This window comes from Mesorhizobium waimense (genome assembly GCF_003601975.1).
GTDB classification, from domain to species: Bacteria; Pseudomonadota; Alphaproteobacteria; order Rhizobiales; family Rhizobiaceae; genus Mesorhizobium; species Mesorhizobium waimense.
Genome location: NZ_QZWZ01000013.1, coordinates 1 through 190198, shown reverse-complemented (window position 1 = coordinate 190198; position 190198 = coordinate 1). Strand labels below are relative to the sequence as shown.

The following is a 190198-nucleotide window of genomic DNA, read 5'->3' as shown; positions in this document are numbered from 1 at the left end:
CCCCCAGGCAGCGGGCTTTTTCCCTTCGCATTTTCAAGCGGCTTATGTTTTCGGGGTTTGCAACTAGCGAACACGCGACCAGCAGAAAACAGGGCAAGGCTCTCCGCGAAGAGCCGCCAAATGGCTTGTGCGCCAGGCCGCGCGAGACGCGGGCTTCCTAATTCTCCGCGTGGCTGAAGACGACAGCGCCGTCGTCCTTGCGAACTTCAACGGACACAATCCCATCGTCGCCCTTTCGAGTCTGGAACATGGAGATTGCATAGTCTTTCGCGACCTTCTCGGCGTCGAAAGTCACCTTGTCGACGATGCCCTGTCTTCCATACCAGATGACAGTGTAGGCCATTGTGGCTCCCTACATTCCGCCGAAGCATATAGGCGTCCGGCTTGTCACGCCACTTTGGCACCAGCCGCCGCCAGGCGGGCAGCTTGCGCCCACAGGAACGCGCCAGCAGGCGCAAGGCGCATCTCAAGCAGAACGCGCGCTGGCGGGCTTCCTTGTGACGGTTGCATCAAAGTCTAACGATCGACACAGCGCACTAGAAAGCACGTGTGGTAACCGTTGATTCAACCATTGCAAGTATTTTAGAGGAGTGTGGTAGCGGCTCCGACAGTGCGGCGGGGGCTGGGTTGCCGGAGCCGCCAGCGCAGCCAGGGGTAGTAGTTGACCGCGCTGTCTCAGAATAGGACAGCGCGGTCTACGATTGGTTAATTCAGCAAAAGCTAACGGAACGGAAACAGCTCTGCGAGATTGAATCAAATTCAATCTTGTGGGGCGTTCCATGCGTAAGCGTACCGGTGGGGTCCGGCTATCGGTTCATTCCTCCGTTGATGCCGACCCTGGTGGAGAAGCCACCGGAAGGGGACGACTGGATTCATGAGGTCAAATTCGACGGCTACCGGTCGCAGATCATCATCGATGACGCGGACGTTCGCATCTTCACCCGCCGTGGTCTGGATTGGTCGGCAAAATATCGAGACTTGGTTGACGCAGCTAAAGAATTGAACGTCCAAAACGCCATCGTCGATGGCGAGATCATCGTCACCAATGAGGCGGGGCTGTCCGATTTCGCAGCCCTGCGGAAAGCCATCACGCGGCGCCAGCACGATCTCTATTTCGTCGCCTTCGATCTCCTGCATCTCAACGGCCACGACCTGCGTGACATGGCGCTGGAGGATCGCCGCGACATTCTTGTCAGCATGATCTCGACCGGCGGTCGCATTCAGTTCAGCCAGGCTTTGCAGGGCGAGGCCAAGGCAATCTTCCACCTTGTCGATGAGGCCGGTCTGGAGGGCATGGTTTCAAAGCGCAAGGACAGCAAATATCGAAGCGGCCCCTCGACGAACTGGCTGAAGGCGAAATGCTACAGCATCGACGAATACGAGTTGCTCGGCGTCGAGCGCGAGGCCGGCAAGCCCGCCTTCGCCCTGATGGCCGAGCGCGGCACCGGCCGCTATGTCGGCTCCGCCTTCATCACCTTAAACCGGGAGATGCGCGAACGCCTCTTGGAGCGCGTGCAGGAGCATGCGGGCGCCGCGCCCAAGGGCATGAAGCGGCCGGCGACGCAATGGGTCAAACCGGGGCTGATCGGCCGCGTGAAGCCCCTTCGCGGGGAGGAAGATTTGCGCCACGCCTCGCTGCAGGATTTCCGGGATGAGGATTGAATAGCCCAGCGGCCCGGCGGCCGGGGGCTGGGGTGGCTTGGGCTTTGACCGCCGGGCCTAGCCGGAAAACGGGGTAGGTTCGCCGGCCGGCGAAGTTATAGGCCGGCTTGCGTCGATGCCAATTTGGCAAAACGGCGGTGGTTGGTTCCCCTCTCCTCAAATTGGATGAGACCAGACTCGCAACCGTGAGTATGCCTGAACGTGGGCAACGTCATGTCACAATAGACGCCGGCTGCCGATCAGAACAGCTAACAGAGATCGACATGCCGGCGCTCTACTTCCCCAGCCTTGTTTCATTTATCGGTGCGTTATAGCGAGCACACAAACCCCACCGGGCGGATGAAATCTGCACCTTTGCCGGGGTGTCCTTCCGTAGGCCCTTGCCAGCACCATCGAGATCAGGAATAGAATCCTCCGTTGCGGCGACCCCTTTAACGGAGATCGCCATGCCCCACAAAACTCTCACCGAAACCCTGGCCGCCCGCGAAAGCCTCTATGTCAATTGCGGGCATCCAATGTGCTGCAAATCGACAAAGCTCGGCATCGCAGCGCTGATCGACCGTCTCCGGCCTGATCACGGCTCAACGCATGACGATCTGGTCAGGGTCTTTGGCTGCTCGAATTGCAAGACCGCCGGCCGCGACCGCCGGCCTGTGTCCTTCACCTGCATTCCCGATTACGAAGGCCAGCAGCGGCAGCGGAACCGCGACTGGAAACCGACTTTCGGTAAGGCCGAGCGAGATCGCTAAGAACCGGGGCGAAGCCGAGGAAGCGCTAGCGCGCTATCCCAGCTAGGCGAACGCCGAGCGTCGCTTCCAATCCGTTGTCATAGATCCGCGTCAGAACGCCTTCGGCAGCCTCAGCTCGCTGGGGTTTGCAACCGAGGAGATCGCGTCCTCCCAAACTGGCCGGCCTGTTCGCGATGCGGTCCCATACGCCCCACGTTCCACCGGCTTCAATGTGGCAGTAGAATCTGTGTTGGTAATGTTCCATGCAGGTAAACCCCGCAGATTGGGTTTTGGCTCCGCCTTGTCGACGCGAGTGGTTAACGCCGCAGGCCTGCAATGACCGATAGTGACGATCACGACGAAGCCCAAGAGGCGCCAGGCTTGCCCGCTACGGCGGAACGATAGCGGCGTCCAAAGGGTTCATCTTGATGGACCCGGCAAATGAGAAACATCTGCTTAGTCAAGCTCTCGGCTTCCTGACACAATATCGGGACGCACTGGTCGCCAGCTATTCATCCATAGGCAAGGATGGGAAACTCCGTTTGATGACAATGGAAGAATGCCATGACGACTTGGACGTCGTAGCGATAAAAGACATCGCCGCGCTAAATGGCTTCATTGCCAAGCTGACAAACCTCTAGAACCGTGCCGCAAAGCTTCGCACTCGCAAGGGCGCGGCTGACGATTTCAGTCGGAAGAAATTGGCCGGCGCCAAAGGGGAGGTTGCCTGAAAGGCGCCGGCCAAGCGGAAATCAGGTCCGCCGCGGCTTCAGGGTAGCTGAGTCTTGACGTTGCGTCATGGTCCGCGCAGTTGCGTGAACGCCATAAACCAAACAGTGGCGATGTGTTTGTCACTGAAAAAATGTGTAGACGCCTATTTTACTTTTATATCATATACTTAGAGCAAAATCTTTTTGACTTCATCTGAGTGGTGGCGCATCGTTTCCAAGCGGCCGAATGGCGGCTCGCTTGGGGTAAAAGGGTGAATTTAATGGACGTGCAGGTCGCTGATCATGGGTGCTGGAATACAAGATGCACCACACTTAATGAGGTGGCATCGAACTTGCATTATGCGCTAGGCATGGCCGAGGACGAAGCGCGGTGCTTTATCAACGGGCCGGATATGCTCGCAAAGCTGGCGGGTGACTGGCAGCTGGTAGTCAGCGCAGAAATCCAGCGACGCGCCTGACCGGCCATTCAAGGAACCCCGCTTCGGCGGGGTCTCTTTACACAACAAAAAAGCGGGCTCTCGCCCGCTTCCCTTCGTTACCGAGACTTATGCGTGGTGCCGGTACATTCATGGCCACCGCGCCGTCAATCGGCTCAAATGCTGCCTGGATCTCTGGGGAACCTCTCCAACTATCTGAAGGGACGTTCCGACCGTCACTGGCTGCTAGCGGGTATATGGCTGTGAAAGGTGTTAGAAACAAGGCTCTGCTTCCTACTTACTGAAATTCCGTTGCCCTACGGCCAAACTCCGCGCGGCGTCTTCGATCGCGGCGCGGTCGTTACCCAGCCGGTCTATAAGGTCTTGGGCCTGTTCGGCGGTTATGCCGGTGCGCATCGCCAGCGCTTCGACCGTCAAGACGTCGGTGCTGGATATCTCGCGGGGTTTGGGCAGACCTTCCTCTCGATCGACTTCGGCTTCTGCTTGCAGCCATTGCCGCTGGTCGACGCCATGCACGCCGCCTTCGCGCTCCCAGATTTCGTAAGCTCGTTGCTGAATTTTTTCGTGCCGTGTGTCGCCCATGGCGTTTCTCCTTGTTGGGATGTCAACCAACGCCGAGAAAGCGGGAACGATCCAGCTCGAAACGGAGATTTTGGATAGGTAGAACTTGCGCGACGAATGCCCGAAGTCTGGAACGGACAAGCGCCTGAGTCCGTTACTCCGGCGATGATCGGGAGATTCCGAAATGGCCACCAAGCAAGGCAAGAAGGACAATCGCATCTCAGACAAGGAAGCAATGCAGATCGCGGAGACAACCGACGTTTCACCAAAGCAGGCCAAGGATCTTGTTGCGGAGCACGGCAATGTTAAGGGCAAGGAGGAGGCCAAGAACTTCAAGGCCGAGGGGTGATCCCGTCAGGCTACAGTGTGGCTAAAAACGTTATAGCCACCTCTGGGGGAAATGACTAAGCCTTTGATTTGAATGGTCGGAGTGGCCGGATTCGAACCGACGACCCCTTGACCCCCAGTCAAGTGCGCTACCGGGCTGCGCTACACTCCGGACCGCGCAAAGCCCTATATTCTCAAGGGGTGTAGCGCAAGAGCCTTGTCGGAACAAATTCGAGGGAATTAGAACAAATGGTGTCCTGGTGTGCCTTTCGTGACCAAAAAGCACACCGAAAAGCACACCGGATGTTCGCGATATGTTCCATGCGTCTGCAACTGGGGCATGGAACTCATCGTTCCCCCTTAGCGATCGCTAAGCAGCGTCTAGACTCTGACTACTTTTCCCGGTCGCGTAAGCCAATGGCTCCAATCCCTCAAGGTGATCCCGGAGGGCGTTCAGCCGAACCACGGATGGCGGCATCGGTTTAAGACGGTCGGGCAAGAGCAGGGGGTTTCAGATCGCATCCTTGATGCGATTCAAGGCATGCAGGCAAGACCGCTGGCGACAACTATGGCGACGTAACAACTGCCGCAAAGAAGGCGGCATTGGACAAGTTTCCTCACTACGATCTGTCCTCATAACCGGGGCGCCGCCCTACTTTCTGCCCTCAGCATGAACGACGTTTGCGTGCTAGGAGGCCACAAGCCTTACCTTTGGCACTGGCTTGGCAATCGGCGAAGATGCGCCATGAGGAGTCATTCACGACTAATGGATGGTCGGACGAATTCGCAGCGGGCAACTGCCGTGATGATTCTTCACGAGCCCATGGCTTTCCAATTTCAATAGAGAAGACCTTTATGGAAGAAACCTACGACATTGCCTTGGCGACTGAGCATGACCTTGACGCCGTTCTCGATCTTCAGGAACGCAATCTGCCGAAGAACGGTGGCACACTGTCGGCGCGCCTCTCTCGCGGGTGGTTCGAGACGGCCATGGCGGCAATGCCTGTCGTCGTGGCTAGGCGCGCTGGCCGGCTGGTGGGATATTTGGTATCGGCGCCGGTCGCTGCATTCACGGAGGTCTCTGTCGTGCAAGCGATGCTCGAAGCTTATCGCGGCGCATCCGACGCCTATATCTATGGCCCGATATGCGTAGACGAGATTGAGCGCGGCCAAGGTGTGGCAAACGCCATGTTTGCTTCACTCCGGGCGCAGCTACCCGGGCGCGAAGGCATTCTGTTTATCCGGTGCGACAATGCGGCCTCACTGCGGGCGCACGGCAGGATGGGTATGTGTGAGGTCGCCAAGTTTTACCACAACGGCACACAGTTCGTGGTCCTCTCCTATGTTGGTTGAAGCCTGCTTCTGCCAGAAGGCGGCAACTCGCCAAATGTGGAAGTTGGCCCGCCATCTGTTAATCGAGCGTTCTGCTCGCCCAGGGCCGGAGCGTCCGATCGGCGATACGCTCTACCAATCGGTCGTCATGCGTGCAGTCGAAGACGGGCGACGAGCGTGGCGAGTTCGGCCTGGCGGTGTGTGTTGGTCTTGGCGAATACCGCTCTGAGCTGGGTGCGCGCGGTTTCGCGGCTGATGCCGAGGGCAATTGCCGCCGCATTGATGCCATCGCCCGACGCGAGGCGAGCGGCCAGCCGGGCCTCGGCTGCCGTCAAGCCAAATGCAGCGCGCAGGCGCAGTTCATCCGGGCGCGCGAGAGACCTCAGGTCGGTCAACAGGAGGACGGCACGGCCGGCCGTGAACAGATCACTGCCGAATGCACTCAGCGGCATCACCTCCGCCAGAAGCCAGGGCCTTTCGCCGCGGTTGATGACCACAGGTGCGGCCGGAGGCGCTCCGTCCCGCCGGCGGCGCGGAGCGCGGGAGAGCAGGCGCCGCAACCGGTCGTTGCTGCAGGGGTTATCGGTCGCCGGGCGACCTCTCACAAGGTAGAACTCCTCGCCAATCAGCTTCTGTGCAGAAAGGTTCAGGTGCTTTGCACGGCCCTCTTCGTCGAGCAGAATGGCCGCGCAGCTTGCTCGTTCAAGAGAGGACAGTTCCGAGGCCTGCTGGAACCATGCGAACCGTTTGGCGAGCCTTACGATCCTGCCAAGGTGCGGGCCAACTGCCGCGAAACAGCGGGTCTCCTCGGGAAAGAACCTGCCTCGACGCGCGCTACGATAAAGCGGCAGGCTCCAGCGATGTTCATCCACCATGAAAGGCGTTGACGCATACCAATCCCGTGCCCCGGGACGAGCAATCTCTTGGTAATATGGCAGCGTCCTGCGCTCATCTTCCGTGGAGATCTGATCTTCGATGAGCGTCGTATGGCCTGCCCGGCGCAATGCGGGCGCTCTTCTGACGTGCGGGTCCGGAGCATCGGCTTCATTGCGCAGCCACAATTCGTGGAATTCGGCGTGTTCGGTAGAGATGGGCATCTTCGGCGGCACCTCTTCATCGTCTGAGAAGAAGGTGCAGCTTTCGGCGCCCAGCGACTCTGCAAGTAATTGTAAGGCGCGAGGCCACTCGGCTGGCGCCAGGATCGCATCGTAACAGGCCTCGATGGCCCGCTCAGTTCGTTCCACACGCATCGACCAACTCCGTGGTCGGGAAGGTAAGATTCAGTAGCACGTTGTGCCTCGGAGAGACAGCGCGCTATGGCGCACACTATCAGCAAAAGCGCAGCCCGGTTCACCCATACGGGTGATGTGAGACAAAGTCCCTGGCAGCATCCTCCCGTTTGACCAACCGGATGGACGCGCCGAGATGATGTCCTTCATTCCACGCTTCGCTGGGCGGGAAAAACCCGGACGGGCACGAGGCGTGCTATTAGCTCTGGCGGTGAGCCTGACAGCGTCGCTGTCGGCCACAGCGGAGCAGGTTTCCTCGGTGGATCTCGAACTGGTTCTTTGCGTCGATGTATCGTCTTCAATGAGCGAGCCGGAACAACGGCTGCAGCGGGAGGGATATGTCAACGCACTGCTCGATGCCGCAGTGTTGCAGTCCATTGAATCCGGCCGGCGTGGTAGAATTGCCATAGCCTATGTCGAGTGGGCAGGCCCGAATCACCAGAGCGTGCTGATACCATGGACCGTTCTCGATGGGCCCGAAGATGCGGCCGCCTTCGGCGAGGTGCTGAGGGCTCAGCCGATCGTCAGAGGACGCGGCACCTCAATCTCAGGGGCGCTCCTGGCGGCGGGCAAACTACTGGCCGAAGGGCCGGCAAGCGACCGCCGGGTAATCGATGTTTCTGGCGACGGACCCAACAATGCCGGTCTGCCGCTTCAACCCGTGCGCGACGCACTCATTGCCGCCGGCGTGACGATCAACGGACTGGCGATCTCGTTGCACGCAGCCGACACGCTCGACAGCTTTGGTCCGCGCTATGTCGAGCTATATTATGAGAGCTGCGTCATCGGCGGTTCCGACGCTTTCATCGTCAGGGTCGACAGCACAGCCGAGTTTGCAAAGGCTATTCGGAAGAAGCTCGTGAACGAAATAGCCGGTCTGTCCGCCAGCGTGCAGCCTGCGGCCTATCGGATCCGCTCACGAGCTGTCATCGATTGCGTCACGATCGGATCAGCCCCTGGCCGATAGGGCTGCGTCGGGCGGACCTCGCATAGTCCGATAGCGGAAGGTCCGCGTTCAGTAGCGGTCTTGACACCTCTAGATCAGTGAGGTCCTGGCCTCTAACTCTAAGGCTGAGATCTCAAGCTCGGCTTGCGCGTGACATCGTCGAGTCACGCAGAAAAAACGCCACCACCGCTTTTCTGAGGTGGGGTGGCATAGGCGGGCACCGGCGGCGGATCATCGTCGTCATCTCTTCGGCGGCGCGGCAACCAGGAAGTCCATCTGGTCTTCCGCCGCCGATCAAAATGAGGGCGCCTAACAAGTTGGTCCTGCCGGGCCCCGTCGAGAGCCTTCAAAGCCATCATGATTTCATCCAACGAGACGATAGATCGGTCATCCAGTTGGCGGAGTATCGGCACTCCCGGGACGGCACGCGCATCCGACGCCCAAGAGGCGAGCAGTGCGCGCTTCTCGGCAGGGCTTATGCTTTGGTCATGTAGAACATCTTCAGGATGCCCATATGTTTGCGACAAGCTACCCGAACCTGGGTTTCCGGCTTGTAAAGTATGTATCAGATCTCCGGTTGTCATCTCCGTTCTCCACAATCAGATGCCTCCCGGCTGTGCCGGGAGGCGAGACCGCAGACTGGTTCTTCTATCAGGCCGCTTTCAGCTTCTTATCGGTGTCCTGGCTAATTTCCTTGGTCGGAGCGGTGTGTTTCACAATCGACGTGCCGATTCCGATGCGGCGAGGTTTCAATTCTTCCGGGATGTCGCGGACCAGATCCACCGAGAGCAGGCCGTGCTCCAAGTTGGCGCTAGCTACCTTCACGTAGTCTGCCAGCCTGAAGACGTGTTTGAAATTACGTGTCGCCATTCCGCGATGGAGAACCTGCCGGTCGTTCTCGGTAGGCTGTTTGTTGCCAACCACCATCAACTCCGGACCGTGCTGGGTCAGCTCAATCTCCTCGGGGCTGAAGCCAGCGATTGCCATCGTAATGCGATAGTCGTTTTCGCCGGTCTTCTCGATGTTGTAAGGCGGCCAATCCGATCGCACGCCGTTTTCAAGCATATCGAAGAGACGATCGAAGCCGACCGTCGTGCGATAAAGGGGGGTATAATCAAAGCTTCTCATAGCCATATCCTCCGTGAAGCAACATGGGTTACAAGCAGCATCGCGGCGCCCCGCGACGCCTGTTGCGTCGAGCCTTAGGCCTCGACGGCAAACGATCTGGGAACGACAAAAAGCCAGTTCAAGAGTGCTACGATAATTTTTTTCCAGCTGCCTAAGGACGGCTCCACGCCCGGAATTTTTTGTTGGGTCGCCGCGAAAATTCAAGGAGCAAAAATTTTGCTGTCGAATGAAATAGCCCCATGATAACAGCCTCTTGGCACTCTGGCACAGTGAGTGCCAAAATTTTTGCTTGGACCTCTTGAACCCGAAAAATCCAAAACTAGCTCCATAGACGCGCGCGACGCCTGACCGGGGGTCGCGGCGCCCCACACCGGTGCGCTATTGGCACTCCGGTGCGGAGGAACCTCAAAATTTGTTTGTCCTGAAGGAGAACGACATGAAGTTCCGTCCATTGCACGACCGTATCCTGGTTCGCCGCATCGAAGCCGAGGAAAAGACCGCGGGCGGCATCATCATTCCCGACACCGCCAAGGAAAAGCCGCAGGAGGGCGAGGTCATCGCCGGCGGTCCCGGCGCGCGCAACGAGGCCGGCCAGCTTCAGCCGCTCGACGTCCAGGTCGGCGACCGCATCCTGTTCGGCAAATGGTCCGGCACCGAGATCAAGCTCGACGGCGAAGACCTCATCATCATGAAGGAAAGCGACGTGATGGGCGTGATCGACCAGACCACGCTGAAGAAGGCCGCCTGACAGCTTCTTCGAGAATTCAACCAGTCGACGAAAGCTGCCTAGATTTGAATTTGAAGGAGTGATCCAATGGCTGCCAAGGAAGTGAAATTCCACACCGAAGCCCGCGAGAAGATGCTGCGCGGCGTCAACATCCTCGCCGACGCGGTGAAGGTCACGCTCGGGCCCAAGGGCCGCAACGTCGTCATCGACAAGTCGTTCGGCGCCCCGCGCATCACCAAGGACGGCGTCACCGTCGCCAAGGAAATCGAGCTTGAGGACAAGTTCGAGAACATGGGCGCTCAGATGGTGCGCGAGGTTGCCTCGAAGACCAGCGATATCGCCGGTGACGGGACGACGACCGCAACGGTGCTCGCTCAGGCGATCGTCAAGGAAGGTGCGAAGGCCGTTGCCTCGGGGATGAACCCGATGGACCTGAAGCGCGGCATCGACAAGGCCGTCGAGGCGATTGTCCAGGAGTTGAAGACCAACGCCCGTAAGGTGACCAAAAATGACGAGATCGCCCAGGTCGGCACCATCTCGGCCAATGGCGATGTCGAAATCGGCCGCTTCCTCGCCGAGGCGATGCAGAAAGTCGGCAATGAGGGCGTGATTACGGTCGAGGAAGCCAAGACCGCAGAGACTGAACTGGAAGTCGTGGAGGGCATGCAGTTCGACCGTGGCTATCTCAGCCCCTACTTCATCACCAACCAGGACAAGATGCGCGTCGAGCTCGAGGAGCCTTACGTACTGATCCACGAAAAGAAGCTCTCCAATCTGCAGACGCTGCTTCCGGTTCTGGAGGCCGTGGTGCAGTCGTCGAAGCCGCTGCTGATCATCGCCGAGGACGTCGAGGGCGAGGCGCTGGCGACGCTGGTTGTCAACAGGCTGCGCGGCGGGCTGAAGGTTGCCGCGGTCAAGGCGCCGGGTTTTGGCGACCGCCGCAAGGCAATGCTGGAAGACATCGCCATCCTCACCGGCGGCACAGCGATCTCGGAGGATCTCGGCATCAAGCTGGAGAACGTCACGCTGGCGATGCTCGGCCGCGCCAGGAAGGTGGAGGTTGAAAAGGAGAACACCACGATCGTCGACGGCGCCGGTCGCAAGGACGAGATCCAGGGACGCATCAGCCAGATCAAGGCGCAGATCGAGGAAACCACCTCCGACTACGACCGCGAGAAGCTGCAGGAGCGGCTGGCCAAGCTCGCCGGCGGCGTTGCCGTCATCCGCGTCGGCGGCTCCACCGAGGTCGAGGTCAGGGAGCGCAAGGACCGCGTCGACGATGCCATGCATGCCACCCGTGCGGCGGTGGAGGAGGGCATCCTGCCCGGCGGCGGCGTGGCGCTGCTAAGGGCGACAAAGGCGCTCGACGGCGTCAGCGCCGACAATCCCGACCAGAAGACCGGCATCGAGATCGTGCGCCGCGCGCTGGAGACGCCTGTGCGCCAGATCGCCGAGAATGCGGGCGCCGAGGGCTCGATTATCGTCGGCAAGCTGCGCGAGACGTCGGAATTCTCTTTCGGCTGGAACGCGCAGACCGGCGACTATGGCGACCTCTACAAGCAGGGCGTGATCGACCCGGCCAAGGTCGTTCGCACCGCCCTGCAGGACGCGGCCTCCATTGCCGGCCTGCTGGTCACCACCGAGGCGATGGTGGCCGAGAAACCAAAGAAGGAAGCTGCCCCGGCCATGCCTGCCGGCGCCGGCATGGACTTCTGACGTCTCGACCGGTCCCCTCGATGAGAGCGGGCGTCAGTTAGAAGAAATGGAGGCAAACATGGATGCAAAGGCTGGCTTCCGGCCCTTGCCAGCGCCGACACACGAGGCAAAGGAGTTCATGGCATACGAAAGCGAATGCCGGAGTGTTCTGATGCCGCTCCTGACAGAGCTGCTCGAGAGGGCAGTAGCCGCTGGCTGGAACCGGCGCACGGCGGCGTCAACACTGATGTTCCTCTCCGCGCAGCAGGTGTCGGCGGCCTCCCAGGCATCCGCCGCCACCGCTCAAGACGGTCCTTGGGCCAACACTTGATGAGCGGGATTTTAGAGCGCTCATAGACGTGACCGTGAAATGTCCCCTGCGTTGTAATAGCGCATACTCTAAACCGCATGCTCTAAACTATTTTTTTGCGATCTCCACTTGGCGAAATCGCACCTACAGCGTTTCGCCTTGCTCCCCTCCGAATTCACCATCTGCTGATCGCTATAACGACACAAGAAAGATCATCGAAGATCTGAGGGATGCAAGGAAGGTGGAACATGACGCACTCTGAGACAAAGCCCTATGCCAGCACGCGGCTTGCGAAATTTGTTGAAAGGCGAATTCTTGAATTGAAAGCAAAAAAGACGCAGTCGACTATCGCCAGCGAGGCCGGTTTCTCGCAACACAACATGCTCACGAGCATCAAGCTCGGCAATAGCAAGCTGCCGCTTGACCGTGTTCCGGCTTTGGCTAAGGCGCTCGAGGTCGATTCGGCCTTCCTTTTTATGATGGCTGTCGAGCAGCTCGGCGGAGACACGACAGAGTTGGCCATCCGTAAGATCTTCGGCACCCTCGTTACCGAAAACGAGACGGCCTGGCTCGAAGAAATCCGCAAAGCGTCCGACTATTCGGATCCGAGCCTCACATCCAGGTCGAGGGCTGCTCTTCGCGGGATTTTCGGCAAATGACCCGGCCTGAGGACGAAGTCTCCCTGATTGTTCGTCAGAAGCGTGCCTCGGAACTAACGATCACGTCAAACGAACGCAGCTGGATCGAATTCATCCGGCTCGCGAGCGGGGATACCGACCCGCCTCCGACGCTCGACCAGGTGCAAAGGCTGAGGCAGATTTTTCAACCCTGATTGAGGTTTTCCCAGCACACGAAGTCACTCGGGCGTGGCGCCTTCGTGTGCCCGGGCTTCCGCTCCGGCTAAACAAATTTGTGATTGATTGACGATGTCAGATAGCGACCAGCCGAAACCGAATTCACCGGGCACCTTTTCCTTCGAGGCCGTGGTGCGACACATGCGTGTCCATCATCCCGGTTGCCCGAAGAAGACGCGCCTCACGATAGCGGCGCGGGTCAGCGCCAGAGAGTGGAAAGATATAAAACTGGGCGCAGCTGTCGGCATCGAGCTGCAGAAATACGTCCGGCATTCCCTTACTGACTACGACGAACTGCTTCGATCCAAGATGATGACGCGCGAGGAGGCGCGGACCTTCATTGCGCCGCAGGTCCAGGAAATTCTTCACGTGTGGCGCAAGCCCGGACTGAAACTTCGCGTGGCGCGAACGGAGCGGGAAGCCTGAATGCGGAAAGAAGCATGTTGAAAGCTATTTTTCGTAGTGACCGCTCAGCAGGCGGCGGTCATATCAGTTCACTGCACCTCTTACGGTAACATCGCGGACTTGGAGCCGATCGTGCGTGGATATCAGAAGTCCTCGATCTAGCCTGGTAGTTCGAGCCTCACACAGGCACGAGGACGCAAGCATGGCGAGCGGCGCTGTGGAGCGGGAGTTCGTCGAGGTCTGTTCCGGCATGGTGATGTAGCGGGCGGTTAAGGTGCGCGCACACGATCCGATGCCGTCGATCGGACGACGCCGTTGCTCGCAGCCTACGCCTTTGCCTCCTTCATCGCGTCGTCGTGCTCCTGCTGCTCCCGCTCCCATCTTTCGTTCTCGTGGGCTTCCTCTTTGTCCAGCTCCACTCGTCGCTGCCTGATGGAGTCCGCGGTGTCTTCATGGCGGCTATGCGGAAACGGCCAAGTCGATTGGGGTCGCGCTGCCTATTCCGATGATCATCGCGTAGTGCTCTACACGGAAGACACCTTGGCGATAAATCATTTCGCCGTTTACCGGGTGCCGATACCGCGAGAGTTTCAGAGCAAAGGCAGGCGCACAATCCGAGTATCTCTTGCCTTCGATCCGCCGGTCCGTCGCACACGAGCTGAATACATTGGGACAAAGATGAACTTCCGGCTCTTGCGCGGCTGCCCCTCTCAAGAAGTGTTTGCTCATTTCCGCGCGCGGGCGGCGAACGAAGGAGACCCGCCGGGCATTGCTTCGAAATTTCAATGCGACATGAAACCTGGGCCGAAGAGCCGCGACGGTCTTACGCTTCAAACTGCAGTTAAGAACTTCGTGCAGGACACCGCAGCTTATGGTGACGAGTATTATCTGGTGGTGCGTTGCGCGGGAGGCTGGGCGGAGGAGCAGGAAGTCAGCCAGCGCTTCGCTGTGGTAGTCGAACTTGAGCATGAGCCAGCCGTGCAGCTTCATGCGAGATTAAGGCAGCGCATCCGCGTCTAGGTCGTCCGCAATTCGGGCCCTTCCTTCATTGCGATAGGCCCAGCTGGTGCGTGCCTCTTCGCTTCTGTTAAGCACGGCGCCCGCCAATCTCATGTGAGCTTCTTGGCGGCCTGTTCGTCTAGCGCCTAGCCGAAGTCTTCCGGTGTCAGGCCGGCGTCGATAGCACGATGGAACAGTGCCTAGATGGCGGTTTCCCGGCGCCAACCCGCCGAAACGCGATCGCGATCGAGATTTGTCGGGAAGGAGTAGCCTTCGGCTGTTGAGGCGATTGCGCTGGCGGCTGCTCCCTTCGAGATGGCGCCGGCAGCCAGCATCCTCTGGACAGACAGGTAGAGCGCGCGGCTCATCCTGGTGCGGTCCACGCTCTCCATGGCGCTGCCGTAGCCCCAAGACCTGCAGCAGGTTGGCCATGCGGCGGATATTGCTAGCGGCTGTGGCTGAGCACGGCCACTATGGGCGGCGCATTCATCACGCTCAATGCCGCCTGGCCGACGTGGGATCGGTCTTGAAGGCCAGAAAGCCGCGATAGAATCTCTACAGGCAGCGGCACCGTATGAGCAAAATCCGCTGTTTGGGACATTCTGAGCGGCGCCTAATAGAACCGCGGCTTCAGGCAGGCTCACTAGCGTGCGAGACTGGCGGCAAGGCGATGGACGGCCGGGAGTATATCTACGACCTCTACGCCTGGGACACATTCTGGGCATAAGCCTCAGGGCGACCCAAAGCGCCGCAGCAAGGCGGCTTCGATTGATCCGGCAAGTGCTGTTGCCCTGTTGGGTTTTACTGGCTGGCATGAAGACATCAACGCAAGCGGGCAGGCCCGTTTGGCGACGCTACATCGCGCGAACGGACTCATGGGAGTCCCGTCCGATGACACCCGAAGAGGAAGCCAAAGCTCTCGAGTGGTATTATCCACCGTATATGATGTAGTGCCACATCAAAAAATACGACGCCTCGCCAATTGCGGTGCCACACGCATTGACCCAATAAGGGGCACCTTTGGCCCTGTGCGATGCTCGATCACCCCCGCAGTCCCAATCGATCGTGCGACCGAAGTCCAATCGGCATGCCCAAGTGGCCACGTCGCCGGGGGGCCTTGGGTCCAGCTTGCGGGACCATCTGGCCGGAGAGCATCTTTCATCGACTGAGATCCAGCGCCGGGGGGCGCGCATGATCGCTATTTGGACGCATGAAGGAACAATCATCGTGTTCGATCCCGAGATTGGCACCGTCGCCGCTCGTTCCGAGCATGAAGCGTGGCGCGAGGTCGAACGTCGCAAGGCGAAAAGCAGGAACGGCGAGCAGTTCCGCTGCTGTGAGTTGGCGCCACGGTCCGGCTAGGCTTCTGGACTCTTCCGCGAGTTGGAAGCATTCTCCCTTCGGGGAGAAGGGGCGTGGGCAAAGTCCAGCGTCATCAAGGTGCCAATCAGGCTGACCGTTGGCGGAAGCATCTCGGGAAGCGACGGCGGAGTTCGTGGCGCCTGCGATATATATTCCCGTTGGTGATGGTTCCCCTCGCTGCCTTTTTCACTGTCAGCCCAAGCAGCCTCGAAAGCGTCGCCAGCGTGCCCAAGGCATGGCTCGGCAGCGCGGGCGGTTGCGAGATCAAGGGCAATATCAGCATCAACACCGGGGAGCGGATCTACCATGTCCCCGGCCAGGAACATTATTGGGAGACCAAGATCAGCCCTCAGTATGGCGAACGCTGGTTCTGCAGCGAAGCCGAGGCGCGCGCTGCTGGCTGGCGGAGAGCAAAGCGTTGAAAGTTGTGGCAATGCCGGTCTACACGCCAAAGGACTATCCCATCATCCGGCAACTTCCCGGCGCCGATGACATGCCCCTGACTTGGGAAGCGTGGGCCAAGCTTTTTGAGGCATCGATGAAAGAGCGCAAGTGGGGTGGGGGGTATGGATGCCAACGGGTGCGCATTCGACCTGACTTACTCAAGGTATGGCTGGATGCCAATTCACAGGTGGCCACTGCGCATTCCAGGCAGCGTTATGCTCAGGAGTTGAGGGACGCGCGCGAAGCCCGAATTGCTGCTCACGCAGAGGAACAGCGAGCCCGAGAAATGGCTGCCAGGATCGCCGCAAACGCACCGCCGCCGCCTGCGCCTTGGTCGCATAGAGCGATCGAGGCGTGCGCGCTGATCCTGTTGGCGACGGCGGTCTCATCCGACGTGGTCGTTGGCGCGATGCTCGCCACGTCGACAGGGGTTCTCTATCACCAAGAGAAAGCGACTGACGGGGTCGTGTGTCACTATTTCACTGCAACAGTGACGTTCGCGAGGCCAAGTTATGCAGTGACCGGCTGCCCGCGGTTTATCAGTGTGGATCGGTAGAGGTGGTTGGCCGCAGGTCGTCCCCGGGCTCGCCGGAGATCGGCGGGAAGTCCCTCAATCGATCAGCTCGATCTCAAATTCTGGTAACCGCTGCCACTCCCGCAACGGTGTTTCGCGCCGCCAATATTCTAGCACAATAATTGCCTCGGCGCTCACATCGCCGTTCTCGGCGTGCAGACCTGCTGGTGGATCTCCCACCGGAAGCTATCGGCGCCGGCTCAAAGTTCGGCTCTTTCGAATTGCTCGGTGTAGCCACATTATCAATTGTTGGTATTCGGGACCACCGCAAGCCCAAGCTAATACGAGGACGCTTTCTCTGCCGGACCCACCTGGACGGAAAGGGGCATAGCGCGTATCTATCCCACCAAATCGGTTCTCTGTTGATCAATGCTTGCCTCCTTTGGGCCGACCCGCGTTGCCTGTGAATCTCCCTGTTACGAACCTATTAAAGTCGTTAGGCTGCCTCCTAAGCACACGATGTTCGTGGTGGTTAGGTCAGAGCTCGAAGTGTCAGCCGTGGATGGCGCGCCTTTAGTTTCATCAAAGACTCCTCAATATGGAGGAGATGCAGGCAAAGCTATTGCGCGGGTAAAACCGCATTGGGCCCGTATGGGGATTACTCGGGTCGCCAACCTGACCGGGCTCGATCGTATTGGCATACCTGTGGTGATGGTGTGCCGGCCGAATGCCCGGTCGCTTGCGGTATCGCAAGGCAAGGGCACCGACATGGATGCCGCGATCGCGTCCGGGTTGATGGAAAGTGTGGAACTTTACCACGCCGAACACATAGAGCTTCCACTAAAGCTCGGCAGCATGGCGGAACTCTCGCATTCACACAGCTTTGCTGAAATTGATCGTCTGCCGCGAGTTGCCGGCGAACAGTTTACCCGCGATCTCGTGACGCTTTGGATAGAGGGCACGGATTTGATTTCGCACGAAGGCAGGTGGCTGCCGTTCGAGTGCGTCCGTGCAAACTTCACGGTGCCTGCGCCGCCGGGAAGCGGCTATTTTGATTGCAGCAGCAATGGGCTAGCCTCGGGCGGCAGCTACGACGAGGCGATCCATCACGCAATTTGCGAGGTTGTCGAACGCGATGCGACCGCCCTTTGGAACCGCCTGCCGTCTGCCCAACGAAGGAGCACCGGGGTCGATCTTGGCAGCGCGCCGGACGGTCCTTGCCGAGACGTGCTTGAAAAACTGAAACGCGCCGACTTCCGCGTAGCGGGGTGGGAAACGACTTCGGACATCGGTGTGCCAGCGTTCTTTTGCCTGATCGCCGATCAACGCGATCGAAAGAGCCATCACGGCATCGGCGCTGCAGCGCATCCGGTGCCGGAAATCGCATTGCTCAAGGCGCTAATCGAGGCCGCGCAGGTTCGAACGACCTACGTTTCCGGGGCGCGCGACGATCTGCAGCCCGAGGAATATCGCGAAGCGTATCGGGAGAACCGCCACCGGCTCGCTGAAAGACTTTTATCCGAGCATTCTCCTGACAGGCGGATTGCCGCCGCTGAAAATGTCGGGATAGTGTCGAATTTGGGTTGGTTGATCAATAGGTTGCAAGCGGCGAGAGTCACGGAGGTTGTCGCCGTCGACCTCAGTAAGGAGGACATCGGCTTGCCGGTTGTCAAAGTGGTGATACCCGGCCTCGAAGGACCGGACGATCACGGCGGCTACGTGCCGGGCGAACGGGCCCGCCGCACCCTGGGAGCCGCTCTGTGAACGCGGTCGTCTTCTGCGGCCCCAGTGTGAGAACAGAAGATGTAGCAGGTTATGACGGCTTCGAGTTCAGGCCGCCGGTGCGTCAGGGCGAGTTCTATGCAGCAGCCTGCCGGAGTCCCAGAGCCATTGGCATCATCGACGGCTATTTCGACGGACAGGCGGCGGTGCTGCATAAGGAAATACTATGGGCGCTTGCACACAGGATCGCCGTGTTCGGCGCATCCAGCATGGGGGCGCTGCGGGCCGCGGAGCTCCATTCTTTCGGCATGCGCGGGGTCGGCCGCATCTTCGAAGCGTATCGGGACGGCGAGCTCACCGATGACGATGAGGTGGCGCTCATCCATGGCCCCCCAGAAACCGGTTACATCCGCCTCAGCGAACCGATGGTCAACATTCGCGCGACGCTCGAAAAGGCGGTCGAAGGACGAATCATCGACCAAGCCACCGGAATACGTCTCGCCGCCGGTGCGAAAGCGCGCTTTTATCAATTGAGAACCTGGCGCGGTCTGCTGGAGGATATTGGCGATCCAGAGCAGATGCAGGCGCTTTCCGAGTGGTTGCGAACGGGAAAGGTTGATCGTAAGCGCGACGACGCGCTCGAACTGTTGAGCCAGATGGACGCGTTCATCCGTAGCGGCGCGAAACCCGAGCCACCGACATTCCATTTCGAGTGGACCGAGAACTGGCACAACGCACACTGGCGCAGCGAAACGCTGAGGAACGACGAAGCGACCACGGTCGAAGCGGAAGCCATCCTGGACGAACTTCGGTTGCGGGGCGACTACGCGCAAGTGCGTCGCGATGCCCTGCTTCGACTGCTGGCACGGAGTGACGGCGATGCAGCGCCCGATCGCCAAGCCGTAAAGCGCGCGACCCGTGAGTTCCGCTCGCGGCGCGGGTTCATGCGGCAAACTGACGTAATCCGCTGGGCAGGAGAGAACGGCACGGACCTCGCGGGAGTGGAGCTTATTCTGGAGGACAACGCCCGTATCGAGGCGCTGGCACGAGATCGCGATGTCGCCCTTCATCAGGGTATGCTGGACCGGCTGCGCGAACTCGATCTCTACAGCGGCTACCGTGAGCAGGCTCTGGCCAGGCGGCGATCGGCGTCGACATCTGCGCCGGTGCCGCGTGCCCTGTTGGCAGTTTGGTATTTCGAGAAATGCCTCGGCCAGGCCGTTCCTGAAGACCTTGCCGACCATGCCGCCTCTATCGGGCTTGTCGGCGTGGACAAGTTCTACGAGCTTTTGGCCCGTGACTATACTTTCACAACCCAACGCGCGTTAGGGAATGACTCTGGCGCCGCGGGCGAAAGTTCGTTAGCATGACTTTGCCGCGGCCGGTGATGCTGCGGCCAATAAAATGTGGATGCCTCTGTCCGTAGGTGGGACGAGCATGGCATTTAGAGGGGAAGGCTGCGTAGTCAAAAACGGAACGCGCTTCAGGCTGTTTGCCCAGGCGCCGTTTCTTACGCCTTTCCGCGAACCTGAAACTGTTATCGTATCGTCGCCTGCCGGGACTATAGGCCCAGGGCCTGGTAATGATCGCATGTATGTCGTCGATCCCATCGGCAAGCCGCTTGCTTACGGACTAGTGGAAAATCTGCGCGGCGACCCGCTCTATCTGCTGCCGCCGTGGCGGGGCGATATCTTTCCGCCTGCGCTTCCCAATCGCGAGGGACATTTCGACCACATCGCGCCGGAAGATCCTGAGTTCGAGGCTGCTCATCTGTTCGGCTCGGTGCGCTGCACGCTCGACGTATGGGAGAAATATTTCGGCCATCCGATCGCCTGGCATTTCCGGCGCGACTTCGACCGGCTGGAGCTGGTCATCCAGCGCAATCTTCTGGAAAACGCCTTCATGGGCTACGGCTTCCTGGAGGTCGGCATCCATGAGAGCGAGGACGGCGGCATCGAGCCCTTCAGCCTGAACTTCGACGTCATCGCGCACGAGGTCGGGCACTGCATCATCTATTCGGTCATCGGCGTGCCCGATCCGGGAACGGCGTCCGCCGAATATTACGGCTTCCATGAATCCGCCGCCGACCTGACCGCGCTGATCGCCGCCCTGCATTTCGATTCTGTCATCGACGAGCTGCTGGAGACCAGCCACGGAAATCTCTACACCCGCAATCTCGTCAACCGCATCGCCGAATTGTCCAGCAACGACCAGATTAGGCTCGCCGCCAACCCCCTGTCCATGCTCGATTTTGTGCGCGGCTGGCACGACGAGCACGCGCTCGCCCAGCCGCTCACCGGCGCGATGTTCGACGTCTTCGTCGACCTGTTCCACGAGGAGCTCGTCGCGCGCGGGCTGATCAGCCAAGGACAGGAAGACCTTTCCGACAGGCTCGAGGACAGCCCAGACTATTTCCGCATCATTCAGCCGATCTTCGACGAGGCCTATGCCGCAGCGCCGGCAGATTTTCGCGAGGCGCTGGTCGCCTCGCGCGACGAACTCGGCATGCTGCTCGCCGAAACTTGGCGCCGGCTCGAACCTGACGATCTGAGCTATGCGGCCGTCGGCAACACGCTGCGCGCCGTCGACCGCATAGTGACCGGCGGACGCTGGCGCAGGATTCTCGATGTAAATCTCGGACGCCGAGCCATCGGTTTTGCAAGCGCGGGGCCGAGACTCAAGCCGCCCGGGCCGAAGAGCCACTTCGATCTGCCGAGGGTGTTTGTGCCGGCACGTCAGGACGCTTGTTGTGCAAGGCGGCTATCGTATTGCGAGACATACGAGGGCGCGAAACAACCTGGCTAGAAACAGGATCTGCGTTCTTTGAGTCGAACAAAGGAGGAATATCTTATGCAATACGTCGTGACAGAAATTATGGATAGCATAGAATTATTGCAAACGCACGTTAACAGCATACCGGCAGATGTTGGCAAGTTAATAAGCGTAATATGGCGTGAAAACGATCGAAAATATGTTGTGATCCATGGAATAGAAGTTGCACGTCGATCCAAAAGTTCAAAGGGTAGTTCGTGATACGTTGTGCATTTTATAGCGTATTCTTTGAGGACTTCTTTAATAATGGAGGAGAATGTCGATGGTAGAAAGTCTTCTTAGCGTCTCAGGTATAAACTTATTTGGGCATACTGTAATCGACCTACAATTGGTAAATCCACTTCTGGCTCCTATTGTAGCTCAAGTAGCGTCGGCGAGAAATATACCGACATTGTCCGACAATAAGAATGTGAATGGCGTAAACGTAGTCAATGCGAACCTAGTTGTTGTCTGGAAGCAAAAAATTTCAGACCAGAATGAGATTTATACCGTAAACGGCGCAGGCCCGGCTGTGGCGTGGACCAAGGGTGACACTGCTACCGGTGCGATAATACGAGTGGCCGGCGGGAATAGATATGTCGGATATTTTATGAAACTCGAGGAGGGATTCGAATTCCTCGGGCGTCGTCCAGGCGCTGGAAACCGAGCCGGACCGAATCGCTTCCTTGAGGATCAGTTGCTGGGTGGCAGGTTCGCAAGAATATATGGTTTTAGTTTTGAGGGAAATTACTACGATCTTGGGAGACCTATTCTGTTCCTTGTGCACGGAGATGGGGAGCTTGTCGCTGAGGAACTTGGTAAGTTCAGCCCTGCCCGTTCGCCTAGTCCGACTGGACTTACAGGCTTCGCCGCAGCCGACTTCGAATTCTCCGATGGGCTGCGCGTCTGGTCCTACGACAAGGCCGACTACACGATCCGCATGGATGTCGAGACAGGCATGTTCGAGGATGTGCTGCTTGCGGCGATGTTCGGCGGGGGGCCCGGCGGCGGGCCCGGCGGCATGGATGCGGCCGGCATGAGCGCGCGCGGGATGAGTGCGCGGGGGATGAGCGCGCGCGGCATGAGTGCAAGGGGAATGAGCGCGCGCGGCATGAGCGCCCGCGGCGGCAACGGCGACTGACCGGAAAGGAATGCGTCCCTGACGCGGGCTTGCGCTCGCCCCACCATGCTGAGGATTGGCGACGCTTGGGATCGATGATGCGGAAGCCGAACCGCTCCTAGAGACTGATCGCACGGAAGCGAGTAACCGACAGCGAGACCGTCTTCTCCTCGCGCCGCCGTGTCGAGCAGGCCCCTGATCAGCCGCGTGCCGATGCCGAGCCCGCAATAATCGTCCAGCAACGGCACCTGCGCGCGATTGTAGGCGGTGTCGCGCCCCGGGTGACCTCGATCCAGCCTATGTCGCGCCCGTCGAGAATGATGATGCTAGAGTTTCAGCCTCGAAGGAACGGCGCACCGCCGCCCGGCATTCCGCCTCATTCCAACTCGCCGGCTTCTGCATGAGCGGCCATTTGTGTGCTATGCTGGATCGCACGGCGGGTTGTATTGCGGCTGCGAACAATGGGGTGAAAGGGGGCCATGGTCCTCGCGCGAACCGAGAAACTCAATCGCAAGCTGTCAGCGATCCTCTACGCAGACGTCCACGGCTACAGCCGGCTGGTGGATAATGACGAAGAGGGGACGGTCGTCCGTTTGATACGCTCTCAGAGTCTCATCAGCAGCCTCGTCGGCGACTATGGCGGGTCGGTTGTCGATACCGCGGGCGACGGACTGGTCGCCCTGTTTCCAAGCGCGACCGTAGCCCTGGATTTTGCCGTCGAAATGCAGAGGGAGATGTCGAACGCCGCAGTGTGGTCGGGTGGCCAGGAGCCTATCGCCTACCGGATCGGCATCACCATAGGCGACGCGATCGTCGGCGACAGTGGCGTCTACGGTCATGGCATCAACATGGCCGCACGCATTCAGGCGCTGGCGTCGCCTGGCGGCATATGTATTACCGAATCGGTTCACCAGTTCGTGCGCAATGAGCCGGAATGCTCGTTCCGGTCGCTCGGAAAGCAGAAGCTGAAGAACATAGCTGACGAGGTCGAAGTCCTAGCCGTAGACTTCGGTCGGACTCATGCCGAGCCCAAAGTGTCGGCGCTGCCGTTTGCCCCGGCACCCCAGCGTTCCGTCCCGGACAGTTCGCTCGCCGTCCTGCCGTTCGAGAACGTCTCGGGCGATCCTGCAGACCTCCATCTGTGCCAGGGCGTTGTTGCTGACTTGATTTCCGATCTGTGCCGCTTCCGCAACCTGATGGTGATTGCTCGTCATTCGACCTTTGCAGCGACCGCCCAGACGCGGTCGCTGCGCGAGATCGCCAATAAACTCGGCGTTCGATACGTTCTGTCTGGATGCTTTAGGCGCGTTGGAAACAAGCTGCGGATCGCCGTCGACCTGATCGAGGCGCGGACCGAGAATACGATGTGGTCCGAACGCTACGATGGCGGGATCGAGGACATATTTGCCTTCCAGGACGACGTGACTGCTACCACAGCCTCGCGCCTGGCCGTCCAGATAGACATGGCGGAAAAGCGCCGCCTTTCGGCTCAGAACCACCCCAACGTCGATGCCTATGGACTGATCTTGCGAGGACAGGATCTTAGTTTCCGCTTCCGCCCGGAGAGCAACTGGCATGCCAGGCGACTTTATAGACAGGCGCGGGATCTCGATCCGCACTATGCGCGCAGCTATGCGGCCATGTCGCGGACGTTCAATGTTGAATGGCGTTATGCGTGGACCAACGATCCGGAAGGCGCGTTGAACGAGGCGTTAAACCTGGCGAATCTGGCCGTCCAGCATGACGACCTCGACGCACGCGGTTATTCCGAAATGGGCCTGGCCCGCCTCTACAAGAAGGAGCACGATCCAGCCATCGCCGCCTACGAACGTGCTCTGCAGCTCAATCCCAATGACGCCGACTTGCTAGCCGAGATGGGCGACTGCCTGGTCTACGTTCGTCAAGCGGAGCGGTCTGTGGGGCTGCTAGAGAAGGCGATGCGGCTCAACCCTTATTATCCGGATTCCTATCTCTGGTATCTCGGCGATGCCTATTTTCAGCTCGGCGAATATGAAAAAACGATCGAGACGTTGCAAAAGATGCGGGACGACTCCGAGGGCCATCGGCTTATGGCAGCGAGCTATGCCTATCTCGGGAACGCACGGGAAGCGGACAAGCATGCCCAAGCGCTATTGGAGGTGCACCCAAACTTCACAACCGCGCAGTGGCGCAAGGTTCCTCCGCACAAGTATCCGGAGGACACTGAACTACTTATCGAAGGCCTGCGCAAAGCCGGGTTAAGGTAGCACCGTCACAGGGAGCCTGGAGAAGGTCACGGTTTCAGCGAATGCGTGCGATACGCGGTTGTGGCACCAATGCACTAAGCTGCCCGCGGCCCAGTAGCCCATTTGCTGCTCATTCTGTGGTCCGTCACACGGTTACAAAATGATCAGTAAGTCATTGAAATAATTGGACTGATCGAGAGTTCAATCCTCGCGCACCAGCCTATCCGTTGAATTGCTCAAGACCTTGGCGGACGCACTAAGTTCCGGTTCTAGGCGGTGCGAAATGGCGTTGGCGCGCAATCGTGCCTATCCCCGCATAATGCGATAGACAGTTGCATCACCTTCTACACCTCGAAGAGGCACGTCAAAAGCCACGACACGATGGCCAGCAAGCATTTCGCTAACCCCGGGTGCGGAATGGAGCGCCTCGGAAATGCAGACCTGTCCGGCTTCTGCCAAGGATTGCACGCGCGCGGCGACATTCACGGTCTGGCCGAAATAGTCGAGGTTGTCGTTGAGCGTCACGGCGATCGACGGTCCACAGTGGGCACCGATCTTGAGGATGATCCCCGGGCCGTCATGGTCGCCGTTGAAGCGATCGATTTCTTCAAAGATGTGGAGTGCAGCCGAAACCGCATCCGACGGCTGCGAGAATACAGCCATCACCGCATCCCCAATCGTCTTGACCACCGCTCCGGAATGTTGCCGAACCGCCGCGTTGACCAGAGCGAAATGCTCGCGGACCAAAGCATAGGCGTTGAGGTCGCCCAGGCGCTCATACATGGCGGTCGAACCTTTGAGGTCCGTGAACAGGAAGGTGATCTGCCGGATGCCGAGCCCCTCCTTCTCGTCGACACGTTCGGACCGGAAGAGCTGGCGGAAGGTTTGCCGCGCAAGCAGCGCTCCACCGGAAACATAAGGGTCGAAATCGAGCGCCGGCTTGGTAGTCAGCGCGACAAGCTCGGGCGGCCAGTTGATGACAAGCAACGAACCTCGCACTGGCCCCCTATTCGCTACCTCGATGACGATCGGACCAGGTGGCACAGCGGGCAACGTCGGCAAGAAGCGTTTGCCGTCAAAATCGACCTTTAGAACTGTCGGTGCCAACACCGGATCGCCTGATATTGGCACGGCGAATGCGGCCTGCGTCTGGACGTTGACGCCCGAAAGGGCCCCCGGTCCCAGGTCGGCGCGGAGCACTGCGGTGGTGCCGGGTGGCAGAAACGTCATGCCCCGAACGAAGCCGCGCAGAACGTCAAGAAAGCGAACGTCTTGCCCCGGTAACCGCCCGTCATGTCCGAAGTGGAGCTTCCAGTGAAAATCCTCAACAGGGAGTGTCTCGGGATCGTGGTAAGGCAGGCGCCGTAATTTCGGCGATACCGAGAAGGTGACCTCGATGAAGTCGTCGAGGTCGGTGTCGCCCGATACGTCGCACAGGCCACAGACGTAGTGGGTCTTCAGCGTGCGCAGGGCGCCGAAACTATCGAGCACCATCCCGGACTGGGGACAAAGCACATCCCAGCTCATGTCGAACAAGCCACAGCGGGCGGCATGAAGGAAGAGGTCGATTGCTTCAGGCTCGGCGATTGCGCGGTCGCGAGCAAACGTCAGCGGATTGACGCGATAGAGTGAGTGGTCGTCGGCGCTCCTGATCAGCGTCTCGAATTTCGAGATGACGCGTGGGCTCCAGGCTCGCGCCTGCTCCACCTTGGTCATCTTGCTTTCGAGAAGACGATCGTCGACTACCGTCACGCCGGATCCTAAACCTTGCCGCCTTGCCTCGTGACAGCCTACTAAAAAACCAGCGCCATGCGAATGGATTGAATTTCCTTTGTCGGCACGCGGCGCACTGGAGCAGACGCGCCGAAACGCTGGGCGCGGTTTGGCAGGAATGGAAGCGAATGCCGCTAGCCGCCCATCCAAGGCATATCGATCGCCCCGAGCGATACAACGATCCCGAGGGCCACTAGTGCAAGGCCAAAACTACCTTCGAAGCGGCGGCCACGGGGCAGCAGCTTCTCGACGAAGACGACCAGCGTCAAAAGCAGCATCCAGGCGACGCTCATGACGCCGGTCGCGACCAGCACAGCAAAAAGCGCCCAGCAGCAGCCAAAGCAATAGAGGCCGTGGCGCAGCCCCATCTTGAGCGCGCCAACACGCCCGTCGCGCCAGTGCTGCGCAACGAAAGCAAGCGGCGAACGGCAATGGCTGAGGCAAATGTGCTTGAAGGTCGTGAATTGGTAGAGCCCGGCGACGCCAAGCGTGGCACCGAGCGCGAGCGGTGCCCATTTCGAACGCTGGGATGGCCACGTGTTGTTCGCGCCTCGCCTGCGCCGCCGCGAACATAAAGATCATGGGCGCCGCAGCTGGCAGCATCATGGCCGCCATCATCACGGTCCACACAGCGAGAAAGGCGGCCGCGCCGGCAACTGACCAGCCGTCGGCGGCAATTCCGGCCATCGCCATGCCGGCCATGCCTTCCATACCCTCCATACCGCCGCGCACGGCAATGCCCATGGGCATATCCATGCTGAAGGTCTGATAGAGGGTGAGCGCCCACGCCGCTGCTGTCAGCCCGACGAGCGATGCGAGTAGACCGAGCGGGATGCCGCGCAGATTCCGGGTGAACCGCCGCGATTTCCTGAGGAACGCGTCAGCCCTTGTCATGCCCTAGTTCGGGCCGGTCCAGTCGAACGGAATGTGCTTGCTCGAGCGGGCCGTGCCAGTCCAGTCGAGCCCGAAGCCTTTGGTGCTCACCTCGACAGAACGCCCCCAGGTGGCAACCTGGCCCGGGCCGACCTCCGAGCCCGGTGGGTTGATCGTCTGCACCCGCTTGCCGGGTGGTGTGGTGGGACCGGAAAGCGCTTCCGCGCGCCCAACGACGAGGCCAGGAATATCGACCCGCCAAGTGGCCAGGTCGCCCGCCACCTCGAAAGAGATCGGAACGAACTCCATGCCACGCATCTCGCCGATATTAGCGGCAAAGCCCGCCGGCCAGCCGCCGGCGTGGCCGCCGAAGATCAACTGCAGGGCTTCGCGCTGCGGCTCATTCGCCTTCTCGTCGAGATACATGCCCATCACGGCCTTTGCCTCGCCGGCCCATAGATTGCCTTCGAACTCGCCGAGCGCCACCAGCGTCAGGCCGTCGAGCTTCACGTCGCCATACTGACCCTCGCGCACATGCCAGGCGAGCACGCCCTGGCAGTGATTGCCAGTTGGCCGCTGGGCGAACTCGCAAGGGCAAGGGATGTCGCAGCTGCAGATGTCGAACCAGTCGCCTGCGAGCCGCCATTGAGGCACTGCATTCATGGCCTTCCTCCCCGAAATTTAGGGCCATTTATACGTCGAAGGCTGAGCGCACTCCAGTAGTTCGTGCGTCGCTCGCTGATTTTGATGGACGGGGCCCCCACACTAGTGGTCGAGCGGTGCACACCAAGCCCGCAGCTGGGCCACTTCAGGTCCCGATGTCGGCGACGACCGTTCCGGAGACAGGATCGGTGACGCCGAGGTCGCCGCCGAGATCCTCAAGCATGTCGCGCATCGTATCCACAAGGCCAATCATCTGCGGCCGCGCCGCTGCGAGGCTGTCCATGTCGTTCCATTCACCGACGACACAGAAGGTCCGGTCGCCGGTCTTGATCAGCGCGGCTTTTCGGAAGCCCTCGACGTCGAGGCTTGCCCACGACGTCGTTTAGCCAGGCCCTGGCTTGCGCGCCGAAGTCAGTCATAGGGGCACTTTGCTCCGCCTTCTCATTGCGGGGATGCTCCTCCTGCTGACGGCGAGCTTCCTTTCCGCGCTCAAGTGCTTCCTTGAATTTGGCCATTTGGTTGCCTCCCAAAGGTTAGGCCGCCCTTAAAGGACTGCCACCGACAACAGCAGGATGAGGCCGATCCCCATCATCAGCAGGCCTGGCCAGTTCTGCGACAGGCCGAGGAAACCGAGGCCGCGTCGACGCGGCTCGAGTGTCGGACCTGGGGTTGCGAGATAGATCCGGCGTTATGGGAAAAGGCGCGGGACGGTCATTTCGAGAGAACGGTGAAGATACCCAGCGGTTCCATCATCCTGCTACACCATCGAAAACAACGAGACGTGGGGCGCGACCGATGACTGTGTCTTATCCACCAGGGTTGGCATCAACGGCTCAATGAACTCCAGCCGACCCCACCGGCACGATTACGCATTTGAACCCCCCGCCAAAAAACTCGAATCTGATTCAATAGCGGAGGAGCCGTTTCCGTTCCGTTAGCCATTGCTAAAGGCAAGCCGGAACATTCGCGCGTGTTCTCGGTTCTGTTCGCCGTCGGGGGATGAGGAATACGAGGTAGAGTAGACAGCCATGGCGCGCTATCATGTTGAGGAAATGTATGGTGAAGAGGTTGTCACGTCGCGGGATGCGGACGCCAGTGATGCTCTCGCAGCGGTCGAATCGATTACCGGTAAGGCTATCTCTCCGAGGACGTTGCAGCAGCACTGGTTCCGGGTGATCGATGAAGGTGGGAGCGCCCACGAATTCAGCGTCGACGAAGACCCGCAGACCGTCGACTTTGCAAAATGACTAAGCTGTCCGAACTCGGCCCGCCGAATCTCGGCAGGCGTGGCAGGGAGCCGGCCGCCGAGCTCGATCATTTCTATGTGTGCCGGAACTGCGGGCAGCTTGTCGACCGACGCGACCTACGGCAGGTGATCTGGCATCAAAATCCCGAGCATGAGCGGTTGGAGTTCGATTCATAGCCACAGCCTGCACCTTCCTTGAAGGGAAGCGCTTGGCTGAATTGAATGCGTCACCCTCTGGAATCTTCGCGGCAAGGATATCGCGCCGGTCCTGCAAACCATTCGGCGCCATCGGAGGCCAAGTGCATAGGTGGCCACGGCTCTCCCCGATGGAGAGCCGTGACAACCCCGCCTGGCTTTCTACCCGCCCCCAAGAATAAGCTAGGCGACCTTGATTTCCTTCATCGCCTTCTCGAAGGCGGACTTGATCGGCTTTGAAACATCCTCGAAAGCCTTGGTCGTGGCGGCCTGGAAGTCCTTGGCTTGCTCGACGGCACTTTCGACCTGCTTGCGGACGAAGGCGGTCTGCAGTTCGGCAAATTCGGAGGGCGACTTAACGGCAATCAGGGCTTCAAAGTGCGAGAAGCTAGCGTCGACATTAGCGCGCATAGCGGCAATTGTTTTCAGCGACAAATCGCTGGAAACGGCTTTGGCGGTCTGGAAGCTCGACTCGAGCGCCTTCTGGGTCGTCTCGGATCCCGCCTGGAATTTGGCGAGGACTTCTTTCGACTGCTCGACGCCCTTTTCGGCAAATGCACTAGCCTGCTCAATAGCCTTGGATGCATCAAAAGCGGCGTTGTCGATAAATTCGGCGGTCTTTTCAGTGGTCTTGGACATCGTTTCCATCCTTCGTTTGGGGGGCAGCTTTTTAGAAGCCTTCGCATTTGTATTAGCATTACCTAACGGAAGTTTGTGTGCAATGCAACATATTTGTTGCGCTGCACCATGAACTTTTTCCCGCCCATTGCGAAAACGTTCGCAGGCCTAGCTCGCCAAAGCCGCATTGCATGGCATTGACGAGCGTAACAATTCGTGAAGTCGAGCGGCCGGCCGACCGCTATAACGCCGAAAATGTCGAGCCTGCTCACTCCCGTCCAAGCTGCTGAACTTCTCGCCGTCACTCCCAAGCACTTGCTTGAACTGACGAATGAAGGTGCGTTGCGCTGGGTGAACATAGGCCTTGAGGGCAAGAGGCCGATCCGTCGCTACAAACAAGAAGATCTCGCAGAGTTCATTGAAAAACGGAGCCAAAAGGCATGCCGGTATACCGAAAACACGGCAAACCAGAATACACCTATGACTTCAAGCTTCGCGGTGGTCGATTTTCCGGCCCCACGGGCACGAGCAACAAGCGCCAGGCAGAGCGCATCCTAGAGCAGAAGCGACAGGAAGCTCTGGACAAGCTCAAGACGGCTGCCAGCTTCACTGCCGAAGGACCCATGACGCTCGAGATAGCCGCCTCCCGCTATTGGCTGGAAGTGGGCCAGCACCTGGCAAACTCGGTCAACTATTATCGCTTTATTGGCTGGATTCTCGACCATTTTGGAAAGCACATCACGCTCGACCAAATCACGGATTCAATGATCGCTGCGATGGTGTCACGGCGCCGTGGCGATGGCGTCAGCAATGCCACCGTCAACCGCACGGCGGCGGTGCCTCTCCGCGGGATCATGACGCGTGCAAAGAAGACCTGGAAAGTTCCCGTCGGTGATATCGACTGGAGTAGGCATCTACTCAAAGAACCAAAAGAACGCGTGCGCGAAGCCAGCCAGGACGAAGAGAGGCGTCTGCTCAATGCGATGCGAGATGACTACGCGCCGGCCGTTAGCTTCGCTCTGTTGACCGGATGCCGTCGCATGGAAATCGTCGATTTGACTTGGTCCCGCGTCGACTTTTTCGGCAGGACAATCACGGTCACCGGTAAAGGCGACAAGACGAGGATCCTCCCAATGACAGAGGCTGTGCACGCGCTCCTGTGGGTCCTGAAGGGCCATCATCCGACTTCCGTGTTCACCTACGTTGCTCGGAGGACGAACAAGCGCCGTAAGCTCGTGCGGGGGGCGCGATACCCGATCACGATGGAAGGCTTCAAGACGGCCTGGCGACGCTACCGCGACAAATCAGGCGTGGAGAACTTCCGCTTCCACGACACACGGCACACCGCGGCAACGCGGACATTGCGCACCGGTAACATGAAGATCGTGCAGAGGATGCTGGGCCACGAAGACATCGCCACCACGGCGAAATACGCTCATGCGATGATCGAAGACATGCGCGTTGCCATGGAAGCAGCAAATCACACCGGAAGTCACACCGGGGCCGGAGAAGACGCTTCTACAGACTTGAAAGATAAGAAGAAATCGGCCTGAGCAACCTTGACCCCAGTCAAGTGCGCTACCGGGCTGCGCTACACTCCGGACCGGGTCGCGATGTATCGTGATAACCCGGTGCGGGTCAACCGAATTCGGCGGCTATCTTATCGATGAAATCGGCACTGCCGCGGCAGGCGCCGGCGCCAGCCGCAACTCCTTCTGGTGCCGGTATTCCAGTGCAATCGCACCCCAGATCATGCCGAGCAGCAGATAGACGTGGCGCCAGTGGTCGATGTCGATGAAGGTGCCCAAACCGATGTTGCCGATGAAGGCGACATAGGCGCAAAGCAGATAAGGCTGCCAAGGGCGGTCGCGCAGTAGGATGCGGAAGCCGGCAGCGATGGTCCACAAGGTCAGCGCCAGGAACGACACGAAGCCCAGCCAGCCATAGTCCATCAGCATCTTCAGCCAGATATCGTGCGTGTCCTCGCCGAAGATCGTGCCGAAGACCAGCGGGCCGATGCCGAACGGATGCTCCAGCGCCATCTGGAAGCCGATCGCATAACGCGCGAATCGGCCGAGGCGGGCTGTATCGTAGCTCTGTTCCAGCTGAGCGCGGCTGGAAAACATCTCCGCCACGCCCGGCAGTTGCAGGATGATGATCATCGCGATCACCAGCAGCGCGACTGCCGCAATGGTCATGACCACGACCCGCAGCCGGAACCTGCCGCTGGCGCTTTGCAGGAACAGGGAGCCGGTGAGCAGCACTGCCGAAACGGCGAACATGCCCCAGGCGCCGCGCGAGAAGGAGAAGAAGATGCCGGCGGTGATGATCAGCAGCGGCACCGCCAGCAGCGGCATGCGCGCGATCGATCCCGTCAGCAGGAGATAGAACAGGTAGATGCCGGGCAGCACAAGGAACGGTCCGAACACGTTCGGATCCTGGAAGGCGCCGGCGGCGCGATCGTATTTTGTGAAGATCTCCGCGCCGGGGAAGGCGTGGAAATAGCCGGCGATGCCGAGCAGCGAGGTCAGCACCGCCGACACGACATAGGCGATGAAGATCAGCCGGTAGAGACTGGGCTGGACTGCGGTCACCGAGGCGAAGAACACCGCGGTGAAGGCGAGGAACATCGAGACGGCAAGATAGAGCGGCGTGTTGGCCAGGTCCGACATCTGCGTCATCGCAATCATGCCGCCGATGTTCATCGTCACCAGCAGCACCAGCAGCGGCGTTGCCGCGCGCGAAATGCGCAGGCCGAACAGCGCCCACACCGCGATCAGCCCGACCATGAATAGATCGTAGGGCGCCGGCTCGTCGATGACGAAACCGGATAGAAAAATGCCGAAGAAGACCGCGCTGGACGCAATCAGCGCGATCAGCTTGGCGTTTACCGCGCCCGGCGGAAGCTCATGGGAAACGGCGCTCAATAGGCGTTTTCCGTGTTGAGCAGTCGCGCCGGCGTCAGGAACAGGATCCGCAAGTCGAACAGCAGCGACCAGTTCTCGATGTAATAGAGGTCGTATTCGGTCCGCATGCGAATCTTCTCGTTGGTGTCCATCTCGCCGCGCCAACCGTTGATCTGCGCCCAGCCGGTTACGCCGGGCTTGACCTTGTGGCGGGCGAAATAGCCGTCGACCACCTCATTGTAGAGGAGGTTGTGCGACTGGGCGGCGATGGCGTGCGGACGCGGGCCGATCAGCGACAGCGAGCCGAACAGCGAGTTGAAGAACTGCGGCAGTTCGTCGATCGAGGTCTTGCGGATGAAGCGGCCGACACGGGTGACGCGCGGATCGTTCTTCGTCACCGTCTGCTTGGCCGTCGGGTCCGACCGGTCGGTGTACATCGATCGGAACTTGTAGACCTCGATGGTCTCGTTATTGAAGCCATGCCGTTTCTGCTTGAACAGCACCGGCCCCTTGCTGTCGAGCTTGATGGCGATCGCCGTCACCAGCATGACCGGCGAGAAGACGATGATGCCGATGATCGAGAAGATGATGTCGAAGGCGCGCTTGGCAACCGAATCCCAGTCGTTGATCGGCTTGTCGAAGATGTCGAGCATCGGCACCGAGCCGATGTAGGAATAGGCGCGCGGGCGAAACTGCAGTGCGTTCGAATGCGCTGATAGCCGGATGTCCACCGGCAGCACCCACAGCTTCTTCAACAGCTGCAGCACCCGCGATTCGGCGGTCAGCGGCAGCGACACGATCAGCATGTCGATGCGGGCGATGCGGGCGAACTCGATCAGCTCGGAAATCGTGCCGAGCTTGGGGTAGCCGGCAACGATGGGCGGCGAACGCTTGTCGCTGCGATCGTCGAAGATGCCGCAGATGCGGATGTCGTTGTAGGGCTGCTTCTCGACCGAGCGGATCAGCACCTCGGCTGCCTTGCCGCCGCCGACGATGACGGCGCGGCGTTCCATACGCCCGTCGCGTGCCCAGCGCCGGATCAGCTTCGACATCACCAGCCTCAGGCCGAACAGCAGCAGGAAGCCGACGACGAACCAGGTGCCGAACAGCAGGCGCGAATAATCTTCCGACATCTTCATGGCGAAGGCGGTCAGCGCCATCAGCGCGAAGGCGCCGGCCCAGACCAGCAGCATGCGGCCGAAATTGGCGATCGGCCGCATCAGCGCCGATATCTGGTAGCAGTCGGAGACGTCGAGCAGCACCACCGCGAGGAACGAGGCCGAGGCGATCGCCAGCGGGTACTGCCAGGGGAGATAGTTGAAGAAGCCGACATAATGGAAATAGAGGCAGAGGCCCGACAAGAACAGCAGCGCGAATTCGACCATGCGCAGCACGCCGCTGACCATGATCGGCGACATCGTATCGCGCCGGTATTGCGAGGCGACTTGGCGCGCGACCTCATTCATGCCGCCAGCTGCCTCGCTCGCGGCCGGACCGTCGAAATTGCGCACCGCATCCAGGGAAAAGCGGCGCGCGGGATCAATTTCGTTCATGGGATTGTCCGCAGCTTCCCTCAGGTGAATAGCAAAAGAGAGCTAAGAAACCCTTGAAACAACGGGTGGCTTTGAAGCGGTCTGCGGTTGACCGGCGCAAGAATCGACAAGGAGCATGTTCCCGAAAAGTGGAATCCGGTTTTCGGAAAAGATCATGCTCAAACAAAAGATAGAGCCCCATCCCGATTCATCGGGATGGAACAGGCTCTACCGCCGCAGCGCGGCGAAATAGGCCTTCTCGATCTCGGCGGCCATGACGTCGGCGCCGAATCGCGCCTTCAGATCGGTGGTCGACGGCATCAGGCTTCTGTAGGCGCCGGGGTCGGCCAGCGCCTCGCTCACCTTATCGCCGAGCTGTTTCGGGTCGGGGCGGATCAGGGCAGGGGAGGTTTCGCCGAAGATTTCGGGTATGCCGCCGACGGCGGTGGCGATCATCGGCTTGCCGGCGGCCAGTGTCTCCAGCACGATGTAGGGCATCGCCTCGGCACGCGAGGGCACGACGATCAAATCCGCCAGCGCAAAGGCATTCCTGGCCGGCATGGGCGGCAGGAAGCGGACATGGCCGTCGAGCCCAAGCCGCTTCACCTGCGCATGGTAGCGCGGCAGGTCGTCGCCGTCGCCGACCATCACGGCGCTCAAGCGACGGCCAAGTCTGGCGCCGGCCAGCGCCAGCGCATCGATGAAGATGTCGGGACCTTTGAGGTCGCGCATCATGCCGATATAGAGCAGATCGGCCGCGCCCGGCGCAGTCGGCACCATTTCGAACTCGGCAGCGCGCAGGCCGTTATAGACCAGTGTGTTCGGGATCGGCGGTTCGCCGACCTTCCTGCGGTAGGTCCGCCTCTCATAGTCCGAGACGAACAGCAGGCAGTCGGTGAAGCAGCCCATGAAACGCTCGAGGACGAAGAACAGCTTCCCGGTGGCCGTCGTTTCGTCATAGTGGAGGGAGCCGCCATGCGGCGAATAAAGGCGGGCTACGCGAGACCTTGAAACCCGCAACAATGAGCCGAACAGACGGGCATAGGTGCCTCCCTTGGCGCCGTGCCCGTGCAGCACGTCCGGCCGCAATTCCTTGATGATCCTGTAGGTGCGCCAGGCCGAGGCGAGATCGCCCGGTCCGACATGGCGCTGCATCGGCGTGCGATGGATGCCGAGCGCCAGGCTGTCCTTCATCTGTGCGAACAGGCGCTCCTCGAACTCGCCGCCGGTGGTCGAATCGCAGACAATGCCGACGGAGTGACCGGCGGTGAGCTGTGCCTCGGTCAGGTCGCGCACATGCCGGAATATCCCTCCGACGGGTGAGCGAAAGCAGTGGACGATCCTGAGTCGGTCCGCCACGTTGATTGTCAGAACAGGCGTTCGCGGACGTAGACGGTGTCGCCGGGCAGCAACGGGTCCGAGGTGACCACCCGACCGGTCATCACCTTGCCGTTGATGTCGCGGGTGATGTCGACACTCTCCTGGTTGGCGCGCGGCGTGAAGCCGCCGGCAATGGCGATGGCCTTCTGCACGGTAAGGCCCGGCACATAGGAGTATTGGCCGGCGGCGCCCACTTCGCCCATCACGAAGATCGGCCGGTAGCGGTCGATCTCTACCGATACGTCGGGGTCGCGCAGGTAACCTTGCCGCAGTTTGTCGGCGATTTCCTTCTCCAACTGCTGGGCCGTGTGGCCGCGCGCCGGCACCGAGCCGACCAGCGGGAAGGAGAGGTAGCCGGACTGGTCGACGCTGTAGGTGTTGGTCAATCCTTCCTGCTCGAACACGGTGACGCGGACACGGTCGCCGGCGCCGAGTCGGTAAGGCTGGTCGAGCACTTCATGGAAAGCCGCCGGCGTCGGCCGGTAGCTGGAGCAGCCGGCAAGCATCGATACGGCAAGCAGAGCACGAAAGAGGGAAGCAGTGCTTTTCATGACCCGATACGAACCTTCATCGCTCTGGCCGCCAAGTGCTGCGGCAAACCCCAGGGAACGGACCCGTTATCATCCTGTTAGGGTTAATGGCCGGTAAAGGGCTGCAACCCAAAGCGGCGGCAAATGACAAAGGTCATACCCTTTTATATGCTTCTACAGCCTCTGTTTGTGGCAGGGCAGTAAACCCTAACGGTTGCTTACCGCGATCTTAACGGCTGAGTTACCATAGTTGTTTACGGTGCGGCGGACTCAAGTACCGGAGCAGAAATGCATGTCCGTCCAGTCCGCGGCCGCAGATGTCGATGTCGATCTCAGGCAGCTCTTCGCCAGTCTGGCGAGGCATTGGGTGCGCATTCTTGTCGTAGCCCTTGCCGTCACCGGCCTGGCGTTCGCCTTCGCCTCGCTCGCCACGCCGCATTATAAGGCGCAGACCAAGCTGCTGATCGAAACCCGCGAATCGGTCTTCACCCGGCCTGACGGCACCGCCGACAACGACAAGCCGATTCTGGACGAGGAGGGCGTCGCCAGCCAGGTCGAGGTCATTTCCTCGACGGACATCCTCAAGCAGGTGGCCTCCAAGCTGAGCCTGTCGCGGCTACCCGAGTTCGACGAAGCGGCCAACATGTCGGCACTTGGCCGGCTGCTCGTCATCGTAGGCCTGAAAAGCGATCCCAACGAGATTCCGCCGGAAGAGCGCGTTCTGAAGAAGATGCGCGAGAAGCTCAACGTCTACAGCGTTGAAAAATCACGCGTTATCGTCATCGAGTTCTCGTCGGAAGATCCCAAGCTCGCCGCCGACATCCCGGACGCCATCGCCGACACCTACATATCCGTCCAGGGCAATGCCAAGCAGGAATCAAACGCAGCCGCGACCGACTGGCTGGCGCCCGAGATCGCCGACCTATCGAAGCGCGTCAAGGACGCCGAGGCCAAGGTCGCCGACTTCCGCGCCCAGTCCGACCTGCTGATGGGCGGCAACAATTCGGTCCTGCCCACCCAGCAGCTTTCCGAACTGTCGAGTGAACTGTCGAAAGTGCGCGCCAACCGCGCTGCCGCGGAAGCGACCGCCGACGGCGTGCGCAAGGCGCTGCAGAATGGCGGCTCGCTCGATGCCGTGCCGGAAGTGCTGTCGTCGGATCTGATCCAGCGCCTGCGCGAGCGGCAGGTCGAGCTCAGGACCAACATCGCCGACCTCTCCACCACGCTGCTCGGCAACCATCCGCGCATCCGGGCGCTGAAGTCGCAGCTTGCGGATATGGACGGGCAGATCCGCAACGAAGCGGAAAAGATCATGAAGGGGCTGATGACGCAGGCGCAGACGGCACAGGCGCGCGAAAACCAGCTCGTCGCCGACGTCAACACGATGAAGGCCGCATCGGCCCGCGCCGGCGAGCAGCAGGTCGAACTGGATGCGCTGCAGCGCGACGCGAACGCCCAGCGCCAACTGCTTGAATCCTATATGACGCGCTACCGCGAGGCCTCCTCGCGCAACGATCGCAACTACCTGCCCGTCGACGCCCGTGTCTTTTCCCGCGCCGTCGTGCCGTCGGAACCGTATTTCCCGAAGGTCGTGCCTATCGTCAGCGCTGCCTTCGCCGGCTCGCTGCTGCTGATGGCGATCGCCACGCTGTTGGGCGAACTGTTTTCGGGCCGCGCCATGCGCCCGGCCACCGGCGCCCAATTCGGGCGAATCGAACAGGTCGCGATGCCGATTGCCCGGCAGGAGCCTTTGGTTGCCGAGACGAGGGCTGTGGTGTCCGCGGCTGAACAAACGCAAGCCGAACCGGACGCCGCGACAGAAGCGGATGCGCCGGCGCAAGAGGCCGAACCGGCCCGCTCGACGCTTGGCGAGGTCGACGTCGACAAGGCTGCGGAAAAACTGATCGCATCGGGTGTCGCGCGCGCCATCTTCGTGTCGCCGGAAGGTGACGAGGCCGCCGCCTCGGCGGTGATGGTGGCACGCGAGGTTTCCGACGCCGGCCTGCGCGTGCTGCTCCTCGATCTCACCGCTTCGGGTGCTGCCTCGCGGCCGATGCTGGACAGCGGGCTTTTCCCCGGGATCACCGACCTGCTTGCCTCGGAAGCGCAGTTCAGCGACGTCATCCACGCCGACCTCTACTCCGACTGCCACGTCATTCCTGTCGGAACCGCCGATCCGGCCCGCGCCATGCGGGCAGCCGACCGGCTGCCGATCATCATGCAGTCGCTGACCACCGCCTACGACCTCGTCGTGGTCGAATGCGGACCGGCCGACGCGCAAGGCATCGGCAGGCTGGTTGGTGAGGCCACGGAGGTCTTCCTCTCTATGCTGGAGGCGGACGACGAGGTGACGCAGGCGGCGGTCAAGCTGATCGAGAACGGTTATCCTGAACTGACGCTGGTGACGCCGATCGGCCACGAGACGCCGCGCACACCGCTGCCGGGACGGCGTTCGGCGGCTTGAGTGGTGGAATCAGTCCGCGTAACGGTGCAGGATCTTCGCCGCTACAGAACCTGCCAAGCAGAGATTGGGTGAGGGCAGTCCGTCAGCTGTCGTCGTCGCCGGTGGCGGCAGGCGCCGCCTGGCCCGCCGCCTTGCGGCGGAGCTTCTTGGTCAGCTTCCAGATGAGTGGGCCGTTCTTGATGAAGGCTTTCGCCCGCGCGCCCTGCCGCATCACGACCGCCAGTGCGCGGCCCTTCAGCGTCAGCGGCAACAGGACCTCGAAATGCTGGGTTTCCAGATCGCACCAGAGCCGCTTGTAGGGCTCGTCGCCGACCGAGAAGTCATAGGCGCCGAAGCCCGCCTCGCAGGCTTCCTGGATGTTGTCGAAGAACAGGAAGTCGCCGGGGCTGGTGTGGGCGAGGTCGTCCTCAGCGATCGCCCCGAACTCGCAGATCAGCCGCTTGCCCGAGCGGCTCGACCCGGTGACCGCTCGCAGCTTGCCGGCGACCTCGAGCCCATGCAACACGAAGGAGGGTTTTTCTTCCGCCAGTGCTTCGCTGAACAATGCGCGAAAGAAAGCGCGAACCTGCGGCTCGCCGAAGACATTGGCGATGCCCATCTTGCGGAAGCGGAACTCCTTCATCTCGAAGAAGGCATCGAGCAGGCGGTTCACCTCTTGCGCCGTCTTCGCCTCGATGCGGCGGTGGCTGCCGACGGCCTCGAACTTGCGCATCTGCGAGCGGTGCTTCTTGCGCTTGCGCTTGCCGCTCGCGCGCGACAGCAGCGCATCGAAGCCACCGTCGAGATCGACGGCGAGCGACAGGTTCGGGCTCGGAAAACCAGGCAGCGCCGCGAATGGGTTGGCAACGCCGTCAAGGTCGGGCAGCAGCCGTTCGAGCGCAATGAGGTCGATGTCGGGCCGTGCTTTGGCGATTGTCCTCACCATCGTGCGAATGGCTGAAGCGTCGGCCCTTGGCAGCCAGCCTGGCGCGGCGGCGGCGAAATTGCCGTTGGCATGGCGGTCGCCGGTGAAACGGGCAACGCGAAATGGTCCACGGCGGGCGATTTCGAGGGCCAGCGAAAGCACCGGCTCGCCTTCGGACCTCAGCGTCGCTACGACAATGTCGGCGTGAACCTCATTGGCCCAGTTGCGGATCCAGGTGGCGCTTTGCGCTGGCGCAAACAGCGCCGAACCGCAGAATTCCGCGTAGGTGGCAAGTGCCGTACCGTCGGCCACGGCGACCGACAGGCTGGCCTGGTTGTCCGGCAACGCGCGCGGCGATGCCTTGCTCGCGGCGAGCCGATTGCCGTCAAATGACGCGGTGGCGTCAACCATACCTCAATCCTTAAGGCGTATTCATCCCGATTGGGGGTACGCGTGGGCGCATTCCGTGCTTGGATGAGCCTAGGCGCAAAAGGTGAAGGAATGATCGACGGGGGCGAGGCAATCAGGAAACTGGCGCTCAACGTCGCCCGCTATACCGGCCTTGCTCCGCTGGCAAAGCCGTTTGTCGGCGGCATCGGCGCCATCCTGATGCTACACCGGGTCACCGCGACGCCGGAGAAGCCCGATGGCGTCAACCGGCATCTCAACATCGCCCCCGGCTTCCTCGATGCCCTCATCGCCGACATGAAGGCAGACGGTTACGCCTTCGTCTCGCTCGACGAGGCGATCGAGCGCATCAAGGCTGGCGGCAAGGGCGGCCAGTTCGCCACCATCACCGCCGACGATGCCTATCGCGACAACATGACCGAGGCACTGCCGGTGCTGGAAAAACACGGCGCGCCGATCACCATCTATGTCGCGCCGGGGCTGATCGACGGCGCCGCCGATCTGTGGTGGGACGTGGTCGAGGATATCGTCAATGCGCGCGATCGGCTGACGCTGGCGACGCCGGATGGCCCGGTGACGATCGACTGTTCAACGCGAGGCAAGAAGCTGCAGGCCAACAACCGCCTGCATACCTGGCTGACGCTGGAGGTCCGCGAGGAGGACCTGCGCGCGGCGCTGCACGAATTCGCGCGCATGAACGGCATCAAGCTGGACGGCCAGCAACCGAGCACGCTCATGAATTGGGACGAGATCCGCACCATGGCCACTCATCCGCTGGTGACCATCGGCGCCCATACCATCAACCACGTCAATCTGAAGCGACTTTCGGAGGCCGATGCGCGCCGCGAGATCGGCGACGTCAGGCGGATCCTGCAGACGCGACTGGGCGAGGAGCCGCGCCATCTCGCTTATCCCTATGGCTATGCCAGCGCCGTCGGCTGCCGCGAGGTCGGCTTTGCCCGCGATGCCGGCTATGCCTCGGCGGTGACGACGCGCCATGGCGTGCTGCGTGCTGAGCATTCCGGCTTCCTGCTCGCGCTGCCGCGCATTTCGGTCAACGGCCGCTACCAGAGCCTCGCCCATATCCGCACCATGCTGTCGGGCGTGACGACGCCGCTGGCCAATGCGGGAAAGATGGTCGTCACCATCTGAGGCGACAGCGTGACCGGACGGTCCCGAACATCAGCACTTGTGGAAGTAGCGGTCAGCCCTTCGGCCGGGGCTCCAGGATCAGCCATTTGATGATGCCCATTGCCGGCAGCACCCAGAGCAGACCGCTGAACAGGAAGAACAGGAAATGCACGAGAGGGCCCGACTCCGACAGCTGGGCGACCGCCACGATCGACGCCACCATCGCATAGATGATGACCAGCGCCACCAGCAGGAAGGTTCCGATCAGCTTTTTCAGGCGAATGGGCATTTCGCGCTCTCTTTGACCGGTATCGATTAGGCCGAATGGGGGATGCGCGCAACCTTGCAGACGTGGCGCGACGGCGTGCCGCGCCGCCCTGTCTTGCCAGCAAGCATGCTATGGTTCACCAATCCGCGACTTCAACCGGGATGAGCCCATGGCTGCCATAACCGCCGCGGCACCTTACGCTGGCCGCGATCGCGACCTGCACAACCGGGCGCTTGTGCGCGGCTGGCTCTATGTCGTGCTTCTGGTGCTGGTCGCGCTGGTGCTGGTCGGCGGCGCCACCAGGCTTACCGAGTCCGGCCTGTCGATCACCGAATGGCAGCCGATCCACGGCGTCATCCCGCCGCTCAACGACGCCGAGTGGCAGGAAGAGTTCCTGCGCTACCAGCAGATCCCGCAGTACACCGAGCTCAACAAGGGCATGAGCATCGAGGCGTTCAAGTCGATCTTCTGGTGGGAATGGGTGCATCGCATCCTGGCGCGCAGTGTCGGTGTGGTCTTTGCCCTGCCGCTGCTGTTCTTCTGGGCGACGCGCCGCATCGAGAGCCGCCTGGGGCCAAAGCTGGTCGGCATTCTGCTGCTTGGCGGCCTGCAGGGTGCGATCGGCTGGTGGATGGTGGCGTCCGGTCTGGTCGACCGCGTCTCCGTCAGCCAGTACCGGCTGGCGACGCATCTAACGCTGGCAGCATTGATCTTCACGGCAACTATGGTGGTCGCGCGTGGGCTTGCTCCGCATTCCGAGCCGGCTGCCGACCGCTCGACACAGCGGCTGGCCGGTTTCATCGTGCTTCTGGCGCTGGTCCAGATCTATCTCGGCGGGCTGGTCGCCGGGCTTGACGCCGGGCTGAGCTACAACACATGGCCGCTGATGGATGGCAAGGTGATCCCCGGCGATCTCTTGCTGCTCGAGCCAGCCTGGCGCAATTTCTTCGAGAACCCGAAGACGGTGCAGTTCGTCCATCGGCTCGGCGCCTATACGGTCTTCGTGGTCGCGCTCTGGCACATGATCGCCACGCGCATCCGCCTGCGAGGTACGACGCATGCCCGCCGTGCGACGTTGCTGTTCCTGATTGTCCTGGTGCAGGCCTCGATCGGCATCGGTACGCTGCTGATGCAGGTGCCGCTGCACATGGCACTGACCCATCAGGGTTTTGCGCTTGTCCTGCTGGGTTTTGCCGCCGCGCATTGGCGCGGCACCAAGGGCGCGTATCCGCTACCCCACGAGGTAGCCGTCAGGACCTGACGCCAGTTATCCGGGCTCGAAGGTCACATCCAGAATTCGTTCGATGTGGTCTTCGTGTCGCCATCGAACTCAGCCTGCCGGGCGGCAGCGGTGGACGGGTGCGACTGCTCCTGCTGGGCGGCCTTGTCGGCGGCCTTGAGTGCGGCGAGCTTGGCCTTCAGCGCGGCGATCTCCTGCTGCAGCTTGGTGGCCTGAATCTGGTCCTCGACCGTCTTAGCCTCTTCTTCCTTGGCCTGGATCTGCTTTTCCAGCGCGGCCTCCTGCGAGGCATTGTTCGAGGAACTGGACGAAGAAATCTGCGTCGCCTGAGATGAGCCTGAAACCGCGCTGACCATGCCCCGAATCCCTTTGTGATTGCCGGATTCGTTTGTAGGCCACCATGGTGAACAGGCGGTTAGCGTGTTGTGGGACAGCCGCTCAGAAATTGCGCCGCACCGTCCGGATCGTCCTGGCGATCAACAGCTCTCGGTTCTCGTCGACCGCGTTGCCGTCCTCGTGGTGCCACGCCGCCGACAGGCAGCCATAGGCGATGGCGTGGTCGAGGATGGCGGGCGGGGTCTGGCCAAGCGTCCTTGCAAAGATTTCGGCCATATGCGCGATACGGTGCGGATCGAGGCAGAGATCGTCGCGCTCTAGTGGGTTGTAGAACATGTTCGCCGCATCGAAGCCGGGGTCGCCGAGCGCGCCCTTCGGGTCGAAGGCGAGCCAGCCGCGTGGCCCGAACATGATGTTGTCGTGGTGCAGGTCGCCATGCAGCGGCCTGATGTCATGCGGGTCGGCAAGCAGCCGCTCGGCGATGGCGGCCGCCTCGACATAGAGGCTCACGTCTCCCGCATCGCGATCGTGCCTGGCTTTTTTGAACAGACTGACGAACCGTTCCCTGAGCGGCTGAAGGTCCGGCGGGGCAGGGTGCTTTGACGGCGAGAACAGCCTTGCCATCACCTCGGCCGCGATCGCGGTGGCGGCGTTGTCGCCCTGCTTGTTCAGCACCTGCGACAGCAGGGTGTCGCCGGCATATTCGAGCAGCATGCGGTGACCGTCGCGGCCGAGCAGCCGGACTGCGCCTTCGCCGCGCCGCCAGGCCAGGAAATGCTCGCCGCGCAACTCGTCCTGGACATCGTCGAAGGGTTTCAGGTCCTTGACGATCGCAGGCTGGCCGTCCTCGCGCCAAACCTTCCAGATGCGGCTGGAAAAGGTTTCGGCAATGAGTTCAGGCGCGCTGACCTTCCAGCGCTGCGGGAACTCCGGCATCTACACTCAACGCGTGATGCCGAGCATCAGGTCCATGTTCTGCACGGCGGCACCCGAGGCGCCCTTGCCGAGATTGTCATAGACGGCGATGAGCAGCGCCTGGGCCCGGTTGTCATTGGCGAAGACATAGACCTTCATCCGGTTGGTGCCGTTGTAGACTTCCGGATCGATCTCCGGCAGGCGCTCCAGATGCGCGTAGGGCGCCACCTCGACCACGCCGCCCTCTATCGCCGCGTAATGGTCGGCGATCGCGGCGTGAAGTTCGGCACCGGTCGGCACGCGGTCGAGGCCGCCGAGTTGCAGCGGCACCACCGTGATCATGCCTTGCGCGAAATTGCCGACTGCCGGCTGCATGATCGGGTCATGCGACAGCTTCGCATAGGTCCTGAGCTCAGGCACGTGCTTATGCTGCAGGGTCAACCCATAGGGCAGGAATTCCGAGGCATCCTCGCCCTTGGCGACATAGTCCTCGATCATCGGCCGGCCGCCACCCGAATAGCCCGAAATGCCATTGACGGTGACCGGGAAATCCGGCGGCACCAGGCCAGCCGACACCAGTGGGCGCAGCGTCGCGATCGGCCCTTGCGGCCAGCAGCCGGGATTGGCGACGCGCTTCGCCGAAGCGATCTTCTTCGCCTGATCCTTGTCCATCTCGGCAAAGCCGTATTGCCAGCCCTCGGCGACGCGAAACGCGGTCGAGGCGTCGATCACCCTGGTGGTGTCGTTCTCGATCAGCGAAACGCTTTCCTTGGCGGCTGCGTCCGGCAGGCACAGGATCGCGACATCGGCGGCGTTGAGGAATTCGGCCCTGGCCGCCGTTTCCTTGCGGCGCTCGGTGGGGATCGAAATGATCTCGAGGTCGCCGCGCTCGGCAAGCAGCGCCCTGATCTGCAGACCAGTCGTGCCGTGCTCACCATCGATGAAGATTTTCGGTTTCATTGCCTGATCAAATTCCCTGATATTTCAAATGCCGTGACCGTGATTCGTTGCGCCATGATTGCCGTTGCTCAGCTCTTCCTGACGCGCCTTTCGTTCCGCCACCAGGCCGAGATAGTGCATGGCGACCATCGAACCGGCGATTGCCGTTATATCGGCGTGATCGTAGGCCGGCGCAACCTCGACGACGTCGGCGCCGACTATATCGATCTGGCCGAGCTGGCGCAGCGTCGACAGTATCTTCGCCGAGGAGGGACCGCCGGCGACCGGCGTGCCGGTACCGGGCGCGAAGGCCGGGTCGAGGCAGTCGATGTCGAAGGTGAGGTAGGTTTTCCTGCCGCCGGTGCGGTCGACGATGGCATAGGCGATGTCGGACGCCCGCATTTCCTCGATCTCGTGGCCGTACAGGATCTTGATGCCGAATGTATCCGGCGCATGCGTGCGGATGCCGATCTGGATCGAGCGGTCGGGGTCGATGATGCCTTCCTTCACTGCGCGGCCGACGAACGAACCGTGGTCGATGCGCTTGCCGTCATCAGGCCAGGTGTCCTGATGGGCGTCGAACTGCACCAGCGCCAGCGGTCCATGGATGGCGGCATGCGCCTTGAGCAATGGCCAGGTGACGAAATGGTCGCCGCCGAGCGACAACAGGAAGGCGCCTGATTTCAGGATCTTCGCCGCCTCGCGCTCGATCGTGCCGGGCGTCTTCTGGTGGTTGCCGCTGTCGAGCAGGCAATCGCCATAGTCGACGACCGCCAGATGCTCGAACAGGTCGCGCGAGAACGGATATTGCGGGTCGTTGTCGAGGATGGTCGATGCGCGGCGGATCGCCTGCGATCCGAATCGCGCACCGGGCCGGTTGGTGACGGCGGCGTCGAAGGGAATGCCCCACACCACAGCGTCCGCGCCCTTCACGTCCTTCGTGTATTTGCGTCGCATGAACGACAGCGCGCCGGCATAGGTCGGCTCGAAGGATGCGCCCGTCTTGGAGCGGGCGGTGAAGGCGTGGTCGATGTTCTGGTTCGCCATTACGGATCCTCGGTTTGTCGGGCTGCCACAACTACAGAACCGGCACGCAACATGCCAGTCACAGCTTGGGGAGACGGAATGGCGCTCGGTGAGTGCCATGGCAGCACAGGATTTGTATCATCATGACGCAGACCGCCTTTCTCAATCCAGTCCATGTTCCCGCGGCGACCCGGACCGGCACGAAAGCGGGCGAGCGCTTCCTGGTGCTCGATTCCTGGCGCGGCATCTGCGCGCTGCTGGTGGCGCTGTTCCACTTCCCGACCAGCTCGATGATTTCGCAAAGCGCCTTCGTCGGCGCTTCCTATCTGTTCGTCGATTTCTTCTTCGTGCTGTCGGGCTTCGTCATCGCCAGCTCCTACGCCGGCCGGCTGAACGAGCCGGACGAAGTCGCGCACTTTGCGCTGGTGCGTTTCGGCCGCATCTATCCGCTGCATCTTGTGATGCTCGCGGCCTTTGCCGCTTTCGAGATACTGCGGCTGCTGCTGCCGCAATTGCACGGCACGGGCGCCGCACCCTTCACCGGCGGCTTCGACGTCAAAAGCCTCGTGACGAATCTCTTTCTGCTGCAAGGCATGGGTCTCGATGATCATCTCAGTTGGAACGCGCCGAGCTGGAGCATCTCGGCCGAGTTCTTCGCCTATCTCATGTTTGCCGGCGTCGTCTTCGTCGCCGGGCAGCGGGCCTGGATCTGGTTCGTGGCCGCCGCGCTCACCGCACCTTTGTTCCTGCTTGCCTTCTCCAACAGGCATATGGACGTATCCTTCGACTTCGGCTTCATCCGCTGCCTTTACGGCTTTTCGCTTGGCGCGCTTCTGGCATGGTTTCAGCACGATTCCATTGCGGAGGCGCGACAGTCGCTGGCCGGCAGCCGTGCCCGGCTGGCGTGGACACTGGCCGAGATCATGATGATTGCGGCGATCGGCCTCTTCGTCTCGCTGGCGGGGACCAATGACGCCGGCATCGCGGCGCCCTTCGTCTTCGCGCTGGCGCTCTATCTCTTTGCCCATGAAGGTGGGCTGGTCAGCGCCTTGCTGCGCAGCCGGCCGATGCTGACGCTGGGTGCGCTCTCCTATTCCATCTACATGGTCCACATCTTCGTGCAGGCGCGCATGATCAATGTCGCCGCGCTGATCGAGCGCAAGCTCGGTCTTGGGCTGGTCGGTGATATCGCCGTACGCGGCGAGGCCGCGACCGGCTTCGGCGCCGCCTCGCCATGGCTCGGCTTTGCCGCGATCGTTGCCATGCTCATCGCCACAATCGTCGCCTCTTGGTTCACATGGCGTTTCGTCGAGATGCCGGCTTTGGCCTGGTTCCGTCGGCTCGCAAAGCGCATCTGACGCCCTGCCGCCACCGATCTGCTAGCCGGCTTCGTTCACCGGCCTGTCACGCGCATCGCCTATCCGGGGTCCGATCCGGAACGGAGCGATTCTCGATGCAGGCTATTTGCCGAAGCCTTCTTCTGCTTAGCGCGGCGCTTGCGGTCTCGATCGGCCACGCCTCGGCCGGCGAAACCCGCGCCAGGCAGATCCTTGACCGCTTCGAGCACGCCAACCAGTGGCGCGACCATGTGATGGTGGCCGCGCACCGCGCCGGCAGCATGCAGGCCGGCAAGACGCTTTACGCGGAAAATTCGATCGCCGCCGTGGAAGGCTCGATCGCCATGGGCGCCGAAATCGTCGAGGTCGACATCAGGCGTTCGAAGGACGGCGAATTCGTCGTCATGCATGACAGCTGGCTCGACCGCACGACGAATTGCAAGGGTGAGGTGGTCAAGAACACGCTGGCGGAACTCAGGAAATGCCGGCTGGTCGTTGAAGGCACCGGCGCCGTATCCGGCGAAACGGTCTCGACGCTGCGCGAAACGCTGATGACGACCAAGGACCGGATCCTGATCAACCTCGACAACAAGCTCGATGTCCAGGCTCTGCCGGGCATGATCGCGGTCGCGCGCGATCTCGGCATGGCCGATCAGGTGATCGTCAAGGAGAACCTTTGGAACCAGCAACGGATAGACAGCGTCAAGGCGGCCCTGGCTCAGACCGGCGGCGGCTTCCAGTTCATGCCGATCATCGCCGACGACGCCGTGCATGACGCAGCCTTCGCCGAACAGGTCGGCAAGGCCTTTTCGCCTGGTGCGATCGAGCTGATCAACTGGCGGGCAGGGGCCGAGACGCTGACCAAGACCGGCGGTCCGTTGTTCAGCACCCGCATGCGCGCCGTGTCGGTGCGGGGTGGCTGGCACATCTGGGCCAACACCTACGCCATCGTCAACAAGCCTGGCGGTTTTCTCTCCGGCGGCCGTGGCGACGAGTTGGCGGTGCAGGCCAGCCTGCCAGCTGAGACCTATGGCTTCTGGGCCGAGCGCGGCGCCACTATCATCCAGACCGACGAGCCCAAGGCGGCGATCGGCTGGCTGGCGGCCAATGGTTTTCGTGTGCCATATGCCGATGACGCGAAGCCGGCTGAGCCCGCCAACACGGCGAGCATCAACTAGATCTGACGCCGATGCCATCATCCCACCGGGAGGTCGCACCGCAGGCGCGGGTGGGGTGACAGCCCAGCCCGCAAAGATTGCTTTCAGGCGGCCATCGCCACGCCGTCCAATTCTCTCAGCGCATCCTCCGGCAGTGCGAGTTCGGCTGCTGCGAGGTTCTCATGCAGGTGCGCGACGGACGACGTGCCGGGGATCAGCAGGATGTTGGGTGCTCGACGCAGCAGCCAGGCGAGCGCGACCTGCATCGGCGTGACACCGAGGCGCGCCGCGACGCCCGACAAGGTCGACGACTGCAGTGGACTGAAGCCACCGAGCGGGAAGAACGGCACATAGGCGATGCCCTCGCGGGCGAGGTCGTCGATCAGGGCGTCGTCACCTCGATGCGCCAGATTGTACTGGTTCTGCACGCAGACGATCTCGGCGATCCGGCGTCCTTCCGCGATCTGCGCCGACGTCACGTTGCTCAGTCCAATGTGCCTCACTAGGCCTTGCCGCTGAAGCTCGGCCAAGACCGTAAGCGGCGCCTCGATCGGGCCTTCGGCGGGACCATGCGTATCGAACATGACCCTGAGGTTGACCACGTCGAGCTTGTCGAGCCCGAGATTGCGCAGATTGTCGTGCACCGCCTGGGTCAGCGCCTCCGGCGAGAACGCCGGCAGCCATGAGCCGTCCGTGCCGCGGCGGGCGCCGATCTTGGTGACGATGACGAGATCGTCGGAGTAGGGTGACAGCGCTTCGTGGATCAGCTGGTTGGTCACATGCGGGCCGTAAAAGTCGCTGGTGTCGATGTGGTTGACGCCGGATGCGACGGCCTCGCGTAGCACGGCCAGCGCCCCGTCGCGATCCATGGGCGGGCCGAAGACGCCGGGGCCGGCGAGTTGCATGGCGCCATACCCAAGCCGTTTTACGGAGTGGTCGCCGAGAGCAAATCTATCGGATTGGTCAATGCGGGACATGATCTATCTCCTTTCAAGCAAAGCAGAGATAGGCGTTGGTCCGTGCCACGATAATCCGGTACGATCCGCACGACTTGTGCGGGAATACGAACAATGAATGTCGAACTGGGTGATCTCAATGCCTTCCTGGCAGTGGCGCGTGCCGGTGGTTTTCGCGAAGGTGCGCGTGCCAGCGGCGGCAGCGCATCGGGCCTGAGCGAGGCGGTCCGCCGCCTGGAGGCGCAACTCGGCGTCAGATTGTTCAATCGCACGACGCGCAGCGTCGCCTTGACCGACGCCGGTGCCGGCTTGCTGGCGCGGCTCGGCCCAGCCCTGAACGAGGTCGAGGCGGCACTCGATGTGGTGAACGGATTTCGCGACCAGCCGGCCGGCACGTTGCGCCTCAACGTACCGGTCAGCGCTGCGCGCCTGGTGCTGCCCGCAATCGTCCCGCAATTTCTCGCCGCCTATCCCGGCATCCGGCTGGAGGTGATCGCCGAAGAGGGCTTTGTCGACGTACTGGCCGCTGGCTGCGACGCCGGCATCCGCTATGACGAGCGGCTGGAGCAGGACATGATCGCGGTGGCGATCGGACCGCGCGTGCAGCGCTTCGCTGCAGCCGCCAGCCCTGCCTATCTCGACCGCCATGGGAGACCGGAACATCCAGGCGACCTGCTCGGTCATGCCTGCCTGCGCGGTCGTTTCGCCAGCGGCGCGATGCCGCCGTGGGAGTTCGAGCGCGACGGCGAGGTGGTGCGGGTCGATCCAACCGGGCCGCTTCTCGTGACCCTGGGCGGGGCGGCCGATCTCGCCGTCGATGCCGCCATCGCCGGCACCGGCATTGTCTGCCTCTTCGAGGACTGGCTTCGCCCTTACTTCGAGAGCGGCGCGCTCGAACCTGTGCTCGAGCCATGGTGGCAGAGCTTCTCGGGACCGTTCCTCTACTATCCCGGCCGGCGCCTTGTGCCGGCGCCGCTGCGGGCGTTCATAGACTTCGTCAAGGATGGCGGGGCCTGAGATCTGCCGTTACACCAAAAGAAAAGGCCGCCCGCAGGCGGCCTTTGGATCGTCCAAACTTCGTAGCGCTTAGCGCTTCGAGAACTGGAAGGAGCGGCGGGCCTTCGCCTTGCCGTACTTCTTGCGCTCGACGACGCGGCTGTCGCGGGTCAGGAAGCCGCCCTTCTTGAGCACGGAGCGAAGCGTCGGCTCGTAGTAGGTCAGCGCCTTGGAGATGCCGTGGCGCACGGCGCCCGCCTGGCCGGACAGGCCGCCGCCGACAACGGTGGCGACGATGTCGTACTGGCCGGCGCGGTTGGCCGCGATGATCGGCTGGTTGAGGATCATCTGCAAGACGGGACGCGCGAAATAGGTCGCGAATTCCTTGTCGTTGACGACGATCTTGCCGGAACCCGGCTTCACCCAGACACGCGCAATGGCGTTCTTGCGCTTGCCGGTGGCATAGGCGCGGCCCGACTTGTCGAGCTTCTGGACATGGACGGGTGCGGCCGGCTGCGTATTCGTGTTGCCGGTAGCAGTTCCGAGTTCTGCGAGCGAGGAAAGCTCAGCCATCTTACGAAGCCTTCTTGTTCTTGGCGTTCAGCGCGCCGACGTCGAGTGTGACGGGCTGCTGGGCGACATGCGGATGTTCCGTGCCTGCATAGACGCGGAGATTCTTCATCTGGCGACGGCCGAGCGGACCACGCGGGATCATGCGTTCGACGGCCTTTTCGACGACACGCTCGGGGAAACGGCCCTCGAGCAACTGGCGCGCGGTGCGCTCCTTGATGCCGCCGGGGTGACCGGTGTGCCAGTAATAGACCTTGTCGGTGAACTTCTTGCCGGTGAACACCACCTTGTCGGCGTTGATGACAATGACGTTGTCGCCGTCGTCGACATGCGGGGTGAAGGTGGGCTTGTGCTTGCCGCGCAGATGGTTGGCGATGACAGTGGCGAGGCGGCCGACGACGAGACCTTCGGCGTCGATCAGCACCCACTTCTTCACCACATCCGCAGGTTTCTGCGAAAAGGTTGGCATGGATTTATCGCTTTCGGTTTGACCTTCCCCATTCACGAACGACGAGGAAAGGCGTTTCTTGTTGCTTGGATTGGTGACAGGCACTTGCCCGCCGCCAATAACAAAACGGCGGCCTTTGCGGGCCGCTGCTTCGTGTGGGCTTATAGGGGAGGGCGTTGTACGCGTCAAGGCGCAGGAAAAGCATATCGACGCGTAAAATGTAGCAAAAACAATAGCTTGGTAAAAAGGTATTATTTTACCACATCAAAAATAGTCGCGCGACTGCGCAAGTCCTGGAAGGTCAATGCTTGGCCTCGATTTCCTTGCGGGCTGCGCTGGAGAGGAATGCTGATCGCGTTATGCCGCGTTCGCGCGCTGCTGCGTCGATCGCCCGCAGCACACCGCGCTCGAAGGTCACGTTGGCCCTGACGACGGCACTGTCATTGTCGATGAGCGGTACCGAGACCAGATAGCCGCCTTCTGCGAGAGCACTGCGGGTGTCTGGAAGCGCAAGGATTGCTTCGTGGCTCGACGGTTCGGGAACGGGCATATCTTCCGCCCACAATTGCAGGGCTTCAACCGCATTCGGCACGATATCCTCTGCCTCGTCCGCAGCAGAAAAGCAGCCGGGAATGTCAGGAAAGCGGATGCCGAAGGCGCTGCCGGGGTCTTTATCGACCAATGCGAAGTAGTTTTTCATAAAGGGGGTCTCCCAAGCGCTTCAGATCGTTCTTATCCAGCCTGCCTGCCTGGCAATTGCGCGAGCGGTGCCGGTTGGCAGATCCTTTTCCGGATGAGGGACAATCAGCACGATCGCGCCCTTGCGAAATTTGAGGTGCGAGCCGCGCACCGAAATCAGCTCGAAACCTTCATCCTTGAGGCGCTTCACGATTTTGCGGCTGTCACGTTCCAGTGCAAAGGTCACTTATGCGCATATATATACACATCAAATGAAAAAATTCAATTGTCAGGAGGATATTCGCTTCGGCGGGATCGAATAGGTACCCGTGGCGTGCGCGACCGTGTGCCCGTCCGGTCCCGCGACGATATCGATGTCGAACACCATCAGGCTCTTGCCAAGCTTGAGGATGCGGCAGTGGCCGTCGATCGGCCCGGCTTCGGCCTTGCGGACAAAATTGATGTTGAGGTTGGTGGTCACCGACAGCGCGTCCGGCCCGGCATGCGAGAGCACGCAGACATAGCCGCCAATGTCGGCCAGCGTGAACAGCGACGGGCCAGACACGGTGCCGCCGGGGCGCAGATGCCGCGCGTCCGCATTGAGCCGCACGGTGCAGCCGCCGGGAAACACCTCGAGCGCCTGATAGAAACTGAACTCTTCGTTGAGTTGCGGGTAGACGGTTCCCATCAGCGCATTGACTTCCGCCGCCGTCAGCACCGGTTTGAGATTGTCTTGGGCGGGCATCGGCGGTTTCCTATATGGAGCCGGTATGGGCTCAAGGCGTGCGGCTGGGCCAATTGTCGGGTTCGAGAAAACACGTCTCGTGGCTTTTCTTCAATCGGCAGCATGCTAGTTCTTTTGTTCCATGGCTCGCGCATCCACCGAGCGGGCAGACAGAGAGGTTGGACCCATGGCCGAAATCGTTGCCATCAAGCCGGTCGTCGCCGAAGGTCCGGTCGTCTCACACCTGGACAAGGGCGTGTTGCGGCTGACGCTCGTCAACCCACCGGCCAATGCCTTGTCGCTTGCTGTGATGGCGGCTTTGACGGCGGAGTTCGACCGCGCGAAAGCGGACAAATCCGTCCGAGTCATTGTCCTCGCGGCCGCCGGAAAAGTGTTTTGCGCCGGACACGACCTCAAGGAACTGTCCTTGCATCGCGCCGACGCCGACAAGGGCAAGGCGTTCTTCGCGCAGACTTTCGCCGCCTGCGCGGCGTTGATGCAGACGATCGTGCGTCACCCCAGGCCTGTCATCGCCGAGGTCGACGGCCTGGCCACGGCGGCCGGGCTGCAACTCGTGGCAAGCTGCGACCTCGCCATCGCCTCGCATGATGCGACCTTCTGCACCCCAGGCGTCAATATCGGCCTGTTCTGCTCGACGCCGATGGTGGCGCTGTCGCGCAACGTCTCGCGCAAGCACGCCATGGAGATGCTTCTGACCGGCGAAACCATCGACGCGGCGACGGCCAAGCATTTCGGCCTCGTCAACCGCATCGTGCCGCGCCAATACCTGAATCAGATTGTCACCAAATACGCGCAAACCATTGCTTCCAAATCATCTTTGGTGATCAAGACCGGCAAGGAAGCCTTTTACGCACAGGCCGAGATGGGCCTCTCCGACGCCTATGCCTATACCGGCCGCGTCATGGTGGAAAACATGCTGGCGCGCGACGCCGAGGAAGGCATCGGCGCCTTCATCGGCAAGCGCAAGCCGGAATGGACGGAGGAATGACACCGAAGTGGCGCGAGGTTGGCGTGAGCGATTTTCTCGACATCCTTCTCACGAAGTTGCTTGCATGGGCAGAAAAGCGGAAATATCAGAACTTTTTGGTTTCCATACGGATGGTTCTATGGGCGTTAAGTACTGCTTTCGTATCTTACTTGGTGTATAAACGTATTTATATGTAAATATTGAAGACAACAAGTGGCGTGTATACAGAAATGGAACCTCGCATATCGATCATCACCATCGCGACAGACGATCTCGAGCGCGCCGCGCGCTTTTACGAGGCGATGGGGCTGAAACGCCATGCCGGGATCACCGAGGGCGTCGCCTTCTTCCAGATGGGTGGCGCCATTCTCGGCCTGTTCCCGCGCGCCAGCGCCGAGGAAGATTCGGGCGTCAGCTTCTCGAAGGCGCCGTCGGCGGTCTACCTCGCCTACAACACCCGCTCCGACGCTGAGGTCGACGAGGTGCTTGCCTTGGCCGAGAAGGCCGGCGGCCGTATCGTCAAACCAGCTAGCCGCGCCTTCTGGGGCGGCTGGTACGGCTATTTCGCTGATGCCGACGGGCATGTCTGGGAAGTGGCGCACAATCCGGCCTTTCCGATCGCGGAAGACGGGTCGATCTCCCTGCCGGCCTGACCGCTTCCGCATGGCGCCTCGCAAACAACTGACGCGGCTGAAGGCGCCCTACCTCAAGCGCATCCTGCTCGAGCCGGCGCGGGTCGCGGACTGGGAAAAATACCCCTGGAATCTGCCGATCTTCCGCGGCCAGGAATTCCAACTCGAATTCACCACGCCGATCACCATCATCGTCGGCGAGAACGGTACCGGCAAATCGACGCTGCTCGAGGCGATCGGTGCGCTCGCCGGTTACGACGAGGCCGGCGGCGGCAAGGGCTATAGGCCGGTCGATCATACCGCCGCCATCGACAAGAGCGGCGCAGCCTTGGCCGATACGCTGCGTGGCCACTGGCTGCCCAAGGTCACCGCCGGCTGGTTTTTTCGCGCCGAATCCTTCTACTCGGTGGCCCGCTATCTCGATCAGGCGGCGCTGGATTCTGGTGGGGCGCCACCGGATTTCCTGTCGTGGTCGCATGGCGAGGGTTTTATCCGCTTCTTCGAGGAGCGCTGCCGCAGGCAAGGCATCTACATCCTCGACGAGCCCGAAAGCGCCTTGTCGCCGACGCGCCAGATCGAACTGCTCAGGCTGCTCAGGCGGATGGACCAGTCGAGCACGGCACAGGTGATCATGGCGACGCATTCGCCGCTGCTGATGGCCTGCCCCGGCGCGCGTCTCTTCCGCATAAGCCGCTTTGGGCTCGATCCGGTCGATTTTCAGGATACCGACCATTTCCGCATGATGCGCGACTTCTGTATCGACCCGAAGGCGTTTATGGACGAAGCGCTCAGAGAGGATGACGAGTGACCTTCGGCGATGATGATCTCAACTGGCGGGTTGAGCAGGCTTGCCGCGAAGGCTGGCCGGCTGCCGTTGAGGTGGTCACCGACGGCTGGCTTCTCAGGCGGTCGGGCGGCAGGATCCGGCGCACCAATTCGGCCAATCCCTTGCGTGGCAGGCGCGGCGCGCCTGACGCCGTGATTGATGCCGCCGAGGCCCTTTACGCCGGCCACGGCCAGACACCTATGTTCCGAGTGCCGGACATCGCTGCCGAACTGGAGGCTGCGCTCGACGGTCGCGGATACCAGTCGGAAGGTGGGACGATCCATCTCTATGCGGGGATCGACGATTTGGCCGAGGTGCGCGACGAAGCGGTCACGATTTCAACGCTGCCGGGCGAAGACTGGCTCGCGGCACGGTTCCGCCTAGGCGCCTATGACGGGGCCGAGCGCCGCATCTTTCGCCACATGACCGGGCTGATTGCCGGCGATAAAGCGTTCGTGTCGTGCGCGCGCGACAATGAAATTGCCGCCCTGGCCTATGGCGTCATCCGCGACAGCCTGCTTGTCGTCGAAGCGGTCGAGACCGACGGCAGGTTCAGACAGCAAGGATTGGGGCGCAAGACGGTGGGCAGCCTAATCTGTTGGGCGCGACGCTCGGGCGCCGCGGCCGGCTGCCTGCAGGTGGTTGCCGACAACACGCCGGCTCGCGCGCTCTATGCCTCGCTTGGATTCAGCCGCGAACTCTATCGATATCACTACCGCAGGAAGGCGATTGCCGCATGAACCACGACAGCTACGACAATGCCTATATCGGCGGCATCCTCAATTCGGTGAAGACCATCGCCATGGTCGGCGCGTCCGCCAACGACGTGCGACCAAGCTTTTTCGTGCTGAAATATTTGCTGGCCAAGGGGTTCTCGGTGTTCCCGATCAATCCGGGACATGCCGGCAAGGAGATCCTCGGCCGGGCCGTCTATGCCAGGCTCGCCGATCTCCCTGAACCCATCGACATGGTCGACATCTTTCGCGGCTCGGCGGCCGTGCCTGGCGTCATCGAGGAGATTTTGCGGCTCGACCCCTTACCGAAAGTCGTCTGGATGCAGCTTGGCGTGCGCAATGACGAGGCCGGCGCGCGCGCCGAGGCCGCCGGCATGAAAGTGGTGATGAACCGTTGCCCCAAGATCGAATATGGCAAGCTGTCCGGCGAGATCGGCTGGACCGGCGTCAACTCGGGCGTGCTGTCGTCGAAGAAACCGATCATGCGCCAGGGATTCCAGAGTTTCGGCGTGCGCCAGAAGTAGGCGCAAAATTATTCCGCAGTCTGGTGCATTTTCTCGCTCACCGGCCGCGGATCGTTCGCCGAAAGGCATTTTCTTCTTTGCATTCGCACGCGCGCTTCGCCAAGAATGCCCGGCGATTTTGAGAGATTTTAAAGGGAGGTTTTCGATGACCCGTGCGCCCGGTTTCAACACGCTCGCCGTCCATGCAGGCGCCAAGCCCGATCCGGCGACGGGGGCACGGGCGACCCCGATCTACCAGACCACCTCCTATGTCTTCGACGATGCCGATCATGCCGCCTCGCTTTTCGGGCTGAAGGCGTTCGGCAACATCTACACCCGCATCATGAACCCGACGCAGGCGGTGCTCGAGGAACGTGTCGCCGCGCTCGAGGGCGGCACCGCGGCACTTGCGGTCGCATCGGGTCATGCCGCGCAGATCCTGGTGTTCCACAATCTTATGCAGCCCGGCGACAATTTCGTCGCTGCGACAAGGCTTTACGGTGGCTCGATCAACCAGTTCGGTCACGCTTTCAAGAATTACGGCTGGCAGGTGCGCTGGGCCGATACCGACGACGTCTCGACCTTCGAGAGCCAGATCGACGACAGAACCAAGGCGATCTTCATCGAGAGCCTGGCCAATCCGGGCGGCGTCTTCGTCGACATCGAGAAGATCGGCGACATCGCCCGCAAGCACGGCCTGCCGCTGATCGTCGACAACACTTTAGCCTCGCCCTATCTGGTGCGGCCGATCGAACATGGCGCCGACATCGTCGTGCATTCGCTGACCAAGTTCATTGGCGGCCACGGCAATTCGATCGGCGGCGCCATTGTCGACGGCGGCACCTTCGACTGGTCGAAGTCGGGAAAGTATCCGATGCTGTCGGAGCCGCGCCCCGAATATGGCGGCATCGTCCTGCACGAGACTTTCGGCAATTTCGCCTTCGCCATCGCCGCGCGCGTGCTCGGCCTGCGCGATATCGGCCCGGCGATCTCGCCCTTCAACGCCTTCCTGATCCTGACCGGACTGGAAACCTTGCCGTTGCGCATGCAGCGCCACTGCGACAACGCGGTGACCGTCGCCGGCTGGCTGTCCAACCACCCCAAGGTCGCCTGGGTGAACTATCCCGGCCTGCCCAGCGACAAGAACAACGCGCTGCAGAAGAAGTACTCGCCGCTCGGCGCCGGCGCGGTGTTCACCTTCGGCCTCAAGGGCGGCTATGCGGCGGGTGTCAAGTTCGTCGAGGCGCTCGAACTGTTCTCGCACCTTGCCAATGTCGGTGACACCAAGTCGCTGGTCATTCATCCGGCCTCGACCACGCATCGCCAGCTTTCCGACGAGCAGAAGGTCAAGGCTGGCGCAGGGCCCGACACGGTCAGGCTTTCCATCGGCATCGAGGATGTCAACGACATCGTCGCCGACCTGGAACAGGCGCTGGAGAAGGTCTGATTGTCATGACAGCGCCCAACTTCTTGTCCGTCGGTAGCGACGGCGTCGAGCCGGAAGCCGGCGCGCCGGCGCCGGATCGCCTGATCTCGGGCGATCCAAAATTCCGCACCTGGAATGTCGAGGAACGGGATAGCGGCCTCTATGCCGGCATCTGGGAATCGACCCCGGGCAAATGGCGCATCGTCTATGACGAGTGGGAGTTCTGCCACGTCCTGTCGGGCGTCTCGGTTATCTCCGAGGATGGTGGCGAGGCGCGTACCGTCAGGGCCGGCGACAGTTTCGTGCTCAGGCCCGGCTTCAAGGGCAGCTGGGAAGTGCTCGAAACCACCCGCAAGGAGTATGTGATCAAGCTCTGACGGTCGGCCGGATCACAACAGGCGATCGATGTCGGCGTCGGAAAATCCGTACTCGCGCATCATCTCGCGGTGCCATGAATTGCCCAGCAGATCGCCCAGGCATGAATCGATGCGCTGGCGCAGCGCCGCATTGCCCTTAGCCAGCGCGAAAGCGCCAGCGGCCGGCTGTTTTTCCGCTGCCGGAACGTCGATGACCGCGAGAGGTGCGTCGGGGTGCCTGCCCAGATAGCCGCGATGCGCCATGGCGACGCTGGCATAGGCATGCACCACACCGGCCGCAACGGCATCGGCCGCTTCGGACTGCGTGGCGAAGATACTGATACGCTCGGGCGGAACACCGTTTTGCAGGGCCGTTTGATGCTGGACCTGGCCTGAGATGACGCCGATCAGGGCCGAATGGTCCTTGGCGACGGCCCGATAACCGTCGAATGCGCGCGGATTGCCCTTCGCGACGAGCAATCCGTCCTGCAAGACCCAGATCGGCCGGGTGAAGTCGACGAGCGTCTGGCGCTCGTCCGAAATGAACAGACCCGTGGTCATTTCCCACCGGCCTGAGGCAAGTCCCGGAAGCAATTCGGCGAATTCGGTCTCGACGGGCGAAAAGGTCTCCAACTCCAACAGCTGGCAAACCCTCTCGGCCAGCATGGCGTCGCAGCCGCGCAAAACCCCGGACGCGTCCGTGAAGCAGAAGGGCGGTTCCTGCAGGAACGCGAATCTCATTGTCTCAATCATTGGTCCAGTCGCTGGTTAGAAAGCCACTGCGAGCCTTTCCAGCCCATGGAAATGAAAGGTGTCGCGGAAGCGCGGCTCTTCCGCAAGGTGGAGTTGCGGCTGTCGCTCGAACAAGGTCTTCAGCGACACCTGCAATTCCAGCCTCGCCAGCGGCGCACCGATGCAGAAATGAATGCCGGCGCCGAACGACACGTTCTTCTGGTCCCCGCGTTCGGGCCGGAAAGCAGCAGGTTCGGTAAAGGCCAGGGGATCGCGATTGGCCATGCCGAGCAGCAGCGCGATCTTGTCGCCTGGCTTGAATACGATCCCGGGCCCTGCCTCGATCTCCTCATAGGCATAGCGCAGGAACATATGCAGCGGCGCGTCGAAGCGCAGGCATTCCTCGACCGCCGCGGCAGTTGCTTCCGGCGAGGTGAAGAAGCGGCTGGGGTCGCCGCCCTGCGCCAGGATCGAACGCACGGCATTGCCGGTCTGGTGCACGGTCGCCTCGTGGCCGGCATTGAGCAGCAGGATGGCCGAGGACACCAGTTCGTCCTCCGAAAGTGTCTGGCCGTCCTCCTGCGCCGCGATCAGCAGCGACAGTAGGTCATCGCCCGGCTGCTTGCGCCGCTCGGCGACATAGCCGCGCAGGAAGTCGGAAAAGTCGCGGGCGGCGCGATTGGCAGTGTCCTCGGTCTGGCGCGTGCGGCCATGCATGTACATGGCAACCATCTGGTGCGACCAATCGAGCAACTGCGGCCCCATCGCGACCGGCACCCCGAGCATTTCGGCAATGATGGTGATCGGCAAGGGCGAGGCGAAGGACGGCAGCAGGTCGACCCCATCAGGCTCGAACCGGTTGATCAGCTCGTTGGCTAAAGCCTCGACACGCGGCCTGAGCCGCTCGACCTGGCGCGAGACGAAGGCGCGGTTGACCAGCGTCCGCAGCCTGGTGTGGACCGGCGGCTCAAGCTCCAGCATCGAATTGGCCTCGATGCCGTCGAAGGCGCTGAGATGCGAGCGGTCCTGGCCGACACCGCGGCTGTCGGGAATGCCGGCCGGGTTCTGGCGGCCGAAGCGGCGGTCACGCAGCAGCCGGTTGACGTCGTCGAAGCCGCCAAAGCACCAGAAGCCGTAATCCTCCCAGAAGAAGGCACTCGATGCGCCATGCAGGAAGGCATAGGCCTCGTAAGGGTTCTGGAAGAAAGCCGCCTCATGCGGATCGAGCCGCAGGCGGCGGCTGGCTGGATCAAACACGAGATAGGAAGGCATCAATTCGGTCATGCCAGATGATTAGCGCGCTTTGCCTGCCCGCTGCCAGACCGTATGTTGGCGCCCGGCAATCCAATGTATTGAGCCAGAAGAAGCGGCTGCGGAAGGATGGTTTCGATGAACGTGATTGTGGTTGGCGCGGGCATTGCCGGGCTTTCGACGGCATGGTCGCTGGTCAAGGCCGGCCACAGCGTCTCGATCGTCGAGCAGGGGCCGATTCCCAATCCGCTCGCTGCATCCGGCGATCATCACCGCGTCATCCGTCGCGCCTACCGTGCCGGAACCGGCTATGGCCAATTGATCACCGAAGCCTATGAAGCCTGGGACGAGATGTGGGCCGATCTCGGCGAGAACCATCTCGATCCCAGAGGCTTCCTTTGCATTTCGCGCGAGCCGGGCGACGAGGCCGAGGAATATCGCGAGGGTCTCGAGGAGGGGAACTATCCGTTCGACCTGCTGGAGCCTGCCGCTGCCGTCGAGCGCTGGCCGTTCCTCGAGCCCAATTCGTTCCGCTACGCCTATTTTTCGACGGAGGGCGGCGCCCTGCATTGCCGCAAGATTGCCTCGGGCCTCGCCGCATGGCTGCGCGAGAACGGCACCAATGTCTATGAACACAGCAAGGTAACGGAACTCGACGCCGAGGCCGGCCGCATCGTGCTGGCCTCAGGCGAGACCATGCAGGCCGACCGCATCGTCGTCACGGCCGGTGCCTGGGTGCTGAAACTGTTTCCGGAACTCGGCGGCGACTTGAAGACCTATCGCACCGCGCTCGCCTATGTCGAACCGCCGGCGGATCTGAAGGCTGCCTGGGAGGCTGCTCCAGTCGTCCTCGACGTCGGCGGCACCACCGACGGCTACGTGATCCCGCCCTCCGGCGGCGCCGGCATGAAATTCGGCTCGGGGCTGCACCGAGTGCCGAGCAGCGACGCCGACTGGAACCGCCAGCCTGTGCCGGGCGAGGGGGAGGTGATCCGCAACCTGTTCTCGCCGCCCATCGCCCGGATCGAGGAGTACCGCGTGACCGAGGTCGTCACATGCGCCTACACCTTCACCGCCGACGAGAAGTTCTTGGCGCATGAGAAAGGCAAGTGTCTGATTGTCTCGGCCTGCTCCGGGCATGGCTACAAATTCGGCGCCGCGGTCGGTCGGCGCGTGGCGGCGGCAGTCGGCGACGGCGATGTCGCCGGCCTGAAGAAATGGCTGCGGGCAGAGGTGGCCTAATCCTGGCAGTGCCGCGCAATATGCACGCGCCGCCATTTGGTGGAGCCTTCTTGCACCAGCACTCGGCGCGCTACCCTCTGGTATGCAGGCGCAATCTCGGTGATGCGGCGTCGTTCCGGCCGAACCAGTACTTCTCTGGCGACGCTTTCATACTCGGCCGGAAGGACCACGCGCCGCGTGCGCTCGGGCTCGACGACCACCGTTTCGGCAACGCGCGCATATCGCGCCTTGCGCCAGACCTTGCACAGCACCTTGCGGCCGTGGATGACGCGCCACTCCCAGGCATAGCCGCCATCGTTGACCTTGACTGTGTGGTAGATGGTGCGCGTGATGGCCGGCACGACCTCATAGGTGACGCGGGGCGGCGCGATCTGCTCCACGCTCTCGCGCGTGCCGTAGATCGGCGGATCGTAGTCGACCAACTGCCCTCCAGGGCTAACCATCACGTCCTCATAGACGGTGTCGTAGAGGGCCGGCCTGTGCTCTGGTTCGTAACATTCAAGTGCGCGGCCGCCGGCGGCGGTTTCGGACGCAGTGGCAAGCATTGCGAGGCCGGCAACGGCGAGCGATGCAGGACTTTTCTGGATCATGACACTCCCCCTTCGCGAACTCGTGGTACAGTTCAACGCAGAAGTGTAGCGGAAGGCGCATCGCGGGAAAGTGATTTTGCCGCGTTTCCTTAAGCGACGCGGTTAAGGAATTGCTACCGGGCGCCGGCCTCAATTCCTTGCGCTCAACGCTTGATTCGACTTAACCAGATGGCTAGGAGGGGCGGCCTTGCGCTAGGGTGAGCCGGCATCCTATTTACAACGTAACTGTCAAGAACCGATTCTGCCCGACTTGCTCATCTCCCGGCGCCGGAATCCCATCTCCAAAAAGGGATAGTCATGAAGAACCCCGTCGAAACCTACATGAACCTCGTTCCGATGGTGGTCGAACAGACCAACCGCGGCGAGCGGGCCTACGACATTTTCTCGCGCCTGCTGAAAGAGCGCATCATCTTCATCACCGGTCCGGTCGAGGACGGCATGGCGACGCTGGTTTGTGCACAGCTTTTGTTCCTAGAGGCCGAGAACCCGAAGAAGGAAATCAACCTCTACATTAATTCGCCTGGCGGCGTCGTCACCTCGGGTATGGCGATCTACGACACCATGCAGTTCATCAAGCCGGCGGTGTCGACGCTGTGCATCGGCCAGGCCGCCTCGATGGGCTCGCTGCTGCTCTGTGCCGGCCAAAAGGACATGCGCTTTGCCACGCCGAACGCCCGCATCATGGTTCACCAGCCTTCCGGCGGCTTCCAGGGCCAGGCGTCCGACATCGAGCGCCACGCCCAGGACATCATCAAGTTGAAGCGCCGTCTCAACGAGGTCTATGTCAAGCACACCGGCAAGAGCTACGACGAGATCGAAAAGACGCTCGACCGCGACCATTTCATGACCGCCGACGAGGCCAAGGATTTCGGTCTCATCGACAAGGTCATTTCGTCGCGCGAACCGGTCGAAGGCGTTGCCGCATAAGCCGCAATGGCAGCTGGATGGCGGGGATAACGCGCTTTTGGCGCGGTTTGCGGCATTTCGGCCACAATTGGCTGTTCCCTCGACGGATTGCCTACGTTAAGGCTATGTTGATTTTCGACGGCTTAGCTTTGCGTGGGGTTTGTGCGAATCATTGCGACGTTTTCTGATTTGTGTTTCGTTCGGAAAACGTTGTGCGAGCTAGGACACTGGCGGCGGCGAATTCCCGCGATAGATTGAATATGCGCCCTTTCAGCCAGACCATCGGCGGGCGGCCATGAAAGGACTGGAAAATGAGCAAGGTCGGCAGCAACGGCGGCGATTCCAAGAACACGCTCTATTGCTCGTTTTGCGGCAAAAGCCAGCACGAAGTGCGCAAGCTGATCGCCGGTCCGACGGTCTTCATCTGCGACGAGTGCGTCGAGCTCTGCATGGACATCATCCGCGAGGAGAACAAGACCTCGATGGTGAAGTCGCGCGAAGGCGTGCCGACACCGCAGGAGATCCTCAAGGTCCTCGACGACTATGTCATCGGCCAGCCCTACGCCAAGCGCGTGCTGTCGGTGGCCGTCCACAACCACTACAAGCGCCTCGCGCATGCCGGCAAGAACAACGATGTCGAGCTGGCCAAGTCCAACATCCTGCTGATCGGCCCGACCGGTTGCGGCAAGACGCTGCTGGCGCAGACGCTGGCCCGCATCATCGACGTTCCCTTCACCATGGCCGACGCCACGACGCTGACCGAGGCCGGCTATGTCGGTGAGGACGTCGAAAACATCATCCTGAAGCTGCTGCAGTCGGCCGACTACAATGTCGAGCGCGCCCAGCGCGGCATCGTCTACATCGACGAGATCGACAAGATTTCGCGCAAGTCCGACAACCCCTCGATCACCCGCGACGTGTCGGGCGAGGGCGTGCAGCAGGCGCTGCTGAAGATTATGGAAGGCACCGTCGCCTCCGTGCCGCCGCAGGGCGGCAGGAAGCATCCGCAGCAGGAGTTCTTGCAGGTCGACACCGCCAACATCCTGTTCATCTGCGGCGGCGCCTTCGCCGGCCTGGACAAGATCATCTCGGATCGCGGCAGAAAAACCTCGATCGGCTTCGGCGCCATCGTCGCGTCGCCCGAGGATCGCCGCACCGGCGACGTTTTCCGCCTGGTCGAACCCGAGGATCTGCTGAAGTTCGGCCTCATTCCCGAGTTTGTCGGCCGTCTGCCAGTCCTGGCGACGCTGGAAGACCTCGACGAGCCGGCGCTGATCCAGATCCTGACCGAGCCGAAGAACGCGCTGGTCAAGCAGTATCAGCGCCTGTTCGAGATGGAGAATGTCGACCTGACCTTCCACGAGAACGCGCTGTCGGCGATCGCCAAGCGCGCCATCGAGCGCAAGACCGGCGCGCGTGGCCTGCGCTCGATCATGGAAGCGATCCTGCTCGACACCATGTTCGAACTGCCGGCGCTGGAAGGCGTGCGCGAAGTGGTTATTTCGGAAGAGGTGGTGTCCGGCAACGCCCGGCCGCTCTACATCTATTCCGAGCAGAAGGAAAAGAAGGGCAACGTCAGCGCCTGACGTGAGCCTTGGGCAGGATTTTGAAACGGCGCCCGCGAGGCGCCGTTTTGCTGTGGCGGCCGTTTCATGCTGCGCAACGACGGATCGGATGGACCAGCCGGTGTTAACCCTTGATCTTTGTCCTTCGGGCATCCAACTAACAGCAGAAGGCCGCGGTGCCGAATTCTGTGCTGTAAAACTCCCGTCACAAACGGTGGTAGGCGGAACGACCGCCGGTCGCTAATATGAGATTCGCGGTTGGCCGTTTGGTGGCCGCGACATGAAAGGTTGGACAATGGCCAAATTATCAAAGGCTCCCAGCGACGGCGTCTTCGCAGTCCTCCCACTGCGCGACATCGTGGTGTTCCCGCACATGATCGTTCCGCTCTTCGTCGGGCGCGAAAAGTCGATCAAGGCGCTGGAAGAGGTGATGGGTCAGGAAAAACAGATCCTGCTCGCGACCCAGATGAATGCCGCAGACGACGACCCCGAACCCGATGCCATCTTCGACATCGGCACGCTCGCCAACGTGCTGCAATTGCTGAAGCTTCCCGACGGCACCGTCAAGGTGCTGGTCGAGGGCGCCTCGCGCGCGAAAATCGTGTCGTTCACCGACCGTCCCGACTTCCATGAGGCCCGCGCTTCGGCGCTGGTCGAGCCGGAAGAAGAAGAGGTCGAGATCGAGGCGCTGGCCCGCTCGGTCGTCACCGACTTCGAGAATTACGTCAAGCTGAACAAGAAGATCTCGCCCGAAGTGGTTGGTGCCGCGAGCCAGATCGACGATTATTCCAAGCTCGCCGACACCGTCGCCTCGCATCTCGCCATCAAGATCCCCGAGAAGCAGGAGATGCTGGCCACGCTTTCCATCAAGGAGCGGCTGGAAAAGGCGATGGGCTTCATGGAAGCCGAGATCTCCGTCCTGCAGGTGGAGAAGCGCATCCGCTCGCGCGTCAAGCGCCAGATGGAGAAGACACAGCGCGAGTACTACCTCAACGAGCAGATGAAGGCGATCCAGAAGGAGCTCGGCGAGGGCGAGGACGGCCGCGACGAGGCCGCCGAGATCGAGGCGCGCATCAAGAAGACCAAGCTCTCCAAGGAGGCCCGCGAGAAGGCGGAAGCCGAGTTGAAGAAGCTGAGGACGATGTCGCCGATGTCGGCTGAATCGACCGTCGTGCGCAACTATCTCGATTGGATCCTGTCGATCCCGTGGGGCAAGAACTCCAAGGTCAGGCATGACCTGGCTTTCGCGCAGAACGTGCTCGACACCGACCATTTCGGCCTCGACAAGGTCAAGGACCGCATCGTCGAATACCTCGCCGTGCAGAGCCGCCAGAAGAAACTGAAGGGACCGATCCTGTGCCTCGTTGGTCCTCCCGGCGTCGGCAAGACCTCGCTCGGCAAGTCGATCGCCAAGGCGACCGGCCGCGAGTTCATCCGCATGGCGCTGGGTGGCGTGCGCGACGAGGCCGAGATCCGTGGCCACCGGCGCACCTATATCGGCTCGATGCCCGGCAAGGTCATCCAGTCGATGAAGAAGGCGAAGAAGTCCAATCCGCTCTTCCTGCTCGATGAAATCGACAAGATGGGCCAGGATTTCCGTGGCGATCCGTCGTCGGCCTTGCTCGAAGTGCTCGATCCCGAGCAGAACTCGACGTTCATGGACCATTACCTCGAGGTCGAGTACGACCTGTCGAGCGTGATGTTCGTGACGACGGCGAACACGCTGAACATCCCTGCGCCCCTGATGGACCGCATGGAGATCATCCGTATCGCCGGCTACACCGAGGACGAGAAGATCGAGATCGCCAAGCGGCACCTGATGCCGAAGGTGATCCGCGATCACGCGCTGCAGCCGAAGGAGTTCTCCGTCAGCGAGGACGCGATCCGCGGCATCATCCAGACCTACACCCGCGAAGCGGGCGTCAGGAGCCTGGAGCGCGAGCTGATGAAGCTCGGGCGCAAGGCGGTGACCGAGATCCTGAAGACGAAGAAGAAGACGGTGAAGATCACGGCGGATAATCTCGCCGACTATCTCGGTGTTCCGCGCTTCCGCTTCGGCCAGGTCGAGGCCGACGATCAGGTCGGTGTCGTCACCGGGCTTGCCTGGACGGAAGTCGGCGGCGAACTGCTGACGGTCGAAGGCGTGATGATGCCCGGCAAGGGCCGCATGACGGTGACCGGCAACTTGCGCGACGTGATGAAGGAATCGATCTCGGCGGCGGCCTCCTATGTCCGCTCGCGGGCCATCGATTTCGGCATCGAGCCGCCGCTGTTCGACAAGCGCGACATCCACGTCCACGTGCCGGAGGGGGCAACCCCGAAGGACGGGCCGTCGGCCGGCGTAGCGATGGCGACCGCGATCATCTCCGTCCTGACCGGCATTCCGATCAAGGCCGATGTCGCGATGACCGGCGAGATCACGCTGCGCGGCAGAGTACTGCCGATCGGTGGTCTGAAGGAGAAGCTGCTGGCCGCTCTTCGCGGCGGCATCAAGAAGGTGCTGATCCCGGAAGACAACGCCAAGGACCTGGCAGAGATCCCCGACAATGTGAAGAACGGCATGGAAATCATTCCGGTCGCACGCGTCGGCGAGGTGCTACGTCATGCGCTGGTGCGCATGCCGGAGCCGATCGAGTGGGTCGAACCGGTCAACCCGCCGGCCGCAGCCGACCCGACGGACGACGCCGGAAAGTCGCTTGCACATTAGTTTTAGCTAAAGTTGCAACGCACAAAACGAAAGCCGGGCCTTGCGCCCGGCTTTTTCATGTGAAAAACCGCGGAATTCCGGGCTTTTTTCGACCTCTTGCTGCTTTTTCGACTTGGTTGCAGGAACGCTTCTTTCTAAAGTCCCTTTCCTGCCGGATGAGTCGAGTGTTCTTCCGGTTTTCTCATGGAAGGAAATTTTGATGAACAAGAACGAACTGGTGTCCGCTGTCGCCGACGCTGCGAGCATTTCGAAGGGTGACGCACAGTCTGCCGTCGATGCGGTGTTTTCCGTGATCACTGGCGAACTGAAGAAGGGCGGCGATGTCCGGCTTGTCGGCTTCGGAAATTTCACCGTGTCAAAGCGCGCTGCATCGACCGGCCGCAACCCGCAGACCGGCGCGGAAGTGAAGATTCCGGCACGCACCGTGCCGAAGTTTTCGGCCGGCAAGGGCCTCAAGGACGCGGTCAACTAAGACCTTTTTCTTTTAAGATCAGAAAAGCCGGGCTTGCCCGGCTTTTCTTTTGCCTTCTGATAGAGGCCGCCTCTGCCGAGAAGGAAAGCCGCCCTATACCGTCGGCGCATCCGCGCGCATCAGCCCTTCCTGCTTGAGGTCGTCCCACAGCGCTGCCGGCAGCCTGGCGTCGAACAGCGAGCGGTTGCTTTCGACCTCGCTCGGCCGCTGGCCGCCGGGGATCACGGACACCACCGAGGGATGCAGCAGCGGAAACTGCAGCGCCGCCTCGATCAGGCGCACGCCGTGGCGTGTGCAAACGGCTTCGATGCGGGCGACGCGGTCCAGGATGTCCTGCGGCGCCTCGGAGTAGTTGTAATAGGCGCCGGGCGTCGGTCCCGTCGCCAAGATGCCGGAATTGTAGGGGCCGCCGAGAACGATGCCGATCCCGCGTTCCTGGCAGAGCGGCAGGAAGGAGGCCAGCGCCTCCTGTTCCAGCAGCGTATAGCGCCCGGCCAGGAGGAAGAGGTCGAAGTCGCCGCGCTCGGCCAGCGTCTGGCAGACCTGCCATTCGTTGATGCCGCCGCCGAACGCCTTGATCACGCCCTGGTCGCGCAGGGAAAGAAGTCCGTAATAGCCGGAGCGCATGAACTCCTCGATGCGCTGGTCCGCGGCTGCTTTGCTGCCATGGGTGAAGATGTCGACATCGTGCACGAAGAGGATGTCGATGCGGTCGACGCCGAGGCGCTCCAGCGAGGCCTCGAAGGAGCGCATGACTCCGTCATAGCTGTAGTCGTAGACTTCTCGGCGCGAAGGCGTGTCGAAGAACTTGCCGATGCCGGTGCGCTGGTCGGGCGGACAGGCGCGCATGATGCGCCCGACCTTGCTCGACAGCACGTAGTCGTCGCGCTTCTTGCCGCGCAGGAACGGATTGAGCCGCGTTTCCGATAGGCCGAGCCCGTAGAGCGGGGCGGTGTCGAAGTAGCGGCAGCCGGTCCGCCATGCCGCTTCCAGCGTGGCGTTGGCATCCTCGTCGGAGACGGCGCGGTAGAGGTTGCCGAGCGGCGCCGTGCCGAAGCCGAGCTCGGTGAAGTCTATGCCGCCATTACCGATGCGGTCGAAATGCCGTGTCTTCATGTCCTGCCATTTTCCCGGGATTGATTTGTCTGACATGACACTATCATGCTGGTGGCACAGCAAAAGCACAGAGCGCCGTTGGACACGAATTTTCGCGGTGATAGCATGAACAAAAACAAGCTGTTCGGGAGAAACGTGAAGAACGGATCGCGATCGTTTTTCTGGTCCCGCAAGCGGGTGTAACGCGTATGACCGGCATCGGAACGACCCTGTTCGACACCGCACTGGGTGAACTCAGCAAGGTGCTTGCGCGGGTCGACGAGAGCCAGATCGATGCCGCTTGCGCCATGCTGGCCGGCGCCGGAAAAATCGCTGTCTATGGCTGTGGCCGCGAAGCGCTGGAGGTCAAGGGTTTCGCCATGCGGCTCCACCATCTCGGCTTGCCGGTGTCGGTGGTCGGCGACATGACCACGCCGCCGCTGGGTGAGGGCGATGTCTTCCTGGTCAGTTCCGGTCCGGGCGAGACGACGACCGTGCTGACCCTGATGCAGGTTGCCCGTGATGCGGGCTCGAAGGTGTTGCTGCTCACCGCTGAGGCAGCAAGCAGCGCCGCCAGGCGCGCGGACTTCACCTTGCTCATTCCGGCGCAGACCATGGCCAGTGACCAGGGCACGGCAAAGACCTCGGTGCTTCCTATGGGCTCGCTGTTCGAAGGTGCGCTGTTCCTGCTCTTCGAGGTGATGGTGCTGAAGCTCAAGGACCTCACCGGCGCGACGCCAGAGGCGATGCGCGCTCGCCACACCAATTTGGAGTAGGGGCATGCGCTATGAGTTGATGCTGCCGCACCAGATCCGCAGTGCGATTGCGGGGAACTGGCCGGTCGTGCTGCCGCTCGGCGTGCTCGAATACCACGGCGAGCACATGGCCGTCGGCATGGACACGCTGGCCGTCGTCAAGACGCTGGAGCTGTTCGAGAAGGAAGCCGACCTCGTCATCCTGCCGCCTTTCTATTATGGCGCGGCGAGTTATGCCGTGGCGCCGCCGGAAGGCAGCGGCTCGGTGCAGGTCGGCGGCAACGCGCTGGCGCCGTTCGCTGAGGAATTGTTCTACAGCCTGCTGCGCATCGGCTTTCGCAACGTCCACGCCATCATCCATCACCAGACCGAGAATTTCGCCGCCGGCATGCCGACCGATCTCGCCTTCAAGACCGCCGGCAGGCAGGCAATCTTCCGCTTCCTCGAAAAGCAGCGCGGTGAGGGCTGGTGGGGGTCCGAGGCGATGGCTGACTACTATGCCGGGCAAGGCGCCAATTTCTTCAACTGGGTGCAGGTGCATCCGCTGATGCCGGCGACCATGAATGGCAAATACCCGTTCGACCATGCCGGCATCGGTGAGACCTCGCTGATGTTGGCGCTCTGCCCCGAAGCGGTCGACGCCGCCCGTTTCGCCGACAACACGGGCTGGTACACGGCGAGCGCCCCAGACGCCTCGGCGGAGATGGGGCAGGAGGGCGTCGCCATGATCCTCCATCATTTGCGGGCCATCTTGTCGACCTGACGTCAGTTGAGGCGTCCATGAACCGGCGGCACATTTGACAAGGCCATTGCTACGTCTTTTTCACCTTCGGCCGCCATGGTTAGGTGGGAGGCCTCGAATGGACGAGATAGGCAGCGATGGCCGGTTGCGGCACGACATCCCGATGCACGTCGCCAAGCGCCTGCTTCTCGGTCTTGCCGGTCTCTTCTGTATCGCCGTTCCGACATGGGAACTCTACCGCGGCGTCTGGCCGCCGAACGTCGTCAGCCCGTTCTTCCTGCTCATCATTCTTGGCGCCTATGCCGTCGGCATCCCAATTGCACTCGCGGCAGTTTTCAGCCCGGCAGTGCGCTGGATCGTCAGGCGCAGTCGCATCGACATAGTGACGCGCAACCCGATCTTTCTGCGCCGGTATCATTTCAGTCCGGATGACGTTGCCGATTTCAGCCTGCGAATGATCGAGTGGGACAGCGGAGATCCTACCTTCAGGGTTGTCCTGACGACGGTGAAAGGGGAGCGATTTGAGACCCGCGACTTCGGCACCGCAGCAACTGCCGAGATCTTTCGCGACCGGATAAGATCCGTATTCCTCGGGTGACCAGGCAATCAGCCAGTCGCCTACTTCACCGCCCCGGCCGTCATACCCATGATCAGGTAGCGTTCCAGCGCGATGCCGATGACGGCAAGCGGTGCTATGGCCGCGGTGGCGAGTGCCGCCATCGACCACCAGTTGATGCCTTGCGATCCGGTCTGGCTGGCCACCATCACGGGAATGGTCTTGGCGTCGGTCGAGGTCAGGAGGGCGGCGAAGAAATACTCGTTCCAGCACAGCACCATAGCCAGGATGAAGGCGGCGACCATACCAGGCAGCGCGATCGGCATAACGATGCGGAAGAAGGCGCCCCAGATCGTCAGGCCGTCGACGAGTGCGGCTTCCTCCAGCTCGACCGGGATCGAGTTGAACTGGTCGCGCATGATCCAGATGACGATCGGCAGCACCATCAGCGTGTAGAGCAGGATAAGACCGATGCGCGTGTCGAGCAGGCCGACTTCCCGGTAGAGCACGAGGAAGGGCAGGGCTAGAACGACCGGCGGCAGGATCAACTGCGACAGGAAGAAGAAGGAGATGTCCTCGTTCTTGAACCAGGCGAAGTGATAGCGGTAGCGGGTGAGCCCATAGGCAGCGAGGCTGCCGATGACGATGGCAAGGCTCGACGCGCCGACCGAGGTGATGACCGAATTCATGAAGCGCTTGAGGAACTCGTCGCGCACCGTCGAGGTCCGGAAGATCGAGTCCGGCGACAGGCCGAGCGAGCGCCAGCCCTTCCAGTCCGGCTGGAAGTCGACGAACGGGATGAGATGGCCCTGGGTGACGTCGACTGCGGTCTTGAACGAGGTGGTTATCGTCCAATAGATCGGGAACAGGCAGATGAAGGCCCAGAAGGCCAGCGCGCCATAGATGAAGACGCGGTTGGCGACAAAGCTCGCCGGCGAGCGGATTTCGGAAGCGGTATAGTCGGTTGTCTGTACGCTCATGTTTCCCGCCGACCCTAATTGACGTTGCGTACAAAGCGGTTGGCGAATTTCAACAGCCACGTCACGAACACGACGATGATGACGAGGTAGGCCATCGCCAGCATGGTGCCGTAACCGACATTCGAACGGTCGCGGTACTCGCGATAGATGAAGCTCGACACTGAATCGGTGGCCCCGCCTGGACCGCCCGAGGTCACGGTGATGATGATGTCGGCCAGTTTCAGCTTGAAGATGATGCGCAGGATCACCGCCGTTACCGACACCGGCAGCATCAGTGGGAAGGTGACCTGCCAGAAAGTCTGCCAGGGCGTGGCGCCGTCGACGCGCGCCGCCTCCAGCACCTCGCGCGACATCGCCTGGAGGCCGGCGAGCAGCATGATCATCATGAACGGGATGAAGGTCCAAGCATCCAGTACCATGATCGAGATGCGGGCGGTGATCGGATCCGAGAAGAAGGCAGGGTTTTCCCAGCCGAGATAGCGTGCCAGCGTCGCGGCTGGCCCGAACCTGTATTCCATTATCGATTTGCCCACCATCCACGACACCGCGACCGGCGACAGCATCAAGGGCATCAGGAAGACGACGCGGAAGAATTTGCGTGCCCGGATCTGCGCGTTTAGGAGCAGGGCGAGGCCGAAGGCGATGGCATATTCGACCAGCACGGCGAGCACATAGAGCACCATATTGAACAGCGCGTTGCGGTAGTACGGGTCGGCCAGCATCTGCCAGAAATTGTCGAGCCCATTGAATTTCCGGCCGGTGATGGAACTGAGGTTCCAGTCGGTCAGCGCGATGTAGAAGCCGAACAGCGTTGGAAAGATCACCATGGCGATGGTGAACAAGAGCGCCGGCAGCAGAAACAGCGCGCGCTGGCCGTCTTCGCCGCGCGTCAGCACCTGGCCGATGCCGATTGCCACGCCCCAAAGCATGTAGGCATAGACGACCGGCCGCCAGGTCTCGAAGCCAATGGTGTCGACTTCCGTCTTGTACAGGATCTGGACTGCGATGATTGCCAAGAGACCGAGCGTCGCAACGGCCATTAATGCCCGGCCGAGCCGCTTGCGGCCCGGTGCTATCAGATCAGATGGAACGGCGTTTGCCGGCCATGCATTGGTGGGCAAGGTCTGGTCAGCCACGCGTCTCGTCCATTGATAGGCCCTACGACCGACCTAGCCGGTCAGGTCCGGTGGCTTTGCACCGCCGGACCTTTGTTCACAATCCAATCAACCTACACGCCAAGCGAGGCCTTGTAGAGCTTGATCTGGTTCTCGCGGCCGAGTTGATCGGTAAGCTTCTCCCAGGCGGCGGCGATGGCGTCGGCGCCTTCCTGCGCCTTCATCTTGCCGGCAAAGGTGTTGGCCAAAATGTCCTCGGCAGCGCTGTAGTACTGGAAGATGCCGGGGATGCGCGGCTCGATCGCCGCATTTGGATGGTTGTAGCTGTCGGCCTCCGACTTGAGATACGAGGTGATGAACGCCTCGTCGTAGCCGGCCGCCACCCATTCCGGAATGTTGAAATGGCTGTTGCGGTAGGGCTGGAAGCCCGACGGATACGCCGCGCACCAGAGCGACAGGTCCTTGCCGCCGAGATGGGCTGCCGCCGACCAGGCGGCCTTCTTCTTCTTTTCGTCGCTGTCGACGCGGGCCATGACATAGACGCCCCAGCCGAGATAGGCGCAGTTCGGCGAAAAGTTCGGACCGCTCGCAAGCGTGTCCCATTTGCCGGTCTTGGAATTGTAGACATCGTCCGAGCCGGGCAGGATCGAGAAGCCGACCGTATCGCCGATGACCGAGGAATCGTTGGTCTTGGCGTTGGAGCCGATGTCGCCCCACCACGGGATCATCGAGCCGGTACCGGCGAGGAACTGGCTGAAGCCAGTGGTGTTGGGATCGGCATTGATCTGGTCGGCCGGTTCGAAAGGCAGCGCGTCGATCACATCCTGGATGGCGCGCACCCAGGCCGGATTGTTGATGCGCGGCTTCATCGTGTCGGCGTCGAACAGCCAGGCCTTGTCATCCGGATGCTTGGCATAGGCGGTGGCCCGGCTGCCAAGGAAGTAGAAGCCGAAACCGCCCCAGGCCTTGGGCGCGTCGAGATAACCGTAGACGTCCTGGCCGTTGAACTTCTGGCCCTTGAGGAATTTGGTCACGGCCTGCACCTGCTGCCAGGTGGTCGGCACGCCCCACGGCGTTGCATTGCCGGCGGCTTTCCAGGCGTCGGCGAGACCCTTGTCGGAGAAGACATCGGTGCGATAGTTGAAGTTGTGCGCGTCGCCGTCCACGGTCACGCGATACTGCTTGCCGTCCCATGTGCCGACAGGCGGCTTCAGATAGTTGACCAGGTCGTCCATTTCGATCTGCTTCTTGACCCAGTCCGGCATCTCGGAGGCCAGGCCCTTGCCGCAAACGTCGCCTTCGAAGGGCGCACCCATTTCGATGACGTCGAAGTCGACGGTGCCTGTGGCGATCGACTGTTGCAGACGGGCGCCGTAGTCAGCCTGTGCCAGGTCGATCCAGGTGAACTTGGCCCCGGTATAGTCTTCCCACGCCTTCAGGAAGCCGCGGTACAGCACATTGTGCAGGTTCTGGTTATTGAGGCCCATGAAGGTGAGTTCGACACCGGCGAACTCTCCTTGCTTGACACTGGCCTTGGTGGCGCCAAGGCACATCTCGCCGACCTTCTGGAAGTCGGCGTCCGTCGGTTGACCCTTGCCGACGCCGGGAACCTGCAGGATCTGCGCGCGCAGATCATCGGCCGCGAAGGCCGGACGCGTCAATGCGCCGAGACCCACGCCCGATGCCGCTGACAGCGCAGCCATGCCGGCCGCTCCCTTCAGCACATCGCGGCGACTGGCGCCCGCACGCATAAGTTGGTTGAAAAGGCTGACTCTCATCTCGTTCCTCCCAGAAGATCAATGGTGACAGTTTCGGATAGTGGAGCGCTAACGGTGTTCCCCAACGACGCGACTCCCGGAAAATTATGGCCCCAGCTTCCTCCCGTGACGCGTCAACTTCCGGTGTCCGGACAAGCGTGCCGACGCGCGCAGAAGAGGACCAAGAACCCTGACATCTTCACTATTCGCACAACCGAATGCCGTGTCAACGACAATAGGTTTTTTATCTATAAGAGACCGACTTGCCCTTGCCGGCAGCGTTGGTTAGCTTCACGGCAAACGAAGGACCCGCAGGTCCAAAACCCTAGGGGAAATGATGGCTCAAGTCGCGATCAGCAATGTGGCCAAGGCGTTTGGAACCGTCAAGGTCCTGCACGACGTCAGCGTCGATATCGCCGACGGCCAGTTCGTTGTGCTGGTCGGTCCGTCGGGTTGCGGCAAGTCCACCCTGCTCAGGATGGTGGCAGGATTGGAGACCGTTTCCGGCGGCACGATCGCCATCGGCGAGCGTGTCGTCAACAATCTGCCGCCGGCCAAGCGCGACATCGCCATGGTGTTCCAGAACTACGCGCTCTATCCGCACAAGACGGTCGAGCAGAACATGGCGTTCGCGCTGAAGCTGCGCAAGACCGACCCGGCCGTGGTCGCCGAGCGGGTCAAGCGAGCGGCCGACATCCTCGACCTCGCGCCCTATCTCAAGCGCTACCCGCGCCAGCTTTCGGGCGGCCAGCGCCAGCGCGTCGCCATGGGCCGGGCCATCGTGCGCAACCCACAGGTGTTCCTGTTCGACGAGCCGCTCAGCAACCTCGACGCCAAGCTGCGCGTCCAGATGCGCACCGAGATCAAGGAACTGCACCAGCGGCTGAAGACCACCACCATCTACGTCACGCACGACCAGATCGAAGCCATGACCATGGCCGACAAGATTGTGGTGATGCGCGACGGCCGCATCGAGCAGATCGGCGCGCCGCTGGAGCTGTTTGACCGGCCGGCCAACCTCTTCGTCGCCGGCTTCATCGGCTCGCCCTCGATGAACCTTCTCAAGGGCATAGTGAAGAAGGGCGACAAGCTGGTCGTCGACATTTCGGGCACGCCGTTCCCGATCGCCGCGAACAGCGCAGCGCAGGACGGCCAGGCCGTCGTCTACGGCGTGCGGCCCGAACATCTGGAAATCCATCCTGACGGCGTCGCCGCGAAGATTTCCGTGGTCGAGCCGACCGGTTCCGAAACGCTGGTGTTCCTGCGCTTCGGCGAGGGCGAGATGGTGGCGCTGTTTCGCGAGCGCCATGACTTCAAGCCGGGCGACACGCTGCACCTCAAGCCGCGGCTCGACCAGGTCCACCTCTTCGACGCAGAGACCGGCAAGCGGCTCTGATTTCCAACCAAATTTTCCACGAGGAATACAATGCTCAAAGGGATCAATCCGCTGCTCAATGCCGATGTGCTCCAGGCGCTGCGGGCGATGGGTCACGGCGACGACCTGATCGTCTGCGACACCAATTTTCCGGCCGATTCCGTGGCCCGCCAGACAGCACTGGGCCATCTGCTGCGCATCGATGCTTCGGCCGCCGACGTGGCCAAAGCGGTGCTGTCGGTCTATCCGTTGGACACCTTCGTCGATGACGCGGCCGCCCGCATGGAGATCGTCGGCAAGCCCGACGAAATCCCGCTTGTGCAAAAGGAAGTCCAGAAAGAAATCGACGCTGCCGAGGGCAAGGCATGGCCGATGATCTCGGTCGAGCGCTACGCCTTCTACGAACGCGCCAAGAAAGCCTATTGCGTCATCCAGACCGGCGAGCGCCGCTTCTATGGCTGCTTTGCCTTCCGCAAGGGCGTCGTGCCGCCGGATGCGGAGTAGCATCATGGCGGCCGGCAAGCCTGTCGTCATCCTCGGCGTCTTCGTCGCCGACACCGCCTATCGCGCCGATCGCCAGCCGCGCATGGGCGAGACGATCCTCGGCAACTCGTTCAAGCTCGGCCCCGGCGGCAAGGGGTCGAACCAGGCGGTCGCGGCCGGCAAGCTGGGCGCCGACATCACCTTCCTGACGCGCCTCGGCGTCGATGCCTTCGCCGACATGGCAAAGCACACCTGGCAAGAGGCCGGTGTGAAGGCTGCAGTGATCGACACGCCAGACAGCTACACCGGTGCGGCCTATATCTTCGTCGAGGAAACGACCGGCAACAACGCCATCATCGTCAGCCCAGGTGCTGCGATGTTGATCTCGCCTGCCGATATCGAGGCCAATGCCGGCCTGATCCGTTCGGCCGGTGTCTTCGTCACCCAACTTGAGCAGCCGATCGAGGCGGCGCTGAGCGCACTCGAGATCGCGCGCGGGGCAGGGGTGACGACGATCCTCAACCCGGCGCCGGCGGCAAGCCTGCCTGATCGCATCTACACGCTCTGCGACTATTTCACGCCCAACGAGACCGAAGCCGAGGAACTGACCGGCATCAAGGTCGCGTCGGTCGACGATGCCCGCCGCGCCGCCGAAAGCCTGCTGAAAAAGGGCGTCGGCTCGGTGATCATCACGCTTGGCGAAAAGGGTGCACTGCTGCACACGGCAAGCGGCTCCGACCATGTTGGCGCGATCAATGCCGGCCCGGTGGTTGAAACCACAGGTGCCGGCGATGCCTTCAATGGCGGCCTCGCCGCCGCACTGGCGAGGGGCGTCGAGCCGCTGCAGGCGGTGCGCTTCGCCTGCGCCGTCGCCGGCATCTCCGTCACCAGGCCAGGCACTGCGCCGTCGATGCCCACGGCGCAGGAGGTCGAGGCGCTGCTGGCGAGGGGTTGAGCTCGACAGCGTCCTTCAGCCTTACCACTCCGGATTGTCGTCGAGCCAATATGCATCGCGGCAGCCGAGTTGGCGTGGCATGCCAAGCCGCCGTTTGGCATCAAATGCCATCTCCGAAAGAGAGAACCGTGCGTTGTTGTCTGTCACATCGGGCACGATGGTGTACCCGTCCGCGACCAACTGTAGCCGCATCTCCTCTAAGTGCCTTTTGAAACCATTCTCGATCCGGCTTTGCTTGTAGCGTCGTCCATGCACGCATTCCTGGCTCAGAATGCCGGAATACATCTCTGCGCTGATCATTCTAAGTGCGTCTTCGGAGATCTGCTTGCTGGTGTCCTTGGACCAGCATCGGCCTGCCGACGCTACCAGCATCGCGGCCAACAAGCTTGCCAGAAACCTTGCCACCTCGGTCCCTTCCGACCAGGGTGGCATATTAGCCACAGGTAATGTTAATCGGCAATCCGGTCTTGCGCCATTGCCATAGGTGTCCCGTAATGGGCCACTGGGTTTGGCGCCGTAATTGCATTGTCAGCAATGCCGGGGTCATTCATCAGCCCGGCAATCGGGGGGCAATTTGGGGGCCCCGCCGCTCCGCTGGCGGAGCGGCGGGTCTTTAGTGGCTGAAAAGCGCTGAACCGCCAAAAAATGGGTGCTGGGCAATATGTATTTTCCGCAGTTTCTGGTGGGAATGTTCGCGACGTCGTTCATAGTGGCGATCTGGGCAGAGATGGAAACTGGCTCCGTCTGGAAAGCGCTCGGTTGGGCTGTTCTTGCTCTGATCATCCTTCAGGTCGGATATATCGGTCTGGTCCTGGGGCTGATCTATAGTCGGGGGTCGAAGGCCGCCGAGGCAGACCTGGCATCGGCAAATTCCATGCCCGCGCTCCGTGGGGAGTTGGGAAAATTTCTGCAGCGATGGAATCGAGCGCGTCCGCGGTAATTGGTTCGAAAAGCGCGCCTAGCAGCGACCCGATGCCGAGGCAGGCCGCCATCAGGACACGTGACAGTGCCCAGAGCAGTTTTCCTTCTTCCTCGGAGGACCCGAACCGCTCGAATGGGCTATGGCCTTCGAGTTCAGGCTTGTGCCGAGCAGGAGGGTTATGGCCGGCGGCGTCACGGCAGCGAAACGCAAGGGCCCCGTTATGCGCCAGCTGCTGGATTGGTGCAGGGCGGCGATTTCCGCCTCGCAGGCATGCAGCCTTTGCTCGATCTCGTCCTTCGCTCTTCTCGCGTCGGAAACGGCCCCCTGCAGGTCGGCATTGCTTTGGCGGGCCAGATCGAGTTCTGACGTGGCTCGTGCAAGCGCGGGCCGCGTCGCCTGGACGTCCTCCCAGGCAAGCCGCGCGAACGGCAAGGCGCGCCGCTCGCTCCAGGCGGCAAGGTCGGCGCACTGCGGCACAGAATGCCGTGCCTGCGAACGAGTAGTGGCTCGGATGGTTGAGTGAGTAGTGGCTCGGATGGTTGAGTTCACGCTTCGGATGCCGCTGCTTGGCTTAGGACCAGTGAACCGCCTATGTCGGCATCCCGTACATCAAGGCAATGTAGGCCACTGGTGCAAGGATCAGGCAGATCGCCATTCCGATAAGCACGGCAATGGCCAGGCGCTCTGTTCGCCTGACAATCTCAGCGACATCGTCGTCGTCACTCGACGGGATGAGATCGAGGACCGAAAAATCTTCTGGCGAACGAGTATGGTTGTCGTTTGCGGGTCGGCTTGCGGCGTCATGCACGTTCTGTCTGCTCTGGATAAGGGTCACGGTTCGCTCGCTATCGAAAACACCACGCGACTTGTCGCCGTCGGGGTCGCAAGATTGGGTGCACGCACATGTCGGGCGAAATGGCGGGCACCGGTTGACCGCCGACTAAATGGAAGGACTAGGCTCGGCGGTCGCGCACCTAACAGCCCGGCGAGGCTAAGGTTTCCGCGGTCGGACCACTGCGCGTCAGGATCAGACCTCAGTCCCATTCATGCCTGCAGCGCCCAACGGGGAATGGCCGACGCAACTGCCGGAGAGACAGCCTAAGCCACGTCGGCCAATGCGGCGGATTTTGGGTTTACCGCCCCGCCAAACGTAGTGCGCCCTAAAAGGTTGGTAACGCAGCGCTCGCCGATTGGTAAAAAGCGTACAGTTGAATCCAATTGAAGCGACACATGATCCTAAAATGCCTTGGAGGTTCAACATGCGCGACCACGAACGATCGAGCGCGCCCTGGCCGCGGCTGGTTCTATGCCCGCGGGATTACCAGGCGGCCGCAGGCCTTCAGCGCGCTCTCACGCGGCGCGCGCAGGCCGGCCCAGGGCCGCGCATATAGTGGAGCTCTGGCCGGTAGCGCGGTGCAACGAATTCGCGAAAGGCTGATGCCAACTGAGTGATCAAAGCCAACCACTCTGTGACACAATCTCTGCAAGACGCCGTTGCAGGAGGCTGTTCATTTCCGATTTTTGTCTGGGCTATCCACAGTCTCGCGGTCATCGAGGCGCTCCCCATGACTTTGTGACGGCCGTCGGACATGATGGCAAAATGCGCGACGTCGACGCCGATGCGGTCTCTGCTGATAGACCGCTTGAACAAAAGACCGAATCGGATTGCGTCGCAGTCAGAAATCCCGATGAGGTCTCGGACGACCAGAGGGCTACTCCCAGGGCCGCGGCCAAGAACGCAGCGGGAAGGCCGAACAGAAGCTTACACGACATCATTTGTCCCAACCTCATTGGCCGATACCGATATGGAACAGCGTCCTTTTTTGCGCCCGGCATGTCTGAAGCTGTGGAAGCAAGAACCGTGCCATGCTTGCCTCCGGCGCGATTTAACCCGTCGCTATGTCGGCGGCGCCTTCGCGAGATGCGATTGTGGAAGCGCGTTCAGGAGGCCCCAGGGCAGCCGCCAAAGGGAATGAAGCGGCTGGCGACGAATGGGGTCAAGCCGGGGCTGATCGGGCGTGTGAAGCGCTTGCGCGGCGAGAAGGATTTGCGTCACGCCTCGCTGCAGGGTTTCCGGGACGAAAGAACTTAACCGACGGGGCTTTTATATCACACGGGACGATCGATCCCTGCGCGCGCGATATGGATACGATCTATGCCTTGCTCCTCTTCGGCGCGATCATTGCAATCATCTATCTGGCCGGCAGATGGAACACGTCGGATGCCGACCACTATATGGGCTTCGACCATCTACGTCGCCCCGTAAGCCGAAACTCCCGCACGGCGACAAGGATGCGAACAAGGGATGAGGCGGCGCGGCGACGAGCTGGCTATTCCTCTGGAGCCATGCGTCGGTCGGCAGAGTCAACGGCACGAGTTTAGCCGGCAGGCATGCGCGCCAGGTTCATCGCTTTGCGGCGTTCGATTTTTTGCCAGACTTCATGCTCGGAGCAGGCAGAGACTGTGCCGACATCGGGATCGAATACGATAATTGTTCCTTCGTGCGTCCAGATGGCGATCACGCATTTGCGTAGAGCACGAAACATCACAGCGCCCCCCGGCGCAAGGCTCTCAGTCGCATCCGATAGAAAGATGCGCCCATGCCAGATGGTCCCGCAAGGCGGACCCATGGCCCCCATTGCCGCGGCCGCTTGCACATGCCGATTCGCACGAAACAGTTGGTCGATTGACCGCTCCCATCGCAACCTTGCCTTAAACCAGCCATCCGAGACGCCAGACCGCAATGGCGCAGAACGGAGCGGCCCGGCACTCGCGAGCGGGGTAGGCCAGCAAATACCGGGCCTAGCCGGCGGGGCTCTGTTGGGGGGCGGCGCCGGCTGCCCCAATATATGCGAAAATGCTAATGCACGTGAGACGTGCAAAAGAGGTAGGCGGACCAACTAAAATTCGGGAGCTGGCCGATGGGAGATGGCCGGCGCCGATTGGGCGGGGGCGTTGGGGTAAAGGCGCCGGCCAGGCGGGCAATCAAGTCAGCCGCCTGAGCAAGCTAAACAGATGGATCGCCGGAGCGTATAGCGTGATCGCGGGAGCTAGTGCATAGGCGGCAGCGCCAGCCCGCTATCGCGGCAATGGCGATCAGCAAACACGCGCACCTTTCGGCGACGAGGTAGAGCGCGACGTGGTGCACCAAGCGTTCGTCTCTTCGGCGGCTCGGCCAGGAACGCAACGAATACAGAAAGTTGAAACTCTTAGGGAAAAAGAGTTGAACCTTTTCAAGGGACGTTGGCTAAGCCCTTGAAAGAAATGGCGCGAGTGACGGGGCTCGAACCCGCGACCTCCGGCGTGACAGGCCGGCACTCTAACCGACTGAGCTACACCCGCGCACAAGACGAGCACGTGTCAGCCGTGTTCGTCGTTGGGGCGCTGGATAAGGGGTTCGCCAGCGGGTGTCAAGCGGAGTGGGACAGCATAACAGCAAACAGGAGAAGGTTTTTTGACAAGCCTCGGTTTGTTGGCGAACCCGGCATCCGAACAGGACGTTGCCCGTTCATTTTGCCTTGCGAAGCCGGTCCTGACCGCTTAAAGGTCCGCGCCGGAGCGGGCGATTAGCTCAGTTGGTAGAGCGCTTCGTTTACACCGAAGATGTCGGCGGTTCGAGCCCGTCATCGCCCACCATTTTACAGTTCGATCTTATCCCTTCACTTGACCCCGATGCCGGCGGTCAGGCCGCCGTCGATCTTGTAGTCGGCGCCTGTGCAGAACCCCGCCTTGGATGAGCACAGAAACGCGATCAGCTCCGCCACTTCTTCCGGTTCGCCGATGCGGCCAAGCGGGTGCGCTTCGCCGAAGCGCTTGTAGGCGGCTTCGACATCGGCGTCGGTGCCGTTGTCGCCGCGCGCCGCTTTTTCCAGGATCGGCGTGCGGATCGATCCAGGGCTCACCGAATTCACCCGGATCCCCTGGCGGGCGTAGTCGAGCGCCAGCGAGCGCGTCAGCGTATGGATCGCTCCCTTCGTCGTCGCATAGGCGGCGACGTTCTGCTGGCAGGCGTGGCCCTGCACCGAAGCGACGTTGACGATGGCGCCGCCACCCCGCTTGATCATTTCGGGAATGCCGAAATGCGCGGTCAAATAGATCGAGCCGACATTGACGGTCATCGCCCGATTCCAGGTTTCGAAATCCGTGCTCGTTGCCGTGCCATAAGGGTGCACGGCGGCCGAATTGACGATGACGTCCAGCCCGCCGAACCGCGCGACGCCGGCGGCGACCGCCCGGGCAACCTGATCCGGCACGGAAACGTCCGTCGTCACCACCAGCGCCTTGGCGCCCGAGTGGTCGAGTTCGGCCTGCATCGCCGCGTTCGCGTTGGTTTCGATACCGCAGGCGATGATCGCGGCACCACCAGCCGCCAGGCGTCTGGCGCTCGCCAGGCCGATCCCGGTCGTTCCCGTCACCAGGGCAACCTTGCCGCCAAAATCGTTCATGGCTCAAACTCCGTCATGCGTCGATGGGATTGCCGAAGTCTCGACTCCGACTATGGTCCAACAATACGGTTTTGGCTTCGCTTCGGAAGGGACCTTTATGGAACAATGTTGGCGCTGGTACGGACCGGACGATCCGGTCACGCTCGATCATGTCAGGCAGGCAGCTGCGACGGGCATCGTCACGGCCCTGCACAACATCTATGACGGCCGTGCCTGGCCTCTGGCCGTCATCCTTGAACGCAAGCGCATCATCGAGGCCGCGGGGCTGACCTGGTCGGTGGTCGAGAGCATCCCGGTCCACAACTCGATCAAGATCGGTTCGGCGGAGAGGCAGCGCAACGCCGGCTTCTACAAGGACACCATTCGCGCCCTGGCCGAGGCCGGCATTTCGACCATCTGCTACAATTTCATGCCCGTGGTCGACTGGACCCGCACCGATCTCATGTATCGGTTGCCGACCACCGGCTACGCCTTGCGCTTCGACGCGATCGACTTTGCCGCCTATGACCTGTTCGTGCTGAAGCGCCGCAATGCCGAGGCCAGCTACAGCCCGGCGCGCATCGCTGAGGCGGAAGCGCGGCTGAAGGCGTTGAGCGACGAGCAGATCGACACGATCGAGCGCAACCTCATTGCCGGACTGCCGGCCACCGAACGCAAGTACAACCGCGACACGATGCGCGAGGCGCTCGCCGACTACGATGCAATCGGCCCGGCGGAGTTGCGCGCCAACCTTGCCTGGTTCCTGAAGGAGATCATCCCTGTCGCCGAGGAAGTGGGCGCGCGCATGTGCATCCACCCCGATGATCCGCCTTTCTCGCTGTTCGGACTGCCGCGGGTCGTCTCCACCGCCGACGACGCACGCTTTATCCTGGAGACGGTCGACAGCCCGGCGAACGGCCTGACATTCTGCACCGGCTCCTACGGTGTTCGCGCCGACAACGACCTTGTCGCGATGATCGAGGAGTTCGCGCCGCGGATCCATTTCGCGCATCTGCGCAACGTGACGCGCGAAGATGATGGCTCGTTCTTCGAGGCCGAACATCTGGAAGGCTCCACCGACATGGCTGCGGTGATCTTGGCGCTGATGAAGGAAGAGGTGCGCCGGCGCAAGGAAGGCAGGAGCGACTGGCGCATCCCCATGCGCCCGGACCATGGCCATCTGCTTGCCGATGACATCGGCAAGACCAGGATCAACCCCGGCTATTCCCTGATCGGCCGCCTCAAGGGCCTGGCCGAACTGCGCGGCATCATGCGGGCCGTGGACCGCTTCGGACTGGCTTGAAGCAACAAAGCGTTTGCTGGCTACAGTTTGGCACGCGTATCCTGCGAAGGATCGCTTTCGCGATCCTTCGCTTTTGTTCGTCCTATGCTCGCACCGCTGTTCGTGCCGGGGCGACGGCATTGACCGCGACTGCCACGGCGATGTTTGCGGCAAGTGCGAGCAGCCCCGTATAGACCGTGAAGGGTTCTCCTCCGAGACTGATCAGGTGCAGCGGTTTCCAGCCGGCATCCCAAACGAGCATGGTGCCGCCGAAGAACCCGACGAACCAGCCTGCAAGCAGGGCCGGAGCCCGGAACCAGTTGGTGTAGAGCCCGAAGACCAGGGCCGGCAGCGTCTGCAGGATCCAGACGCCGCCGAGCAATTGCAGATCGAGCGCGAACTGCGTCGGCAGGAAAATGATCACGAGCAGGGCGCCTACCTTCACCACCAGCGAGGTCATCTTCGCGACCTTGGCCTCACCGGCGTCGCTCACTTGAGGATTGACATAGGCTTTCCAGAAATTGCGGGTGAACAGATTGGCGGCGCCAATGCTCATCACCGCAGCCGGTACAAGGGCGCCGATCGCGATCGCAGCGAAAGCGAAGCCCGAGAACCAGCCCGAAAACAGCGTCTTGAACAGGGTTGGAACGACATCGGTCGCATTGTCGAGCTGGAGGTTGGCGGCGTGTCCCATGTAGCCGAGCAGCGCCAGCAGACCGAGCAGCAGCGTATAGGCCGGCAGCAAGATCGCATTCTTGCGGATCGTCCTGCCGCTGTTCGAGGCAAAAATCCCGGTCAGCGTATGCGGATACATGAAGGCTGCGAGCGCCGACCCGAAGGCGAGTGTCGCATAGGCGACATACTGGTTGCCGACGAGAAGCAGGTTGCCGGAGCCCTTGGCCTGAAAGGCCGCATCGGCCGAGGCGAAGACATTGGCATAGCCACCGAGCTTCGAGGGGATAAGCGCGACGGCAGCGATCACCACGATATAGATCATGATGTCCTTGACGAAGGCGATCAGGGCCGGGGCACGCAATCCCGCCGAATAGGTATAAAGCGCCAGCACGATGAAGGCGATGGCAAGAGGCAGTTCGCCATGCAAGCCGAGCGCCTTTAGCACCGCGGTCATGCCGACGAGTTGAAGGGCGATGTAAGGCATCGTTGCGATGACGCCGGTTGCCGCCACGGCGAGTTCGAGACCGCGCGATCCGTATTGGCCATGGACGACGTCGCCGGCCGTGACATAGCCGAAATCCCTGGCGCGTTTCCAAAGAACCGGCATGACCATGAAGACGAAGGGATAGACGACGATGGTGTAGGGCAGTGCGAAGAAGCCGTAGGCCCCGACAGTATAGACCAGCGCCGGGACGGCGATGACGGTATAGGCGGTGTAGAAGTCACCGCCGACCAGGAACCAGGTGATCCAGGTGCCGAAGCTGCGCCCGCCTAGACCCCATTCATCGATATGGGCAAGCGTCTCCGGCTTGCGCCAGCGGGCGGCGACAAACCCCAGGATCGTAACGAGGACGAAGAAGAAAATGAAGACGGCGAGCGCCGCGGGGTTGATGTCAGTCGTCATGGCGCGTGCTCCGATAGGCGATCCAGGTCAGCGTCGCGGTGATCGGCACCCAGCCAAGCTGGTACCAGTAGAAGAAGGGGAAGCCGAACATGGCCGGCTCACGGGAATTGTAGAAGGGCGGCCAGAGCAGGCCCAAATAGGGAATGACGAGCAGCCAGAGGGCCGCCTTGCTGCGAAGTTTTTCCATGTCGAGATACCTTCCAGGCGCCATGATATGGGCCGCCATGTTCCAGTTGCCGGCGCGGAAAGGAGAGCACACTGTAACCGGCCATGAGGACAGCCGCGCACGGCTCTCCTTGCGCCACGGCGACAGGTTCGCGACCCATCGGCGGCTGTTGCGGCATGGCATGGACACAGTGAGTTCCTCCCGACGGCTAGCCCTTTCGTGGCCAGTCGTGATGAACCCGTATGGCAGTGGTTTTGCCCTCACAAGATGGTGGTGGCGTGGAAATCCAAGGGTCTACCCAGAAGTGGGTAGACCGGGAATCAGCCGGTTTTTGCCACGATCCCGTGGCCGAGGGCGTAGTGGATAAGTCCCGCGGTCGTGGCGATGCCGAGCTTCTTCTTGAGGTTCTTGCGATGCGTCTCGGCCGTGGCGGACGTTATCCCGAGCGCTTCGGCGATCTCCCTGTTGCTTTGGCCGGCAACGATGAGGCCGAGAATGTCGCGCTCACGCGGCGTGAGCGGATCCGCCTGGTCCTGCGCCCCGCGCTCCATCAGCACGTCGGAGACGCCGGACGAGAAATATGTCCCGCCGCCTGCCACTGCCTCGATGGCGGCGACGATCTCGTCCGTCGACACATCCTTGAGGATGTAGCCGGATGCGCCATGCATGACGGACGAAGAGATATATTCACGGCTCTCATGCATCGAGAGCATCACGATGCGGGTGTCGGCAAGTTCCCTTCTGAAGAGTTCGATCGCGTCTATGCCGCTGAGTTTCGGCATGTTGATATCCATCAGCACGACCTGCGGCCGGGTCTGCCGGCCTATTTCCAGGCCGGCATGCGCAAGGCCTGCCGTGCCGACGACCTCGATATGGTCGAACGTATCGAGCACGGCTTTCAGGCCATCCAGGACCAGCGGGTGGTTGTCGATCAGCAGCACCTTGATCACACGGCGGTCGCTCATGCAGCAACGGCCCGTTCGCTGGTCGGCATATTGGCCGATTTCGGCAGCATCGCCGTCAGGGTCGTGCCGGTCGGCAGGCTGTCGAGCAGCAGCAGGCCGCGGAAATGCGCCATGCGCTCTTGCATATTGCGCAGCCCGAGGCCCGTCTTGCTTGAGGCGCTACCGTCAAAGCCGGTGCCGTTGTCGGAGATCGTCATACGTGCACGGCCGCCCTCGCTCCAGAGCTTGACCGAAAGGCGGGTGGCGCCGGAATGCCGCTCGACATTGGTGAAAGCTTCCTGCGCGACACGGTAGAGAGCCGTGCTGGCTGCCGGCTGCAAGCTGTCCGTAAAGCCTGATGCCTCGATTTTGGTCTCTATGCCCGTCCGCTCCGCGAAATTGTAACAGAGCGCTTCGAGAGCGGCGGTCAAGCCGAGATCGTCGAGGACACGGGGGCGAAGATCGTGGGACAGCCGCCTGATTTCCTTGATCGCGCCGTTGAGTGCCTCCACGCCGCGCTCGATGGTGAGGGCCGCGTCATCGACATGGTTCCTGACCTGTCTCCCGGCGAGATCCATGGCGTAGCGCACGCCGACGAGATTCTGCGAAATGCCGTCATGCAGTTCGCGAGCCAGGCGCGAGCGTTCCTCTTCCTGGGTGTCGATCACCCGCTGGGTCAACTGCTTGAGCCTGCCATCGGCAATGCGGCGTTCATGGAATGTCAGAAGCATGCATGTCGAGAAGACCACGAGCACTGCCGGAACAGCGATCAGCGCCACGATCACGAAGGTCTTCTTTATGTTCGCGCGCATGCTGGCGTTCGCCGCGGCGGTTTGGGCAAAGACATCGTCGAGATAGACGCCGGTTCCCACCACCCACTTCCACTTGTCGAGGCCAACGACGAACGACAATTTATCCGCAATCAGGCCCGTCGACGGCTTCTGCCACTTATAGTGATGCAGGCCGCCGCCGGATTTCGCCGTCGCGATCAGTTCGGCGATGACCTTGTCGCCGTCCGGATCGGTCAGGCCAAGCCAATTGCGCCCGTGCCGGAAGCTTTGGCGCGGGTGAACGATGTTGTTGCCGTCATAGTCGTAGACGAAGAAATAGCCGTCCTTGCCATAGTCGAGCGAGGTCAGGATTGCAGCCACCTTCTCCTTCGCGGCCGTATCGCCAGGGCCGGCATCGCGATAGGTCGTCTCGATGGCCGATAGAGCGAGATTGGTCAGATTGAGGATTTCCGCTTCCTTGGCTTTCAGCATGTTCTGCTCGAACGTGTCGATATTGTTCTTGGCAAGATTTGCCGACTGCCAGGTTATGAACGTCGTGATCGCCAGGATCGCGATCATCAGTGGGACGATCGCAAGCGCGATGATCTGGTTGCGTAGCGTCAATGGAGATCCCTCCCACGTGCCGCGTCGTCGCTTGGGGGTGAACAACGATCCCTGACAAGGCCCCGCAATAAGGCGGCAACGCCGGCATGGGTCAAGTCTGGACGAACATTTGTCGGCTGCAAAGACAGAGGATCCAGCTGAGAGGGGTTGTCTGGCCTGCTGACAGTTTCAGCGGGTGGGGCCGACACCCCGATTTCTCGAACTCGGCAGGTCCAGGATAACCCGCGCCGCCCGTTCAGTATTTTATGACCCGGCGCTCAACTAGCACGACGATTGCGAACAGCGCGATCGACAGCGACGACGACAACACGATCGCCGCGTAGAGCCGGTCCGACTGGTAGTTGAAGCTCGCCTGGATGATGAGCGCGCCGAGCCCCTTGTCCGAGCCGATCCATTCGCCAACGATGGCGCCGATGACGGCGGTGGCCGACGCGATCCGCAGCGAGGAGAACAGCATCGGCAGCGCTCGCGGCAGGCGCAGGCTCCAGAAGACCTCTCGGCGCGTCGCCGACAGCACCCGGAACAGTTCGTGCTCGTTGTCGCTGGCCGAATCCAGCCCTCGGATCATGTTGACCAGCGTCGGGAAGAAGCAGATCACGGCGGCAATCACGATCTTTGGCGTCATGCCAAGCCCGAAGATCAGGATGATGATCGGCGACAGCGCCAGGATCGGGATGGTGTTGAAGAACAGCACGATCGGGAAATAGGCGGCCTGCAGCACGCGGCTGTGCACGAAGACCACGGCCAGCAGCACGCCGGCGAGATTGCCGATGACGAAGCCGGCCAGCGCCTCGATCAGCGTCGGCCAGAGATTGCCGAGAAACAGCGCAAGGCTCTTCCGAAAAACCCCGAATATCGCCGTCGGTGTCGGCACGATATAGGCTGGTACGCCGAGCCAGGGCAGCAGGAACTGCCAGGTGAGCAGGATCGAGGCCGCGCCCAGGACGGGCAGGGCGATCCCCAGCGCGGGCGGCAAGGGGGCCTGTCTCATGAGGCCTGCTCCAGCGCGCCGCGCAGTCCGGCCATGGCGGCGATAACAGCGGGATCCTCACGTGAGCAGCGATTGCCGTCCTGCTTGAACGGCCGCATGTCCTGGTCCTTGATCAGGCGCCCGGGATTGGCGGCAAGCACGATGACGCGCTCGCCGAGATAGGTGGCTTCGGCGATCGAATGGGTGACGAAGAGGATCGTCGTACCGGTGCGCCGCCACAGCGCCAGCAACTCGTCGTTGAGGCGGTCGCGGGTGATCTCGTCCAGCGCGCCGAACGGCTCGTCCATCAAAAGCAACTTCGGCTGCCCGAGCAGCGCGCGGGCGATCGCCACGCGCTGCCGCTGGCCGCCCGACAATTGGTGCGGCAGGCGCTCACCGAAGCCGGCAAGCCCCATCAGCTCGAGCAATTCGTCGCTGCGGTCCTCGATCTTGCGGGTCAGGCTGCCTTGCCCGACGCCCAGCGGCAGCCGCACATTGTCGCGCACAGTGCGCCAGGGCAGCAGGGTCGAATCCTGGAAGACGAAGCCGACATCCCTGCGCGAGCGCACTGCGTGCGGCGTGTCGCCAAGCACGCTGATCGTGCCGCCGAGCGGATCGAGCAGGTCGGCGACCACCCGGAGCAAGGTCGACTTTCCGCAGCCCGACGGCCCGAGGATCGACAGGAAGGAGCCGGCCGCGACCGTGAGGTCGAGGCCGGCGAGCACCTTTACCGCCGTCTGCCGGCCGCCATAGCCGACATCCAGTCTGCTTGCCTCGATCGCGTTCGCCATCAGGCGGCGGGCGCGTCGAGCTTGGGCCGGTCGGCGGCCGAGAGTTCGAGGATCTTCGTGGTGTAGACATCCGCCGCAGCCGGCCGGCCGTTCGGGTATTGGCCGACCTTGTCCAGCAGCGCCAGTTGCTCCTCGATCGAGGCCGGGTCGAAGGTTCCCCAGCCATCCTTGGCGGTCTGCCCATCGAAGGAGAGTTTCAGCACCAGATTGACGGTCTTTTCTTCCCAGCCGAGATCCATTTCCGGATAGGCGGCGACCATCTTCTTCACCGCTTCCTGCGGATTGGCATGCACCCAGCCCCAGCCCTTGGCGACCGCGCCGATGAATTTGGCCAGCGTGTCCGGATCCTTTTCGATCGCTGCATCGGTGGCGAAATAGACATCGGCGTAGGAGTTCAGGCCGAGATCGCGCACCAGGAGGTCGATGCGGTCGTCGCCGACGACGCTCAGCGCCTGGGTGTTAGTGATCCAGCCGCCAATGGCGTCGACGTCGCCGCGCACCAGCGGCGCCTTGTCGAAGCCAACATTGACGATGGTGACCTCCGACGGGTCGATGCCGTTCTTGGCCAGGATCTCGTCGATGACGAAGCGCGCCGTCGGCTGGATGCCGATCTTCTTGCCCTTGAGGTCGGCGACACCGCGGATCGGCTTGGCCGGCTTCGAGGTGAAGGCATAGGGGCCAGTGCGGAAGCCGCAGGCGATGATCTTGACCGGCACGCCGCTGGCGCGTGCCGCATAGAGCTGCGGCGTCTCGGAGAACTGGCCGACCTGGGCAGCACCCGAGATGACCGGCGGCACGGTGGCGGCATTCGGTCCGCCGGGGCTGAATTCCACTTCTAGCCCGGCGTCCTTGAAATAGCCGTTGGCGACGGCGGCGATGTCGCCGATCTGTCCGTTCGACATCAGCCAGTCATACTGGATGACGACCTTGCCGGCCGCCCTGGCGCCCGGCGTCAGCACCAGTTGCATGCCGGCCGAGGCGGCGGCAAGGCCGGCGAAACCGGCTTTCACGAAGCTGCGGCGGTTCATGTCGTATTGTCCGTTCCCACTCATTTGTCGCTCCTGTTGCAAGGCTTCTTGTTCATTCTTCAGGCGCCGCTCCAACGGCGCGGCGTCGTCTACGGCTGTTCGTCGTGGTAGTCGCCGGGGCCGCCGTCGAGCCAGGCGTATAATTCCCAAAGCGTGTCGTCGGGATCGGTGAAGTAGGCGCAGCGCGCGTTCCAGACATAGTCTTCCGGCGGGCCGTAGAAGGGCACGCCCTTGGCGCTCAGCTCGCCATGCAGCCTGTCGATCTCGGCGGGCGTATCGAGCTTCACCGCCACGCAGACCTTGTGCGCCTGGCGCGGCGATTTGAGCTTTGATACGCCGGTGTGGCGGCTGATGTGGTCGATCTCCCATGCGGCAAGCGTCACACCCTCGCCATGGAAATCGGCAAAACCTTCGGCGCGGCGGCGCAGCCGAAAGCCGAGTTTCTCGACGTAGAAGTCAACCGTCCGCTCGATATCCTCGACGAGCAGGCAGACGTCTGAAATCGCGTAAGCGCCTCCGAGCGGCATGGTCATTTCCCCTTGCCGGTGTGCTTGGCGCGCGCGGCGGGCAGCTTGACGCCGACACGCTCGGCGGCGCCGATGATATGGGCGCGCATTGCCGCCTCGGCGGCCTTGGGATCGCCGGCGACCAGCGCCTCGTAGATGCGCACATGCTCGCCGACATTGACGTCGACCAGGTCGTGCAGCGGGTTGGTGAGGCGGGCGTAATGGATCGACCGGCGGATCTGCTCGCAGACGAAGGAGATGAAGGTGTGGATGTAGCTGTTGCCGGTGGCGCGTGCGATCTCGCGATGGAACAGGAGGTCGGCGTCGATGCTGCCTTCTTCCCAGCGCTCCTCGCCACTCATGCGGTCGAGCGCTGCCTTGATGGCGTCGAGATGCTCCTGTCCGCGCCGCTCGGCGGCAAGGGCGGCGGACTCGGCCTCGAGGATGCAGCGCAGCTCGAACAGCCGCTCCATATTCTCAGTGTCTTTCAGTGCCTCGCCGTCGATGCGGATCGAGGCACGCTGCTCCGGCGCCAGCACGAAGGCGCCAACGCCTTGCCGCGCCTCGATCATGCCGTCGGCACGGAGCTGCGCGATCGCCTCGCGCACGACGTTGCGGCTGACGCCGAATTTCTCCGATAGCTGCTGCTCCGTCGGCAGGCGCGTGCCGGGATTGAGCTCGCCGGAATCGATCTCGCGGCTGAGGAAGGCGGCGACACGGTGCGGCAGCGCTTCCACGGTGCCGATAGCGGCCAGTCTTTGCTTCATGAAGAGGTCTCCGTCAGAGGCAGAAGGCAACCGGGGTTCATCAATCCTTGCGGGTCGAGCGCATCCTTCAGCGCGGTGACAAGCCGGCGATGGGTGGGCGCCAGGCCGGCCCAGAAAGCACGGTTGCGGGTACGACCGATGCCGTGCTCGGCGCTGATCGAGCCGCCGAGTGCGTCGGCGATCCGGTAGAGCCCACCCGTGATGTCGGCGCCCTGGGCGCGGGCTTCGCTTTCGGCAAGACCCGCCGGCGGCAGGACATTGAAATGGATGTTGCCGTCACCGGCATGGCCGTATGCTTGCGGCAGCCAGCCGGGATGGTCGAGCCCAACGAAGCGGCGGGCCTGATCGACGAGGGCAGGGACGTCCGATATCCTGACCGCAAGGTCGGTGCGCACATGATAGCCGCGCTTCGCCTGACCCTCGACCAGTCCTTCGCGGATCGCCCAGAAGGAGCGGGCCTGTGCGCTGCTTTCGGCGAGTACCGCTTCGGTAACGAGACCGCTCTCCATGGCGCCGGCCAGGAAGTCGACCAGCAGCGTGCGCAATTCTACAGCGGCACTTGCGGACAATTCGATCAGCACATGGACGGGAGCTTCGACCGGCGAGCTGATATCGGCGTCGATCAGGCGTGCGAGCTCGATGCACTCCGAACCGATGATCTCGAAAGCCGACATCAGATCGGCCGAGGCCCGACGCGCCTGCCGGAACAGCGCGATGGCTGCTTCGAAAGAGGCAAGGCCGAGATAGGCCGTCTCGACCCGGATGGGTTTTGGAAACAGTTTCAGCTCGACGCCGGTGATGATGCCGAGCGTGCCTTCGCTGCCGATGAAAAGCTGCTTCAGGTCATAGCCGCGATTGTCCTTGCGCAGGCCGGAAAAGCCGCTCCACAATTCGCCGTCCGGCAGCACGACCTCGAGGCCAAGGATCAGATCGCGCGCCATACCGTAGCGCAGAACATTGATGCCGCCGGCATTGCTGGCCGCATTGCCGCCGATCTGACAGCTGCCCTGGGCGCCGAGCGCCAGCGGAAACAGGCAGTCATGCGCCTCGGCGGCGTCCTTGACGGTCTGCAGGATGCAGCCGGCATCTGCCTGCAGGACGAAATTGTCGGCGTCGACGAGACGGATGGCGTTCAGCCGTTCCAGGCTGACGATAACGGCGCCACGGGTCTCGATGTCGATCGCGCCCGCCACCAGGCCGGTGTTGCCGCCTTGCGGGATGATGCCCAGCCCAAGCGCACCGCATAGCCGCACCACGGCCTGAACTTCGGCGACTGAAGCCGGCTTCAGCACGGCAAGCGCGCCGCCACGGTGATCACCCGACCAGTCGCCGAGGTATTTCGCCATGCCGGCGGTATCGATGGCGACGCCGCTTTGCCCGACAGCGCCTTCCATGGCGCTGAGGATTTTTGGTGAAAGGCGGTGAACGGTCATGTACGGGTCGGCAACGATGTCTGGAGATAGGGTGATACATATCATCCTACAACTGAGGTGAAGTCAACGGCACTTCCGCGAGCGGTGGGCAAATCACCGATACCGTCCGGATGAAGATATCGGGAATTGCCCGCGCCGCCGGCAAAGGGAGGGTCTTGTTGGACGTATCGGGTTTAGGACCTGCTCATGCGCCGCCTTGGCCGATTGCCGCCAGGTCGAAAGCATTTCAATGGTGAGCAGCGGCTCGCCCGCGACAGTTGATCCAGCAAGGCATGGGGACAAGATGATCGAATTGCCGTTTACGCGCGACGAATACCAGCAGCGGCTTCGAAAGATCCGCACCGAAATGGCAAGGCGCGGTATCGAACTTCTTATCGTGAACGATGTTGCCAACCAGCACTACATCACCGGTTATGACGGCTGGTCATTCTACACGCCCCAAATGGTGCTCGTTCCGATCGAAGAGGTTGAGCCGGTCTGGATAGGCCGCGCGATGGATGCAGCCGGCGGTCTCCTCACAGCCTGGATGAAGGCCGAGAACGTGGTCGGCTTCCCGGAAGATTATGTTCAACGCGTCGATCGCCATCCCATGGACTGGATAGCAGGTTGGATCGTCGCGAAGGGCTGGGGCAATCGTCACATCGGCATCGAGCTCGAAGCCTACTATTTCTCGCCGAAAGGGCATGCCCGGCTTGTCGCCGGACTGCCCAATGCCAAGCTGCATGACGCCGATCTTCTGGTGAACTGGATACGCGCGGTCAAATCGGCGCCCGAGATCGATTATTTGCGCAAGGCATCAACCTTGGCGGAAGCGGCCGTCGCGCGGGCCTTTGAGGTTATTGCACCAGGCGTTCGCGAATGTGATGCGATAGCCTCCATCCAGGCGGCGCAGATCGCCGGCAGCCCGGACTTCGCGGGCGATATCACCGCCCTGCCTCCGACAATCCTCGGCGGTGAAAATGCCTCCGCTCCGCACATCATGTGGAGCGACAGGCGGTTTGGGGAGAACGAGACGATTGCCCTGGAACTCGCCGGGGTCTGCCGTCGCTACGCCGCCGGGCTTGCAAGAACGCTGCAGCTCGGGAAAACGCCGACAAATGTTTCGGACACGGCAAAGGCGGTGATCGAGGGCATGGACGCGGTGCTCGATGCGGTCAGGCCAGGAACGACCGCCGAGGCGGTCGAAGCTGCGTGGCGCAAGGTCATTCAACGCTACGGGCTGAAGAAGGAGTCGCGTATCGGCTATTCCATCGGCGTAGCCTATCCGCCCGATTGGGGCGAGCACACGATCAGCCTCAGGCCGGGCGACAAGACGGTGCTTGCGCCCGGCAACGTCGTGCATTCCATTCTTGGCATGTGGATGGACGGTTGGGGCATTGAGATCAGCGAGACCATCCTGGTGACTGAGACCGGCAACGAGACCCTGACGAAGTTCCCGCGAGATATCCATGTCAAATCCTGACGATCCGGCTCCCGTCCCAACCAATATCGACGCCGGGATCCTCGACCGGATGATCGAGATTCGCCGCCATCTGCATCGCAACCCAGAGCTTTCGAACCACGAGGCGAACACGCAGCGTTACCTGCGGCAGATGCTGGCTGCGGAGGGGATTGCCGACATCCGTGACGTCGCAGGATTCGGTCTGGCCGTCGATATTGTCGGCGCCGGCAAGCCTTCAAATCGCAAGCTCGTCATCCGCGCCGATATCGATGCCTTGCCGATCGAGGAGGAGTCCGGTGTCGACTATGCGTCGATAAATCCAGGCGTGATGCACGCATGCGGCCACGATGCCCATGCCTCGATGGGCTTTGCGGTTGCCGCGCATCTTCACCAGTCGAGGGATGATTTTGGCGGAACCGTGCGCCTCATCTTCCAGCCCGCCGAGGAAGACGAACCGTCGGGCGGGAGACGGGTGGTGGAAGAGGGGCTTCTCGACGATATCGACGCTGCGATCTGCGTCCATGTCGATCCGTACACGCAGTCCGGCAAGATCGCCGTCAGCTCCGGTCCGTACACCCTGGCTTGCGACACGTTCGATGTTCTCGTCACGGGCTCCGCCGCACACGCCGCAAAACCCCATGAAGGTGTCGATGCGATAGCCGTGGCCTGCTCGATGGTCACGGAACTGCAGAAGATCGTCTCGCGCGAGACCGACCCTTACGACCCGTTGGTCATATCCGTTACCGCCATCAACGGCGGTAGCGCCTACAATGTGATCGCCGGCAAGGTCACGTTGAAAGGGACCATTCGCAGCGGCAGCGATGCCACCCGCGAGCGAGCCTGGCGCCGCGTTCGTGCGATAGCCGAGGGGATAGCGACGAGCCACGGGGCGAGTGTTGAGGTCGACATCCATAAGGGCGAGCCGGGGGTCGTCAACGATGTCGAGATGACTGAGCTAATAGTCGCCAGTGCCAAGGCCTGCATCGGGGCCGACAATGTTCTCAACACGCCCGGATGGACCATCGCCGACGACTTCGGCTACTACAGCAAGAAACGCCCGTCGGTCTATTTCCGGCTCGGAATCCGAAATGAAGCGGTCGGATCGGTCTTTCCGCTCCACCATGCCAGGTTTCGCGTCGACGAGGCCGCCCTGAAAGTCGGTGCGGCCACTCTGGTCTCGGCAGCGAAGATGTTTCTGTCGACGCCGCCGGAAAGTCTCCACGCACAGTGAGGGTGGCCTAAAGGTATTGCTCGACCTTTTTGCCGACGGTGAGAAAACGCAGCGGGTCGACGGCCTCGCCATTATGGCGCACCTCGTAGTGCAGATGCGGACCGGTCGAGCGGCCGCTGCTGCCGGTCTTGCCGATGACGTCGCCGGCCGCCAGCTTCTGGCCGACGGTGACGTCGATTTCGCTCAGATGTCCGTAGCGCGTAGCAAAACCGTTGCCGTGGTCGACCTCGACCATGCGGCCATAGCCGCCGTTCCAGCCCGCCTTGACGACGACGCCAGGCGCAGTGACCTTGGCCGCCATGCCGATCGGGGCCCTGAAATCCATGCCTGAATGCAGCGCCGCGGTGCCGAGGATCGGGTCGGTGCGCACGCCGAACGGGCTGGTGACGGAATGGCCGGGGGCGGGATTGGCGAGCGGCAGCTTCCGTGCTTCCTTCTTCAGATCGTCGAGCGCGTCCAGCGCCTCGTCGAGCTCCTTGACCTTGCTGTCGAAGATCATCGAGCCATCGACCGGGATCAGCGGACCGCCAGCATCGCTCTTGCCAAAGTCGCTGTCGACCGGCAGCCCGGCCGCCTGCAGCGCCTGGGTTATGGCATCGGCACTCTTGTAGGCGTTGTCGGCAAGCGTGGCGACGCGGGTTAGCTGTTCGGTTTCGATGGCCTTGAGCGACTGGTTGATCGACACGAACAGTCTGTCGGCACGGTCGGCGGCCGAATCGCTGGGCAGCGGGTCGGAGCGGGTTGACCACAGCGAGAACGGTCTAGTGTCGCCACTGCTGGGATTGGCAGCAAGGCTGGCCACGGAATAGGTACCTGGCTGGGAGATGCTGCCTGTCACATCGGCATGTTCGTCGGGCTTGGCGGCTGCATCGGCTGCGGCGGGCGCGGTGCCGACTTCGCTCTCGGCGCGTTCGAGGATCGGGCCGAGGCGGCCGTGGCGCTGGCTGAGCTGGGTCTGCCGCTCAAGAAGTTCGCTGACCTTGGTTTCCATGAGCTGCTGGTCGAGAAGCTGGCGGCTGGTGATCCGATCGACCTGGGCGCGAAGCGCGGAGATACGGTCCTCATAGGCCTGCTGCATGCGTGCCTGGCGTGCCGTGGTGGCGCCGATGAGATCGTCGCGCAGCACCAGATAGGAGGTCGCCAGCAGGTAGCCGATGGCGATCGCCGCCAGCGCCGAGCCGATGAATGCGACAAGCCAGGGGCGGATGGTGAAATGTCGTATCTCATTGCCCCGGGCGATGATGATCGTGTGGGGCTCTTTGCGCCTGCCGAAGACCGCTGACTGACCGGTTACGTTCACGGGACCAAGCTTTCGTTACGACATCAACGACGAGCCTGATTACACATTATTAGGGTTAACAAAGCTTTGCAGACCAGGGGCGCCCGTTAGGAATGCCCGCAGGACGCGCATCGGGTTGCGGGGACGGGAACAGCCTATGTTCCGCGTGCCTCAAAGCGAGCGCACCGCCTCCAGCACCTCTTCGGCATGGCCCTTGACCCGGACCTTCCGCCAGATCCTGGCGATCCGTCCGTCCTTGCCGATCAGGAACGTCGCGCGCTCGACGCCCATGTATTTGCGGCCGTACATCGTCTTTTCGACCCACAGATTGTAGGCCTCGATCACCTTGCGCTCCTCGTCGGCGACCAGATCGACGCTGAGATCGTATTTCTGCTTGAACTTGTCGTGCTTCTTGATGCTGTCCGGCGACAGGCCGATCACCACCGCGCCGGCTTTCTCGAATTGCGGCTTCAGCTGCGAAAAGCTGATCGCCTCGGTGGTGCAGCTTGAGGTGTCGTCCTGCGGATAGAAGTAGAGTACAACAGGCTTTCCGGAATACGCGGCGAGGCTGAGCGACCCGCCCCCGTCGCGCGGAAGGTCGAATTGCGGCGCATGGTCGCCCAGGTCGAGATCAGCCATATCGATGCCCTTGTTTGCGGTTACGCGCCAAGCCGCATCGATATAGTGTCGAGCGGGGATTCGTCCACGATCGAGTTCGTTACAACGGAAAATTGCGTGGATCAGGAGCAACCGCAGCACGAGAAGATCAGGTTCAGGCGTGACGAGATCACTGACCTGGGGGCTTTGCCGTCTGCATGCAAGGTGCCGCCGCTCGGCCGCGCCAAGATTGGCCGCGGCTTTCGCATTCTTGGGCGGCTGGTTGCCGGTCTTTGCGCGCTGGTGCTGCTGGCCGCGGTCGGCGTCTATGTGCTCGGCGCGTCGGGCTTCGGCACCGAGCGGCTTCGGGCCGAGGCCGAGACGGCAATCGAGAAACTGGCCGGCTTCGATGTCGACGTCACGGTCGGACCGGCACGCCTGACGCTCGACGGTTCGAGCTTCATTGCCTTGCAGGTGAGCGACGTCGTCCTGAAGACCGCCGATGGCAAGCCGATGGCCGATGCCGGGCGTGTACGTTTCGGCATAAGGCTCATCCCGCTGCTCTCCGGCGAGGTGCGGTTGACCAGCGCCAGGATTTCCGATGCGCACATCGTGGCGGCGGCGATGCCATCGGGTGGCGGCGACTGGACGGCGGCGCTGCGCAACGAAGACGGGCTTGTCGACCCGGAAAAGCTGGCCGACGCGGTGTTCGCCAACGTCAACCACGCGCTCGACGCCGTGCGCGTGGATTCTATGCGCCAGATCGACCTATCGAATGTCGAGTTCGTGCTGCCGGACACCGGCTCCGTCACGCGGGTCACCGTCGCCGACGCCTCGGTTCTGCAGACAGGGCCGGGCAGCATGCAGTTTTCAGCCAAGGCCGATGTCGACGGCAGGGCGCTCACCGTCGCCGCCACGGCCACGCGCGACACGACGGCGCGGCGCGTCAGCGCGCTGGACGCCAGCGTGGAACTGGTCCAGGCTGAAGGTGCTGCCACGGCCGCCGGCGGGAAGCTGGGCACAGTTGCGGTGAAACTGACGGGATCGGAAGGAGCGGGTGAAACCGCTTCGCGGCTTGCCGCTTCCCTGTCGCTTGCCGGCTCCGTGCTCGATCTCGGCACGCGCGGCTTGCTTCCGGCCGACGTCGATGCCAATGCCATGCTCATCTCCGGCTCGAACAAGATCCAGGTCGACAGGCTGCTGCTCAAGACCGGCCGCTCGACCTTCGACTTCGCCGGTTCGATCGGACCGAAGCCGGCCACCGGCACGGCGGGCGAGGAGCCGTCCTACCGCTACGACCTGACCAGCGACCGTTCGACCTTGTCGCCTTCGGAGTCGCCGGAGCCGGCGCTCGACTTCGTTGCGCGCGTTGCCGGCGTCTACCAGACCAAAAGCCACAAGCTCGTCGCCGAGCAAATCGGGGTCCGGTCGGGGGGCTCGAGCGAGGTCATGGGCACGGCCTCGGTTACCTTAGTCGACGGCAAGGCTCCGGGCATATCCGTCTCCCTCAACGTCCACGACATGCCGGTCTCGCATGTCAAGCAATTGTGGCCCTGGTTCTCCGCCCGCAATGCCCGCCTCTGGGTGCTGAACAATCTGTTTGGCGGCCGTGTCGTCAATGCCAGCGTGGGATTCCAGGTCGTGCCCGATCGTCTCGGCAACGGCGTTCCACTTTCCGCCGATGAGGTGTTCGGCCGCTTCCAGATCGAAGGGTCGCGCTTCGACACCGCCGGCCGCATTCCGCCGATCCGCGATGCCGTTGGCGAGGTTTCGTTCCATGGCAACGACGTCGACGTCGCGCTCACCTCCGGCAGCGTCTTCATGCCGAGCGGCCGCACCGTGGCGGCTAGCAACGGCACGCTGACGGTCAAGCAGGCCAACCGGCCGCCGGTGATCGGCGCTCTCGACATCGATGTCGCCGGCGAGGCGCCGGCGATCGCGGAGCTCGCATCCTACGAGCCGATCAACGCCATGCGCCATGTCGGCCTCGTGCCGGAGGACCTGTCCGGCGAGATGACTGGCCACGTCAAGGCGGACATTCCGCTGCAGTCGGGTGTCGATACCTCGAAACTCGATTGGCTGGTGTCGCTTGACTACACGGACCTGTCGCTCGCCAAGCCGTTCGAGGACCAGACGGTGACCGAGGCCGACGGTTCGATCACGGTCGGGCCCGATCAGGCGGTGATCTCCGCCAAGGCGCTGCTGAACGGCATCCCGGCCGAGCTCGACCTCGTCGAGCCGCTCAAGGACGATGGCCCGCAGCGCAGCCGCAAGGTCGCGCTGGTGCTCGACGACAAGATACGCGCAGCCGCCATGCCCGGCCTGTCGCCGCTGCTTTCGGGGACCACAAAGGTGGCGATCGACAAGAGCGGCGGCGGCAACCAGAACGTCTCGGCCGACCTCACCAATGCCAGGCTGGACATTCCCTGGGCAGGCTGGAGCAAGGGCGCGGGCGTTCCCGCCAAGGTCACCTTCGTCATGGCTAAGTCAGGCAATACCACGACGCTGTCCGACTTCGACCTCGATGGAAAGAGTTTTTCCGTCAAGGGCGACGTGACGCTGGTCAACGGCGCCCTGTCGTCGGCCCGCTTCAGCAAGGTCGCCCTGAACAGGGGCGACGATGTCGCCGTGTCGGTCAAGCGATCGGGCAAGAGCTACGCCGTCAATGTCAGCGGCGAGGCGCTCGACGCCCGCTCGCTGATCAAGCAGTTCACCTCCGACGTCGACACCGCCACCAAGACCACCGGCTCCGATGCGATTTCAGTCAGCGCCGACGTCAATTCCCTGACCGGCTTCCATGACGAGGTGCTGTCCAATCTGAAGCTGGACTACAGCGCCGCCGGTTCCAGGGTGAACGGGCTGAAAGTGAGCGCAACGGCAAGTTCGGGAGCCGCGATAACCATCAGCAACACGGCCGGTGACGGCCAGCGCATGCTCAACATGAAATCGGCGGACGCCGGCGCCATCCTGCGCTTCCTCAACATCTACGAGCACATGGAAGGCGGCGCGATCACACTGTCGATGGCAGGCGCAAGCGACGGGCCGATGAAGGGCCAGGTCGATTCCAGCAACTTCTTCATCGTCAACGAGCCGAAGCTTGCCTCGATCGTATCGACGACGCCGGCCGGCGACAGCCGCAATTTGAGCCAGGCGGTCAAGGCCGACATCGATACATCGAGGGTCAAATTCGAGCGCGGTTATGCCGAGATCGACAAGGGCGCCGGCTATCTGAAACTGGCGAACGGCGTGCTGAGCGGCCCGCGCATTGGCACCACTTTCCAAGGCACGCTCTACGATCAGAGCAACAATATGGACATGACCGGCACCTTCATGCCTGTCTACGGCCTCAACCGCATCTTCGGCGAACTGCCGCTGTTCGGCCCGCTGCTCGGCAATGGCCGCGACCGCGGCCTGATCGGCGTCACCTACCGGCTGAAGGGCAACGCCAACAAGCCGGTGCTGGACATCAACCCGCTGTCGGTGATCGCGCCTGGAATATTCAGGTCGATCTTCGAGTATCGCTAGACCATGATCCCGAAAAGTGGACACCGGTTTTCGGAAGGATCATCGTCAAACAAAGCTCCGCTCAGACCGGCCGCGCCAGGACGTGTTTTTTCTTGCCGAGTGAAAGCTTTATGACGTTTTCCGGACTCAAATCCTGAAGTGTCACCATGCGGCGATCGTCCGAGACCGGCTGGTCGTTCAGGCGCACGGCGCCGCCCTGGATGTGCCGGCGCGCCTCGCCGTTGGAGGTCGCGAGTCCTGCGGTAACCAGCAGCGACAGGATGCCGACGCCGGCTTCCAGCGCCGCCTTGTCCACGTCCACGCTCGGCAATGTGTCGGCGAGCGCGCCTTCCTCGAAGGTCTTGCGCGCGGTTTCGCTCGCTGTCTCTGCTGCCTCGCGGCCATGCAGCATGGCGGTGATCTCGGTGGCGAGGATCTTCTTCGCCTCGTTGATCTCCGAGCCGCCGAGTTGTTGGAGCCGCGCCGCCTCGGCGAGGGGCAGCGTCGTATAAAGCTTCAGGAAGCGGCCGACATCGGCGTCCTCGGTGTTGCGCCAGTACTGCCAGAACTCGTATGGCGACAGCATCTCGGCATCGAGCCAGACGGCGCCCGTGGCCGATTTGCCCATCTTGGCGCCCGACGAGGTGGTGAGCAGCGGCGTGGTCAGCGCATAAAGCTGCGCGCCTTCCATGCGATGTCCGAGATCGATGCCGTTGACGATGTTGCCCCACTGGTCGGAGCCGCCCATCTGCAGCCGGCAGCCGACGCGCTTGTAGAGTTCGACGAAGTCGTAGGCCTGCAGGATCATGTAGTTGAATTCGAGGAACGACAGCGACTGCTCGCGATCGAGCCTGAGCTTGACGGAATCGAAGGCCAGCATGCGGTTGACTGAGAAATGCCGGCCGACATCGCGCAGGAAATTGACATAGTTGATCGCCATCAGCCAGTCGGCGTTGTTGACCATGACGGCGTCGTGCGCACCGCTGCCGAATTTGAGATAGGGCGCGAAATTGCGGCGGATGCCGGCGAGATTGTCCTCGATGTCCTGCGGCGTCAGAAGCTTGCGCGCCTCGTCCTTGAAGGACGGGTCGCCGATCATCGAGGTGCCGCCGCCCATCAGCGCGATCGGCCGGTGCCCGGTCTGCTGCAGCCAATGCAGCATCATGATCTGGATCAGCGAGCCGGCGTGCAGGCTCTTGGCGGTCGCGTCGAAGCCGATATAGGCGCTCACCGTCTCCTTGCTGAAAAGCTGGTCGAGGCCGGCATCATCCGAAGTCTGGTGGATGAAGCCGCGCTCGCTCATCGTGCGCAGGAAATCGGATTTGAAGGCGGACATTTTTTCTTTCCTGGAGATCGCCTGGCCGCTGGACCAAGCGTGACGTGAAGGCGGGCGTTTAGCATCCGCGGGCGATCAGCAAAAGTGGTTTCCGGTTTTGCGTCCGATCGCCCGCCAACAAAAGACCAGCGATCAGCAAAAGTGGTTTCCGGTTTTGCGTCCGATCGCCCGCCAACAAAAGACCAGCGATCAGCAAAAGTGGGTTTCCGGTTTTGCGGCCTGCGCGGATGCCATTTGCGAATCCTTGCCTCATCGTTTTGGCTGGCGTAATGAGGCGCCGCGCAACGGCTTCGCCCGAAGCGCCGCGACGAGGCCAATCGACCGCCCCGCAGATCAAGTCAGGAATCCGGCCTCCCGCACATGAACAGGAACTACCTCATCCTCTTTCTGTTCAGCCTGCTGATGACGGTCGGCGGGCTGATGAGCCTTCCGCCGGTCGATCGCGACGAGTCCCGCTTCGTCCAGGCCACCAAGCAGATGGTCGAGACCGGAGACTATGTCGACATCCGTTTCCAGGATGTCTCCCGCTACAAGAAGCCGATCGGCATCTACTGGCTGCAGTCGGCGGCGGTCGCATTGAGCGGGCAGGGGGCCGAAGCCCCGATCTGGGTCTATCGCCTGGTCTCGATGCTTGGCATCGCCCTGGCCGTCGTCGGCATCGCCTGGACGGGCACAAAACTCTTCGGCGTGAATGCCGGTCTCGCCGCCGGCCTGATGATGGCCGCGATCTTCGCCACCGCCTTCGAGGCCCGCGACGCCAAGACCGACGCCATGCTTCTGGCCTGCTGCGTGGCGGCGCAGGGCGCGCTGGCACAGATCTACCTGGCCTCGCGCCGCAACGAACCGGTTGCCGGCCATCTACCATGGGTCTTCTGGATCGCCCAAGGCGCGGGAATCCTCATCAAAGGCCCCGTGAGCCCGATACTGTCGGTCCTGACGGTGGCCGCGCTGTTCGCCTTCGAGCGTGACTGGCGCTGGCTGTTGAAACTGAAGCTTGTGCGCGGTGTCGCGCTGGTGCTGTTGATCGTGCTGCCCTGGGTCATCCTCATCACCTGGAAGAGCGGCGGCGCCTTTCTGCAGGAAGCCGTCGGCAAGGACATGATTGCCAAGGTTGCGCAGGGCGAAGAATCGCATGGCCTGCCGCCCGGCTTCTACATGCTGACCTATTCGCTGTTCATGTGGCCCTTCGGCCTGATTGCGGTCGGCGCCGGGCTGCAGGCCATCAACCGCTTCTGGGACGATCCGCGCCTGCGCTTCTGCCTGGCCTGGTACATCCCGTTCTGGCTGGTGTTCGAGCTGATCCCGACCAAGCTGCCGCATTATGTCATGCCGGCCTACCCCGGCATGGCGTTGCTGATCGGCTGGCTGCTGACGTTGAAGCCGGAGGAGGCCAATGCACCGCTCCGGCGCTGGCAGTCCTGGCTGTGGTGGTCGACTGCTTTCGGCCTTGTCGTGGTTTCCATAGGTCTGGCTGTCGTCTGCATCGGCGCGCCGCTCTATCTGGCCAAGGCATTTTCCTGGTGGAGCTTGCCTGCCGCCCTTGCCGCGCTCGCCGCCGGCTATCTGGCCTTTCCGCGCAAATTGCAGGTGCCGCTCGGCCGCATCGGCGCCATCGCGGTCTGCGCCGGCATCACCTTTTCCCTGCTGTTCGGTGTTATCGCCCCATCCTTGAAGCCGATCTGGCTGAGCCCGGCGATCAAGGCCGCAGTCGATGCGAACCGCCCGTGCGAGACGAGCGTGCTCGCCTCCGCGCCGTATCATGAGCCGAGCCTCGTCTTCCTGGTCGGCACCAAGACAATCCTGACCGATGTCGACGGCGTCGCAAAGCATCTGCTCGATGATCCGGCTTGCGCGCTTGGGCTGGCGCCGGTCGCGGACGAGAAGAAGCTGAACGATGCGCTGGCCGGACAAGGCAAATCCGCGCGCCGGCTGGCTGAGATCGACGGCCTGAACTACTCGTCAGGGGACAGGCTGTCGCTCGGCCTCTACCGGGTGGACAAGTGAGCACGTCGATGACCCCGCCGGCGGTGTTCCGCCGGTCGCTCGGCAACTTTCTCGACACGCTGCGCATCGTGCGAAGGCGCTTTGCCGTGCGCAAACCCGACTATCCGCGCATTGCGTGGCCGGTCTGGCTGCTCGCCTGGATCATGCTCACGGCAGCGGTCTTCTTCCGCCTTGACCACGCGGCAGGGACGCGTTGGGGGGAATGGCCTCACGGGCTTGCCCGCTTCACCGAGTTTTTCACCGACTTCGGCCTGGGCGGCTGGTACCTCATTCCGGCCGCACTCTGCCTTGTCGCCGCCAACCTGACCGACTGGCGGAGCCTTTCGCGGCGCGCGCGGATGCTCGTCTACAACTGGACCTGCCTTGCCTTTCTGGTGCTCGGCGCGGTCGGTCTTTCAGGCATCGCCGTCAATCTGCTGAAGTATGGCATCGGGCGGGCGCGTCCGCGCTATTTCGACGATTTCGGGGTGTTGTCGTTGCATCCTTTCGCCCTGGATGCGCGCTTTGCCGGCTTTCCGTCCGGCCACGCCACCACCATGGGCGCCGTTTTCGGCGTCGCTCTGCTCCTGTTTCCGAGACGCTGGTACCTCGCGCTGGCGATCACTGCGTGTATCTCGTCGACGCGGGTTTTCGTCGGCGCGCACTATCCAAGCGACACAGTCGCTGGCTTCGGCCTCGGCTGCGCCAGTGCGATCCTGTGCGGACTTCTCTTCGCCCGGCTCGGTTTCATCTTCCGCCGGACGTCGGCCAAGCTGCCCATACGCAAGACGACATTTCGGCTCACAGGCTATGCCGAGGCGGGGAACAAAAGAGTGGCGTCCAGACAGGGCGAAGATCGCGTCGCCGCGGACCGACCTTAGAGCATTCCTGGAGTCCAGCCGCTCAGCTACTGGCGTTCAATACCGCCATAGGTTCTGACCAGTTCGGCCATATCCGGCGCGCTTGCGCTGGGCGCTTCCTTCTCCAGCCCCTCGGCGACGCCAACGCGGTCGGCCACCGGTCGGTTCTGGCTGACCTTCCACTTGCCGCTGATGTCGGTGATCTCGATTTCCAGCCCGACAATGCCCTTGATCTGCGACTGGATGAAGCCGGCCGGCGCGTCGGTCACCGCCCAGGGTGCCTCGCGGCTGCCTTCCTGCGACGCCGTCAGCTCGGCGATCTGCTGCGCCAGCCATGCCTGGTCCTCGATCACCTTGACCATGCCGCGCACCTGGACGATGGCGTAGTTCCAGGTCGGCACGACCTTGCCGGTCTCGCGCTTGGTCTCGTACCAGGACGGCGTCACGTAAGCGTCGGCGCCTTGGAAGACGACCAGCACCGGCGAAGCGGGGCTCTCGGCCAGCAGCCGCCACTGCGGGTTGGCCTTCGCCAGATGGGCACGCAGCCTGCCCTTCGGGCCAATGTCGGCGTCGAGCAGGAACGGGATCGCATTCGCGACCGGCCCCTCGGTGCCGTTCGAGATCAGCAGCCCCAGCGGATGCGCCCGTACCAGCCCGTGCAGGATGTCCTGCCGCGTCTCCTGGAAATGAGGAGGCTGGTACATGGCGATCTCTCCTTATCTCAGGCGCTTCGGCCGCGGGTCGGACAATTCGCCGGCGAGCCGCCGGTCGAGATAGTCGGCGCATTCCTGCAGTAGAAGGTCGGCATCATTGGCGAAGAAATGGTTGGCGCCAGGCAGCGTCTTCTGGGTGATGGTGATGCCCTTTTGCGTGTGCAGCTTGTCGACCAACGCCTGCACGTCCTTCGGCGGCGCCACCTTGTCGGCATCGCCATGGATGATCAGGCCCGACGACGGGCAGGGCGCCAGGAACGAAAAATCATAGGTGTTGGGCTGCGGCGCGATCGAGATGAAGCCCTCGATCTCGGGCCGGCGCATCAGAAGCTGCATACCGATCCACGAGCCGAACGAATAGCCGGCGACCCAGCAGCTCTTGGAATCCGGATGCAGCGACTGCACCCAGTCGAGTGCTGCGGCCGCATCCGACAACTCGCCGGTGCCGTGGTCGAACTCGCCCTGGCTGCGGCCGATGCCGCGAAAATTGAAGCGAAGCGTGGTGAAATCCCGCTTCTGGAACATGTAGAAGAGGTCGTAGACGATCTTGTTGTTCATCGTGCCGCCGAATTGCGGGTGCGGATGCAACACAATGGCGATCGGCGCGCTCTTTTCCTTGGAAGGCTGGTAGCGACCCTCAAGGCGGCCGGCCGGACCGGTAAAAATGACCTCAGGCATAAAATACTCCACATGGCATAAGAATGCGCGGCGCCCGGAACACTCTTTCCTCTGGCCTTGACGCAGGGCGAGCGTCTTCTTAGAAGCTAGTTTAGAATTGTTCAAAACTGGGTGGCCAAAACCTGCCGGCTAGGCCGCCCGCGCCGCAAGCCGGGTAAATAGGACGGCTTGCCTTGCGATTTCAAGGAAATAACGCGCTATCCTCGCCGAATGGCTTTTGACGGGACCAATTGAAGGAAAATGGCCGCAACTCGCGCCTATCTTGACTACAATGCCAGCGCGCCACTCGTTGCAGAGGCGCGCGCGGCCATGGTTGGTGCGCTCGATGTCGCCGCCAATCCGTCGTCTGTCCATGCCGAGGGTCGCGCCGCGCGGCGGCTGGTCGAGGATGCCAGGCGCAATGTCGCCAAGCTGGTCAATGCTAAGCCGGAGCATGTCGTGTTCACCTCCGGCGCGACCGAAGCCGCCTCGACCTTGCTGACGCCGGACTGGCAGATGGGGCGCGGCACGGTCCGCATGAGCCGGCTCTATGTCTGCGAAGCCGATCATCCCTGCTTGCTCAATGGCGGCCGCTTCCAGGCGGCGCAACTGACGCGGATCGGCGTCGACGTCAACGGCATCGCCGATCTAGGCGCATTGGCGGCGGCCCTTGCCGCCCATGACAAGGCCGACGGCCTGCCGCTGGTGGCGATCCATGCCGCCAACAACGAGACCGGCGTCATCCAGCCCGTCGAGGCCATCGCCGGGATCGTCAAGGCGGCGGGCGGCATGCTCGTCGTCGATGCGGTGCAGGCGGCCGGCCGCATTGCCATCGATATGTCGGCGCCCTACGCCGATTATCTGATCCTGTCCTCGCACAAGATCGGCGGCCCCAAGGGTGTCGGCGCCATGGTTGCCGCGTCCGACCTGATGATGCCGAAGCCGCTGGTCAATGGCGGCGGCCAGGAAAAGGGCCACCGCGGCGGCACTGAAAATCTCGCAGCCATCGCCGGCTTTGGCGCCGCGGCACGGCAGGCACTGGCCAGGCTGAACGACGTCGATGCGCTCGCCCGCCGCCGCGATGAGGTCGAAACAATCATCAAAACGCTGGTATCGGATGTTGAAATCTTCGGAACCGGCGCGCCAAGGCTTGCCAACACGACATTCTTCGCTATTCCCGGCATCAAGGCCGAGACGGCACAGATCGCTTTCGATCTGGCCGGTGTCGCCCTGTCTGCTGGATCGGCCTGCTCGTCGGGCAAGGTCGGCCCGAGCCATGTGCTGAAGGCCATGGGGTATGGTGACAGTCTTGGCGCTTTGCGTGTGTCCATCGCCCACGCGACGAGCGCCGAGGATATCGAACTGTTTCGCGCAGCGCTGGCAACTATCGTCGCGCGCCGGGCGGACAGGGAAGAAGCTGCTTGAGGGCGGCAAAGGGAATTCGGGCCTTGCGGCCTGGTAGAGCCGTGCGTTTCAAGGTGGCCGGGTGAATTCACGGTCGGGACGCACTATATGGAACTTACGCCGCCTCGGGTGCCCTGCTGGTGCTCGCTGGCGATGCCATAGTTTGAAAACTGTCGGGCCTTGACCCCGGCGTGGATGGAGAACGCTTATGCCTGCTGTGCAGGACACGATCGATCGGGTCCGAAAGATCGACGTCGACCAGTATAAATACGGATTCCAGACAGAGATCGCGATGGACAAGGCCCCCAAGGGCCTGAGCGAAGACATTATTCGCTTCATCTCGGCCAAGAAGGACGAGCCGTCCTGGATGCTGGAATGGCGTCTTGAGGCCTATCGGCGCTGGCTGACGCTGGACGAGCCGACCTGGGCGCGCGTCAACTATCCGAAGATCGATTTTCAGGACATCTACTATTACGCCGCGCCCAAGAGCACGCCCGGCCCGACCTCGCTCAGCGACGTCGATCCCGAACTGCTGAAGGTCTACGAAAAACTCGGCATTCCGCTCAGGGAACAGGAAATCCTCGCCGGCGTGCAGAAGACCGACGTGTCGGAATTCGAAGAGGCCAGCGACAATGTCTATAAGTCGGGCCGCGTCGCTGTCGACGCGGTGTTCGATTCCGTGTCCGTCGTCACCACCTTCAAGAAGGAGCTGGCGCAGGCCGGCGTCATCTTCTGCTCGATCTCGGAAGCGATCCGCGAGCATCCGGAATTGGTGAAGAAATATCTCGGTTCGGTCGTGCCGACCTCCGACAATTTCTACGCCACGCTGAACACCGCCGTGTTCACCGACGGTTCCTTCGTCTTCGTGCCCAAGGGCGTGCGCTGCCCGATGGAGCTGTCGACCTATTTCCGCATGAACGAGAAGAACACCGGCCAGTTCGAGCGCACGCTGATCATCGCCGAGGAGGGGGCTTATGTCTCCTATCTCGAGGGCTGCACGGCGCCACAGCGCGACGAGAACCAGCTGCATGCCGCGGTCGTCGAACTGGTCGCGCTCGACGATGCCGAGATCAAATATTCGACGGTGCAGAACTGGTACCCCGGCGACGCCGAAGGCAAGGGCGGCATCTACAATTTCGTCACCAAGCGCGGCGACTGCCGTGGGCACCGCTCGAAGATTTCGTGGACGCAGGTCGAGACCGGTTCGGCCATCACCTGGAAGTACCCGAGCTGCATCCTGCGCGGCGACGATTCCAGCGGCGAGTTCTATTCGATCGCCGTGTCGAACGGCTACCAGCAGGTCGACAGCGGCACCAAGATGATCCATCTCGGCAAGAACACGTCGAGCCGCATCATCTCCAAGGGCATCGCCGCCGGCTTCTCGCAGAACACCTATCGCGGCCAGGTCTCGGCGCACCGCAAGGCGACCAACGCCCGCAACTTCACCAATTGCGACAGCTTGCTGATCGGCGACCAGTGCGGCGCACACACCGTGCCCTACATGGAAGCCAAGAACTCGACAGCGCAGTTCGAGCATGAGGCGACCACCTCGAAGATTTCCGAGGACCAGAAGTTCTACGTGATGCAGCGCGGCATCCCCGAGGAAGAGGCGATCGCGCTGATCGTCAACGGCTTCGTCAAGGACGTCATCCAGCAGTTGCCGATGGAATTCGCCGTCGAGGCGCAGAAGCTGATCGGTATCAGCCTCGAGGGGAGCGTCGGGTGATGGATACGGTTCCGCTGATTTTCTACGCTATGGTCTGCGGCGCACTAGGTGCGGTCGCGCCGTCGATCCAATCGACGGTTCTGCGGGTAGCGGCAGGCGGTGTGACCGGGCTGGTGTCGGCGCTGGTGCTGCCCTTCTTGCGAGGCGCATTTGGTTACATGAGCGGGTCACGGATGTGCTGAAGATCGACATCCGGTTCGCGGTTTGACGCAATGATTAGGTGAAAGAACAAGACGAAATGCTTGAGATCAAGAATTTGCATGCCCGCATCGTCGATGACGGTACCGAGATTATCCGCGGCCTGAACCTGACGGTGCAAGCCGGCGAGGTCGCCGCCATCATGGGCCCGAACGGTTCGGGCAAGTCGACCCTGTCCTATATCCTCGCCGGCCGCGAGGACTATGAGGTCACCGAAGGCGACATCCTCTACAACGGCCAGTCGATCCTCGAAATGGATCCGGCCGAGCGCGCTACCGCGGGCATCTTCCTGGCCTTCCAATATCCGATGGAGATACCCGGCGTCGCGACGATGGAATTCCTCAAGGTGGCGATGAACGAGCAGCGCAAGGCGCGTGGCGAGGAGCCGCTGAAGATCCCGGAATTCTTGAAGCGGGTGAAGGACGCTGCCGGCTCGCTCAACATGGACATGGCGATGCTGAAGCGGCCGCTCAACGTCGGCTTTTCCGGCGGCGAGAAGAAGCGCGCCGAAATCCTGCAGATGAAGCTTTTGGAGCCGAAGCTTTGTGTGCTCGACGAGACCGATTCCGGCCTCGACATCGACGCGTTGAAGATCGTCTCGGACGGCGTCAACGCGCTGCGCTCGCCGGACCGCGCCATCGTCGTCATCACCCACTACCAGCGCCTGCTCGAGCACATCGTGCCGGACTCGGTGCACGTGCTCTACAAGGGGCAGGTCATCAAGTCGGGCGACAAGTCGCTGGCGCTCGATCTCGAAGCCAATGGCTATGCCGGCGTGATCGGCGAAGCCGCGTGAGATGCCAGGGGTGGAACTGATGAACATGCACGCACAACCGCAGCGCACCCCGGCCGAAACGGCGTTGATCGACGCCTTCGGCGAGCGGCTGTCGCTGCTGCCCGGCGACGGCGTGGTGATGCTGAAGCGCGATGACGCCATCGAGGCGATCAAGCACGGCCTGCCGACCCGGCGCATTGAATCCTGGCACTACACGGACCTGCGCCGCCTGCTGACTTCGGTGCCGGAGTTCGATCCCGCAGCCGCCACCAAGGCCATCGCGCCGATCGTCGAAGGCTCTGCCATCTTGCCGGTCTTAAACGGCGTGTCGAGCACGAAGACACCGGCGATCGAGGGCGCCACCGTGCAGCGCCTGTCGGAAAAGCTGACCGACGGCAGCATCGCGCCGGGGCTCGATCCCTATGGCAGCGACGACGCCATCGGCGCGCTGAACACCGCCTTTGTTGCCGACGGCTATTTCGTCGACATCGCCGACGGGACCCAGCTTGAAAAGCCGATCGAACTGCAGAACCTGCAGGCCGGCGGCCAGACCCATGTGCGCCTGGCCGTCCGCGTCGGCGCTGGTGCCAAGGCAAGCGTCGTCGAGCGCCAGACCGGCGATGGTGCGGCATTGGGCAGTTCCGTCAGCCAGCTCGTGCTGGGCGAGGGCGCCGAGGTGACCTGGCTGATCGTGCAGGAGCAGCCGGAAACGGCGACGCACCTGGCGCAGTTCAAGGCGCATCTCGGCAAGAATTCGAAGCTGACGGTGTTCTTCATGAATGCCGGCGGCAAGCTTGTGCGCCAGGAGATCGTGGTCAGGACGACGGGCGAAGGCGCCGACTTCAAACTGCGCGGCATCAATCTGCTTGCCGGCGACACCCATACCGACGTGACCATGGTGCTCGACCATGCCGTGCCGCACACGACGTCGACGGAAGTGATCCGCAACGTGGTGACCGGCAAGGCGCGCGGCGTGTTCCAGGGCCGTATCAACGTCCACCAGTATGCGCAGAAGACCAACGCCAAAATGGCCTGCAACACGCTGCTTCTGTCCGACGATGGCGAGTTCTCGACCAAGCCCGAGCTGGAAATCTTCGCCGACGACGTCGTCTGCGGCCACGGCGCGACCGTCACCGAGATCGACCACGACCATCTGTTCTACCTGATGGCACGCGGCATCGACGAGAAGAGCGCGCGGGGGCTGTTGGTGAAGGCCTTCGTCGCCGAGGTGATCGAGGAACTGGACGACGAGGCCATCGTCGAGGCGCTGGAAGCAAGGCTCGACGGCTGGTTCGTCGCGCACGGGTGAACCTATGAACGCACCAGGCAAGATCGGAGATTTCTACGACGTCGAGGCGATCCGCCGCGATTTCCCGATCCTGTCGCGGGAAGTCTACGGCAAGCCGCTGGTCTATCTCGACAACGGCGCCTCGGCACAGAAGCCGCAGGCGGTGCTCGACGCCATCCAGCACGCCTACAGCCAGGAATATGCCAACGTCCATCGCGGCCTGCATTTCCTGTCCAATGCCGCGACCGACGCCTATGAAAAGGCGCGCGAGACGGTGCGCCGTTTCCTCAACGCACCGAGTACCGACAACATCGTCTTCACCTCGAACACGACGTCGGCGATCAACACGGTTGCCTATGGCTATGGCATGCCCAACATCGACGAGGGCGACGAGATCGTGCTGTCGATCATGGAGCACCACTCCAACATCGTGCCCTGGCATTTCATCCGCGAGCGGCAGGGCGCCAAGCTGGTCTGGGTGCCGGTCGACGATCTAGGCGTCTTCCACATCGAGGAATTCGAGAAGCGCCTGACCTCCCGCACCAAGCTCGTCGCCATCACCCAGATGTCGAATGCGCTGGGCACGGTGACGCCGATCAAGGAGATCGTGCGCATCGCGCACGCGAAAAACATTCCGGTGCTGGTCGACGGCAGCCAGAGCGCCGTGCACATGCCGATCGACGTGCAGGACCTCGACTGCGATTTCTTCGTCTTCACCGGACACAAGGTCTACGGCCCCTCGGGCATAGGCGTGCTCTACGGCAAGAAGGATATTCTCGAGCGCATGCGCCCCTTCATGGGTGGCGGCGAGATGATCGAGGAAGTGACGGAGGACATCGTCACCTACAATGAGCCGCCGCACCGTTTCGAGGCCGGCACGCCGCCCATCGTGCAGGCGATCGGCCTGGGCGCGGCGCTCGACTACATGGACAAGGTCGGCCGCGAGCGCATCGCAGCGCACGAGGCTGATCTCAAGGACTATGCGCATGAGCGGTTGCGCGCCATCAACTCGCTGCGCATCTTCGGCGACGCGCCGGGCAAGGGCGCCATCATTTCGTTCGAGTTGCAGGGCATCCACGCGCATGACGTGTCGATGGTGATAGATCGGCAGGGAGTAGCGGTCCGCGCGGGCACCCATTGCGCCCAGCCGCTGTTGAAACGCTTCGGCGTAACCTCCACATGCAGGGCATCGTTCGGCATGTATAATACCAGGGCCGAGGTCGACGCTTTGGCCGATGCGCTGGAAAAAGCGCGGAAGTTCTTCGGGTGACGATTATGGATGACGCTAGCCACACCACCGAGACCGCGCCGGAAACGGCCGTCAACCCGCTGGTTTCCGCCTCGGCCATTCCCGCCGACGAACTGGCACGGCTGACCGACGACATCGTCTCGGCGCTGAAGACGGTCTATGACCCGGAAATCCCGGCCGACATCTACGAACTCGGCCTGATCTACAAGATCGACATCGAGGACGACCGTTCGGTCAAGATCGACATGACGCTGACCGCGCCCGGCTGCCCGGTGGCGGGCGAAATGCCCGGCTGGGTGGAGAATGCCGTCGGCGCCGTCGAAGGTGTTTCCGGCGTCGAGGTCAGCATGACCTTCGACCCGCCCTGGTCGCCCGACCGCATGTCGGAAGAGGCGCAGGTGGCAGTCGGCTGGTATTAGCATCGGTCGGACAATGGGTTGGCGCACTTGCGCCTAGTATAAAACTTCACCATTTTAGGTGAAGAATCATTCGGCAGGCCTTGAACCTGCATGGAATGGAGAGAGAAAAGATGGGACGCTTCGCCGTCATCACGATGACCGAAAAGGCCGCCGACCGGGTGCGCGAGATCGTCGCCACCCGCGAAAACGCGCACGGCATCCGCCTCGGCATCAAGAAGGGCGGTTGCGCCGGCATGGAATACACGGTCGACCTGGTCACCGAGCCCAACACCAAGGACGACCATGTCGAACGCGACGGCGCCCATGTCTATGTCGCGCCGGAGGCGGCGCTGTTCCTGTTCGGCACCGAGATGGATTTCGAGCAGACGACGCTGCGCACCGGCTTCACCTTCCGCAACCCGAACCAGAGCTCGGCATGCGGTTGCGGCGAATCTGTCGAGCTTAAGCCGGCCGATCTGAAGGCACTCGCCGAGGCGCGCGCTTCCGCCTGATTTTCTTCGCCGAAGAACGCTAATCCACCCACATCCCTGTCCGCTTGTGCCAATCGGCGATCGATTCCTCGGGATAGACGTCGAACACCTTGTCGTTCCTGCCGATCTCCGGCTCGACCCAGCTCGCTTTGTATTTCAGCATCAGGTGCACCTTCTCCGGCGGCTTAGACAGCTCGCTGTCGATGGCCGAGGCGAAGGGATGCACCAGCTCCGGCCAGGTCGGGTCGTAGACCCAGAGTGCTGTTCCGCATTTCCGGCAGAAATTTCGCTCACCCGTCGAGATCTCGCATTGCGGATGTTCGTCATCCTCGATCTCGGCCCGGTAGACGCCGAGATTGCGCTTGCCGGTGACCTTCAGCGTCTCGTAGTCGGCGCCGAGATTGATGGCGAAACCGCCGCCGCCCTGTTGTTTGCGGCAGATCGAGCAGTAGCACAGCATGAACGGCACCGGCGTGTGGCTCTCCACCTCGAAGCGAACGGCATTGCAGCGACAGGACCCCTTGAGCAGAAGCGGCATGATGGATCTCCAACGTGTTTTCCCTGAACCTTGTCAGCATGGTTTTGGTTGCGGCGATGACAAGGCCGGATGCGGCTGACATGATCGCCGCATGGACAACGAACGCATAGAGGAATTGTTCGAAAGCCTGGGCCCGGTGAGGATCCGAAAACTGTTCGGCGGCAAGGGCATCTATTGCGACGGCTCCATCGTCGCGATCGTGGTGCGTGGGGATCTGATGCTGAAGGCCGACGAGCAAAGCGCGCCCGACTTCGAGGCCGTCGGCTGCAGGCAGTGGACCTACACCGGCTCAAGGCACGGCAAGCAGGTTACGATGCCCTATTGGAGCGTCCCCGACAGCGCCTTGGACGATCCAGACGAGATGGCGGTCTGGGCGCGCCGGGCGTATGAGGCCGGACGGCGGGCGGGCAAGTAGGCCTAAAGCGCCTTCGCAATCCTTGCCGCCAGCCGCGCATTGTTCTCGACCAGCGCGATGTTGGTCTTCAGGCTCCTGCCGCCGGTCAGTTCGAGGATTTTTCCCAGCAAGAACGGCGTCACCGCCTTGCCGGTAACGTTTAGCGCCTCGGCCGCCTTCTGCGCGGCCTCGATGTAGCCGGCCATCTCGTCGGCCGGGATCTCGTGGTCTTCCGGCACCGGATTGGCAACGAGCACACCGCCGCTCAAGCCGAGCGCCTGCCGAGTCTGGTAGAAATGCGCGATGTCCTCCGGCGCATGCAAGGTCAGCGGCGCCTTGAAAGGCGAATGTCTGGACCAGAAGGCCGGCATCGTCTCGCAGCCATGGCCGACGACCGGCACGCCGCGCGTCTCCAGCACCTCTAGCGTCTTTTCGATGTCGAGGATCGCCTTGGCGCCGGCCGAGACGACGATGACCGGTGTGCGCGCCAGTTCGTCGAGATCGGCCGAGATGTCGAAGCTCTTTTCCGCACCTTTGTGCACGCCGCCTATGCCGCCGGTGGCGAACATCTTTATCCCGGCCATATGCGCCGCGATCATGGTGGCGGCGACCGTGGTGCCGCCGGTGCGGCCTTGAGCGACCGCAAAGCCGAGATCGGCGCGCGACAGCTTCATGGCGTCACCCGTCATGGCGAGCGATTCGCGCTCGCCGTCTGACAGCCCGATCTTGATGCGGCCGGAAACCACGGCGATCGTCGCCGGTACCGCGCCATTGTCCAGGATGATCTTCTCGACATTGGCTGCCATGGCGCCATTGTCGGGATAGGGCATGCCGTGGGTGATGATGGTGCTTTCCAGCGCCACCACCGGCCGGCCCGCAGCCAGCGCCTCAGCCACCGGCTTGTGGATGTCGATGAAGGGGCGGGCGGTTTCCGGGGTCATTTCCGTCTCCGATCTAGCAAGCCGATATGGCCGACCTCATGCCACTTCCCGCGCCTCCGGCACAAGGGCCAGTGCCTCGGCAAAACTCGCCGCCGAGAAGCCTGGCACGGCATCGCTGCTCTCGATGGCAAGCGTCGCTGCGGCGACACCTTCTCGAAGCGCGGCGCGCAACGCCAGTCCGCGCAGCAGGGCCGCGACCGTTGCGCCCGCCAGCGCATCGCCGGCGCCAGTGACGTCGGCGATTTTTCGGGGGGCAGGGGGAGCGACAGCGAAAAGCCCATTTCCGTCGAAGGCCAGCACCGGCGCGCCGCCCGCCGTCACCACGCCGCTTGTGAGGCCGGCGCGCCTCAGCCCCTCGACCAGACCTTGCTCGGAGGCATCGGCGTCTACCCCGGCGAGCGCGACCGCCTCGCGCCGGTTCATGAACAGCAGGGCAAGACTGCCCAGCACCGGCATCAGCCGCACCACCTTGGCCGGCGAGATGGCGATGGCGAACACCGGCTTGGCTCCGGCGAGCGCCACCAGCCGTTCCAGCGCCGTGGTCGGCAGATTTGCGTCGCACAGGATCGCGTCGGCGTCGGCAATCACCTCGCGCACCTTGGCGCGGCGGATCTGCTTGGGGAAGGCGAGATCGTATAGTGCCATGTCGGCAAAGCCGACGATCAGCTCGCCGTCACGGTCGATCAACGCAGTATAGCTCGGCGTGGTACGGTCGAGGAACACCGCCGACAGGTCGGCGATCCCAGACGCGGCAATAGCGCGCGACACCGTCTCGCCCGAAGCGTCGCCGCCACGCAGCGAAAGCAGTGAGGCCGAAAGCCCGCGCCGCACCAGGCTGCGCAGCGCGTTGAAGACGCCGCCGCCGACATCCTCGCGCATTGTGCCTGGGTTGGACGCGGCCGGCACATACGGACCCGATACCTGGCCGCGCCGGTCGATATGGGCGCCGCCCACAGCCAGTATCTTTGAGGATTTCACCATGCGGGCGATATGACATTTGTTATTCCAGCCGCACAAGCGCTAGGCTGTGCGGCTGGGCTTCGCAAGGCAAGGGAGCGATTCGGCGGATCAAAACAATCGGACCGCCTGATCGGATGCGGGATGCTCCATGGAACGAAGGGATGAGACAAAAAAAGAACAAATCCCGGATATCGATTGTTTTTCAGATATTTGATACCCCTTGCCAAACGAGAACAAAAAAGGTACAAATAGGGCAGGGATTACGGATTGTCCGGCCTTCATTGACGACCAAGGGGTGATGTATCATGGCTCAGAATACTTTGCGGCTTGTAGAGGACAAGGCAGTGGACAAATCAAAGGCTCTGGACGCGGCGCTGTCGCAGATCGAACGCGCTTTCGGCAAGGGCTCGATCATGCGCCTTGGCGCCAATGAGCAGGTCGTCGAGATCGAAACCGTGCCCACCGGGTCGCTTGGCCTCGACATCGCACTTGGCGTCGGTGGCCTGCCGCGCGGCCGCATCGTCGAGATTTACGGGCCGGAAAGCTCGGGCAAGACGACGCTGGCGCTGCACACGGTGGCGGAAGCCCAGAAGAAGGGCGGCATCTGCGCCTTCGTCGATGCCGAGCACGCGCTCGATCCGGTCTATGCCCGCAAGCTCGGCGTCGACCTTGAGAACCTTTTGATCTCGCAGCCCGACACCGGCGAGCAGGCGCTTGAGATCTGCGACACGCTGGTGCGTTCCGGCGCCATCGACGTGCTGGTGGTCGATTCGGTTGCGGCGCTGACGCCGCGCGCCGAAATCGAGGGCGAGATGGGCGATTCGCTGCCCGGCCTGCAGGCCCGTCTGATGAGCCAGGCGCTGCGCAAGCTGACCGCCTCGATCTCGCGCTCCAACACCATGGTCATCTTCATCAACCAGATCCGCATGAAGATCGGCGTCATGTTCGGTTCGCCCGAAACCACGACCGGCGGCAATGCGCTGAAATTCTACGCCTCGGTCCGTCTCGACATCCGCCGCATCGGCTCGGTCAAGGACCGCGACGAGGTCGTCGGCAACCAGACCCGCGTCAAGGTCGTCAAGAACAAGCTGGCGCCGCCCTTCAAGGTGGTCGAGTTCGACATCATGTATGGCGAGGGCGTCTCCAAGACCGGCGAACTGGTCGACCTCGGCGTCAAGGCCGGCGTGGTCGAGAAGTCGGGCGCCTGGTTCTCCTACAATTCGCAGCGCCTCGGCCAGGGTCGCGAGAACGCCAAGCTGTTCCTGCGCGACAATCCTGACACGGCGCGCGAGATCGAACTGGCGCTCAGGCAGAATGCCGGGCTGATCGCCGAGAAATTCCTCGAAAATGGTGGCTCCGAAGGCGGAGACGACGGTTTCGAGGACGAAGCCGGCGCGATGTAGGGCACTGGCCAGAGTTCGGCCATAAACCCGGCCTCCTGACGCTTAAGTAACCGAGTTCTACAGTATCGCGTTCCAAACCGCCGGCCTCGAGCCGGCGGTTTTTGTTTTTGGGCGGCATGGTTTGGCCCAATTCCCTGTTTCTGGACAGGGTGGAGCGTGCCCGTTAAAAGGCCATGTCAGTTTCCGCCGGGTTGCCGGCGGTTTTCGCGAAAAGGCAGCACTCATGAGTGGCGTGAACGAGATCCGGTCGACCTTTCTCGACTATTTCCGCAAGGAGGGCCACGAGGTCGTGGCCTCGAGCCCGCTGGTGCCGCGCAACGACCCGACGCTGATGTTCACCAATGCCGGCATGGTGCAGTTCAAGAACGTCTTCACCGGTCTGGAGAAGCGGCCCTATTCGCGTGCGACGACCGCGCAGAAAAGCGTGCGCGCCGGAGGCAAGCATAACGATCTCGACAATGTCGGCTACACGGCGCGCCACCTGACCTTCTTCGAGATGCTCGGCAATTTCTCCTTCGGCGACTATTTCAAGGAGCGCGCCATCGAGCTTGCCTGGAACCTGATCACCAAAGAGTTCGGGCTGACCAAGGACAAGCTGCTGGTCACCGTCTATCACACGGACGACGAGGCTGCCGGCTTCTGGAAGACGATCGCCGGCTTCTCCGACGATCGCATCATCCGCATACCGACCTCCGACAATTTCTGGGCGATGGGCGACACCGGACCGTGCGGACCGTGCTCGGAAATCTTCATCGATCGTGGCGAGCATATCTGGGGCGGTCCTCCAGGCACCCCCGAGGAGGACGGCGACCGCTTCCTCGAATTCTGGAACCTGGTGTTCATGCAGTATGAACAGGTGACCAAGGAAGAGCGCATCGACTTGCCGCGGCCCTCGATCGACACCGGCATGGGCCTGGAGCGCATGGCCTCCATCCTGCAAGGGGTGGAAAGTGTCTTCGAAACCGACCTGTTCCGCCATCTGATCGACACTGCGTCGTCCGCGCTCGGCCGCGGTCCGGATGCCGACACTGTCGGCTCGTTCCGCGTCATCGCCGACCATCTGCGGTCCTCTTGCTTCCTGGTGGCCGACGGCGTGCTGCCGTCCAATGAAGGCCGTGGCTATGTGCTGCGTCGCATTATGCGACGCGCCATGCGCCATGCGCAGCTACTCGGTGCGAATGAGCCGCTGATGTGGAAGCTGGTGCCGGCGCTGGTCCGAGAGATGGCGCAGGCCTATCCGGAGTTGGGGCGCGGCGAAGCGCTCATCACCGAGACATTGAAGCTGGAAGAGACGCGCTTCCGCAAGACGCTGACGCGTGGCCTCGGCCTGTTGTCGGACGCGACGGAAACACTCGGCGCCGGCGACATGCTGGATGGTGAGACGGCCTTCAAGCTCTACGATACCTACGGCTTCCCGCTCGATTTGACGCAGGACGCGCTGCGCCAGCGCAGCATATCGGTCGATCTTGCTGGCTTCACCGACGCGATGGAGCGGCAGAAGGCCGAGGCGCGCAAGAGCTGGGCTGGTTCCGGCGACGCTGCCACCGAGACCGTCTGGTTCGCCGTGCGTGAAAAGTCCGGCGCCACCGAGTTCCTCGGCTACGAGACCGAGCAGGCGGAAGGCCTCATCCTGGCGCTGGTGAGTGACGGCAAGACCGTCGACAGCGCGAACAAGGGCGACGCGGTTGCCGTGGTCGTCAACCAGACGCCGTTCTACGCCGAGTCCGGCGGCCAGATGGGCGACACCGGCGTCATATCAGGCGAAGGGTTCTCGATCGAGATCTCCGACACCCAGAAGAAGGCCGACGGGCTCTTCGTGCATCTCGGCAAGGTGGCCAGCGGCACGGTCAAGACGGGCGCTTCCGTCGAGCTGAAGGTCGACCATGCGCGCCGCTCCAGGCTGCGCGCCAACCACTCCGCCACGCATCTGATCCACGAGGCGCTGCGCGAGGTGCTGGGCACCCATGTCGCGCAGAAGGGCTCGCTGGTCGCGCCCGAGCGCCTGCGCTTCGATATCTCGCACAACAAGCCCATTTCGGCTGAAGACCTCGAACAGGTCGAACGCATGGCGAACGAGATCGTCGTGCAGAACAGCCCGGTGACGACGCGGCTGATGTCGGTCGACGACGCCATCGCCGAGGGCGCCATGGCGCTGTTCGGTGAAAAATACGGCGATGAGGTGCGTGTCGTGTCGATGGGCACCGGCCTGCATGGCGCCAAGGCCAACCGACCCTATTCGGTCGAGCTCTGCGGCGGCACGCATGTCAGGGCGACCGGCGACATCGGTCTGGTGCGCGTTGTTTCGGACAGCGCGGTCGCCGCCGGCGTGCGCCGCATCGAGGCGCTGACCGGCGAGGCCGCCAGGAAACATCTCGATGAGCAGGACAGACGGCTGAAGACGGTCGCCGCGACGCTGAAGATTTCGCCGGCCGATGTGCCGGCGCGCGTCGAGGCGCTGCTCGACGAGCGCAAGAAGCTCGAGAAGGAATTGACCGAAGCGCGCAAGAAACTCGCGCTGGGCGGTGGTGCCGCCGCCGGCGCGCCGGCCGAGAACGAGACCGTCGCCGGTGTCGGCTTCCTCGGCAAGGCCGTCTCCGGCGTGGCGCCGAAGGATCTGAAGCCGCTGGCCGACGCCGGCAAGACGTCGCTGGGCTCCGGCGTCGTCGTCTTCGTCGGCGCCGGCGAGGACAACAAGGCCAGCGTCGTGGTCGCCGTGACGGACGATTTGCTCAGCCGCTTCAGCGCCGTCGACCTGGTGCGCGTGGCGTCCGCCGCGTTGGGTGGGCAGGGCGGCGGCGGCCGCCCGGACATGGCCCAGGCCGGCGGTCCCGACGCCTCGAAGGCCGGTGACGCGATTGCAGCGGTAAGGGCGGCGCTCGAGGCAGCCTGAAAGCCACCACATGAAGGTCCTTGTTCTCGGCGGCTATGGTCTGATCGGGGAAGCCCTCATCGGCCGTTTGCTCCGCGACGGCCATCATGTGGCCGGCCTTGGCCGCGATGTTCTGGACGCTGAACGGCGCAGGCCAGCGGTGCGCTGGATTGCGGCCGACATGTCGCGGCTGCTGGCCGCTGAAGACTGGCTGCCGGTGGTTGCGGGCGTGGATGTGGTCGTGAATGCGGCAGGTGCCCTGCAGGACGGTCCGCGCGACCGTCTCGACGCCGTCCACCGACGCGCGGTGGTGGCGCTGGTCGCGGCATGCGAACAGGCCGGCGTGCGCCGTTTCGTGCAGATTTCCGTGATCGGCGTCGATCCCGCATCGGCAAATCCATTCTTCAGCACAAAGGCTCAAGGCGACAAGGCCGTCGCAGGCTCGTCCCTGGAATGGACGATCCTGCGCCCGGGTCTGGTGATCGCGCCGGCGGCCTATGGCGGGACCGCGCTTTTGCGTGCTCTTGCGGCCTTCCCCGGCTTTGTTCCTGCCGTCCTGTCGCGCCAGCCGATCCAGACTGTATCGGTCGCCGACGTTGCTGAGGCGGTCTCACGTGCGGTTGCCGGCTCTCTGCCGCCGCGCCTTGCCATCGATCTCGTCGAAGGCAAGGCCCGCTCTCTCGCTGATATCCTGTCTGCCTTTCGTGGATGGCTTGGTCTGCCGCCGGCGCGGGTCGTGCCGATGCCGCCTATTCTCGGCCGGCTTGTCGGCGCCGTTGCCGATGGCCTTGGCACCCTCGGTTGGCGATCTCCTTTGCGCAGCTCGGCCCTTGCCGCGCTGGCGGGTGGCATCACAGGCAATGCCCAGCCCTGGAATGACGTGTCCGACCATCCGCTTCAGCCGCTGGACGCAACGCTGGCCGACATGCCCGCGCATGTTCAGGAGCGATGGTTCGCTCGCCTCTGGCTGGCAAAGCCGGTCATCTTGGCCTGCCTGTCCCTGTTTTGGCTTGTTTCGGGCATCGTCGGCCTGATCCGGCAAGACGAGGCCGCGGACATTCTCGTCTCGCGCGGCGTGCCGGCGAATTTCGCGCAGATCTCGGTTCTGACCGGCAGCGTGGCGGATATGCTTGTCGGCGCGGCGGTCCTGGTCCGGCCTTTGGCCAGGCCGGCGCTGCTGACGATGATTGCGATCACACTGTTCTATCTGGCGGCGTCGACGCTTCTTGCTCCCGAGCTGTGGCTCGCTCCGCTGGGGCCGCTGGTCAAGACGATCCCCGCGCTTTGCCTGGTGGTGGTGGCGCTGGCGGTTCTCGACGAGCGATGAGCCTCTGGGTTGACATGCTGCGCTGGGTGCACGTCATCGGTGCCACGGTTCTGTTCGGCACCGGCGCGGGCATCGCCTTCTTCATGCTGATGGCGCAACGAACCGGTCGGGCCGATCTCGTCGCCCATGTCGCGGGCACCGTCGCCATCGCCGACACCATCTTCACTGCAACGGCCGTCATTGTGCAACCGATATCAGGTGTGCTGCTGGCGCATGCATCGGGCTGGCCACTGTCCGATGGCTGGATCGTGCTGTCCTTGGTGCTCTATGTCGTGACCGGTTTGTTCTGGCTGCCCGTTGTCTGGATCCAGATCCGGATTCGAAATCTGGCGCGACAGGCGGCCATCGAGAATGCACCGCTGCCCGCCGAAGAGAAGCGCTTGTTTCGCATCTGGTTCGCTTGCGGCTTTCCGGCTTTCGCTGCGGTGCTCGCCATTCTCTGGCTGATGGTCACTCGGCCGGAAATCAGTTTTTAGGCCTCGCACAGGTGACAGCTCAGCCTGCTGCACCGCCGCCTAGGCTTGCTTCGCCGATTTCAGCGCGTGCGTCATTCTGCTGGAGTCGCCCCAGGTGGACAGCCAGATCAGGCAATCTGTGGCGATGGAGATGGTTGTCCTTAGAAGGTTCAACAACGGGCCGGGCGATTTCAGCTGTTCTTCGGCGTGATGGAGATGGGCGAGCTCTTCCTCCCGGATCGCCAAGATGATGCCGTGCAACTCACGATCACGGTCGATCAAAAAGAATAGCTGGTCGTCCAGATGGCGATGCACCGCTGCTTCGACGGCAGCCGTGCAGGCCCAGATGCCTTGCGGTCCGAGCAGCGCCGTCACGAAACCCAGCAGCCAGCCGCCCCAACTCCAGAATTGCATCACCCTGCACGGTCGCGAATGCCGCGGCGGCATGGCGGCATGGAAGGCGGCGCAGTGATTGCGCTCGTGCCCGAGCATCTCCGACAGGGACGGCACGCAATCCGGCCAAAAGCGTTTCGCGACAAGAATCTGCGCCGAATAGATTCTGATTGCCCCGAACTCGCCGGCGTGGTTGACCCTGACAATTCTGGCCACGGTGAGTGCGTCCTGGTGAGAAAGGTCAGCCATGCACGCGCCCGGACCTATGTCACCCTGTTGGCAAAGCCTGGACGCGCCGCGATGTGCGTCCACCACGCCTGGATATCGGGGAATTCGGCCAGAAGGCTTTGCCCTTCGGCGACCCTGAGGAAATAGTCGATGATGGGCGCTGCATGCAGGTCGGCCAGCGTCAGTTGGTCACCCAGCAGCCACGGTCCCTCAGCTTTCAGGGATGAAAGCACCCGCACCGCCGTGCTCGCCGTCGAAAGCCCGCTGGCAATCAGCGCCTCGTCGGGCGGCACTTTCTCCAGCCGTTCGACGGCAACATCCCAGACCATCGCCCGGTAGCCATAGGCATCGAGCATGCCGATGATCTGGTTCATCCTTGCTCGGCCGCGCGGGTCTTGCGGCTGCAGCGCCCGTCCGGCAAAAGCCTCGTCGACATAGCGCGCGATCGCGCTCGCCTCGAACAGGCGAAAGCCGTCATGCTCGAAGGCCGGGATGCGGCCGAACGGATGGTGCTCGAGATACCAGGCCGGAATGCCTTCCGCCGCGAAGACATCGACCGGCACGAGCTCGTAATCGATGTCCTTTTCCTCGAGCGCGAGGCGGACGATGCGCACATAGACGCTGTAGTCCGCCCCGTAGACGATGGGCTTGCCCACGTCGCTTGCCGGTCAGGCCATCGCCTTCTGCAGGTTCTCGTCGATCTTGTCGAGGAAACCGGTGGTCGACAGCCAGGGCTGGTCGGGGCCGATCAGCAGCGACAGATCCTTGGTCATGAAGCCGCTCTCGACGGTCTGGATGCAGACCTTTTCCAGCGTCTCGGCAAAGCGCTTCAGCTCGGCATTGTCGTCGAGCTTGGCGCGGTGGGCGAGCCCGCGCGTCCAGGCGAAGATCGAGGCGATCGAATTGGTCGAGGTTTCCTCGCCCTTCTGGTGCTGGCGGTAGTGGCGGGTGACGGTGCCGTGCGCGGCTTCCGCTTCCCCCGTCTTGCCGTCCGGCGTCATCAGCACCGAGGTCATCAGGCCGAGCGAGCCGAACCCTTGCGCCACCGTGTCGGACTGCACGTCGCCGTCATAGTTCTTGCAGGCCCAGACATAGCCGCCCGACCATTTCAGGCTGGAGGCCACCATGTCGTCGATCAGCCGGTGCTCGTACCACAGCTTCTTGGCCTTGAACTCGGCTTCGAACTCGGCCTCGTAGACTTCCTGGAAGATATCCTTGAAGCGGCCGTCATAGGCCTTGAGGATGGTGTTCTTGGTCGACAGATAGACTGGATAGTTGCGCAGCAGGCCGTAGTTCAGCGACGCGCGGGCGAACTCGCGGATCGACTCGTCGAGATTGTACATGGCCATGGCGACGCCGGCCGCCGGCGCGTCGAACACGTCGTGCTCGATCACCGCGCCGTCCTCGCCGACGAACTTGATCGTCAGCTTGCCCTTGCCGGGGAAGCGGAAATCGGTGGCGCGGTACTGGTCGCCGAAGGCGTGACGGCCGACGATGATCGGCTTGGTCCAGCCGGGCACCAGGCGCGGCACGTTCTTCATGATGATCGGCTCGCGGAAGATGGTGCCGCCGAGGATGTTGCGGATGGTGCCGTTCGGCGACTTCCACATCTTCTTCAGCTTGAATTCCTCGACGCGCTGCTCGTCGGGGGTGATCGTCGCGCATTTCACGCCGACGCCGTATTTCTTGATGGCGTTGGCCGCGTCGATGGTCACCTGGTCGTTGGTGGCGTCGCGGTGCTCGACGCCGAGGTCGTAATAGTCGAGCGTGAGGTCGAGATAGGGGTGGATCAGCTTGTCCTTGATGAACTGCCAGATGATGCGGGTCATCTCGTCGCCGTCGAGTTCGACGACCGGGTTCGCCACCTTGATCTTCGCCATGGAAAGAATGCCTCGTTGCTGGGGGATATCGGAACGGCCTGCCCGCATGGCTTTCGGCCGGGGATGCGGCCCGTATATCAAAGCATTTTTGGCCGCGCAAACGGCATCCGCAGCGGCCGGCTCGACCGCGACATCGGCGGTTCCTTGCGAGAGCTTCATTTTCGCTGCTGAATATGGCAGGGGACGCTGAAATGCCGCAAACAGAAGTTCATTGACGACGATGTCAGCCGACGAGAATCCCAGCAACACTGCCGCAGCGGGCCCGGCGATCATCCTCGTCGAGCCGCAGCTTGGCGAGAATATCGGCATGGTCGCGCGCGCCATGGCCAATTTCGGCCTCGCCGAACTTCGCCTGGTCGATCCGCGCGACGGCTGGCCGAGCGAGAAGGCGCGTGCAGCCGCGAGCCGCGCCGACCATGTCATCGATGCCGTCAAAGTGTTCGACGATCTCGCCTCGGCGGTCGCCGATCTCAATTTTGTCTTCGCCACCACGGCGCGCGAACGCGACGGCTTCAAAGCCGTGCGCGGCCCGGTCGAGGCGGGCAGGGCGCTGCGGGCACGCCACACGGCCGGCCAGCGCACCGGCATCCTGTTCGGCCGCGAGCGCTTCGGCCTCTACAATGACGAGGTCGGCCTTGCCGACGAGATCGTCACCTTTCCCGTCGATCCCGCCTTCTCCTCGCTCAACATCGCGCAGGCGGCACTTCTGATGTCTTATGAATGGATGAAGTCGGGCCTCGAGGACGAGACGAAGACCAATTTCTCCAGCCCCGAAATGCTGCCGGCGACCAAGGAGCAATTGCACGGCCTGTTCGCCTATCTGGAAGGCGCGCTCGAAGCACGCGGCTATTTCCGCCCGGCGCAGAAGAAGCCGAAGATGGTCGACAATCTACGCGCGGTGCTGACCCGCGCCGCTTTCGCCGAGCCGGAACTCAAGGTGCTGCGCGGCATCATCTCGTCGCTCGACAGGTTTTCACCGGCGATGCCGCGCGGCGACGGTTCGCCTGGAGACGATCCAAGGCGGCTTCCTGCGGCAGCGGCGCGAATCCAGTCGCCGGAAAAGGAAGAATAGAACCGGTTAACTTTGAGGCTCGCCAGTAACCGAATCTTATTCGGTTTCGTCCATTGTCCCCAAAACTGGGGGTGTTGGATGTTTACATCCAGTATCGGTCGTTTGCGCTTCTTTCTTTACTCTATCGCCGCGATGGTGGCGGAGATTGTGGCGATCGTTGTCTGCATCGCGGGAACGATCGGCTTCGCGGGGCTGATCAATTCGACACCTGGCCCGTCGCGGCAGGGGATGGCTGGCGTCATCCTGGTCATGTCTCTGGTGTTTGTGCTGCTGCGCGGCAACATCGCCTGGCGCCGCAGCCGCGATGCCAACGGACGCAGTTGGATCCTGTGGGCCTACATCGTGTTCTCCGCCATCTACGCGGTCCTGCAGGCAGGCACCTTGCTGGTCATCGACTTCGGCAATCCGGACAGCGTTCCCGGCGGCCTGAACCTGCTCGGCCTCTCCATATTCGGCCTCTGGATAACAATCCTCGTGGCGAAGCCAGCAGGCGGCGTCGATATCAACGAACTGACATCCGTTTTCGATTTCGATGGCGCTGTTCCCGCCTCTGCGGGCGGCGGCAGGATGGCCACCAGCGCTGCACCGAATGCCACGCCGGCCACGCGCTCGGCGCCGGTCGCTCAGCCAATCGGCCGGCCACGGCCCGCCGGCTTCGGCAAGCGCGGGCTCTGAACAAAGCGCGTGGCGATTTTCCGTCCGGAATAGCGCAACTTGGCGGGCATCTCGCCACTTCATAACCATGATCGTTCCCGATAGAAGCGCCATTGGCCAAATGATAGGCCATCCTCTTCTCGTGGTTCCCAGCCTCTTCTCGTGATCAGATGACCATGAACGATCGATCAAGCCACCGCCCGATCCTGATGTTCGATTCCGGCGTTGGCGGTCTCACCGTGCTGCGCGAGGCGCGCGTTTTGATGCCTGATCGCCGCTTCGTCTATGTCGCCGACGATGCGGCTTTCCCCTATGGCGCCTGGGAGGAGCCGGCCCTCAGGACGCATATACTGGAGTTGTTCGCAAGGCTGCTCGACCGGTTTGCGCCGGCCATTTCGGTCATCGCCTGCAACACGGCCTCGACGCTGGTCATCGATGCCTTGCGAGAGCGATTTCCCGGACATCCTTTTGTCGGCATGGTGCCGGCGATCAAGCCGGCGGCGGAGCGCACGCGCTCGGGCCTGGTCTCGGTGCTGGCAACGCCAGGCACCGTCAAGCGCCAATATACGCGCGACCTGATCAGCAAATGGGCCTCGAAATGCCATGTGCGGCTGGTCGGCTCCGATCGCCTTGCGCCGCTGGCCGAAATCTACATGCGTGACGGCTTCGTCGACGAAGAGGCAGTGCGCGCCGAGATCGCGCCGTGTTTCGTCGAGCGTGACGAACTGCGCACCGACATCGTCGTGCTTGCCTGCACCCACTATCCCTTCCTGGCGAACCGCATGCGCAAGACGGCACCTTGGCCGGTCGATTGGCTCGATCCCGCCGAAGCGATCGCACGCCGCGCCGTTTCGCTGCTCGCCGACATTGACCCCAACGGTCGCGGCGAGACCTTGCCGGAAGGCGCCGACCTTGCGGTGTTCACCTCGAACAGAATCGATTTCCCGACCCGCCGGCTGTTGCAGGGCTTTGGGCTGGCGATGTCTTGATCGTCGGAACCGGGAACATCACCGGGGACGGCTACGTTTTCCTCCCATAGCAACGGGAGAACCGATCATGCCAGCCACCTCGAAAGCCCAGCAAATGGCTGCCGGCGCGGCACTGTCCGCCAAGCGCGGCGAGACGAAGAAGAGCGAGCTCAAAGGCGCATCGAAGGAAATGTACGAATCGATGAGCGAGAAGCAGCTCGAGGAATTCGCCGAGACCAAGCGCAAGGGGCTGCCCAAGAAGAAGCATTGAAGCGCCACACCAGCGGCGGTCCATCAAAAGCCCGGGGGGGCACCTCAAGCGTCCGTTGTAGACTAGGCGACGCCTTGTAGATTGGAACGACACTTTGGAGATTGGAAACATGGCCTCAAGCGGATGGACAACGTAGGAATCGTCGTCGAAGACCTCGGAGGGACGATTGATTTCTTTCGCGAACTCGACTGGGCGATCAGCGCGTCGAGATTGCCATGATGCGCACACCGGACGGCCACAGCCGGCTCGAGCTCTCCCGCTTCCTCACGCCGCCTGTCGTCGCAGATCACCGGAACGCCCCGGTCAACGCCCTAGGCTACCTCCGCGTCATGTTCGCCGTGGACGACATCGAGGAGACGCTTGAAAGGCTCCGCACGCGCGGCGCGCAGCTCGTAGGCGAAGTAGTCCAGTATAAAGACGCGTATCGGCTCTGCTACATCCGTGGGCCTGAAGGGCTTCTCATCGGACTCGCCCAAGAACTCAGCTGAGCGCAATACGAAGACAAATGGCGAAGAGTGACCAATGTCAGCGAGCGCGTCCGAGGCGACCCGCCTGTTCGAGGTGTGCGTCCGAATGGACGCACGTCGCTCAAACGCCGTTGGCGCAACCTCCCGCCACATCCGGCACCGCACTCAACCGTGAGACGCTATACTGTCACTATCGCCGGCGCCAGTCGCGAGCTTGACACCGGTTGAATCTCCGTTTAACCAGCCCCCCAACACCGGGCCGCAATGCCCGGTCGTTTATTTTGCATGGCAAGACCTCAGGGAAATCAGGTTTTTCGTTTCCTTGGTCTTGTTTGAACTGACGTGTCCCGTGGGTTTTCCGTCGCGTTGCGTGGAAAACCCTGTCAGGTCTCGAAAACGGAGGCCAGAGGAGGGCGCGTTTCCTTCACCTGGACCATGAGGTTCCGGGTGGTTTGTTTTGAAAGGGAATGCGATGAGCAAGCGCGAATCCGCGAAGTACAAGATCGACCGCCGTCTTGGCGAAAACATCTGGGGCCGCCCGAAGTCCCCGGTCAATAAGCGTGAATACGGCCCCGGCCAGCACGGCCAGCGCCGCAAGGGCAAGCTTTCCGATTTCGGCCTGCAGCTGCGCGCCAAGCAGAAGCTGAAGGGTCACTATGGCGACGTTTCGGAAAAGCAGTTCCGCAAGGTCTATGAAGAGGCCGATCGCCGCAAGGGCGACACCTCGGAGAACCTGATCGGCCTGCTCGAGTCGCGTCTCGACGCGGTCGTCTACCGCGCCAAGTTCGTGCCGACCATTTTCGCCGCCCGTCAGTTCGTCAACCACGGCCACGTCAACGTCAACGGCAAGCGCGTCAACATCGGCTCGTACCGCTGCAAGCCGGGTGACGTCGTGGAAGTGCGCGAGAAGTCGAAGCAGCTGGTGATCGTGCTGGAATCGGTTGGCCTCGCCGAGCGCGACGTGCCCGACTACATCGAAGCCGACCACAACAAGATGGTCGCGACCTTCGCGCGCATCCCCGGCCTGTCGGACGTTCCGTTCGCCGTGCAGATGGAACCGAACCTGGTCGTTGAATTCTATTCGCGCTGATCGAACGCGTTCAGCCACACCACCGAAGGCCGCCCGTCGAGGCGGCCTTTTCTTTTGTGCATCGCGCTTTGCCAAAAACCGATTTCGATTTCCGGGCCGATGCGCTAATCCGGGCGCAGCAGAGATTTGGGCCGACGCGCCATGAACATGTTGCCAGACGCCGACTCACTTGAACCGGTCGCCGATGCCGAAGGCGGCTTCCATCCGCTGTTCGCCGATGTGCCGTCGTCCGTCGAGTTCAACAAGCTGCGCAAGCGGCTGCTCAGGCTCACCCGCCAGGCGATCGACGATTTCGCGATGGTCAGACCCGGCGACCGCTGGCTGGTGGCCTTGTCGGGCGGCAAGGATTCCTACGGTCTGCTCGCCGTGCTGCTCGATCTCAAATGGCGCGGGTTGCTGCCGGTCGAGCTTCTGGCCTGCAATCTCGATCAGGGCCAGCCAAACTTCCCCAAGCACATATTGCCGGACTATCTCGCCAGAAACGGCATCCCACATCGCATCGAGTATCAGGACACCTATTCGGTGGTCACCGACAAGCTGCCCGAGGGCAGCACCTATTGTTCGCTGTGCTCGCGGCTGCGGCGCGGCCATCTCTACCGCATCGCGCGCGCGGAGGGCTGCTCGGCACTTGTGCTCGGCCACCACCGCGAGGACATTCTCGAAACCTTCTTCATGAACCTCTTCCACGGCGGCCGTCTCGCCGCCATGCCGCCAAAGCTGCTCAACGACGAAGGTGATGTCATGGTGCTGCGGCCGCTCGCCTATAACGCCGAGGCCGATCTCGAGAAATTCGCAGCCGCCATGAAGTTCCCGATCATTCCCTGCGACCTCTGCGGCAGCCAGGAAGGCCTGCAGCGCAACGCCATGAAGGCGATGCTGGACGATCTGGAAAAGCGCATGCCCGGCCGCAAGGACACGATGATCCGCGCCATGGCCAATGTGCGGCCCTCGCATCTGCTCGACCGAAAACTGTTCGATTTCGCCGCTCTCAACGAAGCTCCAGATCTCCGGCAAGACAATCCCGATGACATTTGACGACAAAGCGATCGACTGGCTCGCCGACCTTCTGTCCGACGCGGCCAAAGCCGAGATCATGCCGCGCTTTCGCCGGTTGGGTGAGGGCGACATCCGCCAGAAGACATCCGCCGCCGATCTGGTGACGGAAGCCGACGTCAATGCCGAGCGGCTGATCACGGCGCGGCTGCGCGAGCATTATCCTGAGGCCATGATCGTCGGCGAGGAAGCCTGCTCCGACAATCCGGCGCTGCTTGGCGGCCTCGGCGACGCCGATCTTGCCTTCGTCGTCGATCCGGTCGACGGCACCTTCAACTTCGCTTCCGGTGTGCCGCTGTTCGGCGTCATGCTGGGCGTCGTGGTCAAGGGCGAGACCGTCGCCGGCATCATCCACGATCCGGTCGGCAAGGACTGGCTGATCGGCGCCAAGGGCGCCGGCAGCCATATCCGTCACGCCCATGGCAGCCTGGAGGAGGTGCGCGTCGCGGAGCCAGTGCCGATATCGCAGATGACCGGCGCGGTGTCATGGCAGTACATGCCGGAGCCGGAGCGCTCGCGGCTGGCGCGCAACCAGACGAAGTCGCTCTCGCAATTCGGCTATCGCTGCGCGGCCCACGAATACCGCCTCCTGGCCAGCGGCCACGCCCATTTCGTCGTCTACAACAAGCTGATGCCGTGGGATCATCTTGCCGGCGCGCTGATCCACACCGAGGCAGGCGGCTATGCCGCGCGCTTCGACGGCAGCCCTTACCGGCCTTCGCATCTCGACGGCGGTCTGCTCGTCGCACCCGACAGGCAAAGCTGGCAGGAGTTGCGCCGCGAACTCTGGGCCGAATAGGCGATGAACCCTCGGTCCGCATTTGTCGCAGCGGCCCTTGCCATCGCCCTTGTTGCCGGTTCCAGCGAAGCAGGAGCGCAAGCGCGCACCTGTCACAGCCCCGTTCCCGTCGACACCTTGAAGGAGATGTCGGCCGCCATCTATGCCTGTTGGAAACCGCCGCCTGGAACCGCAGGCATGTCCCTCACGTTGCGGTTCTCGCTTCGCCGAAACGGCACACTCATCGGCAAGCCACGTGCCCTTTTCCGATCTGGGAACCGACAGCGCGTTGAACCGGGCCTTCGTGGCTTCCATCCTCAAGGCTCTGGATGAGGCTCTGCCATTGCCCTTTTCGGACAGCATGGGTGGCGCAATCGCAGGGCGCATGCTTGCCCCTCGCTTCACGGCAACCTTCGAAAGAGCCTCGTAAAGGGTGTCGCCCAAAAGTGGGCAGCGATTTTAGGACAACGACACGCGCAAAACAAAAAAATAGAGCGCCCGCGCGCGCGTCAAACCGGTGGGTTGTGCGGCTGGAACATCTTGCCGCGCTCGGCGATGAAGATCATGAGCAATGCCGCAACCGAGACGCTGCAGAAGCCGGCGGCTAAAGGCGTCACCGTGCCGTTGAAGGCCTGGCCGATCAGCGTGCCGAGGATGCCGCCGAGGAAGGTCTGCATGAAGCCGAGAATGGACGATGCCGTGCCGGCCAACTGCCCGAGCGGCTCCATGGCCAAGGCGTTGAAGTTGGCGCCGAGCGCCCCGAACGGCACCATCGCGCAGGCAAAGAAAGTGATGAACAGCCAAAGCGGCATCTTCATTTCCAGCGAGACCACCAGCCATGCAAGGCTGATCACCAGGAACAGCAGCAGGGCGCTTTGCGACAGCCGGCGCATGCCGAAGCGGCCGACGAGGCGTGAGTTCAGATAGTTGGAGAAGGCGAGCACCGCCGCGACACCGGCGAAAATGACCGGGAACATCTCGCCGACATTGAACACGTCGACATAGATCTGCTGAGCCGAGGCGATGAAGCCGAACATGGCTCCAAAGATGAAGGTGCTGGCGAAGGCATAGCAGAGCGCGATGCGGTTGGTGAGCACGATGCGGAAACCGCCGACGATGGATGCGGCCGTCAGCGGTCGGCGATATTCGGGATGCAGCGTCTCGGGCAGGCGCAGCAGCGACCAGGCGGACACGATCAACGCGCCGATGGCCATGGTGATGAAGATCCAGTGCCAGGAGGCGAACAGCATGATGAACTGGCCGATGCCCGGCGCCACAACCGGAATGGCCATGAACACCATGAAGATCAGCGACATCACCTCGGCCATGCGCCTGCCGTCGAACGTATCGCGCACGATCGAAACGGCGATGACGCGCGTGGCGGCGGCACCGATGCCTTGCACCATCCTGAGCAGGAGCAGCGTCGCGAAGGACGGGGCAATTGCCGCCGCGCCGGCCGCCAGCACATAGATGATCAGCCCGGCGACAAGCGGAGGGCGGCGCCCGAAACGGTCGGAGATCGGCCCGAAGAAAAGCTGTCCGCCGCCGAAGCCGAGAATATAGGCGGTGATCACATACTGGCGGTGGTTTTCGTTGACGACGCCGAGCGAGGCGCCGATCTGCTGCAGCGCCGGCAGCATGATGTCGATGGCCAAGGAGTTGAGCGCCATCAGCGCCGCGCACAGCGCGATGAATTCCCAGCGCGGAATAGGCAGGCTGCTTGTCTGCTGCGGCGCTTCGACCTGCTTGTCCACGGCAAAGTCCGATCTTTCAAACGAGCATGCGCCGGTGAACCGGCGCATTAGCTCGCCTCATTCCCGAGGCCCGGGAGTTTGAATTGCCGAGGTGGGGGCAGCCCCGAGCGCTTTAGCACAAACCGAAGTTAGGCGGCGCCTTTGACGCTGACGCCTTTTTCGACGAGGAACGTCTGCAGTTCACCGGCCTGGAACATCTCGCGCACGATGTCGCAACCACCGACGAACTCGCCCTTGACGTAGAGCTGCGGAATGGTCGGCCAGTTGGAATAGTCCTTGATGCCTTGGCGCAGTTCCGCCGAGTCGAGCACGTTCACGCCTTTGTAGTCAGCCCCGATATAGTCGAGGATCTGGACCACCTGGCCGGAGAAACCGCACTGCGGAAAACCGGGCGTGCCCTTCATGAAGAGCACCACGTCGTTGCTCTTCACTTCGCTGTCGATGTAGTCGTTGATACCGCTCATGGAGGATCCTTTCACGCCTGTGGGAGTCAGGCTCGAAACATAGCCATCAAATAAACCCATAGGTTGACCGAAACAAGATGTTTGCGCCGCGGCCGCGGAAATGGCGCAAAGGATCGCCGATATTGGGCCAAGCATCTGAGCCAACCGCTTTCTCCGGGACATGATGAAAAGACGATATGGCGCCGCGATCCTGATCGCCATCCTGCTGGTGGCGTTGGCTCTGGCCTGGTGGTCGAGACGCCCCGCGCCGCCGCCTCTGGTCGTCGGCGGCGAACTGCCGGCACCCTGCCGGGATATCGGCTTCGAGGCGGTGTCCTATGTCGTCTGCGAGATCGACCTTCGCGCCGACGCCATCGGTGTCTTCCATGCCGGCGCCGATGGCAAACCCTTCGGCTCGCTGCAGGCTTTCGACAAGGCGATGGCAGGTGAGGGCCGGCCGGTGCTGCTCGCCATGAATGGCGGCATGTATCACCAAGACCTGACACCGGTCGGCCTTCTGGTCGAGCATGGTGTTCAAGAATCGCCGCTCAACCTCGCCGACGGCGAGGGCAATTTCTTCCTGAAACCGAACGGCGTGTTCCTGATCGGCAAGGACGGCAAGGCGGCAGTCATGGAGGCGAGCGCCTATGCCGCCACGCCGGATGTGGCGTTTGCCACGCAATCCGGGCCGATGCTGGTCATCGACGGCCAGATTCACCCGCGCTTCGAGCCGAACGGTACTTCGCGCTACATCCGCAACGGTGTCGGCGTGCGTGGCGGCAATACGGTCGTGCTGGCGATCTCGCGCTCGGCGATCAGCCTCGGCAGCTTCGCACGGCTCTTCCGCGACGCGCTCGGCTGTCCCAACGCGCTGTTTCTCGACGGTGCGGTCTCGGCACTGTCGGACGGCGAGCGGATGATCGTCGGCGGGAACTATCCGGCAGGCCCGATCATCGCCGTGTCGTCAAAGAAGCCCGCGACCGAGTAGCCCCCGAAGAATGCCTTCGTCCGCCTTTTCCGGCATCAATCGGCTGTCGCCCGGAATATAGCTATAGCTAAATCTTGAAGCATACGCTATCCTCGCCGCGATCTGGAGGAATGCAGGCATGAGCGATACGAAATCCTTGCTGGAGCGAAAGCTCGATCGAAGGCTGCTTCTGGCCGGCGGCCTTATGGCTGCCGGCGGCACGGCAGTCGCGGCGAGTGCCGCCCGCGGGCAGACAAGCCACGCCGGTCACGAGATGCCGGCGGCCGCTGTCGCTGAAGGGCAACCGGCGCATCTGTCGGCCCATGGCTCGATGATCACGGTCGGCGAGGTCGACGACGCCCGCAACGGCTTCAATCCAACGAAGCTGCTGAGCGACTGGTACACCGGAACGGTGTCGATGCTGCCGGACGGGCGGACGCTTCGCACCTTCGAGGTCACGGCCGAGGATAAGGAGATCGAGATCGCGCCCGGCATCATGTTCCCGGCCTGGACCTACAATGGCCGTGTGCCGGGACCGACTTTACGCGCGACCGAGGGTGAGCGGCTGAGGATCGTCTTCCGCAACCAGGGCTCGCATCCGCATTCGATGCATTTTCACGGCATCCATGCCGCGCGTATGGACGGCGTTCCAGGCGCCGGCCTGATCGGGCCGGGCGAGGAGTTCGTCTACGAGTTCGACGCCAGGCCATTCGGCTGTCATCTCTACCACTGCCACGCCCTGCCGCTGAAGCGGCACATCCAGAAGGGCATGTACGGAGCCTTCGTGATCGACCCCGCTCCGGCCCGGCATCCGGAGCACGAAGCGGTCGCCCGCTCGCGCCTGCTCGGCACGCCTGAGAATGCCGGCTGGCAGGAATTCGTGATGGTCATGAATGCCTTCGACACCAACTTCGACAATGAGAACGAGGTCTACGCCGTCAACACGGTCGCCCACGCCTATGCCAAGAAGCCGATCCGGGTGCTGAAGGACAAGCCTGTCCGCATCTATCTCGTCAATGTCGTCGAGTTCGATCCGATCAATTCCTTCCACCTGCATGCCAATTTCTTCGACTACTACAATCAGGGCACGACGCTCACCCCCACGCTCAAGACCGTCGACCTGATCACCCAGTGCCAGGCTGAGCGCGGCATCCTGGAGTTCCATTTCCGGGAGCACGAGCCGGGCCTCTACATGTTCCATCCACACCAGTCGGAATTCACCGAGCTCGGCTGGTCCGGCATGTTCGACGTCGTGGAGGCCGTGTCGTGACCGATCTGAGCCGGACTTCCGTCGACGCACGCGCCGGCCGCCCAAGGTCGGCCTATCTGCTTTGGGTCGCGCTGCCGCTCGTCGTGCTCGGGCTGGCCATCGCCTGGCTGGTCTCCTCGGACCCGCTGTCGAGCTTCCGCAATGGCGCGCCACCGGTCGAAAACATCACCTTCGAGCGGACGATCCTGGGCGCGGATGGCATCCGCGTCCTCGTCCGGGCCGGCGGATCGGAACCGATGACCATTGCGCAGGTCCAGGTCGACGATGCCTACTGGCAGTTCACGCAGGATCCGCCGGGACCGATCGCGCGCGGCGCCACGGCCTGGATCAGCCTGCCCTATCCCTGGGTGCTGGGCGAGGCGCATGCGATCAACGTCGTGACCAGCACCGGGACGACGTTCGGGCATGAGATCGCCGTCGCCGTGCCCACGCCGACGCGCGATTCGCTGAGCTTCGCCGCGCAGGCGGTGCTTGGCGCCTTCGTCGGCATCCTGCCCGTGGCGATCGGCCTTATGTTCTATCCCGCACTCCGCGGCGTTGGACGCAGCGGCATGGACTTCCTTCTGTCGCTGACCGTCGGCCTACTCGCTTTCCTGTTCGTCGATGCCCTGGAGGATGCGTTCGAACTGGCGGGCGAAGCCGCCGCCCTGTTCCAGGGGCCGACGATGATCGTGCTCGCCGCTGCCGCCAGTTTCCTGCTACTGATGGCGGCAGGCCGGCGGAGCGGGACACCGACGGGTTTGGCTTTAGCCACCTTCATTGCGCTCGGCATTGGCCTGCACAATCTTGGTGAAGGGCTGGCGATCGGCGCCGCTTTCGCCTCGGGTGCGGCGGGGCTCGGCACTTTCCTGGTGCTCGGCTTCACCTTGCACAACATCACCGAGGGCATCGGCATCGCCGCCCCGATCCTGAAGCAGCGGCCGCCATTGCGGACCTTCGCCGCGCTGACGTTGCTCGCGGGCGGCCCCGCCGTCATCGGCCTGTCGATCGGCAGCCTCGCCTATGCCCCGCAATGGTCGGCGCTGGCTTTGGCGGTCGGCGCCGGGGCAATCCTGCAGGTGATCGTCGAGCTCGTGTCGATGCAGCTTCGTCAGCGGACCGACGGCACGCGGGCACTGCTCGCACCGGCCGCGATGGCTGGATTGGCGGCCGGAGTTGGCTTCATGTACCTGACGGCGATGCTGGTGAAGATCTGAGCAGCGCTGGTCTTGAGATTCAGTCGGGTACGCTGGTCTGCAGGGCCAGCGCATGCAGCACGCCGCCCATATTGCCCTTCAGCGCGTCATAGACCATCTGGTGCTGCTGGACGCGGCTCTTGCCGCGAAAGCTCTCGGCCACCACTTCTGCCGCATAGTGGTCGCCGTCGCCGGCGAGGTCGCGAATCGTCACCTTGGCGTCCGGGATGCCTTCCTTGATCAGCCGTTCGATGTCGTGCGCGTCCATTGCCATGGCAAAATCCTAGTGAGAGTCGGGGTGAGCCTAAAGCCTTTCTCGTTCGGATTGAAGCAGTTCCGTCCACGATTGGAGGCTCACGAGACATCCTGGTTCGTATGGGAGGCATCGTCCTCGGCAACATCCTCGCGTGTCGAGAAAGCACGGCCAAGGCTGAAGGTCAGCACGTAAAGAGGAACGTTGATCACAACATTGACGATGGGAAGGTAGCCCGTCCACTGCCAGAGCGGCGAGAAAAACCCCTTGCCGTAGCCGTCGCAGACGAGCGAGGAGCCATACGCCCACAGCACGCCAATGACGACGGTAGCGGCAAAGAGCTTGATGCAGGTGACGATGTGCCGCGACCGCGCCGGCTCCGGTGAGAGCCGGTCCCAAAGGACCAGGCACAGGATCGGAACCGCATAGACGAGGCTCTGGACCGCCAGCATCAAAATGGTGCCGTTGGCCGTGGCGAGAAACTCCGCCCGCGTTTCCAGCCGGGGACAAACTTCGCTTCCGGTCGTCGATAGCAGGAAAAAGACGAACGGCCCGAGAAACCAGAAGAAAAACAGCGACGGCCAGAAGACGACTGCAAGCAGCGCCCGGGCAGCCAGCTTCGTCAAATGGCCTGATCCATGAAGCGCGGGAACCAGCCTTCATGGGCGGCGGTCAGTTGGCTGATCGGGATCGCGCGCGCCTCGCCGAGTTTCAATTCGCTGCCGCCGGTAGAGCCGATCCAGGGCGCGAAGATGCCGAGCTTGCCCTGCTCTTCGCGAATGGCGTCCCATTCCTTGCTTTGCGGATCGACCGACAGCGTCAGCAGATAGCGGCCCTGGTCCTCGCCGAACCAGACCGGGATGGGATCGGTGCCGGTAAGCCCTGGAATGGTGGCGCCGATGCCCGACGCCATCGCCATTTCGGCCAGCGCCACGGCAATGCCGCCATCGGAGACGTCATGCGCCGAGGTCACCACGCCTGAGGCGACCAGCGCCCGCACATGGTCGCCGACGCGCTTTTCGTGCTCGAGATCGACCGGTGGCGGCGGACCGTCGCTGCGCGAATGGATATCGCGCATATAGGCGGACTGGCCGAGATGGGTTCCCCATGTCGCGGGCGCTCCGACCAGCACAATCATCTGGCCCTCGGCGGCAAAGCCGATCCGCGCCATCTTCGACCAGTCGGCGATCAGACCGACGCCGCCGATCGTTGGTGTCGGCAGGATGCCGCGGCCGTTGGTTTCGTTGTAGAGCGAGACATTGCCCGACACGATCGGGAAGCCGAGCGCGCGGCAGGCGTCGCCGATGCCTTTCACCGCGCCGACCAGCTGGCCCATGATCTCGGGGCGTTCCGGATTGCCGAAATTGAGATTGTCGGTGGCCGCCAGCGGTAGTGCGCCGGTGGCGGTCAGGTTGCGCCAGCATTCGGCCACCGCCTGCTTGCCGCCTTCATAGGGGTCAGCCTCGCAATAGCGCGGCGTTACGTCGGAGGAGAAGGCCAGCGCCTTGGTCGGATGGCCCTCGACACGGACAACGCCGGCATCGCCGCCCGGAAGCTGCAGCGAATTGCCCTGGATCAGCGTGTCGTACTGCTCCCACACCCAGCGGCGCGAGGAGAGGTCCGGCCCGCCAAGCATCTTGAGCAGAGCATCCGCGACATCCGCCTTTGGCGCGTCGCCTGCAGCCAGCGGTGCCGGCTTCTTCGGCTCGACCCACGGGCGATCGTATTCGGGCGCCTGGTCGCCGAGATCCTTGATCGGCAGATTGGCAACCTCGTCGCCCTGGTGCAGCACACGAAAACGCAGGTCGTCCGTCGTCTTGCCGACGATGGCGAAGTCGAGGCCCCATTTGTGGAAGATCGCCTCGGCTTCTTTTTCTTTCTCCGGGCGCAGCACCATCAGCATGCGCTCCTGGCTCTCCGACAGCATCATCTCATAGGCGCTCATGCGCTCCTCGCGCACCGGCACCTTGTCGAGGTCGAGCTCGATGCCGAGGTCGCCCTTGGCACCCATCTCAACGGCCGAGCAGGTGAGGCCGGCCGCACCCATGTCCTGGATGGCGATGACCGCGCCGGACGCCATCAGTTCGAGGCAGGCCTCGAGCAGGCATTTTTCGGTGAAGGGGTCGCCGACCTGCACGGTCGGGCGCTTCTCCTCGATCTTGTCGTCGAATTCGGCCGAGGCCATGGTCGCGCCGCCGACGCCGTCGCGGCCGGTCTTGGCGCCGAGATAGACGACCGGCAGGCCGACGCCCTTGGCTTCGGACAGGAAGATCGCGTCGGTCTTGGCAAGGCCGGCTGCAAAGGCATTGACCAGGATGTTGCCATTGTAGCGGGCGTCGAAATTGACCTCGCCGCCGACCGTCGGGACGCCGAAGGAATTGCCGTAGCCGCCGACGCCGGAAACAACGCCGGCGACCAGATGCCTGGTCTTGGGATGGTCCGGCGCGCCGAAGCGCAGTGCGTTCATCGCCGCTACCGGCCGCGCGCCCATGGTGAAGACGTCGCGCAATATGCCGCCGACGCCGGTCGCAGCACCTTGATAGGGCTCGATGTAGGAGGGGTGGTTGTGGCTCTCCATCTTGAAGACCACGCAATCGCCGTCACCAATGTCGACCACGCCGGCATTTTCGCCCGGCCCCTGGATGACCTGCGGCCCGGTGGTGGGCAGCGTGCGCAGCCACTTCTTTGAGGATTTGTAGGAACAATGCTCGTTCCACATCGCCGAGAAGATGCCGAGCTCGGTGAAGCTCGGCTCGCGCCCGACCAGGTCGAGGATGCGCTGGTATTCATCGGGCTTCAGCCCGTGCGAGGCAATGAGTTCCGGAGTTATCGGCACGGAATTGGAAATGGTCATGGGCGGCGATTTGTGTCCATGGGAGTGGGGATTTTGAGTCCCCTCTTATCGCAAGCTTCCGCGCGATACACCCCATCGATTGACGAAAAACGCCGGAAAACCACAGGCTTGCCAGCTTGCAAGCGGTAGCCTTGAAGGGCAGGGGGCGAAATCAGGAAAAACTGTCGTAGCCGGCGCGGCCTTCGTCGAGCAGCCGCCGGATGACCGCCACGCCGCCGGCGACATCCTTGTTTTGCCGCGGCTGCGAAACGCCGAAACGTACGCCGTGAAAGACCTGTTCGGAGCGACCGGCCTTGAATTCGTCCTCGTCATCGATGAGCACGCCATGTTCGAGGCAGGCATTCTTGAAGGTGCCGGACAGCCAGGGATCGGGCAAGGTAAGCCAGACGAAAGGCACGCTGTCCCTGGCCTTGAATTCGAAACCGGACAGCGTCTCGCGCACGATAGCGATGCGCGCGCCGATTTCGGCGATGCAGCGCTTGCGGATATCGCCCGCCTGGCCTGACAGCACCAGCCTTGTGCCGACCTCGGCCAGCAGGAAAGGGAGGCCGCCGGTCATCATCTTGTGGGCGACGCGGATGCGATGGCGATAGGCCGGTGGACAGGCGAGCCAGCCGCCGCGAACGCCAGCCGCGACCGATTTCGACAGGCCGCCGGCAACGATGGTTCTTTCGGGCGCATATTCCGCCAGCAGCGGTGTCGGATCGTCGGTGAGGTCGCCGTAAAGGTCGTCCTCGATCAGCACGACATTGTATTCGCGCGCTACCCGCGCGATCGCTTGCCGGCGCTCCGCCGACAACGTCACCAGCGTCGGGTTCTTGGCCGTCGGCATCAAAAACATCATCTTCGGGTGCTTTTGCGCGCAGACGCGCTCGAAATCATCGGGATCGATGCCGCCTTCGTCAGACGCCACCAGCGCGGTCCTGCGCCCGATCAGGCCGGCGCTGCGCGAGATCTGGGAATAGGTGAGGTGCTCGAAGGCGACGTAATCGCCAGGCGTGGTCAGCGCGGCGATCGCCGCCATCACCGCCGCATGGGTGCCGAGCGTCGGCACGATGGCATCGGCGGCCGGCCGGAACGAATTGCGCGACAGCCAGCGAGCGCCGGCCTCGTACCAGCGCGCCGGGAAATCCCTCGTGTAGCTCGAAATGTCGTAGGGATGCTCCTGCGCTATGCGCGACAGCACTTCGGCGATGGTGGCGCCCTGGCCAATGTCAGGCGCAGCCGTGCTGTCGAAGCGCAGCTTGCCGCTCGGCGCGTCGATAAAGCGCGTGCCTTGGACATCGGCCGGCGGGAAGTCTGGTTTCGCTTCGGACTGCTGCGCGAGCACATAGGTGCCGCGGCCGACCTCGCCGCTGACCAGCCCACGCTCGCGCAACAACTGATAGGCCCGGCCGACTGTGCCGACTGTCGTGCCAATGTCATAGGCAAGATCGCGCTGCGGCGGCAGTTTTGCCCCGGCGTCGATCACGCCGCGGTCGATATCTGACTCAATGCTGTCAGCAAGGCGCTGGTAGAGAGGGCCGGAGCCGCCGGTAAGATCGGGAAGCCAATTTGTCATGGTGACAATTTTATATATTGCACCGAATAATGAGTCAATCCATATCTGCGGTGAATGGGAATAGGTACAATTGCAACACTTGGCAGAATGACAATGGATACAATCGAGACAATTCGCAACGAATGGATCGGACAGGCGGAACGCCCATCGGCCCGTCCGACTCATGTCCGCCGTTTCATGCGCGTGGTTCGCTCGCTCTCCATGTGGATCGCCAGGCTGCTGGAGCGCAGGCGCAGCCGGCTGGCCTTGCTGGAAATGACCGACGAGCAGCTCAAGGACATCGGCGTCTCGCGCTGCGCTGCCCATCGCGAAGGTCTGAGGCCGTTCTGGGATTGAGCCCTGCTGGTTCGCGCAGGCCTATCGGATCTTTGAACCCTTGGCGCGCGCCACAGCGTGGTCGGCAAGGACGGCGATGATGCACAGCAATAAGAAAAGCCCGGTAACGGCCAGCGCCGAGATAGCGACGCTGACCGCGCCATTCTCGGCGACGTCGAGGAACGGATACGGCACCTCGCCGGCAATCGGCCCCCGCGCCAGCGCGTAGATCAGGTAGGCGACTGGATAGGCCATCCACCAGGAAATGTCGCTCCAGCGCGTCGTGCCGTCGGCGCCGGCGATCAGCCACCACAAAACGAACAGCACCGGCGTCACATAGTGCAGCACCAGGTCGCAGAGCAGGAACAGCCCCTGCGGCTGCCAAAGCTGCGCCAGAACCGTTGCGTAGATGATGAAGACCAGCGCGATGGCGACCGCCACGCCGGCCCGTACCCGCGGCCCGGCAAAGGCCGGCAGCCAGGCATAGCCGGTGGGCGACAGCAGCGAGGTGTGGACGAGCACAGCGCCGATATTGGTCAGGATGGTGAAGAAGCTGAACAGGAAGACGATGGAGCCGAGCAGGCTGCGGCCGGCTTGCATCGACGCCGGGATGGTGATGCCGAACTGCAGGACAAGTCCGGCCAGACCAATGGCCAGACCGGCGATCTGCAGGAAGCGGCCCATGGCCCTATGCGGCAGCGGCGCAGGAGGGATTGCCCGTTTGCCAGCGGGCGATGTCCGAGCCGATGCGGGCGCCAAGCGGGTCGGCCATCAGCGGACCGAACACGTCGACCCGGCTGGAATTGCCTTGCGCCTGCACCACCAGCAGCGGCTTGCCGCCATAGTGCTTGGCCGGAACCAGCAGGAAGCGCGGCGTGCCGCTGAACGAATTCAGCTCGTTGGCCATCTGATAGGGCTTGAAGGCCGGGTCCTTGCTGGCGATCCAGCATTTGTGGGCGGCGATCGCCACCTGTTCCATGGCAAGCAGCGAGGCGCTCTTGCCTGAAGGGACCGGCGCGCTCTTCGGGCTCGACTGGCAGGAGGCCAGCGCGAGACCGGCGGCAGCCAGCAAAGCAAGGCGAGCAATCGTCAATCTCATGGTCAGGCCGCCCCCGGTTCTGAAAGGAATATCTGAGAGAATTTCAAGCGGCGATGCCGAGGGCGCCTTCAAACAGCGCCCGGCCGTCGCTGCCGCCATGGGCGGCCTCGATCAGGTTCTCGGGATGCGGCATGAGCCCGAGCACATTGCCCTTGTCGTTGATGATGCCGGCAATGTCGTTGATCGAGCCGTTGGGGTTGGTGCCTTCGGCATAGCGGAACACCACCTGTCCCTCGCCTTCCAGGCGGGCCAGCGTCTCGGCATCGGCGAAATAGTTGCCATCATGATGCGCTACCGGCGAACGGATGATCTGGCCCGGCTGATAGCGGCGCGTGAACATCGTGTTGGCGTTGGCGATCTGGAGCTTCACCTGCCGGCAGACGAATTTCAGCGATGAATTGCGCATCAGGGCGCCCGGCAGCATTCCGGCCTCGACCAGGATCTGGAAGCCGTTGCAGACACCGATGACCATGACGCCCTTGGCCGCCTTTTCGGCGACCGCCCGCATCACCGGCATGCGCGCGGCAATCGCGCCGCAGCGCAGATAGTCGCCAAAGGAAAAGCCGCCGGGAATGGCGATCAGGTCGACATCGGGGATTTCGGTGTCGGTTTGCCAGACGGTTGCCGGCGCTTGCCCGGAGATCTTGGTCAGCGCCGCGATCATGTCGCGGTCGCGGTTGAGGCCGGGGAGAAGGACGACGGCTGATTTCATGTCTTTGGCAACCTGATCGTTTTGGACAATCGATTCTATCGAACGATTCTATCGAATCCTGCGCGCAAGGAGCGCAAGGGAGAAGTAGATAAGAAGCGCGATCGCAAGTATCGTCAGACCGAGCCAGCCCAGACCACTCTTCGGACCAAACAGAAGATCGCGCCAGTCAGTTGCAGGCCGCGTCCAATCTTCCAGCATGAGCGCTGCAAGCAGTACTCCGGGTAAGGCAATTGCCAATCCCAGCACGTGCAACCCGGCTGCCAAGATCGATTTGCCGCCAAGCCGGTGAACCCACGAGGGCGATCTCACGTCGGCCATCAGCCCCTCCGGTACAACCTCAGGTAATGGCTACACTATAGTTCTCAATCACGGTGTTCGCCAGAAGCTTGTCGCACATCGCCTTGAGATCGGCCTCGGCCTTGGCCTTGTCGGTCTCGGACAGTTCGACGTCGAACACCTTGCCCTGGCGCACCTGGCCGACGCCGTCAAAACCCAGCCCGGAAAGCGCATGCTCGATCGCCTTGCCTTGCGGGTCGAGCACGCCGTTCTTGAGGGTGACGGTGATACGGGCTTTCATCGATGCTCCTGAGAAATCAATACGGTGTGCGCCGGGCCCGCCGTCACCGGCAAGCCCGGTTTGGTAATTAGTGCTTCATGCCCTTTGGCGGCTCGCTGGACGCAACCAGCACCGGCCCGGTCGGGCGCGGCGGCTCGTTCTCGTTCATGATGCCGAGGCGGCGGGCAACTTCCTGATAGGCTTCGACCAGCCCGCCCATGTCGCGGCGGAAGCGATCCTTGTCGAGCTTGTCCTGCGTCGCGACATCCCACAACCGGCAGGAGTCGGGCGAAATCTCATCGGCGACGACGATGCGCATCATGTCACCCTCGAACAGGCGGCCGCACTCGATTTTGAAGTCGACGAGCTGGATGCCGACGCCCATGAACAGGCCGGAAAGGAAGTCGTTGACGCGGATGGCCAGCGCCATGACGTCGTCGATCTCTTGCGGGCTTGCCCAGCCGAAGGCGGTGATGTGCTCTTCCGACACCATCGGATCGTCCAGCGCGTCGGCCTTGTAATAGAATTCGATGATCGAGCGCGGCAGCACGGTGCCTTCCTCAATGCCGAGGCGCTTGGCCAGCGAGCCGGCGGCGACGTTACGCACCACCACCTCGAGCGGGATGATCTCGACTTCCTTGATCAGCTGCTCGCGCATGTTGAGCCGGCGGATGAAGTGGGTCGGAATGCCCATCCGGTTGAGGTGGTTGAAGATGTGCTCGGAAATGCGGTTGTTGAGCACGCCCTTGCCGTCGACGACTTCGTGTTTCTTCTTGTTGAAGGCGGTGGCATCGTCCTTGAAAAACTGGATCAGCGTCCCCGGCTCAGGGCCCTCATAGAGGATCTTGGCCTTGCCTTCATAAATGCGGCGGCGATTTTTCATCTGATTTTTTCTCTGGATTTCCGGGCAGGCGGCAAGCGACCAGTTCCTCTCCGTCTGCCTAAATTAGTGTACAGACGGCGGTGTTCAATGCCGGTGTCTATCCCAATCGCACTGTTTGCTCAATCGGCAAATCCTTTCAATCAACCGGTTTCGGGACCGAAATGCCGCAGCGCAGCAAATGATGTAGCATATTGACCGGCCCGCGGCCTTTTGGTTTGTGCTTCGGCAACACACATATTCACCGCCAACGAATCGGATTTGACCCGGAGGGACGCCATGAGCAGCATGAAAGACCGCGAAGAGGGCTTCGAGCGCAAATTCGCCTTCGATGAGGAACTCCGCTTCAAGGCTTCGGCCCGCCGCAACAAGGCGCTTGGCCTGTGGGCGGCCGAGAAGCTCGGCAAGTCGGGCGCCGATGCTGAAACCTATGCCAAGGAAGTGGTCGTGGCCGACATCGAGGAAGCCGGCGATCACGACGTTTTCCGCAAGATCCGCGCGGATTTCGATGCTGCCGGGGTTGCCCAGTCCGATCACCAGATCCGCCGCACCATGGATGAGCTGATGGCGCAGGCGATCGAGCAGATCAAGAACACCTGATCCAGCCTGGACCAATCGACCGCCCGGCCCAGCCGGGCGGTTTTTCTTTGCCTTTGCCGCCGTTTCCGGCTGAAACTGCGACTGTTAACAAGGAAAGATGCGATGTCCCTGAAATCACGCCTGACGGCGGATGAAACGCTGTTCACCGCATGGTCCGGAGTGCCGGACGCGCTCACGGTGGAGATCGTCGCCAAACAGGGCTTCGACGCCGTCACGCTCGACATGCAGCATGGCGGCCATCACGAGGACAGCGTCCTGCGCGGCCTTGTGCCGGTGCTGGCCGCCAACAAGCCGGCGCTGGTGCGCATCCCGGTCGGCCGCTTCGACATGGCGAGCCGGGCGCTCGACTTCGGCGCCGAGGCGGTGATCGCGCCGATGGTGAATTCGGTGGCCGACGCCAGGCTTTTCGCCGCTGCCATGAAGTATCCGCCAATGGGTGAGCGTTCCTGGGGACCAACCTACGCCTTTCCGCGCCACGGCAAGGGCGACCATGCCGAATGGCTGCGCGACACTAACCAGCGCACCATGGCGTTCGCGATGGTCGAAACGCGCGCCGCCTTCGAGGCACTCGATGGCATCCTCGACACGCCCGGCATCGACGGCATCTTCGTCGGCCCGTCGGATTTCTCGATCGCATGGTCGAACGGCGCCACCGTCAATTCGACCCTGGAAAGCATGATGGAGACGGTGGCCTCGATCGCCGAGCGCACGCGCAAGGCCGGCAAGCATGCGGCGATCTACGTCATCGAGCCGGCCGTCGCCGGCCGCGTGGTGGCGATGGGCTATCGGTTGCTGGCCATGGGCTCGGACCATGCGCTGATCGCGCTCGGCGCCAAGACTTTGCTGAAGAGCATGCGGGATTCGATCGGCAACTGACGGCGCGCGCGCTGTCTCCAGGGACTTAAGCCCCTTTGAGATCGGTCAGGAACTTGGCGAAGGTCATCGAGCCCTCCGGCCACGGGCCGAAGCCGGAGTCTGCGTTGAGATGGCCGGCATCGCCGGTGTCGATGAACAATGAGCCCCAGGCTCCGGCAATGTCCTCGGCGACGTCGAAGGCGCAGAACGGATCGTTGCGGCTGGCGATCACCACCGACGGGAAGGTCAGCGGCTCGCGCGGGTAGGGGCCGAAGGTCATCAGGTGTCTCGGCCTGATTTCGGGATTGGCGACATCGGGCGGCGCCACGAAAAAAGCGCCTGCCACAGGGCGCTGAAATTGCGGCATCGCCTGGATAGCCGCCGCGACGCCCAGCGAATGCGCGACGATGACGACCGGCCGCTCGGCCTCGTTGACTGCCTTGGCGACATTCGCCGTCCAGTCCTCGCGCACCGGCTTCGACCATTCCGCCTGCTCGACCCGGCGCGCCGTCGACAGTTTCGACTGCCAACGCGTCTGCCAATGCTCGGGACCGGAATTGGTGTAACCCGGCACGATGAGAATATCTGCGTCCTTGACCTTCATGGCGCGCATGTAGCGAGCGCCGATGCCGGGTGCAACCATCTCGAATGAGGTTGGCGATCACAATAGTGAACACCTTGTTCGCTTCTTGCCATCTTGTGTGAACGATCGCGATCGACCATCTGACACGGGACAACAAACAGCCGTGAAGGACCGGGATTTTGGCACTGACACGACGTACAGTTATCGGTGGCGCCGGGCTCCTGGCTTTGGGAGCTTCAACGAGCGCAGCCCGAACGGAGACAATGATGAGCGAACTGCCTTTTGCCGCCACCACCCCGGTGAGCGTTTCCCGTGTCGGGTTGAGGGCGCGCGACGCCGAAGGCCTGGCTGCCTACTATCGCCAGGTCGTCGGCCTGCAGGAGTTGAGCCGCGCCGATGGTGCGATCACGCTCGGTGCCGCCGATCGCCCATTGCTCGTCATCGAGCCGGATGCGGCAGCCAAGCCCGACGATCCGCGCAGCGCCGGCCTGTTCCACACCGCTTTCCTGCTGCCCAGCCGGGCAGACCTTGGCCGCTGGATCAACCATGCCATCGCCAACAAGATCGCCATCGAGGGCGCATCCGACCATCTGGTCAGCGAGGCGCTGTACCTAACCGACCTCGAGGGCAACGGCATCGAGATCTATGCCGACCGCCGCCCGCAGGACTGGAAATGGAATGGCGACAAGATCGCCATGGCGACCGAGCGGCTGAACATTGCGTCAGTTGTCGCCGACGTTCCGGCCGGCGACGTGGGATGGCAGGGTGCGCCGGAAAACAGCATTGTCGGCCATGTGCATCTGCGCGTCGGCCGGCCGGAAGAGGCCGAGGCCTGGTGGAACCAGGAGTTCGGCTTCGACACGGTCGCCAAATATGGCGGCCAAGCGGTGTTCCTGTCGTCAGGCGGCTATCACCACCACATCGGCGCCAATGCCTGGCAGAGTTCCGGCGCCGGCCGTCGTGATTCCGCTCGTTCCGGCCTGGCCTGGGTCGAGATGCGCTCGGACAATATTGCCAGCGAAACAACCCGCGAGGATCCGTGGGGCACGGTGATCAGGACCGTTCCCGGCAAGGCGTGAATGCCACAAATATGAAAAGGCCCGGATCGTGAACTGACCCCCGAAAATTGGACGGTTCATTGAGCTGGTAGATTTAAGGGCTGGGTCCTGTATTGCACAGGGGTCAGCTCTTTCAATTTCAGTTTGATGCGTCGGTGGTTGTAATAGTCGATGTAGCGCTCGATGGCCTTGTCGAGGCTTTGGACCGTCTCGAACCTTTCAGGATGGAAGAGTTCGGACTTGAGTGTGGCGATTGGTTGACGCGCCGGCCTAGCCGGCGCAGTTGTGCGGTCACCCGGCGATAGCCGTAGCGGCCCTTGTGGCTGTCGAAGATGGCCTTGATCGCCTCCTTCAGCGCCGCATGGCGGTCCGAGCGCGAGGCCGCCTTTTGCCTGTAATAGAACGTGCTGCGCGGCAGCTTCGCCAGTTCGAGCAGTCCCATAAGCGGATGTAACGGCCCTAAAGCCTGGACGGCTTGCGCTTTTTGGGCGCGTGTTCCTGCGTTAAGGCCTCCAGTTTTTTTAGGTAGGCGTTCTCCATCCGCAGCTGCTTCAGCTCGGCCAGCAGTTCTTCGCGGCTTTTGGCCTCGTCACTGGCTGCAACAGGCACTGCGGGGGCCGGCGGCTTCGACATGGGTCGTCCTCTGGAGCGCGGGGCGAGCGCCTCTATCCCGCCCGCATGATAGCGCTTCTCCTAGCCCGTCAGGCAACCGGCATTGCGGATATTGAACAGCGCCGCCGTCTGGCGATACGACAGACCTTCCTCCCACATCCGCTCAAGCACTGACAGCTTGAACGCCGCGTCGTAACGACCGTACTTGCCCAACAGCCCGGCATCGCCATGCGCCTGGTACAAAGCAACCCATTTGCGAACAGTCGCCGCGTCAACTCCATGGATGGGTCGACGCCGCACTCGCATAGCTTTTCATCCCCGCACAAATAGCTATCGACAACCGAGCGCTTGAAACTCGCACTGTGTCTGGACATGCAAAACCCCCGAAGGTTGTGTCCAACTTTCGCGGGTCAGTTCAACTTGGCGGGCTTTTTTTTAGGGCCTCAGGCCTCTCCAAACACGCGCTTGAAGATCGTGTCGACATGCTTGGTATGGTAGCCAAGGTCGAATTTTTCGCGGATCTCTGCCTCGGGCAACGCCGCGGTCACCTCCTTGTCGGCCAAGAGTTCCTCAAGGAAATCAGCACCTTGCTCCCACACCTTCATGGCGTTGCGCTGCACCAGCCGATAGGCGTCCTCGCGGCTGACTCCGGCCTGGGTCAGCGCCAGCAGCACGCGCTGCGAATGCACCAGACCGCGGAACTTGTTCATGTTCTTGAGCATATTGTCAGGATAGACCAGCAGCTTGTCGACGACGCTGGTCAGCCGAGACAGCGCGAAATCGAGCGTCACCGTGGCGTCCGGCCCGATCATGCGCTCGACCGACGAATGCGAAATGTCGCGCTCGTGCCAGAGCGCCACGTTCTCCATCGCCGGCAGCGCAAAGGCGCGCACCATGCGGGCAAGGCCGGTGAGGTTCTCGGTCAGCACCGGGTTGCGCTTGTGCGGCATCGCCGACGAGCCTTTTTGTCCCGGCGAGAAATACTCCTCCGCCTCCAGCACCTCGGTGCGCTGCAGATGGCGGATTTCGATAGCCAGCCGCTCGATCGATGAGGCGATGACGCCGAGCGTGGCAAAGAACATGGCGTGGCGATCGCGCGGGATGACCTGCGTCGACACCGGCTCCGGCTTCAGCCCGAGCTTTTTCGCCACATGCTCTTCGACATAGGGGTCGATGTTGGCGAAGGTGCCGACCGCGCCGGAAATGGCGCAGGTGGCGATGTCTTCGCGCGCATGCACCAGACGTTCGCGGCAGCGCGCGAATTCGGCATAGGCCTGCGCCAATTTGACGCCGAAGGTCGTCGGCTCGGCATGGATGCCATGGCTGCGGCCGATGGTGACGGTGTCCTTGTGTTCGAAGGCGCGGCGCTTGAGCGCGGCGAGCAGCCCGTCGATGTCGGCGAGCAGGATGTTGCTGGCGCGGGTCAACTGCACGGCAAAGCAGGTGTCGAGCACGTCCGACGAGGTCATGCCCTGGTGGATGAAGCGCGCGTCCGGTCCGACGAATTCGCCGAGATGGGTCAGGAAGGCGATGACGTCGTGCTTGGTGACGCTCTCGATCTCGTCGATCGCCTCGACGTCGAATTTCGCGGCACCGCCCTTTTCCCAGATGGTTTTCGCGGCTTCCTTCGGAATGACGCCGAGCTCGGCCAGCGCGTCGCAGGCATAGGCCTCGATCTCGAACCAGATGCGGAAGCGGGTTTCGGGCGACCAGATGGCGACCATTTCCGGTCGGGAATAGCGAGGGATCATCGGTCAGTCCTGACATACGAGGGATTCGCCCGCGTCCTAACAGAGGCTGGCCAAATGCTCAACGCCGCCGGCGCGCAAACCAGACGCTGGCGACGGCGAGTGCCGCGAAACCGAGCGGAAAATAGAGCCGGATGCCGAGAACGACGAACTGGTAGAGCGCGGTCAATCCCGTGAACACCAGCTCGAACGCCCAGGTGATGGTGAAGGCGGGCGCATGCCATTCGGCATAGTAGGAACGGTATTGCAGTGCGAACAGGCCGCCGGTGAACGCGAGCGTCGCGGCGAGCAGGCAGACGAAGGCCGCGGCAAGCGCGACCTCCCAATGCCGGCCTTGCGAAACAAGCCGCGCCAGGAACAGGCCGACCGGGAATGCCAGCGCCCCACCAGCGGCATATAGCAGCGACACAAAGCGGATCTTGGCCGGCGTTTCCCAATCATCCAGCAGGAGATTGATCAATGCGCTAGCGCCCATCGTCGCCCCCCACAGCACGGCGCCGAGAAGTGCCGTGCGCAGCGAAGGCAAGGCGCTTCGCAGACGGCCTCGTGTACGAGTGCGCATGGTGGGTTGAGGAAGCGACGTCACAGGCGGCCGGTCACCGCGATCCAGCGAAAATCCGGCCCTTCGAAGCCGTATTGCCGGACAGTGATCAGCACAGCATAGGCGCTGATGCTATCGAGCGAAAATGTCTGCACCGCGCCGATCTGGTAGCCGTACGGGCAGCCGCGGCTTTGCGGAATCGATTTGTCCTCATGCAGCAGATGTGTCTGGCCGCCATCCTTTGCCTCGATGCGCAGCAGGCGAAAGCCGTTGATCTCGCCCAGGCTCTGGCAGCGTTCGGTATCGTTCATACCGATCTCGTCGAGCCGGAATTCGAGCGGAGGGTCGACCGGCGAAAAGATCGGCCGTGGATTGACCACCATGCGGAACGGATCGGCCGAGAGTTCGGTCACCGGGTTGAAGCCGGCGGTGATGCCGCGATTGGCGGTGAGCTCCGCTTGGCTGACGATCGCTTCGCCTTTCTGGCGCGCCTGAAGGCGCGCCGCCTCAAGCATGGCGTTCTCGTCGTCGAGCCGAACCTTGATCGGCGTGCCCTTCAGGAACGTGTCGTCATTGGTGTCGATGTAATAGCGATTGGCATAGGGAAATCCCGATCCGTCCTGGACGCCATACTCCTCGAAGGCGAAGACGCCGCCGTCCTTGGTGAAGCCGAGGATTTCAAGCTCGGCGACGTCACCGGCCCGCACGCCGGCCAGGGTCGCAAGCTGGGTCAGCAGGCAAACGGCAAACAGGACAAGGGTTCGCATTGGCTCTCCATTCGCACAGCCGGGCACGTTTTCTTCCCTATCACGAGACAATCAAAAGGTCGTGCTACCTGAAGGCCATGCATCCTCTGTTGTCATTGTCGGCGGTTTCAAGGGAAGAACCATCATGACCGGCGCCAGCAATATTCGCAGCATTTCTATCAAAGGTTGAGCCGCTCTAGCGCGACGACCAGACGGGAAACAGATCGCCGTCGGCCGGCGTCGCTGCATGCACCCCGCGGCTGATGGCGCGCGCCATGGTGGCGCCGGCCGCCGCATAGAGGTCGATGGCATCGTTGGCTGAAAGCTGAATGCCGCTCCTGCCGGTCGCCAGAGCGAACACCAGATCGCCATCGGCCGGCGTGTGCGTCGGCCAGATGGCGCGCACGAAGCCGTCATGCGCCGATATCGCCAGACGTTTGGCGGCGGCCTTGGTGAGGACGGCGTCGGTGGCGATTACGGCGATGGTGGTGTTGCCGCCGGCCTCCGCTTGCCTGTCGCTATCCTTGCCGGTGAACTTCCGGTCGCGGAACTTCAGCAAGATCCGTCTTGCGTCTTCCGGCATCGGCGAGGGATAGCCAAGCCCGCCGAACTCGTCGCCGATCTCGAAAGGCGCGGCCCAGAAGTGGCGGCTTTGCCCGACCGTCACCGAGCCGGTCGGGTTGACGGCGGCGAGCGCACCAATGGTGACGCCGCTTTCCAGAACCGATGAGGCCGAGCCGAGCCCGCCCTTGAGCCCTGACGTCTGTGCGCCGGTGCCGGCGCCTGCCGTGCCGAGGGCAAAGTCGGCCGCGGCGGCCTGGGCGGCTTCGTAGCCGAGGTCGCGGTAGGGCGGATAGCGGCCCCAGTCCTTGTCGCCGCCATTGCGCAAATCGAACAGGATCGCCGCCGGTACGATCGGCACGCGAAAGCCGCCGACCAAGACGCCGATGTTGCGTTCGCGCAGCGCCGCCTGCACGCCGGAGGCGGCATCGAGGCCGAAGGCCGAGCCGCCCGAGAGAACGACGGCATGGATCGCCTCGATGGAATTCTGCGGCTCGAGCAGGTCTGTTTCGCGCGTGCCGGGCGCGCCGCCCAGCACCTGCACGCCGGCCACCGCCGGCTCGTCGCAAAGCAGGGCGGTCACGCCCGACTTCAGCCTGGCGTCGGCGGCGTTGCCGACGCTTAGGCCGGCGACATCGGTGATCAGATTGCGCGGCCCGGTGCGAAACATCACTGCGCCTCGAAGGGCACGAAACGCGTTCCGTCGAAACGGAAGGGGCGGTAGGGGTTTTGGCTGAGATCGCCCTTTTCGTCGAAACGGACCGGCCCGATCGCAGTGGTGAAGTCATGCGCGGTGAGCAGCTCCGCCAGCGGCTTGCCGGAGGTCTCTGCCGCCGCCGCGGCCGCCCTGGCGATCTCGACCGCCGCATAGGCGGGCAGCGCGTAACCTTCTGGAATGATGCTCTTTGCGGCGAATGCCTCAAGCACCTTGGGATCGGCGACATCGGCCCATTCGGGCGGTGCGATCATCAGCGTACCCGCCGCATAGGGCACGTCGCCCGGCGGCGTGCGCATATTCTCGCCCCCGGCAAAGGTCATGCCGGCATCGAGCTGGCCGGCATCGCGGCCCATAATGGCGATGTCGTCGCCGTCGCCGCCGGCGAAGACATGCGTCGCGCCGGATTTCTTCAGCCGGCCGATCAGCCCGATCTGGTTGTCGAGCTGCGGCCGGAAAGTGTCGACGAACACCGGTTTCAGCCTCGCCTGCTCGGCTGCTGCCCTTAGCGTCTCGGTGATCTCGCGGCCATAGATGGTGCCGTCGTCGACGATGGCGAAGAGCTCCTTCTGCCAGAGCCGGGTGAGGATTGTGGCGACGGCATTGCGTTCGTCGTCGCCACGCGGGCCGAGCCGATAGACCGGCCAGCCGGTCTTGGCGCGCCGGTCGCTCAGGCTTTCGGTGCGCACGCCGACGGTGATGACAGGGATGCCGGCATCCTTGAGGATCGGCAGCGCCGCCTCGATCGCTTCGGTGCAGAGAAAACCGACGACCACGCTTACTTTCGCCGCGGCGAAGTCGCGTGCGGCGGCAGCGCCGCCATCGGCCGTGCAGGCATCGTTGACCGTCTTGATCTCGGCGCCGTTTGCCTCGGCCGCCAGGCTGGCTCCGGCCTCGATCTGCTTGCCAAGGATCGCCGACGGGCCGGACAGAGGTGCGGCGACGCCGACAAGCAGCGTCTGGGCGCTGACGCCTGCAGGGAGCAGCCAGAGCAGTGCCGCTATCGTCGCTGTCCGGGGTCGCATTCTGACGAAGAATTCCTCCGTGCCGGATGCATGCTCCCGGCGCCTCTTCCCGCCAAGACCTAAAGGCTGCTCGTCCCGGGTGCAACACGCGAATTTCGGAATAGAGGTCAAGCACTTCGCTTGTGGCATGCCGTATGCCGCCATATATAACGATCGGGCTTCGACTTGTGGAAAATCATCAGTGCTGACGAAGAACGACATCGGGCCGCAGGCCTATCGCGACGCGATGGCTCATTTTGCCGGCCACGTCCATGTGGTGACCACCGACGGCCCCGCCGGCAGGCGTGGCGCAACAGTCATCGCGGCGTGCTCGGTGTCGGACACGCCACCAACGGTCCTGGTCTGCCTCAACCGCGAAAACCCCAAGAACGAGCCGTTCGTGAAAAACGGCAGATTTGCCCTGAACACGCTGGCTTCGCACCAGGAACCGCTGTCGATCGGGTTTTCCGGCATCAACGGACTGCCGGTCGAGGAGCGCTTCGCGCTCGGCGAGTGGGATGTCATCTCGACCGGGGCGCCGACCTTGAAGGGTGCGCTCGCTGTGTTCGACTGCGAGCTGTTCGACACCAAGGATCTGGCCACCCACCGTGTGCTTTTTGGCAAGGTGACAGGCCTGCGCATCGGCGATAATTTGCGGCCGCTGATCTATCACGACCGCGCCTATCGCGCGCTTTAGAGGCTCTGGATGGGCCGCAGCCACGGAGACAGGATGACCGAGCTGAAACCGCGCCCGGCGCCGCGGACGATCGACGAGACGCTCGATCTGCTCACCGGCGCGGACTATGTGGCGGACCGGTCGCTGGCCACGGTTTTGTTTTTGTCGCTGCGCATGCAGCGGCCGCTGTTTCTCGAAGGCGAGGCCGGCGTTGGCAAGACCGAGATCGCCAAAGTGCTGGCCGAAGCGCTCGGCCGCCGGCTGATCCGCCTGCAATGCTATGAAGGGCTCGACGTCTCCTCCGCCGTCTATGAGTGGAACTATGCCGCGCAGATGATCGAGATCCGCATGGAGGAGGCTGCCGGCAAGGTCGTGCGCTCCGACATGGAGCGCAACGTCTTTTCCGAGAAATATCTGATCCGCCGCCCGGTGCTCGACGCGCTGACCGGCAAGGCGGGTGCCGCTCCCGTGTTCCTGATCGACGAGCTCGACCGCACCGACGAGGCCTTCGAGGCGTTCCTGCTCGAGATCCTTTCCGATTTCCAGGTGACGGTGCCCGAACTCGGCACGATCAGGGCTGAAGAGCCGCCCATCGTCATCATCACCACCAACCGCACCCGCGAGATCCACGACGCGCTGAAGCGGCGCTGCCTCTACCACTGGGTCGACTATCCCAACGCCGAGCGCGAACTCGAGATCGTGCACAGGAAGGTGCCGCAGGCCAACAGCCGGCTTTCGGCCGAGGTGGTGTCGTTCATCCAGAAGCTGCGCCAGATCGAGCTGTTCAAGGCGCCGGGCGTCGCCGAAACCATCGACTGGGCCGGTGCGCTGACCGAACTCGACAAGGTGGCGCTCGATCCCGAAACGGTGTCCGACACGATCGGCGTGCTGTTGAAATACCAGGACGACATTGCCCGCATCGGCGCGGGCGAGGGCCGGCGTATCCTCGACGAGGTCAAGGCCGAGTTCGCGGCGGCGGAGTAAGGCAATGAAGACGCCGCGTCCCGACCCCGGAGAGGCGAAAGTGGACGGGCGCATCGCCGATAACATCGTCTATTTCGCCCGCACCTTGCGCAAGGCCGGCATGCGCGTCGGGCCGGCTTCGGTCAAGGATGCGATCGAGGCTGTGCTCGCCGCCGGCATCGGTTCGCGCGACGATTTCTACTGGACGCTGCATGCCGTGCTGGTCTCCAGGCACGAGGACCATCCGACCTTCGACGAGGCCTTCCGGCTGTTCTGGAAATCGCGCGAGCTGATCGAAAAGATGCTGGCGATGTTTTCGCCCGTTGCCCCCGACAGCAAGGAGAAACAGAAGCCACGCGCGGCCGAGAACCGCGTCAGCCAGGCGATGTTCGAGGGCCATCAGAAGAACCAGCCGGTGCAGGAAATACCCGAGATCGAGGTCGACGCCCGTTTCACCTTCTCCGGCAACGAGGTGCTGCGCGGCAAGGACTTTGCCCAGATGAACGCCGCCGAGATGGCCGACGCCAAGAAGGCGATCGCCCGGTTACGGCTGCCTTTCGACATGGTCAGCACACGGCGCTTCAAGGCCGATGCGCATGGCCGCCGTGTCGATCCGCGCGCCATGATGCGTTCGGCCGCACGCACCGGTGGCGAACTGATCCTGCCGAAATTCCGCTCCGCCCGCGAGGTGCACCCGCCGCTGGTGGTGCTGGCCGATATTTCCGGGTCGATGAGCCAGTACACGCGCATCTTCTTGCATTTCCTGCATGCGCTGACAGAAAAGCGCCGGCGCGTGCACGCCTTCGTCTTCGGCACCAGGCTCACCAATCTGACGCGGCAGATGCGCCATCGCGATCCCGATGCCGCCCTGGCCGACTGTTCGGCGGCGGTAAAGGACTGGTCGGGCGGCACCCGCATCGGCGACACGCTGGCCGAGTTCAACCGTCTGTGGTCACGCCGTGTGCTGGGGCAGGGTGCGGTGGTGCTTTTGATCACCGACGGACTGGAACGGGACGATGTCGCCGGCCTGTCGGAGGAGATGGAGCGCCTGCACAAATCCTGCCGGCGGCTGATTTGGCTGAACCCACTACTGCGCTTCGACGGCTTCGAGGCGCGCGCCCGCGGCGTCAAGGCGATGCTGCCGCATGTCGACGAGTTCCGCTCGGTGCACAATCTCGATGCGCTTGCCGATCTCTGTGCTTCGTTGGACAAGAAAACGGCCGGCTCGTTCGATCCGCGCCGCTGGATCGTCGATGGCGCGAGGCGGGCCGCATAACCATATGTTTGCGAAAACAGACTCCCGGAAAAACAGACTCTGAGAGAAGCGATCATGGAAAACAGCATCTATCTCGATGAGGCCCGCGATCCCTTGATCATCGCGGAAGGCTGGATGAAGGACGGCAAGGATGTCGCCATCGCCACAGTGGTCGAGACCTGGGGTTCGGCGCCGCGTCCTGTCGGCAGCCATCTGGTCATCGACGCGGATGGCAATTTCCACGGCTCGGTCTCGGGCGGCTGCGTCGAGGGCGCGGTGGTGACCGAGGCGATCGACGTCATCGGCTCTGGCGAGGCGAAGATGCTGGAGTTCGGCGTCGCCGACGAAACCGCCTGGCAGGTCGGCCTGTCCTGCGGCGGCCGCATCAAGGTCTATGTGGAACGGCTTGGTTAGGACACATGGATCCGTACGCACTCAAATCGCTCAACGTCGAACGCCGCGCCCGTCGTGCCGCGATCCTTGTTACCGATCTCGGTGACGGCCGCGACCGCATCGTGCGCGAAGGTGACCCTGTCGCCGGCGAATTGGGGGCGGCGATCGCCAAAGCGTTTCGAACCGGCAATTCCGGTTCGGTCGAGGTCGAGGGGCGGACTTTCTTTCTCAACGCCCATCTGCCGCAGCCGCGCCTGGTGGTGATCGGCGCCGTTCACATCAGCCAGGCGCTTGCGCCGATGGCGAAGATCGCCGGCTATCCGGTCGAGATTATCGATCCGCGCACCGCCTTCGCCACGCCGGACCGCTTTCCCGATGTCGCGCTCTCTGCCGAATGGCCTGAGGAAGTGCTGAAGCGCCAGCCGCTCGACAGCTACACGGCGCTCGCCGCCGTCACTCATGATCCGAAGATCGACGATTTCGCGCTGAAGGCAGCACTTGACGCCAACTGCTTCTATGTCGGGGCGCTTGGCAGCCGCAAGACCCATGCAAAGCGCGTCGAGCGCTTGCTGGCGCTGGGTGCGAGCGCCGACCAGATCGCCCGCATCCACGCGCCGATCGGCCTCGATATCGGCGCAGCAAGTCCCGCTGAGATCGCCGTCGCCGTGCTGGCGCAAGCGATCCACGCCTTTCGCTCTCGCGGCCTGGAAAGCAAAGGCGCGGTGGCGTGAAATTTGGTCCGGTTCCGATCGATCAGGCCGAAGGTGCGGTGCTGGCGCACGCCACCACGGCCGGCGAGCGGCGTTTTCGCAAGGCGCACAGGCTGAGCGCCGACGATGTGTCAGTGCTGAAGGCGGCCGGGATAAAAGAGGTCGTCGCAGCGGTGCTGGCCGCCGATGATCTCGGCGAGGATGCCGCGGCTGAAAAGATCGCCGCCGGCATGAGCCATCGCAACATCGAGGCGAAGCCTGCCGCGACCGGCCGGGTCAACCTCCACGCCGAGGCGGCCGGTGTCTTCACGGTCGATGCAGCGATGATCGATGCCATCAACGCCGTCGACCCGACCATCACCATCGCCACGCTGGCGCAGCACGCGCCGGTCGAGAAGGGCCAGATGGTGGCGACGGTGAAGATCATTCCTTTCGCCGTTGTCGCCGCTCTGGTCGATAAGGTGGCAAGGATCTGCACCACTGGCGAGATCTTCGCCGTCAACGCCTACCAGCCGGTGCGCGTCGGCGTCATCCAGACCATGCTGCCCGGCGTCAAGCCGAGCGTGCTCGACAAGACGTTGCGCGTCACCGAGGCGCGGCTAGCGCGCTCGGGCGGGCGGCTGACGGCCGAGCGCCGCACGCCGCACGAAATCGCGCCGGTGGCGGAGGCAGCGGCTTCGCTTGCGCGCGACAACGACATCGTGGTGATCTTCGGTGCCTCGGCGATGAGCGATTTCGCCGATGTCGTTCCTGCAGCGATCGAACGTGCTGGGGGTACTGTCGTCCGCGCCGGCATGCCCGTCGATCCCGGCAACCTCCTGGTGCTCGGCACGCTTGACGGCAAGCGCGTCATCGGCGCGCCCGGCTGCGCCCGCAGCCCCAAGGAAAACGGCTTCGATTGGGTGCTCGACCGTCTGATCGCCGGGCTCGACGTGACGGCCGGCGACATCGCCGGCATGGGTGTCGGCGGGCTGCTGATGGAAATCCCGACCAGGCCGCAGCCGCGCGAGCCGCTGCCCGCAAGATCCGAGTTGAAGGTCGATATCGTGCTTCTGGCCGCCGGCCGCTCCAGCCGCATGGGTGGACCCAACAAGCTCCTGGCGCTGTTCGCCGGCAAGCCGCTGGTGCGCCGCGCCGCCGAGCGTGCGCTGGGCTCAAGGGCCGCGAACACAATCGTCGTCACCGGCCACCAGCACGAGCGGGTGCGCTCGGCCCTGTCGGGCCTCGATGTCATCTTGGCCGACAATCCCGATTTCGCCGACGGCCTGTCCTCTTCGTTGAAGGCCGGTATCGCCCGGGTTGCGAGCGATGCCGCCGGCGCATTGATCGTTCTTGGCGACATGCCTGGCGTCTCCTCGGCCGACCTCGACACGCTGATCGATGCCTTCCGCAAATCCGACGGCCGCTCGGTGGTGCGTGCCGCCCATGATGGCAGGCGCGGCAATCCGGTGCTGCTGCCGCGATCACTGTTTCCGGCCATCGCGCATCTCGAAGGCGATACAGGCGCCCGCCATCTGGTCGAGGCTGAAGGGCTTGATGTCATCGATGTCGAGATCGGCGAAGGAGCTGCTGTCGACGTTGACACCCGCGAGGCGCTGGAAGGCGCCGGCGGCGTGCTGCAGGATTGACAAACTTGGGCCGAAAAACGCATGCCTTGGGCATGGCTATTCGTTTGCAGTTTCTTCGTCTCTCTCTGGCCGCGATGGTTTTTGCCGCCTCAGGCGCGCATGCCGACGCTCTAGAACTAAAACCCTTCAAGGACGATCTGTTCGCCTATCCGGCGACACTCTCCTCCGCCGACAACGGCGCCTATACCGTCATCGACTATCGCGAAAAGCGCGACATCAATGCCCGCGACGAGGTGCCGGAACGGCGGGTGCATGCGGAGTACACCGACACTAACGTGCGTAAGGTGCAGCAGGACCTGATGCTGAAGACCGATGCCGGCGATGTCAGGCACATCGCCGTCGGTAGAACAGAGGGCGCCGGCATCATCGTGCTCTACCTGCACGGGCAGGGTGGCAGCCGCAAGCAGGGCGTCGACGACTTCACCTTCGGAGGTAATTTCAATCGCCTCAAGAACCTGATGGCCGGCAATGGCGGCCTTTATCTCAGCCCAGATTTCACCGATTTCGGCGACACGGGCGCTGCCCAGGTTGCGGCGCTTGTAAATCACTACGCCGAAGCCTCGCCAGCAGCAAAAATCTTCATCGCCTGCGGCTCGATGGGCGGCTCGCTGTGCTGGAAACTTGCCGCCCGCAACGACACCGGCAGGCGCATCGACGGGCTGCTGTTGCTCGGCTCGCTATGGGATGAGAGTTTTTTGTCAAGTCCCGCTTTCAGGCGCCACGTCCCGGTCTTCTTCGGCCAGGGCAGCAAGGACCCGGTATTTCCCGTGGAGAAGCAGGAAGCCTTCTTCCGCTCCATCATCGCCAGATCGAAAGCCTATCCCTATCCGACCCGCTTCGTCCGTTTCGAGACCGGCACCCATGGTACGCCGATCCGCATGACCGACTGGCGTAGCACGCTCAACTGGATGCTCGCCAAGGCACCTTGATCTGCGCCATCGCGAATCTCGTTCAAGGCGCCGTGTTGTAATCGAGCACGGTCTGTGGGTTGATTTCGCCGTCATAGGATGCGTCGACATCATATTGCACCAGCGAGAAATTGCCGTTGCGGAACAGATAGGTGCCGGTCGATGAGGCGTCGCCGACACCGCGCCATTTGTTCATCGACGTGATCGTCCTGGTCTTGTCGTCATAATCGGAATTGACCAGCTGGTCGTCGGTCTGGAAGCCGATGATGTGGACCGCCTCGACCTTGCCTTCGCTGTTGTTGTTTTCATAGCGGATGTCGAGTTCCGGCGAGGCGAACTGCAACTGCCTGACGCCCATGACGTCATCGGCGACATAATAGACCGCGCTTTCATTGTAGGCAGCCATCGAGCAGAAGAAGCGGAACAGCCGCGTCTCGCGTTCGGGTTCGTCGGCGCCGGCATTCGTATCCTTGTAGTGCAGGCTGTATGCATCCGGCTCCGTTGTCGGCTTGCCGTCCGGGGTCTGCTTGTCGCACTGGTCGCCATAGGTGGCGACGAAGGCCTTCCTGGCCTGTTCCAGCACCGTGTCCTGCTTCGGCGGCGGCGGGCCGTCGCCGCAGCTTGCCGGCACGGCGTCCTCGAAATTGGCCGTGGAGGGTTTCAGCGCACCCTTGTCGATGAGAATCGGCAGGAACGGCGGCTCCTGGACCTGGGCGTTGACCTGGCGCAGCGTGTAGCAGCCGGCGAAGACCTTTGCTTCACCATCCTTGTCCGTGGCCTGGATGGCGACCGGCACATTGTAGAAAATGCTGCCGGCAGCGCCGTCACTGGAGGCGGCGCCGGTTTTGACATCGACCTTGTCGGTGCTGTCATAGCCTTTGACGAATGTATCAAAATCCTTTGCCGGCTTTGTATCGCCATAATAGTCCCAGGCGCGGGCAAATTCATGCCGGTTGATGGCGCTGTAGAGCGAACGGATGACCGCAACGGCGTCCGACCTATCGTCGACATACGGTGCGTCTTCGGCGAATGCTGTCTGGCTGATGGCGGCAAGGGAGAAGAAGGCGGTCGCGGCGAAAAGGGCGCTTTTCATCGGGAATCTCCAGTCGACTTGCAAACTCTAGCATGCCGATTGCGGCGACGCGGTGACGCTTGAAATGTGATGCCCGAAGGCGCTACGTGCCGCCCGTCGGTGTTCATGCCGGATAGGAGAATTCAAGTGACAATATCGATGTACGAGGCATCCGTGCCGGTGTTTTCGGCCAGGCTGAAAGCGCTGTCCAACGTGCTGTCCGCGGCCGAACAGAATGCAGTGGATCGCAAGATCGATCCGCAGGTGTTTCTGACATCAAGGCTGGCGCCGGACATGTTCGCGCTGACGCGACAGGTGCAGATCGCCACCGACCATGCCAAGGGTGCGCCGTCGCGGCTGGCCGGCCGCGAAGTGCCGAAATACGAGGACAACGAGGTGAGTTTCGCCGACCTTCAGGCGCGCATCGCCAAGACGACAGACCATCTGGCGACGTTCTCGGCCGCCGAGCTGGAGGGCTCGGATGACAGGGTGATTGAACTGAGGCTTGGGGGACGCGAGGTGTCGATGCCTGGCCTGCAGTACCTTCTGCACGCGGCCATGCCCAATTTCTATTTCCACGTGACGACCGCCTACGACATCCTGCGCCACAATGGCGTGCCGCTGGGCAAATCGACATTCCTTGGAAATCGTTGAGAGATCAGGTTTTTGAGGTTTCCCGGCGTGACCGGGAAACCTCATGCTCGGACGTGTTCAGCGCATAGACATTTCGCGCGCGATGCGCGGAAAGTCGGCCGGCTTGACGCCGATATCGGCGCGGTCTGCATTGCTCATCGCGTTTAGCAAGGCCAGTGCCGCGCGATAACGGTGATGGTCCTGCGGCCGCGGACGAGCGAACATTTCAGTGAAGAACCCCATGAATCAGCCCCTTGTTGATCCTCCACAACCGTCAATATAGGAAAATTGTGAAGATTGTGCAGTGCAGCATTTGCATGGCAGCCATGTCGGACTCGATTTTTTTCGTGATAATCGATATTCTCGTGAAACTTCTCGGTCTTTACGACCATACGCTTCCGCGCCGGTACATGGCCGGCTTTTCCTCGCCACTCCTGGCGGCGGTCAGCCTGGCGAACGCCTAAATTCGTTAAGATCGGTGGCATTCATTTTTAACGAGCCGGTTCTAAAGTGCGACCGTCTCAATCGCATGCGCATGCTCAACACAGAGGAGGCTGACATCGGCGCCAAGCGGGATTTCGCTTCGTTGCTCGACGACCTCTTCGTCGCCTCGGACAAGGACGAAGCGGGCGAGGAGGCCGGCGCACGGCCGTCCATCCCGTTCGACTATCTGTCGGTGGCGGACGAGCTTCATTCCGGCCGCATCAAGGTTTCCGGCGACACGTTCGCGGCCGAGTATCGCGAAGCAGGCGCCGACCTGGCCGCCGAGTTCGCCGCCCTGCTCGACCAGGCAAAGCTGGCGCTCGCCGGCGAGGCAGCAATGCCTGAGGAAAGGCTGCCGCCGATCGATCCTGACGCGATTGCCGCAGAACTTGGCCTCGATCACCCCGCCAAGGGTGCCGATTTCGGCCGCATGCGCCGCAGCTTTGCCTTCGCCAACCATCCCGACCGTGTCGCACCGCATCTGCGCCCACGCGCCATGATCCGCATGCAGGTGGCCAACATGCTGATCGACGAGGCCAAGCGGCGCGCTTTGGCCGGCGCAAGGCGCTGATACGGCTCAGGTTCAGGCAAAAGTTCGGCCTTGCCTGACCGCAAGAGCTTGGAGAACGGCGCTCCTTTGCTCTATGCTGGGACGTCCTCCCCCGCGCCGCCGCGCGCAAAGCCTCCCGCCGGAGAAAATTCCATGCACAAACGCCGTCTCGGTCGGACCGATCTTCTTGTGTCGCAAATCTGCCTGGGGTCGATGACCTGGGGCCAGCAAAACACGGAGGCGGAAGGCCACGCCCAGATGGACCTCGCTTTTTCGCGCGGCGTCAATTTCATCGACACCGCCGAGCTCTACCCGATCCCGCCCAAGGCGGAGACGCAAGGGCGTACCGAGAAGATCATCGGCAGCTGGATGAGAGCCAAGGGCAATCGCGACAAGGTCATTCTTGCCTCGAAAGTGGTCGGCCGCACCGCCAATACCTGGTTTCGCGGCGACCGCGCGTCGAAGCTGGTACGCGCCGACATTTTCGACGCGGTTGAAAAATCGCTGACCAAGCTCGGCACCGACTATATCGATCTCTACCAGATCCACTGGCCGGAGCGCGATGTGCCGTGGGGCGCCAATCCGAACCGCATCGGGGCGGTGGCGCCGCGTGCCGATTCCTTCGGCGCCCCGACAGGAGAGACGCCGATCGCCGAGACGCTCGCCGTCTTCGACGAACTGGTGAAGGCGGGAAAAATCCGCCACTTCGGCCTGTCGAACGAAAGCTCCTGGGGTGTCATGCGCTTCATCGCCGAGGCCGAAAAGGGGATTGGCCCGCGCGTCGCCTCGGTGCAGAACGCCTACAATCTGGTCAACCGCACCTTCGAGGTGAACCTTGCCGAAGTCTGCGAGCGCGAGCAGGTTTCGCTGCTCCCGTACTCGCCACTGGCGCAAGGCTATCTGACCGGCAAATACGACCACGGTGCACGGCCGCAGGGCTCGCGCTCGCAGCTGTTCAATCGCGGCCAGCGCTACGAGACGCCGAATGCCGCAGAGGCTCAGCTCGAGTACAACGAGTTGGCGCGCTCGTTCGGTCTGGAGCCGGCGCTGTTCGCCAATGCCTATGTTTCGAGCCGGCCCTTCGTCACCTCCAACATCATCGGCGCTACCGCCATCTGGCAGCTAGAAATGGCGCTGTCTTCGGTCGAGGTGACCTGGACCGAGGAGATGCAGAAGGCGGTCGACGCCATCCACCAGCGCGTCGGCAACCCGTGCCCGTAGGCAGGCCGATCGGGTAGAATTGTCCAACAAAGACAAAGGGGGAGGGGACAGAAATGGATTTTCCGATCGAGGCAATCAGGGGAAGATTTCCGGCACTGTCCCTGACCGACGGAGGCCGCCGGCGCGTCTATCTCGACAACCCGGCTGGCACGCAGGTGCCGCGAGCGGTCGCCGATGCGGTGTCGCGCTGCCTATTGACCACCAATGCCAATCTCGGCGGCTTCTTCGAAACGACTGTCGCGGCGCAAAAGGTGGTCGACGATGCGCATGCGGCGATGGCCGATTTCCTGGGCGCCGCGAGCCCGCAAGAGATCATCATCGGCGCCAACATGACGACGCTGACCTACCACATGTCGCGTACGCTCGGCCGCGCGATGAAGTCAGGCGACGAGATCATCGTCACCCGCATGGATCACGAGGGCAATGTCTCGCCCTGGCTGCAACTGGCCGAGGATCTCGGCCTCGTCGTGCGCTGGCTGGCTTTCGATGAGCGAAGCTGGCAGGTCGAGGAGGCGGCGCTGAGCGCACTGCTTAGCGACAAGACGCGGCTCGTCGCGCTGAACTACGCCTCTAACCTCACCGGCTCGATCAACCGGGTGAAGGCGCTGACCGCGATCGCCAAACAGGCCGGCGCACTGGTCTATGTCGACGCCGTGCAATTCGCGCCGCACGGCCTGGTCGACGTCCAGAATCTCGGCTGCGATTTCCTGGCCTGCTCGGCCTACAAATTCTTCGGCCCGCATATGGGAATACTTTGGGGTCGGCGCGATGTCATCGATGCGCTGAAACCATACAAATGCCGGTGTTCGTCCAACGGCCTGCCGGAACGCTTCGAACTCGGCACGCCGCAGATCGAACTGATGGCCGGCCTCACGGCCGCCGTCGACTATTTCGCCGATCTCGGCGCGGCGGCAGGCGAAGGCGGGTCGCGGCGTGCAAGCATCGCTAGGGCGTTCGAGCTGTCGATCGCTTATGAGAACGTTCTGGCGCAAAGGCTGATCGATAGACTGTCGGATATCGAGGGCTTGACCATTCACGGCATCACCGATCCCTCACGCGTTGGCGAACGAGTGCCGACGGTCTCCTTCACCGTCGACGGCATGGTTCCGGAGACGATCGTGGGGCAGATGAATGCCGAAAACATCTTCCTCTGGTCCGGGCACAACTACGCCTGGGAGATTGTCCACCAGCTCGGCATTCCGGCCGAAGAGGGCGTGGTGCGCATCGGCATCGCCCACTACAACAATGCGGCCGAAATCGACGAGACGCTGGAGAGCGTGCATCGGGTCATCGCCATGTTGAGACAAGAGCGGTCGTAAGCCGGCGTCGGGCTAGGTAAGCTAGCGCTTCTTGCCGCCGCCAAATCCGGTGAGGAACGCAGTCAGATTGTCGCCGAGTTCCTCGCAGAGATAGCCGCCTTCCTGGACGATGACCGTCGGCAGACCGAACCCGGCAATGGCCTCGCCGATGAGCGAGAATCCAGGCGTCGTCACCGACAGTCCGCCGAAAGGATCGCCTTCGAAGGCGTCGAGCCCGAGCGCCACCACCAGCGCGTCGGGCGAAAAAGCGCGGATGCGCTGGAAGGCGGTGGCTAAAGCTTCGAGGAATGCCGCGTCGCCGGATTTGCGCGGTAAAGGCAGGTTCAGATTGTAGCCGAGGCCAGGCCCTTCGCCGCGCTCGTCGGCATGGCCCCAGAAGAACGGATAAAAGCGCACCGGATCAGCGTGCAGCGAGACGGTAAGCACGTCCGGCCGCGCGTAGAAGATGCCTTGCGTGCCATTGCCGTGATGCAGGTCGACATCGAGGATCGCCACCCGCGCGGCGCTTCTCCGCAGGGTCTGTGCGGCAACTGCCGAATTGTTGATGAAGCAGAAGCCGCCGGCGACATCGGAAAAGGCATGATGGCCCGGCGGGCGGCAGAGCGCATAGGCCGAAGGCGCACCCGCCATAACCGCTTCGGCAGCCTCGACTGCGCTCCAGGCGCTCCACAGCGCGCTGTTCCAGGTTTCGCCGGAGATCGGGCAAGCGGTATCTGCCATATGGTAGCCGGCCTGGCCGACCGCCGAGGCCGGATAAGAGCCGGTCCGTGTGATCGGATGGATGTTGGGGATCACTTCCGCCGAGGCGCCCTCGATCCGCTGCCAGCGGGCGAAGATATGCTCGAGAAAGTCGAGATACTCGGGTGTATGCACCGCGGCAATCGGTCCAAGTCCGCGATTCCGTGGTCGCTCGATCGTCAACCCGGCAGATTTTGCGCCGGCTGACAAGCGCTCGATGCGCTCCGGCTTTTCCGGATTGGGCAGCGGCGCACCGCTGGAGAGGAACGCCTTGGGGTCGTGGCGTTTTTGCTCCTCGGCGTAAAAAGCCTTCATCGTTCGTCCTCCAGCGCGTCGGCAAAGGCGAAGAATGCCTCGCCGACGATCTTCTGCACCTGCTCGTAGTTCGACCAGGCAATGCCCAGCCTTTCGTAAAAGGCCTTGGCGGTTTCATTGTCGGTGTCGACGGAGAGCCGGAGATAGACTCCGCCGTCCATACGACATTCTCGCGCGACGCGGCGCAAAAGGCGCTCGCCAATGCGCCGGCCGCGAAAGCGGTCCTCGACATAGAGGTCCTGCACATAAACGCCGGGGCGGCCCATCCAGGTCGAGAAGATCGGGAAATGCAGGCACAGCCCCGCGAATTCGCCACCGACTTCGGCGATCAGGGTCGAGAAGGCAGGCCTTTCGCCGAAGCCATAGCGGCGGAGGTCGTCAGGCGTGGAGGTGATCTCCTGATGTGCGCCGATATGGGTGCCAAGCCGCAGCAGCGCGGCGTGGATGGTGGCGACGTCGTCGACGGTGCCGGGGCGGATGAGCACACCTGCGACCATCAAAACGCCACCCGGTCGCCGCCCTTGAGCGCCAGCATGGCGCGCGCTTCGGCCGGTGTCGCGACCTCAAGCGACAGCCCGTCGAGCACGGAACGGATCCGGCGCACCTGATCGGCATTCGACTTCGCCAGTTGCCTTCCATCGTAGAGGCTGTCTTCCAGCCCGACCCGGACATTGCCGCCCATCGCCGCTGCGATCGAGATCAACGGCATCTGGTGGCGACCGGCGGCCAGCACCGAGAACTGATAATCGTCGCCGAACAGTTTGTCGGCGACGCGCTTCATGTGCACGAGATTTTCAGGATCGGCGCCGATGCCGCCAAGGATGCCGAGCACGAACTGGATGAACAGCGGTCCCGATACCAGGCCGCGATCGCGAAAATGCGCCAGCGAATAGAGATGGCCGACATCATAGCATTCGAACTCGAAACGAGTGCCGCAGCCCTTGCCGAGTTTTTCCAGCACATTCTCCATGTCGGCAAAGGTGTTCTTGAAGATCGTGTCGCGGGTGGCTTCGAGCAGCTTCGGTTCCCACTCATGTTGCCACTCCCTCGGTTTGTCGAGCATCGGGAACAGCGCGAAGTTCATCGAACCCATGTTGAGCGAGCACATTTCGGGCTCTGCCTTGAGCGGCGCCGCCAGCCGTTGGTCGAGCGTCATCAGCGATGAGCCGCCGGTGGTGATGTTGATCACCGCATCGGTCGCCTGCTTGATGCGCGGCAGGAACTGCATGAACACATCGGGGTCGGCGGTCGGTCGACCGTCCTTCGGGTCACGCGCATGCAGGTGCAGGATTGAGGCGCCGGCTTCGGCAGCGGCGATGGCGTCCGTCGCGATCTGGTCGGGTGTCAGCGGCAGATAGGGCGACATCGACGGCGTATGCACCGAGCCGGTGACCGCGCAAGTGATGATGACCTTTCTCGGCGCCATCTTTTGTCCCTCAACCTTCGACCGGCAGGTCGAGTTCGGCGGCGAGCGCCGCCAGCGAGTCGCCGATGATGGCGATGATCTCGCCGATCTGCTCTGCTGTGATGATCATCGGCGGCGCCACCATAAAATTGTCGCCGTCGACGCCGCCCTTGACCTTGCGCCCATAAATGATCAGCCCGCGCTCATAGGCGAGGTCGAGCAGCCGCTGTGTGGCTTTCTTGGCCGGCGCGATCGGCTCCAGCGTCTCGGGATCGGCGACCATTTCGGACCCCAGCAACAGGCCCTTGCCGCGCACGTCGGCGATGAACGGAAAGCGTCTCGCCAGCCCCTTCAACTCGTTGATCAACACCTCGCCCATCGCGGCCGCATTGGCGATCAGGTCGAGGCGGTCCATCTCGCCGAGCACCGCAAGCCCGGCCGTGCAGGCCAGCGGATTGCCGGCATAGGTATGGCCGTGCTGGAAGCCGCCGGAGGCGAGCAGCGGCTCGACCAGCCGCATCGGTGCGGCGAGAGCCCCGAGCGGCGCATAGCCGGAGCCCAGCCCCTTCGACAGCGCGACGATGTCCGGCTTGCAGTTCCAGTGATCGCCACCGAGGAATTTGCCGGTGCGGCCGGCGCCGCTCATCACTTCGTCATGGATGAGCAGGATGCCGTAGCGGTCGCAGATCTCGCGGATGCGCGGATAGTAGCTGTCCGGCGCGACGAGGGCCGCGGTGGCAGCACCGCCGACCGGCTCCATGATGAAGGCGAGCACGCTTTCGGGACCCTCGGCTAGGATCTTCTCCTCAAGCATGTCGGCATAACGGATGCCGCGTTGTTCCATCGAAAGATTATCGCGGTCGCGCCACGCCGTTGGCGCGGGCACGGTCGGCATCACCTGCATCATCGGCGTAAACGTCTCAGCCAGCGCATCGTCGCCGGTGACGGAAAGCGAGCCGAGCGTTCCGCCATGATAGGACGGAAAGCGGGTGATCACCTTCCAGCGCTTGGGCTGGCCGGTGGCCACCGCCCATTGCCGGGCGAGCTTGATGCAGGATTCCGTCGCTTCCGAGCCGCCGGAGACGAAGAAGATGCGGTCCATGCCCGAGGGCAATCTGCCGGCAAGTTCCCTCGCAAGATCCTCGGCCGGCTCGTTCTCGAAATGCAGCCGGTAGGCGAAGGTGGCGCGGTCCATCTGCCGCTTCATGGCGTCGAGCACGTTGCGGTTGGAATGGCCGATATTGGCGACCATCGGCCCGCTCGATCCGTCGATGAAGCGGCGGCCGTCCTTGGTCCAGAAATAGATGCCCTCGGCGCGGTCGACCAGCGGCCGGCGCAGGCTGGACAGATAGAACAGATGCGACGGCGACCGCGCTTCGGCTTCGGGAGAAGGCTGAATTTCCGATTTCGGCATGTCAGGACTTTCCGAGATAGCGGTCGAGGACATTTTTGGTCACGCACTCGACCATCGCGTCCTGCCTTAGCAGGCCGGCAACCCATTCACAGCTTCCGGCGTGGAAGACTTCGCCCTTGCCGCGAGGGAAATTGACGATCATGCCGCTGCCGCGCTTGACCTTGTCGAGATTGGCGTCGCTCGGCTCGCCGAAGAGGGTCTCGGCGGTGAAACGGCCATCCTCGTCGCCAAGGAACTGGTCCTTGAGCGGAACGTCGGCGCTTTCCTCGACTTGGGATGCCATGCCGACCGCCAGCACCTGCAGTCCATCCGGCGCGCCGCTGGTTGCAGTGGGGTAGGGCAGGCCGCCGCGGATCTCGAAGTCGAGCCCGTCGACCTCATAGCCATAGATATGGCTGTCGGCGCCGAGCACGTCGCCATAGTAGATGCCGGTGCCGGTAAACGCCCAGTGCTCGGGACGGTAGACCGGAAACCCGCGCACGCCGCGCGGCGCGCAGCCGCCCCAGCCGGCATAGACGCCCCTCGTCGCGTTGAGGCCGAAAGTGGCGGCACCCGGCCGGCCGATCTCCGGTGCTTCCCACGAATTGGTGGCGCGGGTGACGTCGCCGCCGCGATAGGCGGGGTCTTCGGCGCGGGCCTTATACTTGTAGCAGACCTGCCGGCGGCCGTCGTCTTCCAGCCTTGTCTGCCACATGAAATTGCCGGCGAAACGCGCCGCGTAGCCTCCTCGCTCGACATAGGCATCGACGGCGTCGCGCATCTCCCAGGTCCAGTATTCATCGTGGCCGACAAAGGCGACGCAATCGTAGCCGTCGAGAATCTCGGGCGAAAAATGCAATTCGTGCTGACTGGCGAGATCGACACCATAGCCGGCGCGCTCGGCAAAGCGCAAGAAATGGCTGTCGTAGCTCGCCCAGCCCGAAGATGCGTATTTCTTCGAATGGCCGGTGGCAAAAGCCCATTCCATATGCGGGTAACGTGGCACGGTCTTCGGCGGCACCGCGACTTCGAGCGGCACGCGCGGCGCATCTTTCGGTAGCACGACGAAGCCGCGGCACCAGGGCCGCTGCGTCGATACCATGCGCGCATATTGGTCGCGGTTCGCGCCGGTGATGCCTTCATAGTGATTGGAACCGCCCCAGGTGTTGTAAGCGAGCCAAGTGCCCGTCGCAGCCACCTGCAGCACACGGCCGGGCTTTTTGCCGGGCTGCGGAGCGACGATAAAGAGATGGTAGCAGTGGATCGGCTTGCCGTCGCGGCCGTCCGCTTCAAGCGTGATGCGATAGGCGCCGGACGGCCAGTCGTCGCCGATGCGAAACTCGAACGACGCGTCCCAGCCGCAGCCCTCGACCGAGCATTGGTCCGGCGTGTCCTGCCAGCGCGCCGCGATGCCGGCTTTTTCGAACACCTTTATCTCGGTGCAGCCGTCGCGTGTGATCGCGAGGCGGAATATGGAAGCTGTCGCACTGACATGCAGAGCCACCGTCTCGCTCGGGCGGTAGCAAAAGCGATCCGTGTAGCACCAGATCTCGCCGCGCTCGCCGTCCATCCCCGGCAATTCGTAATAATGCGTGCGCACCGCTTGCCTGCGCTGCTGCGGCGTCAGTCCGAAATCGGGGAATTCGGTCGGCAGATGGGTCATGAACACCGCAAACGTGACAGGCCGCCATTTCGGCGATCTGCCGGCCAAGCGTCAAATGGAAACAATCGGGCCAGCAATCGCTGGGGCCACCCTTGGCCGCTCTCGCCAAACCGACTATCTCAGGCAAGGCGGTGTTTTCCGCACCTGGGAGCCGACATGCTGAGAGTCCAGAAGGTCAAGGTCGACGACATCTACGTGCCGACCGCGCGCAAGAAGACGCTGCATCCCGAGACCGTCCGTCATCTGGCCGAGGACATTCTGGAAAACGGCATGAAGATGCCGATCCAGGTGCGCCATGACGGCAAGCGCCACATCCTTGTCGAAGGCCTGCACCGGCTGGAAGCGGCCAAATGGCTCGGCGAAACCGAGATCGACGCCTATCTGGTCCAGGCCAAGCGCCACTAGCTCCCGTTTGACCAGCCGGCCGACGTCAGGCCGTTCCCGTCACCCTCCTGTGATTTTTTTCGCGAACAATGTCGGCCCGCGCTGCGCTCACCCGTCTTTGAAGCGGAACCGCAATTCAGACAAACCGAGGAGACCCCATGACCACCAAGCTCGACATCGCCCCCGCCAATGACCGCGAACTGGTGCTCGCCCGCATCATCGATGCGCCGCGCAAGAACGTCTTTCGCTGCTGGACCGACAACAAGCTTGTGACGCAGTGGTTCGCGCCGAAGCCGTGGACGACGCCGCGCGCCGAAATGGACGTGCGCACCGGAGGTAACAGCCTGGTCGTCATGGCCGGTCCCGACGGCAATGAATTTCCCAATCCCGGTGTCTTCCTCGAAGTCGTTCCGGACGAGAAGATCATTTTCACCGACGCCTACACCAAGGCGTGGGAGCCGTCCGAAAAACCGTTCATGACCGGCGTGCTGACCTTGGAGGACGAAGGCAACGGCAAGACCCGCTACATCGCGCGGGTCAGGCACTGGAGCGTCGCCGATCGCGAACAGCACGAAAAGATGGGTTTTCACGAGGGCTGGGGCCAGTGCACCGAGCAGCTTGAAGAACTCGCCAAGACACTTTGACAGCGGCGCGACCGGAGGAGATCAGCATGTTCAGATCAATATCTTTCGCCATTCTTGCTCCAGCTGCGGCCCTGTTCGCCGCGCCGTGCCAAGCCAATGCAGAGGAGACCAACCCTGCCATGACCACCGAGACGAAATCACTGCCGAAGCCCGACAAGTCCGGCCTGCTGCCGATCGACGGCCTGAACTATTATTACGCCATCTATGGCAAGGGCGAGCCGCTGCTTGTGCTGCATGGCGGTCTCGGCACCACGGACATGTTCGCGCCGATCCTGCCCAGGTTAGCCGAAAACCGCACCGTCATCGCCGTCGACCTGCAGGGCCATGGCCGCACCGCGCTCGGCGACCGGCCCTTTGGCCTGCAGGCTATGGGCGACGATATGGCGGCGATCGTCAAGGCGCTGGGTTACGACAAGGTCGACGTCCTGGGTTATTCGCTGGGCGGCGGCGTCGCCTTCCGCATGGCCGTCCAGCACCCCGAAGCGGTGCGCCGTCTCGTCCTCGTTTCGGCCGGCTATGCCGCCGACGGCTTCTATGCCGAGATGCGCGGCCAGCAGGCGCAGGTCAGTGCCGCGGCGGCCGAATTCATGAAGGACACGCCGATGTACAAATCCTATGTGGCGGTGGCGCCGCGTCCTCAGGATTTCCCAAAACTGCTCGACACGCTCGGCACCTATATGCGCAAGGACTATGATTATTCCGCCGATGTGGCCAAGCTCAAGATGCCGGTCATGCTGGTCTATGGCGACAGCGACATGTACCGGCCCGAGCACGAGATCAAGTTCTACCAGATGCTCGGCGGCGGGTTGAAGGATGCCGGCTGGATGCGCGAGAACCTGTCGCAGAACCGCCTGGCCATCCTGCCCAACCGCACCCACTACGACGTCTTCTTCGCCCCGGATCTGACAGCCACCGCGCTGCCCTTCCTCAATGGCGAGACCAAGGTGAAGAGCTGGGACGAAGTCGTCAGCGAAACGAAGTAATTTGCCGTTTGGTATAAATGCCTGACTGCGGCCGTCTCTCCCGAGGCGGCCGCAAAGCTTTCATGAAGCCTTGGCGCGGCGCGGCTCTCTCAGATGCTTGATGCCGCTCATCTCGACGAAGTTCGTCGCTGCTTCCCAGAGATAGTCGCCATAGAGAAACGGTTCGAAAGGGGCTGCGCCACCCAGCGGCAGCGACGCGATCTCGGCATCGACACGCGGCTCGTAGAAGAACGGGATCGAGTAGCGCGCTGTCTTCGGCGCAATCACCCGGTGCCGTGTCGCCCGGACGCGGCCGCCGGTCCAGCGCTCAAGCAATTGGCCGAAATTGACCGCCAGCGTGCCGTCGGCGGGCGGCACGTCGATCCATTCGCCGGCAAGGTTCTTCGCCTGCAGGCCCTCGACGCCGTCTTGCGCCAGCAGGGTGACGAAACCGGAATCGGCATGCTCGCGCCCGATGATGCTGCGGGTCTCGCCCTTGTGGATCACCGAAAACTCCGGTCCGCTTGTATCGATGCCGCTATTGGCGTCGCGCAGCGGGTAGCGGATCAGCCGCAGGGTCGAGATGCCGCCTTCGAAATCGGCGTCGAAGATCGTTTCCGGCAGATCGAGTCCGCGCGCGACCGAACGCATCAGCGCGTTGCCCACCGCTTCCATCGCCAGGTAGTAGCTGGCAGTGGCCGCGCGCCAGCCCGGTAGCGCCTGTTCGGCGGGCAAGGGCGTCGGCTCGCAAAGCGGATCGTCGGAACTGGTCGTACGCGCATGTGCACGGTCTGGTCCCATGTCGATGCCTTCCTTGTAGGAGGCGGCTGTCGGCTGCAGCGGGAACCATCCGCGATAGACGTTCTTCTTCGTCCGGTCGAAATTCCAGCGCAGCAGTTTTTGTTTCTCGGCCTCGGGCAGGGAGAATATCTCGAGCAGGCGCGCCCGTTTCTGCGGCGTCAGCCAGTCGTCGCCGGGGAAATCGCGGGCCGCCATGAAGCCGATGCCCGAAGCGGCGGCCATGATCCTGGCATCGGTGCGCTCGCGGGCGAGCGAGGGTGGCCCGAACAAGGCGGCAATCCCGATGGTTTCGATGTCCCGCGCCATGGCTTGCCTCCCGTGCTGCCGGCAGCAAGCCGGCGCGGGGGTCGCCCTTCTGTCAATCCCATGCCGCCCTCCGTCATTGGGCCAATGGCAAACAACAACATCACCGCAACCGATGATGCCATCAAAGCTTTTGAATTGACGCTGCACTCCTCGCCGCTACCGTGCCGCCAAATCCTTGAAGGCATGGAGCTGGCGATGGCAAGATATGAGGGCGGGTGCCTGTGCGGAGCGGTCCGTTACCGCGCGCAGGCGGCGCCGATCAACGAGCGTGTCTGCCACTGCCGGCTCTGCCAGAAGGTGATCGGCGCGGCCTTCAACGCGCGCGTGCTGTTCCGCATCGACGACGTGACCGTCGACGGACCGGTGGCGACGGTCAACACTTCGCCGGACCTCAAGCGCGGCTTCTGCGCGGCCTGCGGCACGACAATGTTTTCGCGGCGGGATTCCGCCGGCATCATCGGCATCACGACTGGCTCACTTGATGACCCGTCCGTGTTCAAGCCGCAGATGCATATCTGGACGGCCTCCAGGCAGCCCTGGGTGCAGCTCGACGACGGCCTGCCGCGCTATGAAGGCGCGCCGCCGCCGAACTAGGTTTTCCCTCCTCCCACTGTGGGACAAGGGTGGGAGCTGGCGTTAACAGAATTTAATCCGAAACCACGAGATAGCCGGCAAAGCGTCATTGGCGAGCCATCATTGCCTGCCTATCTATCGGCTGCGGGTCGGTATTCGAGGAGGCGACGGATGAGCGACAGCATCAACACCCTGGACGAGCTATTGAACGACCCGATGGTCCGGCTCGTGATGGAGCGTGACCGCGTGCAGCCGGCGGAGCTTCGCATGCTGCTCGAAAGGGCCCGCGGGCGCACCGCCGAAGACGCGTCCGCCGATCAGCCGATCCTGCCGCCGGCGCATGTCGTGGCCAGGACCTGCCTGCAGCAATGGTTGCTTGGATAGGTCACCCGGAATTGGCCGGCAAATAGCTGTAATGGCTGCGGAAATAGGCAAGCTTGAAGCCGAGGCGCGCATAGTTGCGATAGGCCGGTCCGTCGCGGTCGGGGTGCGGCGCCTCGATGTCGGCGACAAATAGTTTCGCGCCGGCGGCAATGCCGTCGCGAACCATCGCTTCGCCAAGCAGCGCGTCGAGATCGAAGCTCGGCGCCATGATGCCCGGCACCGGCGCGTCGATGCCGCTCCAGGCCGTACCGTCGACGCCGATAAACAGCGAACGCACCGCCACTACCCCACCGTCCCGCTTCAGCATGTAATGATACCAACCCGGCCGACCGACCAGCGCCAGCAACCAGGGTGAGGTCGGCAACCGATACCGGCTGTCGATGAAACCAGCCCATTCCTCCGCCGTTGCCGCCGTTACCCGTTCGACTGCATGCTCATCGGTCGGGAACAGCGGTTCGAAAGGCAACGGTGTCTCATCGCGAAAAATCCGTTCCCAGCCGCTCTGGCGCTGCAGCCCGCGCGCCTCCAGCCAGCATCTGAGTGCCGAAGGCTCGGCGTGCGGATTGGCATAGAACCAAGGCCTCGCAATGCCGGCCTCGCGGTAATGCGCCAGGAGCGCGTCGAGCTGGCTTTCGGTGGCCGGGCGCTCGACGCCGAGATTCTTCACGCAGTTGAAATGGATGAACGGGATCGTCGTGCAGGTGGTCCAGACGAGATCGCCTTCCCCGGCGAGCGACAGCCCCCGGCGCGCGGCGAAATCGGCAGGCACCGCGGCATAGACGTCGCGCCAGGCATTGACCTCGGCGCGTTCGATGGCGCGGCTGAAGTCGAGCGAGACATCCTCCATTGCAATGGCGGGCTGATGCGGTTCGCGCAAGACGACGGGTTGCAATTCGGACAGAGCGGCGGTCGACATCGGTTCCTCCCAGCATAGGCCTTACATCGTAAGGTTAGCGAAGAGTAATATTAACACGAAACTTGTCAAGCCGGTTCGGGCGCACATTACAAATCCGTAAATTGGATTCCCCGGATCGCGAAGCTATGCCTCAGCCGGGATAAGCCAGAAGCGGCGCTTCCCAAGTGACTCTCACCTGGGAAGGATCGACATGGCGGACATTTGCACGCAAGGCCTGGACACCGGCTTCGTCGGTCTGGGCTATGCCAAGGTGGCATTTCTCGGCGTGGTGCAAGGCATCACCGAACTGCTGCCGATCTCATCCACGGCGCATATGCGCATCGTGCCGGCCGTGCTCGGCTGGCAGGATCCGGGCTCCGCGTTTTCTGCCGCCATGCAGCTTGCGGCCCTGGCGGCGGTGGTCAGCTATTTCTGGAGCGATGTCAGGGATATTCTGTTTGGTTCGCTCGATGCCCTGACACGCCGCGATTTCGCCGACCGGCACTTCCGCTTGGCACAGTGGATCGTGCTTGCCACCATTCCGATCGTCATTGCCGGCGTCGCGCTGTCGGGTGCGCTCAACGCCTGCAATTCGGCGCTGCGCAGCCTGAGCGTCATCGGCTGGGCCTGCATCGGCATGGCGATCCTGCTGGCACTGGCCGAGATGTTAGCCCGCCACCGGCGCACCGTCGGCGAAGCATCCATGGCCGACGCGCTGCTCGTCGGTCTCGCCCAGGTCGGCGCCCTGATACCGGGCGTGTCGCGCTCCGGATCGACCCTGACCGCCGCGCTCGGGCTTGGCTTCAAGCGGGCCGAGGCGGCGCGTTTCTCCTTCCTGCTCGGACTGCCGGCAATCGCGCTCGCCGGGCTCAAGGAGTTGTGGGAACTCCACAAGGTCCACCTCGACGCCCATGGCTGGTCGGTGCTCGCCGTCGGGCTCGTCTTGGCCTCGATCTCCGCATTCTTTGCCATATGGGGCCTGATGAGCATCCTCGAGCGTTTCTCTGCCTGGCCCTTTGTAATTTATCGCGGCGTGCTCGGCGTCGTGCTGCTGGTGGCGGTGGCATTGGGATGGCTCGCCTAGAGGGTGTGTTGATATTCAGCCGGCCTGCAAATGGCGGCCTCCTGCGCCAACTGGAAATCTGTGTTGCGCGGCAACCACGTCCGCGATGCAAACGGTCAACCGTCTGTGATCGCCCCGCGCACGCATTGACTCGCCCGTAAATTCCCCCTTAGCTTTTTGTTAACAAACAACAGACGTGGGGCCGCAATGGCATCCTCTACGGGTTGGCGTTGCGCGGCGCGGCTTGCAATAGCTCTGACGGCTTTCACTTCTGTGCCGGGTATGGCCAGTGCCGCCGGCCTGTCCATGATGGTCGGCGGTCCGACGTCCCAGCCAGTCGGCCATTATGATTTCTGCAAGATCCACCCTGCCGAATGTTCGATCCGTTCGCCCAACAACGCACCGGAGCATATGACTGGCAGACTGTTGCGCGAGATCGCCGCCGTCGATGCCTCGGTCAACACGCGCGTCAAGTCGATGAGCGACATGGACAATTACGGCAAGGAGGAATGGTGGGCCTATCCGGACAACGGCTTCGGTGATTGCGAGGACTATGCGCTGGAAAAGCAGCGCGAACTCATCAGCGACGGCGTTGCTGTATCCAACCTTCTGATGACCGTCGTTCGCAAGCCGGACGGTGAAGGCCATGCGGTGCTCACCGTGCGCACGGACAAGGGCGACTTCATCCTCGACAATCTCAGCGACAAGGTTCGCCTGTGGAGTGAGACCGGCTATCGCTACCTGAAGCGGCAGGCGAGCGACAACTCCGGGCACTGGGTCTCCATCCTCAGCGGCGACGAGACTTTGGTCAGCTCGGTCAAATAGTCCTGCCGCCAACCCGTTTTCGGTTTCTCCCGCAGACAAGAGCAGGGCAGAGCCGCGCTCGCTCACCATTTCGCTAACAATTGATTCAAACTTTGTTGGTAATTTCTCGTTAGGGAATTGCCAGTTGTCCGGCGGCGGTTGGTTGCCTTCGGTCTGTTGTGTTTTGCGTACAGGTCCAGATGCGGTTACCAGGCGTCGTCATTTTCTCGCTCGCGTCCCTGTGGCTTGCCGGCTGTTCGTCGACAGCGGGCGTCGATGCCTTGCAAATGCCGTCGAACGAGACGACCAGTTCGGTGGTGCGGCCAAGCGTGCCCGTCGCGGCGGCCCCGGACACACCCGGTCTTGCACCCATGTCGGACGAGCCCGTGGCCGACAATGCGCCGCCCTTTTCCCTGGCAGAGGAAGAAGAGACGGTCGCCACCGACACGCCGTTGCCGGAGGAGGCCATCGAGCCACCGGTGGAGCCGGTTGCACTGGTCTCGCAGCCGAAGCGGCTGACGCGCGCAGCACCCCCGATGCTGGCCGGGTCGGTGACGCACTACGGTTTCCGCGACGCCAAGCCCATCAATTTCGGCCGGGGGGCCTCACCCCGGCACCTTGCCGTGCACGGCGTCGATGTCTCGCGCTGGCAGGGCAATATGAACTGGGGCAAGCTGCGCGCCCAGGGCGCCAACTTCGCCTACATCAAGGCGACCGACGGGGGCGACCATCTCGACCCGATGTTCAGGACCAACTGGCGCAATGCCGATGCCGCCGGACTGAAGCGCGGCGCCTATCATTTCTTCTACTGGTGCCGCACCGCCGGTGAGCAGGCCGACTGGTTCATCCGCAACGTACCGAGGGTCGAGGGCGCGCTACCGCCGGTGATCGATGTCGAGTGGAACGGCGAGTCCTCCTGCAAGCGGCGGCCGTCGCGCGCGACCGTGCAGGAGAAGATGCAGGTGTTCATGGACAAGCTGGAGCGCTACTACGGCCAGCGACCCATCATCTACACCAGCCCCGACTTCTACCGTGACAATCTGCGTGGCGCCTTCCTGGACTACCCGTTCTGGCTGCGCGCGGTGGCGCGGCATCCATCAAAAGTCTATCCCGGCCGCAAATGGCTGTTCTGGCAATATTCCGGCTCCGGCCTGTCGCACGGGGTGAGGGGTCGCATCGACCTCAATGTCTTCCATGGCGACGAGAGGCAGTGGCGTGCCTGGGCCGGCGGCAGCCGCCAGATGATGGCCGACGCCGACTAGGGACGCGGCCTGCATTCTCAGATTTGACGGCAAATTTCAGCGTTTTTCTAACGATCCGCTCACTCTGTTCCTTAGCGGTCCCGCAACGCCCGGCTGGTAACATCCGCGTGATCGTGCATGTCGCCCAGCATGCCCCTGGGCCTGACCCGAAGGCGCGCAGCGGTTTGGGCCAACGACATGCATCAAGCAATGGAGTGCACGGAGGGGCCAATGCGCAATCCGGTTCTGGCAATCGCTTTTGTGGCCGCTCTCGGCTACGGATTTTTCAACACGCTCGGGCATATGCCGAGCGACAAGCCGGTCGCAATCCCGGAGGCCGCCCCCGGCGTCTCGCTGACGGCGCCGCGCCCGATCAAGGAAAATGTCGTCGCTTACTACACCGGCGACGAAGCGATGCAGGCCGCCAAAAAGACCGGCCGCTCGACCCTGCCGCGGTTCCACAAACTGATCGCCGCCGGCGCGCCCGGCACCTACACGGTGAAATTCCCGCTGACGCAGAACGGCGCCACCGAGCATATCTGGATGCAACTGCTCGGCTACAGCGACGGCAATTTCGTCGGCCTGCTCGCCGACGAACCGGTCAACGGCAACAAATACAAGATGGGCGACAGGATGAAGGTGGCCGAGGCCGACGTCGAGGACTGGATGATCAAAAACGGCGGCGAAGTCTACGGCGGCTACACGGTACGCCAGGCACTCGCCGACATGCCCAAGGAACAGGCCGAAAAATACAGGATCACGTTCAAGGATTGAGGCGGGCGAGCCTGTGGTCGCTGCTCTGAAAGTCTATCGGACCTCGCGCCTTTCGCGCTCGCGTATCTCCGCTGTCTGCGCAAGCACCCAGTCCCGGAACACCTTGATCTTGGGTGTATTGCGGCGGCTTTCCAGGTGCACCAGCCAATAGCCATCACCATCAGATCCAAGGACTTCAAATGGCTGTATCAACTGGCCCTTTGCCAGCAGGGCGCTGTAGATGTTGCGGGTGAGGATGGCAGCGCCCTGATCGGTCAGCGCCGCCATTGCATCGTAAGCCTGCGAACCCAGCGTCGGGCCCGCGATGACGCGATCGAACTCGAAGGGTACGCCGGTCGCCTCGAACCAGATTTTCCACCAAGGATCGTCGGCACAGCATAGCGCCACCTTGTAAAGATCCTCGGGGCGGTGGATGCCGCCAACGCTCTCGGCCAGTCTCGGACTGAGCATTGGCGTATAGTCTGCCTTGAACAGATAGTGAGCCGTCAGGCCGGGCCATTTTCCGGTGCCGGTGCGGATCCCGATATCCATGTCCTCGCGTGTGAAATCGACCAGCCGGGACGATGTATTCACCTTCACGGCAAGGTCGGGATGCATCAGCTGGAATGTTCCGAGCCATACGGCCAGCCAGTTCGAAGCAAATGTTTCCATGGTCGTCACGGACAGCACGCCGGTCGCTCCACCCTTAGTGGCGACCCACGCATCCGCCAAGGCCGAGAAGGCGCCTGTTGCATGCGGTGCCAACTGCTGTCCGGCCTCGGTCAGGGCGATCTGCCTTGTTTTTCTTATAAAAAGTGGCGTTCCGCCGCGTTCTTCCAGCACCTTGATCTGATAGCTTGCAGCTGACTGGGTCATGCCGAGTTCTTCGGCCGCCTTAGTGAAGCTGCCCAACCGCGCCGCGGCTTCAAAGACGCGAATGGCCCCTAACGGCGGTAGCTCCCAACTCATGACGCATCAATCCTCCTGATGCATAGTAGTTGACGTTCGATTGGAAACCAAGGCCGGAAAACGGCATGCTTTGTCCATCAGATCGAACCCGAAAGGACACGGCAATGACCACCCTCTACAACACGCTTCGTCGTCCGATGCTCGACCTTTTCACCGCTCCGTTCAGACCCCGCAAGCGCGGCCTGCTCGACCACCGTTCGCTGTCGGACCATTTCCTGCGCGATATCGGCATGCTCGACGGACGCGTGCCTCCCGGAACCATTCGCTGAGGAAGCTCTTTGACCAACGTGGATGCAAGGGAGGGAAAGATGGGTGTGTTATCGAAGGCTCTGGCGAAGAGCCGTCAAACGATCAATGCTTATGAGGATTATGCGGAACGCTACGATGCAATCGTGAGGCATGTTCCCAACCCGAGAGAGCAGGCATCGCTGAAGCGCCTTGTGGCGATCGCCGGCACAGCCGGCCAGATTCTGGAAGTCGGGTCCGGACCGGGATACGATGCGGACTTTCTGGAGAGTTTGGGCGTCAAGGTTCGGCGCACCGACGCAACAAAGCGGTTTCTTGAGCTGCAGGCCGCGCGCGGCAAGCAGGGTGAGCTTCTCGATCTCATCACCGATGATCTCGGCGGCCCTTACGACGCAGTCCTGGCCCTGGCTGTCCTGATCCACGTGCCTCGCGGCCAGATCGACCAGGTGCTGGCCAAGATAGCCGGGTCGCTGCGGCCAGGCGGCGCCTTCCTCGTATCGATGCGCAATGGTGACGGCGAGACAGGCGGCGAATATCATACGGTCTACTGGCGCAGGGACGACTTCGCGGCCCGCCTCGAAAGCGCCGGGCTCGTCCTTATCAGGGACGATTTCAACGTCGGCCGCGATCGCGAAGAATGGAACACGTTCCTGGCTGTAAGGCCATCATGACGCGGCGTGGACTGTTATTGTTTGCGCTGCTCCGCCTTCTGTAGGGTGTTCCCTGCGCGCGTCATTCCCATCGCCCTTGTTCTACCAAAAAAATCGGCCCGATCTTGCGACCGGGCCGATGATGTTCCGTTTTAGCGCTTCAGATTTCCTCAACTGCACCCGCTCGTCGATCCGCACGTGTCGCACTTCTCGCAGGTGCCGTTCCGCACCATGGTGAAGTTGTGGCACTCCGAGCACTCGTTGCCGGTGTAGCCCTGCATCAGCGATTGCTGGCGTCGGGTTGCGGCAAGCGCCTTCGCCTCGGCAGCTTCGTTTGCCGCTGCGTCGGTGAACAGCGCCGAAGCACCCGAAGCCTCGTCTGCGGCTTCCTCATAGACGATATCCTCGACCAGTTCCCGGGCCCGTTCCTCGTAGTCGCGCTTGTAGGCGATGGCCTCGTCACTGGCCGGCTTCAACGCCAGCACGTTGGACCCGGAAAATGCCGTTGTTGTAGCGCGGGCAGGAGTGGTAGCGGGAGAGGGACTTGAACCCCCGCCAAAGCCCTTGGGCTCGGAGCTGGCACCCGAGACCAGCTTAACCGGAGAAACGCCACGGGTCAGTCCCTTCGAGAAGGGCGTTGCCTTGCCTTCGGTGATGCCGCGGCCGAGTGCCGTCTTGTCGAAATCCGACTGGTCGACATGGGCGAGGTCGTTGCGGCCGAGATAGGACACGGCAAGCTCGCGGAACACATAGTCGAGGATCGACGTGGCGTTCTTGATCGCGTCATTGCCCTGCACCATGCCGGCCGGCTCGAACTTGGTGAAGGTGAAGGCCTCGACAAATTCTTCGAGCGGCACGCCGTACTGCAAGCCGAGCGAGATGGCGATGGCAAAATTGTTCATCATCGCACGGAAGGCGGCACCTTCCTTGTGCATGTCGATGAAGATCTCGCCGATACGGCCATCGTCGAATTCGCCGGTGCGCAGATAGACCTTGTGACCGCCGACGACCGCCTTCTGGGTATAGCCCTTGCGGCGGTTCGGCAGCTTTTCACGGTCGCGATAGAGACGCTCGATGACGCGTTCGACGATCTTCTCCGTCACCTGCACGGCACGCTGCGCCGCCGGCGCCTGGATCAGCTGCTCGACCGCATCGTCCTCGTCCTCCTCGCCATCGGCGAGCAGCGAGGAATTGAGCGGCTGCGACAGTTTCGAGCCGTCGCGGTAGAGCGCGTTGGCCTTCAGCGCCAGCTTCCACGACAGCATGTAGGCGCCCTTGGCGTCTTCCACCGTCGCTTCGTTCGGCATGTTGATAGTCTTGGAAATGGCGCCGGAGATGAAGGGCTGCGCCGCCGCCATCATCAATATGTGGCTGTTGATCGACAGCGACCGCTTGCCGATCTTGCCGCACGGGCTGGCGCAGTCGAACACCGCCAGGTGCTCGGCCTTGAGGAACGGCGCGCCTTCCAGCGTCATCGCTCCACAGACATGGATGTTGGCAGCCTCGATGTCCTCCTTGGCGAAGCCTAGCGCCGGCAGGATCTCGAACGAGAAGTCGTTGAGCTGTTCGTCGGTGAAACCAAAGGTCTCCTTCACCCAGTCGGCGCCGAGCGTCCACTGGTTGAAGACGAACTTGATGTCGAAGGCCGACTTCAGCGCTGCGTTGAGCGCCGCGATCTTGTCGTCGGTGAAACCCTTGGCCTTGAGCGAGCCGGGATTGATGCCGGGCGCCTGGTTGAGGTTGCCGTGACCGACCGCATAGGCCTCGATCTCGGCGATCTGGCTTTCGGAATAGCCGAGCGTGCGCAGCGCTTCCGGCACGGCGCGGTTGATGATCTTGAAGTAGCCGCCGCCCGCGAGCTTCTTGAACTTCACCAGCGCGAAGTCGGGTTCGATGCCGGTGGTGTCGCAATCCATGACAAGGCCGATCGTGCCGGTCGGCGCGATCACGGTTGCCTGCGCGTTGCGGTAGCCATGCTCCTCGCCAAGCTCGATGGCGCGGTCCCAGGCCGCCTTCGCATGGTCGGCAAGCGCCTGCTGCTTGAGGTCGGACGCGACCAGCGGCACCGGGTTGACGGCCAGCTTCTCGTAGCCGTCCTTGTCGCCATAGGCGGCACGGCGATGGTTGCGCATGACGCGCAGCATGTTCTGCGCATTGCGGTCATAGTCGGGGAAGGCGCCGAGCTCGGACGCCATCTCGGCCGAGGTGGCATAGGCGGTGCCGGTCATGATCGCGGTGAGCGCGGCGCAGATGGCGCGGCCTTCGTCGGAGTCATAGGGAATGCCCGAGGTCATCAGCAGGCCGCCGATATTGGCGTAGCCGAGGCCGAGCGTGCGGTATTCATAGGAGAGCTTGGCGATCTCCTTCGACGGGAACTGCGCCATCATGACGGAGATTTCCAGCACGATCGTCCACAGCCGCACCGTGTGCTCATAGGCGGCGATGTCGATCGTGCCGTCGGCGTTGCGGTAGGGCAGCAGGTTGATCGAGGCGAGGTTGCAGGCCGTATCGTCGAGGAACATGTACTCCGAGCACGGGTTGGAGGCCCGGATCGCACCGGCCGAGGCGCAGGTGTGCCAGTCGTTCATCGTCGTGTTGAAATGCAGGCCGGGGTCGGCAGACGCCCATGCGGCATAGCCGATCTTTTCCCACAGATCCCTGGCCTTCAGCGTCTTCAGCACCTTGCCGTCCTTGCGGGCGGTCAGCTGCCAGTCGCCATCCTGCTCGACGGCGCGCAGGAAATTGTCCTTCAGCGACACCGAATTGTTGGAGTTCTGGCCTGATACGGTGAGATAGGCATCCGAATCCCAGTCGGTGTCGTAGGTCTTGAACGACATCGAGGTGTAGCCCTGCTTGGCGAACTGGATGACGCGGTAGATGTAGTTCTCCGGCACCGCGTCCTTCTTGGCCAGCTTGATCTCGCGCTTCAGCGCGGTGTTGATCGCCGGGTCGAAGCAGTCGTCGTCATGGCCTTCGCAGTTGACGCAGGCCTTCATGATCGCTTCGAGGTGCTTCTTGACGATCTTGGAGCCAGTGACCAGCGAGGCGACCTTCTGCTCCTCATTGACCTTCCAGTCGATGAATTCCTCGATATCGGGGTGGTCGGCGTCGACGATGACCATCTTGGCGGCGCGGCGCGTCGTGCCGCCCGACTTGATGGCGCCCGCCGCGCGGTCGCCGATCTTGAGGAAGCTCATCAGGCCGGACGAGCGGCCACCGCCGGACAGCTTTTCGCCTTCGCCGCGCAGGAAAGAGAAGTTGGAGCCGGTGCCCGAGCCGTATTTGAACAGGCGCGCTTCACGCACCCACAGGTCCATGATGCCGCCCTCGTTGACGAGATCGTCCTGCACGCCCTGGATAAAGCAGGCATGCGGCTGCGGATGCTCGTAGGAGGACTTCGACTTGGTCAGCTTGCCGGTGAACGGGTCGACATAGAAGTGGCCCTGGCTCGGACCGTCAATGCCATAGGCCCAGTGCAGGCCGGTGTTGAACCATTGCGGCGAGTTCGGCGCCACGCGCTGGGTGGCCAGCATATAGGCAAGCTCGTCGCGGAAGGTGCGCGCGTCATCCTCGGACTTGAAGTAGCCGCCCTTCCAACCCCAATAGGTCCATGTGCCGGCGAGACGGTCGAAGACCTGGCGGGCATCGATCTCGGAACCGTAGCGCTCGGCCTCGGGGAGCTTGGCCAGTTCGGCCTCGTCGGCGACGGAGCGCCACAGGAAGGAGGGAACGTCGTTCTCCTCGACCTTCTTCAGGCGAGCCGGAACGCCGGCCTTGCGGAAATATTTCTGCGCCAGGATGTCGGCCGCGACCTGGCTGAACTGAGCCGGCACATCGATGTTGTCCAAGCGGAACACCACCGAGCCATCCGGATTCTTGATCTCGGAAAGCGCCTTGCGGAATTCGATCTCCGCATAGGCAGCACCCTCTTGACCTGCTTGTCCTGGCTTGGTGAAGCGACGCTCGATGCGCATTGGTCCGATCCCTTTTGTCTATATATAGCGCTTTTCCCCAGGGATTTCTGCCCCCAACGCGAAACGCGCAGTCCGCCGTTGGCCGACGTCTTGACAACGCCGGCATCTCCTTTCGCAGCTTCCGCCCGACTTGCTGGCCAGCCCTCTTGCGAAGCGTCTGTCCAATCCGTTGGCGAACCCCTGCGGGTCCTCAAATCTGAAACTTTTTGCTCGATTCCCCCAATCGAGGAATTTCACATTATCTAGGGTCGAACCTGCCTGCAAACACTAAATATAGTGTTAACAGAGTATTTTTTCCAGTCCGACAATTGTCCCTTTTCGCCACCCCTGGCCCCAACAACCCCAACGCTTCCGCCGGCCTCGTAACGGGCGGAAATGCGGGCAAAACGCACAAATTCCGGGAAAAAAGACCGGGCTCAGAACTTTCCGGTCGCGCTCTCAACAGGAGCACATCGCCTATAAAAGGCGACTCGTTTTGCGCCGTCAAGGATTCGTTTGCGTAGCTTTTATGACCCCAATATCTTGTGTGTCACACATGTGGATAACGGGGACAGATCGGCGCCTCTGAAACCCGGTTGCCCGGCCTTTGCGGCCGCCATGCCTCGCTTCGGCCGCTACGTGCAACGGCTGTGATGCCACCGCCTTTTAATTTAGCCCGCCATGTTCTATGTCTGCGCGTCGCGCGGGGGCGCGTCTTGTCAACCGGAAAAGCATCCGCTACGCCCCGCTCATGACAGTTACCGTCCGTTTTGCCCCATCGCCGACCGGCCGCATCCATATCGGCAACGCGCGCACCGCGCTGTTCAACTGGCTGTTCGCCTTGAACAACAAGGGCCGCTTCATCCAGCGCTTCGACGACACAGATATCTCCCGCTCGACACAGGAATTCGCCGACTCGATCCTCTACGACCTGCATTGGCTGGGGATTTTCCCCGATGCGACCGAATACCAGTCGCGGCGCGTCGAGATCTACGATGCGGCGGTCGAGCGGCTGAAGGCGGCTCGCGTTCTCTATGCCTGCTACGAAACACCCGAAGAACTCGATCTTCGCCGCAAAGTGCGCCGCACGCGCGGCCTGCCGCCGGTCTATGGCCGCGAGGCGCTGACGCTGACGCCGGAGCAGGTGGCCGAATACCAGTCGGACGGCCGCAAGCCGCACTGGCGCTTCCTTCTGCCCAACTTCACCAGCGATCCGCTGCAGCCCGAGCGCACCGAAATCCACTGGAACGATCTGGTGCGCGGCGAGGAGACCGTCGACCTCGCCTCGCTATCCGATCCGGTGCTGCTGCGCGAGGACGGCACCTATCTCTATACGCTGCCCTCTGTGGTCGACGACATCGAGATGGGCGTCACCCACGTCATTCGCGGCGACGACCATGTCACCAACACTGGCGTGCAGATCACCCTGTTCCAGGCGCTGGAGGCCGTGCCGCCGGTCTTCGGCCACCACAACCTCCTGACCACGGCGTCGGGCGAGGGGCTGTCGAAGCGCACCGGGGCGCTGTCGATCGAAAGCCTGCGCGAGGACGGCATCGAGCCGATGGCCGTCGCCTCGCTGGCCGTGCTGGTCGGCACCTCCGAAAATGTCGCCACCATGCCTGACCTGGCCGAGCTTGCGGGGCATTTCGATCCTGCCGCGACCTCGAAATCAGCGGCCAAGTTCGATCCGGACGAGCTTTTCGTGCTCAATCGGGCGCTGATACACCATATGCCGTTCTCCGAGGCGCGCGACCGGCTGATCGTGCTCGGCGTCTCCGGCGACAAGGCTGAGCCGTTCTGGCTGGCCGTGCGCGGCAATCTCGACAGGCTGGCCGATGCGGTTCAGTGGTGGCGCATCCTCGGCGAGGGACCGCAGGAGCCGCCGGAGCTTTCCGTTGAGGACCGCGACTTCCTGCGCGAGGCGTTCGACCTGTTGCCGGAAGAGCCGTGGAACGGCACCGTCTGGAAGGACTGGACCGGCAAGATTCGCGAGGCGACGGGCCGCAAGGGCAAGGCGCTGTTCATGCCGCTGAGGCTTGCCCTTACTGGACAGCCTTCCGGGCCGGAGCTTGCAGATCTATTGCCCCTGCTGGGTCGGGAAGGAACGCTGGCCCGACGACCCTGACCTTGCGCTGGTCCGGCGGCAGCGCCGACACCGGCGAGGAGGCGGGCTTTTCGGCCATGCGCTTGATCGTGTCGCGGTCGAGCCCGCCCTCGGCATTGGCAAGCGTCTCGGGATCGGCGCCCGGATCCGGCTTGGCGCCCGGCACCGGCACGAATGGTGTGGCCGCCGGATCGGGTACGGACTGTTCCGGGTTCGGCGGATTGCCGGCGATGATCTCGAAATTTCCGGCCTGCGCGTTGCAGCCGCAGCCCGGCGGCCGCGATATGTTGGACTTATAGAGATAGGCTGACGGCAATTCGCTGTAGGGCCTGCCGGTTACCGACGATGTCATCGCGCCCGAATCGTCGTCCATGCCGCGCGTATAGAAAACCTGCATCTCGGTACCGGGGCAACTCGATTCGCAGTTCTTCTGGTCGCGTTCGAAATCGCCGAGCGAGGCGGCGTTCGACATCGGGAAGAAATAGCCGTCGCAGGTGCGCACGCACATGGTGCGGAACTCGCCGTTCAGCCGCGGCAGGTCCATGCCGTCAGGCTGGTTGATCACCTGGCGTATGGCGCGCTCTTCGTCGGGATAGGCGGGCTGCTCGAGCGCGTCGAGATGGCCGCTGCCGCCGAAAAGCTGGTCGAACAGGTTGCCGTTGCCGCCTTCGCGGGCCGCTTGTTGGACCGGCGCGCGCCGTGGCGCGATCTTGTCCTCACGACAGCCATTGGCGTCGAGCGCCGCCAGGATGCGGCTACGGTCACGTCGCGTTCCGCCGCCGGCAAGCCGCAGGGCTCCGAATCCAGGTTAACGGGCTTTGGTTTGGAGGATGGCCGTAAGGTATGCGAGGTCCCATCCTGCGATTTTGCGGCGGAGTTTGAGGCTCGTCGGCCGTGGAGCGGGGGGCTTCTGGGTT

At 62.6% G+C, this 190198-nt stretch carries 195 protein-coding genes, 3 tRNA genes and 5 pseudogenes; 107 read left to right on the top strand and 96 right to left on the bottom strand.

The window, feature by feature from the left end:
* Window positions 1-157 precede the first annotated feature (157 nt).
* Window positions 158-343 carry a hypothetical protein gene (locus tag D3227_RS18530; protein ID WP_120015665.1) on the bottom strand — a complete coding sequence of 62 codons (186 nt, stop codon included), beginning with the start codon at window positions 341-343 and terminating at the stop codon, window positions 158-160.
* Between the two features lie 485 nt (window positions 344-828).
* Here D3227_RS18530 and D3227_RS18525 point away from each other — a divergent pair, with 485 nt between their 5' ends.
* From D3227_RS18525 to D3227_RS18515, 3 genes are all read left to right on the top strand, one after another.
* Entirely contained in the window at window positions 829-1662 is an 834-nt protein-coding gene (locus D3227_RS18525; RefSeq protein WP_120015663.1) for an ATP-dependent DNA ligase, read from the top strand.
* A gap of 446 nt (window positions 1663-2108) precedes the next feature.
* Window positions 2109-2411 carry a hypothetical protein gene (locus D3227_RS18520; protein WP_120015661.1) on the top strand — a complete coding sequence of 101 codons (303 nt, stop codon included), beginning with the start codon at window positions 2109-2111 and terminating at the stop codon, window positions 2409-2411.
* A 407-nt stretch (window positions 2412-2818) separates the two neighbouring features.
* Window positions 2819-3031, top strand: a complete 213-nt coding sequence (locus tag D3227_RS18515) for a hypothetical protein (RefSeq protein ID WP_120015659.1) — start codon at window positions 2819-2821, stop codon at window positions 3029-3031.
* A gap of 800 nt (window positions 3032-3831) precedes the next feature.
* Here D3227_RS18515 and D3227_RS18505 read toward each other — a convergent pair.
* Window positions 3832-4140, bottom strand: a complete 309-nt coding sequence (locus D3227_RS18505; RefSeq protein WP_120015655.1) for a DUF2934 domain-containing protein — start codon at window positions 4138-4140, stop codon at window positions 3832-3834.
* A 163-nt stretch (window positions 4141-4303) separates the two neighbouring features.
* Here D3227_RS18505 and D3227_RS41645 point away from each other — a divergent pair, with 163 nt between their 5' ends.
* On the top strand, window positions 4304-4468 hold the full coding sequence (locus tag D3227_RS41645; protein ID WP_167480746.1) for a hypothetical protein: 165 nt from the start codon (window positions 4304-4306) through the stop codon (window positions 4466-4468).
* A 73-nt stretch (window positions 4469-4541) separates the two neighbouring features.
* Here D3227_RS41645 and D3227_RS18500 read toward each other — a convergent pair.
* Window positions 4542-4618: transfer RNA gene (locus D3227_RS18500), tRNA-Pro, on the bottom strand.
* 683 nt (window positions 4619-5301) lie between these two features.
* On the opposite strand from D3227_RS18500, the gene D3227_RS18495 reads away from it, so the two are divergent.
* Window positions 5302-5799, top strand: a complete 498-nt coding sequence (locus tag D3227_RS18495; protein WP_208646390.1) for a GNAT family N-acetyltransferase — start codon at window positions 5302-5304, stop codon at window positions 5797-5799.
* A 125-nt stretch (window positions 5800-5924) separates the two neighbouring features.
* Here D3227_RS18495 and D3227_RS18490 read toward each other — a convergent pair whose 3' ends face one another.
* Window positions 5925-7028, bottom strand: a complete 1104-nt coding sequence (locus tag D3227_RS18490) for a helix-turn-helix transcriptional regulator (protein ID WP_120015653.1) — start codon at window positions 7026-7028, stop codon at window positions 5925-5927.
* A 232-nt stretch (window positions 7029-7260) separates the two neighbouring features.
* On the opposite strand from D3227_RS18490, the gene D3227_RS18485 reads away from it, so the two are divergent.
* Window positions 7261-8034: a DUF1194 domain-containing protein gene (locus D3227_RS18485; RefSeq protein WP_167480745.1), complete on the top strand. Its 774-nt coding sequence runs from the start codon at window positions 7261-7263 to the stop codon at window positions 8032-8034.
* Window positions 8035-8664: 630 nt separating this feature from the next.
* On the opposite strand, the gene D3227_RS18475 is transcribed toward D3227_RS18485, so the two are convergent.
* The gene (locus tag D3227_RS18475) at window positions 8665-9141 is read right to left on the bottom strand and encodes an Hsp20 family protein (protein ID WP_120015647.1); all 477 of its coding nucleotides are present in this window, start codon (window positions 9139-9141) and stop codon (window positions 8665-8667) included.
* Between the two features lie 436 nt (window positions 9142-9577).
* On the opposite strand from D3227_RS18475, the gene D3227_RS18470 reads away from it, so the two are divergent.
* The 6 genes from D3227_RS18470 (at window position 9578) to D3227_RS41160 (ending at window position 14152) form a co-directional block, all read left to right on the top strand.
* Entirely contained in the window at window positions 9578-9889 is a 312-nt protein-coding gene (locus D3227_RS18470; protein WP_120015717.1) for a co-chaperone GroES, read from the top strand.
* Window positions 9890-9955: 66 nt separating this feature from the next.
* Window positions 9956-11584 (top strand): chaperonin GroEL, encoded by a 1629-nt coding sequence (gene groL / locus D3227_RS18465; RefSeq protein WP_120015645.1) that lies wholly within the window; start codon window positions 9956-9958, stop codon window positions 11582-11584.
* 58 nt (window positions 11585-11642) lie between these two features.
* Window positions 11643-11894 (top strand): hypothetical protein, encoded by a 252-nt coding sequence (locus D3227_RS18460; protein ID WP_120015715.1) that lies wholly within the window; start codon window positions 11643-11645, stop codon window positions 11892-11894.
* A 227-nt stretch (window positions 11895-12121) separates the two neighbouring features.
* Window positions 12122-12532, top strand: coding sequence for an XRE family transcriptional regulator (locus D3227_RS18455; RefSeq protein ID WP_120015644.1), 411 nt, complete (start codon window positions 12122-12124; stop codon window positions 12530-12532).
* A gap of 336 nt (window positions 12533-12868) precedes the next feature.
* The gene (locus tag D3227_RS18450; RefSeq protein ID WP_167480744.1) at window positions 12869-13153 is read left to right on the top strand and encodes a DUF2293 domain-containing protein; all 285 of its coding nucleotides are present in this window, start codon (window positions 12869-12871) and stop codon (window positions 13151-13153) included.
* A 519-nt stretch (window positions 13154-13672) separates the two neighbouring features.
* On the top strand, window positions 13673-14152 hold the full coding sequence (locus tag D3227_RS41160; RefSeq protein ID WP_147377627.1) for a hypothetical protein: 480 nt from the start codon (window positions 13673-13675) through the stop codon (window positions 14150-14152).
* Window positions 14153-14331: 179 nt separating this feature from the next.
* On the opposite strand, the gene D3227_RS18440 is transcribed toward D3227_RS41160, so the two are convergent.
* Entirely contained in the window at window positions 14332-14514 is a 183-nt protein-coding gene (locus D3227_RS18440) for a hypothetical protein (RefSeq protein WP_147377626.1), read from the bottom strand.
* An 808-nt stretch (window positions 14515-15322) separates the two neighbouring features.
* On the opposite strand from D3227_RS18440, the gene D3227_RS41640 reads away from it, so the two are divergent.
* From D3227_RS41640 to D3227_RS18405, 8 genes are all read left to right on the top strand, one after another.
* Window positions 15323-15493 carry a hypothetical protein gene (locus D3227_RS41640; protein WP_167480743.1) on the top strand — a complete coding sequence of 57 codons (171 nt, stop codon included), beginning with the start codon at window positions 15323-15325 and terminating at the stop codon, window positions 15491-15493.
* 53 nt (window positions 15494-15546) lie between these two features.
* Window positions 15547-15915 carry a sunset domain-containing protein gene (locus D3227_RS18435; protein ID WP_120015636.1) on the top strand — a complete coding sequence of 123 codons (369 nt, stop codon included), beginning with the start codon at window positions 15547-15549 and terminating at the stop codon, window positions 15913-15915.
* A complete protein-coding gene (locus tag D3227_RS18430; RefSeq protein ID WP_147377625.1) occupies window positions 15912-16493 on the top strand; it encodes a hypothetical protein in 582 nt (193 codons plus the stop codon). The genes D3227_RS18435 and D3227_RS18430 overlap by 4 nt, the downstream gene beginning before the upstream one ends.
* A gap of 507 nt (window positions 16494-17000) precedes the next feature.
* Complete coding sequence (locus D3227_RS18425) at window positions 17001-18215, top strand: YcaO-like family protein (RefSeq protein ID WP_208646389.1); 1215 nt, start codon at window positions 17001-17003, stop codon at window positions 18213-18215.
* Window positions 18212-19543 carry a TfuA-like protein gene (locus D3227_RS18420; RefSeq protein WP_120015631.1) on the top strand — a complete coding sequence of 444 codons (1332 nt, stop codon included), beginning with the start codon at window positions 18212-18214 and terminating at the stop codon, window positions 19541-19543. Before D3227_RS18425 ends, D3227_RS18420 begins: the two co-directional genes overlap by 4 nt.
* A gap of 220 nt (window positions 19544-19763) precedes the next feature.
* A complete protein-coding gene (locus tag D3227_RS18415) occupies window positions 19764-20978 on the top strand; it encodes a gluzincin family metallopeptidase (protein ID WP_208646388.1) in 1215 nt (404 codons plus the stop codon).
* A 418-nt stretch (window positions 20979-21396) separates the two neighbouring features.
* Entirely contained in the window at window positions 21397-22125 is a 729-nt protein-coding gene (locus tag D3227_RS41635) for a hypothetical protein (protein WP_167480742.1), read from the top strand.
* A 458-nt stretch (window positions 22126-22583) separates the two neighbouring features.
* On the top strand, window positions 22584-24350 hold the full coding sequence (locus tag D3227_RS18405) for a tetratricopeptide repeat protein (protein ID WP_120015628.1): 1767 nt from the start codon (window positions 22584-22586) through the stop codon (window positions 24348-24350).
* A 285-nt stretch (window positions 24351-24635) separates the two neighbouring features.
* Here D3227_RS18405 and D3227_RS18400 read toward each other — a convergent pair whose 3' ends face one another.
* Together D3227_RS18400 and D3227_RS42725 are read right to left on the bottom strand one after the other, a co-directional pair.
* Window positions 24636-26081: an adenylate/guanylate cyclase domain-containing protein gene (locus D3227_RS18400; protein ID WP_120015626.1), complete on the bottom strand. Its 1446-nt coding sequence runs from the start codon at window positions 26079-26081 to the stop codon at window positions 24636-24638.
* A 155-nt stretch (window positions 26082-26236) separates the two neighbouring features.
* Window positions 26237-26560 (bottom strand): annotated as a pseudogene (locus D3227_RS42725) (DUF2182 domain-containing protein); the annotation flags it as partial.
* 122 nt (window positions 26561-26682) lie between these two features.
* Between D3227_RS42725 and D3227_RS42720 the strand changes: the two are divergent.
* Complete coding sequence (locus tag D3227_RS42720; RefSeq protein ID WP_245451790.1) at window positions 26683-26871, top strand: hypothetical protein; 189 nt, start codon at window positions 26683-26685, stop codon at window positions 26869-26871.
* Window positions 26872-26999: 128 nt separating this feature from the next.
* Here D3227_RS42720 and D3227_RS18390 read toward each other — a convergent pair whose 3' ends face one another.
* Window positions 27000-27638, bottom strand: a complete 639-nt coding sequence (locus D3227_RS18390) for a DUF1326 domain-containing protein (RefSeq protein ID WP_120015624.1) — start codon at window positions 27636-27638, stop codon at window positions 27000-27002.
* A 145-nt stretch (window positions 27639-27783) separates the two neighbouring features.
* Complete coding sequence (locus D3227_RS42195; protein ID WP_208646387.1) at window positions 27784-27921, bottom strand: hypothetical protein; 138 nt, start codon at window positions 27919-27921, stop codon at window positions 27784-27786.
* A 745-nt stretch (window positions 27922-28666) separates the two neighbouring features.
* Here D3227_RS42195 and D3227_RS18380 point away from each other — a divergent pair.
* Window positions 28667-28885, top strand: a complete 219-nt coding sequence (locus D3227_RS18380; protein ID WP_147377623.1) for a hypothetical protein — start codon at window positions 28667-28669, stop codon at window positions 28883-28885.
* Window positions 28886-29262: 377 nt separating this feature from the next.
* On the opposite strand, the gene D3227_RS18370 is transcribed toward D3227_RS18380, so the two are convergent.
* A complete protein-coding gene (locus D3227_RS18370) occupies window positions 29263-29718 on the bottom strand; it encodes a phasin (protein ID WP_120015713.1) in 456 nt (151 codons plus the stop codon).
* Between the two features lie 234 nt (window positions 29719-29952).
* Here D3227_RS18370 and D3227_RS44330 point away from each other — a divergent pair, with 234 nt between their 5' ends.
* A complete protein-coding gene (locus tag D3227_RS44330) occupies window positions 29953-30255 on the top strand; it encodes a helix-turn-helix domain-containing protein (RefSeq protein WP_425374522.1) in 303 nt (100 codons plus the stop codon).
* Complete coding sequence (locus tag D3227_RS18360; RefSeq protein ID WP_120015618.1) at window positions 30138-31250, top strand: tyrosine-type recombinase/integrase; 1113 nt, start codon at window positions 30138-30140, stop codon at window positions 31248-31250. The genes D3227_RS44330 and D3227_RS18360 overlap by 118 nt, the downstream gene beginning before the upstream one ends.
* Before the next feature lie 102 nt (window positions 31251-31352).
* Here D3227_RS18360 and D3227_RS18355 read toward each other — a convergent pair whose 3' ends face one another.
* From D3227_RS18355 to D3227_RS18340, 4 genes are all read right to left on the bottom strand, one after another.
* Entirely contained in the window at window positions 31353-32624 is a 1272-nt protein-coding gene (locus D3227_RS18355; RefSeq protein WP_120015616.1) for an O-antigen ligase family protein, read from the bottom strand.
* Window positions 32621-34156, bottom strand: coding sequence for an undecaprenyl-phosphate glucose phosphotransferase (locus tag D3227_RS18350; protein WP_120015614.1), 1536 nt, complete (start codon window positions 34154-34156; stop codon window positions 32621-32623). Before D3227_RS18350 ends, D3227_RS18355 begins: the two co-directional genes overlap by 4 nt.
* Before the next feature lie 207 nt (window positions 34157-34363).
* Window positions 34364-35494: a glycosyltransferase gene (locus D3227_RS18345; RefSeq protein ID WP_120015612.1), complete on the bottom strand. Its 1131-nt coding sequence runs from the start codon at window positions 35492-35494 to the stop codon at window positions 34364-34366.
* An 8-nt stretch (window positions 35495-35502) separates the two neighbouring features.
* Complete coding sequence (locus D3227_RS18340) at window positions 35503-36066, bottom strand: polysaccharide biosynthesis/export family protein (RefSeq protein WP_120015610.1); 564 nt, start codon at window positions 36064-36066, stop codon at window positions 35503-35505.
* A gap of 271 nt (window positions 36067-36337) precedes the next feature.
* Between D3227_RS18340 and D3227_RS18335 the strand changes: the two genes are divergently transcribed.
* Window positions 36338-38509, top strand: coding sequence for a GumC family protein (locus D3227_RS18335; protein ID WP_120015608.1), 2172 nt, complete (start codon window positions 36338-36340; stop codon window positions 38507-38509).
* An 82-nt stretch (window positions 38510-38591) separates the two neighbouring features.
* Here D3227_RS18335 and D3227_RS18330 read toward each other — a convergent pair whose 3' ends face one another.
* Window positions 38592-39824 (bottom strand): GNAT family N-acetyltransferase, encoded by a 1233-nt coding sequence (locus tag D3227_RS18330; RefSeq protein WP_120015606.1) that lies wholly within the window; start codon window positions 39822-39824, stop codon window positions 38592-38594.
* A gap of 90 nt (window positions 39825-39914) precedes the next feature.
* Between D3227_RS18330 and D3227_RS18325 the strand changes: the two genes are divergently transcribed.
* Window positions 39915-40973, top strand: coding sequence for a polysaccharide deacetylase family protein (locus tag D3227_RS18325; RefSeq protein WP_120015604.1), 1059 nt, complete (start codon window positions 39915-39917; stop codon window positions 40971-40973).
* A 52-nt stretch (window positions 40974-41025) separates the two neighbouring features.
* Here the strand turns inward: D3227_RS18325 and D3227_RS18320 are convergent, their stop codons facing one another.
* Window positions 41026-41241, bottom strand: coding sequence for a DUF2842 domain-containing protein (locus tag D3227_RS18320; protein WP_120015602.1), 216 nt, complete (start codon window positions 41239-41241; stop codon window positions 41026-41028).
* A gap of 148 nt (window positions 41242-41389) precedes the next feature.
* On the opposite strand from D3227_RS18320, the gene D3227_RS18315 reads away from it, so the two are divergent.
* A complete protein-coding gene (locus D3227_RS18315) occupies window positions 41390-42481 on the top strand; it encodes a COX15/CtaA family protein (RefSeq protein WP_120015600.1) in 1092 nt (363 codons plus the stop codon).
* A gap of 23 nt (window positions 42482-42504) precedes the next feature.
* On the opposite strand, the gene D3227_RS18310 is transcribed toward D3227_RS18315, so the two are convergent.
* The 4 genes from D3227_RS18310 to speB form a co-directional block, all read right to left on the bottom strand.
* Window positions 42505-42816, bottom strand: a complete 312-nt coding sequence (locus D3227_RS18310; RefSeq protein WP_120015598.1) for a hypothetical protein — start codon at window positions 42814-42816, stop codon at window positions 42505-42507.
* An 82-nt stretch (window positions 42817-42898) separates the two neighbouring features.
* A complete protein-coding gene (locus D3227_RS18305; RefSeq protein WP_120015596.1) occupies window positions 42899-43732 on the bottom strand; it encodes an aminoglycoside phosphotransferase family protein in 834 nt (277 codons plus the stop codon).
* A 6-nt stretch (window positions 43733-43738) separates the two neighbouring features.
* The gene (gene argC / locus D3227_RS18300) at window positions 43739-44671 is read right to left on the bottom strand and encodes an N-acetyl-gamma-glutamyl-phosphate reductase (protein WP_120015594.1); all 933 of its coding nucleotides are present in this window, start codon (window positions 44669-44671) and stop codon (window positions 43739-43741) included.
* Window positions 44672-44695: 24 nt separating this feature from the next.
* Complete coding sequence (speB, locus tag D3227_RS18295) at window positions 44696-45697, bottom strand: agmatinase (RefSeq protein WP_120015592.1); 1002 nt, start codon at window positions 45695-45697, stop codon at window positions 44696-44698.
* Window positions 45698-45819: 122 nt separating this feature from the next.
* Between speB and D3227_RS18290 the strand changes: the two genes are divergently transcribed.
* Complete coding sequence (locus D3227_RS18290; protein ID WP_120015590.1) at window positions 45820-47034, top strand: acyltransferase family protein; 1215 nt, start codon at window positions 45820-45822, stop codon at window positions 47032-47034.
* A 95-nt stretch (window positions 47035-47129) separates the two neighbouring features.
* A complete protein-coding gene (locus D3227_RS18285; RefSeq protein ID WP_120015588.1) occupies window positions 47130-48191 on the top strand; it encodes a glycerophosphodiester phosphodiesterase family protein in 1062 nt (353 codons plus the stop codon).
* 83 nt (window positions 48192-48274) lie between these two features.
* On the opposite strand, the gene D3227_RS18280 is transcribed toward D3227_RS18285, so the two are convergent.
* Entirely contained in the window at window positions 48275-49147 is an 873-nt protein-coding gene (locus D3227_RS18280; protein WP_120015586.1) for an aldo/keto reductase family oxidoreductase, read from the bottom strand.
* A gap of 93 nt (window positions 49148-49240) precedes the next feature.
* Here D3227_RS18280 and D3227_RS18275 point away from each other — a divergent pair, with 93 nt between their 5' ends.
* The gene (locus D3227_RS18275) at window positions 49241-50143 is read left to right on the top strand and encodes a LysR family transcriptional regulator (protein WP_120015584.1); all 903 of its coding nucleotides are present in this window, start codon (window positions 49241-49243) and stop codon (window positions 50141-50143) included.
* Window positions 50144-50212: 69 nt separating this feature from the next.
* On the opposite strand, the gene rpsI is transcribed toward D3227_RS18275, so the two are convergent.
* From rpsI to D3227_RS18250, 5 genes are all read right to left on the bottom strand, one after another.
* Window positions 50213-50695 (bottom strand): 30S ribosomal protein S9, encoded by a 483-nt coding sequence (gene rpsI, locus D3227_RS18270; RefSeq protein WP_120015582.1) that lies wholly within the window; start codon window positions 50693-50695, stop codon window positions 50213-50215.
* A 1-nt stretch (window position 50696) separates the two neighbouring features.
* A complete protein-coding gene (gene rplM / locus D3227_RS18265; RefSeq protein ID WP_006201860.1) occupies window positions 50697-51161 on the bottom strand; it encodes a 50S ribosomal protein L13 in 465 nt (154 codons plus the stop codon).
* Window positions 51162-51441: 280 nt separating this feature from the next.
* Window positions 51442-51840, bottom strand: a complete 399-nt coding sequence (locus D3227_RS18260) for a type II toxin-antitoxin system HicB family antitoxin (protein ID WP_120015580.1) — start codon at window positions 51838-51840, stop codon at window positions 51442-51444.
* A 21-nt stretch (window positions 51841-51861) separates the two neighbouring features.
* Window positions 51862-52053, bottom strand: coding sequence for a type II toxin-antitoxin system HicA family toxin (locus D3227_RS18255; RefSeq protein WP_120015711.1), 192 nt, complete (start codon window positions 52051-52053; stop codon window positions 51862-51864).
* 54 nt (window positions 52054-52107) lie between these two features.
* Window positions 52108-52563 (bottom strand): PaaI family thioesterase, encoded by a 456-nt coding sequence (locus D3227_RS18250; protein ID WP_120015578.1) that lies wholly within the window; start codon window positions 52561-52563, stop codon window positions 52108-52110.
* 166 nt (window positions 52564-52729) lie between these two features.
* On the opposite strand from D3227_RS18250, the gene D3227_RS18245 reads away from it, so the two are divergent.
* The 7 genes from D3227_RS18245 (at window position 52730) to D3227_RS18210 (ending at window position 58028) form a co-directional block, all read left to right on the top strand.
* Window positions 52730-53551, top strand: coding sequence for an enoyl-CoA hydratase (locus tag D3227_RS18245; protein ID WP_120015576.1), 822 nt, complete (start codon window positions 52730-52732; stop codon window positions 53549-53551).
* 209 nt (window positions 53552-53760) lie between these two features.
* Entirely contained in the window at window positions 53761-54183 is a 423-nt protein-coding gene (locus tag D3227_RS18235; RefSeq protein ID WP_120015572.1) for a VOC family protein, read from the top strand.
* Between the two features lie 10 nt (window positions 54184-54193).
* The gene (locus tag D3227_RS18230) at window positions 54194-54970 is read left to right on the top strand and encodes an AAA family ATPase (protein WP_120015570.1); all 777 of its coding nucleotides are present in this window, start codon (window positions 54194-54196) and stop codon (window positions 54968-54970) included.
* Window positions 54967-55728 carry a GNAT family N-acetyltransferase gene (locus D3227_RS18225; RefSeq protein WP_120015568.1) on the top strand — a complete coding sequence of 254 codons (762 nt, stop codon included), beginning with the start codon at window positions 54967-54969 and terminating at the stop codon, window positions 55726-55728. Before D3227_RS18230 ends, D3227_RS18225 begins: the two co-directional genes overlap by 4 nt.
* Window positions 55725-56246, top strand: coding sequence for a CoA-binding protein (locus D3227_RS18220; protein ID WP_120015566.1), 522 nt, complete (start codon window positions 55725-55727; stop codon window positions 56244-56246). Before D3227_RS18225 ends, D3227_RS18220 begins: the two co-directional genes overlap by 4 nt.
* Window positions 56247-56391: 145 nt before the next feature.
* Window positions 56392-57672 carry an O-acetylhomoserine aminocarboxypropyltransferase gene (locus D3227_RS18215; RefSeq protein ID WP_120015564.1) on the top strand — a complete coding sequence of 427 codons (1281 nt, stop codon included), beginning with the start codon at window positions 56392-56394 and terminating at the stop codon, window positions 57670-57672.
* A gap of 5 nt (window positions 57673-57677) precedes the next feature.
* Window positions 57678-58028, top strand: a complete 351-nt coding sequence (locus D3227_RS18210) for a cupin domain-containing protein (protein ID WP_120015562.1) — start codon at window positions 57678-57680, stop codon at window positions 58026-58028.
* A gap of 12 nt (window positions 58029-58040) precedes the next feature.
* On the opposite strand, the gene D3227_RS18205 is transcribed toward D3227_RS18210, so the two are convergent.
* Both D3227_RS18205 and D3227_RS18200 read right to left on the bottom strand, forming a co-directional pair.
* Entirely contained in the window at window positions 58041-58748 is a 708-nt protein-coding gene (locus D3227_RS18205; protein WP_245451789.1) for a transporter substrate-binding domain-containing protein, read from the bottom strand.
* A 27-nt stretch (window positions 58749-58775) separates the two neighbouring features.
* Entirely contained in the window at window positions 58776-60023 is a 1248-nt protein-coding gene (locus D3227_RS18200) for a cytochrome P450 (protein WP_120015559.1), read from the bottom strand.
* A 105-nt stretch (window positions 60024-60128) separates the two neighbouring features.
* Between D3227_RS18200 and D3227_RS18195 the strand changes: the two genes are divergently transcribed.
* Window positions 60129-61232: an NAD(P)/FAD-dependent oxidoreductase gene (locus tag D3227_RS18195; protein ID WP_120015709.1), complete on the top strand. Its 1104-nt coding sequence runs from the start codon at window positions 60129-60131 to the stop codon at window positions 61230-61232.
* Here the strand turns inward: D3227_RS18195 and D3227_RS18190 are convergent.
* Window positions 61229-61822, bottom strand: coding sequence for a hypothetical protein (locus D3227_RS18190; RefSeq protein WP_120015557.1), 594 nt, complete (start codon window positions 61820-61822; stop codon window positions 61229-61231). The two genes, D3227_RS18195 and D3227_RS18190, sit on opposite strands and share 4 nt — an antisense overlap.
* Window positions 61823-62119: 297 nt before the next feature.
* On the opposite strand from D3227_RS18190, the gene clpP reads away from it, so the two are divergent.
* The 3 genes from clpP to lon all read left to right on the top strand — a co-directional run bounded on the left by clpP (window position 62120) and on the right by lon (window position 67000).
* Window positions 62120-62749 carry an ATP-dependent Clp endopeptidase proteolytic subunit ClpP gene (gene clpP, locus D3227_RS18185; protein ID WP_006201848.1) on the top strand — a complete coding sequence of 210 codons (630 nt, stop codon included), beginning with the start codon at window positions 62120-62122 and terminating at the stop codon, window positions 62747-62749.
* Between the two features lie 290 nt (window positions 62750-63039).
* The gene (gene clpX, locus D3227_RS18180) at window positions 63040-64314 is read left to right on the top strand and encodes an ATP-dependent Clp protease ATP-binding subunit ClpX (RefSeq protein ID WP_120015555.1); all 1275 of its coding nucleotides are present in this window, start codon (window positions 63040-63042) and stop codon (window positions 64312-64314) included.
* Window positions 64315-64588: 274 nt separating this feature from the next.
* Window positions 64589-67000 carry an endopeptidase La gene (lon, locus tag D3227_RS18175; RefSeq protein WP_120015554.1) on the top strand — a complete coding sequence of 804 codons (2412 nt, stop codon included), beginning with the start codon at window positions 64589-64591 and terminating at the stop codon, window positions 66998-67000.
* Between the two features lie 6 nt (window positions 67001-67006).
* Here the strand turns inward: lon and D3227_RS41150 are convergent, their stop codons facing one another.
* Window positions 67007-67207: a hypothetical protein gene (locus tag D3227_RS41150; protein ID WP_147377622.1), complete on the bottom strand. Its 201-nt coding sequence runs from the start codon at window positions 67205-67207 to the stop codon at window positions 67007-67009.
* Between D3227_RS41150 and D3227_RS18170 the strand changes: the two genes are divergently transcribed.
* Window positions 67200-67472 carry an HU family DNA-binding protein gene (locus D3227_RS18170; RefSeq protein WP_006201846.1) on the top strand — a complete coding sequence of 91 codons (273 nt, stop codon included), beginning with the start codon at window positions 67200-67202 and terminating at the stop codon, window positions 67470-67472. The genes D3227_RS41150 and D3227_RS18170 overlap by 8 nt on opposite strands.
* A gap of 93 nt (window positions 67473-67565) precedes the next feature.
* Here the strand turns inward: D3227_RS18170 and D3227_RS18165 are convergent, their stop codons facing one another.
* Window positions 67566-68588: an aldo/keto reductase gene (locus D3227_RS18165; RefSeq protein ID WP_120015708.1), complete on the bottom strand. Its 1023-nt coding sequence runs from the start codon at window positions 68586-68588 to the stop codon at window positions 67566-67568.
* 188 nt (window positions 68589-68776) lie between these two features.
* On the opposite strand from D3227_RS18165, the gene hxlB reads away from it, so the two are divergent.
* The 3 genes from hxlB (at window position 68777) to D3227_RS18150 (ending at window position 70662) form a co-directional block, all read left to right on the top strand.
* The gene (gene hxlB, locus D3227_RS18160) at window positions 68777-69343 is read left to right on the top strand and encodes a 6-phospho-3-hexuloisomerase (protein ID WP_120015553.1); all 567 of its coding nucleotides are present in this window, start codon (window positions 68777-68779) and stop codon (window positions 69341-69343) included.
* A gap of 4 nt (window positions 69344-69347) precedes the next feature.
* On the top strand, window positions 69348-70085 hold the full coding sequence (locus D3227_RS18155; RefSeq protein ID WP_120015552.1) for a creatininase family protein: 738 nt from the start codon (window positions 69348-69350) through the stop codon (window positions 70083-70085).
* A 97-nt stretch (window positions 70086-70182) separates the two neighbouring features.
* A complete protein-coding gene (locus D3227_RS18150) occupies window positions 70183-70662 on the top strand; it encodes a hypothetical protein (protein WP_120015551.1) in 480 nt (159 codons plus the stop codon).
* A gap of 20 nt (window positions 70663-70682) precedes the next feature.
* Here the strand turns inward: D3227_RS18150 and D3227_RS18145 are convergent, their stop codons facing one another.
* The 3 genes from D3227_RS18145 to D3227_RS18135 form a co-directional block, all read right to left on the bottom strand.
* Window positions 70683-71600: a carbohydrate ABC transporter permease gene (locus tag D3227_RS18145; RefSeq protein ID WP_120015550.1), complete on the bottom strand. Its 918-nt coding sequence runs from the start codon at window positions 71598-71600 to the stop codon at window positions 70683-70685.
* 14 nt (window positions 71601-71614) lie between these two features.
* Complete coding sequence (locus D3227_RS18140; protein ID WP_120015549.1) at window positions 71615-72736, bottom strand: carbohydrate ABC transporter permease; 1122 nt, start codon at window positions 72734-72736, stop codon at window positions 71615-71617.
* Between the two features lie 92 nt (window positions 72737-72828).
* Window positions 72829-74493 carry an ABC transporter substrate-binding protein gene (locus tag D3227_RS18135; RefSeq protein ID WP_120015548.1) on the bottom strand — a complete coding sequence of 555 codons (1665 nt, stop codon included), beginning with the start codon at window positions 74491-74493 and terminating at the stop codon, window positions 72829-72831.
* A gap of 316 nt (window positions 74494-74809) precedes the next feature.
* Between D3227_RS18135 and D3227_RS18130 the strand changes: the two genes are divergently transcribed.
* Genes D3227_RS18130 through rbsK form a run of 3 tightly spaced genes read left to right on the top strand, consistent with a single transcriptional unit; the run spans window position 74810 to window position 77285 of the window.
* The gene (locus tag D3227_RS18130) at window positions 74810-75868 is read left to right on the top strand and encodes an ABC transporter ATP-binding protein (RefSeq protein ID WP_120015707.1); all 1059 of its coding nucleotides are present in this window, start codon (window positions 74810-74812) and stop codon (window positions 75866-75868) included.
* Window positions 75869-75898: 30 nt separating this feature from the next.
* Window positions 75899-76351 (top strand): RbsD/FucU family protein, encoded by a 453-nt coding sequence (locus D3227_RS18125; protein WP_120015546.1) that lies wholly within the window; start codon window positions 75899-75901, stop codon window positions 76349-76351.
* Window positions 76352-76355: 4 nt separating this feature from the next.
* Complete coding sequence (gene rbsK, locus D3227_RS18120; RefSeq protein ID WP_120015705.1) at window positions 76356-77285, top strand: ribokinase; 930 nt, start codon at window positions 76356-76358, stop codon at window positions 77283-77285.
* A 21-nt stretch (window positions 77286-77306) separates the two neighbouring features.
* Here the strand turns inward: rbsK and D3227_RS18115 are convergent, their stop codons facing one another.
* The 5 genes from D3227_RS18115 to D3227_RS18085 all read right to left on the bottom strand — a co-directional run bounded on the left by D3227_RS18115 (window position 77307) and on the right by D3227_RS18085 (window position 81549).
* Window positions 77307-77690: a hypothetical protein gene (locus D3227_RS18115; RefSeq protein ID WP_147377621.1), complete on the bottom strand. Its 384-nt coding sequence runs from the start codon at window positions 77688-77690 to the stop codon at window positions 77307-77309.
* A gap of 586 nt (window positions 77691-78276) precedes the next feature.
* Window positions 78277-78684, bottom strand: coding sequence for a hypothetical protein (locus tag D3227_RS41630; protein ID WP_167480737.1), 408 nt, complete (start codon window positions 78682-78684; stop codon window positions 78277-78279).
* A gap of 112 nt (window positions 78685-78796) precedes the next feature.
* Window positions 78797-79042 carry a hypothetical protein gene (locus D3227_RS18100; protein ID WP_120015540.1) on the bottom strand — a complete coding sequence of 82 codons (246 nt, stop codon included), beginning with the start codon at window positions 79040-79042 and terminating at the stop codon, window positions 78797-78799.
* A 1543-nt stretch (window positions 79043-80585) separates the two neighbouring features.
* Entirely contained in the window at window positions 80586-80729 is a 144-nt protein-coding gene (locus D3227_RS41625; RefSeq protein WP_167480741.1) for a hypothetical protein, read from the bottom strand.
* 743 nt (window positions 80730-81472) lie between these two features.
* Window positions 81473-81549, bottom strand: a tRNA-Asp gene (locus D3227_RS18085).
* A gap of 218 nt (window positions 81550-81767) precedes the next feature.
* Between D3227_RS18085 and D3227_RS18080 the strand changes: the two genes are divergently transcribed.
* Window positions 81768-81843, top strand: a tRNA-Val gene (locus tag D3227_RS18080).
* Between the two features lie 23 nt (window positions 81844-81866).
* Here D3227_RS18080 and D3227_RS18075 read toward each other — a convergent pair.
* Entirely contained in the window at window positions 81867-82652 is a 786-nt protein-coding gene (locus D3227_RS18075; protein WP_120015536.1) for an SDR family NAD(P)-dependent oxidoreductase, read from the bottom strand.
* A 97-nt stretch (window positions 82653-82749) separates the two neighbouring features.
* Here D3227_RS18075 and uxuA point away from each other — a divergent pair, with 97 nt between their 5' ends.
* Complete coding sequence (uxuA, locus tag D3227_RS18070) at window positions 82750-83934, top strand: mannonate dehydratase (protein WP_120015701.1); 1185 nt, start codon at window positions 82750-82752, stop codon at window positions 83932-83934.
* An 82-nt stretch (window positions 83935-84016) separates the two neighbouring features.
* Here the strand turns inward: uxuA and mctP are convergent, their stop codons facing one another.
* The 10 genes from mctP to D3227_RS18020 form a co-directional block, all read right to left on the bottom strand.
* On the bottom strand, window positions 84017-85492 hold the full coding sequence (gene mctP, locus D3227_RS18065) for a monocarboxylate uptake permease MctP (protein ID WP_120015534.1): 1476 nt from the start codon (window positions 85490-85492) through the stop codon (window positions 84017-84019).
* Complete coding sequence (locus D3227_RS18060; RefSeq protein WP_120015699.1) at window positions 85482-85679, bottom strand: DUF3311 domain-containing protein; 198 nt, start codon at window positions 85677-85679, stop codon at window positions 85482-85484. Before D3227_RS18060 ends, mctP begins: the two co-directional genes overlap by 11 nt.
* A gap of 299 nt (window positions 85680-85978) precedes the next feature.
* The gene (gene mctR / locus D3227_RS18055) at window positions 85979-86623 is read right to left on the bottom strand and encodes a two-component system response regulator MctR (protein ID WP_120015532.1); all 645 of its coding nucleotides are present in this window, start codon (window positions 86621-86623) and stop codon (window positions 85979-85981) included.
* On the bottom strand, window positions 86620-87996 hold the full coding sequence (gene mctS, locus D3227_RS18050; protein WP_120015530.1) for a two-component system sensor histidine kinase MctS: 1377 nt from the start codon (window positions 87994-87996) through the stop codon (window positions 86620-86622). The genes mctR and mctS overlap by 4 nt, the downstream gene beginning before the upstream one ends.
* A 235-nt stretch (window positions 87997-88231) precedes the next feature.
* On the bottom strand, window positions 88232-88987 hold the full coding sequence (locus D3227_RS18045; RefSeq protein ID WP_120015528.1) for an ABC transporter permease: 756 nt from the start codon (window positions 88985-88987) through the stop codon (window positions 88232-88234).
* On the bottom strand, window positions 88984-89757 hold the full coding sequence (locus tag D3227_RS18040) for an ABC transporter ATP-binding protein (RefSeq protein ID WP_120015526.1): 774 nt from the start codon (window positions 89755-89757) through the stop codon (window positions 88984-88986). Before D3227_RS18040 ends, D3227_RS18045 begins: the two co-directional genes overlap by 4 nt.
* A complete protein-coding gene (locus D3227_RS18035) occupies window positions 89757-90785 on the bottom strand; it encodes an ABC transporter substrate-binding protein (RefSeq protein WP_120015697.1) in 1029 nt (342 codons plus the stop codon). Before D3227_RS18035 ends, D3227_RS18040 begins: the two co-directional genes overlap by 1 nt.
* Before the next feature lie 89 nt (window positions 90786-90874).
* Window positions 90875-91312, bottom strand: a complete 438-nt coding sequence (locus D3227_RS18030) for a VOC family protein (protein WP_120015695.1) — start codon at window positions 91310-91312, stop codon at window positions 90875-90877.
* Between the two features lie 2 nt (window positions 91313-91314).
* Window positions 91315-92058, bottom strand: coding sequence for a FadR/GntR family transcriptional regulator (locus D3227_RS18025; protein WP_006204455.1), 744 nt, complete (start codon window positions 92056-92058; stop codon window positions 91315-91317).
* A complete protein-coding gene (locus D3227_RS18020; RefSeq protein WP_167480740.1) occupies window positions 92055-93491 on the bottom strand; it encodes an FAD-binding oxidoreductase in 1437 nt (478 codons plus the stop codon). Before D3227_RS18020 ends, D3227_RS18025 begins: the two co-directional genes overlap by 4 nt.
* Before the next feature lie 283 nt (window positions 93492-93774).
* Here D3227_RS18020 and D3227_RS18015 point away from each other — a divergent pair, with 283 nt between their 5' ends.
* Together D3227_RS18015 and D3227_RS18010 are read left to right on the top strand one after the other, a co-directional pair.
* Entirely contained in the window at window positions 93775-94953 is a 1179-nt protein-coding gene (locus D3227_RS18015) for a M24 family metallopeptidase (protein WP_120015693.1), read from the top strand.
* Complete coding sequence (locus tag D3227_RS18010; RefSeq protein WP_120015522.1) at window positions 94940-96163, top strand: M20 metallopeptidase family protein; 1224 nt, start codon at window positions 94940-94942, stop codon at window positions 96161-96163. Before D3227_RS18015 ends, D3227_RS18010 begins: the two co-directional genes overlap by 14 nt.
* 7 nt (window positions 96164-96170) lie before the next feature.
* On the opposite strand, the gene D3227_RS18005 is transcribed toward D3227_RS18010, so the two are convergent.
* Window positions 96171-97463: a M23 family metallopeptidase gene (locus D3227_RS18005; RefSeq protein WP_120015520.1), complete on the bottom strand. Its 1293-nt coding sequence runs from the start codon at window positions 97461-97463 to the stop codon at window positions 96171-96173.
* 150 nt (window positions 97464-97613) lie between these two features.
* The gene (locus D3227_RS18000) at window positions 97614-98081 is read right to left on the bottom strand and encodes a peroxiredoxin (protein WP_120015518.1); all 468 of its coding nucleotides are present in this window, start codon (window positions 98079-98081) and stop codon (window positions 97614-97616) included.
* 96 nt (window positions 98082-98177) lie between these two features.
* Here D3227_RS18000 and D3227_RS17995 point away from each other — a divergent pair, with 96 nt between their 5' ends.
* Complete coding sequence (locus tag D3227_RS17995) at window positions 98178-101564, top strand: YhdP family protein (RefSeq protein ID WP_120015691.1); 3387 nt, start codon at window positions 98178-98180, stop codon at window positions 101562-101564.
* 61 nt (window positions 101565-101625) lie between these two features.
* Here D3227_RS17995 and tyrS read toward each other — a convergent pair whose 3' ends face one another.
* Window positions 101626-102879 carry a tyrosine--tRNA ligase gene (gene tyrS, locus D3227_RS17990; RefSeq protein ID WP_120015516.1) on the bottom strand — a complete coding sequence of 418 codons (1254 nt, stop codon included), beginning with the start codon at window positions 102877-102879 and terminating at the stop codon, window positions 101626-101628.
* A 97-nt stretch (window positions 102880-102976) separates the two neighbouring features.
* On the opposite strand from tyrS, the gene D3227_RS41145 reads away from it, so the two are divergent.
* From D3227_RS41145 to D3227_RS17975, 3 genes are read left to right on the top strand one after another with little or no spacing between them, the layout of a single operon-like run.
* Window positions 102977-103243 (top strand): hypothetical protein, encoded by a 267-nt coding sequence (locus D3227_RS41145; protein WP_147377619.1) that lies wholly within the window; start codon window positions 102977-102979, stop codon window positions 103241-103243.
* Window positions 103240-104883, top strand: coding sequence for an ArnT family glycosyltransferase (locus D3227_RS17980; RefSeq protein ID WP_120015512.1), 1644 nt, complete (start codon window positions 103240-103242; stop codon window positions 104881-104883). Before D3227_RS41145 ends, D3227_RS17980 begins: the two co-directional genes overlap by 4 nt.
* Window positions 104884-104891: 8 nt before the next feature.
* Window positions 104892-105743 (top strand): phosphatase PAP2 family protein, encoded by an 852-nt coding sequence (locus tag D3227_RS17975; protein WP_120015510.1) that lies wholly within the window; start codon window positions 104892-104894, stop codon window positions 105741-105743.
* A gap of 26 nt (window positions 105744-105769) precedes the next feature.
* Here the strand turns inward: D3227_RS17975 and D3227_RS17970 are convergent, their stop codons facing one another.
* Together D3227_RS17970 and D3227_RS17965 are read right to left on the bottom strand one after the other, a co-directional pair.
* Window positions 105770-106426 (bottom strand): FMN-binding negative transcriptional regulator, encoded by a 657-nt coding sequence (locus tag D3227_RS17970; RefSeq protein ID WP_120015508.1) that lies wholly within the window; start codon window positions 106424-106426, stop codon window positions 105770-105772.
* A gap of 12 nt (window positions 106427-106438) precedes the next feature.
* Window positions 106439-107113, bottom strand: coding sequence for an alpha/beta hydrolase (locus D3227_RS17965; protein ID WP_006205994.1), 675 nt, complete (start codon window positions 107111-107113; stop codon window positions 106439-106441).
* A 240-nt stretch (window positions 107114-107353) separates the two neighbouring features.
* Between D3227_RS17965 and D3227_RS17960 the strand changes: the two genes are divergently transcribed.
* The 8 genes from D3227_RS17960 to sufA all read left to right on the top strand — a co-directional run bounded on the left by D3227_RS17960 (window position 107354) and on the right by sufA (window position 114642).
* The gene (locus D3227_RS17960) at window positions 107354-108517 is read left to right on the top strand and encodes a cysteine desulfurase family protein (RefSeq protein WP_120015506.1); all 1164 of its coding nucleotides are present in this window, start codon (window positions 107354-107356) and stop codon (window positions 108515-108517) included.
* Window positions 108518-108704: 187 nt separating this feature from the next.
* Window positions 108705-110222 (top strand): Fe-S cluster assembly protein SufB, encoded by a 1518-nt coding sequence (gene sufB / locus D3227_RS17955; RefSeq protein ID WP_120015504.1) that lies wholly within the window; start codon window positions 108705-108707, stop codon window positions 110220-110222.
* Window positions 110222-110404, top strand: a complete 183-nt coding sequence (locus D3227_RS17950; RefSeq protein WP_120015502.1) for a hypothetical protein — start codon at window positions 110222-110224, stop codon at window positions 110402-110404. Before sufB ends, D3227_RS17950 begins: the two co-directional genes overlap by 1 nt.
* 56 nt (window positions 110405-110460) lie before the next feature.
* The gene (gene sufC, locus D3227_RS17945) at window positions 110461-111216 is read left to right on the top strand and encodes a Fe-S cluster assembly ATPase SufC (protein ID WP_120015500.1); all 756 of its coding nucleotides are present in this window, start codon (window positions 110461-110463) and stop codon (window positions 111214-111216) included.
* Between the two features lie 19 nt (window positions 111217-111235).
* The gene (sufD, locus tag D3227_RS17940; protein ID WP_120015689.1) at window positions 111236-112504 is read left to right on the top strand and encodes a Fe-S cluster assembly protein SufD; all 1269 of its coding nucleotides are present in this window, start codon (window positions 111236-111238) and stop codon (window positions 112502-112504) included.
* A 4-nt stretch (window positions 112505-112508) separates the two neighbouring features.
* Window positions 112509-113753 (top strand): cysteine desulfurase, encoded by a 1245-nt coding sequence (locus tag D3227_RS17935; RefSeq protein ID WP_120015498.1) that lies wholly within the window; start codon window positions 112509-112511, stop codon window positions 113751-113753.
* Between the two features lie 5 nt (window positions 113754-113758).
* On the top strand, window positions 113759-114151 hold the full coding sequence (locus tag D3227_RS17930) for an SUF system Fe-S cluster assembly protein (RefSeq protein WP_120015496.1): 393 nt from the start codon (window positions 113759-113761) through the stop codon (window positions 114149-114151).
* 110 nt (window positions 114152-114261) lie between these two features.
* Entirely contained in the window at window positions 114262-114642 is a 381-nt protein-coding gene (gene sufA, locus D3227_RS17925; protein WP_120015687.1) for a Fe-S cluster assembly scaffold SufA, read from the top strand.
* Between the two features lie 19 nt (window positions 114643-114661).
* On the opposite strand, the gene D3227_RS17920 is transcribed toward sufA, so the two are convergent.
* Complete coding sequence (locus D3227_RS17920) at window positions 114662-115159, bottom strand: GFA family protein (protein ID WP_120015494.1); 498 nt, start codon at window positions 115157-115159, stop codon at window positions 114662-114664.
* 91 nt (window positions 115160-115250) lie between these two features.
* Between D3227_RS17920 and D3227_RS17915 the strand changes: the two genes are divergently transcribed.
* Window positions 115251-115574 carry a TfoX/Sxy family protein gene (locus D3227_RS17915; RefSeq protein ID WP_120015492.1) on the top strand — a complete coding sequence of 108 codons (324 nt, stop codon included), beginning with the start codon at window positions 115251-115253 and terminating at the stop codon, window positions 115572-115574.
* 2 nt (window positions 115575-115576) lie between these two features.
* On the opposite strand, the gene D3227_RS17910 is transcribed toward D3227_RS17915, so the two are convergent.
* Both D3227_RS17910 and D3227_RS17905 read right to left on the bottom strand, forming a co-directional pair.
* A complete protein-coding gene (locus tag D3227_RS17910) occupies window positions 115577-116494 on the bottom strand; it encodes a pseudouridine-5'-phosphate glycosidase (protein WP_120015490.1) in 918 nt (305 codons plus the stop codon).
* Window positions 116495-116530: 36 nt separating this feature from the next.
* Window positions 116531-117475 carry a carbohydrate kinase family protein gene (locus D3227_RS17905; protein WP_120015488.1) on the bottom strand — a complete coding sequence of 315 codons (945 nt, stop codon included), beginning with the start codon at window positions 117473-117475 and terminating at the stop codon, window positions 116531-116533.
* A 284-nt stretch (window positions 117476-117759) separates the two neighbouring features.
* On the opposite strand from D3227_RS17905, the gene recA reads away from it, so the two are divergent.
* From recA to D3227_RS17885, 4 genes are all read left to right on the top strand, one after another.
* Window positions 117760-118857: a recombinase RecA gene (gene recA / locus D3227_RS17900; protein ID WP_120015486.1), complete on the top strand. Its 1098-nt coding sequence runs from the start codon at window positions 117760-117762 to the stop codon at window positions 118855-118857.
* Between the two features lie 223 nt (window positions 118858-119080).
* Window positions 119081-121747, top strand: coding sequence for an alanine--tRNA ligase (alaS, locus tag D3227_RS17895; RefSeq protein WP_120015483.1), 2667 nt, complete (start codon window positions 119081-119083; stop codon window positions 121745-121747).
* Window positions 121748-121757: 10 nt separating this feature from the next.
* The gene (locus tag D3227_RS17890) at window positions 121758-123053 is read left to right on the top strand and encodes an SDR family oxidoreductase (protein WP_120015481.1); all 1296 of its coding nucleotides are present in this window, start codon (window positions 121758-121760) and stop codon (window positions 123051-123053) included.
* Window positions 123050-123529 (top strand): DUF2269 family protein, encoded by a 480-nt coding sequence (locus D3227_RS17885; protein ID WP_120015478.1) that lies wholly within the window; start codon window positions 123050-123052, stop codon window positions 123527-123529. The genes D3227_RS17890 and D3227_RS17885 overlap by 4 nt, the downstream gene beginning before the upstream one ends.
* Window positions 123530-123568: 39 nt before the next feature.
* Here the strand turns inward: D3227_RS17885 and D3227_RS17880 are convergent, their stop codons facing one another.
* The 3 genes from D3227_RS17880 to D3227_RS17870 are packed head-to-tail and all read right to left on the bottom strand — an operon-like array spanning window position 123569 to window position 126009.
* Window positions 123569-124150: a demethoxyubiquinone hydroxylase family protein gene (locus D3227_RS17880; RefSeq protein ID WP_120015476.1), complete on the bottom strand. Its 582-nt coding sequence runs from the start codon at window positions 124148-124150 to the stop codon at window positions 123569-123571.
* A 14-nt stretch (window positions 124151-124164) separates the two neighbouring features.
* Window positions 124165-124785: a glutathione S-transferase family protein gene (locus tag D3227_RS17875; protein WP_120015473.1), complete on the bottom strand. Its 621-nt coding sequence runs from the start codon at window positions 124783-124785 to the stop codon at window positions 124165-124167.
* Between the two features lie 12 nt (window positions 124786-124797).
* Window positions 124798-126009: an NADP-dependent isocitrate dehydrogenase gene (locus D3227_RS17870; RefSeq protein WP_120015685.1), complete on the bottom strand. Its 1212-nt coding sequence runs from the start codon at window positions 126007-126009 to the stop codon at window positions 124798-124800.
* Between the two features lie 220 nt (window positions 126010-126229).
* Between D3227_RS17870 and D3227_RS17865 the strand changes: the two genes are divergently transcribed.
* The 8 genes and pseudogenes from D3227_RS17865 (at window position 126230) to D3227_RS17830 (ending at window position 132383) form a co-directional block, all read left to right on the top strand.
* Window positions 126230-127081, top strand: a complete 852-nt coding sequence (locus D3227_RS17865; protein ID WP_120015471.1) for an RNA methyltransferase — start codon at window positions 126230-126232, stop codon at window positions 127079-127081.
* Window positions 127082-127159: 78 nt separating this feature from the next.
* Window positions 127160-127756, top strand: a complete 597-nt coding sequence (locus D3227_RS17860) for a hypothetical protein (RefSeq protein WP_147377618.1) — start codon at window positions 127160-127162, stop codon at window positions 127754-127756.
* A gap of 155 nt (window positions 127757-127911) precedes the next feature.
* The gene (gene murI, locus D3227_RS17855) at window positions 127912-128724 is read left to right on the top strand and encodes a glutamate racemase (protein ID WP_120015683.1); all 813 of its coding nucleotides are present in this window, start codon (window positions 127912-127914) and stop codon (window positions 128722-128724) included.
* Between the two features lie 67 nt (window positions 128725-128791).
* Window positions 128792-128974 (top strand): DUF3008 family protein, encoded by a 183-nt coding sequence (locus D3227_RS17850; protein ID WP_120015466.1) that lies wholly within the window; start codon window positions 128792-128794, stop codon window positions 128972-128974.
* Window positions 128975-129097: 123 nt separating this feature from the next.
* Window positions 129098-129462: pseudogene (locus D3227_RS17845) on the top strand (VOC family protein).
* A gap of 451 nt (window positions 129463-129913) precedes the next feature.
* Window positions 129914-130531: a 30S ribosomal protein S4 gene (rpsD, locus tag D3227_RS17840; RefSeq protein ID WP_006206017.1), complete on the top strand. Its 618-nt coding sequence runs from the start codon at window positions 129914-129916 to the stop codon at window positions 130529-130531.
* A 141-nt stretch (window positions 130532-130672) separates the two neighbouring features.
* A complete protein-coding gene (gene ttcA, locus D3227_RS17835) occupies window positions 130673-131566 on the top strand; it encodes a tRNA 2-thiocytidine(32) synthetase TtcA (protein ID WP_120015463.1) in 894 nt (297 codons plus the stop codon).
* Window positions 131556-132383, top strand: coding sequence for an inositol monophosphatase family protein (locus D3227_RS17830; protein WP_120015461.1), 828 nt, complete (start codon window positions 131556-131558; stop codon window positions 132381-132383). Before ttcA ends, D3227_RS17830 begins: the two co-directional genes overlap by 11 nt.
* 488 nt (window positions 132384-132871) lie before the next feature.
* Here D3227_RS17830 and D3227_RS17820 read toward each other — a convergent pair whose 3' ends face one another.
* Window positions 132872-134071: a multidrug effflux MFS transporter gene (locus D3227_RS17820; protein WP_167480749.1), complete on the bottom strand. Its 1200-nt coding sequence runs from the start codon at window positions 134069-134071 to the stop codon at window positions 132872-132874.
* A gap of 173 nt (window positions 134072-134244) precedes the next feature.
* Window positions 134245-134580, bottom strand: coding sequence for a Grx4 family monothiol glutaredoxin (gene grxD, locus D3227_RS17815; protein WP_120015458.1), 336 nt, complete (start codon window positions 134578-134580; stop codon window positions 134245-134247).
* Window positions 134581-134743: 163 nt separating this feature from the next.
* On the opposite strand from grxD, the gene D3227_RS17810 reads away from it, so the two are divergent.
* From D3227_RS17810 to D3227_RS17800, 3 genes are all read left to right on the top strand, one after another.
* On the top strand, window positions 134744-135547 hold the full coding sequence (locus D3227_RS17810; RefSeq protein WP_245451787.1) for a phosphodiester glycosidase family protein: 804 nt from the start codon (window positions 134744-134746) through the stop codon (window positions 135545-135547).
* A 118-nt stretch (window positions 135548-135665) separates the two neighbouring features.
* A complete protein-coding gene (locus tag D3227_RS17805; protein ID WP_120015454.1) occupies window positions 135666-136796 on the top strand; it encodes a multicopper oxidase domain-containing protein in 1131 nt (376 codons plus the stop codon).
* Entirely contained in the window at window positions 136793-137992 is a 1200-nt protein-coding gene (locus D3227_RS17800; protein ID WP_120015452.1) for a ZIP family metal transporter, read from the top strand. The genes D3227_RS17805 and D3227_RS17800 overlap by 4 nt, the downstream gene beginning before the upstream one ends.
* Before the next feature lie 19 nt (window positions 137993-138011).
* Here the strand turns inward: D3227_RS17800 and D3227_RS17795 are convergent, their stop codons facing one another.
* The 4 genes from D3227_RS17795 to D3227_RS17780 all read right to left on the bottom strand — a co-directional run bounded on the left by D3227_RS17795 (window position 138012) and on the right by D3227_RS17780 (window position 142639).
* Window positions 138012-138245: a BolA/IbaG family iron-sulfur metabolism protein gene (locus D3227_RS17795; protein ID WP_023674714.1), complete on the bottom strand. Its 234-nt coding sequence runs from the start codon at window positions 138243-138245 to the stop codon at window positions 138012-138014.
* A gap of 80 nt (window positions 138246-138325) precedes the next feature.
* Window positions 138326-138850 (bottom strand): hypothetical protein, encoded by a 525-nt coding sequence (locus D3227_RS17790; protein WP_120015450.1) that lies wholly within the window; start codon window positions 138848-138850, stop codon window positions 138326-138328.
* Window positions 138847-141078, bottom strand: a complete 2232-nt coding sequence (purL, locus tag D3227_RS17785; protein ID WP_120015448.1) for a phosphoribosylformylglycinamidine synthase subunit PurL — start codon at window positions 141076-141078, stop codon at window positions 138847-138849. Before purL ends, D3227_RS17790 begins: the two co-directional genes overlap by 4 nt.
* 151 nt (window positions 141079-141229) lie before the next feature.
* Window positions 141230-142639, bottom strand: a complete 1410-nt coding sequence (locus tag D3227_RS17780; protein ID WP_120015445.1) for an aminotransferase-like domain-containing protein — start codon at window positions 142637-142639, stop codon at window positions 141230-141232.
* A 93-nt stretch (window positions 142640-142732) separates the two neighbouring features.
* Here D3227_RS17780 and D3227_RS17775 point away from each other — a divergent pair, with 93 nt between their 5' ends.
* Window positions 142733-142975 carry a DUF1127 domain-containing protein gene (locus tag D3227_RS17775; protein WP_120015443.1) on the top strand — a complete coding sequence of 81 codons (243 nt, stop codon included), beginning with the start codon at window positions 142733-142735 and terminating at the stop codon, window positions 142973-142975.
* Window positions 142976-142996: 21 nt separating this feature from the next.
* Here the strand turns inward: D3227_RS17775 and D3227_RS17770 are convergent, their stop codons facing one another.
* The 6 genes from D3227_RS17770 to purC form a co-directional block, all read right to left on the bottom strand.
* Window positions 142997-143638: a Pr6Pr family membrane protein gene (locus D3227_RS17770; protein WP_120015440.1), complete on the bottom strand. Its 642-nt coding sequence runs from the start codon at window positions 143636-143638 to the stop codon at window positions 142997-142999.
* Between the two features lie 4 nt (window positions 143639-143642).
* A complete protein-coding gene (locus D3227_RS17765) occupies window positions 143643-144053 on the bottom strand; it encodes a hypothetical protein (RefSeq protein WP_120015438.1) in 411 nt (136 codons plus the stop codon).
* Window positions 144054-144096: 43 nt separating this feature from the next.
* Window positions 144097-144765 carry a phosphoribosylformylglycinamidine synthase subunit PurQ gene (gene purQ, locus D3227_RS17760; RefSeq protein WP_120015435.1) on the bottom strand — a complete coding sequence of 223 codons (669 nt, stop codon included), beginning with the start codon at window positions 144763-144765 and terminating at the stop codon, window positions 144097-144099.
* A 48-nt stretch (window positions 144766-144813) separates the two neighbouring features.
* Window positions 144814-145083, bottom strand: a complete 270-nt coding sequence (locus D3227_RS17755) for a hypothetical protein (protein WP_120015433.1) — start codon at window positions 145081-145083, stop codon at window positions 144814-144816.
* A gap of 19 nt (window positions 145084-145102) precedes the next feature.
* On the bottom strand, window positions 145103-145342 hold the full coding sequence (gene purS / locus D3227_RS17750) for a phosphoribosylformylglycinamidine synthase subunit PurS (protein WP_120015430.1): 240 nt from the start codon (window positions 145340-145342) through the stop codon (window positions 145103-145105).
* A gap of 67 nt (window positions 145343-145409) precedes the next feature.
* On the bottom strand, window positions 145410-146204 hold the full coding sequence (gene purC / locus D3227_RS17745; RefSeq protein ID WP_008875498.1) for a phosphoribosylaminoimidazolesuccinocarboxamide synthase: 795 nt from the start codon (window positions 146202-146204) through the stop codon (window positions 145410-145412).
* Window positions 146205-146480: 276 nt separating this feature from the next.
* On the opposite strand from purC, the gene D3227_RS17740 reads away from it, so the two are divergent.
* Both D3227_RS17740 and D3227_RS17735 read left to right on the top strand, forming a co-directional pair.
* A complete protein-coding gene (locus D3227_RS17740) occupies window positions 146481-146801 on the top strand; it encodes a DUF1476 domain-containing protein (protein WP_006206037.1) in 321 nt (106 codons plus the stop codon).
* Window positions 146802-146903: 102 nt separating this feature from the next.
* Window positions 146904-147677, top strand: coding sequence for an HpcH/HpaI aldolase family protein (locus D3227_RS17735; RefSeq protein WP_120015428.1), 774 nt, complete (start codon window positions 146904-146906; stop codon window positions 147675-147677).
* Window positions 147678-147702: 25 nt separating this feature from the next.
* Here the strand turns inward: D3227_RS17735 and D3227_RS17730 are convergent, their stop codons facing one another.
* On the bottom strand, window positions 147703-148260 hold the full coding sequence (locus D3227_RS17730; protein WP_120015679.1) for an RBBP9/YdeN family alpha/beta hydrolase: 558 nt from the start codon (window positions 148258-148260) through the stop codon (window positions 147703-147705).
* 245 nt (window positions 148261-148505) lie between these two features.
* On the opposite strand from D3227_RS17730, the gene D3227_RS17725 reads away from it, so the two are divergent.
* A complete protein-coding gene (locus tag D3227_RS17725; RefSeq protein ID WP_120015677.1) occupies window positions 148506-149318 on the top strand; it encodes a VOC family protein in 813 nt (270 codons plus the stop codon).
* A 56-nt stretch (window positions 149319-149374) separates the two neighbouring features.
* Here the strand turns inward: D3227_RS17725 and D3227_RS44325 are convergent.
* The 9 genes and pseudogenes from D3227_RS44325 to D3227_RS17695 form a co-directional block, all read right to left on the bottom strand.
* Window positions 149375-149545: pseudogene (locus tag D3227_RS44325) on the bottom strand (IS3 family transposase); the annotation flags it as partial.
* Between the two features lie 17 nt (window positions 149546-149562).
* Window positions 149563-149739: pseudogene (locus D3227_RS44320) on the bottom strand (IS3 family transposase); the annotation flags it as partial.
* Window positions 149740-149756: 17 nt separating this feature from the next.
* Window positions 149757-149930, bottom strand: coding sequence for a hypothetical protein (locus D3227_RS44315; RefSeq protein ID WP_425374520.1), 174 nt, complete (start codon window positions 149928-149930; stop codon window positions 149757-149759).
* A gap of 60 nt (window positions 149931-149990) precedes the next feature.
* A complete protein-coding gene (locus D3227_RS44310; RefSeq protein WP_425374519.1) occupies window positions 149991-150152 on the bottom strand; it encodes a hypothetical protein in 162 nt (53 codons plus the stop codon).
* Between the two features lie 200 nt (window positions 150153-150352).
* Window positions 150353-151660 (bottom strand): adenylosuccinate lyase, encoded by a 1308-nt coding sequence (gene purB, locus D3227_RS17715; RefSeq protein ID WP_120015425.1) that lies wholly within the window; start codon window positions 151658-151660, stop codon window positions 150353-150355.
* A 58-nt stretch (window positions 151661-151718) separates the two neighbouring features.
* Complete coding sequence (locus tag D3227_RS17710) at window positions 151719-152219, bottom strand: hypothetical protein (RefSeq protein ID WP_167480739.1); 501 nt, start codon at window positions 152217-152219, stop codon at window positions 151719-151721.
* A gap of 20 nt (window positions 152220-152239) precedes the next feature.
* Window positions 152240-152965 (bottom strand): DUF2259 domain-containing protein, encoded by a 726-nt coding sequence (locus D3227_RS17705; protein WP_120015423.1) that lies wholly within the window; start codon window positions 152963-152965, stop codon window positions 152240-152242.
* A gap of 175 nt (window positions 152966-153140) precedes the next feature.
* Window positions 153141-154175: a P1 family peptidase gene (locus D3227_RS17700; protein WP_120015420.1), complete on the bottom strand. Its 1035-nt coding sequence runs from the start codon at window positions 154173-154175 to the stop codon at window positions 153141-153143.
* Complete coding sequence (locus tag D3227_RS17695) at window positions 154175-155245, bottom strand: ABC transporter substrate-binding protein (protein WP_120015418.1); 1071 nt, start codon at window positions 155243-155245, stop codon at window positions 154175-154177. Before D3227_RS17695 ends, D3227_RS17700 begins: the two co-directional genes overlap by 1 nt.
* 181 nt (window positions 155246-155426) lie before the next feature.
* Here D3227_RS17695 and D3227_RS17690 point away from each other — a divergent pair, with 181 nt between their 5' ends.
* Genes D3227_RS17690 through D3227_RS17660 form a run of 7 tightly spaced genes read left to right on the top strand, consistent with a single transcriptional unit; the run spans window position 155427 to window position 161778 of the window.
* Window positions 155427-155921, top strand: coding sequence for a flavin reductase (locus tag D3227_RS17690; protein ID WP_120015416.1), 495 nt, complete (start codon window positions 155427-155429; stop codon window positions 155919-155921).
* Between the two features lie 33 nt (window positions 155922-155954).
* A complete protein-coding gene (locus tag D3227_RS17685) occupies window positions 155955-156884 on the top strand; it encodes an AAA family ATPase (protein ID WP_120015413.1) in 930 nt (309 codons plus the stop codon).
* Between the two features lie 4 nt (window positions 156885-156888).
* Window positions 156889-158139: a vWA domain-containing protein gene (locus tag D3227_RS17680; protein WP_120015411.1), complete on the top strand. Its 1251-nt coding sequence runs from the start codon at window positions 156889-156891 to the stop codon at window positions 158137-158139.
* 54 nt (window positions 158140-158193) lie between these two features.
* Window positions 158194-158532 carry an XdhC family protein gene (locus D3227_RS17675; protein WP_120015408.1) on the top strand — a complete coding sequence of 113 codons (339 nt, stop codon included), beginning with the start codon at window positions 158194-158196 and terminating at the stop codon, window positions 158530-158532.
* Window positions 158533-158537: 5 nt separating this feature from the next.
* Complete coding sequence (locus D3227_RS17670) at window positions 158538-159242, top strand: XdhC family protein (RefSeq protein ID WP_120015406.1); 705 nt, start codon at window positions 158538-158540, stop codon at window positions 159240-159242.
* Window positions 159239-160849 (top strand): NTP transferase domain-containing protein, encoded by a 1611-nt coding sequence (locus D3227_RS17665; protein WP_120015403.1) that lies wholly within the window; start codon window positions 159239-159241, stop codon window positions 160847-160849. Before D3227_RS17670 ends, D3227_RS17665 begins: the two co-directional genes overlap by 4 nt.
* 32 nt (window positions 160850-160881) lie before the next feature.
* The gene (locus tag D3227_RS17660) at window positions 160882-161778 is read left to right on the top strand and encodes an alpha/beta hydrolase (protein ID WP_208646386.1); all 897 of its coding nucleotides are present in this window, start codon (window positions 160882-160884) and stop codon (window positions 161776-161778) included.
* Window positions 161779-161800: 22 nt separating this feature from the next.
* Here the strand turns inward: D3227_RS17660 and D3227_RS17655 are convergent, their stop codons facing one another.
* Window positions 161801-162850 (bottom strand): DUF1176 domain-containing protein, encoded by a 1050-nt coding sequence (locus D3227_RS17655; protein WP_120015399.1) that lies wholly within the window; start codon window positions 162848-162850, stop codon window positions 161801-161803.
* A gap of 126 nt (window positions 162851-162976) precedes the next feature.
* Here D3227_RS17655 and D3227_RS17650 point away from each other — a divergent pair, with 126 nt between their 5' ends.
* A complete protein-coding gene (locus D3227_RS17650) occupies window positions 162977-163483 on the top strand; it encodes a DUF1993 domain-containing protein (protein WP_120015397.1) in 507 nt (168 codons plus the stop codon).
* Between the two features lie 57 nt (window positions 163484-163540).
* On the opposite strand, the gene D3227_RS17645 is transcribed toward D3227_RS17650, so the two are convergent.
* Window positions 163541-163705 carry a DUF1127 domain-containing protein gene (locus D3227_RS17645; protein WP_120015394.1) on the bottom strand — a complete coding sequence of 55 codons (165 nt, stop codon included), beginning with the start codon at window positions 163703-163705 and terminating at the stop codon, window positions 163541-163543.
* A 292-nt stretch (window positions 163706-163997) separates the two neighbouring features.
* On the opposite strand from D3227_RS17645, the gene D3227_RS17640 reads away from it, so the two are divergent.
* The 3 genes from D3227_RS17640 (at window position 163998) to D3227_RS17630 (ending at window position 167035) form a co-directional block, all read left to right on the top strand.
* The gene (locus tag D3227_RS17640) at window positions 163998-164516 is read left to right on the top strand and encodes a hypothetical protein (RefSeq protein WP_167480748.1); all 519 of its coding nucleotides are present in this window, start codon (window positions 163998-164000) and stop codon (window positions 164514-164516) included.
* A 132-nt stretch (window positions 164517-164648) separates the two neighbouring features.
* Window positions 164649-165716, top strand: a complete 1068-nt coding sequence (locus tag D3227_RS17635; protein ID WP_120015392.1) for an aldo/keto reductase — start codon at window positions 164649-164651, stop codon at window positions 165714-165716.
* A 53-nt stretch (window positions 165717-165769) separates the two neighbouring features.
* A complete protein-coding gene (locus D3227_RS17630; RefSeq protein ID WP_120015389.1) occupies window positions 165770-167035 on the top strand; it encodes a cysteine desulfurase-like protein in 1266 nt (421 codons plus the stop codon).
* A 21-nt stretch (window positions 167036-167056) separates the two neighbouring features.
* Here the strand turns inward: D3227_RS17630 and D3227_RS17625 are convergent, their stop codons facing one another.
* Genes D3227_RS17625 through D3227_RS17605 form a run of 5 tightly spaced genes read right to left on the bottom strand, consistent with a single transcriptional unit; the run spans window position 167057 to window position 172549 of the window.
* Window positions 167057-168088 (bottom strand): histone deacetylase family protein, encoded by a 1032-nt coding sequence (locus D3227_RS17625; protein WP_120015387.1) that lies wholly within the window; start codon window positions 168086-168088, stop codon window positions 167057-167059.
* Window positions 168085-168585: a GNAT family N-acetyltransferase gene (locus D3227_RS17620; protein ID WP_120015385.1), complete on the bottom strand. Its 501-nt coding sequence runs from the start codon at window positions 168583-168585 to the stop codon at window positions 168085-168087. Before D3227_RS17620 ends, D3227_RS17625 begins: the two co-directional genes overlap by 4 nt.
* Complete coding sequence (gene kce / locus D3227_RS17615; protein ID WP_120015382.1) at window positions 168585-169514, bottom strand: 3,5-dioxohexanoate:acetyl-CoA acetone transferase; 930 nt, start codon at window positions 169512-169514, stop codon at window positions 168585-168587. The genes D3227_RS17620 and kce overlap by 1 nt, the downstream gene beginning before the upstream one ends.
* A 10-nt stretch (window positions 169515-169524) precedes the next feature.
* A complete protein-coding gene (locus tag D3227_RS17610) occupies window positions 169525-170907 on the bottom strand; it encodes an aminotransferase family protein (RefSeq protein ID WP_120015381.1) in 1383 nt (460 codons plus the stop codon).
* Between the two features lies 1 nt (window position 170908).
* Entirely contained in the window at window positions 170909-172549 is a 1641-nt protein-coding gene (locus tag D3227_RS17605) for a N,N-dimethylformamidase beta subunit family domain-containing protein (protein ID WP_120015671.1), read from the bottom strand.
* Window positions 172550-172705: 156 nt separating this feature from the next.
* Between D3227_RS17605 and D3227_RS17600 the strand changes: the two genes are divergently transcribed.
* The 3 genes from D3227_RS17600 (at window position 172706) to D3227_RS17590 (ending at window position 174560) form a co-directional block, all read left to right on the top strand.
* Complete coding sequence (locus D3227_RS17600; protein WP_006206067.1) at window positions 172706-172954, top strand: ParB N-terminal domain-containing protein; 249 nt, start codon at window positions 172706-172708, stop codon at window positions 172952-172954.
* 137 nt (window positions 172955-173091) lie between these two features.
* Complete coding sequence (locus D3227_RS17595) at window positions 173092-173577, top strand: SRPBCC family protein (protein WP_120015379.1); 486 nt, start codon at window positions 173092-173094, stop codon at window positions 173575-173577.
* A 26-nt stretch (window positions 173578-173603) separates the two neighbouring features.
* Window positions 173604-174560, top strand: coding sequence for an alpha/beta fold hydrolase (locus D3227_RS17590; RefSeq protein ID WP_120015378.1), 957 nt, complete (start codon window positions 173604-173606; stop codon window positions 174558-174560).
* 60 nt (window positions 174561-174620) lie between these two features.
* On the opposite strand, the gene D3227_RS17585 is transcribed toward D3227_RS17590, so the two are convergent.
* Window positions 174621-175646: an isopenicillin N synthase family dioxygenase gene (locus tag D3227_RS17585; protein WP_120015377.1), complete on the bottom strand. Its 1026-nt coding sequence runs from the start codon at window positions 175644-175646 to the stop codon at window positions 174621-174623.
* A 195-nt stretch (window positions 175647-175841) separates the two neighbouring features.
* On the opposite strand from D3227_RS17585, the gene D3227_RS17580 reads away from it, so the two are divergent.
* Both D3227_RS17580 and D3227_RS17575 read left to right on the top strand, forming a co-directional pair.
* Window positions 175842-176240: a GFA family protein gene (locus D3227_RS17580; protein WP_120015669.1), complete on the top strand. Its 399-nt coding sequence runs from the start codon at window positions 175842-175844 to the stop codon at window positions 176238-176240.
* 150 nt (window positions 176241-176390) lie between these two features.
* Window positions 176391-176603, top strand: a complete 213-nt coding sequence (locus D3227_RS17575) for a hypothetical protein (protein WP_120015375.1) — start codon at window positions 176391-176393, stop codon at window positions 176601-176603.
* Window position 176604: 1 nt separating this feature from the next.
* Here D3227_RS17575 and D3227_RS17570 read toward each other — a convergent pair whose 3' ends face one another.
* Entirely contained in the window at window positions 176605-177519 is a 915-nt protein-coding gene (locus D3227_RS17570; RefSeq protein WP_120015373.1) for a hypothetical protein, read from the bottom strand.
* Window positions 177520-177709: 190 nt separating this feature from the next.
* On the opposite strand from D3227_RS17570, the gene D3227_RS17565 reads away from it, so the two are divergent.
* The 4 genes from D3227_RS17565 (at window position 177710) to D3227_RS17550 (ending at window position 181380) form a co-directional block, all read left to right on the top strand.
* Complete coding sequence (locus D3227_RS17565) at window positions 177710-178582, top strand: undecaprenyl-diphosphate phosphatase (RefSeq protein WP_120015372.1); 873 nt, start codon at window positions 177710-177712, stop codon at window positions 178580-178582.
* Window positions 178583-178768: 186 nt separating this feature from the next.
* Window positions 178769-179386, top strand: coding sequence for a transglutaminase-like cysteine peptidase (locus D3227_RS17560; protein WP_120015371.1), 618 nt, complete (start codon window positions 178769-178771; stop codon window positions 179384-179386).
* A gap of 179 nt (window positions 179387-179565) precedes the next feature.
* Window positions 179566-180627, top strand: a complete 1062-nt coding sequence (locus tag D3227_RS17555) for a glycoside hydrolase family 25 protein (protein WP_120015369.1) — start codon at window positions 179566-179568, stop codon at window positions 180625-180627.
* Between the two features lie 210 nt (window positions 180628-180837).
* Window positions 180838-181380: a DUF2314 domain-containing protein gene (locus D3227_RS17550; RefSeq protein WP_120015368.1), complete on the top strand. Its 543-nt coding sequence runs from the start codon at window positions 180838-180840 to the stop codon at window positions 181378-181380.
* A 33-nt stretch (window positions 181381-181413) separates the two neighbouring features.
* Here D3227_RS17550 and D3227_RS17545 read toward each other — a convergent pair whose 3' ends face one another.
* The gene (locus D3227_RS17545; RefSeq protein WP_120015367.1) at window positions 181414-182328 is read right to left on the bottom strand and encodes a LysR family transcriptional regulator; all 915 of its coding nucleotides are present in this window, start codon (window positions 182326-182328) and stop codon (window positions 181414-181416) included.
* Between the two features lie 104 nt (window positions 182329-182432).
* Between D3227_RS17545 and D3227_RS41620 the strand changes: the two genes are divergently transcribed.
* Window positions 182433-182597: a hypothetical protein gene (locus D3227_RS41620; protein WP_167480738.1), complete on the top strand. Its 165-nt coding sequence runs from the start codon at window positions 182433-182435 to the stop codon at window positions 182595-182597.
* Between the two features lie 39 nt (window positions 182598-182636).
* Window positions 182637-183245, top strand: coding sequence for a class I SAM-dependent DNA methyltransferase (locus D3227_RS17540; RefSeq protein ID WP_120015365.1), 609 nt, complete (start codon window positions 182637-182639; stop codon window positions 183243-183245).
* 149 nt (window positions 183246-183394) lie between these two features.
* Here the strand turns inward: D3227_RS17540 and D3227_RS17535 are convergent, their stop codons facing one another.
* Window positions 183395-187198: a vitamin B12-dependent ribonucleotide reductase gene (locus tag D3227_RS17535; RefSeq protein WP_120015364.1), complete on the bottom strand. Its 3804-nt coding sequence runs from the start codon at window positions 187196-187198 to the stop codon at window positions 183395-183397.
* A gap of 730 nt (window positions 187199-187928) precedes the next feature.
* On the opposite strand from D3227_RS17535, the gene gltX reads away from it, so the two are divergent.
* Window positions 187929-189302, top strand: coding sequence for a glutamate--tRNA ligase (gene gltX / locus D3227_RS17530; protein ID WP_120015667.1), 1374 nt, complete (start codon window positions 187929-187931; stop codon window positions 189300-189302).
* Here the strand turns inward: gltX and D3227_RS17525 are convergent.
* Window positions 189220-190071 (bottom strand): annotated as a pseudogene (locus D3227_RS17525) (DUF2865 domain-containing protein); the annotation flags it as partial. The gene gltX and the pseudogene D3227_RS17525 overlap by 83 nt on opposite strands.
* Window positions 190072-190198 lie beyond the last annotated feature (127 nt).

Bases quoted from the DNA above. Each gene is read 5' to 3' on its own strand.
- D3227_RS17980 (WP_120015512.1), top strand. From the start codon at position 103,240: ATGAACAGGAACTACCTCATCCTCTTTCTGTTCAGCCTGCTGATGACG.
- D3227_RS17660 (WP_208646386.1), top strand. From the start codon at position 160,882: ATGGCTATTCGTTTGCAGTTTCTTCGTCTCTCTCTGGCCGCGATGGTT.
- D3227_RS17600 (WP_006206067.1), top strand. From the start codon at position 172,706: ATGCTGAGAGTCCAGAAGGTCAAGGTCGACGACATCTACGTGCCGACC.
- D3227_RS18405 (WP_120015628.1), top strand. From the start codon at position 22,584: ATGGTCCTCGCGCGAACCGAGAAACTCAATCGCAAGCTGTCAGCGATC.
- D3227_RS18530 (WP_120015665.1), bottom strand. From the start codon at position 343: ATGGCCTACACTGTCATCTGGTATGGAAGACAGGGCATCGTCGACAAG.
- D3227_RS17795 (WP_023674714.1), bottom strand. From the start codon at position 138,245: ATGGCAATGGACGCGCACGACATCGAACGGCTGATCAAGGAAGGCATC.
- D3227_RS18285 (WP_120015588.1), top strand. From the start codon at position 47,130: ATGCAGGCTATTTGCCGAAGCCTTCTTCTGCTTAGCGCGGCGCTTGCG.
- D3227_RS17630 (WP_120015389.1), top strand. From the start codon at position 165,770: ATGGATTTTCCGATCGAGGCAATCAGGGGAAGATTTCCGGCACTGTCC.
- D3227_RS18170 (WP_006201846.1), top strand. From the start codon at position 67,200: ATGAACAAGAACGAACTGGTGTCCGCTGTCGCCGACGCTGCGAGCATT.
- D3227_RS17970 (WP_120015508.1), bottom strand. From the start codon at position 106,426: ATGTACCAGCCTCCTCATTTCCAGGAGACGCGGCAGGACATCCTGCAC.
- D3227_RS17565 (WP_120015372.1), top strand. From the start codon at position 177,710: ATGGCGGACATTTGCACGCAAGGCCTGGACACCGGCTTCGTCGGTCTG.
- uxuA (WP_120015701.1), top strand. From the start codon at position 82,750: ATGGAACAATGTTGGCGCTGGTACGGACCGGACGATCCGGTCACGCTC.
- D3227_RS17555 (WP_120015369.1), top strand. From the start codon at position 179,566: ATGCGGTTACCAGGCGTCGTCATTTTCTCGCTCGCGTCCCTGTGGCTT.
- ttcA (WP_120015463.1), top strand. From the start codon at position 130,673: ATGAACATGTTGCCAGACGCCGACTCACTTGAACCGGTCGCCGATGCC.
- D3227_RS18195 (WP_120015709.1), top strand. From the start codon at position 60,129: ATGAACGTGATTGTGGTTGGCGCGGGCATTGCCGGGCTTTCGACGGCA.
- D3227_RS18040 (WP_120015526.1), bottom strand. From the start codon at position 89,757: ATGGCGAACGCGATCGAGGCAAGCAGACTGGATGTCGGCTATGGCGGC.
- D3227_RS18150 (WP_120015551.1), top strand. From the start codon at position 70,183: ATGGACGAGATAGGCAGCGATGGCCGGTTGCGGCACGACATCCCGATG.
- D3227_RS17570 (WP_120015373.1), bottom strand. From the start codon at position 177,519: ATGTCGACCGCCGCTCTGTCCGAATTGCAACCCGTCGTCTTGCGCGAA.
- D3227_RS18200 (WP_120015559.1), bottom strand. From the start codon at position 60,023: ATGACCGAATTGATGCCTTCCTATCTCGTGTTTGATCCAGCCAGCCGC.
- D3227_RS18020 (WP_167480740.1), bottom strand. From the start codon at position 93,491: ATGACCGTTCACCGCCTTTCACCAAAAATCCTCAGCGCCATGGAAGGC.
- D3227_RS18135 (WP_120015548.1), bottom strand. From the start codon at position 74,493: ATGAGAGTCAGCCTTTTCAACCAACTTATGCGTGCGGGCGCCAGTCGC.
- purC (WP_008875498.1), bottom strand. From the start codon at position 146,204: ATGAAAAATCGCCGCCGCATTTATGAAGGCAAGGCCAAGATCCTCTAT.
- D3227_RS17880 (WP_120015476.1), bottom strand. From the start codon at position 124,150: ATGGCTGACCTTTCTCACCAGGACGCACTCACCGTGGCCAGAATTGTC.
- D3227_RS17700 (WP_120015420.1), bottom strand. From the start codon at position 154,175: ATGTTTCGCACCGGGCCGCGCAATCTGATCACCGATGTCGCCGGCCTA.
- D3227_RS18315 (WP_120015600.1), top strand. From the start codon at position 41,390: ATGGCTGCCATAACCGCCGCGGCACCTTACGCTGGCCGCGATCGCGAC.
- D3227_RS17670 (WP_120015406.1), top strand. From the start codon at position 158,538: ATGGATCCGTACGCACTCAAATCGCTCAACGTCGAACGCCGCGCCCGT.
- D3227_RS17655 (WP_120015399.1), bottom strand. From the start codon at position 162,850: ATGAAAAGCGCCCTTTTCGCCGCGACCGCCTTCTTCTCCCTTGCCGCC.
- D3227_RS17910 (WP_120015490.1), bottom strand. From the start codon at position 116,494: ATGACCCCGGAAACCGCCCGCCCCTTCATCGACATCCACAAGCCGGTG.
- D3227_RS17870 (WP_120015685.1), bottom strand. From the start codon at position 126,009: ATGGCGAAGATCAAGGTGGCGAACCCGGTCGTCGAACTCGACGGCGAC.
- groL (WP_120015645.1), top strand. From the start codon at position 9,956: ATGGCTGCCAAGGAAGTGAAATTCCACACCGAAGCCCGCGAGAAGATG.
- D3227_RS17860 (WP_147377618.1), top strand. From the start codon at position 127,160: ATGTTTACATCCAGTATCGGTCGTTTGCGCTTCTTTCTTTACTCTATC.
- D3227_RS44315 (WP_425374520.1), bottom strand. From the start codon at position 149,930: ATGTCGAAGCCGCCGGCCCCCGCAGTGCCTGTTGCAGCCAGTGACGAG.
- argC (WP_120015594.1), bottom strand. From the start codon at position 44,671: ATGAAACCGAAAATCTTCATCGATGGTGAGCACGGCACGACTGGTCTG.
- mctP (WP_120015534.1), bottom strand. From the start codon at position 85,492: ATGACGACTGACATCAACCCCGCGGCGCTCGCCGTCTTCATTTTCTTC.
- D3227_RS18380 (WP_147377623.1), top strand. From the start codon at position 28,667: ATGGCGCGCTATCATGTTGAGGAAATGTATGGTGAAGAGGTTGTCACG.
- recA (WP_120015486.1), top strand. From the start codon at position 117,760: ATGGCTCAGAATACTTTGCGGCTTGTAGAGGACAAGGCAGTGGACAAA.
- D3227_RS17770 (WP_120015440.1), bottom strand. From the start codon at position 143,638: ATGGGCCGCTTCCTGCAGATCGCCGGTCTGGCCATTGGTCTGGCCGGA.
- D3227_RS17695 (WP_120015418.1), bottom strand. From the start codon at position 155,245: ATGCGACCCCGGACAGCGACGATAGCGGCACTGCTCTGGCTGCTCCCT.
- D3227_RS41645 (WP_167480746.1), top strand. From the start codon at position 4,304: ATGGCCACCAAGCAAGGCAAGAAGGACAATCGCATCTCAGACAAGGAA.
- D3227_RS41620 (WP_167480738.1), top strand. From the start codon at position 182,433: ATGACCACCCTCTACAACACGCTTCGTCGTCCGATGCTCGACCTTTTC.
- rbsK (WP_120015705.1), top strand. From the start codon at position 76,356: ATGGCGGCCGGCAAGCCTGTCGTCATCCTCGGCGTCTTCGTCGCCGAC.
- D3227_RS42195 (WP_208646387.1), bottom strand. From the start codon at position 27,921: ATGGACAGCCTCGCAGCGGCGCGGCCGCAGATGATTGGCCTTGTGGAT.
- speB (WP_120015592.1), bottom strand. From the start codon at position 45,697: ATGGCGAACCAGAACATCGACCACGCCTTCACCGCCCGCTCCAAGACG.
- D3227_RS17585 (WP_120015377.1), bottom strand. From the start codon at position 175,646: ATGGCGCGGGACATCGAAACCATCGGGATTGCCGCCTTGTTCGGGCCA.
- D3227_RS17635 (WP_120015392.1), top strand. From the start codon at position 164,649: ATGCACAAACGCCGTCTCGGTCGGACCGATCTTCTTGTGTCGCAAATC.
- D3227_RS17885 (WP_120015478.1), top strand. From the start codon at position 123,050: ATGAGCCTCTGGGTTGACATGCTGCGCTGGGTGCACGTCATCGGTGCC.
- D3227_RS18455 (WP_120015644.1), top strand. From the start codon at position 12,122: ATGACGCACTCTGAGACAAAGCCCTATGCCAGCACGCGGCTTGCGAAA.
- D3227_RS18340 (WP_120015610.1), bottom strand. From the start codon at position 36,066: ATGAAAAGCACTGCTTCCCTCTTTCGTGCTCTGCTTGCCGTATCGATG.
- D3227_RS41640 (WP_167480743.1), top strand. From the start codon at position 15,323: ATGATCGCTATTTGGACGCATGAAGGAACAATCATCGTGTTCGATCCC.
- D3227_RS18025 (WP_006204455.1), bottom strand. From the start codon at position 92,058: ATGAAGCAAAGACTGGCCGCTATCGGCACCGTGGAAGCGCTGCCGCAC.
- D3227_RS18215 (WP_120015564.1), top strand. From the start codon at position 56,392: ATGACCCGTGCGCCCGGTTTCAACACGCTCGCCGTCCATGCAGGCGCC.
- D3227_RS17805 (WP_120015454.1), top strand. From the start codon at position 135,666: ATGAGCGATACGAAATCCTTGCTGGAGCGAAAGCTCGATCGAAGGCTG.
- D3227_RS18360 (WP_120015618.1), top strand. From the start codon at position 30,138: ATGCCGGTATACCGAAAACACGGCAAACCAGAATACACCTATGACTTC.
- D3227_RS18280 (WP_120015586.1), bottom strand. From the start codon at position 49,147: ATGTCCCGCATTGACCAATCCGATAGATTTGCTCTCGGCGACCACTCC.
- hxlB (WP_120015553.1), top strand. From the start codon at position 68,777: ATGACCGGCATCGGAACGACCCTGTTCGACACCGCACTGGGTGAACTC.
- D3227_RS18475 (WP_120015647.1), bottom strand. From the start codon at position 9,141: ATGAGAAGCTTTGATTATACCCCCCTTTATCGCACGACGGTCGGCTTC.
- D3227_RS17935 (WP_120015498.1), top strand. From the start codon at position 112,509: ATGAACGCACCAGGCAAGATCGGAGATTTCTACGACGTCGAGGCGATC.
- D3227_RS17775 (WP_120015443.1), top strand. From the start codon at position 142,733: ATGGATACAATCGAGACAATTCGCAACGAATGGATCGGACAGGCGGAA.
- D3227_RS17590 (WP_120015378.1), top strand. From the start codon at position 173,604: ATGTTCAGATCAATATCTTTCGCCATTCTTGCTCCAGCTGCGGCCCTG.
- D3227_RS18015 (WP_120015693.1), top strand. From the start codon at position 93,775: ATGATCGAATTGCCGTTTACGCGCGACGAATACCAGCAGCGGCTTCGA.
- D3227_RS17675 (WP_120015408.1), top strand. From the start codon at position 158,194: ATGGAAAACAGCATCTATCTCGATGAGGCCCGCGATCCCTTGATCATC.
- D3227_RS18470 (WP_120015717.1), top strand. From the start codon at position 9,578: ATGAAGTTCCGTCCATTGCACGACCGTATCCTGGTTCGCCGCATCGAA.
- D3227_RS17680 (WP_120015411.1), top strand. From the start codon at position 156,889: ATGAAGACGCCGCGTCCCGACCCCGGAGAGGCGAAAGTGGACGGGCGC.
- D3227_RS18130 (WP_120015707.1), top strand. From the start codon at position 74,810: ATGGCTCAAGTCGCGATCAGCAATGTGGCCAAGGCGTTTGGAACCGTC.
- D3227_RS17645 (WP_120015394.1), bottom strand. From the start codon at position 163,705: ATGGGGTTCTTCACTGAAATGTTCGCTCGTCCGCGGCCGCAGGACCAT.
- D3227_RS17905 (WP_120015488.1), bottom strand. From the start codon at position 117,475: ATGGTGAAATCCTCAAAGATACTGGCTGTGGGCGGCGCCCATATCGAC.
- D3227_RS17780 (WP_120015445.1), bottom strand. From the start codon at position 142,639: ATGACAAATTGGCTTCCCGATCTTACCGGCGGCTCCGGCCCTCTCTAC.
- D3227_RS18320 (WP_120015602.1), bottom strand. From the start codon at position 41,241: ATGCCCATTCGCCTGAAAAAGCTGATCGGAACCTTCCTGCTGGTGGCG.
- murI (WP_120015683.1), top strand. From the start codon at position 127,912: ATGAACGATCGATCAAGCCACCGCCCGATCCTGATGTTCGATTCCGGC.
- D3227_RS18350 (WP_120015614.1), bottom strand. From the start codon at position 34,156: ATGAACGAAATTGATCCCGCGCGCCGCTTTTCCCTGGATGCGGTGCGC.
- D3227_RS17580 (WP_120015669.1), top strand. From the start codon at position 175,842: ATGGCAAGATATGAGGGCGGGTGCCTGTGCGGAGCGGTCCGTTACCGC.
- D3227_RS18030 (WP_120015695.1), bottom strand. From the start codon at position 91,312: ATGCCGCTCGGAGGCGCTTACGCGATTTCAGACGTCTGCCTGCTCGTC.
- D3227_RS17965 (WP_006205994.1), bottom strand. From the start codon at position 107,113: ATGCCTGAGGTCATTTTTACCGGTCCGGCCGGCCGCCTTGAGGGTCGC.
- D3227_RS18245 (WP_120015576.1), top strand. From the start codon at position 52,730: ATGGCCGAAATCGTTGCCATCAAGCCGGTCGTCGCCGAAGGTCCGGTC.
- D3227_RS18505 (WP_120015655.1), bottom strand. From the start codon at position 4,140: ATGGGCGACACACGGCACGAAAAAATTCAGCAACGAGCTTACGAAATC.
- D3227_RS18305 (WP_120015596.1), bottom strand. From the start codon at position 43,732: ATGCCGGAGTTCCCGCAGCGCTGGAAGGTCAGCGCGCCTGAACTCATT.
- D3227_RS18210 (WP_120015562.1), top strand. From the start codon at position 57,678: ATGACAGCGCCCAACTTCTTGTCCGTCGGTAGCGACGGCGTCGAGCCG.
- D3227_RS18525 (WP_120015663.1), top strand. From the start codon at position 829: ATGCCGACCCTGGTGGAGAAGCCACCGGAAGGGGACGACTGGATTCAT.
- D3227_RS18490 (WP_120015653.1), bottom strand. From the start codon at position 7,028: ATGCGTGTGGAACGAACTGAGCGGGCCATCGAGGCCTGTTACGATGCG.
- D3227_RS18495 (WP_208646390.1), top strand. From the start codon at position 5,302: ATGGAAGAAACCTACGACATTGCCTTGGCGACTGAGCATGACCTTGAC.
- D3227_RS18450 (WP_167480744.1), top strand. From the start codon at position 12,869: ATGCGTGTCCATCATCCCGGTTGCCCGAAGAAGACGCGCCTCACGATA.
- D3227_RS17930 (WP_120015496.1), top strand. From the start codon at position 113,759: ATGGATGACGCTAGCCACACCACCGAGACCGCGCCGGAAACGGCCGTC.
- tyrS (WP_120015516.1), bottom strand. From the start codon at position 102,879: ATGTCCGCCTTCAAATCCGATTTCCTGCGCACGATGAGCGAGCGCGGC.
- D3227_RS18190 (WP_120015557.1), bottom strand. From the start codon at position 61,822: ATGATCCAGAAAAGTCCTGCATCGCTCGCCGTTGCCGGCCTCGCAATG.
- D3227_RS17920 (WP_120015494.1), bottom strand. From the start codon at position 115,159: ATGCCGCTTCTGCTCAAGGGGTCCTGTCGCTGCAATGCCGTTCGCTTC.
- D3227_RS18220 (WP_120015566.1), top strand. From the start codon at position 55,725: ATGAACCACGACAGCTACGACAATGCCTATATCGGCGGCATCCTCAAT.
- D3227_RS17535 (WP_120015364.1), bottom strand. From the start codon at position 187,198: ATGCGCATCGAGCGTCGCTTCACCAAGCCAGGACAAGCAGGTCAAGAG.
- rpsI (WP_120015582.1), bottom strand. From the start codon at position 50,695: ATGGCTGAGCTTTCCTCGCTCGCAGAACTCGGAACTGCTACCGGCAAC.
- D3227_RS42720 (WP_245451790.1), top strand. From the start codon at position 26,683: ATGGGCGCCGCAGCTGGCAGCATCATGGCCGCCATCATCACGGTCCAC.
- D3227_RS18035 (WP_120015697.1), bottom strand. From the start codon at position 90,785: ATGAACCGCCGCAGCTTCGTGAAAGCCGGTTTCGCCGGCCTTGCCGCC.
- D3227_RS17725 (WP_120015677.1), top strand. From the start codon at position 148,506: ATGAGCGAACTGCCTTTTGCCGCCACCACCCCGGTGAGCGTTTCCCGT.
- sufC (WP_120015500.1), top strand. From the start codon at position 110,461: ATGCTTGAGATCAAGAATTTGCATGCCCGCATCGTCGATGACGGTACC.
- D3227_RS17810 (WP_245451787.1), top strand. From the start codon at position 134,744: ATGAAAAGACGATATGGCGCCGCGATCCTGATCGCCATCCTGCTGGTG.
- D3227_RS17830 (WP_120015461.1), top strand. From the start codon at position 131,556: ATGACATTTGACGACAAAGCGATCGACTGGCTCGCCGACCTTCTGTCC.
- D3227_RS17705 (WP_120015423.1), bottom strand. From the start codon at position 152,965: ATGCGAACCCTTGTCCTGTTTGCCGTTTGCCTGCTGACCCAGCTTGCG.
- lon (WP_120015554.1), top strand. From the start codon at position 64,589: ATGGCCAAATTATCAAAGGCTCCCAGCGACGGCGTCTTCGCAGTCCTC.
- D3227_RS17620 (WP_120015385.1), bottom strand. From the start codon at position 168,585: ATGGTCGCAGGTGTGCTCATCCGCCCCGGCACCGTCGACGACGTCGCC.
- D3227_RS18370 (WP_120015713.1), bottom strand. From the start codon at position 29,718: ATGTCCAAGACCACTGAAAAGACCGCCGAATTTATCGACAACGCCGCT.
- D3227_RS18325 (WP_120015604.1), top strand. From the start codon at position 39,915: ATGATCGACGGGGGCGAGGCAATCAGGAAACTGGCGCTCAACGTCGCC.
- D3227_RS17755 (WP_120015433.1), bottom strand. From the start codon at position 145,083: ATGGCCGACGTGAGATCGCCCTCGTGGGTTCACCGGCTTGGCGGCAAA.
- D3227_RS18290 (WP_120015590.1), top strand. From the start codon at position 45,820: ATGACGCAGACCGCCTTTCTCAATCCAGTCCATGTTCCCGCGGCGACC.
- D3227_RS17730 (WP_120015679.1), bottom strand. From the start codon at position 148,260: ATGAAGGTCAAGGACGCAGATATTCTCATCGTGCCGGGTTACACCAAT.
- D3227_RS18520 (WP_120015661.1), top strand. From the start codon at position 2,109: ATGCCCCACAAAACTCTCACCGAAACCCTGGCCGCCCGCGAAAGCCTC.
- D3227_RS18230 (WP_120015570.1), top strand. From the start codon at position 54,194: ATGGCGCCTCGCAAACAACTGACGCGGCTGAAGGCGCCCTACCTCAAG.
- grxD (WP_120015458.1), bottom strand. From the start codon at position 134,580: ATGAGCGGTATCAACGACTACATCGACAGCGAAGTGAAGAGCAACGAC.
- rplM (WP_006201860.1), bottom strand. From the start codon at position 51,161: ATGCCAACCTTTTCGCAGAAACCTGCGGATGTGGTGAAGAAGTGGGTG.
- D3227_RS17735 (WP_120015428.1), top strand. From the start codon at position 146,904: ATGTCCCTGAAATCACGCCTGACGGCGGATGAAACGCTGTTCACCGCA.
- D3227_RS18235 (WP_120015572.1), top strand. From the start codon at position 53,761: ATGGAACCTCGCATATCGATCATCACCATCGCGACAGACGATCTCGAG.
- D3227_RS18010 (WP_120015522.1), top strand. From the start codon at position 94,940: ATGTCAAATCCTGACGATCCGGCTCCCGTCCCAACCAATATCGACGCC.
- D3227_RS17685 (WP_120015413.1), top strand. From the start codon at position 155,955: ATGACCGAGCTGAAACCGCGCCCGGCGCCGCGGACGATCGACGAGACG.
- D3227_RS18060 (WP_120015699.1), bottom strand. From the start codon at position 85,679: ATGGAAAAACTTCGCAGCAAGGCGGCCCTCTGGCTGCTCGTCATTCCC.
- D3227_RS17545 (WP_120015367.1), bottom strand. From the start codon at position 182,328: ATGAGTTGGGAGCTACCGCCGTTAGGGGCCATTCGCGTCTTTGAAGCC.
- D3227_RS18000 (WP_120015518.1), bottom strand. From the start codon at position 98,081: ATGGCTGATCTCGACCTGGGCGACCATGCGCCGCAATTCGACCTTCCG.
- sufD (WP_120015689.1), top strand. From the start codon at position 111,236: ATGAACATGCACGCACAACCGCAGCGCACCCCGGCCGAAACGGCGTTG.
- D3227_RS18045 (WP_120015528.1), bottom strand. From the start codon at position 88,987: ATGAGACAGGCCCCCTTGCCGCCCGCGCTGGGGATCGCCCTGCCCGTC.
- D3227_RS18250 (WP_120015578.1), bottom strand. From the start codon at position 52,563: ATGCCCGCCCAAGACAATCTCAAACCGGTGCTGACGGCGGCGGAAGTC.
- D3227_RS18075 (WP_120015536.1), bottom strand. From the start codon at position 82,652: ATGAACGATTTTGGCGGCAAGGTTGCCCTGGTGACGGGAACGACCGGG.
- D3227_RS18310 (WP_120015598.1), bottom strand. From the start codon at position 42,816: ATGGTCAGCGCGGTTTCAGGCTCATCTCAGGCGACGCAGATTTCTTCG.
- D3227_RS17540 (WP_120015365.1), top strand. From the start codon at position 182,637: ATGGGTGTGTTATCGAAGGCTCTGGCGAAGAGCCGTCAAACGATCAAT.
- D3227_RS17710 (WP_167480739.1), bottom strand. From the start codon at position 152,219: ATGCGCACTCGTACACGAGGCCGTCTGCGAAGCGCCTTGCCTTCGCTG.
- sufA (WP_120015687.1), top strand. From the start codon at position 114,262: ATGGGACGCTTCGCCGTCATCACGATGACCGAAAAGGCCGCCGACCGG.
- D3227_RS18415 (WP_208646388.1), top strand. From the start codon at position 19,764: ATGTATGTCGTCGATCCCATCGGCAAGCCGCTTGCTTACGGACTAGTG.
- D3227_RS17850 (WP_120015466.1), top strand. From the start codon at position 128,792: ATGCCAGCCACCTCGAAAGCCCAGCAAATGGCTGCCGGCGCGGCACTG.
- D3227_RS17960 (WP_120015506.1), top strand. From the start codon at position 107,354: ATGGCCGCAACTCGCGCCTATCTTGACTACAATGCCAGCGCGCCACTC.
- purS (WP_120015430.1), bottom strand. From the start codon at position 145,342: ATGAAAGCCCGTATCACCGTCACCCTCAAGAACGGCGTGCTCGACCCG.
- D3227_RS17950 (WP_120015502.1), top strand. From the start codon at position 110,222: ATGGATACGGTTCCGCTGATTTTCTACGCTATGGTCTGCGGCGCACTA.
- D3227_RS18330 (WP_120015606.1), bottom strand. From the start codon at position 39,824: ATGGTTGACGCCACCGCGTCATTTGACGGCAATCGGCTCGCCGCGAGC.
- D3227_RS17865 (WP_120015471.1), top strand. From the start codon at position 126,230: ATGTCAGCCGACGAGAATCCCAGCAACACTGCCGCAGCGGGCCCGGCG.
- D3227_RS18275 (WP_120015584.1), top strand. From the start codon at position 49,241: ATGAATGTCGAACTGGGTGATCTCAATGCCTTCCTGGCAGTGGCGCGT.
- D3227_RS17550 (WP_120015368.1), top strand. From the start codon at position 180,838: ATGCGCAATCCGGTTCTGGCAATCGCTTTTGTGGCCGCTCTCGGCTAC.
- clpP (WP_006201848.1), top strand. From the start codon at position 62,120: ATGAAGAACCCCGTCGAAACCTACATGAACCTCGTTCCGATGGTGGTC.
- D3227_RS18260 (WP_120015580.1), bottom strand. From the start codon at position 51,840: ATGAAAAACTACTTCGCATTGGTCGATAAAGACCCCGGCAGCGCCTTC.
- mctR (WP_120015532.1), bottom strand. From the start codon at position 86,623: ATGAGCGACCGCCGTGTGATCAAGGTGCTGCTGATCGACAACCACCCG.
- D3227_RS18155 (WP_120015552.1), top strand. From the start codon at position 69,348: ATGCGCTATGAGTTGATGCTGCCGCACCAGATCCGCAGTGCGATTGCG.
- D3227_RS18165 (WP_120015708.1), bottom strand. From the start codon at position 68,588: ATGAAGACACGGCATTTCGACCGCATCGGTAATGGCGGCATAGACTTC.
- D3227_RS44330 (WP_425374522.1), top strand. From the start codon at position 29,953: ATGTCGAGCCTGCTCACTCCCGTCCAAGCTGCTGAACTTCTCGCCGTC.
- purL (WP_120015448.1), bottom strand. From the start codon at position 141,078: ATGACCATTTCCAATTCCGTGCCGATAACTCCGGAACTCATTGCCTCG.
- D3227_RS18205 (WP_245451789.1), bottom strand. From the start codon at position 58,748: ATGAGATTCGCGTTCCTGCAGGAACCGCCCTTCTGCTTCACGGACGCG.
- purQ (WP_120015435.1), bottom strand. From the start codon at position 144,765: ATGAAATCAGCCGTCGTCCTTCTCCCCGGCCTCAACCGCGACCGCGAC.
- D3227_RS17890 (WP_120015481.1), top strand. From the start codon at position 121,758: ATGAAGGTCCTTGTTCTCGGCGGCTATGGTCTGATCGGGGAAGCCCTC.
- D3227_RS17560 (WP_120015371.1), top strand. From the start codon at position 178,769: ATGGCATCCTCTACGGGTTGGCGTTGCGCGGCGCGGCTTGCAATAGCT.
- gltX (WP_120015667.1), top strand. From the start codon at position 187,929: ATGACAGTTACCGTCCGTTTTGCCCCATCGCCGACCGGCCGCATCCAT.
- D3227_RS18460 (WP_120015715.1), top strand. From the start codon at position 11,643: ATGGATGCAAAGGCTGGCTTCCGGCCCTTGCCAGCGCCGACACACGAG.
- rpsD (WP_006206017.1), top strand. From the start codon at position 129,914: ATGAGCAAGCGCGAATCCGCGAAGTACAAGATCGACCGCCGTCTTGGC.
- kce (WP_120015382.1), bottom strand. From the start codon at position 169,514: ATGGCGCCGAGAAAGGTCATCATCACTTGCGCGGTCACCGGCTCGGTG.
- D3227_RS18145 (WP_120015550.1), bottom strand. From the start codon at position 71,600: ATGAGCGTACAGACAACCGACTATACCGCTTCCGAAATCCGCTCGCCG.
- clpX (WP_120015555.1), top strand. From the start codon at position 63,040: ATGAGCAAGGTCGGCAGCAACGGCGGCGATTCCAAGAACACGCTCTAT.
- D3227_RS18390 (WP_120015624.1), bottom strand. From the start codon at position 27,638: ATGAATGCAGTGCCTCAATGGCGGCTCGCAGGCGACTGGTTCGACATC.
- sufB (WP_120015504.1), top strand. From the start codon at position 108,705: ATGCCTGCTGTGCAGGACACGATCGATCGGGTCCGAAAGATCGACGTC.
- D3227_RS17605 (WP_120015671.1), bottom strand. From the start codon at position 172,549: ATGACCCATCTGCCGACCGAATTCCCCGATTTCGGACTGACGCCGCAG.
- D3227_RS17595 (WP_120015379.1), top strand. From the start codon at position 173,092: ATGACCACCAAGCTCGACATCGCCCCCGCCAATGACCGCGAACTGGTG.
- D3227_RS18515 (WP_120015659.1), top strand. From the start codon at position 2,819: ATGGACCCGGCAAATGAGAAACATCTGCTTAGTCAAGCTCTCGGCTTC.
- D3227_RS17625 (WP_120015387.1), bottom strand. From the start codon at position 168,088: ATGAAGGCTTTTTACGCCGAGGAGCAAAAACGCCACGACCCCAAGGCG.
- D3227_RS17765 (WP_120015438.1), bottom strand. From the start codon at position 144,053: ATGAGATTGACGATTGCTCGCCTTGCTTTGCTGGCTGCCGCCGGTCTC.
- D3227_RS17740 (WP_006206037.1), top strand. From the start codon at position 146,481: ATGAGCAGCATGAAAGACCGCGAAGAGGGCTTCGAGCGCAAATTCGCC.
- D3227_RS17610 (WP_120015381.1), bottom strand. From the start codon at position 170,907: ATGCCGAAATCGGAAATTCAGCCTTCTCCCGAAGCCGAAGCGCGGTCG.
- D3227_RS17575 (WP_120015375.1), top strand. From the start codon at position 176,391: ATGAGCGACAGCATCAACACCCTGGACGAGCTATTGAACGACCCGATG.
- alaS (WP_120015483.1), top strand. From the start codon at position 119,081: ATGAGTGGCGTGAACGAGATCCGGTCGACCTTTCTCGACTATTTCCGC.
- D3227_RS17915 (WP_120015492.1), top strand. From the start codon at position 115,251: ATGGACAACGAACGCATAGAGGAATTGTTCGAAAGCCTGGGCCCGGTG.
- D3227_RS17640 (WP_167480748.1), top strand. From the start codon at position 163,998: ATGCTCAACACAGAGGAGGCTGACATCGGCGCCAAGCGGGATTTCGCT.
- D3227_RS17975 (WP_120015510.1), top strand. From the start codon at position 104,892: ATGACCCCGCCGGCGGTGTTCCGCCGGTCGCTCGGCAACTTTCTCGAC.
- D3227_RS18125 (WP_120015546.1), top strand. From the start codon at position 75,899: ATGCTCAAAGGGATCAATCCGCTGCTCAATGCCGATGTGCTCCAGGCG.
- D3227_RS18335 (WP_120015608.1), top strand. From the start codon at position 36,338: ATGTCCGTCCAGTCCGCGGCCGCAGATGTCGATGTCGATCTCAGGCAG.
- purB (WP_120015425.1), bottom strand. From the start codon at position 151,660: ATGATCCCTCGCTATTCCCGACCGGAAATGGTCGCCATCTGGTCGCCC.